This window comes from Micromonospora echinospora (genome assembly GCF_014203425.1).
GTDB lineage: Bacteria > Actinomycetota > Actinomycetes > Mycobacteriales > Micromonosporaceae > Micromonospora > Micromonospora echinospora_A.
In genome coordinates, this window is record NZ_JACHJC010000001.1 from 5257456 (window position 1) to 5488141 (window position 230686).

Genomic DNA, 230686 nt, shown 5'->3' on the forward strand with positions numbered 1-230686 from the left:
GTGGGCCCGTGCCAGGGCCTGCTCCTTCGTGTACGTCCCCGGGGGCCGGAAGGTGTAGTCGTAGAGCAGGAACAGCGGCGCGATCAGGACCGGGTCGTCGCCCTGCGGGTCCCAGACGGGGTACGGGTCCTCCGGGGTGATGACCCCGAGCCCTCGGCACAGTTGCACCAGGTGCTGGTAGCGCGCGTCCCCCCGCAGCTGGATCGGGTCCTCGCGGGGAGTCCACAGCTCGTGGTTGCCGGGGGCCCAGATGACCTTGGCGAAGCGGCGGCTGAGGAGTCCCAGCGCCCACTCGATGTCGCCGACGAACTCCCCGACGTCGCCGGCGACGACGAGCCAGTCGCCGTCGCGCTCCGGCCGCAGCCGCTCGACGATGGCCTTGTTCTCCGCGTGCATCACGTGCAGGTCGCTGATGGCGAGCAGTTGAGGCAAGCCGGATCCGGCCATGCGGACCTCCCGTCCATCCGGGGCACCGCACGCACCCACATCCGTACCGCTCGGCTGCCGGTGGGCAGGGCGAGACGGCCTGGCGTGCTCCGACCCTACGGAGCCGGGCCCGCACCGGCACACCCCTAGACGGGATACGTGGACCCCTAGGCAGCCGCGCCTGCCCGACGGCGCCGGTCAGGCGTCCGGCGCCGTCGGGTGTCCCTTTTCCCGGCCCGTCCCGCCCGGGGTCGGGCAGTGTCCGCTCAGGACTTGCCGAACTCCCGCTGGATGATGTCGAAGAGCTCGTCCCGGCTGGCCGACTCCAACTCCTCTCCGGCGGCCGACGCCGGTGCGGTGGCGGCGGGTCGGCCCCGCCACCGGGTCAGCAGGTCCTCCAGCCGACCGACGACCGCGTCGTCGACCTGGTCGCCCGGCAGCCCGCCGAGGAGCTTGTCGAGGCGTTCGATCTCGGCCACGATCGGCAACGCCGGCTGCTCGGGCGCCAACTCGGCCCGCAGGTGACCGGCGAGCGCGTTCGGGGTGGGATGGTCGAAGACGAGGGTGGCGGGCAGTCCGATGCCCGTTGCGGCGGTCAGCCGGTTGCGCAGCTCGACTGCGGTGAGCGAGTCGAAGCCCAGTTCGAGGAAGCCGCGGGCGGGCCTGATCCCGCTCGGCGTGGCGTGTCCCAGCACCGCCGCGGCGGTGCCGCGGACCAGGTCGAGCAGGATGCGGTCGCGCTCCGACCCGGAGGCGGCGGCGAGCCGCTCGCGCAGCGCCGACGCCGCGCCGCGGTCCTCGCCCTTCGGCACCTCCTCGGCCTGTGCGGGCTGTGCTTCGGGGATGTCGGTGAACAACCGCGACGGACGCAACGCCGTGAACGACGGCACAAACCGATCCCACCGCACATCCGCCACCACCACCTGCCCCTCACCACCATCCAACGCCCGCTGCAACGCCGCCACCGCCAACTCCGGAGCCATCCCCGGCAAACCACGCCGACTCAACTGCTCCCCCGCCACCCCCACCGCCATACCCGCCTCAGCCCACGGCCCCCACGCCACCGACGTCCCCACCAACCCACGCCCACGCCGCGACACCACCAACCCATCCACAAACGCATTCGCCGCCGCATACCCCACCTGACCCGCAGAACCCCACACCCCCGCAATCGACGAAAAAACCACAAACGCATCCAAATCCAAACCAGCAGTCAACTCATCCAACACCACCGCACCACCAACCTTCGCCCGCAACACCTCCTCCACCTCACCCACACCCACCTCACCCAACGGCGTCAACTGCGCCACACCAGCCGCATGCACCACCGCCCGCAACCGCTCACCCCGACCCACCAAATCCCCCAACAACCCCGCCACCGCACCACGATCCGCCACATCACAACCCACCACCGACACCCGCACACCCAAACCCTCCAACCGCCCCACCAACTCACCCACACCCGGCGCACCACCACCACGCCGACTCACCAACACCACATGCTCCGCACCCACACCCACCGCCCACAACGCCACCCGCGCACCCAACGCCCCCGTACCACCCGTCACCAACACCGTCCCCGACAACCGAAAACCACCACCCGCACCCGCACCCGCACCCGCCGGAGAGCCCGCACGCACCAACCGCCGCACAAACACACCCGACGACCGCAACGCCACCTGATCCTCAACCCCCGACAACAACACCCCACACAACCGACCCCACACACCACCACCCAACACACCCGGCAAATCCACCAAACCACCCCACCGCAACGGCACCTCCAAACCCACCACCCGACCCAAACCCCACACCGCAGAACCCGCGACATCCGCCAGCTCGTCCGAGTCGCCGACCGACACCGCCCCGCGCGTCAGCCACCACAACCGGCCCGACCCACCGACGTCGGTCAGCGCCTGCACCACGGCCAGCGCCGTCGACACCTCGGCGGCGGCCGGAGCCGGGGACGCCTCCCGCGGCTCGGCCAGCGACAGCAGGGACACCACGTGGGCGTCCCGGGCGTCGGAGCTCATCGCCTCCAGCAGCAGCCGCGCCACCCGGTCGCGGTCGGCGCCGGCCGGGATCAGCACCGGGACCGCCCGGTCGGCCCGGGCAGCCAGCGCCGCGGCCACCGGGTGGTCCTCCTGCCCGGGCGCCATCAGCAGCAGCCAGGTTCCCGCCAACGTCGTGGAGTCCGGCACGGCGGCCGTACGCCACGTCGCCCGGTACCGCCAGGAGTCGACGACCGCCCGCTGCTGCGTCGCCCGCCGCCACCGGGCGAGCTTGGGCAGCAGCGCCGTGGACGGCTCGTCCGCGCCCACGGCGAGATCCTCGCCCAGCACGCCGAGGTCCCCGGACTCGACCGCCGCCCAGAACTGCTCGTCGGACGGGGCGTCGGCCCGCTCCGGAGCCGAGCCGGGCTGGGGGTCCTCCAGCCAGTAGCGCTGCCGGTCGAAGGCGTAGGTGGGCAGTTCCACCGCGCGCGGCCGGGTGCCGGTCTGGCCGAGGTACGCCGCCCAGTCGACGGCCACGCCGGCGGCCCAGAGCTGCCCGGCGGCACTGGTGAGGGTGGTGACGTCGGGCTGGCTGCGGCGCAGCGTGGCGACGTACCGCACGTCGTCGGCGGTGTCCGCCTCGGCGGCCATGGCGGTGAGGACCGCGTCCGGGCCGATCTCCAGGAAGGTGTCCACCCCCTGTGCCCGCAACGCCACCACACCGTCGGCGAAGCGCACCGGCTGCCGCACGTGCCGCACCCAGTAGCCGGGCTCGGTGATCTCTGCGGCGTCCGCGACCGCGCCGGTCACGTTCGACACGATCGGGATCCTCGGCGACCGCCAGTCGAGCCCCGCCACCACCGACGCGAACTCTTCCAACATCGGATCCATCAACCGCGAATGGAACGCGTGACTGACCGCCAGGTCCTTGACCCGCCAACCCCGCTCACGGCAGGCCGCCACCACCACCGCAACCTCATTGGCGGCACCCGACACCACCACCGACGCCGGACCATTCACCGCCGCCACGTCCACCGCCGCACCCGACACGCCGATCAACTCGGCGACAGCCTCCTCCGACGCACCCACCGCCGCCATCACCCCACCAGCCGGCAACGCCTGCATCAGACGACCCCGCGCCGCCACCAACGTGCACGCATCCGCCAACGACAACATCCCCGACACGTACGCCGCCGTCACCTCACCGATCGAATGACCCGCCAGGTAGTCGGCCCGCACACCCCACGACGCGAGCAACTCCCACAACGCCACCTCGACCGCGAACAACCCCGCCTGCGCGAAGACGGTCTGATCCACCAGAGCCCCATCGGCGGTGCCCAGCTCGGCGAACACCACCTCGCGCAACGCACGCGGCAGGCGCGGATCAATCTCCGCGCACACCGCGTCGAACGACGCCGCGAACACCGGGAACGTCTCGTACAGCTCCCGGCCCATACCCACGCGCTGCGAACCCTGACCCGTGAACAACACCGCCCGACGACCCGCCGACACCACACCCGACAACCGACCCTCGGCCACCGCCGACAGACCCGCCGCCAGCTCGTCCACGTCCGAGCCCCACACCACCGCCCGATGCTCCAACGCGGCCCGCGACGTCACCAACGACCACGACACATCCACCGGCGACAGACCACGACCACGCACGAACGACGCCAACCGCCCCGCCTGACCCGACAGACCCCGCTCCGAACGACCCGACACCACCCACGGCACCGGCAACCCGACCGGTGCGACGGGCGCGACCGGTACCGAAGCGGACTCCGGCTCCGGCTGCTCGATGATCACGTGGGCGTTCGTGCCGGAGATCCCGAACGACGACACACCCGCACGCCGGGGACGCTCCACGCCCGGCCACTCACGGGACTCGGTCACCAACTCCACCGCACCCGACGACCAGTCCACATGCGACGACGGCACATCCACATGCAACGACGCCGGCACCACACCATGCCGCATCGCCAAGACCATCTTGATGACGCCCGCCACCCCCGCAGCAGCCTGCGTGTGACCGATGTTCGACTTCACCGAGCCGAGCAACAACGGCACATCCCGACCCTGCCCGTACGTCGCCAACAAAGCCTGCGCCTCGATCGGATCACCCAACGACGTGCCCGTACCATGCGCCTCCACCACATCCACATCAGCCGCGCCCAGCCCCGCACTCGCGAGGGCCTGCCGGATCACCCGCTGCTGCGACGGACCATTCGGCGCCGTCAACCCGTTCGACGCGCCGTCCTGGTTCACCGCCGTGCCCCGTACCACCGCAAGGACCCGGCGCCCGTCACGCCGCGCATCCGACAACCGCTGCACCACGAGCACCCCGACACCCTCGGACCAGCCCGTGCCGTCCGCGGCGTCCGAGAACGACTTGCAGCGGCCGTCGGCGGACAGGCCGCCCTGGATCGAGAACTCGGCGAACGTGCCCGGTGAGGCCATCACGGTGACGCCGCCGGCCAGGGCCAGGTCGCACTCGCCGGACCGCAGCGCCTGCGCCGCCAGGTGCAACGCCACAAGCGACGAGGAACACGCCGTGTCCACAGTCACGGCCGGGCCCTCGAAACCGAACGAGTACGCCACCCGGCCCGACAACACGCTTGTCGCGTTGCCGGTGAGCAGGTGGCCGCCGACCTCCTGGGCCCGACCGACCGACCCGCTGGCGTACCCCTGGAAGCTGGCCCCGGCGAAGACGCCGACCGCGCCGCCCCGCAGGGTGGTCGGGTCGATTCCCGCCGACTCGACGGCCTCCCACGAGGTCTCCAGCAGCAGCCGCTGCTGCGGGTCCATGGCGAGGGCCTCCCGCGGCGAGATGCCGAAGAACTCGGCGTCGAACTCGCCGGCGTCGTAGACGAAGCCGCCCCTGCGGGCGAAGGACGTGTCGGACAGGCCGCTGCTGAGGAAGCTGTCCCAGCCCCGGTCGAGGGGGAACTCGGAGATGCCGTCGCGTCCCGTGGCGAGCAGTTGCCACAGTTCTTCCGGGGACGCGACGCCACCCGGGAGGCGGCAGCCCATGCCGACGATCACGATCGGGTCGTCGTCGACGGTGGCGACCCTGCGGGCGGCCGGCGCGTCGCCCGATGCTCCGAGCACGGTCTCCTGGATGAAGGCGACCAGGGCGGCCGGCGTCGGGTGGTCGAAGGCGAGGGTGGAGGGCAACGCGAGGCCGGTTTCGGCGGTCAGCCGGTTGCGCAGCTCGACTGCGGTGAGCGAGTCGAAGCCGAGACGCTGGAACGCCCGGTCCGGCCGCACCGCCTCCACGGTGGCGTGGCCGAGCACCGTGGCGACCTGGGAGCGTACGAGGTCCAGGAGGGACGCCTCGACCTCCGGCGGCGTCAGGGCCGCGAGCCGCTCGCGCAGTGCGGAGGCCCGGTCGGTGGGGCCGGTCTCGGCTCGGGACGCCGCCTCGATCGCCGCCTGTGCTTCGGGGATGTCGGTGAACAACCGCGACGGACGCAACGCCGTGAACGACGGCACAAACCGATCCCACCGCACATCCGCCACCACCACCTGCCCCTCACCACCATCCAACGCCCGCTGCAACGCCGCCACCGCCAACTCCGGAGCCATCCCCGGCAAACCACGCCGACTCAACTGCTCCCCCGCCACCCCCACCGCCATACCCGCCTCAGCCCACGGCCCCCACGCCACCGACGTCCCCACCAACCCACGCCCACGCCGCGACACCACCAACCCATCCACAAACGCATTCGCCGCCGCATACCCCACCTGACCCGCAGAACCCCACACCCCCGCAATCGACGAAAAAACCACAAACGCATCCAAATCCAAACCAGCAGTCAACTCATCCAACACCACCGCACCACCAACCTTCGCCCGCAACACCTCCTCCACCTCACCCACACCCACCTCACCCAACGGCGTCAACTGCGCCACACCAGCCGCATGCACCACCGCCCGCAACCGCTCACCCCGACCCACCAAATCCCCCAACAACCCCGCCACCGCACCACGATCCGCCACATCACAACCCACCACCGACACCCGCACACCCAAACCCTCCAACCGCCCCACCAACTCACCCACACCCGGCGCACCACCACCACGCCGACTCACCAACACCACATGCTCCGCACCCACACCCACCGCCCACAACGCCACCCGCGCACCCAACGCCCCCGTACCACCCGTCACCAACACCGTCCCCGACAACCGAAAACCACCACCCGCACCCGCACCCGCACCCGCACCCGCCGGAGAGCCCGCACGCACCAACCGCCGCACAAACACACCCGACGACCGCAACGCCACCTGATCCTCAACCCCCGACAACAACACCCCACACAACCGACCCCACACACCACCACCCAACACACCCGGCAAATCCACCAAACCACCCCACCGCAACGGCACCTCCAAACCCACCACCCGACCCAAACCCCACACCGCAGAACCGTCCAGGTCGGTCAGAGGCTCGGAGTCGTCCACGGAGACGGCACCGCTGGTCAACCACCACAGCCGACCCTCGACCTCAGTGACTGCAAGCGCCTGCGCGACCGCCAGTGCCTCGACGACACCGGCGCCGGCCAGCGACATCAGCGAGATCATCCCGGCGACCGGTCCTGCGGCCGCCGAGGCGGCGGACAGCCGACGCGCGATCCCGTCCCGGTCCAGCTCGTCCAGCACCACGGGGATCATCTCGGCACCCCGCTCAGCCAGCCCGGCCAGCAACGGGTGGTCCTGCTGGCCGGGGACCATCAGCACCAGCCAGGAGCCGGTCAGGTTCTCGCTCCCGGTCACGTCCTGGCGCCGCCACACCACGCGGTAGCGCCAGGAGTCCACCGTCGACCGCTGCTGTGCGGCCCGCCGCCACTGCGCGAGCTTCGGCAGGACCGCGCTGAACGGTTCGTCCGCGCCGACGCCCAGCTCGCCGCCGACCAGGTCGGGGTCGCCGGACTCCACGGCCGCCCAGAACCGCCCGTCGAGAGCTTCGCCGTGCACGTCCCGGCGGGCCGCGGGCGCCGCCTCGGGCCAGTACCAGGTGTGGTCGAAGGCGTACGTGGGCAGGTCGACCACGCCCGGCCGGGCACCGGTCTGACCGTGGTAGGCAGCCCAGTCGACCGGCACACCCGCCACCCACAACTGCCCCAACGCAGCCGTCACCGCAGCGAGCTCCGACTGGTCCCGCCGCGACACCGGAACCCGCCGCACCCCCGCATCCGCGACGATCTCCGCCACCATCGCCGTCAACGTCGCATCCGGGCCGACCTCCAGGAAGGTGTCCACCCCCTGCCCCCGCAACGCCGCCACACCGTCGGCGAACCGCACCGGCTGCCGCACGTGCCGCACCCAGTACTCCGGATCCACCAACTCCAGCGGCTCCGCGACCGCGCCGGTCACGTTCGACACGATCGGCACCCGCGGCACCCGCCAGTCCAGCCCCGCCACCACCGACGCGAACTCCTCCAACATCGGATCCATCAACCGCGAATGAAACGCGTGACTCACCGCCAGTTCCTTGACCCGCCAACCCCGCTCACGACAGGCCCCCACCACCGAAGCGACCTCGTCAGCCGCACCCGACACCACCACCGACGCCGGACCATTCACCGCCGCCACATCCACACCCGCGCCACTCGACGCGATCAGCTCGGCGACAGCCTCCTCCGACGCGCCGACCGCCGCCATCACACCGCCAGCCGGCAACGCCTGCATCAGACGACCCCGCGCCGCCACCAACGTGCACGCATCCGACAGCGACAACATCCCCGACACATACGCCGCCGTCACCTCACCGATCGAATGACCCGCCACAAAATCCGCCCGCACACCCCACGACGACAACAACTCCCACAACGCCACCTCCACCGCGAACAACCCCGCCTGGGCAAAGACGGTCTGATCCACCAGGACAGCCTCATCCGACCCCGCCTGCGCGAACACCACACCCCGCAACGCACGCGGCAACAAACCATCGAACCGGACGCACACCTCGTCGAACGCCGATGCGAACACCGGAAACGCCTCGTACAGCTCCCGACCCATACCCGCACGCTGCGAACCCTGACCCGTGAACAACACCGCCCGACGACCCGCCGACACCACACCCGCAGACCGGCCCTCGGCCACCGCCGACAGACCCGCCACCAGCTCATCCACCGACGAACCCCACACCACCGCCCGATGCTCCAACGCCGCCCGCGACGTCACCAACGACCACGACACATCCACCGGCGACAGACCACGACCACGCACGAACGACCCCAGCCGCCCCGCCTGACCCACCAGACCCCGCTCCGAACGACCCGACACCACCCACGGCACCGGCAAAGCCACGGAAGCGCCCCCGGCAGACGCCGGGGCAGACTCCGGCTCCGCCGTGACCTCGGGGACGGCCTCGGGCTCCGGCTGCTCCAAAATCACGTGCGCGTTCGTGCCGGAGATCCCGAACGACGACACACCCGCACGCCGAGGACGCTCCACGCCCGGCCACTCACGCGAGGCCGTCACCAGCTCCACCGCACCCGACGACCAGTCCACATGCGACGACGGCACATCCACGTGCAACGACGCCGGCACGGTCCCGTACCGCATCGCCAAGACCATCTTGATGATCCCGGCCACCCCCGCAGCCGCCTGCGTGTGACCGATGTTCGACTTCACCGACCCCAACAACAACGGCACATCCCGGCCCTGCCCGTACGTCGCCAGCAAAGCCTGCGCCTCGATCGGATCACCCAACGTCGTACCCGTGCCGTGCGCCTCCACCACATCCACATCAGCCGCCGACAAACCCGCAAACGCCAGAGCCTGCCGAATCACCCGCTGCTGCGACGGACCATTCGGCGCCGTCAACCCATTCGACGCACCATCCTGATTCACCGCCGAACCCCGCACCACCGCCAGAACCCGACGCCCGTCACGTTGCGCATCCGACAACCGCTGCACCACCAGCACCCCGACACCCTCGCCCCACGCGGTGCCGTCCGCAGACTCAGCGAAGGCCTTGCAGCGGCCGTCCGCCGACAGCCCACCCTGGCGGGAGAACTCGATGAAGGCGCCCGGGGTGGACATCACCGTGACGCCGCCGGCCAGCGCGAGGTCGCACTCGCCGGACCGCAGCGCCTGCGCCGCCAGGTGCAACGCCACAAGCGACGACGAACACGCCGTGTCCACAGTCACCGCCGGGCCCTCGAACCCGAACGAGTACGCCACCCGACCCGACAACACGCTCGCGGAGGCACCCGTCGCGCCGTACCCGGTGAGCGACTCACCGGCCTCGCGTACGACGGTCTCGTAGTCCTGGCCGTTGGTGCCGGCGAACACCCCGACGCGGCTGCCGCGCAACGCGAGGGGTTCGATCCGGGCGTCTTCGAACGCCTCCCAGGAGACCTCCAGCAGCAGCCGCTGCTGCGGGTCCATGGCGAGGGCCTCCCGCGGCGAGATGCCGAAGAACTCCGCGTCGAAGCCGCCCGCGTCGGCCAGGAAGGCCCCGCGCGAGACGTAGGAGTCGGTGCCGGCCAGCGACTCCAGGTCCCAGTGCCGGTTGGCCGGGAAGTCCGACATCGCGTCGGCACCGGCCGTCAGCAGGTCCCAGAGCCCCTCCGGGGACTCGGCTCCGGCCGGGAAACGGCAGCCCATGCCGACGATGACGATCGGGTCGTCGCCCACGACGGGGCCGGTGGCGGCGGGGACGGGCAGCGCCTGCCCGCCGAGCAGCTCGGCGTGGATGTGGCCGGCCAGAGCCGCCGAGTTCGGGTAGTCGAAGGCGAGCGTGGTCGGCAGCGCGAGGCCGGTCGCCGCGTCGAGCCGGTTGCGCAGCTCGACAGCTGCCAGCGAGGTGAAGCCGAGATCCTGGAACGCCCGGTCCGGCGCCACCCGCTCGACGGACTCGTGGCCGAGCACGGCGGCGACCTCGGCGCGTACCAGCTCACCGAGGACGCGCAACTGCTCCGTGCCGGGCATTCCCGACAGGCGCAGGCGCAGGTCGCCCGCCGGCACTGGGGCGTCGGCGGGCACCGCCGCGCCGGCCTCGGCCAGCAGGTCGCGGACCAGCGGGTGGGCGCGCCGAGGACCGGTGGCGGCCACCCGGGCCCAGTCGATGTCGGCCACGACGAGGTACGTCTCGTCGCGGTCCAGCGCCCGGTTGAAGGCGCGCACGGCTGTCTCCGGCGCCATCGCGCCGAAACCGGTACGGCTGAGCCGCTGTTCGAAGTCGCCCGCGCTCACCCCGCCGTCGGCCCACAGGCCCCAGGCGAGCGAGGTCGCCGGCAGCCCCTCCGCGCGGCGGCGCTGCGCCAGGGCGTCGAGGAACGCGTTGCCCGGCGCATACGTGGCCTGGCCGGCGGCGCCCATGAGGCCGGCGAGGGAGGAGAAGAGGACGAAGGCGGAGAGGTCGCTGCCCCGGGTCAGCTCGTCCAGGTTGCGCGCGGCGTCGACCTTCGCCCGCAGGGCGGTGGCCAGCTGGTCGACACTCACGGCGTCGACGACGTTGTCGTCGAGGGCCGCGGCGGTGTGCACGACCGCGCTCAGCGGAAGCTCGGCGGGGATCGAGTCGAGCAGCGTCGCGAGCGCGGCCCGGTCGGCCACGTCGCAGGACGCGAGGGTGACCCGGGTGCCGAGCCCGGCGAGTTCCTCGGCGAGGGCGGTCGCGCCGGGCGCCTCGCCACCCCGCCGGCTGACCAGGAGGAGGTGTTCGGCTCCTTCGGCGGCCAGCGCGCGGGCGACGTGTCCCCCGAGTGCCCCGGTGCCGCCGGCGATCAGCACCGTGCCGCGTGGCGTCCAGGAACCGCGCGCACCGGTGTCGCCGTACGTCGCACGAACGAGCCGGCGGGCGTGGCCGCCGGTGCCGCGCAGGGCGATCTCGTCCTCCCGGCCGGTGCCGGCGATCAGCGTCCGGAGCATGCGCACGACGCCCTGGTCGGGCTGCTCGGGGAGGTCGACGAGCCCGCCCCACCGGTGCGGGTGCTCGGCGCGCAGCACGCTGCCGAAGCCCCACGCCATGGCCTGCACGGGGTCGACGTGCCGGTCGCGGGATCCGACGGAGACCGCGCCGCGGGTGGCGATCCAGAGCCGGGCGGTGATCCCGGCGTCGCCGAGGGCCTGCGCGAGCGCGACCGTGCCGGCGAGGCCCGTCGGCACGGAGGCGGCACCGGCGTACGACCGGGTGTCGAGGGCCAGCAGGGAGAGTACGGGCAGCACGTCCCCGTCGCGGCCGGTCGACGCCTCGGCGAGGTCGTGGGCGAGGCGCTTGCGGTCGCACGTGGCGTCGACCTCGACGATCCGCCCGCCGGCGGCGCCGAGGGCGGCGGCCCAGTCCGTCACGGCCACGTCGGCGTCGGCCGGTACGACGAGCAGGAAGTCGGTCGCCTCGGCGCGGGCGGCATCGTCCGTGAGCGGCTGCCAGGCCACCCGGTAGCGCCAGGAGTCGAGGGCCGCCTCGGCGTCCCGGCGGCGTCGCCAGGTGGACAGCGCCGGCAGCACGTCCGCGAGGGGGGCGTCGGCGTCGACGGCCAGGCTCTCGGCGAGGGTCGTCAGGTCCTCCGCCTCGATCGCCCGCCAGAAGTCCTCGTCGGCGGCGGTACGCCGGGCTGCGGGGGGACGGTAGGAGCGCGTCGTCGCGTTGATCCAGTAGCGCCGGTGGTCGAAGGCGTACGTGGGCAGGTCGACCACGCCCGGCCGGGCACCGGTCTGACCGTGGTAGGCAGCCCAGTCGACCGGCACACCCGCCACCCACAACTGCCCCAACGCAGCCGTCACCGCAGCGAGCTCCGACTGGTCCCGCCGCGACACCGGAACCCGCCGCACCCCCGCATCCGCGACGATCTCCGCCACCATCGCCGTCAACGTCGCATCCGGGCCGACCTCCAGGAAGGTGTCCACCCCCTGCCCCCGCAACGCCGCCACACCGTCGGCGAACCGCACCGGCTGCCGCACGTGCCGCACCCAGTACTCCGGATCCACCAACTCCAGCGGCTCCGCGACCGCGCCGGTCACGTTCGACACGATCGGCACCCGCGGCACCCGCCAGTCCAGCCCCGCCACCACCGACGCGAACTCCTCCAACATCGGATCCATCAACCGCGAATGAAACGCGTGACTCACCGCCAGTTCCTTGACCCGCCAACCCCGCTCACGACAGGCCCCCACCACCGAAGCGACCTCGTCAGCCGCACCCGACACCACCACCGACGCCGGACCATTCACCGCCGCCACATCCACACCCGCGCCACTCGACGCGATCAGCTCGGCGACAGCCTCCTCCGACGCGCCGACCGCCGCCATCACACCGCCAGCCGGCAACGCCTGCATCAGACGACCCCGCGCCGCCACCAACGTGCACGCATCCGACAGCGACAACATCCCCGACACATACGCCGCCGTCACCTCACCGATCGAATGACCCGCCACAAAATCCGCCCGCACACCCCACGACGACAACAACTCCCACAACGCCACCTCCACCGCGAACAACCCCGCCTGCGCGAACACCGTCTGATCCACCAAGCCGGCATCGGAAGTACCCGTCTCGGCGAACACGACCTCCCGCAACGCACGCGGCAACAAACCATCAAAACGGGCGCACACCCCGTCGAAGGCCTGCGCGAACACCGGGAACGTCTCGTACAACTCCCGGCCCATGCCCACACGCTGCGAACCCTGACCCGTGAACAACACCGCCCGACGACCCGCCGACACCACACCCGACACCACCGACCGGCCCTCGGCAACAGCCGACAGCCCCGCAACCAGCTCGTCCACGTCCGAGCCCCACACCACCGCCCGATGCTCCAACGCGGCCCGGGTCGTCGCCAACGACCACGACACGTCCACCGGCGACAGACCACGACCACGCACGAACGACCCCAGCCGCCCGGCCTGACCCGACAGACCCCGTTCCGAACGCCCCGACACCACCCACGGCACCGGCAAAGCCACGGGCGCGGCAGACGCCGCGGCGTGCTCCGGCTCCGCCTGTTCGATGATCACGTGGGCGTTCGTGCCGGAGATCCCGAACGACGACACGGCAGCCCTGCGTGCGCGGCCCGCACCCGGCCACTCGCGCGCCTGGGCCACCAGCTCCACAGCGCCCGACGACCAGTCCACATGCGACGACGGCGCATCCACGTGCAAGGTCGCCGGCACCATCCCATGCCGCATCGCCAAGACCATCTTGATGACGCCCGCCACCCCGGCAGCAGCCTGCGTGTGACCGATGTTCGACTTCACCGACCCCAGCAGCAGCGCGTCCCGGTCGTCGCGGTCCTGCCCGTACGTGGCGAGCAGCGCCTGGGCCTCGATGGGGTCGCCCAGCGTCGTGCCCGTGCCGTGCGCCTCCACGACGTCGACGTCGGCGACGCCCAGCCGGGCGTTCGCGAGGGCCTGGCGGATCACCCGCTGCTGCGACGGACCATTCGGCGCCGTCAACCCGTTCGACGCGCCGTCCTGGTTGACGGCCGTGCCCCGCACGACCGCGAGGACCCGGCGCCCGTCACGCCGCGCGTCCGACAACCGCTGCACCAGCAGCACACCGACGCCCTCGGACCAGCCCGTGCCGTCCGCCGCGTCGGAGAACGACTTGCAGCGGCCGTCGGGGGCCATGCCCCGCTGGCGGGAGAAGTCGATGAACGTCTCGGGTGTCGCCATCACCGTGACGCCGCCGGCCAGCGCCAGGTCACACTCCCCCGACCGCAGCGCCTGCACCGCCAGGTGCAACGCCACAAGCGACGACGAACACGCCGTGTCCACAGTCACCGCCGGGCCCTCGAAACCGAACGAGTACGCCACCCGACCCGACAACACGCTGCTGGCCGTGCCGACGCCGAGGTAGCCGTCGAGGGTCTCGGGGACGTCGGCCAGCCCTGCGGCGTGGTTGTGGTACATCATGCCGGCGAACACGCCGACCGGCCGGCCACGCAGCGCAAGCGGGTCGATCCGGGCGTCCTCGATGGCCTCCCACGAGGTCTCCAGCAGCAGCCGCTGCTGCGGGTCCATGGCGAGGGCCTCGTGCGGCGAGATCTTGAACAGGTCGGCGTCGAAGTCGGCGGCGTCGGCCAGGAAGCCGCCCTCGCGGGCGTAGCTGCTGCCCCGGCGCGCGCCGGACGGGTCGTACAGGTCGTCGACGTCCCAGCCGCGGTCGGCGGGGAAGCCGGTGATGCCGTCGCCACCGGAGACGAGGAGGTCCCACAGTTGCTCGGGGCTGCGTACGCCGCCGGGGTAGCGGCAGCTCATGCCGACGATCGCGATCGGCTCGTCGAGCGCCGCGACGGCGGCGACCGGAGCCGCCCGGGTGCCGGCGTCCGTTCCGGTCTCGGCGTCCAGGTGGTCGGCGAGGGCGAGCGGGGTCGGGTGGTCGAAGACCAGCGTCGCGGGCAGGCGCAGGCCGGTGACCGCGCCCAGCCGGTTGCGCAGTTCGACGGCGGTGAGCGAGTCGAAGCCGAGCTCGGTGAACGGACGCCCGGCCTCGACGGCGGCGGCGTCGGCGTACCCCAGGACCGTCGCGACCTGGTCGAGGACGAGCCGCAGCAGGGCCGCGGCGCGCTCCTCGCGGTCGAGGCCGGCGAGCCGCCCGGTCAGCGCGGCGGTCTCCGCCGGGCCGGACCGCGCGGCGCGGCGCCGGGGCGCCCGGACCAGGCCGCGCAGGACCGACGGCAGGGTGCCCGCCTCGGCCTGGGCGCGCAGCGCCGGCCCGTCCAGCGCCATTGGCACCGTCGCGGGCAGGCCGGTGAGCAGGGCGGCGTCGAGGAGCGCGAGGCCGTCCGCCTCGGGAAGCGGCCGTACGCCGGCCCGGGCCAGCCGGTCGGTGTCGGCGCGGTCGAGGCCGGCCGTCATGCCGCCGCCCGACTCCGCCCACGGGCCCCAGGCCAGCGAGTGCGCCGGCAGGCCCGCGGCCCGCCGCCGGTGGGCGAGCGCGTCCAGGAAGGCGTTGGCCGCCGCGTAGTTGGCCTGGCCGGGGCTGCCCGTCACGCCCGCCGCCGAGGAGTACGTGACGAAGAGCGCGAGGCGGCTGGCGGCGGTCAGCTCGTGCAGGTTCGCGGCGGCGTCCACCTTCGGCCGCAGCACGTCGCCGAGGGTCCCGGGGGTGAGCGAGGTCAGGGTGCGGTCGGCCAGCACGCCGGCGGTGTGCACCACGCCGGTCAGCGGGTGCGCCGGGTCGATCCGGTCCAGCAGCGCGGCGAGGGCGGCCCGGTCGGCGGCGTCGCACGCCTCGACCGTCGCGGTGGCCCCCAGGTCGGCGAGGGCGGCGACCAGGTCGGCTGCGCCGTCGGCGTCGGCGCCGCGCCGGCTGGTCAGCAGCAGGTGCCGGGCCCCGTACCGGGTGACCAGGTGGCGGGCGGTCAGCGCGCCGAGGGCACCGGTGCCGCCGGTGACCAGCACCGTGCCCTCCGGGTCCAGCGCCGGCGCCGGCGCGTCGGGTTCCGGGGCGGCGACGAGCCGGGGCACGCGGAGCGCCCCGTCGCGTACCGCCGCCTGCGGCTCGTCGGCCGACAGCAGGCCGACGAGGACGGCCGCGCAGTTCTCCTCGTCGTCGACGTCGACGACGAGGAAGCGGCCGGGGTGCTCGGCCTGGGCGGAGCGGAGCAGGCCCCACACGGCGGCGCCGGCCAGGTCGGTGACCTCCGCGTCGTCGTCCACGGCGACGGCGCCGCAGGTGAGGACCACCAGCCGGGAGTCGCCGGTGTGCGGCTCGGCGGCGAGCCAGCCCTGGAGCACGGCGAGGACCTCGGCGAGCAGGTCGTGGACGGCGCCGGGGCCGGTCGCGCCGGCCACCGGGTACAGCACGGCGTCGGGTACCCCGGCGTCGCGGAGCGCGTCGAGGTCGGCGTACCGGGCGGCGGGCGGGCCGGACGGCAGCGGGGCGGGACGTTCGCCGAGCACCGCCCAGGTCGTGCCGTCGGCGGCGCCCCCGGCGACGGGGTGCCGGAGCCAGTCGAGGCGGAACAGCGAGCGCCGCCACGCGGACCCGTCGGCGGTGAGCTCCCCCGCCGGCAGGGGCCGCAGCACCAGGGAGCCGACCCGGGCGACCGGCGCCCCGGTGGCGTCGGCGACCAGCATGGACACCGTGTCCGGACCGGTGGGGGTCAACCGTACCCGCAGCGTGTCGGCGCCGTGGGCGGACAGCGTCACGTCGGACCAGGCGAACGGCATCCGGGCCTCGCCGGGGTCGACGATGCCCAGCCCGACCGCCTGCACGGCGGCATCGAGCAACGCCGGATGCAGCCCGTACCCACCGGCGTCGCCGGCCGCCGGATCGGGCAGCGCCACCTCGGCGTACACGTCCGCGCCGACGCGCCAGGCGGCACGCAGCCCGGAGAAGGCCGGGCCGTACGCGAACCCGGCCCGTGCCGCCCGCCCGGCCAGCTCCGACACGTCCAGGGAGGTGGCGTCGCTCGGCGGCCACTGCGCCGGCGCGCCCGTGTCCTCATCCGGCTCCTCGGTGAGCAGGCCGGTGGCGTGCCGTACCCAGATGTCGTCGGTGCCGGCGCGACGGGCGTGGACGGTGAGCTGCCACGCTCCGCCGCCGGTGCGTTCGGCGGCGACCTGCACGTCGACGCCGCCGGTCTCGGGCAGCACCAGCGGCGCCTGGAGGGTCAGCTCGGCGAGCCGTTCGGCGCCGACCTCCGCGCCGGCCCGCATCGCCAGCTCCACGAACCCGGTGCCGGGCAGGAGCACGACGTCGCGCAGGGCGTGCTCGGCCAGCCAGGGCTGGGTCTCCACGGACAACCTGCCGGTGAGCGTCACCTCGTCGCCGTCGGCCGAGCGGAACACCGCGCCGAGCAGCGGGTGGCCGGTCGGGGTCAGCCCGGCGGCGGTCACGTCGGCGGGCTGCGGCAGGGGCAGCAACCAGTAGCGTTCGCGCTGGAACGCGTACGTGGGCAGGTCGACCGGCACGGGCGGGCCGGCGAACAGGGCCGCCCAGTTCACCGGCACGCCCCTGGCCCACACGGTGGCCGCGGCGGCCAGGGCGGTCGTCGCCTCGTCGTGCTCGGCGCGCAGCACGGGGGCGCAGACCGCCTGGTCCGCGCCGACGATCTCCTGGGTGAGCGCGCAGAGCACTCCGCCCGGGCCCACCTCGACGTACGCGCCGACACCCAGCTCACGCAGCGTGGTCACGGCGGCGTCGAAGCGGACCGTGTCGCGGACGTTGCGCAGCCAGTACGCCGGGGAGCACACCTCGTCGGGGTCGAGCACCGCTCCGGTCACGGTGGAGACCACGGGGATGCGGGGCGCGGCGAAGGTCAGTTGCCCGAGCACGTCGCCGAACGCGTCGAGCATCGGGTCCATGCGGGCGGAGTGGAACGCGTGGCTGACCCGCAGCCGCCTGGTGCTGCGGCCGAGGGCTGCGAAGTGTGCGGCGACCGCCAGCACGGCGTCCTCGTCGCCGGAGACGACGACGGACTCCGGGCCGTTGACGGCGGCCAGCCCGGCGCCGGGCGTCCCGCCGACGGTGGCCAGGTGCGCGCGGACCTCCGCCTCGGTGGCGCGGATCGACACCATGGCGCCACCGGTGGGCAGCGCCTGCATCAGGGTGCCCCGGGCGGCCACCAGGCGGGCGGCGTCGGGCAGCGACAGCACGCCGGCGATGTGCGCGGCGGCCACCTCGCCGACCGAGTGCCCGGCCACGAAGTCCGGCACGACACCCCAGGACTCGACGAGCCGGTAGGCGGCGACCTCGACGGCGAAGAGCGCCGCCTGGGCGTACCCGGTGCGGTCGAGCACGTCGGCGGGGCCGTCGAGCACGCCGCGCAGCGGCCGGTCGAGGTGCATGTCCAGCTCCGCGCAGGCGGCGTCGAAGGCGTCGGCGAAGGCCGGGAAGGCGGCGTACAACCGCTGGCCCATGCCGACGCGCTGGGCGCCCTGGCCGGTGCAGAGCACGGCGACGCGGGTGGGACTGGCGACCCCGCGCCGCACGGACGCGGCCGGAACCCCGTCGGCCAGCGCGCCGAGCCCGGCGAGCAGTTCGTCCCGGTCGGCGCCGAGCAGCACCGCCCGGTGTTCCAGGACGGACCGGCCGGTGGCCAGGGCCCGGCCCACGGCGGCCGGCGCGGCGTCGGGGTGCTCGGCGAGCCAGGAGCGCAGCCGGTCGGCCTGGGCGCCGAGCGCTGCGGCGCTGCGCGCGGAGACGACCCACGGCAGCGGGTCGGGGCCGGTGACGGCGTCGGTGGCCGGCTGCGGCGCGGGCGGGGCGGCCTCGACGATGACGTGGGCGTTGGTGCCGCTGACACCGAACGAGGAGACGCCCGCGCGCATGGGCCTCGTCGCGCGCGGCCACGGGCGCGGCTCGCGGAGCAGGCTCACCGCGCCGGCCGACCAGTCGACGTGCGGGGACGGCTCGTCGACGTGCAGGGTGCGCGGCAGGACGCCGTGACGCATCGCCATGACCATCTTGATGACGCCGGCGACGCCGGCCGCGGCCTGGGTGTGCCCGAGGTTCGACTTGATCGACCCGAGCCACAGGGGCTGGTCGTCGGCCCGGTCCCGGCCGTACGTGGCGAGCAGGGCCTGCGCCTCGATGGGGTCGCCGAGGCGGGTGCCGGTGCCGTGGGCCTCGACGGCGTCCACGTCGGCCGGGGCGAGCCGGGCGTTGGCGAGGGCCTGGCGGATCACGCGTTGCTGCGACGGGCCGTGCGGCGCGGTGAGGCCGTTGGAGGCGCCGTCGGAGTTGACCGCGCTGCCGCGCACCACGGCGAGCACCCGGTGGCCGTTGCGCCGCGCGTCGGAGAGCCGCTCCAGCAGCAGCAGCCCGGCGCCCTCGCTCCAGCCGGTGCCGTCGGCGGTGGCCGCGAAGGACTTGCACCGCCCGTCCGGGGACAGGCCACGCTGGCGGCTGAAGCCGACGAACGTGTCGGGGCTGGACATGACGGTGACGCCGCCGGCCAGCGCGAGTGTGCACTCGCCGGAACGCAGGGCCCGGACGGCGAGGTGCAGCGCCACCAGTGAGGACGAGCAGGCGGTGTCGACGGTGACGGCCGGGCCCTCGAAGCCGAACGTGTACGCGATCCGGCCGGAGACGACGCTGCCGTGGTTGCCCGTGCCGACGAACGCCTCGACCTCCTGCGGCACGCCGTTGAGCCGGGAGACGTAGTCGTGGTACATGACGCCGGTGAAGACGCCGGTGCGGCTGCCCTTGAGCGAGTCCGCGGCGATGCCGGCCCGCTCGACCGTCTCCCAGGCGACCTCCAGCAGGAGGCGCTGCTGCGGGTCCATGGCCAGCGCCTCGCGGGGCGAGATGCCGAAGAAGCCGCCGTCGAACTCGCCGGCGTCGTGCAGGAAGCCGCCCTCGCGGGTGTACGACTTGCCGTGCGCGTCCGGGTCGGGGTCGTAGAGGCTCTCCACGTCCCAGCCCCGGTCCGCCGGGAAGGGTGTGACGGCGTCGACGCCGGACTCGACCAGCCGCCACAGCGCCTCCGGAGTCCGCACCCCGCCCGGGTAGCGGCAGCCCATCGCCACGATCGCGATCGGCTCGTGATTCTGCTCGTCGACGGCCCGCAGGCGCTCGCTGGTCTCGTGCAGGTCAGCGGTGACGCGCTTGAGGTACTCGCGGAGCTTGGCTTCGTTCGCCATCGGGTTGATCACCTGTCGCTAAGGGGCAAGCGGCGGACTCGTGGTCAGGATCGGCCGAACTTCTGGTCGATGAAGTCGAACAGCTCGTCGTCCGAGGCGTCGTCGAGGGCCTGGCCGACGTCGTCGGTCCGGTCGGTGGTGTCGCTCCACCGGGTGACCAGCGCCCGGAGGCGGACCGCCACGGCGGTACGCGTCTCGTCGTCGGCGGCCAGCCGCTCCAGCTCCTCCGGCGCGGTCGCGGCGAACGCGGCCTCCAGCCGGTCCAGCTCGGCGAGCAGGCCCGGTTCGGGCTTCGGCGGGGCGGCGTCGACCAGCAGGAAGTCGGCGAGGGCCGCGGGCGTGGGGCAGTCGAAGATGAGGCTCGCCGGCAGCCGGATGCCGGTGAGGGCGGTCAGCCGGTTGCGCAGCTCCACGGCTGTCAGCGAGTCGAAGCCGAGGCCGGTGAACGTCTGCCCGGACGGCACGACGGTGGCCGACGGGTAGCCGAGCACCTCGATGACCTGCGCCTTGACCAGGTCCTCCACCAGCCGGCCGCGTTCGGCCTCGGGCGTGCCGGCGAGGCGCTGCGCGAAGGACGGGCCGCCGTCGCCGCCGCCCTCGACGACGCGCCGCCGGGCCCGGACCAGGCCGCGCAGCGGCGCCGGGAGCTGGCCGGCGTCGGCCTGGCGGCGCAGCGCGGCGAGGTCGAGCAGCGCCGGCACCAGGTGGGGGCGTCCACCGTGCAGGCTGGCGTCGAAGAGGCGCAACGCCTGGCCGGTGCCGAGCGGGCTGAGGCCGTTGCGGCTCATCCGCTGCCGCTGGGCGGCGTCGAGTGCGCCCGTCATCCCGCTGTCCGCGGCCCAGAGGCCCCAGGACAGGGACGTGGCGGCGAGGCCGCAGGCGTGCCGATGCCCGGCGAGGCCGTCGAGGAACGCGTTCGCGGCGGCGTAGTTGCCCTGCCCGGGGCCGCCGAGGACACCGGCGACCGACGAGAAGAGGACGAACATCGCCAGCGGCCGCGATCGGGTCAGCTCGTGCAGGTGCCAGGCGGCGTCGGCCTTGGCGGAGAGAACGGCTGACAGCCGGCCGGGGGTCAGCGCCGAGATCACCGTGTCGTCGAGGACACCGGCGGCGTGCACCACGCCGGTGAGCGGGTGCTCGGCGGGAACGTCGGCCAGCACCGCGGCCAGGCGGTCCCGGTCCGCCACGTCGGCGGCGACCAGGCGGGCCTGCGCACCCAGCGCGGTCAGCTCGGCGAGCAGCTCCGCCGCGCCGGGGGCGTCGGTTCCGCGGCGGCTGACCAGCAGCAGGTGGCGCACCTTGTGCGTACTGACCAGGTGCCGGGCCAGCAGGCCGCCGAGGGCGCCGGTGGCCCCGGTGACCAGGACCGTCCCGTCGGGGTCGAGGGCGGCGGCCGGCGCCGGGTCGAGGACGGCTGGCGCGAGCCGGGGCGTCAGCACCTGCTCGTCCCGGACCGCCAGTTGGGGTTCGCCGGTGGCGACCGCACGGGCCACCAGGTCCACAGTGCAGGACTCCGGCTGCCGCGCCTCGTCGAGGTCCACGAGCACGAAGCGGTCGGGGTGCTCCGCCTGGGCCGAGCGCAGCAGGCCCCAGACCGCCGCGCCGGGCAGGTCGCCCGTACGACAGGTGTCGCCGGCGGCGACGGCCCCGCGGGTCAGCACGACCAGCCGCCGCTCCGCCAGCCGGTCGTCGGCGAGCCAGCCCTGGACGGCGACCAGCACCGCCGTGAGCCGGCTCCGCGTCGCGGCGGGAACCGGGGCGTCCTCGTCGTCGGCGTACGCGGCGAGCAGCACCAGTTCCGGGTCGATCCGGCCGGAATCGACCGCCTCCGCCAGCTCGGCGAGCCTGTACCTGGCGATCTCGGACAGGTCGGACGGCGCGTCGCCGAGGAGCACCACCCGGACGGTCGCCGGGGTACCCGGCCGCACGCTCTGCCAGTTGACGGCGTACAGCGGGTCGGCTGCGGAGTCACCGCCGCGCACCTGGTCGGCGGTGACGGGGCGGGAGACCAGGGAGTCGATCCGGGCGACGGGGGCGCCGGCCGGGTCGGTCAGGGTCAGGGTCACGCCGCCGCCGCTGCGCCGGGCGCGTATCCGCAGCGCGGTCGCGCCGACCGCCGAGAGGGTGACGCCGGTCCAGGCGAAGGGCAGGCGTACGCCGGAGGCATCCTCCGCGTCGGAGTCGAGCAGGCCGACGACGTGCAGCGCGGCGTCCAGCAGGGCGGGATGCAGGCCGAAGCCGGCGACCTCGGTGCCGTCGGGCACCGCCACCTCGGCGCACACCTCGTCGTCGGTGCGCCAGACGGCGCGCAGGCCACGGAAGAGAGGGCCGTATTCGACGCCCAGACGGGACAGCTCGGTGTAGATCCCGTCGACCGCGACGGCGGTGGCGGCGCTGGGCGGCCACGGCGCCGGATCGGACCGGTCGGGCTGCGGTACGGCGGGGGCGAGGACGCCCGCCGCGTGGCGGTCCCACTCGCCGTCCGGTTCGGCGGCGGCGCGGGAGTGGATGGTGACCGTCCGGCGACCGTCCTCGTCCGCCGCGCCCAGTTTCACCTGCACCGCCCGGGTGCCGTCCTCGGCGAGCGCCAGCGGGGCCTGGAGGGTCAGCTCGTCGAGGGTGTCGCAGCCGACCTGCGCGCCCGCGTGCAGGACCATGTCGACCAGGGCGGCGCCGGGCACCACCACCGAGTCCCAGACGACGTGTTCGGCGAGCCACGGGTGTGTCAGTACGGAGAGTTCGGTGCCGAAGACCCGTACGTCGTCGTCGGCGACGCGTACGGCGGCGCCGAGCAGCGCGTGGTCGACGGGGCGGGCACCGAGCCCGGGCACCGTCTCGACCCCCGCGCTGGCGTTGAGCCAGTAGCGCTGCTGGTCGAAGGCGTACGTGGGCAGGGCGATGGCGCGGGGGCGTGCCTCGGCTGCCCGCTCGGGGCCGGCCCCGTCGAGGGCGGCGAGGTATCCGGTCCAGTCGACGTGGTCGCCGGTGACGTACCGCTCGGCGAGGGCGGTGCGCAGCGTGTCGGCCTCGGAGTGCCCGGCGCGCATCGTGGCGGTGAACCGGACTTCGCCGGCCGCCTCGACGCAGTCCTGCGCCATGGCGGTGAGTACGGCGTCGGGGCCGACCTCCAGGAACTGGGTGACGTCCTGCTGGTGGAGGGTGCGCACCGCGTCGGCGAACCGTACCGGCTGGCGCACGTGCCGCACCCAGTAGCCCGGGTCGGTCAGCTCCGCCGCGTCCGCGACCGCACCGGTCACGTTCGACACGATCGGGATCCTCGGCGACCGCCAATCCAGCCCGGCCACCACCGAAGCGAACTCCTCCAGCATCGGCTCCATCAACCGCGAATGGAACGCGTGACTCACCGCCAGTTCCTTGACCCGCCAACCCCGCTCACGACAGGCCCCCACCACCGAAGCGACCTCGTCAGCCGCACCCGACACCACCACCGACGCCGGACCATTCACCGCCGCCACATCCACACCCGACGACGCGATCAGCTCGGTGACAAACCCCTCCGCCGCACCCACCGCCACCATCACACCGCCAGCCGGCAACGCCTGCATCAACCGGCCCCGCGCCGCCACCAGGGAACAGGCGTCCGCCAACGACAACATCCCCGACACATACGCCGCCGTCACCTCACCGATCGAATGACCCGCCACAAAATCCGCCCGCACACCCCACGACGCGAGCAACTCCCACAACGCCACCTCCACCGCGAACAACCCCGCCTGCGCAAACACCGTCTGATCCACCAGGGCAGCCTCACCCGAACCCGCCTCGGCGAACACGACCTCCCGCAACGCCCGCGGCAACAAACCCTCAAACCCCGCACACACCCCATCGAAGGCCGTCGCGAACACCGGGAACGTCTCGTACAACTCCCGGCCCATGCCCACACGCTGCGAACCCTGACCCGTGAACAACACCGCCCGACGACCCGCCGACACCACACCCGACACCACCGACCGGCCCTCGGCAACAGCCGACAGCCCCGCAACCAGCTCGTCCACGTCCGAGCCCCACACCACCGCCCGATACTCCAACGCAGCCCGCGACCTCACCAACGACCACGACACATCAGCCACCGACAGGTCAGACCGACCCCGCACGAACGACGCCAACCTCGACGCCTGACCCACCAGAGCACGCTCCGAACGCCCCGACACCACCCACGGCACCGGCACACCCACCGGCAGCGCGACGGGCTCGGGATCGGCTTCGGCCTCCGGCTGCTCCAGGATCACGTGCGCGTTCGTCCCCGAGATGCCGAACGACGACACACCCGCCCGCCGAGGGCGCTCTACGGCCGGCCACTCCCGCGTCCGCGTCGCCAACTCCACCGCACCCGACGACCAATCCACATGCGACGACGGCACATCCACATGCAACGACGCCGGCACCACCCCGTGCCGCATCGCCAAGATCATCTTGATGACGCCCGCCACCCCCGCAGCGGCCTGCGTATGACCGATGTTCGACTTCACCGAGCCGAGCAACAGCGGCACATCCCGACCCTGCCCGTACGTCGCCAGCAAAGCCTGCGCCTCGATCGGATCACCCAACGTCGTGCCCGTGCCGTGCGCCTCCACCACATCCACATCACCCACGCCCAGCCGGGCGTTGGCGAGCGCCTGCCGAATCACCCGCTGCTGCGACGGACCATTCGGCGCCGTCAAACCATTCGACGCACCATCCTGATTCACCGCCGAACCCCGCACCACCGCCAAGACCCGACGCCCGTCGCGCCGCGCATCCGACAAGCGCTGCACCAGCAGCACACCGACCCCCTCGGCGAGCGCCGTGCCGTCCGCCGCGTCGGCGAACGCCCGGCACCGGGCCACCGGGGACAGGTTGCCCTGCCGGGTGAAGTCGACGAACACCGCGGGAGTGGGCATCACCGTCACGCCGCCGGCCAGCGCGAGATCGCACTCCCCCGACCGCAGCGCCTGCACCGCCAGATGCAACGCCACAAGCGACGACGAACACGCCGTGTCCACAGTCACCGCCGGCCCCTCGAACCCGAACGAGTACGCCACCCGACCCGAGGCGATGCTGCCCGCGTTGCCGAGACCGAGGTAGTCCTCCACGCCCGCCGGCGGGGTCTCCGGCGGGTGGGCGTACCCGCTGTGGGTCATGCCGGCGAAGACCCCGACCCGGGCGCCCTTCAGGCTTGTGGGGTCGATCCCCGCCGTCTCGACGGCCTCCCACGAGGTCTGCAGCAGCAGCCGCTGCTGCGGGTCCATCGCGAGGGCCTCGCGCGGCGAGACCCCGAACAGCCGAGGGTCGAACTCGGCGGCGTCGGCCACGAATCCGCCCTCACGGACCGAGGAGGTGCCCGGCCGGGACCGCTCCGGGTCGTAGAGCGCGTCGAGATCCCAGCCGCGGTCGGTGGGGAAGGAGGCGATCGCGTCACCGCCGGACGCGACGAGATCCCACAGTTCCTCGGCGGTGCGCACCCCGCCGGGGAACCGGCAGCCGATGCCGACGATCGCGATGGGCTGCTGCGCGTCGGCCTCGACGTCCCGGAGCCGTTGCCGGGTCCGCCGCAGGTCGGCGGTGACTCTCTTCAGGTACTCCCGGAGCTTCTCTTCGGTGTCCATCAACCCAGCCCATCGCGATTCACGGCGGAGACTCGACGTAAGCGACGGTACGAATGCGCAGAAGTCTCAGGCGACACCTGTATCTGTCGTTCGGCTCGCTCGGCCGAGAGCCACGCAGATCCCCATCTGCCGGGAGAAGTTATTGGTTGCGCGCGAGCGCGGACAACCCCTAACCAGGCAACCGACCAGCTAGGGGTGTCCGGTCCCGACCCGTCGCACTAGCGTCGCCTCGACCGGGTCCGCGCCGATCCGGTCGGCAACCGCAGCCGCCGGAAGGACCACCAGAGGATGACGACGCCAGATACCGACAACGGCTTGTGGGTGCGACGCTTCCACCCCGCTCCGGGCGGCGCGAGGCGGTTGGTGTGCCTGCCCCACGCCGGCGGGTCGGCAAGCTTCTACTTCCCGGTGTCCCGCGCTCTCTCCCCCGCCGTGGACGTGCTGTCGATCCAGTACCCGGGGCGGCAGGACCGGCGCCACGAGAAGTGCATCGGCGACATCCACGACCTCGCGCGCGAGGTGTTCACCGTGCTGCGGCCCTGGCGGGACGAGCCGCTGGCCATCTTCGGGCACAGCATGGGGGCCAGCCTCGGCTTCGAACTCGCCCGGCTCATCGAGCAGGACGGCGGCAGCGTCGCGCACCTGTTCGCCTCCGGGCGCCGGGCGCCGTCGAAGTCACGGCACGAGACGGTGCACCTGCTCGACGACGAAGGGCTGCTGGCCGACGTCCGGAAGCTGAGCGGCACCAACTCCGCCGTCCTCGGGGATCCGGAGATGCTGCGCGCCGCGTTGCCGGCGATCCGCAACGACTACCGGGCCGCCGAGCGGTACACCTACCGGCCGGGGCCGCCGCTGAGCTGCCCGATCACCGTCCTCACCGGTGACGACGACCCGAAGACGACTGTCGAGGAGGCCCGGGCGTGGTCGGACCACACCACCGCAGCGTTCGACCTGAAGGTCTACCCGGGCGGGCACTTCTTCCTCGCCGAGCACCAGCCGGCGATCCTGCGGGCCATCTCGACGGCACTGAGCGCGGCGCCGGCGGTCTGATCCCACCGGACGAGGGGCCCGTCCCCCGGTCGTCACGACCGGTCGGCGGGCCCCTCGTCCGTGCGCGGTGTCACCGCTTGTGGCCGACCGCGATCACGTAGTCGAGCTGCGCCAGCTCACGCTTCATGAGGTCCTGGTTCTTCCAGTGGGCCGCCATGCTCTTGCGGACGGCCGGCTTGACGACGGCCCGGAACGCGGGGTCGTTGGTCCGCTCGGCCATGTACGCCCGCCAGCCCTCCCAGGTCTGCTCCTTGATCGAGCGGACCTCCGGGTTGGCGAAGCCGGCCTCGACCAACTGCTGCCGGTACGTGTCCCGGTCGTGCCAGTTCTCCTTCGGGATGCTGAACTTGACGAAACTCAGCGGGCCGGACTGGATGGCGGCGCGGACGACGTCGCCGCTGACCGGGATGATGTCGGCCGTGGCGAGCACGCCGCCCGGGCGCAGCACCCGCAGCGCCTCGGCGAAGAACGCGCTGCGCGGGTAGAAGTGGAAGGCGGACTCCAGGGCGACGACCCGGTCGAAGGTGTTGTCTCCGAAGGGCAGTTCGGTGGCGCTGCCGAGCCGGAAGTCGGTCCGGTCGGCGAGCCCCTCCTCCTGCGCCCGGCGCTGCGCCGCCTCGACGTGGTGCGGGGTGATGTTCAGGCCGTACACCTTGGCGACCTGGCGCTCCCGCAGCCACTTGAAGTCCTGGTCCCCGTAGCCGAAGCCGACGTCGAGCACGGTGTCGTCCGGCTTGAGCCCGGCGGCGTCGGCCAGCTTGTCGGCCAGCGCGTCGGCGGCCGTGTCGATGTCGGTGACCCCGTCGGACCAGTAGCCCACGTTCATGTAGTGGGTACGGCGGGCCGCGAACTCCACGTCGGGTGACTGGATCTCGTAGAAGCGCCGGACCCGGGTGATGGGGTCGGCGGTGAAGACCGTGCGGATCGCCCGGCCGGCGATCTTCAGGTTCTCGAACATGTCGTTTCCTTCCGGTGGGTGGATGCCGATCAGCCGCGCCGGATCTGCCGGCGCAGATCCTCGACGAGCGCGGGCACAACGGCCGGGTCGGCGGCGGTGCCGAAGACGTAGAAGTCGGGCCGGACGAGCACCGCCACCGCGTCGTACCGCTTGAGGTGGGGCAGGTACACGTCGTCGAGGTCGAAGGCGGTCGGCGCGGCGCCGGATCCGGGTACGGGCGCGCCGGCGGGAACGATCCGGACGACCCGCGTGCCGAGCGCGTCCAGGAAGGCCCGGGCGTCGGCGTCGAGCAGGTCGTCGGGGTCCTCGGCGCAAAGCAGGACGAAGCCGGTGCCGACGACCTCGTCGAAGAGCCCGGCGCGGCCGTCGACCTCGACGCGGCCCTGCGGCATCGGGGCGCCGGCGGCCTCGCAGCCGCTGTGCAGGATCCCGCCGGACAGGGGCTCCAGCAGGGACCGGGTGCGCGGGCGGGCGGTACGCCGGCGCAGCTCGGCGAGCATCGCGGCGTCGCGGCCGGCCGCGGCGGCGCGGTCGGTCTCGCAGATCACCGTGCCCGAGTCCATGGACATCCGGATGGCGTGCTGCACGTGCGCGCAGCGCTCCTCCTGGTAGGTGTCCAGCAGGGCCTCGTCGGCGAGGCCGCGGTGCACCAGGTCGAGCTTCCAGGCGAGGTTGAGGGCGTCGCGGAAGCCCGAACTCATCCCCTGCCCCATGAACGGCGGCATCACGTGCGCCGCGTCGCCGGCGAGCAGGATCCGCCCGGAACGCCAGCGCCCGGCCGAGCATGCCTGGGTGGTGTAGACGCCGTACCGCTCCAGGGTGGCGTTGTCGGGGGTGATGTCGAAGAGGCCGAGCAGCCGCCACACGCTGGCGGCGCTCTCGAACTCCTCGCGGCTCTCCCCCGGCACCCGCATGAACTCCCACCGCCGGTGCCCCGGGCCGGCCGACACGGCCGTGCGGGGCCGCGCCGGGTCGCAGACCTGCAGGTTGTTCGGCTTGAACTCGCGGGCCTCGTGCGGGACCACGTCGCAGACCAGCCAGTCGTACGTGAAGCCGAGGTCGGTGACGCCGCTGCCCAGGTGCTCCCGCACGAAGCTGTTGGCCCCGTCGCAGCCGATGACCCAGCGGGCCGCGCGGACCTCCTCGCCGTCCGGGCCGGCGATGGTCACCTCGACCCGGTCGTCGTGCTCGACCAGGCCCGTCACCTGGTACGGGCGCAGCACCGTGACACCCGGCAGCTCCGCGCCCCGCTCGGCGAGCAGCGCCTCCAGTCCCGGCTGGTAGAACGAGACCGAGTCGGGCCAGCCCATCGGGCCGTCGCCGGTGACCTTGACGTGCAGCAGGGTCCGGCCGAAGCCGTTCTTGAAGGTGTACTCGCCGGACGACTCCACCACCGGCCCGAGGCGGTCGGCGACGCCGGCGGCGGCCAGGACACGGCTCGCCTCCCCGTCGTACGACACCGCGCGGGGGAAGTTGTACGGAGTGGCCCACCGCTCGACCGCCGTGACGGTGAGCCCTCGCTGCGCCAGCAGGATCGTGAGCATCTCACCGACGGGGCCGTAGCCCACGATCAGGACGTCGGTCGTCAGCATCGGTATCGGTTCCTCAGAGGTCGGTCGGACACAGGGTCGGCTTGCGGCGTGCGGGGCGGCCGGACGGCCATCAGATACCGAGTTCGGAGTCGATGAGGTCGAACAGGTCGTCGTCGCTGGCCAGTTCGAGATCGAGGTCGGGATCGCCGCCCGTGCCGGCGCGCATCGTCCGCCACTTGGCGATCAGCACCTCCAGGCGCGACCCGATCTGGTCGTGCAGCTCCGGTTCCACAGTGGCCTCGGTCAGCGAGCGCTCCAGGTTCTCCAGGTCCGCGAGGACCGACGGGGCCGCCGGTCCGGTGTCCGGCGCCAGCTCGGACACCAGGTACGTGGCCAGCTCGTTCGGATCCGGGTAGTCGAAGATCAGCGTGGCCGGCAGGCGCAGGCCGGTGGCCGTGGTCAGCCGGTTGCGCAGCTCGACGGCGGTCAGCGAGTCGAAGCCGATCTGGCTGAACGCCCGGCCCGGGGCCACCGCCACCCGGCTGCCGTGCCCGAGCACGCTCGCCGCCTGCTCGCGTACCAGGTCGACCACGAGGGTGTGGCGCTCGGGCCCGTCCAGCGCCGCCAGCTCGTCGGCGAGCGTGCGCCCGCCGCCGGCCGGGGTGGCCGCCCGCGCCGTCGGCCGCTCCCGGCGCAGCAGCCCGCGCAGCAGCGCCGGGGGCCGCTCGGCCCGCTCGCCGAGCGCGGCGACGTCGATCCTCGTCGGCACCAGCACCGGCTCGGCCAGCCGCAGGCCCGCGTCGAACAGGGCCATCCCCAGCTCGGACGGGATGGCGAGCTGCCCGTCACGGGCGGTGATCCGGGGATCGGTCCGGTCCAGCTTGGCGGTCATCTCGCTGGCCTGCTCCCACAGCCCCCAGGCGAACGACCGGCCCGGCAGCCCCTCCGCACGGCGGGCCAGGGCAAGCGCGTCGAGGAACGCGTTGGCCGCCGCGTAGTTGGCCTGACCGGGGACGCCGAAGACTCCGGCGCCGGAGGAGAAGAGCACGAACCCGGCGAGGTCGAGGTGGCGGGTGAGCTCGTGCAGGTGCCACGCGGCGTCGAGCTTCGGCGCGAAGACGGTGTCGACGCGCTGCGGGGTGAGGGCGGTGACCACCCCGTCGTCGAGCACCCCGGCGAGGTGCACGACGGCGGTCAACGGGTGCCGCTCCGGTACCGCCGCCAGCACCCCGGCGAGGTTGTCGCGGTCGGACACGTCGGCCGCCACCACCGTGGCCTCGGCCCCCAGGGCCCGCAGTTCGTCGAGCGCCTCGATCGCGCCGGGGGCCCGCTCGCCGCGGCGGCTGACCAGCAGCAGCCGCCGTACGCCGTGCGTCTCGACCAGCCGCCGGGCGACCAGCCGGCCCAGGGTCCCGGTGCCGCCGGTCAGCAGCACCGTGCCGTCGGGGTTCCACGCCCGGGGCATGGTGAGCACCACCTTGCCGACGTGCCGGGCCTGGCTGACGTGCCGGAACGCCTCCGGCGCCTGGCGGACGTCCCACACCTGGGTGGGCAGCGGGGTGAGCGTCCCCCGTTCGAAGAGCCCCAGCAGGACGACCAGCATGCGCTGCACCTCGTCGGGCTCCTGCAGGGTCAGGTCGAAGGCGGTGTAGGCCACCCCCGGATGGTCGACGGCGACGCGGGCGGCGTCGCGGATGTCGGTCTTGCCCATCTCGACGAACCGCCCGCCGCGCGGCAGCAGCCGCAGCGAGGCGTCGACGAACTCGCGGGCCAGCGAGTCCAGCACGACGTCCACGCCCCGGCCGCCGGTGGCGTCGGTGAAGCGGGTCTCGAAGTCGAGGGTCCGGGACGAGGCCAGGTGCTCCTCGTCGAGACCGAGCGCGCGCAGGGCGTCCCACTTGGCGTGGCTGGCGGTGGCGTACACCTCGGCCCCGAGGTGGCGGGCGAGCTGCACGGCGGCCATGCCGACGCCGCCGGCCGCCGCGTGCACCAGCACCGACTCGCCCCGGGTGAGCCCGGCCAGGTTGACCAGCCCGTGGTACGCGGTCAGGAAGACCACCGGCACGGACGCGGCCTCGACGTACGACCAGCCGGCCGGCATCGGGGCCAGCAGGCGGCGGTCGGTGACCGCGACGGGTCCGAAGCAGCCCACGAAGACCCCGAAGACGCGGTCGCCGGGGCGCAGGTCGGTCACCTCGGTGCCGACCTCGACGACCTCGCCGGCGCCCTCGCCGCCGAGCGGGCCCGCGTCGCCCGGGTAGAGGCCGAGCGCGTTGAGCACGTCGCGAAAGTTGAGGCCGGCGGCGCGGACGCGGACCCGGACCTCGCGGGGGCCGAGCGCGGCGTCGGCGGCGTCGGTGGCGACCAGGGTGAGGTTCTCCAGGCTGCCGCGCACCGGCGCGTCCAGCCGCCACGCGGCGGCGGGCGGTGCGGGCAGCTCGCCGGCCGACCCGGCCCGCGCCAGCCGCGGCACGTACGCCGCGCCGACCCGGATCGCGGCCTGCGGCTCGTCCGCCGCCAGGAGGGCGGCCACCTCGTCGGGGCCGATCCCGTCGTCGTCGACGTCGACGACGACGATCTGGCCCGGGTTCTCCGACTGGGCGGAGCGCACCAGGCCCCACGCCGCCGCGGCGGCCGGGTCGGTCACCTCGCCGGCGTGGTGCACGGCCACCGCGCCCCGGGTCACCAGCAGCAGCCGCGACGTCGCCCAGCGGGGCTCGGTGAGCCAGCGCCGGACCAGGTCGAGGGCCTGCACGGCGGCGTGGCGCGCCGCGCGGGGGGTGGGCTGCGCGGGGTGCGCGCCGAGCGGCACGAGCACCGCCCCGGGCAGGGCCAGTCCGGCGTCCACCGCGTCGGCGAGCCCGTCCAGCCCGTGGTGCAGCGGGAACCCGTCCAGGCCGGGGGCGACGGCCACGGCGTCGACCGGGGTGGCCGTCCCGACGGGCGGCAGCGGCGTCCAGTCGACGCGGAACAGGGCGTCGCGGGTGGCCCGGTCGTCGGTGACGGCCAGCTCGGTGGTGGAGATCGGGCGCATCGTCAGGGCGGCCACCTCGGCCACCGGGGCGCCGGTCGGATCGGCGACGGTCAGCGCGATGGCGTGCGGCCCGACCCGGGTCAGCCGTACCCGCAGGGCGGTGGCCCCGGTGGCGTGCAGGCTGACGCCGTTCCAGGCGAACGGCAGCAGGAGCTGGCCGGCCCCGGCCCCGGCGAGGCCGCCGAAGTGCGCGGCGTGCAGGGCGGCGTCGAACAGGGCGGGGTGCAGGCCGTACCGGTCGGCGTCGACCCGCTGGGCCGCCGGCAGCTCCACCTCGGCGTAGACCTCGTCGCCGCTGGTCCACACCGCGCGCAGGCCCTGGAACGCCGGCCCGTACGCGTACCCGTCGGCTTCCAGGCCGGCGTAGAAGCCGGTCAGGTCGACGGGCCGGGTGTCGGGCGGCGGCCAGGCGGTGAGCTGCGGCGACACCGCGGGCTGGTCGGCGCGGAGGGTGGCGCTGGCGTGCCGGGTCCACGGCTGTCCCGCCGGCGCGTCGGCGGGCCGGGAGTGCACGGTCACCGGGCGGCGTCCGTCGCCGGCGCCCGCGCCGACCGCCACCTGCACCTGCGTCGCGCCGTCGGCGGGCAGGGTCAGCGGGGCCTCGATGACCAACTCGTCGAGGAACGGGTGGCCGACCTCGTCGCCGGCGCGCAGGCAGAACTCCACCAGGCCGGTGCCGGGCACCAGGACGCTGCCGGTGACCCGGTGATCGGCCAGCCACGGCTGCGCGTCGGCCGACAGCCGCCCGGTGAACAGGTGGCCCGTCGTCTCGGCCAGCACGACCGACGCGCCGAGCAGGGGATGACCGGCGGCGTCCAGACCGGCGGCGGCGACGTCGCCGGGGCCGGAGACCGGCCGGGGCCAGTAGCGGCGGTGGGCGAACGCGTACGTGGGCAGGTCGACGCGCCGGCCGCCGGCCAGTGCGGGCCGCCAGTCCACCGCCACCCCGGACACGTGGAGCTGGGCCAGGGAGAGCAGGAACCGCTCCCGGCCGCCCTGGTCGCGTTGCACCGAGCCGACCACCACGGCATCGCCGTCGTGGTCGGCGAGGGTCTCCTCCACGCCGACGGTGAGCACCGGGTGGGGGCTGCACTCGACGTACGCGTCGTGGCCCTCGGCGGCCAGCGCGCGGATCGCCCGTTCCAGCTCGACGGGCCGGCGCAGGTTGCGGTACCAGTAGTCGGGCCCCATCTCCTCGCCGTCGAGCCAGCGCAGGTCGGTGGTGGAGAACAGCGGCACGGCGGCCGGGCCGGGGGCGATGCCGGCCAGCACCTCGGCCAGCTCGTCGCGGATGCGTTCCACCTGGGCGGAGTGGGAGGCGTAGTCGACGGCGATGCGCCGCACCCGGGCCTGCTCGCCGGCCAGCTCGGCGAGCAGCTCCTCGACCGCCTCCGGCTCGCCGGAGACCACGACAGCGGCCGGCCCGTTCACGGCGGCGACCGAGATCCGCTCACCGAAGCGGGCGATCCGGTCGCGGACCGTGTCGGCCGGCAGCGCGACGGAGGCCATCGCCCCGTGCCCGGCCAGAGCCCGTAGCGCGCGGCTGCGCAGCGCCACCACCCGGGCCGCGTCGGGCAGGGAGAGCACCCCGGCGACGCAGGCGGCGGCGATCTCGCCCTGGGAGTGGCCGACCACGGCGGCCGGCTGCACGCCGTACGAGCGCCACAGCTCGGCCAGCGACACCATCATCGCGAACAGGGCGGGCTGCACGACGTCGACCTCGTCGAGGCCGGGCGCGCCCGGCGCCTGGCGCAGCACGTCCAGCAGCGACCAGTCCAGGTACGGCCGCAGCGCCGCGTCGCAGGCCGCCATGCGTTCGGCGAACACGGGGGCCTGGTCGAGCAGGTCCAACCCCATGCCGAGCCACTGGGAGCCCTGCCCGGGGAAGACGAAGACGCACCGGCCGGTGGGCCGCGCCTCGCCGCGCGTGACCGCCGGGTCGGGCCGGCCCTCGACGAGCGCGTCGAGGGCGTCGGCGACCCGCTGCGCGGACGCGGCCACCAGCACCGCTCGGGAGTCGAAGGTGCCCCGGCTGGTGGCCAGCGACCACGCCACGTCGAGGGGCCGCTGGTCGGGCCGGGAGGCGAGGTGCTCCCGCAGCCGCCGCGCCTGGCCGGCGAGCGCCTGCGGGGTACGCGCCGACAGCAGCCACGGCAGCGCGCGCTCCTGCGGCGGCTCGGATTCGGCGGCCTCCGGCGGCGCTTCGGCGACCGACTCGACGATCACGTGGGCGTTGGTGCCGCTGATGCCGAACGACGAGACGCCGGCGCGCACCGGCCGGTCCGCCGCCGGCCACGGGCGGGCCTCGGTGAGCAGCTGCACCGCTCCCGAGTCCCAGTCGATCCGCGAGCTGCGGCGCTCGGCGTGCAGGGTGCGGGGCAGCCGCCCGTGCCGCATGGCGAGGACCATCTTGAGCACGCCGGCGACGCCGGCCGCGGCCTGGGTGTGCCCGAGGTTGGACTTGACCGAGCCGAGCAGCACCGGCGCGGCGCCGGCCGGGCGCTGCCCGTACGTGGCGAGGATCGCCTCCGCCTCGATGGGGTCGCCGAGCGACGTGCCGGTGCCGTGCGCCTCCACCACGTCCACGTCGGCGGCACTCAGCCCGGCGGCGCCCAGCGCGGCCTTGATGACCCGTTCCTGCGACGGCCCGTTCGGGGCGGTCAGCCCGTTCGACGCGCCGTCGGAGTTGACCGCCGAGCCGCGCACGACGGCCAGCACGGGGTGGCCCCGGCGGCGGGCCTCGGAGAGCCGCTCCACCACCAGCATCCCGACGCCCTCGGACATGCCGAAGCCGTCGGCGTCCTCGGCGAACGCCTTGCACCGCCCGTCGGCGGCGAGACCGCGCTGGCGGCTGAAGCCGGTCAGCCCGGCCGGGGTGGACATCACCGACACCCCACCGGCCAGCGCCAGGTCGCAGTCGCCCTGGCGCAGCGCCTGGACGGCCAGGTGCAGCGCCACCAGCGACGCCGAGCAGGCGGTGTCGACGGTGACAGCTGGTCCCTCCAGCCCGAACGCGTACGCGACCCGGCCGGAGAGGACGCTGCCGGCGGTGCCGGTCAGCAGGTGCCCCTCGTCGGCGGTGACCTCGCCGTCGTCGGAGACGACACCGGGGGCGACCCGGTCGGCGTAGTCCTGCCCGTGGGTGCCGGCGAAGACGCCGGTGCGGCTGCCCCGCAGGGTGGCCGGGTCGATGCCACCGCGTTCCAGCGCTTCCCAGGAGGTCTCCAGCAGCAGCCGGTGCTGCGGATCCATGGCGAGGGCCTCGCGGGGGCTGATGCCGAAGAACTCGGCGTCGAAGTCGGCGATGCCGGTGAGGAACCCGCCGGAGCGCACGTACGTCCGGCCGGGAGTGCCGGGCACCGGGTCGTGGAGGTCGGCCAGCGGCCAGCCCCGGTCGTCGGGCAGGTCGCCGATGACGTCGTCGCCCGCGTCGAGCAGCCGCCACAGCTCCTCCGGGGAGCCGATCCCGCCGGGGAAGCGGCAGGCCATCGCGACGATGGCGACCGGCTCGTCCAGGGCGACGGTGCTCGCGTCGGCGACCTCGGTGGCGGCGGTGCCGAGCAGCCGGGCGTGCAGGTGCGCGGCGAGCAACTCGGGGGTGGGGTGGTTGAACACGGCGTGCGGGGCGAGCCGGACCCCGGTGACGGCGGTGAGCCGGTTGCTCAGTTCGACGGCCATCAGCGAGTCGAAGCCGAGGTCCTTGAACGGGCGGCGCGGCTCGACCTGCTCGGGGCCGGTGTGCCCGACCACTGTGGCGCACCGGGCGCGTACGAGGTCCAGCAGCAGTTCGGCGCGCTCGGGCTCGGCGAGTTCGGCCAGCCGGTCGGCGAAGCCCTTCGCGGCGGCGGGCGCGGAGGCGGCGTTGACCGCCCGGCGGGGCGGCGGGGGCAGCAGCGCCCGCAGCAGGGCGGGCACCTCGCCGGAGGTCCGTACGGCGGCCAGGTCGAGCCCGATCGGCACGAGCGCCGGCCGGTCCACGTGCAGGGCGGCGTCGAACAGCGCCAGCCCGGCGGCCGTGTCGAGGGGGCGGGTGCCGCCGCGGGCGAGCCGGGCCAGGTCGGCGGGGCTGAGCCGGCCGGCCATCCCGTCCTCGGCGGCCCACAGCCCCCAGGCCAGGGCGCTCGCCGGCCGGCCCTGGGCGCGGCGGTGCGCGGCGAGCGTGTCGAGGAACGCGTTGCCGGCCGCGTAGTTGCCCTGGCCGGGGCTGCCGAAGGTGGCGGCGGCCGAGGAGAAGAGCACGAACGCGGCCAGGTCGAGGCCGGCGGTGAGCTCGTGCAGGTGCCAGGCGCCGTGCACCTTGGCGCGCAGGGTCCGGGCCCAGCGGGTCGGGTCGAGGTCGGTGAGCAGGGCGTCGTCGGTGGCCCCGGCGGCGTGCACGACCGCGACGAGCCGGTCGGCCAGCGGGGCGATGACCTCGGCGAGCGCCGCCCGGTCGGCGACGTCGGCCGCGACCACCCGCACTGTGACGCCGGCGTCGGTCAGCGCGGTCGTCCAGTCGCCGGCCCGGCCGCTGCGGCTGACCAGCACCAGTTCGGTGACGCCGTGCGCGGTGGCGAGGTGGGTGGCGACGTGCCGGCCGATCCCGCCGGTGCCGCCGGTGAGGAGCACGGTGCCGCCGGCCAGGGCCGCGAGCGGCGCGCCGGCCGGGGGCCGCTCGACGGGGCGGAGGCGGGGCAGCAGTGCGCGGCCGTCGCGGACGGCCACCTCGGGTTCGTCGTCGGCGGCGGCCAGCGCCGAACGGATGGCGGCGTCGTCGGTGGTGTCGAGGCTGAGCAGGAGGAAACGGTCGGGCTGCTCGGCCTGGGCGACGCGGAGCAGCCCGGCCACGGGGGCGTGCACCGGGTCGCCGTCGCGCACGGCGAGGGCCAGGCGGGTGGTCTCCGCGCGGGGGTCGGCCAGCCAGGTCTGGAGCACGTCGAGCACGGCGAGGCCGACGGCGTGCGCCCGGTCGGGCACCGGCCGGCCCGGCTCGCCGTCGCCGACCCGCAGCACCAGCAGCGGCGGGAGCGGCCCGTCCGGCGGCGTGCCGTCGGCGAGCGTCCAGGAGGGCGCCGGGGTCGCCGGGAACGCGGCGGGCAGCCAGTCGACGGCGTACAGCCCGGCGGGGGTGGCCGCCGGCGCCGGCGGGTCGGCGGACGGCAGGTCCACCGGCCGCAGCACCACCCGGTCGGCGTCGAGCACGGGCCCGCCCGCGTCGTCGACGGCGCTCAGCGTCACCGCGTCCGCCCCGGCGGGGGCCAGGCAGACGCGCAGCGCGTGCGCCCCGACGGCGTGGCGGCGCACGCCCGCCCACTCGGTGGGCAGCAGCCGGGCGGTGGGCCCGGCGTCGGCGACCGACGCGAAGCCGGCGAGCGGGAGCAGGCGCAGGGCCGCGTCCAGCACCAGCGGGTGCACGCCGTACCGCTCGGCGTCCGGGTCGCGGGCGTCGTCGGGCAGGCGTACGTCGACGTAGAGCCGGTCGGCGGCGACCCACGCGGCACGGGCCAGCTCCCCGGCCAGCGCCCGGTGCGGCGGGGCGCTCAGGTCCACCGGCCGGGCCCCGGCAGGTGGCCAGGCGGGGGCGAGGGCGCCCCGGCCGCTCTCCGGGTCGACGGGTGCGAGCACGGCCTCGGCGACCTCCCGCCAGGGCAGCCCCTCGCCGGCCCGGACGTGACAGTGCGCCACCCGGCGTCCGTGCTCGTCCGGCGCGCCCACGTCGATCTGCACCTCGAGGGTTGCCTCGGCGGGCAGCGGAACCGGCTCGGGCACGCGCAGCCGCCGCACGCTCGGGGCGCCGAGCTGGTCGCCGAGGTGGGTGAGCATGTCCAGCAGGGCGGTGGCGGGCAGCAGCGGCGCCGTGCCGTCGCCGGGCGCGGCCAGCCACGGCGAGGTGGCCGTGGCGATCTGCCCGGTGCAGACCACCTGCCCGGTGCCGGCGACCGCCAGCAGGCCGCCGAGCAGCGGATGCCCTGCGTCGGCCAGTCCGGCGCCGACGGGACCGCCGGCGCCGGTGGGAGCGGGCAGCCAGTAGTGCCGGCGCTGGAAGGCGTACGTGGGCAGGTCGACGCGGCGGTGCGGGCCGGGGCCGGCGAGGGCGGCACGGTCCACCGCGACGCCCCGCACGTGCAGCCGCGCCACGGCGGCGAGCAGCGCCTCGGCCTCGCCCGCGGTGCCCCGTACGGCGGGGACGAAGGCCAGCTCGTCGGCCTCGGCGACGAGGCAGTCCCGGGCCATCGCGGTGAGCACACCGGCCGGGCCGATCTCCAGGAAGGTGGTGACGCCCTGCCCGTGCAGGGCCCGTACGCCGTCGTGGAAGCGGACGGTGCCCCGCACGTGCGCCACCCAGTGCTCGGGCGAGCAGAGCCGGGCCGGGTCGACGGGGTGGCCGGTCAGGTTGGACACCACCGGCAGGTGCGGGGTGCGGTACGTGAGGCCGGCCGCGACCGCGCGGAACTCGTCGAGCATCGGGTCCATGCGCGGCGAGTGGAACGCGTGCGACACCCGCAGCCGGCTGGTGCGGCGCCCGGCCGCGCGCAGGGTGTCCGCGACGGCCAGCACCGCGTCGGTGTCGCCGGACAGGACGACGCTGGTGGGGCCGTTGACGGCGGCGAGGCCCACCCGGTCGGTCAGGTGCGCGGCGACCTCGGCCTCGTCGGCCTCGACGGCGACCATCGCGCCCCCGGCGGGCAGCTGCTGCATCAGCCGGGCTCGGGCGGCGACCAGCGCCGCCGCGTCGGCGAGGGAGAACACCCCGGCCACGTGCGCGGCGGCAAGCTCGCCGACGGAGTGGCCGAGCACCGCGTCGGGGCGGACCCCCCAGTGCTCCAGGAGGCGGTAGAGCGCCACCTCGAAGGCGAACAGGCCCGGCTGGGTGTACAGGGTCTCGTCGAGCAGTTCGGCCGCTGCGGTGCCCTCGGCCGCGAGGACGACGTCCGCGACGGGGAGCGGGGCGTGGCCGGCGAGGCAGCGGTCGAGTTCGGCGCAGGCCGCGTCGAAGGCGGCCGCGAAGACGGGGTACGCCGCGTGCAGCTCGTGGCCCATGCCGGCGCGCTGGCCGCCCTGCCCACCGAAGAGCAGGCCGAGTCGGCCGTCGACGACCCGGCCGGTCAGCACGCCCGGCAGGTCCGGGTCCGGTCCGCCGCGGGCCAGCGCGCCGAGCCCCGTCCGGGCGGACTCCGCGTCGCCCACCAGCACCACGGCCCGGTGTTCGAGAGCGGCGCGGGTGGTGGCGAGGGCGTGCCCGGTGTCGGCCGGGTCGGCGTGCGCCCCCGGCCCGTCGAGCCAGGCCAGCAGGCGGGCCGCCTGGTCACGCAGCGCCTCGCCGGAGGCAGCCGCGAGCAGCCACGGTACGGGCGGCCGAGCGGTGCCGGTCGACGGCCGCGCTGCCGCGGTGGCGGGCGGCGACTGCCGGGCGGCGTCCCCGGCGGCGGTCGGCGGATCGGCGAGGGCCTCGACGATGACGTGGGCGTTGGTGCCGCTGATGCCGAACGACGAGACGCCGGCCCGGCGGGGCCGGCGTACGTCGGGCCACGGGCGGGCCTCGGTGAGCACCTCGACCGCGCCGGCGGACCAGTCCACCTCGGACGTCGGGGCGTCCACGTGCAGGGTGCGCGGCAGTGTCCCGTGCCGCATCGCGAGCACCATCTTGATCACCCCGGCGGCCCCGGCGGCGGCCTGGGTGTGGCCGAGGTTGGACTTCAGCGAGCCCAGCCGCAGTGGTTCGGCGTCACCGCGGCCCACCCCGTACGTGGCGAGCAGCGCCTGCGCCTCGATCGGGTCGCCGAGGGACGTGCCGGTGCCGTGCGCCTCGACGGCGTCCACGTCGGCGGTGGAGAGCCCGGCCGCGTCCAGCGCCCGGCGGATGACCCGCTCCTGGGCGGGCCCGTTGGGGGCGGTCAGCCCGTTGGACGCGCCGTCGGAGTTGACGGCGGAGCCGCGCAGCACGGCGAGGACGGGGTGCCCGTGCCGGCGGGCGTCGGAGAGCCGTTCCAGCAGCAGCACGGCGACGCCCTCGGACCAGCCGGTTCCGTCGGCGCCGTCGGCGAACGCCTTGCACCGGCCGTCCGGGGCGAGCCCGCGCTGCCGGCTGAACTCCACGAACGCCTGCGGGGTGCCCATCACCGCCACGCCGCCGGCCACGGCGAGCGAGCAGTCCCCGGCGCGCAGCCCCTGGGCGGCCAGGTGCAGCGCCACCAGCGACGACGAGCACGCCGTGTCGACGGTGACAGCCGGCCCCTCCAGCCCCAGCGCGTACGCGACCCGGCCGGAGACGACGCTGCCGGCGGTGCCGACGCCGAGGTAGCCCTCGGTGCCGGGCGGCGCCTGGCGCAGGTTCGCGGCGTAGTCGTGGTGCATGACGCCGGTGAAGACGCCCGTGGCGCTGCCGCGCAGCGAGGTGGGGTCGATGCCGGCCCGCTCGAACAGTTCCCAGGACGTCTCCAGCAGCAGCCGCTGCTGCGGGTCCATGGCGAGCGCCTCGCGCGGGCTGATCGCGAACAGGGTGGCGTCGAAGTCCGCGGCGCCGGTGAGGAAGCCGCCCACCCGGGCGTACGAGGTGCCGGGGCGGTCGGGGTCGTCGGAGAACAGGTTCGCCAGGTCCCAGCCCCGGTCCGTGGGGAACTCCGTGAGCCCTTCCCGGCCCTGGTCGACCAGCTCCCACAGCTCCTCGGGGGAGGCGACGCCGCCGGGGAGCCGGCAGGCCATGGCGACGACGGCCACCGGATCGTCCCCGGTGGACGGCACCACCGCCGGGTCCGTCGTGGGAGCGGCCTGCGCGGCGGCACCGCGCAGCCGGGCGGCGAGGTGCCGGGCGAGGGCCTGCGGGCTGGGCCGGTCGAACGCGGCCGTGGCGGAGAGCCGTACCCCGGTGGCCCGGGCCAGCCGGTCGCGCAACGCAACCGCCGCGACCGAGGTGAAGCCGAGTTCCTTGAAGGCGCGGCCGGGGCGGACCGCGGCCGGGCCGGGCAGCCCGGCCACCTGCGCGGTGGCGGCGCGGACCAGGTCGAGCAGGAGCCCGTCCCCCTCGGCGGTGGTGAGCCCGGCCAGCCGGCGGCGCAGCTCGGCGGCGTCCCGGTCGTCCGTGGCGTCGCCGGGCTCGGCCACGGGCCCGCGCCAGGCGGGGTACGCGGCGTCGGCGTGGCCCGCCGGGCGGGCGAGCACGACCAGGTCGGCGCCGTCGTGGGCCACGTCGAACGCGGCGAGGTCGGCCCGGACGGCCGCCGACGCGGTGCCCGCTGCGGGTCCGGTCGCCGCCGGCCCGCGCTCGGCGGGCGCGGTCGTGCCGACGAGCCGGGCCGGGTGACCGGCGGCCCGGCGGCGGGCGGCCAGGGCGTGCAGGGCGCCGACGGCCGAGGCGGCCCGTTCCCGGCCCGCGGCGCCCAGCAGGAGGGCGGACGGCGCGAGGACGGTGAACGCGGCCCCCGGGTGCCGGCTCGCGGCGTCCAGCGTCGCGGCGAGGCCGAGCAGCCGGGCTGCGGCCTCGGCGTCGGCCAGGTCGTCGTCGCACGGGCAGAGGAAGACGGCGCCGAACGCCTCGTCGCCCGCCCGCTCGGCGGGCAGTGGAACGGCTTCCGCACCGGCGGCGGTGAGTTCGGCGGCCAGGTCCGCCAGGGCCGGGGCGGGCGTCGCGCCAGCGTGCAGCAGCCGCAGCCGGCGGGCGCGGTGCGCGGCGACGAGGTGCCGGGCCAGCGCGGCGCCGGTCGGTCCGTCGGCGCCGGTGACCAGGACGGGACGCTCCGGGTCGGCCACGGTCGCCGGCCGTCCCGGCACGGTCGCCGGGGCGGGCACGAGGGCCGCGTGCCGGGCCGCCCCGACCCGCAGGGCGACCTGCGCGGCGCCGGCGTCCACGACGGCGGGCAGCAGGGCGAGCGAGCGGTCCGCGGCGTCGTGGTCGACCAGCACGATCCGGTCCGGGTACGCGGCCTGCAGGCTGCGCCCGACCGCCCAGACGGCGCCGGCCGCCGGATCGGGCCCGGCCCACCCGGCGGCGTCGCCCCCGGTGGCGGCTCCCCCGGCGACGTCTCCCGCAGTGGCCTCGCCTGCGGCGGCGTCTTGCGCGGGGGCGTCGCCCGCGCTGCCGGCACCGCTCGTGCCGGGGCCGTTGGCCGCGTCGCCGGCCGGGCCGGTCAGCAGCATCAGCCGGGTGCCGGCGAAGCGGTCGTCGTCGAGCCAGCCACGCAACCGGTCGGCGAGGTCCGCCGCGTCGGCGTCGGCCGGCCCGGCCAGCAGCACCGTCACGTCGGGCGCGTCGGGAGTCTCGCGCAGGGTGGCCAGATCCCGGTGGGCCCGGAACCGCTCCCCCGGCGACGCCGCGCGCAGCGGCTCCACCAGCGGCTCGCTCCCGGCGCCGACGAGCGCCCAGCGGCGGGCCGGGGCGGCGGCGTCCTGCGCGGCCGCCGGGACGGGCGTCGCCACCGGCGGTACGGCGGCCAGGTCCAGCGGTCGCCAGGCGAGCAGGCTGAGCGCCTCGTGGTGGCTGCCGTTGACCGCCCGCAGCCGGGCCGGCCCGTCGAGCAGGAGCCGGCGGGTGACCTTGCCGGACGCGGTGCGGGGCACCTGCCCGATCTCGTACAGCGCCTCGGGGACCTTGTGGTAGCTGAGCCTCTCCCGGCAGGCCGCGTACCCGGCACGGGGGTCGAAGCCCTCCGGCCCCGGCACCACGAACGCCACCGGCACCTCGCCGAGCACCTCGTGCGGCCGGCCGGTCACCGCCACGTCGGCGACGCCGGGCACCGCGCGCAGCGCCTCCTCCACCTCGCCCGGGTGGATCTTCTCCCCGCCCCGGATGATCAGCTCCTGGTGGCGGCCGGTGACGAAGATGTTGCCGTCGGTGTCGCGGCGGGCCAGGTCACCGGTGCGGTACCAGCTGTCGCGCAGGGCGGCGGCGGTGACCTCCGGCAGGCCGTGGTAGCCGAGCATGACGCTCGGACCGCTGACCCAGACCTCCCCCTCGGCGCCGGTCGGCACGTCCAGACCCGTCTGCGGGCTGACCAGGCGCACCTCGACGCCGGGCACCGCGCGCCCGCAGGAGCCCTCGACCCGGGGCTGCTCCGGCCGGGTGACGGCGATCGAGCCGCAGGTCTCCGTGCTGCCGTACGCGTCGAGCAGCGGAGCGTCGAAGACCTCGTCGAACGCCCGCCGCAGCGCGCCGGTGGTGATCGCCCCGCCGACCAGGCAGACCCGCAGGGCCGGGGCGCGGAAGCCGGTCTCCCGGGCGGCGGTGACCAGGTGGTGGTACATGGCCGGCACACCGGCGAGCACGGTGGCCTCGTCCTCGTCGACCGCGCGCAGCACGTCGTCGGCGGAGAAGCCGTCGATGAGCCGGGCCGTGGCCCCGACCGCCGTCACGCTGAGCACGCACCCGATGTGGGAGAGGCTGTGGAACAGCGGCAGTGGCCAGACCACCCGGTCGGCGGCGGTGAGCCCGGGGATCGGCACGTAACAGGCGGCGACCGACCAGAGGCAGGTGCGCTGGGTGGAAAGGACACCCTTGGGCCGGCCGGTGGTGCCGGAGGTGTAGAGCATCCAGGCCACCTCGTCGAGGCCCAGGTCGTCGCGGGCCCCCACGGACGGCTCGGTGTCGACCAGGTCGCGCCAGGCGACGACCCCGTCCGGAACCGGGTTGTCCCCGGTGACCACGATCCGCAGGGCCGGCCGGCCGGTACGCAGCCGCAGCATCTGGTCGAGGTGACGCGGGTCGGTGACCACCAGCACCGCGCCGGAGTCGTCCAGCAGATGGGCCAGTTCCGCGTCGGTGCTGTGCGGATTCACCGGCACGCCGACCGCGGCGGCCCGCGTGACGGCCAGCCAGGTCTCCACCGTCTCCACGCGGTTGCCGAGGCAGAAGGCCACCCGGTCGCCCCGGGCGACCCCGGCTGCCGCCAGGTGACCGGCCAGCCGACGGGTCCGCGCCGCCAGATCGGCGTATCCGACCGCCCGGCGGTCGTCGCGGAATGCGACCTTGTTCCCCGACCTGGCGGCGTGCGCCTCGATCAGATCGGACAACGGCTGGATCAGGTCGCTCCGAAGCATGTCACCACATCCATCCGTCGGCGAGACTCCTCATCCGCGGCGTAGACCTCGCTCGCCGTAGCGGCCCAAGTCTTCCGAGCACCCTGCCGGTGTCCTACCCCTGCCACCCCCTAAGTCGTCCCCAGTTCGGAGCGCCGATCGGGTGGTGGAACGGGCCCGCGGGCCGATGATGGGGCGACCCCCGCGGACCGTCGAATCCCGTGCTCCACCCGCCCGTCAGCCGAGGTGCCGTCGTTGGAACGCTGCTGGTTGTTCGCCCGTTCGGCCGTACCGGCCGGCGGCTGCCCGGGCACGCGACTGACCGAGCTGGTCGGCACCGTCCTGACCGGGCTGGTCGCCGCCGCCCGCCGGGCCGATCCCGGCATGGACTGGTTCTTCGACCCGGAGGACTCCCCCGCCGGGCGGCTGAGCCTCGGTTTCCATGCCGCCCCCGCCGCGCTCGACGCGGTACGGGCAGGACTGCTCGCCTACGACCCGGGGACGTCCCTCGCCGGGGACCGGTACGTCGTGCGCGATCCCGCGCGGGGCGGCCCGCTCGCGTTCGCGGGCAGCGAACTGGCCCTCACCCTGCTCGGCGGCGACGTGCCCTGGCTGGCCGGCGGCGAGTTGCCGCTGGCCGTGGCGCACCTGCGGCACCTGACCGGGCTGATGCCGGCCGCCGACCGCCTGGCGTTCCTGTTCCTGCACTGGCAGGAACGCGGCCAGCGGCTCACCGGCGCGCAGCGGCGGGACCTGGCCGCGCAGGCCGACGCCGGGGCGGAGAAGATCGTCCTGTCGGCCGGTGACCTACCGCTGGGCGGGGACGTGGCAGTGGCGTGGCAGCGCTACCTGGACCGGGTGACCGACGTGGTGGGCCACGACCACCCGACGGCGCCTCCCGGGTTCCTGCTGGCGCACCACGCGCAGCTCACCCACGATCGGTGGGGCATCCGGCCGGAGGTCGACTCGCTGGCCGCGCTGGCGCTGCGCCTGTCGATGGTGCGGGGCAGCCCGGCCGCGACCGCGCCGGCCCGCGTTCCGCAGAGGAGGCAGCAGCCACATGCGCGCACCGGTACCTGACCGTCCCGCCAGCGAGCCGGCCCGCGTCGAGGTGGCACTCGGGGAACGGTCGTACCCGGTGCTGATCGGTCCCGGCGTGCGCCACCGGCTCCCGGCGGAGGTGGCGCGGATCGGCGCCCAGCGGGTCGTGGTGGTCTCGGCCCGGCCACCGGAGTGGACGCCCGACCCGGGCGTGCCGCACCGGGTGGTGCCGGTCCGCGACGGCGAGCACGACAAGAACCTGACCACTGTGGAACAGCTCTGCCGGGCGTTCGCCGAGTTCGGGCTGACCCGGACGGACGCCGTGGTCTCCTGCGGCGGCGGCACCACCACGGACGTGGTCGGGCTGGCCGCCGGCCTCTACCACCGGGGCGTACCGGTGATCCACCTGCCGACCTCGCTGCTGGCCCAGGTGGACGCCAGCGTCGGTGGGAAGACCGCCGTCAACCTGCCGGAGGGCAAGAACCTCGTGGGCGTGTACTGGCAGCCCCGGGCGGTGCTCTGCGACACCGAGCACCTGGGGACGCTGCCGCAGCGGGAGTGGCGCAACGGGTACGGGGAGATCGCCCGGGCGCACTTCATCGGCGCCGGTGATCTGCGTGACCGGCCGGTGGCGGAGCAGATCGCCGCGTCGGTGGCGTTGAAGGCCCGGGTGGTGGCCGCGGACGAGCGGGACTCCGGCCTGCGGCACATCCTCAACTACGGCCACACGCTCGGGCACGCGTTGGAGCGGGCCACCGACTTCGGCCTGCGCCACGGTGAGGCGGTAGGCGTCGGCACGGTCTTCGCGGGCCGGCTGGCCGGCGTCCTCGGCCGGGTACCGGCCGACCGGGTGGCCGAGCACCACGACGTGGTGGCGGGCTACGGGCTCGACACCACGCTGCCCGCCGGCGTCGACCACGACGAGCTGATCGCGCTGATGCGCCGGGACAAGAAGGCCACCTCGGGCCTCTCCTTCGTCCTGGACGGACCGGGCGGAGTCGAGCTGGTCGCCCGCGTCCCCGAGGCCGCTGTGCGTACCGCACTTTCCGGCATGTGAGGCCGACACCGCCGGGTGCCCGTTCGCCGGCCGGCGCCGCGGGGGCGGCCGGGCCGGCGAACGGATGACGAGCCGCCGGAGCCGAGCGGGCCCGGACCGGCGGCGTCAGGTGCCCAGGGCCCGCTGGATCTGCGCCACCAGCACGCCGCAGGCGTACCGGTCCGCGGCCCCGACCATGCCGACGATGGTCGCCGGCAGCGGGCCGTTGTCCGTCTCCGCCGGGTCGTGGTGCATGAACACGACGAACTGCCCCCGGTCGATGAACGGCGCGAGGATCGGCTCGGCGTCGACGCCGGGGGCCAGTGAGAAGAACGTGGTCATGGCGCACGGATGCCGGCCCAGCAGCGAGCTGCGGTGCAGCAGCGAGGTGGTGGCCCCGCTGACCCGGAAGTTCGGGTCGATGACCCGCAGGGCGCCGTCGCGGCCGATCCCGGCGTCGAAGGAGCAGTAGCCCCGGTACCCGAGCGCGCTGGCCTTTCGGACCCCTACGGTCAGCGCTTCGACCAGTTCCTCCGGGGGCTGGTCGTCGTCCATCACACAACCGACCCACGTCGAGGTGGGCTGCGGCAGGTGTACCGACGATCCGAAGTAGTGCACCGATCCGCTGTCGGTCACGCCGAACTGGATACCCCAGATCGTCTGGAAGGGCACCTCCTCCTCGACGATCCACTGCTCGCTCACCTGTTCCAACTGGTTGAACAGGGAACGGTTCCGCCGGTCCCGCAACCGACGGGTGAAGATCGCAATTCCGCTGGACACCTCGACCCCGGCCGGTTTGATGACCGCCGGCCGGCGGTCCCGCGCCACGATCCGGCGGACCTCGGCGGGGGTGGCGACCTGCCGGCGGGGCAGGTACTCCGGCGCGACCAGAGTCTCCAGCACGGTCTTGTTGTTGAGGCGGGCGACCAGATCCGCGGGCACCCGGGCGCGAGCGGCCCGCAGCAGCGGGTCATGCGGAGGAAACTGGAACTCCAGCGTCTCGCCCCGCTCGACGGCTTCCCGCGCGTACCGCACCGCCTGCGCGCCGGAACGGAACTTCCGCAGGTCGCTGGGCGTCTTCAGACCACTCCGGCTGAGCAGACGCAGCGACTTGTCCGCGCTGGAGCCAGTGCTGCAAATCGCCGCCGACTGGTGCGGAAGGGTCAGGTGCAGACCCGTGATCATGTCCAGGCCGTTGTAGAGAGCGGCGCCCGCGCCGGCGAGATAGGGGCTGTCGGCGGTGGCCGACGGGTCGGGCGGCCGGGCCAGGACCACCCCGTCGTGTGCGAACACCTGTACCTGGATGGGCACCTGCATCTGGTCTCCTGACATGCCGGCCCGGTGCGGGCCTCGGGGTGGCGGTGAAACCGGTGCGCCACGGCCACGAACAGCGGAGAACGTGGCCGAAGGGGTGGGCTCCCGGTCCTGATGCGGCCGCTCGGCCGCGAGAGCCGGGCGTGCCGCGTGCACCGACCGGACGGTCGTGAGCTGGACCGGCCGGGAAGCCGGCTGGCTCATGGCCAGCGTTGCGGCGGCGAGGTGCACACCGCCGGTCAGCGGTTGAGTTTCCAGCCACCGACCGGCGTCATGATCGAAAGATGATAGTCACTACGCATTGCCCCGGGATGGGCCGGACAGGCGAACGCGGACGGCTCTTTCGCCGCCGAGGCCGCCGATACTCCTAGCGGGGCCATCGACTCGGGCTGACCGAAAAGCTGTTCTTCAGAAGGGCTGGAGTCGCCGGACGGCGCTGTCGCAGCCCGCGCTGTCGAGTGCCCGGATTCCGACGGCCGCGCCCCCTGCCAGCTCACATCGCCGACCCGGCCTCGACGCGGCCGGCGGGCACCGCCGAAACGTCCCAGGCCTGCCCGAGGAGGAGATCTCCGGCTGATGCGCTAGGGGTCGACGTGCCGATCTCTAGGGGTGTACGTCACTGCACAGCGCTTCGTATGGTCGGGCCCCGTCGGCTCGTCGTTGCCACTCTCAGCGCACCGGATCGGGTGGCCCGCGAGCGGTGCCGCCCGTCGACGCGCCTCGCGTCACCCCCCACCGTCCGGCGTACGGCATCCCGGCTGACCGATCGTCGCGGCCCTGAGCCTTTCGGTCGTCCCCTTTCGATCGGAGGTCGAGCTGTTGTCTGTCGGGTTCGGTGGCGCCCAGGCCGCGGACGGCGCGGTTGCTCTGGAACTCGTGGGGGACCTGCGGAGGCCGGCGGTGTGGCCCGCGCGGGCGGCCTCGGTGCACCGGGTGCTTCCCGCCTGGCCGTCGCACGTGATGCCGGCCGGGCACGTCGTGGTGGCGGGGCTCGTGGCGGTCCTGGCCCGCTGGACCGGCCAGGACGAGGTGGTGCTCGGGCTGGCCCCGGCCGGCGGGTCGGTGGCGCGGGTGGACGTCTCGGGCGACCCGGGATTCGGGGAGTTGGCGGCGCGGGTGGGACTGGCGTGGACGGCGCCGGTGGCGGGCCCGGACCGGCCGGGCCCGGTGGCGGTGGAGTTCACCGACGGTCCGGTGGCGGAGACGGGACCGGCCGTGGTGGACGTCGACATGGTGGTGCGCGTGGCGGCGGACGGGTCCGTGCTGCGGGTGGACTACGCGGTGGAGGGATTCTCCGCGCAGTTCGTGCGGGGACTCGTGGATCAGGTAGTGGTGCTCGTCTCCGCCGGGACGGCGGCGCCGCAGGTCGCCCTGTCGCGATTGCCGTTGCTGGATGCCGCGGAACGGGAGCGGTTGCTGGCGTGGGGGCGCGGCCCGGTGTGGGAGATCCCGGGTGAGCCGATCCACGAGCTCGTGCTGAGCTGGGCGCGGCGGTCGCCGGAGGCGGTGGCGGGTGTCGCGGGCGACGAGGTGCTGACGTACGGGGAGCTGGATCGCCGGTCCGGGCTGCTGGCGGCGTACCTGCGGTCGGTGGGTGTCCGTGCCGGTGACGTGGTGTCCGTGGCGTTGGAGCGCGGGTTGTGGTCGCTGGTGGCGGCGATGGGCGTGCTGCGGGCGGGTGCCGCGTACACGCCGATGGACGTGTCGTGGCCCGCGGAGCGGATGCGGGTGCTGCTGGCCGACCACGGCGCGCGGGTGGTGTTGACGGTCGGTGCGGTAGCGCCCCGGATTCCCGCCGGGGACGGGGTCACGGTGGTGGCGCTGGACGACGGCTGGCCCGCGGTACCGGCCGGTGCGGTGGCGGATCTGCCTGCGGTGCCGGTGGACGCGCCGGCGTTCGTCATCTACACGTCGGGTTCGACAGGCACGCCGAAGGGCGTGGTGCTGTCACACGAGAGGCTGGCGAACTTCCTGGCGTGGATGACCGGCGAATGCGCCATCGGCCCCGGCAGCCGGATGCTGCACTCGGCGGCACCGGTCTTCGACGCCGCGTTCGGGGAGATCTTCGCCGCGCTCACCGGCGGAGGCCGCGTCGTCGTGTGCCCGCGCGACGATCTGCTCGACGCGCGCCGGCTCACCGACCTCGTCAACACCCAGGGCGTCACGCACACGTTCGGACCGGCCACCAACATCGCCCCGCTCGACCCGGCCGCCTGTCCCGGCCTCCGCTGCGTCATCTTCGGCGGCGAGGCCGTCCCGCCGCGGCTGGCCCAGCGGTGGCTGACGGCGGGCACGCGGGTGGTCAACGCGTACGGGCCGGCCGAGATCGCCGTGGCGTGCACCTGGTTCGACGCGTCGGCCGGGTGGGGTGGCGCGTACGTGCCGATCGGCTGGCCGATGCCGAACCGGCAGGTCCGCGTCGTCGACGCGAACCTCGACCTCATGCCGGCCGGGGTTCCCGGGGAGATCCTGATCGCCGGCTTCGGCGTCGCCGACGGTTACCTCAACCGCCCCGAACTGACCGCCCAGCGGTTCGTCACCGACCCGTACGGCGGCGGGCTCGCCTACCGCAGCGGCGACCTGGGGAGGTGGAACAGCGCCGGCGCACTGGAGATCCTCGGCCGGATGGACCACCAGGTGAAGGTCAACGGCATCCGCATCGAGCTGGGCGAGATCGAGAGCATCCTCGCCCAGCACCCGGAGGTGGAGACCGCAGTCGTCGTCCGCCGCGAGGACCGGGGCGTGGCCCGGCTCGTCGCGTACGTCACCGGGCGCGACGGCCGCACCCCGGCCACCGGCGACCTGCGGGACCACGCCACGGCCCACCTGCCCGGCTACATGGTCCCCGCCGCCGTCGTCGTCCTCGACCGCTTCCCCCTCGGCGGCACCGGCAAGATCGACCGGAGTGCCCTTCCCGCACCCGGCGCCCAACGCCCCGACCTCGGCGTGCCGTACGTGGAGCCGGCCACCGAGGGCGAGCGCCTCGTCGCGGAGGTGTTCGCGAGCGTGCTCGGCATCGAGCGGGTCGGTGCCCGCGACGGCTTCTTCCACCTCGGCGGCACGTCGTTGCAGTCCGCCGCCGTCGCCGTCGCCCTCGACGAGGCCGCCGACGTGGTGGTGCCCGTCTCGCAGATCCACCGCACGCCCACCCCGCACGAGCTGGCCCGCTGGCTCGCCACCGCCCCCCGCCGTACGGACACCGGCCCGACCGCCGGACAGGCCCGGCAGCGCCCGGGACCGGTCCCGCTCGCGCAGCAGGTGGCGAAGTGCCTGATGTCGCCGCTGGAGGTCGTCGTCCCGGTCACCTGGTGGATCGAGGGTGAGCTGGACCTACGGGCCCTGATGGCCGCCCTCGGCGACCTACACCACCGCCACCAGGCCCTACACGCCCGCTACCGGCGCACCGACCCACCAACCGCAATCATCCCACCCAACCCCGGCATGCCCCAGCTACGGCTACTCGCCAACGCCGCCACCGAACACGACGCCCTCGACCAACTCGCCGAAGCAGTACAACAACCCCTCGACTACACCCAGGGCCGCAACTGGCGCGCCGCCCTGATCCGAAACAAAACCACCAACCGAATCCTCTTCGGCATCGGCATCCACCACATCGCCTTCGACGGCTGGTCATACGGACTACTCGTACGAGACCTCAGCCACGCCTACACCGCACGACACACCGGCCACACACCCACCTGGACACACCCCGCACCCACACTGCACCAGTCCTACGACGAACACACCCGCCTCCGCGACGCCGCCGACCTGCAAACCCAACGAACCTACTGGCGCGAACAACTACGCGACCTACCCCGCCAAGGCGAAGGCCCGGCCACCGCGCCCCTGGAGCAGGCCCTCGCCTGGGGACCGAAGGCGGGCCACACCGTCACCGTCACCCCCGAGGTGCTCGACCGCTGGGACCGGGCCGCCCGCGACCAGCGCTTCAGCCGCTCCAGCTACTTCGTGGCGGCCTTCGCCTCGGCGCTGCGCGCCATCCACGCGCAGGACGACATCGCCCTGCTGATGGTCGTCGCCAAGCGCGGTAGCCGCGTCCTCGACTCCGCGTTCACCACCCGGCTCAACCTCAACTGCGTGCGGGTGCGCTTCGACGGGCCGCAGGACGACAAGCTGGTCCTGCGGGTCGACGAGACTATCCGCGATCTCATGCGGGCCCAGGACGTTCCCTTCGCGGAGACCGCCGACGATCCCGCCGCCGGGCTCTCCGGCGAGGTGGTCGCGAGCCTGCCGACGTTCGTGTTCCAGGACAACGTGGTGGTGCCGCTGGAGCTGCCCGGCTGCCGGGCCGAGGAGGTCGTCGACCCGTACGCCCGGGAGGTGCCAAACGGGCTCACGGTCGAGGTGCTGCCCCGCGTCGACCATGCTCTCCTGCGCGTCACCATCCGCACCGACTACCTGCCGTACAGCTTCGCCGAGGAGCTGAACCACCACATGCTGCGCTTCCTCGAAGACGGGCCGGCGGGTACGCCCACCGCCGGCTGACCGTCCGCCTTTGCGTACCGGTCCGCTCGTCGTCGGTGGCACGCGGCCCGTTGTCCCGAGAGTTCGTGGTTGTCCCCTCCGGCGCACCCCTCTGGGTGGCGCCGGCCCTGATCGGAGGCTGGCTCAATGTCTGTCGGAATCGTCGGTGCGCACGCCACGGATGTCGCTGGGCCCGGCTTCGAGATCCTCGACCTGATGGGAGACCTGCGCCGGCCGGCCGCGTGGCCGGCCCGGGCGGCCTCCGCGTACCGGCCGGTCGACCTGCCCGTCCCGGCGGGGGCGCGCTCCCCCGGCGCGGTGCTGCTGGCCGGTCTGCTGGGGGTGCTGGCCCGGTACACCGGCCAGGCCGAGGTGGCGGTCGGCCTGTCGTCGGGCGGCGTGCTGCGGGTCGACGTCGCGGACGAACCGGGCTTCGGCGAGCTGACGTCGCGGGTGGCCACGGCGCTGGCCGGACCGGTCGCGCGCAGCGCGGGCGCGGCGGGGCCGGTGGTGGTCGGGCTGGTGGACGCCCCGGTGGCCGAGGTGGGGCCGGACGTGGTGGACGTGGACATCGTGGTGACCGTCGCGGGGGACGGGTCGGCGCTCCGGGTGGACTACGCCGCCGACGGCTTCTCGGCGGACTGGGTGCGGGGCCTGGTGGACCAGACCGTGTCGTTGCTGTCGGCCGGGGTCCGGGAACCGGGGGTGCCGCTGGGCGCGCTGCCGCTGCTGGGCGCGACCGAGCGCGAGCGGCTGCTCGCGTGGGGCCGGGGCCCGGCCCGCCCGGTGCCGGGTGCGCCGCTGCACGAGCTGGTGCTCGAATGGGCGCGACGCACGCCGGACGCGGTGGCCGGCGTCGCCGCCGGGGAGGTGCTGACGTACGCGGAGCTGGCCCGTCGCTCGGGGGAGTTGGCCGCGCGGCTACGGTCGATGGGCGTACGGCCCGGGGACGTGGTGTCGCTGGCGCTTGACCGCAGCATGTGGACGCTCGTCGCCACCCTGGCGGTGCTGCGGGCGGGGGCGGCGTACACGCCGATGGACGTGTCCTGGCCGGCGGAGCGGATGCGGATGCTGCTGGCCGACCACGGCGCCCGGGTCGTCCTCACCGTCGGCGAGGTCGCCCCGCGTGTCCCCGGACCTGACGGCGTACGGGTCGTCGCCCTCGATGCCGACTGGCCCACCGTGACGGCGGCCGAGGCGGCCGACCTGCCGGTGGTGGCACCCTCCCGGCCGGCGTTCGTGATCTACACGTCCGGCTCGACCGGGACACCGAAGGGTGTCGTGCTGACCCACGAGCACCTGACGAACTTCGTCACCTGGATGCGGGAGGAGTGCGCGGTCGGGCCGGACAGCCGGATGCTCCATTCCTGTTCCCCGGTCTTCGACGTGGCCCTCGGCGAGATCTACACCGCGCTGACCTCCGGTGCCCGCGTCGTCGTCAGCTCCCGCGACGATCTGCTCGACGCCCGCCGGTTGACGGAGCTGATCGCCAAGGAGCAGGCCACCCACGCGTTCTGCCCACCCACGAACCTCGCCGCCGTCGATCCCGCCGACTGCCCCAGCCTGACGTGCGTGACCCTCGCCGGGGAACCCATTGCGCCCCGCATGGCACGCCGCTGGACGGCCGCCGGTGCCCGCCTGATCAACGCGTACGGGCCCGCGGAGGCATCCGTCGCCTGTACCTGGTACGACGCGTCGAAGGGCTGGCCCGGCGCGTACGTGCCCATCGGCCGACCCATGCCCAACCGGCAGATCCGCGTCGTCGACGCCAATCTCGACCTCGTCCCCATGGGCGTCCCCGGCGAGATCCTCATCACCGGCGCCGGCGTCGCCGACGGTTACCTCAACCGCCCCGAACTGACCGCCCAGCGGTTCGTCACCGACCCGTACGGCGGCGGGACCGCCTACCGCACCGGCGACCTCGGCCGGTGGAACGCCGCCGGAGCGCTGGAGATCCTCGGCCGGATGGACCACCAGGTCAAGGTCAACGGCATCCGGATCGAACTCGGTGAGATCGAGGCGACTCTCGAACAGCACCCGGACGTCGGCACCGCCGTCGTCACCCGTCGCGAGGACCAGGGCACCGCCCGGCTCGTCGGCTACGTCACCGGACGCGACGGCCGCGTCCCCGTCACCGCGGACCTGCGGGCACACGCCGCCGCGGTGCTCCCGCCCTACATGGTCCCCGCCGTGATCATGGTCCTGGACCGGTTCCCCACCGGCGGCACCGGCAAGATCGACCGACGGGCGCTACCAGAACCGGGCTCGCGCCGTCCCGATCTCGACGTGCCGTACACCGAACCGGCCACCGACTCCGAACGCCTCGTCGCGGGGATCTTCGCGACGGTGCTCGGGCTGGACCGGGTCGGGGCACTCGACGGGTTCTTCCACCTCGGCGGCACGTCCCTGCAGTCCGCCGCCGTCGCTGTCGCCCTCGACGAGGCCGCCGACGTCGCCGTGCCCGTCTCGCAGATCCACCGCACCCCCACCCCGCAAGGGCTGGCCCGCTGGCTCGCCACCGCTCCCCGCCGCCCCGGGGCCGAGCCGGCGCCGTCCGTCACCGGCCGTCCCGGCCCGTCGAAGCCCGTCCCGCTGACCCCGTCCGTCGCGAAGTGCGTCGTGCTCCCCTTCGAACTGGTCTGCCCGACCACCTGGTGGATCGAGGGTGAGCTGGACCTACGGGCCCTGATGGCCGCCCTCGGCGACCTACACCACCGCCACCAGGCCCTACACGCCCGCTACCGGCGCACCGACCCACCAACCGCAATCATCCCACCCAACCCCGGCATGCCCCAGCTACGGCTACTCGCCAACGCCGCCACCGAACACGACGCCCTCGACCAACTCGCCGAAGCAGTACAACAACCCCTCGACTACACCCAGGGCCGCAACTGGCGCGCCGCCCTGATCCGAAACAAAACCACCAACCGAATCCTCTTCGGCATCGGCATCCACCACATCGCCTTCGACGGCTGGTCATACGGACTACTCGTACGAGACCTCAGCCACGCCTACACCGCACGACACACCGGCCACACACCCACCTGGACACACCCCGCACCCACACTGCACCAGTCCTACGACGAACACACCCGCCTCCGCGACGCCGCCGACCTGCAAACCCAACGAACCTACTGGCGCGAACAACTACGCGACCTACCCCGCCAAGGCGAAGGCCGGCCGCAGGAGATCCTGGAACAGACCCCGACCTGGGGCCCCAAGACCGGGCACATCGTCGCCGTCTCGCCCGAGCTGGTGGGGCGCTGGGACCGGGCCGCCGTCGAACACCGCTTCAGCCGTTCCACCTACTTCGCCGCCGCCTACGCCTCGGCGCTGCGCGCCATCCATCAGCAGGACGACATCGCCCTGCTGATGATCGTCGCCCAGCGCGGCAGCCGAGTCCTCGACTCCGCCTTCACGAGCAGGATCAGCAGCAACTGTCTCCGGGTCCGGTTCGGCGGCCCGGAGAAGGACCTGATGCGCGCCCTCCAGCAGACCGCGGACGAGCTGATGGCCGCCCAGGACGTCTCCTTCCTGGAGATGGTCACCGACGACCCGGTCCTCGACCTGCCCCGCGAGGTGATCAACAGCCTGCCCTCGTTCGCCTACCAGGACAACCTCGTCCTCCCGCTGGACCTGCCCGGCTGCCGGACCGAGGAGGTCGTCGAACCGTACGCCCGGGAGTGGTCCGGTGCCTGCGTCGCCGAGGTGCTGCCCGGCGACGAGAGTGTCCTCCTGCGGGTCACCATCCGTACCGACCTGGTCCCGGCCCCCGTCGCCGAGGTCCTGGCCACCGGCATGCTGCGCTTCCTGGAAGCCGGCCCCGAGGCGGTCAGCGACACACGCTGACCGCCGCTTGCCGGCAGGCTCGGCGGCAGCGCGCCGTGCGGCCCGCGCGAGCAGCCCGGCGCGCTCCGGTCCGGGTCAGTGGACGAGGGCCGCCGGGCAGTGCGCCAGCAACTCCGCCGGGGCGTGCACGACCAGGTCGGGGCCGGCGGCGAGCAGCGCCGCGATGTCCCCGCCGTGCCACGTCGTGGCGACGGCCGTCGCCCCGGCGGCCCGGCCGCTGAGCAGGTCGATCACCGCGTCGCCCACCATCATGGCCTCGTGCGGCGGCACGTCGAGGTTGCCCAGCGCCTGGAGCACGATGTCCGGGGCAGGCTTGGGACGGGCCACCTCGTCGGAGCCGATCACCTGGCCGAAGAGGCCCAGCACGCCGAGTTGGTCGAGCAGGGAGCGGGCCCGCGGGCCGGCCTTGCCGGTGGCGATCCCCATCCGGATGCCACGCGAGTGCAGGGTCTCCAGGGTCTCCCGGACGCCGGGGAAGAGCGGCACGAGGTGGGCCATCCGGTAGCTCTCGCGGACGAACGGCTCCTCCATCTCCAGGGGCAGCCCCATCAGGCGCATGATGTCCGGGAAGTATCGGCCCATGTGCCGGTTGTACTCGTCGAACGGTGCCGGCCCGTCGCCCACCACCTCGGCGTACGCGATGCTGAACGCCTCACGCATGACGGCCGAACTGTCGACGATGACGCCGTCGAGGTCGAACACGACCGCGCGGATCGGGCCGCGCGCCGGCGAGGGCGGGGTCACCTCGACTGTGGACGATGGATGGCTCATGGCTGCTCCCGGAAGGGGTTGGGGCCGACGGTGGTTCTCACCCGGCGCGATGGCCCACCAGTGCGTGCTGGCGCTCCGGCCGGGTGGGCCGGGCGCACTGGTAGATCCGTTCGATGATGTCGATGGTCCGGCGGGCCTCGACGACGGCCGCGCCCCGGGCGGCCGGGTCGGCGAGCAGCCCGGGCAGGGCGTCGAGCTGGTGGTCGTACTCCGCGCCGATCGGCTCCCCGGGCAGCGGCAGCCGCGCGGTCCGGCCGTCGCGGGTACGCGTCAGCACCGGCGTGGGCTCCCGATTGGGACTGAAGCCGAACGTGCAGCGCAGCGTCGCCGACCCCGCGGCGCCGTGCACGGTGACGGTGGTGCGGTCCAGCGACTCGTGCGAGGCCCAGCAGGCGTGCAGGGCGACGGAGGCGCCGGTGTCGGTGAGCAGGAACCCCCGGGCGGTGTCCTCGACGTCGCCGGGAACGTGGCCTGCGGTGTCGGCCCCGCCGCGCCAGGCGGCGTGGGCGGCGCTGTCGTTGACGAAGTCGTCCGAGACGCTGCCTATCGCGTGAGTGACCCGGGCCGGGCCGAGCAGCGGCAGCACCGTGTCGAGCAGGTGCCAGCCGAGGTCCACCAGCGCGCCCCCGCCGGACTGGTCGCGGCGGGTGAACCAGCCGCCCGCGTCGGGCACCCCTCGGGCGCGAACCCAGGCCACATCGACGTGCCGGATCGGGCCCAGCCCGCCGGCCACGTCGGCCAGCGCCCGGATGTCGGCCCGGTAACGGGCGGCGCTGCCGGCCAGCAGCACCGCGCCGCCGTCGCGCTCCGCGTCGGCCAGGATGCCCGCCTCGGCGGAGGTCAGGCAGACCGGCTTCTCCAGGAACACCGGTACGCCCCGGCGCAGCAGCCGGACGGCGACGACCGCGTGCAGGTGGTTCGGTACGGCGACCACCGCCAGGTCGACCGTTCCGGCGGGCAGGTCCTCGACGTCGGCGTACGCGGACGCGACGGCGTGGGTGTCGCGGGCCTGATCGCGCACCACGGGCTGCGGGTCGACCACGGCGACCACCTCGAAGCCGGGGTGTGCGGCGAGCCGGGGCAGCCAGATCTCCCGCCCGGCCCAGCCGAGGCCGACCACCGCGACCCGCACCGGCCGGCCGGCCGCGGCCGGGGGCCGGGCCGTCATCCGGCGAGGACGTCGGCGAGCACGGCGGCGATCTCGTGCATCTGCTGCTCCGTGCCGAGCAGGGTGCGGTGGTGCAGCCAGACGCAGTCGGAGTGGATCTGCTCGGTGTTGGGGCAGCGGGCCGCGATCACCTCTACCGACTCGTCGGACGCGTCGGCCATCCAGAAGCCCTCGCACCGGTAGATCGCCCGGAACGCCACGAACGCCGGGACGCCCCGGGCGATGAGCGCGTCCACCACGGCACGGCGGCGCTCGATGCCGATCCCGGGAATACGGAACATCGCCATGTAGTGCGGGTTGCGGTCGGTGCGGGGGTCGGTCGCCTGCGGGACGACGCCCGGGATCTCGGCGAGCAGGCTCGACAGCAGCGGCCAGCGCTGCTCGCGCAGCGCGATCTGCTCGTCGAGGCGGGGCAGCTGGGCGCGTAGCACAGCGGCGGTGAACTCGCTCATCCGGTAGTTCGAGCCGGTGGTGCTGTGCAGGTATTCGCGGTCGGTGCGGGGCCGACCGCAGCTGTGCACGAGGAATGCCCGCTCGCGCAGTTCCTCGTCGGGGAAGACGACCGCTCCGCCCTCGCCGGCGGTCATGAGCTTGCCGTTCTGGAAGCTGAAGGCGGCCACCGAGCCGAGCGCGCCGGCCCGCCGGCCGCGCCACTGCGCGCCGTGGGCGTGTGCCGCGTCCTGCAGCAGAGCCACCCCGGCGTCGGCGGCGAGCTTGTCGAGCGCGTCCATGTCGGCGAACTGCCCGGCCATGTGCACCGGCATGATCACCTTGGTACGGGGCGTGATCGCGGCCTCGACGGCGGCGGGGTCGACGCAGTAGGTGTCCAGGTCGACGTCGACCGGCACGGCGACCGCGCCGAGACGCTGCGCGGCCAGCGAGGACGAGATGAACGTGAACGCCGGGACGATCACCTCCGTACCGGGGCCGACGCCGAGCACCTCCAGCGCGACTTCCAGCGCGTGGGTGCCGTTGGTGACGGCAAGCGCGTGGGGGCTGCCGTGGTAGTCACCGAACTCCCGCTCGAAGGAGTCGACCTCACTGCCGCCCATCCGCCACCACTGACCCTGTTCGAGGGCGCGGATCAGTCCGGTTCGCTCCTCGTCGCCGTACTGCGGCCACTCGGGGAACTCGGACACCGTCGAGGGCTGACCACTCATGACTTCCCACTTCCCAACTCGGGCAGACCAGGGGCTTGGGCGGACCATCGGGCGGGACGACCCGAGACCGCCGGTGCGCGGTCCGGGCGCAGCGGAGCACCGGATGGCCGCGCGGTACGTGACGCCTCCGTCTGGAGCCGGCGGCGTCGCTTCAGCAGGGAGGACGGTAACCGACGCGGATACGCGGTCACCGCCCCTAACAGCCCCTAGCCACCCCTTAGTCCGCCCGTGCGTCGGGCGCCGCCGGTTCGCCGGGAGCCGTCGGCGTAGTAAGACTGCGGTGACCAGTCATCAGGCTCTGCGGGACCAGGGCCGTGCCCCACGAGGTGAAGCGTGTCGGACGTACTGCTGCTGAACGGCCCGAACCTGGGCATTCTCGGCCGGCGGGAACCGGAGATCTACGGCACCGACACCCTGGACGACATCGAACGCGCCGTCGGCGAGGAGGTCGCCGCCCGGGGCTGGGGTGTGGTCGCCGAGCAGCACGACTGCGAGGGTGCGCTGATCCGTACGATCCAGAACAGCTACGACACGGTGGGCGCGATCGTCAACCCGGGCGCCCTGATGATCGCGGGCTGGAGCCTGCGCGACGCGCTGGCCGACTACCCCCGGCCCTTCGTCGAGGTGCATCTGTCCAACGTGTGGGCGCGGGAGAGCTTCCGGCACGACTCGGTGATCGCCCCGCTGGCCAGCGGGGTGATCGTCGGGCTCGGAGCGCTGGGCTACCGGCTGGCCGCGCGCGCCCTCACCGCGACCGTCCGATGACGACCGGGCACCCCGCCGTCCGGTGCCGTGGGCGCCGGCGTGCCGGCGGTACGGTCGTCCGCACGTCCCGACTCTTCCCGAAGGACCTCACGTGGAGATTCCCGTCCTCGTCCTGACCCTCGTCCTCGCGGCCGTGTTCGCGGGCACCGCCGTGCCGAAGCTCACCGGGCAGGCACAGATGCGCGAGCGGATGGACCACCTCGGCGTCTCGCCGGGGCTGACCCGCGTGCTGGGGGTGCTGGAACTCGCCGCGGTCGCCGGGCTGCTGCTCGGCCTGCTCTGGCCGCCCCTGGGCATCGCGGCGGCGATCGGTCTCGCCCTGCAGATGACGGGCGCGGTCGTCTACCACGCCCGGGCGAAGGACCCGGCCGCGACGATCCTGACGCCGGTGATCTTTGCCGTGGCCGCCCTGGCGCTCGTCTACCTGCACGTGCGGCTGGGCTGAGGCCGGCCGTGTCCGGTCCGCAGCGCCACGGCGGCGTCCTCGGCATCGACGTCGGCGGCACCAAGGTCGCGTTGCACGCGGAGGCACCCGGGCGGCCGGCGTACGACCGGACCTTCCGCTGGCCCCGTGGGGCCGCCGACCCGGCCGACGACCTGACGGTGCTGGCCGTCGAAGTGGACCGGCTGCTCGACCGGTGGGGACCGGTGGACGCGGTCGGGGTGGCCATGCCGGCGACCACTGACACCGGGGGCACCGTCACCACCTGGCCCGGGCGCCCCGGCTGGGCGGGCCTCGACCTCACCGGCGCGCTGCGCCGCCTCTTTCCCGACGCGGCGACCGCCGTCGCCGACGACGGTGATCTCGCCGCCCTGGCCGAGGCGCGCTGCGCCGGCGCGGACGACGTGGTCTACCTGGGCGTCGGCACCGGGATCGGCGGCGGCATCGTACTGGCCGGCCGGCCGGTGCCGGGCCGGTCCTCCGCCGAGATCGGCCACATGGTCGTCGCCCTCGACGGTGAGCGCTGCGACTGCGACCGGCACGGCTGCCTCCAGTCCGTCGCGTCCGGCCCCGCCACCCTGCGCCGCGCCGCCGCCCGCCGGGGCGGCGAGGTGGGCTTCGATGACCTACGGGCCGGACTCGACGGGCGCGAGCCCTGGGCGGTGGCTGCGGTCGAGGAGAGCTGCCGGGCGCTGGCGGCGGCGGTGGTGAGCCTCGGCGAGATCCTCGATCCGGCGCTGGCAATCGTGGGCGGCGGGTTCGCCGCCGGCCTGCCTGGCTTCGTGCCGCTCGTCGCGCAACGGGCACGCCGCGCCGGCCGGCCCGGGCGCCCGGCGCCACCGGTGCGTCCCGCCGCCCTCGGCGGGCTGTCGTCCCTGCACGGCGCGGTGGAGCTGGCTCGTGACCTGACCGGCACGCCGGCTCCCGCGCGCCCCGTCCCCATCGCGTAGAGGAGAGCAGCATGGTCAGGATCGGTGTCATCGTCGGCAGCACGCGCCCCGGCCGCAAGGCCGACGCCGTGGCCCGCTGGGTGCGCGACGTCGCCGCCAAGCGGGGCGACGCCACTGTCGAGCTGGTCGACATCGCCGACTACGCCCTGCCACACTTCGACGAGGTGCTGCCGCCGTCGATGGCGCCGTCGCGACGCCCGGCCGTACGCCGCTGGGCGACGACCGTGGCCGGGTTCGACGGCTTCGTCTTCGTCACGCCGGAGTACAACCACTCCATCCCGGGCGCGCTGAAGGATTCCCTCGACTTCCTCTACCAGGAGTGGCAGCACGCCGCCGCCGGCCTCGTCAGCTACGGCGTGCACGGCGGCACCCGGGCGGCGGAGCACCTGCGGCTGGTGCTCGGGCAGCTCGGCGTCGCCGACGTCCGCTCCCAGGTCGCGCTCTCTCTGACGACCGACTTCGTCAACTTCCGCGACTTCCGGCCGGCCGCGCACCACGAGCAGGCCCTCGGCACCATGCTCGACGAGGTGGTCGCCTGGGCCGGCACACTGCGGACGCTGCGCCGGGCCTGACGCCGCTGCGGCTGCGCGGGCCGGTGACGGGGGTCGGGCACCCAGCGTCGACCCGCCCGCCCGCCCGGCCCGGCACGGCACCGGTCGCCTGGGTCGTGGCCGGGCCCCGCCCGGTCGTGAGCCAGCGGGGCGGGGGCTGCCCGCTCAGGCTCCCGGTGCGACGACCAACCGCTCCGCGGCGACCTGCGCCGCGTCGGTGCGTACGACGCCGGCGAACTCGCGGGCGCGGGCGGCCACCTCCGGCCGCAGCGCGGCGCCCAGAGCCTCGGTCAGCGACTCGACGGTCGGCACGGAGCCGGGGTGTGCGGTGCCGATGCCGAGCGCGGACACCCGGCGCGCGAAGTAGTGCTGGTCGTACACCTGCGGTACGACGACCTGCGGCGTCCCGGCCCGCGCGGCCGTGGTCGTGGTGCCCGCGCCGCCATGGTGGACCACCACGGCCACCTCCCGGAACAGGTCCTGCTGGTTCACTTCGCCGACCACCAGGCAGTCGGGGGACCGGTCGACCGGCGAGAGCGGTGCCCAGCCCCGGGAGACGACCAGCCGGCAACCGACCGCGCGCACGGCCCGCACGGCCGTCTCCAGCAGACCCGGGGGTGCGGCGACGCTGCCGAATCCGACGTAGACGCACGGCCCGCCGGCGTCCAGGAAGGCCGTCAGCTCGGCGGGCAGGGCCCGCTTGTCGGGCAGGAGCCAGGCGCCCGGTTGGTAGACGGCCGGATCGGCGACGTCCGGCCAGGGTGCCAGGGTCGGGTCGGTGGCCAGCCACGGCCGGTCGGTGTGGATGTGGTCGCTGACGTCGTCGACCGTGCCCAACCCCACCGCCGACCGCAGCGCGTTGAGGGGCGCGGCGAAGGTGTCGTTGACGTGCCGCAGGTTGGCGGCCCACAGGTCGCTGTTGTCGGCCGACGCGGGCGCCGGGACCTCCCCGAGCACCGGCAGCGGCAGCGGGGGGTGGTGGGGTGAGGGAAGGGCCGCCGGGCAGAGCGCCGCGAAGACGTACGGGATGCCGCGCTTCTCCGCCACGGTGCGGGCGGCGATCTGGAGGCCCGTCGACGCGACGAGGACGTCACAGTCCCGGGCTGCGGCCGACAGCACCTCGAACTGGATGCCGATGGAGGACTCGGCGAGCTTGCGTACCTGCGCGGGCGAGGGTTTTGGCACGGCGGCCCGCGACCTGGGCGCCGCCGACCTGCGCCAGGGCGGGCCGACGGGCACGAAGGGAATCCTGAAGCTGGCCACCCAGCGGGCGAAGTCGGGCGGGGCGCAGAGGCGGACCTGATGGCCGAGGGCCGTCAACCGCGACGCGAGCGCCACCAGTGGTTGGACATCGCCACGCGACCCGAGAGTCGACAGCAGTACGCGCATGGTACTCGCCTTTCCGTCTTTTGCTCCGGATCCGGGCGCGGTTGGGCCAGGCCCGACAGCGTTGTCGGGCCTGGCCGCACCGTCGATCTGCTATCCCCGCGTCGTGGAGCGCCCCGGCACCAGGGCAGCGGGTCGCGCCCTGGCGGCGGTCTGAGCGGGTACCCGGCGCGCGGCGCCGGGCGCGGGTCGGAGGGGCCGCAGGATCAGTACGTGGCCGAGCCCTTCGACCGCGCGCAGCTCGGCCGTGCAGGCTGCGGCCTGCGCCTGACGCAGGTAGTCCAGCGTCTGCGGGTCGGCGGCGCACATCCCCGGCGTCGAGTCGGCGGTGGCGACCAGGTGGACCTCGCCGGCCAGCAGCAGCGAGGCCGAGATGAACTGGCAGAGTTCCGGCCACAGCAGGTACCGCCAGAAGTCCACGCTGATCACCGCGTCCAGGCTGCCCGGCGGCATGGGCGGGGCGACGCCGAGCAGGTGGAAGTTGGTCCGCCCGATGGGTGCGGCGTAGTCGAAGGTCAACGCCGAGGTGGGCAACCCGGAATCGGCGCGGCCGGTGCCGATCCAGAGCGTGCGGTGCCCCCGCACCTGGCCGGCGAGGCGCGCGGCGGCGGGCCCGATGGCGCAGGCCGACCGCTCGACGCACTCGTCGATGAGCGCGCGATAGTGCAGGATGCGCCGGATCGCCTCGTACCCCATGACGGCGGTAAGGAACTCCCACTCCAGGCACGGATAGAGCCGGGCCGCCTGCTGGAAGTTGGCCTTCATCTCCATCCAGTTGCGGGTGATGTTCTTGTGGTGCGGCAGGTGGACGACCCGGGCGTCGTCGTGGTAGCCGAAGTTGACGCCGTCGGGGAGGCTGCGGTCGACGCGGTAGAACAACTCGACGTCCTCCACGCCGTAGCTCAGACCGAACGCCTCGCGGTAACCACCGACCTGCGCGAAGTGCGCGCTGGACAGCGAGATGTTGTGCGTGTAGGCGATGACCCAGCCGGCCCGGAGCCACTCGCCCCCGTCGTCGGGAAGCCCCGTGGCGAACCGCAGGTCGCCGCCGTGCGGGAAGGCGCGTGCGACCGCGTGCGGCTCTCCGGCCAGCACTGCCGGCAGGTCAGCGAGGCCGATCTCGTCCCGCCGGCCGATCAGCACCGCCGCGTTGCCGGGCACGCTGTGCCAGGCCAGGTGCCGCTCCAGCAGGTCGGGCACCGCCCACGAGTCGGCGTCGAGGAAGACCAGCAGAGGTGCGCAGGCACGGCGCGCCCCCTCGTTGCGGGCGACGGAGCGGCCCTTGCGCTCGGCGAGTTCCAGCACGCGCAGGCGGAGACCGGCACCCTCGGCGAGCGCCTCGGCGTACCCGTCGGACGAGCCACCGTCCCGGACCACGATCACCTCGAAGCGTTCCGGCGGCAGCGTCTGCCGGGTCAGCGCCTTGAGGGTCAGCGCGAGGCACTGCGGATCCTGGTAGGTCGGCATCACCACGCTCAGCGCCGGAGGGTTGGTGGGCAGCGACATGGCGATCCTCTCCGTCAGGCGATCTTGCCGTCGAGGGGCGGCGACATCGTCAGACGATAACGCTCCGCGACGACATCCTTACGCATCAATAGGGGTCTATAGGGGTGCACTGTCCCAACACGACAGTCGCCGCCTGACCGGAACCTACCCACGCGCAGGAGCAGCAGCCGCGATAGGAAGCAGAGGGGTTAGATCAACCCGATTCGGCTGGCGAACTCACGTACGCCTGGCAGGTTGCCATCGGTCGCACCGCTGCTCGGCGCTGCTCAGCCGGCGGCGCATCACACCCACCTGGGCATGGCTGGCACGACCGGCGGCGGGTCGGACGACGAGGACGACCGGCGGCTGCGGAGCCTGCTGGAGTCGTTGGCCGCCGCGCTGGCCGGGGACGAGCTGGCCGCGCTGCCGGGTGGGGGCAGTAGCAAGTTCGAGCGGTGGGTGGAGGCCCTCATCCAGCGGGCCGGGCGCAACCACCACGTCGGCTGAGGCGTCGCCGACCCGCAGCGACCCATCGACGATCATCCATTGATGATGTTAACGATAACATGTAACCTTCCCAGGGACGGAGCGAAGGGCACGCTCCCCATCGGATCGCGGTGCCGCGAGGGCAACCGGGCAGTGCGGCCATCTCCGGCTGGACCGTCACCTGGACCTGGGCAAACGGCCAGACCATCAGCCAGTCGTGGAACGCCACGGTCAGCACCAGCGGCGCCACCGTCACCGCTCGCAACGTCAGCTACAACGGCGCGTTGGGAGCCGGAGCCAGCACCGAGTTCGGCTTCCTCGGCTCCGTCGGCGGCACCAACACCATCCCCACGCTTCGCTGCGCCGCAGCCTGACCACTCATCGGAGGAGAGCGTGCACCGCATCAGACGACTCTGGACGGCCAGTCTGCTGGCCGCCCTGCTGACCACGACCGGGGCCGCGTTCGTCGCCTCATCCGCCCAGGCCGCCAGCGGCTGCCGGGTGACCTACACGATCAGCAGCTCGTGGTCGGGTGGCTTCGGTGCCAACGTGGACATCACCAACCTGGGCGACCCGGTCAACGGCTGGCAGCTGACCTGGACCTACGGCGCCGGCCAGACCATCCAGCAGCTGTGGAACGGCAGCTACACCCAGTCCGGGGCGAACGTCACCGTCACCAACGCCGCCTACAACGGCGCGATCGGCACGAACGCCAGCGTGTCCTTCGGCTTCAACGGCGGCTGGACCGGCAACAACCCGGTGCCGACCAACTTCGCGCTGAACGGCGTCGCCTGCGGTGACACCCCGCCGACGACGTCGCCGTCGCCGTCGCCGACGACCTCACCCACCACCTCGCCGTCGCCGACGAACTCACCGACGCCGCCGCCGACCACGCCGCCGCCCAACGGGCCGTGGCCGCCGTCGCCGACCTACACCAACCCGGTCGTGTGGCAGGACTTCGCCGACGGCGACATCATCCGGGTGGGCGACGTCTACTACTACTCGGCCTCCACCATGCACTACTCCCCCGGCGCACCGATCCTGCGCTCGTACGACCTGGTGAACTGGGAGTACGCCGGGCACTCGGTGCCGAATCTGGACTTCGACTCGAACAACTACAACCTGACCGGGGGTCGGGCCTACGTCAAGGGCATCTGGGCCTCGGCGTTCAACTACCGCAAGAGCAACAGCACCTACTACTGGCTCGGCTGTGTGGAGTTCAACCGGACGTACGTCTACACCGCGTCGTCGGTGGACGGCACCTGGCAGAAGAAGGCCCGGATCAACAACTGCTACTACGACGCGGGGCTGCTGATCGACGACAACGACACGATGTACGTGGCGTACGGCAACAGCACGCTCAGCGTGGCCCAGTTGTCGGCGGACGGCACCAGCCAGGTCCGCTCCCAGCAGGTGTTCACCACGCCGTCGAACCCCGGGACGCTGGAGGGCTCCCGGTTCTACAAGCGGGGCAACTACTACTACATCTGGGTGACCAAGCCGGCCAACGGCCAGTACGTGCTGCGCTCGACCAGCCCGTGGGGGCCGTACGAGATGCGGCAGGTGCTGCTCAACATGCCGACCCCGGTCTCCGGCGCCGGCATCCCGCACCAGGGTGGTCTGGTGCAGACCCAGAACGGCGCCTGGTACTACATGGCGTTCGTCGACGCGTACCCCGGCGGCCGGATCCCGGTGCTGGCGCCGATCAACTGGAGCTCCGACGGCTGGCCCAGCGTCCAGACCGTGAACGGCGGTTGGGGCGCCAGCTACCCGTACCCGAACGTGCCGCGGCCACCACGCCAGGTCAAGTCCATGATCGGCCCGGACACCTTCGCCGGCCCGACACTCGACCCGCGGTGGGAGTGGAACCACAACCCGGACACCACGAAGTTCTCGATGAACAACGGGCTGCGGCTCCAGACCGCCACGGTCACGAACGACCTGTACGCCGCCCGCAACACGTTGACGCACCGGATCCAGGGACCGACGTCGACCGCCACGATCCAACTGGACTACTCGACAATGCGTGACGGTGACCGGTCCGGCCTGGCCATGCTGAGACATCTCTCCGCCTGGATCGGCGTCCGCCGCGACGGCGGTCAGACGCGGGTCTCGATGGTCGACGGCCTCGCCATGGACAGCAACTGGAACACCACCAGCACCGGCACCGAACGGGCAAGCGCGGCGGTGTCCGGCGGCCGGATCTGGCTGCGTGTCAACGCGGACGTCAGACCCGGCGCCGGCCGGCAGGCAAGGTTCTCCTACAGCACCGACGGGGTCACCTTCACCTCGCTCGGGCCGGCGTACACGTTGAACAACGACTGGCCGTTCTTCATGGGCTACCGGTACGGCATCTTCAACTACGCCACGTCGTCGCTCGGCGGTTCGGTCATCGTCAACCGCTTCGACCTCACCACTCCCTGACCCGACGCCGTGGGCCGGCGACCTCGGTCGCCGGCCCACCCCGTTCGTCGGTCGCCGCCCTCGGCCCCGGCGCGGCCACCCGTCCGTGCCGAGGTTGCTCCCCGGGCGCGCCACCAGGCATCAAGGGCCACCGATGACTCATCACTCACCCTTCGCCTAACCGGTGATCACCGGCCAGGCGTAGGCCAGCAGGGCGCACGCCGCTCCGAGCAGGGCGAGCGAGACGCCCCGGGTACGGAAGGGCAACGCGGCGAGCGCGAGCAGGATGACCGAGACAAGGTAGAGAAACGCTTGTACCGACATGGTTGTCTCCTCAGGGTCTGCTGGCGGGCGGTGCACCTCTACCCCTGCCGGTCCGGCCACGAAACCGGTCGACCGGCGAACGGTCGGTTCGCGCGGGACATCGGAACGGCGCGCCGGGTGGGACGATCTGCCGCATGCGACGCAGATCCCTGATCGTCGGGGCGGCGGCCGGCATCGCCGCGCCCGTCGTCGTCTCCGGCGCGACGCCGGCAGCGGCGGCGTCTCCCGACGCCACCACCGACCCCCCACGTCCACGACACCGCACCTGGACGCCGAGCAACAAGGCAAGCGGTCTGCGCACCCTGCCGGCCACCACGCGGCAGGTCGTCGTGGTGACCGCGGCGAGCTGGAATACCAGCTACGCCACACTGGAGACGTTCGCGAAGGCCGACGGCCGCTGGACCGCGGTCTCGGGGGCGCTGTCCGCGCGGATCGGCTCCCAGTTCTTCAGCGACAACCACGTCGAGGGCACCCCGACCACGCCTACGGGGGTCTACGCGTTCGGCCCGAGGATGTACGGCATCGCCGCGAACCCGGGCGTGAGATATCCGTACCACCAGGTCGTCACCGGAGACCAGAGGGGTGAAGACCCGCTCGGCCAGCGGTGCGGCGGTGAGGAAGCCGACCGGGACCATCAGCCAGGTGAGCATCAGGTTGGTGGCGAGCACCCGCCCCTGCAGCTCCAGCCCGACCTTGGCCTGCACCAGCGCCAGGAGGTGGGTGTTGACCAGCGCCGACGTCAGACCGAGACCGAACAGGCCGATGGCCGGGAAGACCGGGTTCGGCCGCAGCCCCGCCACGATCATCGCCACGCCCAGGGACGACCAGGAATGCGTTCGCCGCGGATAAAATGCGCGGCCGTCTATTGACGGCGGACCCGTTCCACGCCGTTACACCGGGGTAGGACGCCGCTGACGCCCCGCCACCGCACGTCCGCGCTCCACCAGGCCAGCGGGGTGGGCGAGCGACGGATCAGATCAATCGCACGGGCTCGGCGGTCTGCTCCCAGAGGGAGCGCATCTCCTCGAACGCCTGCTCCATGAGCTGCACCATCGCCAGCCGGGCGCGCTCGCCCTCGTGCCGCTGGATCGCCTGGGCCACCTCGGCGTGCAGGCGCAGCGCCTCCTCGTGTGGATGGTGCGGCATGAGGTGGTGCTTGTGCCGGCCGGTCAGCACCTCGGCGACCAGGTCCTGCAGCCGGACGAACATCTCGTTGCCGGAGGCGAGCAGCACCCGGCGGTGGAACTCGATGTCCAGGCGCAGGAAGCGCTCCTCGTCGCCGGCCTTGCCGGCGGCCCACATCTTCGCCGCCAGGCCGACGAGGTCGCTGGCCTCGTCGTGACCGGCCCGGTCGGCGGCCAGCAGGGCGGCGTGCGGCTCGATGGCGGTGCGCAGCTCGGTGATGGAGCGGAGCTGGGCGAGCCGGCTGGCCGAGGCCAGCCGCCACCGGATCACCTGCGGATCGAAGACGTTCCAGTCGTGCGCGGGCCGGATCGTCACCCCGACCCGTCGGCGGGTCTCGATGAACCCGATCGACGCCAGGACACGCAGCACCTCGCGGACCACCGAGCGGGAGACCTCGTACCGGTCGACCAGGTCGTCGATGTTGAGGACTGCCCCGGGGGCGAACTCTCCGCCGCAGATGGCGGTGCCGAGGTGCTCGAGGACGCGGGCGTGCAGCCCGACCTCGGGCGGAGCGGGCTGGGTGCCGACGCCCCCGGAGGAGTGCGATTCCACGCCATGGATCATATCAGTTCGGTCAACCCCTTGAATAAATCAGCTTTTTCGACCTAGCATCCCGTGGTTAAGCGGACGTTACAGCGTTGTGGCGCTCTTCCCCCGGGGCGGCGACCACGAGAAATGGAGAGATGACGTGCAACGTCGATCGATAATCGGTACGTCTCTGGCCGTGGTGGTCGCCATGGGCCTGGCCGCGTGCGGCGGTGGAGAGGACAGCGGCGGGTCGAAGACCGTGCGCGTGACGCTGGTGAACCACGTCTGGACGGAGAACGTCAAGAAGGCGCTGCCGGAGTTCGAGAAGCAGACGGGCCTGAAGGTCGAGGTCACCCAGCTCGGTGAGGACCAGCTGTCCGACCAGTACAACGTCAAGCTGAACGCGGGATCCAGCGACCTCGACGTGATGATGTACCGGCCCCTGCAGGAGGGCAAGCAGTTCGGCAAGAACAAGTACCTGGCCGACCTGACCGAGCGGTCCAAGTCGGACAGCGCCTTCGATTTCAGCGACTTCCAGGCCGCCCCGGTGCAGGCCACCACGTACGACGACAAGGTGGTCGGCGTGCCGATCATCACCGAGTCGGAGGTGCTGTACTACCGCAAGGACCTGCTGAAGAAGTCCGGCTTCGACGCCCCGCCGAAGAGCCTGGACGAGCTCAAGGCGCAGGCCGCGAAGGTCGAGGCCGACAACCCGGGCGTCGCGGGCTTCGTCTCCCGCACCGGCAAGGCCGCCGCCGTCACCCAGTTCTCCAGCTTCCTGTTCAGCTTCGGCGGTGACTTCGTCGACGCCAACGGCAAGGCCGCGGTCAACACCGAACAGGCCAAGCAGGCGTACGCCTACTACGGCGGACTGCTGCGCGAGCACGGCCCGAACAACGTCAGCACCGACATGAGCTGGTCCGAGGCCATGGCGATCTTCACCCAGGGCAAGGCGGCCTTCTACACCGAGGCCAACTCGCTCTACAAGAACGCCACCGACCCGGCCAAGTCGAAGGTCTCCGACACCGTCGGCTTCGCGCCCTTCCCGGCCGGCCCGGCCGGCTCGAAGCCCTACAACATCCCGTCCTGGGCGCTGGGCATCAACGACCAGTCGAAGAACAAGGACAACGCCTGGAAGTTCATCCAGTGGGCGGCCGGCAAGGAGCAGTCGCTGGCGCAGCAGGAGGCCGGCGTCCCCGGCGCACGCGCCTCTGTCTGGGCCAACCCGCAGGCCATCGCCACCTACCCGAAGGACCTCGCCGAGGCCACCACGGCCAGCACCGCCAACGGCGTCGGTCACGACCGCCCGCTGGTCGTGAAGGTCGCCCAGGCGCGCGAGATCGTCGGCCAGCCGATCGTCGACGCGATCACCGGCAAGGACCCGTCCGCCTCGGCGGACGCGGCGAACGAGGCGTTCCAGAAGTTCCTCGACGACGAGGCGAAGTAACCCGACCGCGGGACGGCGGGGCCGACCGGCCCCGCCGTCCCCGCACCGGGTCCCGGCCCTGACCACTCGGAGACCTCATGTCAGCCGTCACCACACCAGTCACCAGACCGTCGCAGGCCGGCCCGGCCCCGGCGGAGTCGGGCTGGTCGCGCTGGGCCAACGCGCACCGCAAATGGCTCTTCGCGGCCCCCGCCATGGCGTTCGTCGCCGTGCTGATCATCTTTCCGGTGGCGTGGACCGGATACCTCAGCCTCACCGACGCCGAGGGTTCGGTCCGCGCCGAGAGCGAGTTCATCGGGTTCCAGAACTACCTCGACGTGCTCGCCGACACCGACCGGTTCTGGCCGGCGGTGTGGCGCACCGTCCTGTTCACCGGCGTCGTGCTCGCCGTCGAGGTGGCGCTCGGCATGGCGATCGCCCTGCTGCTGTGGCGGCCGTTCCGCGGTGAGCGCTGGGTCCGGGTCGCCATCCTGCTTCCGCTGGTCGCCACCCCGGTGGCGGTCGGCATGATGTGGCGGCTGATCTTCGACCCCACCATCGGCATGGCCAACCAGGTGCTCAGCTGGGTCGGGATCGGCCCGCAGCCCTGGCTGTCCGGCCAGAACAGCGCCCTGCCGACGACGATGTTCATCGACATCTGGCAGTGGACCCCGATGGTAGTGCTGATCCTGCTCGCCGGCCTCACGTCGCTGTCGGACGAGCCGCAGGAGGCCGCCCTCATCGACGGCGCCAGCACCTGGCAGCGGTTCCGGCACGTCACGCTGCCGCTGCTGATGCCCACGGTGATCGTCGCGATCCTGCTGCGCGGCATCGATGCGCTGAAGACCTTCGACATCCTCTACGCCACGAAGGGTCGCGGCGGCGGGTCGTTCCACGAGGTAGAGACGCTCAACGTCTACGCGTACGGGCTGAGCTTCGACTACAACGACTACGGCGTCTCATCGACGGTCCTGATCATCTTCTTCCTGATCATCATCGGGGTGATGTGGGCCCTGACCTACCGCAAGAAGGGGCTGGACCGATGAAGCCGGGCAAGCCGTTCAAGGTCTTCCGGGCGGTGGCCCTGGCCGTCGTGGTGCTGGCGCTGATCGCGCCGCTGCTGTGGATGATCGCCGCGTCGTTCAAGACAAACGTCGACATCTACGACACCGGCAAGGCCTTCGTCTTCTCGCCCACCCTGGACAACTACGGCAACGTGCTCCAGCAGGCCAACTACGTCCAGTTCATCGGCAACAGCCTGTGGGTGGCGTTCGCCGCCACGCTCTTCTCGCTCATCCTCGGCGTACCGGCCGCCTACTCGATGAGCCGGTTCAGCATGAAGAAGTCAGCGCTCGTGGTGCTCATGGCCCGGATCATCCCGGGTGTGTCGCTCCTGGTGCCCTGGTACTACGTCTTCTCGAACCTGCAGATGGTCGGCGGGTACACCGTGCTGATCCTCAGCCACATGTTCGTGTCGCTGCCGTTGATCGTCTACATCATGATGGGCTTCTTCGACAGCCTGCCGGAGGACCTGGAAGAGGCGGCGCTGGTCGACGGGCTGACCCACATCGGCGCGTTCCGGCGGATCACCCTGCCGCTGTCCGTGCCCGGCGTGGCGACCGCCGGCATCCTGTCCTTCATCTTCTCCTGGAACAACTTCATGTTCGCCCTGGTGCTCTCCGGCGCGGACACGAAGACCCTGCCCGTGGCGATCTTCGACTTCGTCGGCTACGCCAGCATCGACTGGGGCGGCCTGATGGCCGCGGCCACCGTGGTCACTCTGCCGATCATGGTGATCGCCCTGTTCGTGCAGAAGTACATCGTCTCCGGGCTCACCGCCGGCGCCACGAAGGGCTGAGGACGCCATGACAACGATCGCACGGGTGGAGACGTTCCTCGTCGCGCCGCGGTGGCTGTTCGTCCGGGTCGAGACCGTCGACGGGATCGTCGGCTGGGGCGAGGCGACCTGCGAGGGCCGCTCCGAGACCGTCCGCACCGCCGTCGGACAGCTCAGCGAGCTGCTGGTCGGCCGGGACGCGCTGCGGATCGAGGACCACTGGCAGGTGCTGACGAAGGCCTCGTTCTACCGGGGCGGGCCGATCCTGGCCAGCGCCGTCGCCGGGCTCGACCAGGCACTGTGGGACATCGCCGGCAAGCACTTCGGCGCCCCGGTGCACCAGCTGCTCGGTGGCCCGGTCCGCGACCGGATCCGGGTCTACGGCTGGGTCGGCGGCGACGAGCCCGCCGAGGTACGCGACCAGATCAGCGCCGCCGTCGAGACGGGGTTGACCGCCGTGAAGATGAACGCGTCCGGGCGGATGAGCCCGGTCGCCTCGGTCGCCGAGCTCGACGGCGTGGTCCAGCGGGTGGCCGCCGCCCGGGAGGTGCTCGGCGACGAGCGGGACGTCGCCGTCGACTTCCACGGCCGGTTCAGCCTGGCCACCGCCCGGCGGGTCGCCCCGCTACTCGAGCCGTACCGGCCGTTCTTCCTGGAGGAGCCGGTGGTGCCGGAGAACTCGCACCTGATCGGCGAGTTCGTACGCGCCACGACCACTCCGGTGTCCACCGGGGAACGGCTCTACAACCGGCAGGAGTTCCTGCCGGTGCTGCAGGCCGGCATCGCTGTCGCCCAGCCGGACCTGTCGCACGCCGGCGGCATCACCGAGGTCCGCAAGATCGCCGCGCTGGCCGAGGTGTACGACGTCCAACTCGCCCCGCACTGCCCGCTGGGCCCGATCGCCCTGGCGTCCTGCCTGCAGGTCGGCTTCGCCACGCCCAACTACCTGATCCAGGAACAGAGCATCGGCATCCACTACAACCTCGGCGCCGAGGTGCTCGACTACTGCCTCGACAAGACCCCGCTGACCTTCGTCGACGGGTACGTCGAGCGGCTCACCGCGCCCGGTCTCGGCATCGAGATCGACGAACAGGCGGTGCGGGCGGCGGACAAGCGCGGCCACTCCTGGCGCAGCCCCACCTGGCGGCACGCCGACGGCTCCTACGCGGAATGGTGAACAACATGACTGTCAATCTCGTCGCCGAACTCGCCGCCGCCCGGATTCTCGCGGTCATCCGGGGGACCGACACCGCGGGCGCGATCGCCGCCGGCACCGCCCTGCTGGAGGAGGGCGTACGAGTCGTGGAGGTGGCCCTCACCACGCCGGACGCGGCGCGAGCCGTCGAGGCGCTGCGCGCGGTCGCGCCGGCCGGCTCCCTGGTCGGCGCCGGGACGGTGCTCACCGCCGCGGACGTCGCCGAGGTGGCGGCGGCCGGCGCGCAGTTCGTGGTGACGCCCGCGGTGGTCGAGTCGATCGCCGAGGCGGCGCGGCTCGGCCTGCCCGTCGCCGCCGGGGCGTTCACCCCGACCGAGGCGTACACCGCGATGCGGCTGGGCGCGTCGGCGATCAAGCTGTTCCCGGTGTCGGTGGGCGGCCCCGCTTACCTGAAGGCGGTCCGCGACCCGTTCCCGGACATCCCCTTCGTAGCGGTCGGCGGCGTCGGCCTGGCCGACCTGCCCGGCTACTTCGCCGCCGGCGCGATCGCGGTCGGCGTCGGCGGCCCGCTGGTCGGTGACGCCGCCTCCGGCGGCGACCTCGACGCCCTGCGCCAGCGCGCCCGCGCCTACCTCTCCGCCGTCGCATGAGCGCCGCCGGCCTGCCCGTCGCGCACCCGCGCGACACCCGCCCATCCGCCGCGCACCCGCGCGCCGGCGGCTACCCGGCCACCGCGTCATGACCGCCGTCGACCTGCTCACCTTCGGCGAGGCCCTGGTGTCGCTGCGCACGGCCGGGCCCATCGTCACCGGTGGCGCGCTCACCCCGCACCTGGCCGGGGCGGAGGCCAACGTGGCCGTCGGGGTGGCCCGGCTCGGCCACCGCGCGGCCTTCGCCGGCCGGGTCAGCGACGACGAACTCGGCGAGTTCCTGCTCCGGCAACTGCGCGCCGAGGGGGTAAGCCTCGAGCACGTGGTCCGCGATCCGGACCGCCCGGCCGGGCTGATGTTCCTGGAACGGCGGACCGCCGACCTGACCCGGGTGATCTACCAGCGGGCCGGCTCGGCCGGCTCGGCGGTGTCCGTCGAGGACCTGCGGCCTGCCCTGGCCGCCGGCGCCCGGGTGCTGCACCTGACCGGGATCACCGCGGCGCTGTCCGACGGTGCCCGGGAGGCCACCCGGTGGGCGGCCGTGACCGCCGCCCGGGCCGGGACGCTGGTCTGCCTCGACGTCAACCACCGGACGAAATTGTGGAGCCGGGACGCGGCGCGGGCCGCGCTCGCCGACATCGTCGGCCACGCCTCGGTCGTGGTCGCCTCCGCCGACGAGCTGGACCTGGTCGGCACGGCGGGCGCGGACGAGCTGACCGTGGTCGCCGAGCTGCTGGACCGGGGCGTGTCGACGGTGCTGGTGAAGCTCGGCGGCGACGGCGCCCGCGCGTACACCCGGGAGGGCGTGCGGCAGGCGGCGGCGGTGCCCGTGACGGCGGTGGACACCGTCGGCGCGGGGGACGCCTTCACCGCCGGCTACCTCTCCGGCCACCTCGACGGTCTCGACCTGGCCGGGCGGCTGCGCCGCGCGGTCACCCTGGGCGCCTTCGTCGTCGGCGGCCACGGCGACTGGGAGACCCTGCCACGCCGCGACGAACTGTCCCTCCTGAACGACGTGCAGCCCGGCAGCACGCTGCGCTGACATCACCCCTGAGAAAGGCATCGGCATGAAGATCGTCGCCGCGGACGTCATCGTCTCCAGCCCCGACCGGAACTTCGTCACCCTCAAGATCACAACTGACGAGGGACTCACCGGACTGGGCGACGGCACCCTCAACGGGCGCGAACTGGCCGTCGCGTCGTACCTGGCCGACCACGTCGTCCCGCTGCTGATCGGGCGCGACCCGCATCAGATCGAGGACACCTGGCAGTTCCTCTACCGCTCGGCCTACTGGCGGCGGGGGCCGGTCACCATGGCCGCCATCGCGGCCGTGGACGTCGCCCTCTGGGACATCAAGGCCAAGGCCGCCGGAATGCCGCTCTACCAGCTCCTGGGCGGCGCCTCCCGGACCGGGATCCTGGCCTACGGGCACGCCTCCGGGCGGGACCTGCCCGAGCTGTTCGACTCCATCCGCCACCACCTGGAGCAGGGCTTCCGCGCCATCCGGGTGCAGACCTCGGTGCCCGGCATCAACGCCGTCTACGGCGTGGCCGCCCAGCCCAGCGTCGACGGCAAGCGCTACGACTACGAGCCGGCCCAGCGCACGCCGCTGCCCGCCGAGGAGGACTGGGACACCCGCTCGTACATGCGGCACCTGCCGGGGGTCTTCGAGGCCGTTCGCAACGAGTTCGGCCCCGAGCTGCCCCTGCTGCACGACGGGCACCACCGGATGACCCCCATCCAGGCCGCCAAGCTGGGCAAGGCGCTCGAGCCGTACGACCTGTTCTGGCTGGAGGACTGCACCCCGGCGGAGAACCAGGAGGCGCTGCGGCTGGTCCGGCAGCACACCACCACCCCGTTGGCCATCGGCGAAGTCTTCAACACCGTCTGGGACTACCAGACGCTGATCCGCGAACAGCTCATCGACTACGTGCGCTCCGCCGTCACGCACACCGGCGGCATCACCGCCATGCGGAAGCTGCTCGACTACGCCGCCCAGTACCAGATCAAGTCCGGCATCCACGGGCCGACCGACATCTCCCCGGTCGGCATGGCCGCCGCGCTCCACCTCGACCTGGCCATCCACAACTTCGGCATCCAGGAGTACATGCGGCACGGGGCGCTCACCGACGAGGTGTTCCGACAGTCGTTCACCTTCGCCGACGGGTACCTGCACCCGGGACAGCAGCCCGGACTCGGCGTGGAGCTCGACGAGGAGGCCGCGGGCCGGTTCCCGTACCAGCCGGCGTACCTGCCGTTCAACCGGCTCAAAGACGGCACGGTCCATGACTGGTGACCGTCGTCCGCCCACCCGGCACGTGGTGGTGATGGGCGTGTCGGGGGCGGGCAAGACAACGGTGGCGCGGGGGATCAGCGAGTTGACCGAACTGGTCTTCGCCGAGGCGGACGAGTTTCACCCGCCGGCCAACGTGGCCCGGATGCGCGCCGGCATCCCGCTGGACGACGCGGCACGCTGGCCCTGGCTGCGCGACCTCGCGGCCTGGATGGCCGGCCGGCACGCCGAGGGCGTGTCCACGGTGCTGGCCTGCTCGGCGTTGAAGCGCTCCTACCGGGACGTGCTGCGCCAGGGACCGCCCAGCGTGGAGTTCGTGCACCTGGCCGGCCCGGCCGAGCTGATCCGGGCCCGGATGACCGGGCGGGTCGGGCACTACATGCCAGCCAGTCTGCTCAACTCCCAGCGGGCCACCCTTGAGGATCTGACGCCCAACGAACCCGGGGTGGTGCTGGACGTGGCCGTGACACCGGAGGAGCTGGTCGTCGCGGCGGTCGACCGGCTCGGCCTGCCCCGACGGACATTCGTCGGCACCGGTTCACCCGGCGACGCCGACGGGAGACCGCGCGGGACGATGGCGCAGTGACCGCCAGGTCGGCAACGCGCTCGCCGCACCGCGAGGGACAGGCAGAGCCCACCACCCCACCACCCCGCCGGCCACGGACCACGGCGCCACCAGATCGACCGGTACGCCGGCCTGCTCGGCGAGGCCGGCACGGATGCTCAGCAGGCCGACGAACGCGACAACACCGCCGAGCAGCACCACCAGGGCGGACTCGGCCGTGACCAGCCAGACGACCTGCTTCCGGGTCGCACCGGCCAACCGGATCAGCCGCAGGTCTGCCGTCCGGCCGGCGGCGGCCGTCAGCAACATGTTCGCCACCGCGACGGGCTCCGTAGCCGGCCGAGACCGACCAGCAGCAGCGTGAAGAGCCAGACGAGGCGATCCTCGGCGCGGCCCGCCTCGGCCGCCCACTGGGACACGTCGACGATCCGCGCTCCGATCGGAGGCCGATCCGGTCCTGCACGTACACCGCGGAGGTGAACGCCGAGAGGTCGTGCGCCCGCACCACGGATCGGGGCAGTAGCAGGTCGCCGGGGATCGCGTCGTCGGTGACGACCGCGACGACGCGCAGCGACACCAGCTCCCCATCGGCGAAGACCAGCGCGTACGGCTCGGCCGGCTGCCGGTTCGCCGAGGCCGGGAGGACGGCGGTGTCGTCGCCGCTCAGGTCGTCCAGTGAGCCGGCGACGACGGTGAGCGCCCGGTTCGCGGCGGCGAAGACCGCCGCGTCCACGCCGAGCGCGGTCAGTGGCCGGTTCTCCGGTGGCGAGTTCGGGTCCCTCTCGAAGACCGTCGTCGGGAGGAGGGCGATGCCCCCGGTTGCCGCGACGGCCTGGTCCGACTGGCCTGGGCCCAGCGCACCGGTCGGCTCGTCGGCGAAGACCACCGCCGGTCGGGTGATCAGCGCGCCGGCCACGGCGACGCACTGCTGCTCGCCGCCGGACAGCTCACTCGGACGATGCCCGGCCCGGTCGGCTAGACCCACCGCGTCGAGCGCAGGGGGCGACGTCCCGGGCCGGCGGGCGGCCAGGCGCAGCGGCAACTCGACGTTCTGCGCCGCGGTCAGCGTGGACACCAGGCTGACCGCCTGGAACACGAACCCGATCCGGGCGCGGCGCAGCCGGGTCAGCTCGTCCTCACCCAGATCGTCGAGGCGGATGCCGTCGATCGTGACGGTCCCCTCGGTCAGGCGCTCCAGCCCAGCCGCGCAGTGCAGCAGGGTGGACCTGCGCGAGGACGCACTTACCGGCCCGCTCGGCACTTGGCTGGCCTCCGCCTTCGCGCCCCACCGCATCGCGCACACGATCACCGCGATGGCTGACGCCCAACCCCTCAACCATCCGCCCACAACGGGCACCGCGACCCAAGCGACCAAACGGTGCGCGCTGAAGTCGGTCTCAGCGCACACCGTGGGGTTATCGTTTGTGTCCGAGGGGGGACTTGAACCCCCACGCCCTATACGGGCACTAGCACCTCAAGCTAGCGCGTCTGCCATTCCGCCACCCGGACCTGCACGTACCAGCCTACCCGGTCGGCCAAGGTGATCATCTCACCGCATCGGCCGGCCTGGCGGGCCGCACGGGGGATTACTGTACACGGCCCGGAACGATCATGCACATCAGCACCAACGCCGCACGTTTCCGCAGGTCAGCGGCCATAACAATCGTGTGGGTAGCGCGCAACTGGCGATTCCGGGCAGCATTGCTCACGTGTCCCACCCCTCCCCGTTGATCGCCACTCAACACCAGGCCCTCGCGATGCGCGCCGCCGGCGACCTGACCAGCGCCCGCCGCCTGCTCGCCGACGCGATCGTCGCGGCCCGGCCGGCGTACGGCGAGGACCACCAGGACGTCCTGGCCACCGGCCACCTGCTGGCCCGGCTGCACCGCGAGGCCGACGACCCGGCCGCCGCCCGGCGCGTACTCGAAGAGGCCTACGCCGCCGGCGAGCGCCGCCGGGGCGACGGCGACCCCCTGATGCTCGCCCTCAGCTTCGACCTCGCGGGGGTCGCCGAGGAGCTGGGCAACCGGCACGAGGCCCGCCGCAACTACAGCCGCGTGGCCACCGCCGGGGCCGCCGTGCTCGGTCCGGACCATCCCGCGGTACGCGCAGCCCGCCAGTACCTCGGCGGCTCCGCCGCCGCTCCCGCCGGCTACGGCCCACCTCCCGGCGGCTCCGCCGCCGCTACCGGCGTGCACCCCAATCCGACCCTGCCCGGACGCCCCAATCCGACCCTGCCGGGACACCCCAGCCCGGCACCGCCAACACACTCCGGTCCGCCCCTGCCAGGACCCCCCAACCCGGCTCTGCCGGGGCACTCCGGTCCGGCCGTGTCCGCACAGCCTGGACAGGTCCTGCCCGGACAACCCAATTCCGCTTCTCCCGGCCACTCCGGTCCCGCTCTGTCCGAGCCCACCGTGTCGCTGCCGGCCATCACGCCGCCGTACCCACCCGCGCCGGCCCGCCCCGCCGCCCCGGGAACGCCTGCCGCGACTCCGCCGGCACCCGGCGCACAGTGGGCACCCCGCCCTGCCCCGGCGTCCCCGGCGCCCGGCGCCGCGCAGCCGCCGTATCCCGTGCCGAACCCGCAGGGCACTCCCCCGCAACCGTCCCCTCCGGTCCCGCCGCACCGGCATCCCGCCGTGCGGCCGGACGGCTCGGCGAGTCCGTGGGCGCCGCCCTCGCCACCCTCTTCGCCGCCCGCGGAGGCGACGACCCGCTTCGCGCCGATCTCCGAGGAAGCGACCGCCCGGTTCCCGGTAGTGCCTGCCGAACCCACCGCCCCGCTGTCGCCACCTTCGGCCGCCGGGGCGGCCCCGCAGATTCCCGGTGTCCGGCCGGTGCCCCCGGCCCACGGTGTCACCCCCGTCGCGCCGGGAACGCACGGTCGGCAGCCCGCCGCCCCCGGGGTGACTCCGGTGCCACCCCGCCCCCCGGTGGTCCCACCTCCGCACCCGGCGGTCGCCGGCACCGTGGTGCCTCCAGCGGCGCCCGGAACGCCGACGGCAACACCTGGAACGCCGACGACCGCGCCCGCCGCCGGAACGCCGGTGCACGGACGCCCGGTGGCGCCGCCCGTACCTGGCCCGGCGTCCTCGCTGCCGCCCCCGCCGGTCATCTCGCCGCCGTCCGCGAGGCCGAGCACCGAGGCGCCTCCGGCGTCCGTCACCCCGCCTCCGTCGCGGGTGCCGGCGGCGGGAGTCGTGCCACTGCCGCCTCCGCCGATCGTGCTGCCGTCGGCACCGCGCATCCCCGCACCGGCGAGCGGGGTCCTACCACCACCAGTGACGGTCGCCCCGCCGACCCCCACCTCGGCCCCACCCGCTCCGCCGCCGGTCACCACGCTCGCCTCCACGACGTCTCCGGCGGGTGCCCCTCGGCCCGTGGCGGATTCCACGCCGCCCACTGCTCCCACTCCGGCACCGACGTCGGCCCCCGTGACGCCACGGCCGGCACCCGTCCAGCCGGTCACCGAGGCCGCAGCCGCTCCCCCGTACCCCGCCACGGACCGCACGGCCGGGACCGGGACGGCGGCGACTTCGGAAGCTCACCCCGCAGCGATCGAGGCGAGCGCGAGCGGCCCCGGCGCGGGTACGCCACCGACCGTCCCGGGTGGACGTGGACCGGGCTGGGACAAGCCGACGATCCAGGTACAGCAGATCGGCCCGCTGCTGGAGGAGGAGTCGGAGCGCCAAGCCGCGACAGCGGCCGCCGGCACCACGGCCAGGCCCTCGGCATCCGGGTCCGTCAGCGAACCCCCGGTGAGCACGCGGCCGGTGGACGGCCCTCAGAGCAGCGGACCTCCGGCCGACGCACCCGTGGTGAGCGGACCCCCGGTCAACACACCCCCGGTTGGCGGATCGCCGGCCAGCGCACCGCCGACCATCCCACTCCAGGTCAGCGCGCCGGGGATGGCCGCGCACTCGGTGAACGCAGCCCCGGCGAGCGGACCAACCGTCAGCACGCACCCGACGAGCGGGCCGCCCATGAACCAGGCGGGTGCGAGCGACCCCGGCCAAGGTGGCGCACGAACCACGGACGCCGCTGCGAGCGCGAAGCAGACAAGCGCAGGCGCGCCCGCCGCCAGTACGCCCCCGCGTGAAGCACGACCGCACGCCGGCCCATCGCCGGCCGGCTCACCACCCACGCACACACCGCCGGTGAGCGCACCATCCGTCGGCACGCCCGCGCCGCATCCCGTCAGCGCGCCGCCCACACACCCGGTCAGCGGCCCTCCGGGGCATCCGGTGAGCGGAGCTGCCGCGTACCCGATCAGCGGAATTCCGGTCAGCGGCTACCCGCCGGTCAGCGGACCGCCCGGGCACGGCGACTACCCGTCACTGGCGGGCCAACCACATGCCGCGCCCGTCAGCGCCGCGCCGGTCAGCGGAAGCTCCGTGCCGCCCTGGGGCATGGTCGCGCCGCCGTGGAGCAGCGTGGCCCCGTCCCAGCCGGTCGACCGGCCCGACCCCGAGCAGGACACAGACGAGCCCGACACGGACGAGCCGGCACCCACCGACCGAGCGGCAGAGCCGGAGGGGGATGCACCGGAGCGGAACCGGCCGATGCCGATCTACGAGGACCTGCTGGACTTTCCCGAGTCCACGCGACCGGAGCCGGTGGCGCAGCCGGGGCCGGGCGCCTGGCCGGTGAACCCGCCGATGTTCCACCAGCCGGCGCCGGTCCAGCCTCCGGGCGCGTACCCGATGGAGCCGGAGCGCCCGGGCCGCAACCGCACGGTGCTGGCCCTGGTGGTGGGGGGTGCGGTGCTCGCGGTGGTGGCGGCGGTCGGTGTCGGCGTGGTGTTGCTGAACCGGGAGGCGGCGCCGCCGCCGGCTCCCGTGCCCGCGTCCGGCGCCGCGACGCCGAAGGTGGCCGGGCCGCCCCCGGGTGACCTGGCGTTGCGCGACGACACCACGACGGTCACGGTGTCCTGGACCGACCCGACGAACGGTGGTGTGCCGTTCGTGGTGGCGGGTGGCCGGGCCGGGCAGAAGCTCGGTGTGATGGCCACTGTGGAGGCGGGGCAGACCCGCTACACGGTGAACGGGCTGAGCGCGAAGCTGGACTACTGCTTCACCGTGCTGGCCGTTTACTCGACCGATTCGTACTCGACCTCGGGTCAGGTCTGCACGGACCGGGAGGGCGGCGCCACGCCGAACTGACGGTCCAGGGGCGACACGCTCGGTGTCCACAGGGGGACGGTGCGGGTTTCACCGGCTCCGGGCGGCACCTATGATGGCTCCCGGCTCTGGGGAGGGTCGACCGCGCGCGGGCGGGCCTCCCCCACCGACACGGGGAGGCAGCCGGCAGTGACCACCATCGAGGACGTCACGGGCACCGGGCCGGAGCCGGCCCGTCCACGGTCGCGGATGCGGGGCGGGCTGGTGACCGTCGGCACGGTGGCCGCGCTGCTGGCCGCGATGGGGTTGACGGTGCTCGGGCTGGGCGCCGCCGACAACGCGGTGGCGAGCTTCGACGCGTCCTCCTGGCTGTGGAGCACCACCCGCGGCGAGCTGGCCCGGGTCAACGGCGTCACCGCGCGGGTGGACACCCGGATGGAGGTGCCGGGCGGGCGGCGGCACCAGACGCAGGTGGCCCAGACCGACCGGCTGCTGATCCTGCGCGACCTCAAGACCGGCCAGGTCAGCTCGCTGGACCTGGCGACGTTGCAGATCACCGCGACCACGCCGACCGCGCCGGGGCTCGGGGTGAGCGTGGCGCTGCACGAGGACGCGGCGTTCGTGGTGGACGCGGTGCAGGGCATCGTCCGGCAGCTCGACCCGCGGGCGCTCACGCCGGTGGGTGAGCCGGTCCGCTACCCGCCGGGCATCACCGGCGGCGCGTTCGACGGCGCCGGCAAGCTGTGGATCGCGGTGCCGAGCGAGGGCACCGTCTCGGCGGTCACCGCCGCCGAGCTGCCGGAGACGCCCGGTGAGGCGCCGCCCGCCGGGCTCAGCCCGAAGCGGGTCGAGACGTACGACGTGGCCGAGCCGGCGCACGAGCTGGTGGTGTCCACGCTGGACGAGGGTGTGGCGGTGCTGGACCGCACTTCGACGTCGCTGGTGACGGTGGTGGGCGGCCGGACCGAGCGGGCCGAGCTGACCATGACCGCGCCGGGCTACCTGCCGACCCGTAGCAGCGGGCAGCAGGTGCCGGTGACGGTTCCTGGTGAGCGGTCGGTGCACGTGGTGCGGGACAGCCGCGAGGTGAAGCGGTTCACGGTGCCGGGCGACGGCATCCGGCTCAGCCCGGCGGTGGCGTGGGCGGGCCGGTTCTACTGCGCCGACGAGACGACCGGCACGGTCTACGCCTTCGACGCCGAGGGGCAGCTCGTGCAGACCGTGAAGGGCTCCGGCCGCCCCGGTCCGGTCGAGCTGGAGGTACGCGAGAACCACCTGTTCATCAACCCGCCGGACTCGTCCACCGCGCAGGTGGTCGACGACCAGAACCGGGTGCGCGAGGTCAACAAGTACGCCAACGACGTGCTCGGCGGGGATCCGCCGCCGGTCGCTCCGCCTCCGCCCCCGCCGAAGAAGCCGAAGGTGGGCAAGCCGGGCGCGCCGAAGTCGGTCACCGCCGCCGCCGGTGACGCCTCGGCGCGGGTGAGCTGGCAGGCCGCCGCGTCGAACGGCGCCGAGATCACCAGGTACGTGGTGGAGGGCGCCGGCCAGACCCGCCAGGTCGGCGCGAACCAGCGCTCGCTGGAGGTGACCGGCCTGACGAACGGTGAGACGTACACGTTCTCGGTGCACGCGGTGAACGCCAAGGGTGAAGGGCCGGCGCGGCGCAGCAACCCGGTGGTGCCGACCGCGGAGGTGCCGGACCCGCCCGCGTCGGTGACCGCCGAGGCGCGGCCGGACGGCACGGTGCGGGTGAGCTGGCCCGAGGCCGACGGTCAGGGCAACAAGATCGCGAAGTACGCGGTGACGGCGACCTCGGCGGGTGCGAGCGCCCCGGCGGGCGAGTCGGCGAAGACGGAGCTGGTGGTGGCGGCCGGGCAACTGGAGTACGGCACCCAGTACGCGTTCACAGTGACAGCTGTCAGCGAGAAGGGCGCCGGGTCGAAGGCGTCGCCGGTGAGCAACACGGTGGTGCCGTTCACGGTGCCGAAGGCGCCGGGCGAGCTGCGCGCGTCCACCGTCGCCGACCAGCCGGGCACTGTTGCGGTGCAGTGGTCCCCGGCGGTGGACAACGGCCGCCCGGTGACGAAGTACGTGGTGGAGGCCGCCGGGAAGTCCGTCGAGGTCACCGACGTGCGGGCCACTGTGGGCGGGCTGGGCAACGGGCAGAACGTCACGGTGAAGGTAAAGGCCGTGAACGAGGCCGGCGCCGGGCCGGAGGCGAGCACCACCGCGCGGACAGTGGCCGAGCCGCGGATCACGGTGACCGGCTCGTCCGCGGACGCCACGTCGGTGACTGTCACGTTCACAGTGGACGCGGGCGGCGGGCGGGCCACCTGCACGGCGGCGACCGGCGGGAAGACGGCGAGCGGCAGTTGTTCCAGCCTGCGGGTGACCGGCCTGGCGCCGGGTACCGCGTACACGGTGACGCTGACCGCGTCGAACGCCGCCGGTAAGGGCACGGCCGAGCGCGCCCAGACCACCGACCCGGTGTACGGCATCGCCACCTGTAAGAACGGTCCGGACGGCGACCAGCGGACGTACTGTGACAAGGATGTGCCGGGCCGCAACGGCAACGAGATCTTCGAGGTCACCCGGCAGGACAACGACCGTCAGGCCGGCTGGGTGCCGGACGGCCGGCGGCTGCGCACGTACTGCAAGGCCAAGGGCGAGGACGTGGACGCCTGGATCTACAACAACAACAAGAAGAGCACCTGGTGGATTCAGGTGGAGTACAAGGGCAAGACGTACATTCCGTGGGCCTGGCTCAACCTGGAGGGCGGCGACGACCTGGACGTGCTGCCCACCTGCTGACCGCACCACCCCGAGAGGCGCATCCGTGAACACGCACGAACCGCTCAGTCAGCCGGAGGTGCAGGGCTTCGCCGCCCTGGCCGCCCGGCTGGCCGACAACGTCAACGCGGTCGTGCTCGGCAAGCCGCAGGTGGTGCGGCTGGCGCTGACCGCGCTGTTCGCGCAGGGGCACGTGCTGCTGGAGGACGTGCCGGGCGTCGGCAAGACCACGCTGGCGCGGGCGATCGCGGCGACAGTGAAGGGGCAGTGGCGGCGGATCCAGTTCACGCCGGACCTGCTTCCCTCCGACGTGTCGGGGGTGACCATCTTCAACCAGGCCAGCCGGGGGTTCGAGTTCCACCCGGGGCCGGTGTTCGCCAACATCGTGATCGCCGACGAGATCAACCGGGCGTCGCCGAAGACGCAGTCGGCGCTGCTGGAGGTGATGGAGGAGCGCACTGTCACGGTGGACGGCGTACGCCATCCGGTGCCGCAGCCGTTCCTGGTGGTGGCCACGCAGAACCCGGTGGAGATGGACGGCACCTACCGGCTGCCCGAGGCCCAGCTCGACCGGTTCCTGGTGAAGCTCTCCGTCGGCTACCCGGACGAGGCGGTCGAGGTTGAGGTGCTGCGCGGCGCCACGGTCCGCTCCCCCGACTCGCTGACCGCCGTCACCGACACCGCCACTGTGGGCGAGATGGTGAACATGGCCCGGCGGGTGCACATCGCCGAGCCGCTCTACGCGTACGCGGTGCGGCTGGCCGCAGCGACCCGTACCCATCCGCAGGTGCGGGTCGGGGTGAGCCCGCGTGGGGTGATCGCGCTGACCCGGGCGGCGTGCGCGTACGCGCTGATCGACGGCCGCGGCTGGATCATGCCGGAGGATCTGAAGGCGCTCGTCGAGCCGGTGTTCGCGCACCGGCTGCTGCTCACCCCCGACGCGCAGGTGCGTGGTGTGACGTCCGCCGAGGTGCTGCGCCAGGCGGTCGCGTCGGTGCCGGTGCCGTTGCCGACGGGCCAGGCCACGCCGGTGCACGGCTGAACGTGGGGATCACCGCCCGTGGCATCGGGCTGCTCGTCGCCGCCCTGGTGCTGCTCGGCGTGGGGTTCCGGTACGCGTACCCGGAGCTGACGGTGCTCGGCGCGGCGGCCGGGGTGGCGGTCGGCTACGCAGTGCTGAACGCGGCCTGGCGGCCCCGGCTGAGCGTGGCTCGGCGGGCCGACCCGGACCGGGTGGCCCGGGGTGAGCCGGCGGCGATGGAGCTGACCGTGCGCAACACCGGGCGGCTGCGGGCGGCGAACCTGGTGGCCGAGGACCGCTGCGCCGGGACGCTGGTGCCGGTGCCGCTGCTGCGGTTGCGCCCGGGCCGGGACACGGTGGTGCGCTACGACGTGCCGACCCAGCGGCGTGGGGTGGTGCCGGTGGGTCCGCTGCGGGTGGTGCGCCGGGACCCGCTGGGGCTGATGGCGCTGGCGCGCGGCTACGGCGGCACGGTGCCGGTGTGGGTGCACCCGCGCATTCACCCGCTCTCCGCGGTGCCGACCGGTGCCGGGCGCAGCCTGGACGGGCGCACCGACAGCGTGCCGCACGGGTCGATCACGTTCGACTCGCTGCGGGAGTACGTGGTGGGCGACGAGCTGCGCCGCGTGCACTGGCGCACCAGCGCCCGGGTGGGTGAGCTGATGGTGCGGGAGAACGTGGACACCAGCCTGCCGCGCCTGGTGGTGGTGCTGGACAACCGGGCCGCGGCGCATCCGGACCGGGTGGGCGGTGTCGCGGAGTCGTTCGAGGCGGCGTGCGAGGCGGCGGCCTCGGTGGTGGCCGCAGCGGTGCGGGAGGACCTGCCGGTGCAGCTGCTGCTGGTCGTACCCGCCGAGGTGGAGCCGGAGGGCGCGGCCGGGCCGCTGGACCAGCTGGCCGCCGTGGAGCTGGCGGACGCCGGGCCGCAGGTGCTGCCGTCCGCGACCGGGCGGCTGCGCCGGGACCGGCTCGGCGACACGCTGGTCTTCCTGACCGGGCCGGGTAGCCGCGACGACCTGGGGCACGTCGGCGCGCTGCGCGGCGCGTACCCGTCGGTGGTGGTCGGGATGTTCGGCGCGGACGGGCCGACGGCGGCCGGCGCGGCGGGCCTCACGGTGCTGGACGCCGCGGACGGCGCGGCGTTCGCCGCCGAGTGGGACGGGGTCCGCCGGTGGTGACGCCGCCAGGGACGGAAGCGGCGGCGGAGCGCGTGGCCCGGGTGTTGCGGGCCGTGCCGGTGCCGGCCGTGCTGATCGTGCTTGTCGCGCTCTCCGGCGTGGTGCTGGGCCGGGTGTACGCGGACCCGCTGCTGACCCGGCTCATGGCCGGCGCGGCGGTCGGCTCGGTGCTGGTCAGCGTCGCCGCGCGGCGGCTGCCGTCCTGGCTGGTGGCGCCGCTGTCGGTGGCCGCGCTGGCCGGGTGGACGCTGCTGTCGCTGCGGCTGGCCGCCACGCACGCGGCGCTGCCCGGCGGGCTCGGCGAGGTGGCCGCCGACGCCGCCCGCAACGCGATCCCCCGGCTGCTGACCGCGATGATCCCTGTCGAGCCGGCCCCGGACACCGTGCTGGTGCCGGTGGTGGCCGCCTGGCTGGCCGGGCTGACCGCCGCCGAGGTGGCGCTGCGCGCCGGGCGGGTGCTGCTGGGCTACCTGCCGCCGGCGCTGCTCTACGCCGGTGCGCTCTACGTGGTCGGGCCGAACGCGGAACCGGCGGTCGGCGCCACTGTGGTGTTCGCGGCGGTAGCGGCGGCCGGCCTGGCGACGCCCGGACGCCCGTCCGGCCCGGCGTCCGACCCGGTCGCCGGTCTGACCCCAGCGGTACGCGCGGCGGTGCGGCTGCGGCTGGTGGCGGCGAGCGCGGCCGGGCTGGCAGTGGTGGTGGCGCTGGCGGCACTGCTCGCCCCGGTGGTGGCCGCCCAGGTCGACGAGCGGCCGGTCGATCCGCGCCGTTACGTGGAGCCGCCGCGGGTGGAGTCGCTGGACGAGAACCCGTTGATCCGGATCTCCGGGTGGGCGTTGAACCCGGATCAGCGGCTGCTGGACGTGCGCACTGTCGATGGCGCGAGCGCTGACGGGCCGCCCCGGATCCGGCTGGCGGTGCTCAGCGACTACGACGGCGTGACCTGGCGGGTCGGCGCCACGTACCGCAACGCAGGGCGGATCCTGCCCGCCACCGACCCGGCCCCGGGCGCCACCACGGAGGCGGTGACCCAGGAGATCACCGTGGCGGACCTGACCGGGCGGCTGCTGCCGGCGGTGCCCACGCCGCGCGAGGTGACCGGCGCGCGGGTGGCGTACGACCCGGCGAGCGGGACACTGATCCGCCCGGAAGGGCTCACTCCGGGGCTGCGCTACGAGGTGTCGTCGGTGCGGGAGCGCCCGGACGCGAACCTGCTGAGCACGGCGAACGTGCCCGCGGGTGACGAGGTGGCCCGGGTGCTGCGGGTTCCCGACGGCGCGCCGGAACCGTTGCGCCGGCTGGCCACCCAGCTCGCCGAGTCGAACGGCGCCCCGTACGCGCGCGCCGACGCGATCGCCACGTTCCTCGCCGAGCACTACCGGGTGACAGCTGACGCGCCGAGCGGGCATGCGTACCCGAACCTGGCGTTCTTCCTGTTCGGACCGCGCAACGGCGGCGGTCAGCGGGGCACGTCGGAGCAGTTCGCCGCCGCGTTCGCGGTGCTCGGCCGCCTCGCCGGCCTGCCGACCCGGGTGGTGGTCGGGTTCGGGCCCGGCAGCGACGGGCCGGTGCGGGCCGCCGACGCGTACGCCTGGCCGGAGGTGCTGTTCGACGGCGTCGGCTGGGTGCCGTTCGACCCGATGCCACGTCCTGACGAGGAGCCCCGCCCGGTGGAGGAGGACTTCCGGCCGCAGCCGGAGGACCCGCCGCCGTCGGAGGTGCCCGCGCCCACCGAGGAGCCGAGCACCACTCCCCCGGCCGCCGCGCCCGCGCCGGGCCGCGAGCAGGGCAGCCCGGGTACGCCGGTGCTGGTCGGCGGCGGCGTCGGCGGGCTGGCGTTGCTGGTCGGCGCGGTGCTGGCGGCCCTGTACGCGATGCGCCGCCGGTTGACCCGCTCCCGTCTGGACGCCGCCGACCCGGGTGAACGGGTCGCGGGCGCGTGGCGGGAGCTGACCGACGCGCTGCGCCTGGCCGGGGACCCGGTCGGGCCGGACCTGGCGGCGGCGGAGGTCGCCGAGCGGGCCCGCCGGACGCTCGCCGAGGCCCGCACGGCGCGGCCCGGAGAGGGCGCGGCGATCGACGAGCCGGATGGCGCAGCGGTGGACGAGCTGGCCGCTCTGCTCAACCAGGCGAGCTTCGCGCCGGGCAGCGTCACGCCGGAACAGGCGCAGCGGGCCGTCGGGCTGAGTGTCGGCTTCGCCGACGCGCTGCGCTCGGCCCACTCCCGGTGGCGACAGTTGCTGTGGACGGTCCATCCGGGGCCGCTTCGGTGGCGACGCTGATCAACAGCCGTAACCGGATCGCCGAGCCGGTACCGCCACGAGTCCTCCTGAGCATCTGCTGACCTCCTGGTCGTCGAACGCCTGTGGGACACCGGCAGCCGGCGTCACGGAAGTAAGGTGAGCGGTGATCTGCATCAGGAACCGGCGTTTCGGTCTGCTCTGGACCAGCACGCTGTTGTCCAACCTGGGCAACTGGCTGATGATCGTCGCGGTGCCGGTCTACGTCTACACGATGACCGGGTCGACGCTCAGCAGTGGTTTCGCCTTCGTCGCGCAGACCCTGCCCGCGATCGTCTTCGCGCCCCTGGCCGGGGTGCTGGCCGACCGGTGGGATCGGCGAGCGGTGATGGTCGGCGCTGACCTGCTGCGCATGGTCGTCGTGCTCGCGCTGATCGTGGTCGATGATCCGGGAATGCTGTGGCTGCTCTACACGGCGATGTTCTTCGAGAGCGCAATCGGGCACGTCTTCCAGTCCGCGGCCCGGGCGGTGGTGCCCGCCGTCGTCGGCCGGGGCGGCGACCTGGAGGCGGCGAACGCCTGGAACACGGTTGCGAGCGGCATCGTTCGCCTCGCCGGAGCACCCCTGGGCGGCGCGCTCTACGCCCTCGTGGGTTTCGACGGCCTGGTGCTGATCGACTCCGCGACGTACCTGCTCTCGGCCTTACTGATCTTCGGAATGGGCCGGCTGCGGGTGACCGACGACGGGCAGCAGCCGGACGCGTCCTCCTGGCTGGCCGCTTTCCGGGGGCAACTCCGGGAGGGACTGGCCTTCCTCTTCGGGCATCCGATCCTCCGCACGACTCTCGTCGTCTCCAGCCTCTTCCTGTTGGCAAACGCCGCTCTGAACGTGCTTCTGGTGCCGTACGTCATCAGCGTCCTCGGCGGCGACGCCGGCGACGTCGGTGTGCTCATGGCAGCGCTCGGCGGCGGCTTCCTGGCCAGCGCGTACGTCGGCAACGTGCTGTCCCGTAGCGGGCTCCTCCGGCTGTCGTTCACCGGTTGCCTGGCGGCGATCACCCTCTGCTTCGCCGGGCTCTTCCTCATCCACCACTTCGCCGCCGCGCTGGTCTTCATCGCCCTGGCCGGCCTGCCCGGTGGCGCGTTGCTGATGCTGGTCCAGGTGCAGGTCCAACGCCATACCCCGGACCGTCAGCTCGGCCGGGTCGGATCCGCCTTCTCCGCCGCCGAGATGGCCGCGACCGTGGTGGGTGCCTCGGCAGGCAGCATCGCCGGACAACAGCTGCCCCTCACCACCACGGTCTGGCTCGTGATCGGCGTACTGGCGGCCGGCGCAGTGGTCGCCGCCCTGCTGCTACCCACCCGATCCGGACCGCCGGCGGCGGCGGAGCCGGCGGCGACGGCAACCCCGCCGGTGATGGCGAGAACCGGTGACGATGGCTGAATCCGCATCCGTCCGCAGCACGACGCCCACGTCGTTGGCCCGACCCACATGAAGCCCGCCCTTGGCCCACTGGCGGTCTCCCGGCGTGCGTCGACGGGCAGGAGATCCCTCAGGACGTGGCGGAGTTCGCGCGCAGCTTCCGGACGAGTTTGCGCAGCCCGGCCTGCCAGCCGTCCGGGTCCTCGGCGCGGCGCCGCGCGTAGTCGGCCACCTCGGGGTGCGGCAGGATCAGGAACCGCTCCTCGGCCAGCCCGGCGATCACCGCGTCGGCGACCTGGTCCGGGGTGAGGATCGTCCCGGACGCGGCGATCACCCGGGCGCCGAGGTGCCCCTCGGTGAGGCCGTCGGCGAGCATCGGGGTGTCCACGCCCTGCGGGCAGAGCGCGCTGACCCGGATCCCGGCGTCCCGGTAGGTGATCGCCAGCCATTCGGCGAGCCCCACCGCGGCGTGCTTGGTGGCGGTGTACGGCGCGTCGCCGACCGCTGTGAGCAGGCCCGCCGCCGAGCAGGTGAGCAGCAGGTGGCCCTGGCCCCGGCTGAGCATGCCGGGCAGCACCGCGCGGGCGCTGTGCAGGTGCCCGAGCACGTTGACCTGCCAGGCCCGGTCCCAGTCGGCGTCCGGCGCGTCGATGCCGCCGCCGGTGGCCACTCCGGCGTTGGCGCAGAACAGGTCGATCCGTCCGTGGCGGCGCTCGGTCTCGTCGACGAGCGCGCGTACCGCCGCCTCGTCGGTGACGTCGAGCCCGACGCCGGTGGCCACCGAGCCGACTGCCTCGGCCGTGGCGCGGGCCGCGTCGGCGGCCAGGTCGGCCAGGACGACGGCGGCGGCGCCCTCGGCGGCGAACCGGCGGCCCAGCGCCGCGCCGATCCCGCCGGCGCCGCCGGTGATCACCACCACCCGGTCGGTCAGGTTCATCTCAGGCCACCTTTCCGGGGCCGAGCCGAGGCAGCAGCTCCATCCAGGCCGCCGCGCCGCCCTCGGTGATCTCGGGCGTGGGCAGCACGGCCAGTACCGGCACGTCGACGCCGTTGTCGGCGTAGCGGCGGACGGCGGCCGCGCACTGCTCGGGTGAGCCGTGCAGCACCAGCGCGTCGACCACCTCGTCCGGTACGGCCGCGGAGGCGCCCCGCCGGTCCCCCGCGGCCCACGCCTGCCACATCGGACCGAGCGAGTCCTCGCGGCCCAGCCATCTGTGGAAGGCCGCGTACGCGGGGACGGTCAGGTAACCGGTGATCATGCGGCGGCCCAGCGCGCGGGCGTACACGGCGTCCTCGGTGGGGCAGACGAAGATGCGGGCGGCGACCTCGAACCCGGGGCGGCGCTCGCCCACCTCGGCGAGCGCTGTCGGCACGTCCTCGGCGGCCAGCCAGTTGAGGATGACCCCGTCGGCCTCGGCGCCGGCCAGGCGCAGCATGCCGGGGCGCAGCGCGGCCAGCACGACCGGCGGCGGCACGCTCGGCGGGCGCTCCAGCGTGAAGCGCCGTACGGCGAACGTGTCGAACGCGCCGTCGACGGTCTCGCCGCGCAGCGCGGCCCGCAGGAAGCGCAGCACGTCGCGGGTCCGCTTGAACGGCTCGTCGAACCCGATCGCGTTCCAGTCCCGGACCAGCACCGGCGACGAGGCGCCGACGCCGAGCGCGAAGCGGCCCGGCGCGGCCTCGGCCAGCGCGGCGGCGCTCATCGCCAGCAGTCCCGGGCCACGGGTGAACACCGGCGTGATCGCGGTGCCGAGGCGCAGCCGCGGCGACCAGGCGGCGGCCAGGGCCAGCGGGGTGAACGCGTCGGCGCCGGCCACCTCCGAGGACCACACGTCGGTGAACCCGGCGTCGTCGAGCGCCGCGTAGACCGCGGCATGGTCGGCGAGCGGAATGCCGCCCAACGGCACGGTCATGCCCCATCGGTTCGTCACCCGTCGATGGTGCCCGTCCGGCACCGCCGCGAGCAAGATCCAGGCCGATATGGGCGATTAAGACCGAGACGCCGGGAAAGAGTGTTACGACTGCCGGATGAGGCGGACCGGGGACGGGGCAGCGCGGTGAGGACCGCCGAACCGGCAGCGCTGCGCACCTCCGGCGGCGGCCCCGGCCGGGCCACGTTCCTGGAGCTCTTCTTCGACCTGGTCTACGTGTTCGCGCTGACCCGGATCTCGGCGCGCGCCTTCGAGGACCTGGCGCTGGAGGACGGCCAGGTCGGCTGGGCGGCGGTGACCGGCGGCGGCAAGACCCTGCTGCTGCTTCTCGCGCTCTGGGGCGTCTGGCAGGGCACGGCGTGGACCACCAGCCGCTACGACCCGCACCACCTGTGGTTGCAGATCATCGTGATCACCGCGCTGATCTCGGCGATGGTGATGGGGGTGGCGGTCCCTCGCGCGTTCGGCCACAGCGGCCTGATGTTCGCCACCGCGTACGTGATCGCCCAGGTGAGCCGTCCGGCGATCCTCATGCTGGTGCTGCGCAAGGTCCAGTACCGCCGGCTCAAGCTGCGGATGCTGATCACGTTCGCGGTGACCGGCGTGCTCTGGCTGGCCGGCGCGCTGCTGCCGGTGAACGCCCGGGTGGTGCTCTGGGGCTCGGCGATGCTGCTGGAGTACCTCGGTGGCCGCTTCGGCTGGCCGGTGCCGGGCCTGGGCCGCTCCACGGTCTCCCGCTGGGACATCCACGGCGAGCACCTGGCCGAGCGCTACCAGCAGATCTTCCTGGTCGCGCTCGGTGAGACGATCCTGCTGGCCGGCCTGTCGTTCACCCGCTCCCCCACCAGCCCTGGCATGGTCACCGCGTTCGCCGTCGCGCTGGCCACCTCGGTGCTGCTGTGGCGGATCTACGTGCAACGGGCCGGGCAGATCCTCGGCGATGCGGTGACGCGGGCAGCGCACCCGGCCGCCGTCGGCCGCTCCGCCGCCGACACCCACCTGGTCATGGTGATCGGGGTGGTCGCCACCGCGATCGGCTACGAGCTGGTGATCGAGCACCCGATCGGGCACAACGAACTGCCCTGGCTGGCCGTGATCCTCGGTGGTCCGGCGCTGTTCCTGGCCGGCCGGGCCCGCTTCGAGTACGAGGTGTTCGGCCGCGTCTCCCCGTCCCGGCTGGTGGGGATCGCCGCGCTGCTGCTGCCCGTACCGCTGCTGGTGCGCCTCGCGCCGCTCGTCGCGGCGGGCTTCGCCGCGGCGGTCCTGACGGCCGTGGCGGTGGCCGACGCCCGGCGTGCCTGGGGCCGCCCACCGGAGGACGCGGCGCCGCCGTTCTGAGCGGTGCCGCCGGAGCGGGACGCCACGCCCGCCCTCCGGGCTACGATCCGCGCGTGACCTTCTCGCTCGTCGCCCGCTCCGCCGACGGGCGCCTGTTCGGAGTGGCAGTGGCCAGCCGGTTCCTCGCCGCCGGGGCGCTGGTGCCGGCCGCCGAGGCGCTGGTGGGGGCGGTCGCCACCCAGGCGCACGCCAACCTCGCCTACCGGGCGCAGGCGCTCGCGCTGTTGCGTACCGGCGTCAGCGCCATCGACGCGGTGGCCGGGCTGGTGGCCGCCGACCCGGGACGCGACGACCGGCAGCTCGCCGTGGTCGGCGCGACCGGCGACGGGGCCACCTGGACCGGGCCGCGCTGCCATCCCTGGGCCGGCGGGCAGGCCGGCGACGGCTGGGCGGCGCAGGGCAACATCCTGACCGGCCCGCAGGTGATCGACGCGCTGCGCGACGCCTGGCTGGCCCGCGAGGACCTGCCGTTCCCGCAGCGCCTGCTGGCCGCGCTCACCGCCGGTGACGCGGCCGGCGGCGACCGGCGCGGGCGGCAGAGCGCGGCGATGCTCGTGGTGCAGCGCCACGGCGGCTACGCCGGGACCGGCGACGAGCTGGTGGATCTGCGGGTGGACGACCATGTGGACCCGGTCTCCGAGCTGCGCCGCCTGCTCGGCATCCACCACATGCTGTTCGGCCGCCCCGACCCGGCCACGCTGCGCGACCTCACCGGCCCGCTCGCCGCCGAGGTGGCCGGGCTGCTCGCCGCCACCGGGCACCCGGTCGGCCCGGCCGGCCTGGACGAGGCGCTGGCCGCCTGGACGGGTCTGGAGAACCTGGAGGAACGCTTCGTGCCCGGCCGGATCGACCCGATCGTGCTGGATCACCTGCGGCGCTGCGCGGCGCGCTGAGGAGGCTCAGCCGCCGAAGGCCAGCCGGCCGATGCCGGCGCGGGCCAGCTCGGCCTGCTCGTCGCCGGTCAGCGGCAGCCGCCCGGTGGCCTTGCGCAGCACGGTGAGCGCGTCCCAGCGCAGTCCCGGCGGCACCGGCGCGCCGCCGGTGAGCACGCCGACCACCACGTCCGCCGCCGGTGGGGTCAGCCACGGCGTCCGGTCCAGCGCGTCGGCCAGGTCCAGGCCGTGCACCGCGACCTCCACCACCCGGGTACGCAGGAACTCCGGCAGCGCCATCGCGTCACCGTGGCGGGTGCGCACCACCCGTGCGGGCGGCTCGGCGGCTACCGCCTCGTCCGTGGCGCGCCAGGCCCGGCCGAACTCCCGGGCCACCTCGGCCGCGCCCGGGTGCTCCCGGGCCGCCCGCCGGGCGGAATCGACGCGGTCCCGGTCGACCGGCGGGCTGAACTTGGCCGCGCCGAAGTAGGCGGCGGCGTCCACCTCGGGCCGGGGCGGCGCGGGCTCGGTGAGCATGCCGGCCAGGCGCCCGGCCCCGGTGCTCACGTGCGCCACGAGGTCCCGTACCCGCCACGGCGGGCACGGCGTGGGCCGGTCCAGCGCCGCGTCGTCCAGTTCGCGCAACACCCGCTCCAGGCTGTCGCATTCGGCCCGGAACGCCGCCCGCACCGTCTCCATCCGCCGGGTCAGCCCTTCCACCTGGGCACCAGCCGGTGCACCACGACCAGCACCAGCGCGGCCACCACGGCGATCGTGCCGCCGATGCCGGCCGCGCTGCCCGCGTACCCGACGAAGAGCTGACGGCGGCTGAGGGCCTCGACGGGGATCGTGGAGCGGTCCACCAGCCAGGACAACGCCAGCGCGGAGGCCAGCAGCGCCACCGCGCCGACGCCGCCGAGCACGGCGGCGGCCACCCGGTGCGCGTCGCCGGGCTCGACCACCGCCTGCTCCCGCTGGAAGACCAGCAGCATCAGCCCGGCGACCGCGGCCCACGCGCCGACCACGAGGTACGCGGCGACCGCGTCGCTGGGCCGGTGCCAGCCGGCGGAGAGCGTGGCGACGCCCGCGGCGGCGGCGTACCCGGCGCCGAGGAACGCCCCGGCCGCCCGCAGCTTGCGCGGCAGCACCAGGATCAGCGCGACCGCCACCGAGGCGGCCACCGAGGTGTGGCCGCTGGGCAGGCTGTTGCCGGCGGCCGCCCGCTCCGGGTCGATGCCGAAGTCGGGCCGGACCAGAAAGTGCTTGAGCAGTTGCGTGGTCACGTTCGCCCCGGCGATCAGCAGCGTCGCGGTGACGGCCAGCGCCTTGCGGCCCCGGATCAGCGCGATGAAGCCGATCACCGCGGTCGCGGCCAGCAGTGACACCACGGACATGGCGTTGAGGAGCGTGTCCACCGGACCGTCGATGCGGTCCTGGCCGATCCGGTTGCCGGTCAGCGCCACCGTGTCCAGCCACTGGCCCAGTTCGGTGTGCACGGCGAAGCGCCACACCAGCACGAACGCAGCCGTCTGCAGCAGGGCCAGCACGACCAACCAGACCGCCGTCCAACCCCTCGCCGTCTCCCGCACCCGGACAACTTAACGGTAGGGCCGCCGACGCGCGCGGCGGAGCGCCATCGGCTGCGGCGTACGGTGAGGCGGGCGATTCGAGGAGGTGGGGCGTGACCGGCGCGCCGCAGCGGGAACCGGAGGCCGGGCCACGGCCGGAGTCGCTGGCCGACCTGCTCGGCGGCCGGCGCGGGGCGGTCGACGCCACGCTGCCCCCGCTCGCGTTCGGGCTCGGCTGGGTGCTCGGCGGACTGGGCGGCGGCGTGCTCGCCGCGGTGCTGACCGGCACGGCGGTGGCGGGCTGGCGGTGGCGGCGCGGGGACCGGCCCCGCTCGGTGCTGGTCGGGCTGCTCGCGGTCTGCGTGGCCGCGCTCGTCGCGTTGCGCACCGGCCGGGCCGAGGACTTCTTCCTGCTCCAGATCGCCGCCAACGCGGCGAGCGCGCTGGCCTGGGCGGTGAGCATCGTGGTGCGCTGGCCGCTGCTCGGTGTGGTGGTCGGTACGGCGCTGGGCCAGCGGACCGGGTGGCGGCGTGACCCGGCGCTGCTGCGGGCGTACGGCCGGGGCAGTTGGGTGTGGGCGGGCACCTACGTGCTGCGGCTGGCGGTGTTCATCCCGCTCTGGCTGGACGGGCAGGTGGTCGCGCTCACAGTGGCGCGGGCGGCGCTCACCTGGCCGCTGATCGCGGCGGCGCTGGCGGCGAGCTGGGTGGTGATCCGGCGGTCGCTGCCGGCCGGGCATCCGGGACTGCGGCATCCGGTGACGGCGCCGGTCGGCGGCGGTGAGCCGGCCCGGGAAGAGTAATGGAGAGGCCGCCACGGGGGGAGCGGCCTCTCCGTCAAATACGTTACTCCGTCCACGGCCCGGATGTGATCCCGTGGACCGCTGATTTTTGCGTGCCTTTTCGCGCCATGGGTCGTCGCCGGGCGGAGTGGTGGGCCGGCCGGTCCGCTGCGTCGGCCGGACGGCCGGCCCACCCGGCCTGACCGTGGGCGTCAGGCCGTCCACCGACCCGGCCGCTCCGTTCCCCCATCGGCCGGGTCGGCCTCCTTCGTGGGCGGGCTCGCACCCGCCCACGAAGGAGAGGTCACCTCACCCCTGCGGGAAGTAGGTGCCGTAGTCGGCGTACGCCATGGCGATGTCCGCCTGCGCCCAGAACCGGTGGTAGTTGAAGACCGGCTCGGGACCGCCGTCCAGGTACGCCTGCACCTTCGGCCAGTCCGGGTCGTTCTTGTAGAACGAGCGGATGTCCAGGAAGCTCTTGCCCGGGGCGATCGCGTCGCCGTTGGGCATCTTCCCGGTCCAGCCGTTGGGGACGTAGAGGCCCTGGCCGTCGGCGGCGTTGTAGACGTCGTCGAAGCGCTTGTAGTCGCCGCGCTTCTCCGGCGTCGAGACGCCCTTGCTGTCGGCGGACGCCGAGAGCGCGTCCAGCAGGCCCTTCGCGGTGTCCTTCGCCGCGGTGTTGCCGGACTTGGCCGCGTACGCGATGAGCGTGCGGGCGTAGGCGCCGGCGACGCCGACGTCCTGACCCTTGACCGTCACCTCGACGTGCAGGTTGGTGTTCGGCTGCGGGCTGCTCGGGTTCCAGTTGGCCGGCTGGCCCGTCCACTTCATGTCCGACGGGATCGACCAGTTGGTGCCCAGCGTGGTGTTGGCGATCGCCCACGGCACCCACTTGTCCAGCAGCGCCTTGGCCTTCGCGTTGCCGGTCTCCAGGTACAGCTCGGCGATGCGCTGCATCGACCAGGCCTGCATGCCGAACCACTGGTTCGACGGCGGGTCGTTGTAGACCGGGTCGACGTCGTAGAACATGCCGTAGAAGGTGGCGGTGCCGCTCGGCGGCTGGGCGTAGCTGCCGTCCCAGCTGTTCGTGGCGCCACCGGCGATGCCGCCCTCGGCGGACTGGAGCCAGGTGTAGAACTCCAACTGCCGGTCGAGGCTCTTCTGCCAGTCGGAGGCCGCGGTCGGCGACTTCGGCTTCAGCTCCGCGACGTTGGTCATCACCCAGGCCGCGAACGGGTTCTGGTAGCCGAAGTGGCTGTGGCTGGAGCCGATCCGCCACGACCAGTTCTGCGAGGTGTCGTACGCGCCGCCCCAGGCGTAGTACCAGGAGAGCAGGTAGTGCGCCGAGTCACGGCCGCTGGCTGCCGGGCAGGTGCTCGCGCCGACGCAGTTGCCGATCTTCTTGAAGTACTTGTCGAACAACGCGTAGCGCAGGTAGTCGCCCATCTTGGCGGCCTTGGCCACGGTGGCCGCCACGTCGGCCGCCTTGCCCTGCGCCTTGGCCCAGGTCAGCGCCCAGTAGGCGGCCTGGACGGCACGCGCGTCGGCGTCCGGGGCGTTGGTGTACTTCCACTGCTTGGCCGGGGCGCTGGACTCCTTGACGAACAGGTCCAGGTAGCCGCTCGGGCCGCCGTGCTTGAACGTGTCGCAGGACGGCTGCGGCACGGTCTCCCACACCGACTCCTGGGTGCCCCGCTGGAACGTGTTGATGTATGCGGGCCGGGTGGTGCCGTCGCCGCAGCGGCCGAAGCCGTAGGTGTTGTCCACGTCGAGCAGCCAGTGCATGCCGTAGATGTCACCGGTGCCGTAGGTGGACTGCAGTTCCGAGCGCAGCGGGTCCTGGCCGACCGGGACGTTGGCGTCCAGCGTCGACGGGTACTGGCTGGGCAGGTTGTGCTCGGCGGCGTACTGCGGGGTGCCGGGCGAGCCGGCCGTCGCCTGGTCTGAATGATTCGGAATAATATATTTTTCCATCACCGTCCAGGCGTTGTTGAACGGGGCCCAGTTCTGGGTGACCCGGCCGTACTGCGCCTCCAGCCAGAGCCAGAAGCTGAACGCCTCCGAGGTGGTCTCGTGGCCGTGGTCGGGCGCCTCGACGATGAGCGTCTCGATCGAGTGGTACGGCACGCCCTCGGGGCTGAAGTACCCCGAGTTCTTGATCTTGCCGTACTGGTCGAGGAACTTCTTGATGTAGGCGTTGTCGCCGCCGGGGCTGTCGTTGTCCGCCTCGGTCGCGACGACGGAGATCGGCGCGTAGCCGCTGGCCGACGCGGTGATGGTGGCGGTGCCGCCGACCGTGTCGGCGTCCTCCGCGGCGGAGACCGTGGCGGTGACCCCGGTGCTCCAGTTGCTGGAGGTGAGCGTCAGCGTGGTCGGCGAGACCGTGATGTCGCTGTCACCGGTGACGGCGAGGGTCACCGGCACGTTGGCGGTCGGCGCCGCGCTGAGCGTGTACCGGACCGTGGCGCTGCTGCCCTCGCCCACTGTGACCGCGGACGGCGTGGCGACCAGCTTCGGCCCGGTGGCCGCGGTCACGGTGAACGACTTCTCCGACACCGCCGAGGCGCCGGCGTTGTCGTACGCCTTGGCCTGCACGGTGTAGCTGCCGGCCGGCAGGTCGAGCAGGTCGTAGCCGTACGGCGCGGTGGTGTCGGTGTTGACCAGCAGGCCGTTGCGGTAGAACTCGACCTTGCTGATGGTGCCGTCGGGGTCGCTGGCGGTCGCGGTGAGCGGGACGTCCGCCGGCGCCTCGAACGGGCCCGACGGGACGCCGAGCGAGACCGTCGGCGGCTGGTTGGTCTGCGCGCCGTTGCACGCCACCCCGTTGAGGGTGAACGCGGTGGGCTTCGGGTTGCTGCCGCTGTAGCTGCCGTTGAAGCCGATGCTCGTGGACGCGCCGGTGGGCAGGCTGCCGTTCCACGACTCGTTCGTCGCGGTCACCTCGCTGCCGGACTGGCTCCACCGGGCCGACCAGCCCTGGACCACGCGCTGGCTGCTGTTCGGGAAGGTGAACTTCAGCGACCAGTTGTTGAGCGCGTCGCCCAGGTTCTTGATGGTCACGTTGGCGGTGAAGCCGTTGTTCCAATCGCTCGACGCATAGGTCACGTCGCAGGCGGGCGCGGCCTGTGCGGCACCAGCGGGCAGGGCCACCCCGCCTATGACGAGGGCGGCGGCGGCGAGCATCGCCGTACGGCGACGTCTGGCCAGAAGTCTCATGTGGGCGGTGTCTCCTCGGACCGGGCCGGGACCTCGGGGTCCCGGCGGGGCGCCTCCACGCGACGACGGGGCGTACGCGGGGGGACGGAGGCGTCCGGAAAGATGGTCGTCCCGGCCGTGCCGGGGATCGGGGCGCCGCACCGGTTCGTCACCGGGTGCCCTCGGCGGCCCGCGCTCGCGTTAACTGGCTCCACGTGGCGTGACGAGAGTGTGACATGGAAGCGCTCCCACCACAACGGCCAGCGCAGATACGAGCTTCCATGTTTCGATCTCGTTTAGGGGCTTTTCCAAACCCGTGACGGGCGTTACAGTCGCAGCATCGCCGATGGGAGCGCTTCCATCGACGGAGATGCAAGTACTGGATCGCCGGGTACGCCCGTGCCCGGCGCGTCGGCCCAGAGGCCGGCGGCGGACCAGCCCGGACACCGCCACCGGCCACCACCCGCCAGACGGAGGGAGGTGGAACCAGAGCCACTCGCGTGGCCCGGCTCCCGCGCGACGCGCACGACGGACGCCAATTCCACTTCGTGCGTGTGTGCACCATCGGTGGGGACGGGGGTTGCCCTCCCCCGTCCCCACACTAAACCCCCGTTGTCGACGGCAAAAGAGGCCGACGGGACAGGCGTGACACGCCACCCGGACGGCCTTTCTCGCTATCCACCCCATCCCTCGCCGCTCACGCCGCCCCGAGCGGCGTTCCCGAGCGACGCCCCCGCCCACCCCACATTCCGGCCGCCCGCCGGCCGCGCCGCACCTCGCCGCGACCGCCGGATCAGGGCCGGCCGCTCCCTGGCTATGATGGGAGCGCTCCCGGCCCAGGGCGGCCCGTCACTCCGAGGAGAGACCTCATGTCGTTACTCACCCGACGGCGCCTGCTCCGCCGCGCCGCCCTGTCCGCGACCGCGGCCGGCGCGGCCCGGACCGGGCTCGCCGGCGCCACCGCGGCGACGACCGCCGCGTCGACCGCCGCGCTCGGCGGCTGCGACAGCCCGCCCGAGCGCGCCACCGACCCGGAGCAGGACCGCGGACTCCGCTTCCCGGACGGTTTCGGCTGGGGCGCGGCGACCTCGGCGTACCAGATCGAGGGGGCCGCCAAGGAGGACGGGCGGGGTGAGTCCGTCTGGGACACCTTCAGCCACACGCCGGGGCGCATCCGCAACGGCGACACCGGCGACGTCGCGGCCGACCACTACCACAGGTACGCGCAGGACCTCGACCTGATGCGCGACCTGGGACTGCGCAGCTACCGGTTCTCCATCTCCTGGCCCCGCATCCAGGCCGACGGCTCCGGCCGCCCCAACCAGCGCGGCCTCGACTTTTACCGCCGCCTGGTGGACGGGCTGCACGAGCGCGGCATCGCGCCGATGGCCACGCTGTTCCACTGGGATCTCCCCCAGGCCCTCCAGGACGCCGGCGGCTGGGAGAACCGGGACACCGCCGAGCGCTTCGCCGAGTACGCCGACGCGGTGTTCCGCGCCCTCGGCGACCAGGTGCCGGTCTGGCTGACCGTCAACGAGCCGAAGACCGTGGTGCAGAACGGCTACATCTGGGGCCACCACGCCCCGGGCTTCCAGGACGAGGACGCGGCGTACCTGGTCGCCCACCACCTTCAGCTCGCCCACGGCCTCGCCGTGCAGGCGCTGCGGGCCTCCGGCGTCACCGGCCGGATCGGCCCCGCCCTCAACCTGCACCCCTGCTACCCCGCCGACGACACCGCCGAGGCTGCCGCCGCGACCAGGCTCCACGACGGCTACGAGAACCGCCTCTACCTCGACTCGATCTTCAAGGGCGCGTACCCGCAGGACGTGCTGGACGACCGCGGCCCGGACAGCCGGATGGTCCGCGGCGTCCGTGACGGCGATCTGAAGATCATCTCCAGCCCGGTGGACCTGCTCGCCGTGCAGTACTACACGCCGATCTACGTCACCGGCGACGGCAGCACGGTCCGCAAGTGGCCCACCTCCGAGGCGGAGTGGCAGCAGATCTACCCCGAGGGCATGTACGACATCCTGACCCGGGTCACCCGCGACTACGGCCGGGTGCCGATCACCATCACCGAGAACGGCCTGCCCTGCCCCGACGTGCCCGGCGCGGACGGCAACGTCGACGACGCCGGCCGGGTCAGCTTCCTGCGCGACCACTTCGCCGCCGCCCACCGGGCGATCCGCGACGGCGTGCCGCTGGAGAGCTACCACGTCTGGTCGCTGCTGGACAACTTCGAGTGGGCCGAGGGGTACGAGCAGCGCTGGGGCCTGGTCTACGTGGACTACCCGAGCCAGCGGCGGGTGCTCAAGCGCAGCGCCCACTGGTACCGCGACGTGATCCGCCGCAACGGGCTGTAGACGGCGCGGCCCGGCCGGCTGCGTGCCGGCCGGGCCCCGCGTCGGCGGATCAGCGCCGGGCCGTGCCTAGCGCGGCAGCGCCTGCTGGAGTTCGGCCCGCAGCGCCGGGGTGAGCATCTCGCCGGCCTGCTTGGCCAGCCGTGCCATCTCGTAGCCGACCACGCCGATGTCGGCGTCCGCCCCGGCCAGCGTGGCCAGGATCGAGCCGTCCCGGATCTGCATCACCAGGAAGTAGCCGCGCCCCATCTCCACCACGGTCTGCTTGACGACGTCGCCGTCGAACATCTGGGCCGCGCCCGCGGTGATGCTCATCAGGCCGGAGGTCACCGCGGCGAGCTTGTCCGCGTGGTCCCGGGGCAGATGCGCCGAGATCGCCACCAGGAGCCCGTCGGAGGACACCACCACCGCGTGCGCCACCCCGGGAACGCGCTCCGCGAACGCGGTCACCAGCCAGCTCAGGTCGCGTGCCTCCTGGCTCAACGTCGTCACTGTCGTCGTCCTCCTTCGTCGCGCGGCAGGTACATCTCGGTGGTCTCCTCGGCTTCGGCGCGCCGCACCCCGCTGTAGAGGCGCGACAGCATGCCGCCGACCGCCTCCGGGTCCGGCTCGTGCCGCATCACCGGACGGTCGGCCGGGGACGCCGGGGCGAGCTGGGCCATCGGCACGCGTACCGGAAGTCCGCGCTCGTTGGTCCCCCCGGTCACCGGCGTCGACGCCGGGGCGGGCGTCACACCCAGTGGCGACGCCGTCGGCCCCTGCCGGCTGAACCAGCCGCCACCAGCGGGGCCGGCGGCAGCCGGGGTCAGGACGTCCTCGGCCCGGCCCGGCCGGGGGCGCGGCACAGCACCGGCCGGCGCGGCGGGCACCGGCGACCCGGCCGGCGGCGCCTCCGGCCCGTCACCGAGCGGACGCCCGGTCAGCGGCGACACCGGCAGCGCCGCCGGCTGACCGGGCGCCGGACGCCATCCGGCCACCGGCAGCTCGGCCGTCGGCGCGGCGAGCGCCCCGGACACCGCGGCCGGGCCGGCGAGCACGCGGGCGGCCTTGTCCGTCCCCGGCGTGAGCCGGGCCGGGGACGGCCGGCCCGCCTCCGGCGCGGGCGCCTCGGCCAGCAACTCGGCCGGGATCCGCACCCGGGCGACCAGGCCCGCGCCGGCGGCCTGCAACCACACCCGTACGCCGTTGCGGGCGCCGAGGTGGCTGACCACGAACAGGCCCATCCGTTCCGAGGCCGACACGTCGGCGGCCGGCGGCTCGGCCAGCACCGCGTTCGCCTCCGCCAGCGCCGCCGGGCTCATGCCCAGCCCTTCGTCGACGACCTGCACGAGCGCGCCCCGGCCGTCCGGCTCGACGACGACCCGCACCGTGGTCTCCGGGCGGGAGAAGGCGGTGGCGTTCTCCAGCAGCTCCGCGAACAGGTGCACCAGGTCGCCCACCGCGTGCCCGACGACGTGCAGGTCCGTCCGGTTCTCGTGGCGTACCCGCTGGTACTGCTCGATCTCCGCGCTCGCGGCCAGCAGCACCGCGCCCAGACCCACCGGGCGGTTCCACCGCCGGGTCGACTCGCTGCCGGCGAGCACCAGCAGGCTCTCGTCGTTACGGCGCATGCGGGCGGCGAGGTGGTCGAGCTTGAACAGGTTCTCCAGCTGGTCCGGGTCGCTCTCCTCGCGTTCGAGGTCGTCGAGGAGCTCCAGCTGGCGCTCGACGAGCACCTGGCTGCGCCGGGCCAGGTTGACGAACATGGCGTTGACGTTGCGCCGCATCATCGCCTGCTCGACCGCCACGTCCACGGCGCTGCGGTGCACCGCGACGAACGCCTCCGCCAGCTCGCCGATCTCGTCCTGCGAGTCGATCACCGCGGGCGGCACGTCGATCGCGCCGACCGGGCGGTCCACCGTACGCAGCCGTTCCAGCGTCAGCGGCAGGTCCACCTGCGCGATCCGCAGCGCCTGGCCCCGCAGCTGCCGCATGCCGCGGGCCACCGACCGGCCGACCAGCAGCGAGATCAGCACCGCCACCAGCAGCACGGTGGCGATACCACCGGCCACCAGCAGCGTGTCGCGCAGCTGCCGGGCGCTGGCGTCGTCGGCCCGGCTTACCGCGTCGTCGACGACCCCGCTCTCCATCTGGCGCAACAACTCCTGCCGCTGCTCACTCGCGGCCCACCACTGCGCCGCGTCGAGCAGGACCGGCTTCGCGTCGCCGCCGCCGGGCAGGGTCCGCTCCTCCATCCGGGTGGCCGCGACGAAGGCCGGGTCGACCGAGGTCTGGTCGTAGCGGCGGATCTGGTCGGCGGTCGCCGCGACCCGGAACGCGCCGAGCGCGGTGAGCTGTTGGGCCCGCAGGTCGCTGAGCGTCACCTGGTCGTCGGCCTCGTACCGGCCGGACCGGGCGGCGGCGTAGAGCTCCGCGCGGATCCGCGAGGACAGCTCCTTGACGCGGGACAGCTGCACGTAGCGCAGCACCGCCTCGGTCAGCTCCTGCCGGCCGCCGCCGGGCGACGGCTCGGCCAGCAGGTTCAGCAGCGCCGCGACGGACCGGTGGTAGTTACTCAGGACGGTGTCGCTGGACAGCACCGCCGGCACCACCGCCGACCTGATGTTGACCACCTGGTCGTACGCCTCCAGCGCCTCCGAGTAGGACACGCGCCAGGCGGCGTCGGCGTCGGCCAGCGGCGCGGCCGCGGCGCGCAGCTCCGCCACCGCGCGGTCGGTCGCCTCCTGGAGGGGCTTGAGCGCGGCGACCGCGGCGTCCCGGTCGGCGCCGGTGCCCGCGCGGCGAAGTCCCGCCAGCTCCCCGGCGGTGCGGTCCCGCTCGTGCTGGAGCCGGTCGACGGCGACGGCGATCTGCCGGCCGATGCCCACCTGCTCGGCGAAGGCGCTCAGCGTGGTGGTCTGCCCGACCAGCCCGCGCGTCTGGATGCCAGCCAGGACGAGGAACGCCAGCGACGGGATCACCAGCACGGTGGCGAGCTTGGTGCCCATCCGCCAGTCCCGCAGCCGGAACCCGGAGCGCCGCCGGTTCGGCTGCGGGACAGCGCCACGAGCCGGGTCGGGACCTGCGCCCACGCGTGCCTCCTCGTCCCACTCCACCACGTCGGGGAGCGGAGTCCATCCAACCAGGCCGGCGGTCGGTGTCAACGGCCGCCCGGACGGCACGAGCAGGCCGGTCAGGGCTCCGGACCGGCAGTCACGCGTGCGAGGCGGTCTCGTCCGTTCGACCGATGCCCCCGATGTGGGCCGCCTCGGGCAGACGGCCCAGCGCCACGAGCGCCGCGCCGGACGCCCCGATCTCCGGGTTGCGCTGCCACCGCACCTCGCGCGGGGCGAGCACGTCGGCGAACGCGGCGCGCCACCACGGCGAGGCGGTCAGCGCCCCGCCGCCGAGGACCACAGCCATCGGCTCGCCGACACCGCCTTCCAGCAGGGCCAGGTCGTCGGCGACGAGCCGGCACAGGCCCTGCATCAGCCCGGCGAGGACGTCCACGGCGGTGGTGCCGAAGCTGAGCCCGCGCAGCTCGCCCGAGCCCGCCGGGGCCGTGCCCGGCGGCCGGTCACCGCCCAGCCGCGGGTTGGCCCGCACCGACCCGGCGGTGCGGCGCAGCGCCTCCTCGAGGGCCGCGCCCTCCGGCAGCCGCAGCTCCCGGTTGGCCCAGGCGAACAGGTTGCCGCCGCTGGAGTACGCCGCGCCGGTCACCACGTGGTTATGGTCGACCCGGTAACGCCAGAGCTGCTCCGGCAGCGGCGGCGGCTCCGCGCCCGCCGGTACGGCCTGCATCATGCGGACCGCGGCGGAGGTGCCGACTGTGACCGCCGCGCGGGTCGGGTCGACGCAGCCGGACCCGACGCTTGCGGCCGCCCCGTCACCGACCGGCGGTGCCCACCGTGCCCCCGCCAACCCCGGCCAGCGCCGCGCGTACTCCGCGTTCAGCCGGCCGTGCCAGCCGTCCGGAGCCAGCCGCAGCAACTCCTCCGGGCGTACGCCGGCCAGCTCGCACGCCTCCGGGTCCCAGTCCAGGCGCCGCAGGTCGAGCAGTCCGGTGCCGGAAGCCATCGACATGGACATCGGCACCTCGCCGAGCAGCGCGCCGAGCACGTACTCGGCCAGCCCGGTGAAGCGGGCGTTCCGCGCGCCGTGCTCCCGCAGCCAGGGCAGCCGCACCGACCAGTAGCAACGGTGCCACCAGGTGCCGGTACGCCTGTGGAAGTCCGCCGGGTCGGCCGGGCCGACCGCGCCGGCGAGCGGCTCCGGCCGGGTGTCCAGCCAGGTCAGCACCGGTCCCGACGGGGTGCCGTCGGCGGCGAGCGGCAGCACCGAGTGCCACTGCGCGGAGGTGGCCACCAGGTCCACGTCCCGCAGGTGCCCGCCGGCGGCCAGCTCGTCCAGGCACTCCACCAGGCACGCCAGGTAGGCCGGGCCGTCCAGCGTCCCGGTGCCGTCGTCCCCGGTGACCAGGTGCACCCGGCGACGGGCCAGTGCGCCCGGGCGCGGCACGGCGTCCGCGTCGAGCACCAGCCCACGCACCGAGGAGGTGCCCAGGTCGAGAGCGAGAATGTCCATCGCGGGTCAACCTACCCGGCGCGACCGGCTTACCGGAGGCGGGCCGATCGCGTACAGTCACGGTCATGCTCGCGCACCTGTCCTGCTGGTGGCCCGCCGACCCGGCGGCCCACTCCCGCGCGTAGCTTCCCCACGCGGCCGCCCGACGAGGCGGCCGCCGGTCTTCCCCGGCATCCCGGGTCGCCCCAGTCGGCGGCCACCGGCCCACCGAGGAGACCAGATGACCCGCCCGTCCGACCCGCTCGCCGCCGTCGCGGCCGGCCGCGACCCCGGTCCGTTCGCGCTCGTCCGCCGCGAGGGCGCCGACCACGTCGACTTGTTCACCGGCCCGGTACGCACCGCCGACCGGCTCGCCGACCTGCCGCTGCCCGACGACGGCGCGGGACCGCGCACGCTCGCCCTGGTGCCGTTCCGGCAGGTCACCGAGCGTGGCTTCGAGTGCGTGGACGACGGCATGCCGCTGGAGTTCCTGACCGTCGAGGCGCACCGGCGGATACCGCTGGCCGAGTTGCTCGGCGCGCTGCCCGACGCCGCCGTACGCACCACCGACGCGGGTTTCGACATCGCCGACGACGAGTACGCGGCGGTGGTGGACCGGGTGCTGGCCGACGAGATCGGCCGGGGTGAGGGCGCGAACTTCGTCATCCACCGCACCATGCGCGCCACCGTGCAGGGCGATCCGCTGGCCGCGGCCCTGGCCGCGCTGCGCCGGCTGCTGCTGCGCGAGCGGGGCGCGTACTGGACGTTCCTGGTGTACACCGGCGCCCGGATCCTGGTCGGCGCCAGCCCGGAGCGGCACGTCAGCGTCGCCGACGGCCTGGTCGAGATGAACCCGATCAGCGGCACGTTCCGGCACCGGGGCGAGACCGTCGACCGGGCCGCGCTGCTGCGCTTCCTGCACGATCCGAAGGAGGTGGAGGAGCTGTACATGGTGCTGGACGAGGAGCTGAAGATGATGGCCGTGGTCGCCGAGCACGGCGGCCAGGTGGTCGGGCCGTACCTGAAGGAGATGGCGCATCTGGCGCACACCGAGTACCTGCTGGCCGGGCGCTGCTCCCGGGACGTACGCGACGTGCTGCGGGAGACCATGTTCGCGCCCACCGTGACCGGCAGCCCGATGGAGAACGCCTGCCGGGTGATCGCCCGGCACGAACGCGCCGGCCGGCGCTACTACGCCGGGGTGCTCGCGCTGCTCGGCCGCGACGAGCAGGGCCGGCAGACGCTGGACGCGCCGATCCTGATCCGGACCGCCGAGATCTCCCCCGAGGGCGCGCTGCGGGTGCCGGTCGGCGCCACGCTGGTCCGGCACTCGACCACCGCCGGGGAGGTGGCCGAGACGCACGCGAAGGCGGCGGGCGTGCTGGCCGCGCTCGGCCTCGGTCCGGACGCGCCGGGCGCCGGCGCCGAGCCGGTCGTCAGGTACGCCGACGACCCGGAGGTGCGCGCCGCGCTGGCCGCCCGTAACGCGCCGCTGGCCCGGTTCTGGCTGGAGCAGCGCCGGCCCGGGGCGCTCGCGCTGCGCGGGCTGGCCGGACGGCGGGCGCTGATCGTCGACGGCGAGGACACGTTCACCGGCATGCTCGCCCACCAGCTCGGCGCGCTGGGCCTGGCGGTGACCCGGCGGGACTGGCCGGACCCGGGCCCGCTCGACGGTCACGACCTGGTGGTGGTCGGCCCCGGGCCGGGCGACCCGCGGGACCCGGCCGCGCCGAAGATGGTGGCGCTGCGGGCGCTGCTGGCCGAGCTGCTCGCATCCGGCCGGCCGACGCTCGCGGTGTGCCTGGGCCACCAGCTGCTCGCCGGGCTGCTGGGCCTGCCGCTGCACCGCCGCGACGCGCCGTACCAGGGGTTGCCGCGCGACGTGCCGGTGTTCGGGGTGACCCGCCGGGTCGGCTTCTACGCCAGCTTCACCGCCCGCGCCGACGCCGACCGGATGACCGGCCCGTACGGCCCGGTGGAGCTGTCCCGCGACCCGGCCGACGGCGCGGTGCACGCGCTGCGCGGGACGGGTTTCGCCGGGGTGCAGTTCCACCCGGAGTCGGTGCTCAGCCAGGACGGCACGTCGGTCCTGGCGGATCTGCTCGGACATCTGCTCGACCGGCCCGCGCTGAGCGCGCATGGAGCAGCCGATCGCGGGTAGGGCGAGGGGCGACCGGTGGTCCGGACGGGTTCGAGAGCCCTCGTCCGGCCACCGGTCGCCGTCTGCCGGTCAGCCGGTCATGCCCCGCTTCAGCGCGGCGCCCATGAGCGTGGCCCGCTTGGCGGTCAGCGCGGTGGCGGTCAGGGCCACCTGGTCCGGGGCCACCTCGCCGTTGTTGCTGGTGTGCGAGGCGCCGTACGGGTTGCCGGCGACGAACTGGCTCGGGTCGGTGTAGCCGGGGGTCACCACGACTCCGCCCCAGTGGTAGAAGACCGTGTACAGCGACAGCAGCGTCGCCTCCTGGCCGCCGTGCGAGGTCGCGGTCGAGGTGAAGCCGCTGTAGACCTTGTCGGCGAGCACACCGGCCGCCCAGAGCGGGCCGGTGGTGTCGATGAACTGCTTGAGCTGGGCGGCGATCATGCCGTACCGGGTGGGCGAACCCATGATGATCACGTCGGCCCAGGAGAGGTCGTCCGGCTGGGCCTCCATCACGTCCTGGGTCTCCAGCCGGTGCGCCTGCCAGCCCGAGTTGGAGCGGATCGCCTCGTCGGGCGCCAGCTCACGCACCTTGCGCAGGCGCACCTCGGCACCGGCTTCTTCCGCCGCCTCGACGGCCGACTGGGCCATCTGGTAGGTGATGCCGGTCGCGCTGTAGTAGATCACCGCGACCTTGACCTGGCCATCCATCAGACGATCCCTCCTTGTTCGGGGTCAACTCCCGCGACTACCCGTTACTTGTCGCGTCAAACGGCGGGCGTGCTGCCCGGGAACACCCGCCGGTCGCGTCATGGCGGTCGCCGGGCCTCGCCGGCCGAGGCTCAAGATTTGCGCAAGTTCCGCGCGAAACCGCTTTCCCGGTCCAGCTCAGCGAGGATCCTGGGCAGACCGGTGCCGGCCGTTGCGGCCGCCCCCGCGCCGGGAACCTGAACGGGGGATCGCGCTTCGTCGGCAGCGCGGCCGGCGCAGCGCGATCAGGGGCTGTCGTACCCCGGGCCTAGGCTGACGCCCGTGACCGTTCGCCTCAGCCGCGCCGAGGCGCTCGCACTACGGATGACCGGCCTGCTGCTGCGCCCGCACCCGACGGCCCGTCCCGAGGGCGTCGCCGACGTGGTCGAGTGGTTCGGCGCCATGCAGGCCCAGGACGCCGCGAGCGGGTTGTGGTCGCTCGGCTTACGCCTGCCCGGCGCCACCCAGGACGACGTCCGCGCGGCGCTGGAGCGGCGGGAGGCCCTGCGCACCTGGCCGATGCGCGGCACCGTGCACCTGGTGCCGGCGCGCGACGCGCGGTGGATGCTGGAGCTGACCGGGGTGCGGACGCTGGCCGGGATCGCCTCGCGGTGGCGGCAGCTCGGGCTGACCGTCGCCGACGGGCGCCGCCGACGTGCTCGGCGCGACGCTGGCCGGCGGTGGCCGGCTCACCCGCGCCGAGTGCCTGGCCGCGCTGCGCGCCGCCGGGCTGGACACGGACGGTCAGCGCGGCTACCACCTGCTCTGGTACGCCAGCCACCGTGGGATCACCTGCATCGCCCCGCACGTCGGCACGGAACAGACGTTCGTGCTGCTCGACGAGTGGGCGCCCGGCCAGCACAGCCCGGAGCGGGACGAGGCGCTGGCGATGCTGGCCCACCGCTACGTACGCGGGCACGGCCCGGTGACGCGGCACGAGCTGGCCCGCTGGAGCGGCCTGACCGTCACCGACGCGACCCGCGCCGTCACGCTGGCCGGTGACCTCCTCGCCCCGGTCGAGGTGGACGGCGAGCCGGCGGTGGTCGACGCCGCGCTGCTCGACGCGCCCCGCGCGCCCGTCGACGACGTGCACACGCTGCCCGGCTTCGACGAATACCTGCTCGGGTTCAAGGTCCGCTCGTTGATGCTCGACCCGGCCCACGCCGCAGCGGTGGTCCCCGGCAACAACGGGATGTTCCGCTCCACAGTGGTGCGCGGCGGGCGCGTGGCCGGCACCTGGACGCGGACGATCGGCGCGAGAGCGGTGAACGTGACGGTGCACCAGCTCGTGCCGTTCGACGCCGCGCTGCGCACCCGCGTGGACGCCGCGCTGACGGGTTACGCCCGCTTCCTCGGGCTCGGGTTGCGGCACTCCTGGTGACAGTGCGGGTCCCCGCCGCCGCTTCCCGCGCTGCCGGCTCCTCCCCGAGTTCTCGGCGACTGGTGGTCCCGCCCGAGCAAGAGCTCGCCAAGATCTCCCCGCCCTCGTGCCGGGTGGAACGCCATAGGTGTCAAAACCGCGCTGAGACACCCATGGCATTCCACTCACGCCGTTGGCCGACGACGGGGCGGCGGCCGGCAGAGGGTGGTGGGTGGCGGGGTGGGATGGTGTGGGGCGCCCGGCGTGGTGAGGAAGAAGCTGGCAGTTGGGTGTCGTGCAGCTCGGCCCTCGTGACGAGCAGGGCAGGGCGGCCCATCGGGGATGGATGCTGGCCGGACGCGTGCGAAGGGCCGGCGGCGCGCACGCCACCGGCCCTTCGCACGCGTCCGGGATCAGTCGGCCAGGGCGCCAGCCGAGCGGCCCTCGTGCAGCGTCAGGTTGCGGCCGCTGCCCGGGTCGAACAGGTGGATCTTCTCCAGGTTGAACCACACCCGGCGCGACTCGCCCTCGCGTACCGGCGACTCCGCCGACAGGCGGGTGACCAGGTTCGACCCGGCGCCGGCGAAGTCGGCGGCGCCCGTGTCGGCGGCGAGTTCCTCCAGTTCGGCGGCGGTGGCCCGCTCCCCCTCGACGGTGAAGTAGACGTACTTGTCCGAGCCCATCGACTCGACGATGTCGACGGGCGCCTCGAACTCGACGCCCCGGCGGCGGGTCTCGTCGTCGATCAGCTCGGCGTCCTCGAAGTGCTCCGGACGGATGCCGATGATCAGCTCGCGCGGCGCGTCGCCGGCTTCCAGCTCGCGGCGGACCCGCTCGCCGATCGGCACCTCACCGAGCGCGGTCCGCAGCCGGCCCTCCTCCACCACGGCGTGCAGGAAGTTCATCGACGGCGAGCCGATGAACCCGGCGACGAAGAGGTTGCGCGGGTGGTCGTACAGCTCCTGGGGCGGGCCGACCTGCTGCACCGCGCCGCCGCGCATGATGACCACCCGGTCCCCGAGCGTCATCGCCTCGGTCTGGTCGTGGGTGACGTAGACGGTGGTGGTGCCGAGCTGCTTCTGCAGCCGTGAGACGACAGTGCGCATCTGCACGCGCAGCTTGGCGTCCAGGTTCGACAGCGGCTCGTCCATCAGGAACGCCTTGGGCTGGCGGACGATCGCCCGGCCCATCGCCACCCGCTGCCGCTGGCCGCCGGAGAGGTTGGCCGGCTTGCGGTCCAGCAGCGCGGTCAGCTCCAGCACCTTCGCCGCCTCGTCGACCTTCTGGTTGATCGTCTCCTTGTCCAGCTTCGCCAGCCGCAGCGGGAACGCCATGTTCTCCCGTACGGTCATGTTCGGGTAGAGCGCGTACGACTGGAAGACCATGGCGATGTCCCGGTCCCGGGGCGCCTTGTCGTTCACCCGCTCGCCGCCGATGCGCAGCTCACCGGAGCTGATGTCCTCCAGCCCGGCGATCATGTTCAGCGTGGTGGACTTACCGCAGCCCGACGGGCCGACCAGGATCACGAACTCGCCGTCGGCGATCTCCAGATCGACGTCCTGCACCGCGGTGGTCCCGTCCGGGAACCGCTTGCTCACCTTGTCCAGCACGATGTCGGCCATTGCTATCACCTATCCCTTGACTGCGCCGGAGGTCAGACCGGAGACGATGCGGCGCTGGAAGAAGAGCACGAACAGGATGATCGGCACGGTGATCACCACGGCGGCGGCGCAGATCGCCCCGGTGGGGTCCTCGAACTGCGACTCGCCGGTGAAGAACTGCAGGGCCACCGGGACCGTGCGGGACCGCTCGGTCGAGGTGAGCGTGATCGCGAACAGGAAGTCGTTCCAGCAGAAGATGAAGACCAGGATGGCCGTGGTGAACACGCCCGGCGCGGCCAGCGGCGCGATCACCCGCCGGAACGCCTGGGCCTGGGTGGCGCCGTCCATCTTCGCCGCCTTCTCCAGGTCCCACGGGATCTGCTTGAAGAACGCCGACAGCGTGTAGATCGCCAGCGGCAGCGCGAACGTGATGTAGGGCAGGATCAGCCCCGGCCAGGTGTCGAACAGCCCGAGCTGCCGCTCGATCTCGAACAGCGGCGACACCAGCGACACCTGGGGGAACATCGCGATCAGCAGCGAGACGCCGACCAGCAGCTTCTTGCCGGGGAAGTCCAGCCGGGAGATCGCGTACGCGGCCATCGTCCCGAGCACCACGGCGATGGTGGTGGCGATCAGCGCGATGCCGATCGAGTTGATCAGGGCCCGGACGAACTGGTCGGTGTCGAAGATGGTCCGGTAGTTGTCGAGCGTCCACTCCCGCGGCCAGAACTTGCCGTCGGTGAGCGTGGCCGGGGTCTTGAACGACAGCGAGGCGATCCAGAGCACGGGGACCAACGCGAAGACGACGACCACGACGTCCAGCAGGCCCCAGCGCAGCTTCGCCCGCGTGGTGGTTTCCACTGCCATGTCAGCGCCTCTCCCCATCGTCGCTGCCCGGGGCAGCGGTGCCGAACAGCTTCACGAACACGAAGGCGATGATCGCCACGGTGATGAAGATCAGCACCGACATCGTGGAGCCGATGCCGAGGTTCAGGCCCCGGATCAGGTTGTTGTAGGCGAGCATCGACACCGACGACGTCTCGTTGCCGCCGTTGGTGAGCACGAAGATGTTGTCGAAGACCCGGAACGCGTCGAGCGTGCGGAACAGCAGCGCGACCAGGATGGCCGGCTTCATCACCGGCAGCATCACCTTGGTGAACCGCTGCCACGCCGTCGCGCCGTCGGTGGAGGCCGCCTTGAGCAGGTCCTCCGGCACCAGCGCCAGCCCGGCCATCAGCAGCAGCGCCATGAACGGCGTGGTCTTCCAGATCTCCGCGAGCATGATGATCGCCAGCGAGCTGGCCCGCTCGGTCAGCGGGGCGCTGCCGTCGAACAGGTTCGCCAGGTAGCCGGTGCCCGGCGTCCAGGCGTACCGCCAGGAGAACGCCGCGACCACGGTGACGATGCCGTACGGGATCAGCGCGGCGGTGCGGACGATGCCCCGGCCGACGAGGGTCCGGTGCATGATCAGCGCCAGGCCCATGCCGAGCACCAGCTCGACCGCGACGGTGACCACGGTGATCAGGGCGGTCACCCCGAACGCGGTCCACCAGAAGTCGTTGGTGAGGACTGTGACGTAGTTCTCCAGCCCGACGAACTGCCGCTCGTCGGGGAAGCGCAGGTCGAAGCGTTGCAGCGACAGCCAGACCGAGTACAGGATCGGGTACGCGGTGACCAGCACCATGACCAGCGCGGCCGGCGCGCACAGCAGCCAGCCGAGCCGCCGTTCGGCCCGCTTGTTCTCGCTCAGCGGGGCGCGGGAGCCGCGCCGGGACCGCTGCTCCGGCACCGCGGCGTGCCGGCCGCCGGGCTGCTCGGCCTCTGCCTCGGCAGCGGCCTGTGCGCCGGCCGGGGTGGCGTTCACGCTCATGGCAGAACCCCCTTCGACTCCAGCGCGTCGGAGATCGCCTTGCGCAGCTCGTCAGCGGTCTGCTCGGGCCGGATCGCCGACGGCGGCGACAGGATCGCCGACATCACCGTGGAGATGCTCTGGTAGGCCGGGGTCAGCGGCCGCACCGCCGGCTCCTTCAGCTCCTCCAGGATGGTCTCCTTCATCGGGTACGCCTCGGTCATCTCCGGGTCGTCGTAGACGGCCTCGATGGTGGGCGGCACGCCGTCGTTGACGGCGGAGAACTTCTGGTTCTCGGCGTTGCGCAGGCAGCGGGCCACCTCGAACGCCTCCTCCGGGTGCTTCGAGTAGCTGCTGACCGCCAGGTTGACCCCGCCGATGGTGACCTTGCTGGGGGTGCCCGGGTCGATGCCCGGTACCCGGGCCCACTTCACGTTCTTCGCCAGTTCGGGGTTGGCCTCCTGGAGCGCCGGGTAGACGAACGGCCAGTTCACCTGGAACGCGCCCTTGCCGGACTGGAACTCCAGCCGCACCGGGTCCTCCAGCGCGTTGCTGAACGACGGCGAGGTCACGCCGGACGTGGCGAACTTCTTGAGCTGGTCGAGCGCGCGTACCGCGCCGGCGTCCATCTCCGCCTTCTTGCCGTCGTCACTGAGGATCTTGCCGCCGGCGCTCTCGGCGAGCGTGTTGTAGAGGACCACGAGGCCCTCGTACTGGGCGCCCATGGTCAGCACCTGGTACGGCTTGCCCTGCTCCTTGAGCTGCTGGGCGGCGGAGATCATCTCGTCCCAGGTCTTCGGCGGCTGCGACACCAGGTCGGTCCGGTACCACAGCAGCTGCACGTTGGTGTTCTTGGGCGCGGCGTAGAGCTTGTCCTCGTACCGGGCGGTGTCCAGCGGGCCGGCCAGCGTGCCCTGCTCCACGTCGGCCTTGTCCTGGCCGGTCCACTCCCGGATCCACTTCGCGCTGGCGAACTCCTGGGTCCACGTGACGTCCAGGCCGAGCACGTCCATCCCGCTGTCCTGCGCGGCGAGCCGCCGGACCATCTGCACCCGCTGCTCGTCGGCCTCGCGCGGCAGCACCCGGTAATCGATCCGGTACCGGCCCTGCGCCGCCGTGTTGCAGTTGTCGACGACCTTCTGCAGGTTCTGCTCCGGCGGGTAGTACAGGTTGATCGTGGGGACGCCGCCGTCGCCGCCGGACCCGCAGGCGGCCAGCGGGGCCACCAACGCGAGCGCGGCGGCTGCCGCCGCCGCGCGTCCGGCCGGCCGTCGTGCGGCCGTGTCGGGGACTGTCGTCATCACCCTCCCCCTCTCTTCGGCGAAGAACCGGGGAGTGACCCGTGCCCCGGCGCACGGCGATCCGGCCGGAGTATCGGCCCGATCGCCGAACGCCCCCGGGCGTGTCGTGCGGCTGAACGTGCCCGACCTGCGACGGAGCGAAACATCACGGACATGTGACGGTGACGGCCCGCACACCGTCGGCAGCGCGACGACGGGCACGGCCGACACGCCGTCCCACGTGGTGAAACGGCGAGGCTACCGAGCGTCAGCGGTCGTGCATTAGCGTGGAGCTGGCTCCGTAGCCGGCGCGTCGCCGTCGACGTCGATACGCCTCCGGCCGTCCCCCACTGCCCGCCCGATCGGTTGGTTCTGTCGGGAAAGTGCCGCCCGCTCGTTCCCCGGTTGGGCAGGATTCGCCCCGAGGAGGTGCCGTCGTGCAGGACACCCGCGCTCTCGCCCTGACGTTCGAGGTGAGCGGCCTGCCCCCGGTCAAGACCGAGGCCCTGTCGATCTTCGCCGCCGGGCACCGGCAGGCGACGAGGGTCCGCACCCTGCTCCAGGCCGCCTGCACGGCGGCCCAGCGCACCGGGTGGACCCCGCTCACCGGCCCGGTCGAGGTGGACCTGACCCTGCGCTGTCCGCCCGGGCACCGCACCTCCGACGCGAGCACCCTGCTGGGCGGCGTGTGCGCGGTGCTCCAGGACAAGAAGCGGGTGGCCACCATCGGCCTCGCCCACCTCGGAGTGCTCGTCGACGTCGCGCTCTGGTCCGACGACCGGCAGATCCGCCGGCTGTCGTACGTCGAGGAGCCGGCGGAGGAGTTCTCGTACCTGGTCCGGGTGTCGGCCGTACCGACGATGGTTTGACCGACGTCCGCGGTGGGGTACCGCGGACGCCGACGAAGGGAGCGCCGATGTCGGAGCCACATGTCACGCTCGATCCGAGCGGGCTTGACCCTGTGCAGCAGAAGCTGCGTGGCCCGCTGGAGGATCAGCTCACCTCGGCCCTGCAGGCCGCCGCGGACCGGGTCCGCTCCGGCTACGCGGGCGAGCCGGTGGAGGACGTGTGCCGCCGCCTGCTCGACGAGACCCGCTCCGGCCTGCACCCCGACATCGCGGCCGGCTTCCAGCCCGACATGGACGAGTTCTGCCGGGTGGCGGTGGCGATCGTGCGGGGCGAGCTGACCTGAGGCCGGGCCGCCCCCGGAATTGAGTACGCGTACCGATGACGGGCCCGCCCGGGGCGGCGAGAATTCTCCCCGTGCGAATTCGAATCATGACCGTTCTTGCCGTGCTCGGACTGGCCGGCCTGATGGCGACCACCGGCTGCTCGCTGCGGCAGAGCATCTGCGGCAGCGACGAGTACCCGGTGATCGCGGTCGGCCCGCAGGGCGGCAGTTCCTGCGTGCCGGACGGCCAGGAGCCGTCCCCCCCGTACGTGCGCTACCCGGAGGGCAAGGTGCCGCAGCACGTCGACGACGAGTGGGACGTCTACTGGCGCACCCACGGCATCGACGAGAACAACAACATCATCGACCGCTGACCCCGTCGGCCCGTGCCGCTCCCGCCGGCGCGGGCCGGCGTCAGCTGCGCCGCACGTCGACGACCACGACGTGCGTACCGTCCGGGCGGGTGGACTCCCCCAGCCGCACCGGCAGGCGGCCGCCGTCCGGCGGCAGCAGGCCGAGCCCGAAACTGAGGTGCCCCTCGAAGTCGCCGGCCACCGCCCATCCGCGCAGCGTCGGGAAGCGGATCGCCGCCGGCGGCAGGTCCGCCGTTCCGCCGCCGCGTGCGTCGTGTGCCTGGGCCGGCTCGAACCGCACCGACAGGTACGCCGTACCGGGCAGCGCGACCGGCGCGCCCCGGCCCTCGGTCACCACCCGCGGCACATAGGCGACCTGGTAGGACGGGGTGGGCCCGCGGAACGCGAAGGTGATCCGGCTGAAGCCCTCCGCCGGGTGGTCGCCGACGTCCACCGCTACCAGGACAGGCAGCGGCTCCCCGGGCGGCGGCGTGACCGGCACCCGTACCCGGTGGGCCACCCGGGCCGGCTGGCCGGGCACGGCCCAGTCCCAGGTGACACGCCACGAGCCGCCCGTCGAGGCCGCTTCGGTCGGCACGGGCGGAGTGGGCGTGGTCTGCGTCGCGGTCGCCGCGGGGACCGCCGCGGCCGTCGGGGTGGGCGCCGTGGACGCGCCGTCGTGGCCGGTCGCCGTGCAGGCCGCCGCGAACAGCACGACCAGGCCGGCGAGCAGCGGTACGCGCTGAGGAGTCATGACTCAGTGTCGCTCCGTGACCGGCCCGCGCACCAGAGGCGTCCCACCCCGATTCCGGTGCCGATCCGGCCGTCAGGCGGCCCACGGGTCGAACAGATGCTCGGCCGCCTCGCGAACGGACACGTGGCCCACCGCTGCCAGTTCGGCGGCGTAGTCGCTCACCAGCGTCGGCAGCCGGTAGCCGCCGTGCCGGTCCCGCTGCGCCAGGTGCGCGTCGACCAGGTCGTCCAAGGCGCGGTGCGCCCGCTGGGGGGAGACGCCGAGCTGGTCCGCGGCCGTGTGCACCGGCGTGCCCGGCCGCGCGCCGAGCAGTTCGAGCATCCGGCCGGCCAGCTCGTCGTCGGAGCGGACCACCGCCACGCCGGTGGCCAGGCTCGCCCGTACCGACAGGTCCTCGTAGGCCAGCAGGTCCAGCCGGGCCCGCCCGTCCCCCAGCTCGGCGACGAGGGTGGACACCGACGCACCGGACCGCCGCCCCAGCCGGGCGCCGGCGATGCGCAGGGCGAGCAGCGAGCCACCGCAGATCCGTACCAGGTCGGCGGTGGCCGCCGGCTCGGCGGCCAGCTGCTCCGGCCCGGCGAGGGTCGCCAGCAGGTCGCGGGCCTGCGCGCTCCCGACCGGGCGCAGCGCCACCCGGCGTACGCCGTCCAGGCTGCCCAGGTGCCGCTGAGCGACGGTGATCAGCGCCGGGCCGGGGCCGGCGGGCAGCAGCGGGCGCACCTGCGCCGCCCGGGTGACCCCGTCTACGACGAGCAGCAGCCGGCGGCCGGCCACCAGCGAGCGGAACCAGCCGGCCCGCTCGTCGGTCTTCTCGGGGACGTCGGCGGCCGGCACGCCGAGCGCGCGCAGCACCCGGGCCAGCACCTCCCCCGCCGTCACCGAGGTCCGGTACCCGAGGTCCACGAAGACCTGCCCGTCGGGGAACAGGTCGGACACGGCGTGCCCGGCGCGTACCGCGAGGGTGGTCTTGCCGCTGCCCGGGGCGCCGGTGACGACCACGGCGGCCGGGGCCTCCGCTGTCAGCGCCGCCACCACGTCGGCGGTTTCCCCGGTACGCGCGACGTAGGTGAGCGGGTCCGCCGGCAACTCCCGCGGCACCGCCCAGCCGACGGCGGGGCGAAGGTCCGCGACCGGCGCCGAGGCGGTCACGGCAGCGCCTCCCGGCTCGACGTACGACAGCTCCGGCGCGCGGTCCAGCATCGCCCGGTGCAGCCGGGCCAGTTCCGCGCCGGGTTCGAGGCCGAGCTGCTCGTCGAGGACGGCCCGGGCGTCCCGGTAGACGGTGAGCGCGGCCGGCACGTCCCCGCACCGGTAGAGGGCGAGCATCAGGTGCCCCCAGGCCCGCTCCCGCAACGGGTGCGCGGCCAGGTGCGCGCGCAGCTCGGACAGGAGGTGGGCGTGCTCACCGGCGGCCAGCCGCGCCTCGGTCAGTTCCTCGAAGACCTGTAGCCGCTGCTCGTCGAGGGCGGCCCACCGGTTGTCCAGCGCGGTGCTCCGGGGCAGGCCGTCACCGGACGGGCCCCGCCACCAGGCCAGGGCCGAAGTGAGCGTGTCGATCGCGCCGGCCGGATCGGCCGACGCGAGCAGTGACCGCCCCTGCCCCGCCAGTCGCTGGAACTCGGTCACGTCCAGCTCGTGCGGCGCCAGCCTCAGCTCGTACGCCTGCGGACGGGCGACCAGCCGGTCGCCCATCGTGCGCCGCAGGCCCGCCGCGTGAGTACGGAGGTTGGCAGTGGCGGACGTCGGCGGGTGGTCGGACCAGACCATCCGGGCCAGCCGGGGCAGGGAGACCGAGTGGTTCGCCTCGATCGCCAGCCCGGCCAGGACGGCCCGTCTCTTCGCCGCGCCGGGCGTGACGGTCTCGCCGTCGACGCACAGCTCCACTGTGCCCAGAAGCCGAATCTGAAGTTCCATCGCGCCGCTCCCCGTAAACCCTAGACGCGCCGCCCACGCTAAGCGCCTGGTTCGCGGCCAACAAGGGTGGAACCGGACAATTAAGCGTGATGAATGTCAATGTTGTTGGCGGTGTGTCGAGGTAACAAAAACACCACTGGGGACGCTTCGGGTTGGCCACGCCGCGTGACGGGAGGCAGAGGCCGGTCGCTCCGGTCCACGGAGGTCTCGGTGCCGTCGCGGTACCGGCATCCCCGCAGCGTACATACCGCCCGCCTGGCGCGCCTCAGCACCGCGCACAGGTCGCGCCGACGCAGATCGGGTCACCGGCACAAGTGTGGGTACAGCAGCTCCCGCGCGGTGGAATGACAAGGGGTTTGAACGAGTCGGACAGGGAGCGGCGGTAGCGCGCCTCATCCAGGTAGCCGTAGACGGTGTGCACCGACTCGCTGAACATGCTTCACCGATGACGGCTTCGAGCAAAAACGCGGAGAGTGGTTGACCGTAGTCACGCCAGCGAGCCGCAGAACCGCTATGGGCGTCCTTCCACTTCATCTCGGAATCCAGGCCGCCGTCACAGGGAAAACCCCATAGCACACTTCCCTGATTCTCTTCGCGAATTACCGGGATGTCGGGACCGTCCAGGTAGAACTCGTCAGGTCTCAACATCGGGTCCTGCAGCCGCAAGGCGTCCTGTCTTTTTCCCAACAAACCGTGGAAATCCCGGAGGAGGGGTGGGATCGAGAATCCGAGAGCGCGCTCGGTAGCCTCCAGCTCAGCAGCCGAGACGCCATCGCCGGCCTCGACCCCACCCATCCACTCAGCCATGAAGGCGCGGCACAACCCCAGCGCCTGCTGGGGATCCCATGAACCGGTGGTGACGGCCTTCATGAAGCTCACCCTTGCGTCAACTCGGCTTTCGAGGGTTCGGGTTGGATCCCCATGTCACGGACTTTGGGCACCCCGGACCTGAGGAGCGAAGCGACCGCAGAGCCGCGATTCGGGTGCCGTGATCCTCTCAGTGCGGCATCGCCTCACGAACGAGCCTCTTCTGAAAAGCAATCGTCTCCACGCACCTGGCATTCGCCCGCTCAGCCTCCTCAGTCCACTCCGGGACTTCCTCTCGATCGAGAAGACCTTCGTAACAAAAGGAAAGAACGCCGTACAGGACTTCGCCGGTGAGGCCGTCGGGTGCGTCGGCACAGGCCAGCAAAGCCGACATCATGTGCGAGGTGCCGGGCTCCTCCGCCAGATCCAGCACATCCTCGTACTCGTCGAGCACCTCGTCGGAGAGCTCGATCTTGTCTCGACCGGCGGCCACTGCTTCGCGCCCGGCCGCCATACCTCGATCCAGGTAGCCGCGAACTTCTTCTACCTCGATCTGACCCATTGCATTACGGGTCCACTCCATCGCCGTCATTGCAAGAGCGAGCCTTTGCGAAGGCTGAATATTCTGCAGTTCACCCCGCAGCGGCTGCATCTCACGATCCCAGAGTAGCACCTGGTCCTCCAGTTTCTATAGCCAAGTTACGCAAATCCGAACCACACGGCGGGCAATTTCGACCCGACTGGAGACGGCGCCGGTTGATGACATGACACGCTTCATTTACCAGGCTGCACGGCCACTGCGGGCATAGCACCAATCATACCGAACCCGACAACGAGCTGCTCACCTGCACACCGACACCCCGCGGACCTTCTTTGCGCAGCACACGACTGGGCGTCGGCGCCCGCCGGCGAAAGGCGTGAGACCCGCGCGCCAGCCGTCGCCTCCCTGAATGTGGGAGGCGACGGCTGGGACGGGTCTAGCCAGAGTTGTCAACCAGCAATGCGGAGCTAACCTACGCCGGCCCCCCATCTACCAACTACCCGGATATTCGGATACTTACCACTCCCGATTCTGCCGCCACAATCCTGGCCCGGCTTGCCGGTTGGCCGCACCGCGCCACAGGGAATTCTTGAGGTTGCAATACGACCGTTGGACCCAACCCGACCCTTGTCGACGGCATTCAGCAGAATCTGCTCAGCATCCGTCTGGTTAGGGCCCCGCAGATCCGATCCGGCCACTCGCCGATATCCGAGCTGCTCGGCCAGAGCCCGGGCGTCCGGATTGGTGTTGTTTCGATTGACGGTGTAGACAAGTTCTCCATTCAGGTGGCCCGTACTCACCGTCGTCCCGTTGTACGCACGGTCCCCGTACCTGGTACGCCAGGTCTCGGCAATCGCGTCGGCGTCCTCCTGGAGCTGTGCATCCGACTTGGTCGGACAGGCATCGTTGTGGGCGAGTACGGGGGTTTCGCCGACCAGGACGTAGTAGGTGTGCTGTCCGTCAACGGTGAAGTTGTGTACTCGCTGGACCTGGGTCTTGTGCCGGATGGCAGAGATCTGGACCCAGGTGCCCGACGACGTCTGGAGCCAGGCGCCGGCCTTGAGCTGGCCTGCGGTGACCCAGACCCCGGAGTCCGGCAGGTAGAACCGGTGACCGTCAGTGGCCACGATGGTGCCGGTCTTGTCGCCGGACTTGCCGTCGGTGTCCACGACGATGGTCACGAGCTTCTTGACCCCGGCACCCGGGATCAAATGGGTGACCGGACGGCTCTGCCGGTCGCCCGACTCGACGTCGGAGGCGAGGACCCGGTCCCCGACCTTCACGTCCTCGATCGCCTTGGTCGAGCCGTCGGCCAGCAGCACCCTGGTGCCCGGGACGAAGCTGTTGCACTTGGTCGGCTTCGCCGGGGTCTCGGTCTTCGGCTTCGGGGTGTTGGTGGGCAACGCCTTGGAGGCGTCGGTGGTCGCCTCGACGCCCTTCTTGACGTCGTTGGCGGTGTCGATACCGTCGGCGATCTTCTTGCCGGTCTTGGCCAGCTTTGCCGCCGTCACCGCGTTGCCCGCCAGCGGGATCGCCGAGGCCATCGACAACGCCGCGTCGACGTAGTTGCCCTCGGCCGCGTACCAGATGCCGTTGGCGACGTCGGCTACCTCACCGACCACCGGCACCATGCCGACCACGTCCAGGGTGGCGTGGCCGATGTCCGACCACGACATCCCGAACAGGTGCCCGTCCAGCTCGATGAAGCTGATCGGGTTCCCGCCGGCGAACGCGTACCGGTTACCGGTGAACGGATCCATCCCCAGCGCCATGTCCGCCATCGCGCCGCCGTAGGTGTCCCGCGTCAGGAACCGGTTCAGGCCCGGGTCGTAGTTGCGGAACCCCATGTCGTACGTGCCCGAACCCGCGTCCCACCGGGAGGCGTTGAACCGGAACGCGTTGTACGGCTCCTCGCCCTCCGGCTGCGCGCCCGGCTTGTCCACGCCGGTGAACTGCGACGAGTCGTCCTTGCCGTACGCGGTGTACCCGTACGTCGCCCGGGTCTTGCCGTCCTCCTTCGTGATGCCGATGACGTCGCCGCGCGGCCGGTAGATGAACTGCGAGTACTCCCGCGCCCCGTCGTCCTTGTGCTTGATCTGGGTCAGCTGCTGACCCCACGGCGCGTACTGGTACGACTTCGTCGCCTTGCCCGCGACCTCCTCGCGCAGCACCTGGTTGTCCATCCCCAGGTACGTGAACAGGGTGGTCTTGCCGGCCGTCGTCTGCGACACCGTCCGGTCGAACGGGTCGTACACGTAGGTGGTCGACTTGGCGTTGGCGCCGATGCCCGCTGTGGTCTTCGCGGTCCGGTCGAAGCCGTCGTAGTAGTACTTCTGCGCCCGCTGGCCACCGACCGACACCGTGTCGAGGCGCCCCAGCGGGTCGTAGTTGTACGTCGAGGTCACACCCGCCGTGGTGGTCGAGTGCAGCCGGTTCCGGTCGTACTTGCTGGTACTTGTCGTCCCCCCGACGGTCTGCGACACCGTGTTGCCGTTGGCGTCGTAGGTGTAGGTCTCCGTGGAGGTGCTGTCACCGGTCTTGTCCAGCTTGGCGATCCGGTCCTGCGGGTCGTAGCTGAAGACGTACGTGTTGTCGATGTAGTCCGACGAGTTGTCGGCGTTCATCAGCTTCAGCACGTCCCGCGACGGGTGCCCGTTGGCCTGGTACTGGAGGTTGTGCTCGGCGACCGTGGCGCCGCCGGACGTCTTCTCCAGCTGACGCTTGGTGGCGCCGTCGAGGTAGTACTCGAAGTCCACCGTGTTGCCGTTGGGCTTGGTCTGCTTGAGCACCTGCCCGCGGTTGGTGTAGGTGAACGACGAGATCTGCTGGTTGCCGGCCGTCGGCGAGTCGGCGTTGGTGACCTTGGCGACCATGTCCCGCGGGTCGTACTCGATCTTCGACCAGGTGAGGTCGTGGGTCGAGGTGAGCGGGTTGCCGTTGTCGTCGTAGGTCAGCGCCGTGGTGTTCTTCGCGCTCGTGTCGCTGAGCCCGGCGAACTCCTTCACCGTGGAGATCTGGTTGAGCTGGTCGTACGCGATGTCGTACCGGCCGATCTTCGCGCCCGGGCTGAGGTCCTTGACCTCGACCATCATCCCGTTCGGGTTGTACCGGTAGGTGAACTCCTTGCGCTCGTTGTCGACGTCCGCGGCGTTGTCCCGCACCAGCTTGACCGCGTCGGCCAGCACCTTGCCGGTCGCCTGGTCGGTGACGGTGATCTTCTGGGCGCCCTCCTCCTTGAAGGAGTAGCTGCCCAGGCTGATCCAGGCGCCGGTGTTCTGCGTCTGGTTCACCGTCTTGGTGACACTGCCGCCGTCGTGGGTGATGGTGAACTTCGCGTCCGTCGCGGCACCGGTGACCTGCGGGTGCCTGACGAACACCTCGTACGTGCCGTCGCGCGGGATGGTCAGCTGCCAGTTGAACTGCGCCGACCCGCTGCCGGCCGGGGCGGTGGCGACGTCGTAGCCCCACTGCCCGGTGGCGGCCCCGTTGGTCCAGGTGCCCTGCGAGGCGGTGTTGTTGGTGTCGGTGTTGTCGACCAGGACCACGTCCTTGCCGACCGGCAGGCCGTCCTCCGACCGTCCCTTCTCGTTGCCGGACTGGTAGTACTGCCAGGTCATCGTCCGCGTGGTCGACCCGCCGGCGGAGCTCAGCGTGTTCTTGGTCTGCTGGCCCAGGTCGTTGTAGTCGTAGGAGTTGACGATGTCCCACGGGTCCTTGGACGTCCGGGTCCACCCGTTGTCGTAGTAGGTGTACTCGGTGTCGTTGCGGACCGTCTGCCCGTCCGACGGCGGCGCGCTGACCTTCGTCAGGTTGCCGATCTCGTCGTAGCTGTAGAAGGTCTTGTCGGGCTTGTTGTAGCGGCTGTCGTCCTTGTCGTAGGACGACCACTCCTCCTTCTTTCGGTTGAGCGCGTCGTAGACGGTCACCACGGAGAAGTCGTCGGCGTCGTCGGTGGTGTCCACCCCGCGCGGGGTGATCAGCTTCGTCTGGTTGCCGACCTGGTCGTACTCGTACTTGGTGGTGCGGTAGGTGACGGTGCCGGAGCCGTCCTTGCTGTGCGGCACCTTCGACTCGACGAGCGCGCCGCGGGCGTCGTACGTCGCCAGCGACTCGTTGCCGTCGGCGTCGGTGGTGCCGAGCGTCAGGCCGTCCTTGTCGTAGCGGGCGGTGGTGAACTTGCCCGCCGCGTCGGTGGTCTTCACGACCCGGCGGTTCAGGTCGTACTCGTACTTCGTGGTGAAGTCGTCCGCCGCACTGGCGGTCTTCTTCGCGTCGTACAGGACCGTGACGTTGCCGACGTTGTCGTACTCCGACTTCACCTTCTGGCCGAGGCCGTTGGTGACCTCGGTCGGCTGGTAGATCGCGTCGTACTTCGTGGTCGTGGTGTAGTCGCCGGCCGTCGAGGTCAGGTTGCCCTGCGGCTCGGTGACGGTGAGGACGTTGCCGACCTTGTCGTACGTCGTGGTGGTCTTCCGCTCCGGGTCGCCCGACTCGTCCTTCGGGACGAGGGTCTCGACGACCTGGTCCGCCTTGTCGTAGACGGAGGTCGACACGGCGCCGTTCGCGGCGTACGCGGTGGTGATGTTGTCGTTCGGGTCGTACACCGGGGCCTTGGTGGTGATGAAGCGGTTGTTCGCCGCGTCCATCGGCTCCACCTTGGTGGTGGGCCGGCCGAACGTGTCGTACGCCTGGGTGACCTTGGCGTTCTTGCCGTTCTTGACCTCGGTGACGTTGCCCCGGTCGTCGTAGGTGAAGTACGACTTGCCGGTGCCCGCGTCGGTGATGGTCGTCGGGTAGCCGCTCGGGTGAAACGGGCCGTACGCCGTGGTGTTGCCGTTGGCGTCCCGGGCGCTGAGCAGCTGGCCCCACTCGTCGTAGGTGTTGACGCTCGTGTAGTCGCCGTCGGCCGGCGTGGTGTTGCCGACCGGGTCGGTGACCGTCGCGACGTCGCCCTCACCGGTGTACGTGAAGGTCCACTTGCGGCCCTCGGAGCTGGTCTTGCTGGCCACCTCGGCCACGTAACCGTTGAGCTGGCGCTGGTAGGTCAGCACCGTGCCCGGCCAGCCGTTCTTGACCGCCTCGGCGTCCCGGATCTGGGTCGGGTAGCCGGTCTTCGGGTCGAACGACCAGGTGGAGACGGCGGTGTTGGCCTCCTCCAGCCGGATGACGTTGTGGTCGTCGTCCCAGCCGGTCCTGGTGACCTCGTTCTTGGCGTTGGTGACCTGGTACGCCCGGCCGTAGCCGTCCAGCAGGTACTGGGAGGCGTGGTTCTCCGCGTCGGTGACAGTGGTGTTGATGTTGTTGCCCTGCGGGCCGTCCGGGTCGACGTAGGCGAACTGGGTCAGGTGGCCGAGCCGGTCGGTGTAGGACTTCGTGGTCCAGTGGAACTTCGGGTCGTCCCCGTTCTGCGGGTAGTTGTAGACCAGGCCTGTCGCGTTGCCCCGCGGGTCGGTGACCTTGACCAGCTTGACGTTCTTGTTGCCCTGGGTCATGTCGTAGGCGAACTTGAACGTCTTCGGCGTGCCGTTCGTCGAGCCGGCGCCGTCGATCAGCTCACCGAGCAGGCCCTTGTCCGTGTAGGTGAACGTGAGCTTGCGTCCCGAGACGTCGGTGATCTGCGAGATGTGGTCGATGATCTTCGGGTTGGTCAGGTTCGTCGCGCCGGAGACCCGCGTCCAGGTGGTGTCGTTGATGTAGTCGTACGTCTGACCCTTGGCGTAGTAGTCGATGGTCAGCGTGATCCGGCCGATCGGGTCGGTGATGTACCGCAGGAACTTCGTCGGCTTGTTGTTGGACTTGCGCTCCTCGTAGGTGAAGAGCATCTCGTTGCCGTTGTTGTCGACGACGCTCGACAGGAAGCCCTCGCAGTCGTAGAAGAACTGCGTCCGGTCCGGCCGGGTGAGCACCCACGCCTTCGGCTCGTCGGTGTTGGGCTTGCAGTCCACGCTGCCGTACTTCTGCAGGTAGAGGTGCACACCCTTCGGGCTCTTCCACTCGTTCGCGGTCGCGTCCCAGGTGAACCGGTGGCTGGTGCCGTCACCGTCGGTCAGGGTGACCTTGGTGGGGTTCGGGTTGGGGTGGAAGTCCAGCGGGGCGCCGAGGCGCATCATCGACGACGCCTGCAGCGACCAGCCGTACCCGGCCACCGTGTCGGTGGTGTCCAGCGAGTTGTAGGACATCCGGACGAACGTCGACAGGCCCCGGGACGGGTTGTTGAACGCGTTGTACGACCAGACCGTGTTGCCGGAGTACAGGTTGTTCATCAGGCTGCCGCCGGCGCCGGTGTTCTTCCCCGCGTACGAGTAGAACTTCTCCAGGCCGAGCTGGTCGGAGGTCGGCTCCTCCACCGAGATGTTCTGCGGCAGCGCCGGGATCGACGCGGTCTCCGACAGCTTCTTGCCGGTGAGCTTGTTGCGCAGGTCCCACTGCAGGACGTAGTCGGTGCGCTCGTTGCCCTCGGTGGACGACGGCGGCGTCTTCACCTGTGCGGCCACGTCGACGGTGCCGCCGGCCGGGACGCTCTTCGGCAGTGCGGTCCGCAGCTCGTAACTGGCGTCCGCGCCGTCGGTGACCCCGTCGGCCCGCTTCCAGTCGTAGGCCAGTTCCCAGTCGGTCGGGTTCCAGGCCGTGAGCGTCGGGTTCGACAGGGTCACCGGCACCGTGTACGTGGAGTTGGCGGTGGCCAGCGCCGGCGTCGAGGCCGCGTAGTACGTCGACTCCGCGGTCTGCTCAAGGTAGGTGACCTCCAGCGTGGGCCGCAGCAGCGGTTCCTGCGCCTCGGACGACAGCAGCACCGCCCGTGCGGTCTGGTTCGCCTCGTCGCGCTGGCGCAGCAGCAGGCCGAAGTTCTTCGTCGGGTCCTTGACCCAGCCGTCGGCCGCCGGGGTCACGTCCCAGGAGGCCCACTTGGGGTCGTTCGTGAACTGGTTGTAGCTCGCCTTCCAGGTCGTGTCGTAGTCACCGCCGGCGGTGGTCCACGCGTTGGTGCCGTCGTAGGTGTTCCACGTCGCGCTGGTCTCGGTGAAGTTCCTGGTCAGCTTGTGGACGTCGACGTGCTCGTCGGTGTCGGTGCCCGGGTAGAGCCCGCTGCTGTACAGCCGCAGGTCGGCGTCGACGACCTTGGCGTTGGCCGGGATGCCGGTCAGCGTCGGGAACTTCACCAGGCCGCGGGTGTCCCCGTAGTAGGGCGAGTTGTTGCCCGGGCTGACGTACGGGTCACCGTCGTAGACGTCCACGTTCTCCGTCGGGCGGGCCTGGGACAGCGTGGTGTCGGTGGTGCCGGTGCGGTAGATCCGGGTGATCTGGCCCGCCTTCGGCAGGATCGCCGACTGGGTGGGCCCGGCGAGGACCTGCCCGTCGCGGGTCTTCACCGCGACCATGTAGTAGTAGAACTTCCGCGCCAGCGGGTCGGTGTTGTCCGCCGCCGTCGGGATCGCCGTGGTGTCCTGGTAGGTGCGGGTGCTCGTGGACACCGGGGCGATCAGGGTCGCCGCCGACGGGGTGAAGTTCTGGTAGATGCTGCGGTGCACCTGGTACTCCACCGCGTCGTCGGCGGTGGACGACGACGGGTCGGCGTACGCCGGCCAGTCCAGCACCGCGCCGGTGGCGGTGAGCGTCGTCGGCGGGCTGACCGCCACGCCCGGCCGGCCGTACGTGATGACCAGCTTCGGCAGGTTGTAGTCCCGGCGGGCGTTGTTGTACGCGTACTCGGAGGCCTCGTAGATCGGGCCGCCGCGCCCCTTGTCCGCCTCGTCGACCGCCTTCACCATGAAGCCGTTGTTGGCGTACGCGCCGTTCACCCAGTCCTGCACCACGTTGCGGACCGGGAAGGAGCTCCACACGTTGGAGACCGAGGCCTTCTTGGTGGCCGCACCCCACTTGGTGAACCGCACCGCGTCGGCGATCACCGACTTGCCGGACACGTCCCCGAGGACGACCTTGCCGGTGGTGCCGGCCGCGAACGGGTGCACGCCGAGGGTCTTCCACTCGCCGCGGGCGCTGCCGGTCTGGTCGACCGTGTACGTCTTCGAGCCGCCGTTGTAGTGCACGGTGTACGGCGCGTTCGTCGGCCGGTCCGACTCCGACACGTAGTGGACCTCGACCTGGTAGTTGCCGGCCTCGGTGATGGTCGGCACCCAGGTGTGGGTGTGGCCGGTGGTGGTGTCGTTGTTGTAGCGGTAGTCGCCGTTGACTGCGAGCCCGGTCAGCGCCGTGTTGCCCGAGTACGACCAGGTGCCGGACACCGAGGTGCCGGCGTCGCCGTCGTCCTGCGTGACCATGTTGCCGGCCGGCTGGGCGGCCATGTTGGCGTTCATGTTCGCCCAGGTCGCGGTACTCTCGCTCCAGGGCTGGGTGACCCGGCGGGCCTCCATCGCCACGTCGAAGCCCCACGCGTGGTGGGTCTGCGAGTAGTACATCTGCAGCTGCGCGTCGTCGATCGGCGTGTTCCGCGGGATCGAGCCGACGTCGAACTTGACCAGCGTGCGGTACGCGTTCGACGCGTCCGTGCCGACCTTCAGCTGGTAGGTGTCGTTGTAGTTGGTGGTCGTGGCGCCGGAGTAGATCTGCACGTCCTGCGCGTCGGTGGGCACCGGCTGCAGCTTGATCGTCGGGTCGATCACCACCGGGTAGACCCGGGACCGGTCGGTCAGCCAGGCGGTGTCCGCGGTGACGGTGACCGTCGACGTGCCACCCGAGCTGGTCACCTTCTGGGTGACCTTGTCCGACCACACCTTGCCGTGCGGGGAGGACTTGTCGTCCTTGCTGTCGTACATGAACGGCGGCGGCATGACGAACACCGGAGCGCCGCCGTCGCGGCCGAGGAACGCGATCGAGCCGTCCGCGCGCTGCTGCGCGGTGAGGCCCGCCGTCTTCAGGGTGAACGTGTAGGACGCCGGACCGGCCGGCGCCTGCCGCAGGACGATCTTCTCCTTCAGCGCGGTGCTTGTGACGTCGTAGACCACGTCCGCGCCGCCGGCCAGCCCCGGGTACGTCACAGTGGAGCCCGAAACCTTCGGGCTGACGTCCTTGGCGGCGCCGGCCAGGCCCAGCTCGATCGCGCGGCCGTCGCGCTCGAAGCGGACCAGCTCGTCCGAGCTGTCGCCGAAGAGACTGGTGTAGGCGTTGGTCAGGTTGCCCTGCGCGTAGCCGGGCTCGTCCACCGGACGGACCGTGGTGTCGATGGGCTGCCACCTGCCCTTGCCGTCCCGGTAGTGCAACGGCGTGGCGGAGATCTCCGCCTGCAGCCGGCCGTCGGCCAGCTGATAGACCTTGGCCTTCTCGGTCCGTCGGCCGGGCAGCTCCTTGACCCGCTTCTGCGCCGGCCACTTCCGGCCGGCGACGGGCTTCTCGTCGCGGTGGAGACCGGCGCTGACCACCTCGGGCCGGGCCCGGTTGCCGCCACCGGCGACCAGGCCGCGCGCGGCGTCGCCGAGCCGGTCCAGCAGTCCGCTGTCGTCGTTCTTCCCGCTCGGCGCGGCGGCCTGTTTTGTTGCGGCTGGGTCGCGGTCCGGTAGGACCGCTGCCCCGCCCAGCGTGGCCACCATGGCCAACGCCAGGCCCCCGATCAGGGCGCCTCGTGATGGTCTCCTCACCCGTTACCCTCCGGTCAACTCCGGTGACAGGACGGGTGAAGGCTAGGAACCGCACATACACGCTGGGCTATCCGTCAGCTACTTCCCGGTCGGCGGCGGGAGTGCGGGCAGCCGCGCCGCGAGCAGGCAGAACTGTCCCGCTGACGGCGGGCGCATCGATCGGGAGAGGTGCCGGTGGCGAAGCGGGGCGGCAGGGCCGGACGGGTCAGGACCGGGTCCGCAACTCCCCGGCCCTGACCCCGGCCGTCCGGTTGGGTAGCGGTCTGCGCCGTGGGAACACGGCAGGCGTGGCACGACGCCGTTCGCCGGGCTCCGCGCGGCGAGCCGGTATGCCCGCACTCAGCTCCACGGTGCTCTTACCACCGGACTCCGGTGCGCCCCCGTCTCACCCCGACGAGGCGCGGACGCCGGCTCAGGTTAGGCGCGTACGCGCAGGCCGGACAAGCGATGACCGGCGGCTGCGCTTGTGATTGATGTCTATGCGGAATTTCGGCATGTCGGCGTAACGGGGTCAGCCGGTTCCGCGCTGTTCGGCTTCGAGGTGCGTACTGCGCCCGGCCGGTCGCGGCGCGGCGGACCGGGCGGCGAGAGCGCCGGCGACGAGCGCCAGCGCGACCACGTGCAGCGCCCGTACGCCGGCCGGGCCGGGCACGTCCGCCGCGGGCAGCGCGGGCAGCAGCAGCGCGCCGAGCCCGGTGACCGCCAGCGCGACCCGCCAGAACACGGACGGGTTCGCCTCCGGCAGCGGTGGCGCCGCGCCCTCGGCCGGCTGTCCCCGGCGGGCCTCCCCCACGGCCAGGACGACCACCAGCAGACCGCCGCCGAGCCCGGCCGTCACGTCCACGAACTGGTACCAGTACACGCCGGTCAGGGCGTGGAAGTCGGCGATGCCGAGCAGCCGGGGCAGGCGTTCGCTGTGGCTGACCCGGTCCCACGCGATGTGACTGAACGCCCCGATGAGCGCCGAGCAGACCGACACCTGCCAGGGGTGCCGCACCCCGGCCAGCGTCGCGTACCAGGGCCAGCCGAACAACCGCCGCCCCGGCAGGTGCGCGGCGACGCCGGCGACCACGCGGCGCGCCACCCAGGCGTACGCGAGCGCGACCGGCAGCCCCCACCAGAGCAGCCCGCCGAGCGTGTGCGTGCGCATGCCCAGCGCCAGCGGCGTGCCGGTGAGCAGGTACGCCGCATCCGGCGCCACCGCACCGGCGCACAGCGCCACCCCGTCGAACCAGCGGGGCCGCCACAGCTTCAGCGGCAGCACCGGCGCCAGGTGCGACGGGAAGGTGAGTGGCACCCACCGGACGTTACCTGCCGCCTCAGAAGTGCTGGACCAGGTCGGGAAACGCGGCCAGCCGGATCACCTGGGAGTCGGACGGGTCCAGCTCGTCGTGCTCCAGGATCCAGGTGTTCTCGTTCGGGATGAAGACCGCGTTCATCCCGGCGGCCCGGGCGGGCAGGATGTCCGAGCGCGGGGAATTGCCGATCATCCAGGCGGCGGCCGGGTCGAAGGCGTGCTCGCGGGCCAGCCAGCGGTACGTGTCGGCGTCCTTCTCCGGCACGATGTGCGCGGAACGGAAGTGGTGCAGCAGTCCGCACGCGTCCAGCTTGCGCTGCTGCTCCTCGCGCTCGCCCTTGGTCAGCAGCAGCAGCTCGTGCCGCCCGGCCAGGTCGTCGAGCGTCTCGGCCACCCCGGGCATCAGCTCGACCTGGTGCCCGATCAGCGCCGCCGCGAGCTGCTCGATCTCGGTGCGCTCCCGGGCGGTGGCCGGACGTTCGCGCAGCTTCTCCAGGCACTCGCCGAGGCTGCGCAGGAACACCTTGCTGCCGTAGCCGTGCGCGACGGCGTTGGCCCGCTCGATGTCGTCGAGGACCGCGCGGATGCGGGCCCGGTCCAGCGTGGGATGGTCGAGCCAGGTGAGGAAGTCGTCGATCACCCGCTCGAACAGGACGTTGTTCTCCCAGAGCGTGTCGTCGGCGTCGAAGATCAGCACGGCGGCATCCCGGCGCGGCATGAGGCTCCCTCCCTCGCGGACCTCGCACACCGTACTGCCCGATCTCCGGACGGACCATGTGGATTATCCGGTCGGCGGCCGGTTACCGGCGGCTACCCGACTGCGCGATCCCTGGTCGGGCGACATGCTTCGGCCATGACGATCTCACCCGATCATCCACTTGGGCGCAGACGGGCCGCGGCGCTCGCCGTGGCCGCGACGCTCGCCGTCGCGGGCGCGGCGCTGCCGGGATCCCCGGCGCTCGCCGTGAACGCCGCACACACCACAGTCGTCGGCACGAACCCGGTCGACTGGACGCCGCACGCGCTGGACGGCACCGTGCACCGGATCCTCCAGATCGGCAACCGCGTCTACGTCGCCGGCACGTTCACCAAGGTGCGCAACGCCGGGCAGTCGGCCCAGCTCGCGATGCCCCGCCTGGTGGCCCTCGACGCGACCACCGGCCGGATCGACACCACGTTCCGGCCGCAGGTGAACGGCGCGGTGAAGGCTCTCGCCGCCGCGCCGGACGGCCGCTCGCTCTACATCGGTGGCGCGTTCACCACTGTCAACGGCGCCGCGGCGTCCCGGCTGGCCCGGATCGACGCGGCCACCGGCGCCCGGGTCGCCGGGTTCACCACGCCGGCGCTGAACAACCAGGTGAACGACATGCGCCTGGTCGGCAACCGGCTGATCGTCGGCGGCGCGTTCCAGACCGTCGGCGGGGTGACCCGGCGCGCCCTGGCGGCGGTGAACGCCACCACCGGGGCGGCCGACGCGTCGGTCAACCTGAACCTGGCCGGGCCGCGCACGACCACCTCCGGCGCCACCGCGCCGGTGAAGATCGAGGCCCTGGACGTCTCCGCCGACGGCCGGCGGCTGGTGTTCGTCGGCGGCTTCAGCAGCGTCGCGGGCGTGGCGAGGCACCAGATCGCCGTCGCCGACCTGAGCGCGTCGGGCGCCACGCTCTCCGGCTGGGCCACCGACCGCTATCAGCCGCAGTGCGCGCGGACGATGCCCGTCTACATGCGCGGCGTCGACATCTCGCCGGACGGCACCTGGTTCGCGGTGGTCACCACCGGCGCGGCGTTCCCGGGCACGCTCTGCGACACCGCGGCGCGCTTCGAGTTCGGCACGGCCACCGGCGGCAAGCAGCCGACCTGGGCCAACTACACCGGCGGCGACACGCTGCTGTCGGTGGCGGTCACCGGCGCGGCGGTCTACGTCGGCGGGCACCAGCGCTGGCTGGACAACCCGCAGGGCCGCGACTCGGCCGGTCCGGGCGCGGTGTCCCGGCCGGGTATCGGGGCGATCCACCCGACCACGGGCAAGGCACTGCCGTGGAACCCGACCAAGGACCGGGGTGTCGGCACCCAGGAGCTGTACGCCACCGACAGTGGCCTGTGGGTGGGCAGCGACACTGTGACGGTGGCCGGCGAGTACCACGCCCGGCTGGCGTTCCTGCCGCTGCCGTGAGCGCGCGGGGCGCGGCGGGCCTTCCCGTCGCGCCCCGCGCGTCAGCGGCGCAACGTGAGGATCAGGTCGGCGACCAGCGCGGTCCATCCGGTCTGGTGCCAGGCGCCGAGCCCGGCGCCGTTGTCGCCGTGGAAGTACTCCGGGAAGCAGATCAGGTCGCGCCAGTCCGGATGGGTCTGGAACAGCTGCGCGGCGCCGTAGATCGGTCGCCGTCCCCACCCGTCGCGGGTGAACAGCGAGATCAGCCGCGCGGAGAGGTCGTCGGCGATCTCGTCGAGCGACCGCTTGACCCCGGAGCGGGTCGGGTACTCGACCTGGAGGTCGTCGCCGAAGAACGCGGCGTAGTCGCGCAACGCGCTGATCAGCAGGAAGTTCGTCGGCATCCAGATCGGGCCGCGCCAGTTGGAGTTGCCGCCGAACAGGCCGCTGGTCGACTCGGCCGGCTCGTAGCCGACGCTGAACTCCTGCCCGCCGAGGGTGACGGTGAACGGCTTGTCCAGGTGGGCGCGGGACAGCGTACGCAGCCCGTACTCGGAGAGGAACTCGTCGGTGTCGAGCATCCGGGCCAGCAGCCGCACCACCTGGTCCGGGGCGACCATCGACAGCAGCCGTTGCTGGCGGCCGTCCGGCCCGATCCGGCGGCCGCCGATCACCTCGGCGTACTCGGGGCGGTTGGTGAGGAACCAGCGCAGCCGCGCGCCCAGCTCGGGCAGGCGGCGCATGGTGCGGGCGGTGAGCCGGGTGACGGCTGCCAGCGGCAGCAGCCCGACCACGGAGCGGACCTTGAGCGGCACCTTCGTGCCGTCGGCCAGGCGCAGCACGTCGTAGAAGAACGCGTCCTCGGCGTCCCAGAGCCCCTGCTCGTACGCCGCCGCGGCGATGTACGCGAAGTGCTCGAAGAACTTGGTGGCGGTGTCGGTGTACGCGCGGTCGTGCTCGGCCAGCACGATCGCCATGTCGAGCAGGTTGAGCGCGTACATGGCCATCCAGCCGGTGCCGTCGGACTGCTCCAGCACCCCGGCGACCGGCAGCGCGGCCGAGCGGTCGAACGGGCCGACGTTGTCCAGCCCGAGGAAGCCGCCCTCGAAGACGTTGTTGCCGCCGGTGTCCTTGCGGTTGACCCACCAGGTGAAGTTGAGCAGCAGCTTGTGCATGACGCGGGCGAGGAACTCGTGATCACGGGAGCCGTCGATCTCGAAGACCTTCAGCGCCGCCCAGGCGTGCACCGGCGGGTTCACGTCCCCGAACGCCCACTCGTACGCCGGGATCTGCCCGTTGGGGTGCAGGTACCACTCGCGCAGCAGCAGGAGGATCTGCTCCTTGGCGAAGCCCGGGTCGACCCGGGCGATGGTCACGCAGTGGAAGGCCAGGTCCCAGGCCGCGTACCAGGGGTACTCCCACGGGTCCGGCATGGAGATGACGTCGAAGCTGTTCATGTGCCACCAGGCGCTGTTGCGCCCGTGCCGGCGGCCGGCCGGCGGTGGCGCGGAGCCGGGGTCGCCGGCCAGCCAGCGCTCGACGTCGAAGTGGTAGAACTGCTTGCCCCACATCAGCCCGGCGATGGCCTGGCGGGCGACCAGGGCCTCGTCGGCGGTGGCGGCGGCCGGGATGACGCTGTCGAAGAACCGGTTCGCCTCGGCCCGGCGCGCCCAGAGCACGGCGTCGAACCCGTCGCCGAGGTCGGCCGGGGCGGGCGGCCCGGCGGCCGGCGGCGGCGCGGTGCGGGTCAGCCGCAGCCGGATCTGCCGCTGCTCGCCGGCCGGCACGTCGAGCACGTAGTGCAGCGCGCCCTTGGTGCCGGTGCGCTCCGGGTTGACGGTGGCCGCGCCGTTTACCACGTGGTCGTTGATGCCGTCCTTCGGGTACGCGGACCGCCCGGGCAGCCCCCACAGCCGCTCGGCGTTCGTCTCGTTGTCGCACAGCAGCGGCACCGGGTCGCCGTCGCCCTCCAGCAGCAGTTGCCCGAGCACCCAGTGCTCACCGACGAGCCGGGAACCCGTGCCGACCAGCTTCGGCACCCGGTCCGTGCCGGGCAGCCCCCAGGCCCAGGTGTTGCGGAACCAGAGCGTGGGCAGCACGTGCAGGGTCTCGTCGGTGTCACCCCGGTTCGCCACGGTGATCACCACGCACATGTCGGTCGGCGACGCCTTGGCGTAGTCGACCGTCACCGCCCAGTACCTGTCGTCGTCGAAGATGCCGGTGTCGACCAGCTCGTACTCGGTGTCGTCCCGGCCGCGCAGCGCGTTCACCGCGACCAGCTCGTCGTACGGGAAGGCGGCCTGCGGGTAGTGGTAGCGCCAGCGCATGAAGGAGTGCGTGGGGGTGCTGTCGAGGTACCACCAGTACTCCTTGGCGTCCTCGCCGTGGTTGCCGCCGTCGCCGCCGAGGCCGAACATCCGCTCCTTGAGGATCGGGTCGCGCCCGTTCCACAGCGCGAGGGCGAAGCAGAACGTCTGCCGGTCGTCGCAGACGCCTCCCATGCCGTCCTCGTTCCACCGGTAGGCTCGGGACCGCGCGTGATCGTGGGGGAAGTAGTCCCAGGCCGTGCCGTGCTCGCTGTAGTCCTCACGTACCGTCCCCCACGCCCGCTCGGACAGATAGGGGCCCCATGCGCGCCAGTCCTGCTCCCCGGCGTCGGCCTGGGCGAGCCGGTGCCGCTCGGGGTCGGGGGACGCGGAGGTCGACCGGTCGGTGATCACTGGCACATCTTCGACGCCGCCGGGGTACTTCTCCACAGCGGCCATTCTCGTCGTGGCATGTCACACCTCGCTGCCGGTGGAGGAAAGTTGATCGACATCCGTTTCGGGCCACGGGTCTGCGGGGAGCTGTCCGCCGCCGCCGCGCGGGAATGGCTGGTCACGGACGGGCTCGGCGGATACGCCATGGGTACCGTCGCCGGGCTGCGCACCCGCCGGTACCACGGACTGCTCGTGGTGGCCGGCGACACGCCCGCGTCCCGAAAGGTGGGACTCGTCAGCCTCGACCCGGCGGTGACCCTGCCGTCGGGGCGGCAGGTCCGCCTCGGCGCGCACGAGTGGTCCTCCGGCGTGGTCGACCCGCGTGGCTTCGAGCTGCTGGAACGCTTCGACCTCACCGACGGGGTGCCGCGCTGGCGGTGGCGCATCGGTGACGTGGTGATCGAACGGGAGGTCGCCATGACGTACGGCCGCTCGTGCGTCGCCGTCGTACACCGGTTGATCTCCGGCGGCCCGGTGCGGCTGGACCTCGCGGCGGCCTGCACCTGGCGAGACGCGCACGGAGAGCGGCGGGCCGACGGCCCGGCGCCCCGGCTGGAGCCGGCGGCCGGCGGCGCGGTGGTCGACGGCGCGTACCGGCTCGCCGGGCCGGACTGGACCCCGGAGGGGCAGTGGTGGCACGGGGTGCGCCACCGGACCGAGGCCGAGCGCGGCCTGCACCCCGACGAGGACCTCTGGTACGCGGGCCGGTTCACCGGCGCGCTCGACGAGCCCGGCGCGACCGTCTCGGTGCTGGCCTGGGCGGACGACCTGGCCGAGGAGCCGCCACCGGCGACCGCGGTGGTCGAGTCGACCCGGCGGCGCAACCGGGCGGTGGTGGCCGCGGCGAAACCCGGCGACGCGGTCGACGCGACGCTCGCGCTCGCCGCCGACGCGTTCGTGGTACGCACCGCCACCGGCCCGGACGTGGTCGCCGGCTATCCCTGGTTCGGGGCCTGGTCGCGGGACACGATGATCTCCTACGAGGGCCTGTTCCTGTGCACGAACCGGGCCGACGAGGGCCGGGACCTGCTGCGGGCGTACGCGGCCACGCTGAACGAGGGGATGCTGGCGAACACCGCGGACACCGGCCGGGTCGAGTACAACACCGTCGACGCCACGCTCTGGTTCCTGCACGCGGTCAGCCGGCACGTCACTGTCACCGGCGACACCGACCTCGGCGACGAGCTGCTGCCCGCGCTGCACGGCGTGGTCGAGGCGCACGTGGCGGGCACCCGGTACGGCATCGGCGTCGACCCGGCCGACGGGCTGCTGGCCCAGGGCGGCCCGCCGGACGTGGCGCTCACCTGGATGGACGCCCGGGTGTACGGGGTGCCGGTGACCCCGCGTACCGGCAAGCCGGTCGAGATCAACGCGCTGTGGATCAACGGGCTGGCCGGGCTCGCCGAGCTGACCGAGCTGGCCGGACGCGACGCCGCCGGGCTGCACGCCCTGCACCGGCGGGCCGCCGCCGCGTTCCGGGAGCGGTTCCCCGCCCCGGCCGGCTGGCTGTACGACGTGGTGGACGCCCCCGCACCGGCGTACCCGCTGGGCGGGGCCGCGCACCACGACGACGACCTGCTGCGCCCCAACCAGCTGCTCGCCTGGTCCCTGCCGTACGCGCCGCTGGAGCCGGACGAGGGCACGCTGCGCCGGCTCACCGAGGCGCTGGTCACCCCGCTCGGGCCGCGCAGCCTCGCCCCCGGCTCCCCCGGCTACACCGGTCGGCACCGGGGCGGCCCGGCCGAGCGGGACTCCGCGTACCACCAGGGCACGGTCTGGCCGTGGCTGACCGGGCCGCTGCTCGACGCGTACCGCCGGGCCGGGCTGCCCGCCGACGACCTGCTGGTGGGGCTGGAGGGCCACCTCGCCGAGGACGGCCTGGGCTCGGTGAGCGAGACCGCCGACGGCGCCGCCCCGCACGCGGCCACCGGCTGCCCGTTCCAGGCGTGGTCGGTCGCCGAGCTGCTGCGCGCGCGGCGCTCCCGCCGGTAACGCGTTACAGACCGGCAACCGGCGCGTCGCCGCCGGTTATCGACCCCTCGGCAGGATGGGTGGCGGCCCCACCGGACGCCCGCGGCGACGCCGCCGGAGGTGGGGACACCACAACTCAAAGGGGGCCGCGTGTCAGCTGACGCCGAAGTGATCGACATCCAGCCCGCCCGGCGCCTGCGGGTGCTGCTGCTCTCCTGGGAGTACCCGCCGGTGCTCGTCGGCGGCCTCGGCCGCCACGTCCACGCGCTGTCCGTCGCGCTGGCCGCCGCCGGGCACGAGGTCACGGTCGTCACCCGCCACGCCGAAGGCGCACCCCTGGAGGAGTACGCCGACGGCGTACGCGTCGTCCGCGCCGCCGAGGACCCCGTCCGCTTCCCCCTCGCCACCGGCTCGCTGCTGGCCTGGACCATGGCCTTCAACCACACGCTGACCCGGGCCGCGCTGCGCGCCACCTCCTCCGGCGCCTACGACGTCATCCACGCCCACGACTGGCTGGTCGCGCACACCGCCGTCACGCTGGCCGAACACCTGGACGTGCCACTCGTGACCACCATCCACGCCACCGAGGCCGGCCGGCACCAGGGCTGGCTGCCGGAGGAGATGAACCGCACCATCCACGGCGTCGAGCACTGGTTGAGCAACGCCTCCGGGCGGGTGATCGCCTGCTCCGGGTACATGCGCGACCAGGTGGCCCGGCTGTTCGGCGTACCGTCCGGGCGCATCGACGTGGTCGCCAACGGCGTCGACAACCGGGCCTGGCGGGCCCGGCCGCACGCGGTGGCCTCGGCCCGGGCCCGCTTCGCGGCGGGCGGGCCGCTCGTCGGGTACGCCGGCCGGCTGGTCTACGAGAAGGGCGTGCAGCACCTGGTGCACGCCGTGCCGCGCCTGGCCGACCGGCACCCCGGCCTGCGGGTGGTGATCGCCGGGGACGGCCCGTACAAGGACGAGCTGGTCGACCAGGCGCGGCGGCTGCGCCTCGGCGACACGATCCGGTTCGCCGGCTTCATGGACTCCACCCAGCTTCCCGCCGTGCTCGCCGCCACCGACGCCACGGTGATCCCCAGCCTCTACGAGCCGTTCGGCATGATCGCGCTGGAGGCGGCGGCCGCCGGCGCGCCTCTGGCGGTGGCCCGCACCGGCGGGCTGGCCGAGATCGTCGAGCCCGGGGTGACCGGGGTGACGTTCCCGCACGGCGACCCGGACGCGCTGGCCGGCGCCGTCGACCGGCTGCTCGCCGACGAGGTCTTCGCCCGCCGGGTGGCGCGCCGGGCCCGGACCATGGTGACGCAGCGGTACGCCTGGTCGGCGATCGCCGCCCGCACCGCGGGCAGCTACGCCGCCGCGCGCCGCGACCACGACGCGTTCCATGCCCGCCGGGCCACCGCCCTGCTGGCCCGGGATCGTTCCGCGATCACCATTCCGGAAGGGAATCTGCTTGCCGGTACGGCCAGTTAGGGCATGACGTTCCGCCAGGCGATAGGTACCGTCCGATCCGTTGGCTATTGTGGACCACTGACCAGCGGTGAGGAGTGCGGTGCGGGACGTAGTGATCGCCGGACGGTACCGCCTGCTCGACCTGGTCGGCCGGGGCGGGATGGGCCAGGTCTGGCGGGCGCGCGACGAGGAGCTGCACCGTGAGGTCGCGGTGAAGCAGGTCGTGCCGCCGAACTGGCTCGCCGAGAACGAGCGGGACGAGTTGCGCGCCCGGACGCTGCGCGAGGCGCGTACGTCCGCGCGGCTCAACCACCCCAACGTGGTCCGCGTCTACGACGTGGTCCGGGTCGAGGGCGACCCCTGGCTGGTCATGGAGTACGTCCCGTCCCGCTCCCTCCAGGAGATCGTCGAGGCCGACGGGCCACTGCCGCCCGGGCGGACCGCCGAGATCGGGCTGGCGGTGCTCGCCGGGCTGCGCGCCGCGCACGACGCCGGGGTGCTGCACCGGGACGTGAAACCCGCCAACGTGCTGCTCGCCCGGGACGGCCGGGTGCTGCTCACCGACTTCGGGCTGGCCGTGTTCCAGGGCGGCGACGGCGCCATGACCCGCCCCGGCCTGGTCCTCGGCTCCCCCCAGTACGTGGCGCCGGAGCGGGCCGCCGAAGGCGTGTCGAGCGTCGAGGCGGACATGTGGTCGCTCGGCGCCACGCTGCACGCCGCCGTGGAGGGCCGCTCGCCGTACGCCCGCAGCACCGCCATGGCGACGCTCGCCGCGCTCGCCACCCGGCCGCCCGACCCCGCGCCGCACGCCGGTCCGCTGACGCCGGTGCTGGCCGGGCTGCTGCGGCGCGACCCGCGCGCCCGGCTCGGCCACCACGAGACCGCCCGCCTGCTCGGCGTGGCCGCGGTGTCCGACGCCGACGCGACGGCGGGCAGCGGGTCCGTGGGCCGGTCCGCCGTACCGCCCGACCGGCTGTCCGCCGGGCGCGAGGGCGACGCTCGGGGACGTCCCCCTGGCGCGGGCGCCGGTGACGAGCCGGCGACCCGGGCGGCGGGCGCCGTGTACCCGGACCTGATGCCGCCGGCCGCCGCCGCCCGCGCCTGGAGCCGGGCGGCGAAGCGCAGCGAGTGGGCCCCGCCCGCCGAGGGCGACCAGGCGACCCCGGCCGGTGCGTCCGACTCCGCCGACCTGCCCGGCCCCTCCGGCGAATCCGGCCGGTCCAGCCCTTCCGGCGCCGCCGCCCGCTCCGGCCAGTCCGGGCACACCGGGCCGGTGGACCGCTCCGGGCAGTCCGGCCCGGTGGGCTCGGCGGATCGACCCGAGCCGCCGCCGCGACCACGCTCCGAGCCACCGCAGCGGGACCGGTCCGGCGAGCTGGGGCGGGCGGAGCCCGCCGCGACCGCGCCGGCGGAGCCGCCCCGGGAGGCCCCGGACCGTCCGGGTCCGGTCAGCCTCGGCCCGACGGTCCTCACCAGCTTCGTCGACCCGGGAAGCCCGACCGGCCCCGAGTCCGCGCCCCGCGCCGACGCGCTGAGCCCGGTGCGCATCGCCGGCCCGGACGCGGCGCCGGTCGCCCGCCCGGCCCCGGTCGCCCACAGCGGCCCCGCCGACAGCGGCGCGCTGCGGGCCGGTCCGCCCTCGCCCACCGGGGTTCCCCGCCCCGCTGACCGCCCGCTCGACGCCGAGGATCAGAAGCGGCTGCAACGCTGGGGTCTCGCCGTGGGCGCGGTGCTGCTCGCCGTGGCGACCGGCGTCGGCACCGCGCTGGCGGTCACCGACGGCGCCGACGACCATCCGGAGGCGCGCAGGTCCAGCGAGACCGTCGTGCAGCCCTGGGACCGCCCGCCCGGCGGCCCGGGCGCGCCCCCTCCCCCCTTTCCCTGTGTCCGGCCGGACGTGACGGGCACGCCGGTCCGCAAAGGCCCACCCCCCGAGGACCCGGCGGTGAACGTGCCGGCCGGCTGGGTCTGGCCCGCCGACACCGGCGGCTTCCACATCGCCCTGCCCGCCGGGTGGCTGCAACTGCGCTCCGGCGACACGACCTGCTTCCAGGACCCGGCCACCCGGCGCATCCTCGGCGTCGAGCCGTACCCGGGTGGAGATCCGGTGGGCCGGCTGCGGTCGTCCGAGCGGGACCTGACCTCCGCAGGGCGGCTGCCGCAGTACGAGAAGGTCCGGCTGGCCGCCGACGGTCCGGGCGCGGAGTGGGAGTGCCGGTGGACCGCGCCGTACGGCGAGCGGATGCACGCGTTGCGCGTACTGCCCGGTCAGCGGGCCGGGTGGACGCTCGGCCTGACCACGTCCGACGACGACTGGGCCGCCGCGTCGAAGCAGTTCGCCGTCATCCGGGCGAGCCTCGGAACGGTCCGGCCCACCCGTACCGCGGGCTGAACGCCACCCGTCCCATCACCGACAGTCGGCGTGGCGCCGGCCGCCCGTCCCGCCATACTTCCGGGTGACCGCGGTACGCCGTCGGGCGCCCGCGGCACCCCTTCCCCAGTGGACCGTCCGGCTGATGCCCCGCTGTCGCACGGGCTGACTACAGTGGCGTAGTTTTTGTGGATCAAGATCTTCGGGAAGGGCGAGCCGAGATGATGGGACCGTCCCACGCGCTCTCGGGCGCGTCGGTGTGGCTGACCGGCTCCTGGGCGATGGCCCAGTTCGCGGACTACCACCAGACACCGCTGGCGCTGGCGGTGGGCACCGCGGTATGCGCGGGCGGGGCGCTCTTTCCCGACCTCGACCTGTCCGGGAAGGTCACCCGCAATCAGGGCGGCGCGACAGTGGCCCGTACGTTCGGCGTGTTCAGCCTCTTCGTCGCCGAGGTGATGGAGAAGATCTCGCTCGGCGTCTACTACGCCACCAAGCTCAGCAAGGATCCGCGCCGCAACAACGGGCACCGCACGCTCACCCACACCATCCCGTTCACGGTGCTGGTCGGCTGGGGCACCACCGCGCTCTGCGCCCACTACGGCAAGTGGGCGGTCGTCGGAATCCTCTTCTTCATGATCGGCCTGGCGTTGCGCGGGCTGTTCGACAGGTGGGCCGAACGCGCCGGCTGGGTGGTGGTCACGCTGGTGTCCGCCGCCGCGGCCTGGTTCACGTTCGCCAACCTGCCCGGCGACCGCGGCTATCCGATGATCGGCCTCGCCGTCGGCGTGGGCTGTTTCGTGCACATCCTCGGCGACATGATCACCCGGGCCGGGGTGCCGATCCTCTGGCCCATCCCGATCAAACGCCGCATGTGGACCATGATCGGGCTGCCCAACAAGATCGCCCTGCGTACCGGCAGCAAGGCCGAGACGGTGGTGCTGCGCACCGCGATGACGATCCTGTCCGTGCTGGCCGCGGTGGGGCTGGTCGCGCCCTCGGTGCTGCAGCGCTTCGACATCCAGGTGTAGCCCGGGCGGGTCAGCCCGCCTCGGCCCGCACCACCCGGGCGTCGGCCACCCGGCGCCGGATCAGCCGGGCCGTCCACCCCACGCCGCGGGCGGTGAGCGCGTACGCCGCCGTCGGCGCGAGGGCCAGCAGCGCGCTGATCCCGGCCACGAGCGGCACCCAGGTGCCGGGCACGTCGGTGGCGACCGCCACCGCGGCGGCGTACCCGGCGGCCAGCACGACCGCGACGAGCCCGGCGTACGCCAGCGCCGGCGCGGCCCGACGCCGGCTCGCGGCCTCGCCGAGCGCGACAGCCGGCGCGAACAGCAGCGGCAGCGCGGCCACGCCGAGCAACGCGGCGATCAGCACCAGCAGCGGTCCGGCCAGCGGGCCGCCCGGGTCGGCGCCGGTGACCAGCGCGTACGCCAGCAGGCCGAGGTAGCCGACGACCGCCTCGGCCACGACGACGAACCAGGCCGCCGTGGCTCCCGCGAGATGACGAGCGATGGTGGTGCCCATGTTGTGCCCTCCCCCGTGGCGGACGTCCCGGTGACCGTCCCCCCAGGACGGTAGCGCCTCACCTCACCGCGGCGTCAGCAGGCAGAACTCGGTGCCGTCCGGATCGGCCAGCACCAGGTCGTCGGCGGTGTGCCGGCCCGCGCCGGCCCGGCTCGCGCCGAGCGCGAGCAGCCGGTCGACCTCCGCGTCCCGGTCATCGGCCGCGACCAGGTCCAGGTGCAGGCGGTCGCGGCCGTCGCGATCCATCAGCGGCGGGCCGCTCCAGGTGACCTTCGCGCCACCTCGGGGCGACTGGATCGCGGTCTCCTCGTCCTGGTCCCAGACCAGCGGCCAGCCCAGCGCCTCGCTCCAGAAGCAGCCGGCCGCCCGCGTGCCGTCGCAGTTGACCGCGCCGAGCGGGCCGCAGCCGGCGAGGAAGGTGTTGCCCGCGCCGATGACGCAGAACTCGTTGCCCTCGGGGTCGGCGAGCACCACCTGGTCGTCGTCCGGGCCCTGGCCGATGTCGATGTGCCGGCCGCCCAGCGCCAGCGCGCGGCCGACCGTCTCCCGCTGGGCCTGCGGCGACGCGCTGGTCAGGTCGAAGTGGATCCGGTTCTGCGCGGTCTTCGGCGCGTCGCTGGGCAGGAACCGGATGCGGAAGTCGCTGTGGGCGTCGCCGCCCAGCGCCACGCCCTCGCGCGGGTGCTCGACGATCTCCCGGCCCAGCACCACGGACCAGAACCGCGCGAGCCGCAGCGGGTCGCCCGCGTCGAGGCTGACCGCGTAGAGGTGAACCGCCATCCGCCGTCTCCGATCCCCCGCTGCCGACTGGCCGCAGCGTAGGACGGGCCGGCCCGGTCGCGCACCCGGATATCCGGCGGGCTACTTCGCCGGCAGCGTGCGCGCGGAGCGGACACCCCGGTCGACCCAGCGGGCCAGGTCGGCGTCGCGCTCGCAGGCGTCCGACGACACGGTGACCCAGCCGCGCATTTCCCGGCCCCGCATGACAGTCGCCTCGGCGCCGGGCTCGCCCCGCGCACTGTCGGCCTCGGCCGGGTCGACCCGGACCATCAGGCCGCCCGCGCCGCGCACGACCACCGCCATGTTGCCGCGCAGCATCATCGCCAGGCCGCCGAACATGCGTCGCTCGGAGATGTCGGGCTCAGGGCCGAGAAGTTCGCGCACCCGGTTCGCCAGGTCCTCGTCGTAGGCCACGGTCCGATCCTGGCACCCGGGTCCGACAAGCGGGGGTGCCTCAGGCGCCGACGCGCTGCTCGGGGATGGACAGGCCGTAGAGCGCCATCAGCTCCGGGCTGTCGATCCGGCTGCCGTCGGCCACCGAGTCGCAGGCGATGTCGACGATCTGGTCCTTGTGCGCCAGCAGGTACGGCCGGGCCCCGACGTCTGCGCTGGCGAGCGTGGCGATGCCGGACCAGTGCCGGCGGCCGAACAGCATCGGGTAGCCTCGCAACCCGTCGTAGGTGGCGCAGACCAGCACGTCCGGGTACGGCAGGGCGGTCACGCGGCGGACCGCCGTCGCGGTGAGCCCGGGCATGTCCACCGGGACCACGACGACGGCCTCGATGTCGTCGTCGGTGAGCGCGGCGAGCCCGGCCCGGATCGAGGAGCCGACGCCGGTGCCCCACGCGCGGTTGACCACGACCGTGGCGCCGGTCAGGTCGGTGGTCTGCCGCACCTGCTCGGCCGCCGCGCCCAGGACGACCACGACCTGCGCGCAGCCTGCCTCGGCCATCGTGTCGATCATCTGGCTGACCAGCGGCTTCTCTCCCTGGTGCAGCAGCGCTTCGGGTCCCCCGATGCGGCGGCCGCCACCGGCGGCGATGATCATTGCAGCGATCCGGTTCAGCGGTGCCCCCTCGATCAGGGGACGGACCGGGCACAGCCGCCCGGTCCGTCCCGTCGTACGCACACCGGGCCCAACGAGCGCGACCAGGGGTGGGTAGCGGGGCAAAACGGAAATTTGCGTGACTATGCCGCGTCTGCGTAGCAGTCGACAGTGGACAGGTCGAGCGGGAACCGGACCGGAGTGTCGCCGAACAGCAGCCGGGTGGCCCGCGCGCCGGCCGCGGTGACCGCCTCGGCGACCGCCGCCGCCTGCCCGGCCGGACAGTGCACGACCACCTCGTCGTGCTGGAAGAACACCAACTCCGCCTCCGTGCCGGCCAACTCGGTGCGGAGCGTGGCCAGCAGCGTGGAGGCCCACTCGGCGGCGGTGGCCTGGATGACGAAGTTGCGGGTGAAGCGCCCGCGTGAGCGCGCCGCCCGGGCCGACGGGCTGTGCGGGTCGGCCTCGCCGTCGGACAGCGTCTCCTCCCCCTCGGCGAACCCCGCCGACCCCGGCGGGCAGGTGCGGCCCAGCCAGGACCGGACCAGCCCGCCCGCCTCACCGGTGCGCGCCGCCGCCTCGACGTAGCCGAACGCGGTCGGATAGTTCTTCCGCAACACCGCCAGGGCCGGCACCGCTGCCCCGCCGGTCTGCCCGTACATCGCCCCGAGCAGGGCCACCTTGGCCCTGGCCCGGTCACCGGCGAACGCGTCCCGGGCCAGGGCGGCGTACAGGTCACCGGCGCCGCCCGCCGCGGCGAGCCGCTCGTCACCCGAGACCGCCGCCAGCACGCGCGGTTCGAGCTGGCCCGCGTCGGCCACCACGAACGTCCAGCCCGGGTCCGCCACCACTGCCTGCCGGATCACCTTCGGGATCTGCAACGCCCCACCGCCCCGGGTCGCCCACCGGCCGGAGACCACACCGCCTGGTACGTACTCCGGGTGGAACCGGCCGCCGGAGACCCAGGCGTCGCGCCAGGCCCAGCCGTGCGCCGTCCAGATCCGGTACAGCTCCTTGTACTCCAGGACCAGCGGCGCCGCCGGATGCTCCACCCCACGCAGCACCCAGGCCCGCGTGTTCGGCAGCTCCACACCCGCCCGGGCGAACGCCCGCAACAGCTCCGCCGGCGAGTCGGCGTGCACCTGGCGTACGCCGAACGCATCAGCGATCCGCGCCTGCAACTCGGCCAGCCGGCGCGGTGGCCCGCCGACCGGTGACGCCTCACCGAGCAGGTCGGCGAGGATCGCGTCGTGCACGTCGGCGCGCCAGGGCAGACCGGCCGCGCCCATCTCGGCGGCCACCAGCGCGCCCGCCGACTCGGCGGCCACCAGCAGCCGGAACCGGCCGGGGTGGGTGGTCGCGGCGATCCGGGCGAGCTGGTCGGCGTACACCCGGGTCAAGACCGTGATGCCCGGACCGGGCGGGCCCGACGGCGGCTCGAAGAGCGCGGCCTGGGCGTGGCCCGGCGGCTCGGGCGGGCGGGGCGCCGGATCCGGCGGAACCGGCGCGCCGGTCAGCCGGGCCCAGGCGGCGGGCAGCGCTCGGGGCTCGCCCCAGCGGCCCGCGTGCCCGAGCAGCAGGGCCTCGGTCAGCTCGACGTCGTGGCAGCGGTCGAGCCGCACCCCGGCGCGCAGCAGCGCCGGGTAGACGCCCGCCCAGGCGGCCCAGAGCCAGCGGGGGTGCCCGGCGGCCTCGCGGGCGGCCACGGCGGCGGCCAGGTCAGCGACCTCCTCGGCCGGGCCGGACGGGGTGCCGTCGGCGTGCAGCGGTTGCAGCACTCCGCCGCCCCGCTCGTCCGCCACCACCGCCATCAGCACGGACGCATTCTGCCCCCTCCCCCTGACACGCTCCGCATGTAAGGAAGGGCCCCCTCTTAACGCCTGCGGTAGAGGAAGGGCCCCTTGTTAACGCTGCGCGTTAACAAGGGGCCCTTCCTTACATCCGGGGGATTACTTGCCTACGCCGGCGGTGAGGCCGGACTGCACCTGGCGCTGGAACACGATGTACACGATCAGCACCGGCAGCATCGCCATGGTGACACCAGCGAACAGACCGGACCAGTCGGACTTGTACCCCTGATTGACCGACAGCTCGATCAGGCCCTGGGCGATCACCTGGTTCTTCGGCTCGCCGGAGACCGACTGCATGAGCAGCGTCGGCAGGTACCACTGGTTCCACTGGCCGAGCACGTTGAAGATGCCGATGCTGATCAGGCCCGGCTTGGCCATCGGCAGCATCACGCTGAAGAACGTACGGGTGTGCGAGGCCCCGTCGACCTGTGCCGCCTCGGCGATCGAGTCGGGCAGCGTCCGGAAGAACGAGTGCATGAAGAAGATCGTGAACGACAGCGACCAGGCCACGTAGACCAGGATCAGCATGAGGTGCTTGTTCGGGCCGAGCAGCGGAAGGCTCACCCCGGTGTTGTAGACGCCCTTGAACAGCGGCACCGCGGCCAGGTAGATCGGCAGCGTCAGCCCGGACAGGAACATCCAGTAGATCAACCGGTTGCCGCGGAACTCGTAGCGCGCCAGCACGTACGCGGCCATCGAGCCGAGCAGCATCGTCAACGTCACGCTGAACACGAGCACGAGCAGCGTGTTGAGGAAGAAGCTGTCGATCCCGGCGGTCCAGGCGCGGGCGAAGTTGTCCCACTGCAGCGAGTCGGGGATCAGGGACAGCGGTTCGCGGATCACCTCGGAGTCGGTCTTGAGCGCCGACATCACCACCCACAGCAGCGGGTAGACCACCATGATCGCCCAGACCGCGAGGAACAGGTGCGAGAAGCCGTTGAAGATCCGGCCGCCGAAGCCGTTGCCGACGTCCTTCGTACGCCGGTCCACCGGCGGCCGGTCCGGCGGCGCCGTGTCGGACCGGGCCGGACCGGAGGTGTGGGTCACAGTGCTCATCGTCCAGACCTCCTCAGTACTCGATCCGCTCACGGCGGGTGATCCTCAGCTGGAGCGCGGCCAGCAGGATGGTGAAGATGGCCAGCGCGACAGCGATCGCGCAGGCGTAGCCGAACTGGCCCTTCTGGAACGCGTTGAACTGGATCACCGAGGCGAAGATCTCGCTGGCGTGGTTCGGCCCGCCCTGGCTCGGCGTCATGACGAAGACCAGCGCGTACATGTCCAGCGCGATGAAGCCCAGATACACCCAGGCGACCGAGATGCTGTCCCGCAGCAGCGGCAGCGTCACCCGGAAGAACGTGTGGAACCGGCCCGCGCCGTCGAGGATGGCGGCCTCGTAGATGTCCTTCGGGATCGACTGCATCGCGGCGGAGAACAGCACCATGTAGAAGCCGGCGCCGCTCCACACCGCGATGAACAGCAGCCACCAGAGCACCGCCGGCACGCCGAGGAACGGCTCCGGGTCGGCGGTGAAGGCGATCGGGTTGTCCGCGTCGACCAGCCCGATCTTGATGAGCAGGCCGTTGATCAGGCCCTGCCCGTCGGTGCGGTAGATCTGCTGCCACATGACGGCGATGACCACCAGCGACAGCACCTGCGGGAAGAAGAAGATGACCTTGTAGATCCCGGAGCCGAACACCCCGCGGATACCGGCCCTGTCCTCGCGTCCGCCCACGTTGAGCAGGAACGCGAGGAACAGGGCCAGCGCGATCGTGAACAGCGGCACGGTGACCAGGAAGAAGACGTTGTGCCAGAACGCCTTCCGGATCAGCTCGTCGGAGATCAGCCGGACGTAGTTGTCCAGCCCGACGAAGCGCTGGGAATCCGAGTACCCACCCCAGTCGGTCAGCGAGTACCCCGCCGCCTGGGCGAACGGCCACACCACGTAGAACAGGTACAGCGCGACGGGCAGGGCCAGGAAGCCCGTGACGAAACGCGCGACTCCGTGCCGCATTGGACTCACTTCCTCGCGGTGATCAGGCGGTGCGGGTCTGCTTCTTGACCGACGAGTCCTTGGCGACCTTGTCGGCGGCCGCCTGCATCTTGTCGACGAACTGCTGCGCGGTGAGGCGGCCGGCCATCAGCTCCTCGGAGAGGTTCTGGCTCTCCTTGTCCAGGTCGGCGTAGAAGTCCGGGAACTTGACCGAGATCAGGTCCGAGCTGCCGTTCTTCATCAGCGAGTTCGCCGAGGCCAACGCGGTGTCCTGGACGTTGTCGCCGGAGCCCTTGGTGGAGGCCAGCGACTTGGTCAGCTCGGCGAACTTCGCCGAACCGGCCTTGGACAGGATGGCCCGCAGGAACTCCTTCGCGGCCTCCTTGTTCGGTGCCTTGCTCGGCACCACGAATCCCTCGCCGGAGGAGGCGAAGACGTCCTTGGCGGCCTTGTCCCCGCTCTTGCTCCAGTAGTCGGAGATGGTCATCTCGAAGCCCGGCGGGATGGTCGCGGCCATCTCGTTCTTCAGCCAGGTGCCGACCTGGATGAAGGCCGCCTTGCCGTCCAGGAACGCCTGCTGCGACTGGGTGTGGTCGAGCTTGCCCGGCAGGAGCAGCTTGTCCTTGACCAGCTTCTCCCACGGCTCCAGCGCCGCGACGATGCCGTCGGCCTTCCAGGCGCCGTCCTTCAGGTTGTCGATGTCGACGACGGCCTGCTTGCCGACCGCCTTCCAGATGCTGGCGAACAGCGCCCAGCGCGGGTAGTAGCCGTGCACCGCGTCGTGCACGTACGGCGCCATGCCCTTGGCCTTGATCTTCGGCGCGAGCGCGAAGAACTCGTCCCAGGTGGTCGGCGCCGTCCACCCCTCCTTCTTGAACAGAGCGGCGTTGTACCAGTTGCCCCAGACCGTGTACGCCACGTTGACCACGTAGAACTTGCCGTTCTGCGTACCGTCGGCGACGGTGCCCGGCAGCAGGCTGTCGGCCACGGTCCCTTCGCTGTCCCAGGCCGGCGCGGTGAGCAGGTCGTCGAGCGGCTCGATCGCGCCCTCGTTGATCAGCGTGCTGCGGTCCATCATGTCGGCGCCCGAGTTCATCACCAGGTCGCTCGGCTGCGTCGCCATCTTGGGCTGCTCTTCGGTCTTGATCTTCTGGGTGGAAGACATGTTGACCGTGATGTTCGCGTGCTTGGCGTTGAAGATGACCTTGTCTTCCTTGGCCCACTGGTCGCCCAGGCCGCCGTTGAAGACCACCACCTTGACCGCGCTGCCGTCCTTGACGCCGAACGGGTTGTCCTTGCTCTTGGCCGCGCCGCCGCCGTCGGACTTGCTCGGCTCGCTGCCGGCGCACGCGCTCAGCAGACCCGCCGCCGGTACGGCCAGCAGACCGGCCGCGGCGGCCCGCCGCAGCAGCGTCCGACGGCTGACGTCGCCGAACTTCTCGGGAGTAACCGACATCTTGTCTCTCCTTGTGGTGTCGGGTCAGGCGGTCCGCCGGAGACGCCCGGCGTACCGCGACTCGAGGGCGAGGTTGTGCTCGTCCCCACCGGGGACGTTGGCGGAGAGGTAGACAGGGGGCACCTCTCCGGCCTGGTGGAACCGTCGTACGACCTCGGCGGTCAGCAGCTGCGCCAGCAGCGCCGCGGTGACCGAGGAGACCGCACAGACCGCGCCGCCGCCCTCGAGCGGCAGCAGTGCGTCGCCGTACGGCGCGCCGTTGTCCAGCACGACATCGGCGAGGTCGGCGAGCCGGTGCCCGGACGGGTGCCGAGGGGCGACCCGCGCGGTGTGCTCGACCGAGGTGACAGCGATCAGCTGATGGCCGCCGCGCTTGACGAGCGTCGCCAGCTCGACCACCGAGCCGTTGATGCCGGACTGCGAGGCGACCACGAACACGTCCTCCGGCTGCGGCGCCGCCAGCGCGTAGAGCTGGTGCGCCACGGCCGGGTCGCGTTCCAGTTTCGGGTCGGCGAGCACGTCGCGGGGCGCGTCGCCGTGCAGCACGAGGTCGTGCAGGGAGAGCCGGTTGGCGGGGACCAGGCCACCGGCCCGGGCGACCAGTTCGGCGGCGAACGCCTCGGAGTGACCCGCGCCGAACGCCTGGAGGACGCCACCGGCGCGCAGGCCGGAGGCGATCAGGTCGGCGGCCCGGTCCACCGCTAACGCCTGGGTGTCGACCAGCCGGTCGAGTACCGGGCGGACCGCGTCGGCGTACCGCTGGGCACTGATCATGAGAGGGACCCCTTCGCGGCCTTGTGCCCGTCGACGGCCTGGGCGGTACGCCGGAAGGCCGCGTGGGCGCGGTCGTGGGTACGCTGCGCCACCGCGATGTAGAGCAGGTCGAGCACGACGAGTTGGGGATGCCGGGCGGAGAGCGCGTCGGGCCGGAACGTGGTCGCCTGACTGGCGGTGACCAGCACGATGTCGGCCAGCTCGGCGAGCGGCGAGCGGGGGAAGCCGGTGAGCGCGACGGTGGTGGCGCCGCGGCTGCCGGCCTCGGCGAGCAGCTCGATCGTCTCCCGGGTCTGCCCGGTGTGCGAGATGCCGAGCGCGACGTCCCCGGCGCCCAGCAGCGCGGCGCTGGCCAGCCCTTCGTGCACGTCGCTCCAGGCCCATGCCGCCACCCCGATGCGGTGCAGGCTGAACTGCATCTCCTCGCCGACGAGCGCGCTGCCGCTGGCGCCGAAGATGTTCACCCGGCTGGCCCCGGCGATGGCGACCGCGGCCCGTTCCACCTCGGCCAGGTCGAGCAGCGCGGCGGTGTCGTGCATGGCCCGCGTGTCGGCGGCCATGATCTGGTCGAGCACCCGGGACAGCGGGTCGCCGGGCTGGATCTCGCGTCCGATGTCGACGGTCCAGCCGGCGGAGCGGGCCCGCCCGGTCTCGGCGGCGATGCCGAGGCGCAGGTCCGCGTACCCCTCGAAGCCCATCGCCCGGCAGAACCGGGTGATGGTCGCCGGTGACGTGCCGCTGCGCTCGGCCAGTTCGACGATGGTGGCCCGGGCCGCCGCCTCCGGGTCGCTGAGCACGTGCTCGGCGACCCGGCGCAACGCGCCGGTCAGCTCTCCCGCGCCGGCCCGGACCCGGGCCAGCACCCCGTCGGCGCCCAGCCGGTCGGCCGGACCGGCATCGACCACCGCGGTCGCCGCGGAAGTCTCCACCTCGTGCTCGGCCATCGGCGGGCGCCTTTCGGAAAAGAGTGTTAACTGTTAGTGGTAAAAGTTCTTACTGAAGGCCCCTCCGTGTCAAGGCTGTGGGCGAAGTTTTCAAACTGTTACCTGGCGCACGGCCGCGATCTTGCATCCGGCGACGCGGCCGACCAGCATGAGGACCATGTCGGACACCGTCGTGGTCGGCCTCGACGTCGGGGGTACGTCCACCCGCGCGGCAGCGCTCAGCCTCGACGGCGCCCGCCTGGGCGCCGGCCGGGCCGGTGGCGGCAACCCGACCAGTCACGGCGCCGAGCGGGCCGCCGCCGAGCTGCTCGCCGCCCTGCGCGCGGCGCTCGCCGACATCGACCCGATCCGGGTACGCGCCGGCGTCATCGGCCTCGCCGGAGCCGGCCGCCTCCTGGCCGACCCGAACGGCCGCGACGCGTTCGACAGGGCCTGGGCCGAGGCGGGACTGCGCTGCCCGTACGCGGTGCACGGCGACGCCCTGGTCGCCTACGCCTCCGGCACCGCCGCCCCGGACGGCACGGTGCTCATCGCCGGCACCGGCGCGATCGCCGCCCAGGTACGCGACCTGCGGCTGGACCGCACCGCCGACGGCCACGGCTGGCTGCTCGGCGACGCCGGCTCGGGATTCTGGCTCGGCCGCGAGGCGGTCCGGCGGCTGCTGGCCGATCTGGACCGCGCGGAAGCACCCGGTGACCTGGGCCGACGGGTGCTCACCGAACTGACCGGCGTGACCGAGGTGGACGACCGCCCGCGCGCGACAGTCGACGCCGTGGTGCAGGCGGTGACCCGCCGGCCCCCTGTGGAGCTGGCCCGGCTCGCGCCGCTCGTGGTGTCGTCGGCCCGCGACGGGGAGCCGACGGCTGTCGAGCTGATCGCCGAGGCCGCCGCGGCGCTGGCGGAGAGCGTGTCCCGGATCCGCCCGCCCGGCGCGACCGATCCGGTGGTGCTCGGCGGCGGCCTGCTCACCGGCGACACCCCGCTGGCCGGCGCGGTACGCGCGGAACTGGCCGACCGGTGGCCGGACGCGCCGCTTTCCGATGCCGGGGACGGGGCCGCCGCCGCGGCCTGGCTCGCCGCCCGGGACCTGCCCGAGGTGACCGACGCGGCGGCGCTGCACGCCCGCCTCGTGCCTCCACCCGCCTGACCCGCCCCACCGCTCTGGCCGCCCGCCGCGCTGCGCTGTGCGACGGCGCTCGGCCGTGGGGTGGAACGCCATGGGTGTCATAACGCCGATTTGGCACCCATGGCGTTCCACTCGCCGCTTCCGGCGGTTCTCGACGTGGGCCGGGTACTCCGGCCGATCATTATCGGTCTTGCGAGTTCGGCTGATTCGGGTGCCAGCCCTGCGGAGCGGGCTGAGCCGGATGACCCTGCGGCGCGGCACCGTACGGTGCGGGCTGACCCAGGGCGGGCTGGCCCTGGGCGGGCGGGAACGCCTGGCCGGACTGACCGTGCCCCGCCCCCGGGTACATGCCCGGCTGCTGCTGCCCGCCCGGGTACTGCGGCGCGCGCGCGAACTGCTGCTGGCCGCCGGGGTGCTGCTGCTGGCCGCCTGCGAACTGCTGCGCACCCGCCTGCTCGCGTGCCTCCTTGCGTGCCTTCACCGCGCGCACGATCAGCAGGATCGGCAGGACGAAGACGTAGAAGAAGATCCGGTAGCTGTCACCGTCGAAGAGGAAAAGCAGGTAGAAGCCGTACCCGAAGAAGGCCAGGCCGACGACCACGTTGAGGATCCGGGAGCCCTTGCCCTGTTCCTTGACGGCTATGCCTACCGCGATCATCGCGATGCCGCCGAGCAACAGCAACAGCGTGTAGATGAGGAAGAACATGATATTCCTGTCGATAGATGAGCGTGCCGGCTCACCCTAGGTCACTTCGATCTTCCCCACTGCCCCGTTGCCTGTGGCAACCACCTCACTTGAGCTGCCCGGCGGTGAGTCCGGACTGGACCTGGCGCTGGAACGCCACGTACACCACGAGGACCGGCAGCACCGCGATGGTCAGCCCGGCGAACAACTGGGCGTAGTCACCGGCGTAGCCCTGGCTGACCGCCAGCGAACTCAGGCCCTGGGCGAGCATCCGGTCCTGCCCGTCACCCGGGATCAGCACCTGGGGCAGCAGGAACTGGTTCCAGTGGCTCAGGAAGTTGAAGATCCCGACACTGATCAGTCCCGGTCTCGCCATCGGCAGCATCACCCGGAAGAAGAGCCGGAAGTGCCCGCACCCGTCGATCATCGCGGCCTCCGCCACCGACGTCGGCAGCGTCCGGAAGAAGGCGGTCAGGAAGAACACCGTGAACGGCAGCGAGTACGCGGTGTAGACCAGGATCAGCCCCGGCCAGGTGCCGAGCAGGCCGACGCTGCGGACCACGAAGAACAGCGGTACCAGGGCCAGGAACACCGGGAACATCATGCCGCCGACGAACAGGTAGTAGACCACCTGCCGGCCCCGGAACTCGTAGCGCGCGAAGACGTACGCGGCGGTGGCGCCGAGCAGCATGGTCAGGCTCAGCGAGCCGGACACCACCACCAGGCTGTTGAAGAAGAACCGGCCAATGTGCGCCGTGCTCCAGGCCCGCGCCCAGTTGTCGAAGCGCAGCGCCTCGGGCAGCCCCCACGGCTCGGCGATGATCTCGCCGTTGCTCTTCAGCGAGCTGAGCAGCATCCAGGCCAGGGGCAGCACCGTCATGGCCGCCCAGAGCATGAGGAAGCCGTGCGAGAAGACGTTCGCCACGCCCAGCTCACGCCGGGGCGGACGGTCGGCCGGGGTGGCCGCGCGGGTCGCCTCGGCGGCCGGGGCGCCGGTGTCCACGGTGGTCACGAGTACTCGATCCGATCACGCCGGGCGGTGCGCAGCGCCAGCACCGCCACCGAGAGGGTCAGGAAGAACATCGCCACACCGATCGCCGAGGCGTACCCGAACTTGTTCTCGCTGCCGAACGACGTGTCGTACATCCGCAGCCCGATCACGTCGGAGGAGAAGTTCGGCCCGCCGTTGGTCATGAGCTGGACCAGGATGAAACCGTCGAGCGCCGCGATGGCCAGGTAGATCCACGCGACCTGGATGGTGTCCCACAGCAGCGGGATGGTGATCTTCCGCAGCATCGTCGTCCGGGACGCGCCGTCGAGCAGCACCGCCTCGTAGATGTCGCGCGGGATGGCCTGCATGGCGGCGCCGAAGAGCACCACGTAGAAGCCGACGTTGCTCCACACCATCACCGCCAGCACGCACCAGAACGCGAAACGCGGGTCGCCGAGCCAGGCCGGGGTGGCCAGCCCGACGGCGCGCAGGGCACCGTTGAGCAGGCCACTCGTCGGACTGTAGATCTCCTTCCAGAGCAGCGCGATGATCACCACCGAGAGCACCTGGGGGAAGAAGTAGACGAGCCGGTAGACCGAGGTGCCACGCACCCCGGTCACCCCGGCCCGGCCCTTGCGTCCGCCCATGGTGAGCATGCTGGCGAAGAACAGTCCCAGCGCGATGGTCACCACCGGCACCACGGCGAGCAGGATCGCGTTGTTCTTCAACGCGTTCCACACGTACCCGTCGTTCAGCAGCGTGCGGAAGTTCGCCAGGCCGACCGGGTCGGCCTGCGCGGAGTAGCCCATCCAGTCGGTGGTGGAGATCTGAAACGCCTGGAGGTACGGCGAGAGCACGAAGATGCCGTACAACGCCAGCGGGGGCAGCAGAAACGTGAGGATCAGGGGGAGGCGACCCTGTCGCATCACGCGGACCGCTTGTACTTCTTGACCGAGCTGTCCTGCGCGATCGAGTCGGCGCCCTTCTGGCACTGGTCGAGGAACTCGGCCGGGCCGATCCGGCCGCTGAAGAACTCGCCGCAGGCCGCGTCGACCAGGTTGCGCTCCAGCTTGCGGTAGTAGTTGTTGTAGACCCAGTTGAAGCCGTTGGACCCGGACGCGTCGAGCGCCTTGACCACGGTGCCGAGCCCGTGCGGCAGGTCGATGCCCTCGGTGGCGCCGGCGACCACGGGCAGGCTGGCGACCTTCCTGGTGAAGTCCTGCGCGCCCTTGCGGGACAGCATGGTCCGGAAGTACTCCAGGCCACCGGCGATGTTCTTCGCCTTCGCCGGCACCATGAACGGCTCGCCCGCGGTGCCCCGGATCGCCTCGTACGGCAGCTTGTCGCCGCTGCCGAGGCTCGGCGTGGGCGCGACTGTCATGTTGAAGCCGGACGGGGTGACGTCCTTCTGCTCGCTCTCCAGCCAGGAGCCGCAGGAGATGAACGCGGCCTTGCCCTGGCACCAGGCGGTCTGCGACTGCTTGTGGTCCAGGCCCGGCGAACCGGCGAGGATGAACTTGTCCTTGACGATCTGGTGCCAGGCGTCGGCGGCGGTCTTCATCGCGTCCGACTTCCAGGCGCCGGGCTCCAGGTTGTCGATGGCCAGCGCGACCGACGGACCGCCGAACTTGATCGCGGTGGAGATCAGCGGCCAGCTCATGTAACGGGGGTGCACACCGGCGTACGTCCAGGGGGCGATGCCGGCGGCCTTGATCCGGCGGCAGAGCGCGATGTGGTCGTCCCAGGTCTTGGCGTCCTCCCAGCCGCGGTCGGCGAAGAGCTTCGTGGAGTGCCAGATGCCGTACACCGTGTAGGTGTAGTTCAGCACCAGGAACCGGCCGTCGTAGGAGCCGACCTCGACGGTGCCGGGCAGCAGCGTGTCCTTGACCGTCTTGCCGGGCGTGTCGAGGCTGGGGGCGGCGAGCAGCTCGCCCAGGTCGGCGATGGCGTTCTGTGAGACCAGGCCGTTGAAGTCGATCTGGCCGGCGCCGGAGTTGTTCACCACGTCGGGCGGGCTGCCGTCGACGAAGCGGGGCTGGAGCGTCTTGCTGATCTCCGCGGTGGCCGAGTGCTTGATCTCCGCCTTCGGGTACCGCTCCTTGTACATGGCCTCGTGGGCCTTTGCGTAGTCCTCGCCGAAGCCGCCGTTGAAGATCACCACCTCCAGCGGGGCGTCCTCGGCGACGCCGAGCGGGTTCTGCTCGCTCTTCGTGCCCTTGTACGCGCCGCCGTCGCCCTCGTCGTCGCCGCCGGACGTGGCGCAGCCGGCGAGCAGGCCGGCGGCGGGGGTGGCCAGCAGGCCGGCGGCGGCGCTGCGCCGAAGGATCTCACGCCTGTTCATCGCATCTCCTCGGTTCGGGTACGCCTGGTGAGCAAACCGTTGCTTGTCTTCACGGAAGGCATTTCCACTGAAGAATTTCTACGACAGTGCGACGGGGACCACAAGACCCCTCGACCGATCCGTTATCCGTACCGGTCGCGGCGCGCTCGCCTAGCCTGACCTCATGCGCCGCCTGCGGCAGCTCGCGCAACGCACGCCGCCGGGGCGGGAGCGCTACATCGACCTGCTCCGGGCGGTGGCCATCGCCATGGTCGTGCTCGGCCACTGGGGCGTGACCGCGATCGGGTACGACGACGGCCGCCCCGCCGGTCACTCCGCGCTGGCCGACCTGCGCTGGGCCTGGCCGCTGACCTGGGTGGCCCAGGTGATGCCGGTGTTCTTCCTGGTCGGCGGCTACGCGAACGCCGCCTCGCTCGCCTCACGCCGCCGCCGGGGCGGCTCGGCGACGGGCTGGCTGGTCGACCGCAGCGCCCGGCTGGTCCGGCCGACCACCGTACTGCTGCTGGTCCTGGCCGTCGGCGCGGGGATCGCCACGTTGCGCGGCGCCGACGCGACGCAGGTGCGCGCCGTGGTCTGGTTCGCCACCATCCCGCTGTGGTTCCTGGTCGCCTACGTCGCGGTGGTCGCGCTGACCCCGCCGATGTACGCGCTGCACCGCCGGTTCGGGCTCGCCGTGCCGGTGGTGCTCGTCGGGCTCGTCGCGCTCGGCGACCTCGGCCGGCTCCTCGGCCCGGCCGTGCTCGCCGACGGCAACTACCTGTTCGGCTGGCTGGCCGTGCACCAGCTCGGCTTCGCCTGGTACGACGCGGCCCGGGCGGACACCCGCCGCACCGGCGACGCGACCTCGGGCGACGACAGGGTCGATGCCGGTGGCACCGGCCTGCTCCGCCGAGGGCTGCCGCTGTCCCGCCGGGCGGGCGCGCTCCTGCTCGGCGGTGGGCTGGTCGCGCTGGTGCTGCTCACGACGGCCGGGCCGTACCCGGTGGCGATGCTGCACGTCCCCGGCGAGCGGCTGGACAACGCGGCGCCGCCGAGCCTGGCGCTGATGGCCGCTGCCGCCGCCCAGCTCGGCCTGGTCCTGCTGCTGCGGCGCCCGGCCGGGCGCTGGCTGCGCCGGTCCGGCCCGTGGCAGGCGGTGCTCGCGGTCAACGCGGTGGTGCTCACCCTGTTCCTCTGGCACCTGACCGCCGCGGTGCTGCTGGTCGGCCTGCTGGACGCGCTCGGCGTGCTGCCCACTCCCCCGGTCGGCTCGGCGGCCTGGTGGACGTGGCGCGTACCGTGGCTGCTCGCGCTGGCCGCGGTGCTGGCCGTGCTGGTCGCCGTCTTCGGCCCGGTCGAGGCCCGGACCCGCCGCCCAACCGCGACCGGTCCGGCCGGGGCCGGGAGGCGGCGGCTGCGCGCCGGACTGGCCCTCGCCGGGTACGCGGGCGTGCTGGTCGGCCTGCTGCTGAACAGCCTCGCGCCCAAGACGGCGCCGGAGCCGCTGGGCCTGCCCGCCCCGGCGCTCGTGGCGTACCTGGCCGGGGCGGGTCTGCTGTGGCTGCTCAGGTCCGGGCGGGAGGACCGGCCGGACTGACGTTCACCCGCCGATCGCGCTGTGAACGGCCTCGACCAGGATCGCCAGACCCTCACGGGCCTCGTCCTCGGTGAGCGTCAGCGGCGGGCCCATCCGGATCACGTTGCCGTACAGGCCGCCCTTGCCCACCAGGAGGCCGCCGGCCCGGCACGCCTCGAAGACGCGGGTGGTCAGCGCCGCGTCCGACTCGACGGTGCCCGGGTGGACGAACTCGACGGCGAGCATCAGGCCCTTGCCGCGCACCTCGGCGACCTGGTCCAGCCCGGCGGTCGCCGCGCGCAGGCCGTCGCCGAGGATCGCGCCGACCCGGGCGGCGTTGGCCTGGAGGTCGTGGTCGAGGAGGTAGTCGAGCACCGCGTTGCCGGCGGCGGTGGAGACCGGGTTGCCGCCGAACGTGGAGAAGCTGATCGCCGGCACCGACTCCAGCACCTCGGCCCGGCCGACCACCCCGGCCAGCGCGAAGCCGTTGCCGATGCCCTTGGCGAAGGTGAGCAGGTCCGGCGTCACGCCGTGCGCCTGGTAGCCCCAGAAATGCTCGCCGGTGCGACCCCACCCGGTCTGCACCTCGTCGCTGATCAGCAGGATGCCGTGCTCGTCCAGCACCTTCTTCCAGGCGGCGAAGAGGCCGTCCGGGCCGTGCACGAAGCCGCCGACGCCCTGGACCGGCTCGGCTATCAGGCAGGCCACGTCGCCGGCGGTCTGGGTGGCGAGCACCTCGCGCAGGTCCTCGACCGCCGCGTCGACCCGGTCCGCGGCATCCAGCCGGGCCAGCAGCCCGCGCAGCCGCTCGCCGGAGTGCAGCCAGGCCACCTGCAACGGGTTCAGCGCGCTGGCCGACCAGCCGCGGTTGCCGGTGACGCCCATCGTCGCGTACGACCGGCCGTGGTAGCTGTTGCGCACCGCGAGGATCTGGTGCGAGCGCCGGTGGTTCGTGGCGACCAGCAGCGCGGCCTCGTTCGCCTCGGTGCCGGAGTTGGTGAAGAAGACGCGGGCGTCCGGGATGCCGGAGAGCCGGGCGATCTTCTCGGCCAGCTCGACCTGCTGGCGGATCAGGTAGAGCGTGGAGGTGTGCACGAGGCCGGTACGCAGTTGCCGCTCGACCGCCTCCCGGATCTCCGGGATGTCGTGACCGACCATCGTGGTCAGCACGCCGCCGAAGAAGTCCAGGTAGGTCCGGCCGGCCGCGTCGGTGACCCGGCGACCGGAACCGGCGACGAGTTCCAGCGGTTCGGCGTAGTAGAGCGGCATCCAGGACGGGAGCACTGCCCGGTGCCGGGCCAGCAGGTCGTCGGAGGTCATCGGCGCACCCTTCAGCGGAGGTGGATCCCCGCACGCTCCCACCCCGACCAGGGCCGGGACAACCGGCACTGTGCGAGTCGGCCCGGCGGTAGCATCCGGCGGGTGCGGACGGATCAGGTGACGTTGCCGGGCGGCGTGGCGGGGACGACGCGGGCGCACCTCCTGGCCGGGATCCGGTCCTGGGTGGAGTCCACGCCGGTGCGGGGCCTGGTGGCGCGCTTCGGCGGTGACTGGCCCGACGGCGAACTGGCGGCGGTGCTGGCCGGCCTGGACGCGTTCTCCGCCCGCCGCTGGGACTTCCGGCAGGGACGGGAACGCCCGGACGCCCGGGAGCCGGCGTTCGACCCGGCCACCGCCGAGGTGGTGTTGAGCGCCGCCGCCGCGCTCGGCCTGGTCCGCGCCGTCGCGCCGGCCCGATCCGGGTACGCGCACCTGCTGGTGCTCGGCGGGCTGGCGCACGCGTGCCTGCGGCGCACCGCGTACGCGGCGATGCTGGCCGGCGCCGCGGCCGAGGTGACCGGCGAGGTGGCGGTGCTGGGCAGCTTCCGTCCGCTGTCTGCGGCCGAGTCCCGCACGCTCGACGCAGCCGGGCTGCCCGGCTGCGCCACCGAGGTCGACGTCCTCGACGCCGGGGTGCGGCTGGCGTTCGGGGTGGCCGAGCCGGACGAGGAGCGCGGCGAGCCGGCGGGTCATCCGCACCGGGCCTGGTCCTCGCGCACCTACCGGGCGGCCGGGCTGCCCCCGGTACGGGTGCTCGCCGCGCCGTCGAGCGAGCCGGACCGCCGTCGCGCGCACACCGCCGACACGCAGCGGTTCTGGGCCGAGCACGTGCGGCTGCGCGAGGGCGACGACGTGCTGATGGTGACCGCCCCGATCTACGTGCCGTTCCAGCACTGCGACGCGCTGCGGACGCTCGCCGTGCCGTACGGGTGCGGCATCGAGACGGTCGGGGTGGACCCGGCCGCGCGCGCCGCGGTCGACGTACCGGAGCCGACCCTGACGCCGGGCCGCTACCTGCAGGAGATCCGGTCGGCGCTGCGGTCGATGCGCGCGCTGCACGCGACGCTGACGGCGGGCTGACCGGCGTGCGGGGCCGGTGCCCGGCGTTGCGCCGCGCACCGGCCCGCGTGCCGGGTGGTCAGTTGACGTAGACCGCCGGGCTGCCGGTCTTGCTGGTGTCCCTCACCGGCGAGTACGAGGCGGTGAAGTACGCGGTGCCGAAGCAGAGCGACGGGCCGGAGAACTTGGTCAGGGCCTGGTTGGTGAAGGTGATCGAGTTGGTGGCGTTGGACGCCGTACCGGTCAGCGTGTTCGTGCTCGTCCGGTAGACGCAGGTGATCGTTCCGAGCAGCGAGTTGAGCACGACGGTGCTCTGGATCGGCGCCGCCGTCGTCCCAGAGATCTTGACGACGCCAGCGCTGGTCACCGAGGTGGTGTAGGGCAGGTTGTTGACAGTCACGCTCTGCACGCCGGTGGTGCCGAAGACGTTCGTCGTGCAGCTGGAGAACGACTGCGCGGTCAGGCTCTCGGTCGCGGTGCCGGGAGCGGTCGGGTTGGTCAGCACCTTGGCGCTGAAGCTGGACGCGGCGCACTTGATGCCGGTGGTGCCGCTGGTCGAGGAGTAGAACGTGGCGTTCGTACCGCTGCGCAGGCTGGCCTGGATGACGTCGCCCACCGACACGGCGGTGCCGGCGACGGTCGGGTAGGTCAGCACGGCGCTGGCCAGCGAGGTGGTGGGTGCGGCGGTGGCGGGGGCGGCGCCGACCAGACCGGTCAGCAGCGCCAGGGCGGCGAGGCCCGCGCCGATGCGTCCGTACCTGGGCATGGTTGTTCCTTCCGGCAGTGGGACAGGAAACGGTGCCGGCGGCGTCCGGAGTGGACGGAGCCGGTGGGCGCGGCGGCCGGGATCGGACCGCCGACAGTGGTGGTGCGCCGTTGCGGCCTCAGCGGGCCGGGCGGCGTGGCGCAGTGCGGCGACGCCGCGTCACCTCGGTCTTCCCGGCCTTGGGGGGACGGGTGCGCGCGGCGATAATGGCAGCCATCCGGCCCTCCTTCGACACGTACGGGGTGACCGACGAGGAGAGATCACCAGCGGTGACGAGACGTGAACTGAGCGTGTCGAAAGTTATAAACCCCGGAGGGTCGTAAAGTCAACGCATCAAGAGAGGTCGATAGGTGACCGTCCCGAGCCCGCCGCCACCGGTGCCCGTGCCCCTGCCGGGCGCTCGCCACGGCCGCGACCCGGACCGCGCCATCAAGCGCGGCCCGCGCCGCGTGCCGGCCGAGGAGGTGGCGGCGACCCAGCGCGACCGCCTCTTCGACGGGCTGGTCCGCGAGGTCGCCGCCCGGGGCTACGACAACGCCCGGGTCAGCGACATCTGCCACGCGGCCGGCGTCACCCGGCCCGCCTTCTACGCGCTGTTCACCGGCAAGCAGGACGCCTTCCTGGCCGCGTACCGGCACGGCATCGCAGTGGTGTCGCACCTGATGGAGGACGCCTACCGCGACGCCGGCCCGGCCTGGCCGGACGCCGCCCGCGCGGCGCTGCGCACGCTGCTCGACGTGCTGGCCAGCGTGCCCGCCTTCGCCCGGATCGCACTTGTCGAGGTGGACGCGGCCGGGCCGGACGCGCGCCGGGAACGCGACGCGCTGCTGCGCAGCTTCCGCCGGTTCTTCGCCGACGCCGGCCCGGAGCCGGCGGGCACCGAGGTGGATCGCGACGCGCTCGTGTCCACAGTGGTCGGCGGCATCCACGCCACCGTCCGGGAACGGGTGGCGCAGGGGCGGGCCGACGAGCTGCCGCTGTTGCTGCCGGTGCTCACGTACGCGGCCACAGCGCCGTTTCTCGGCCCCGAGGGCGCCCGGCGCGCCACCCGGGCCGCCCGGCCGGACGACGGACCGGCCGCCACGGCGCCGTGCGCGCCGACCGGTCATCCCTGACCGATCAGAAACCGCAGCGGTTTTTCACTTTGGCCGCTTTTGGCAAATGCCGCCCAACGATCTGCTACAGGCAGTTGACCGGCCCTTTACTCAGCGGTAACTTCGGCCTGCGCCCACCCGGCGCGGACATCCCGCGAATCCAATTCACATCGTCGCGGATGAATTGATCTCGAAAGGGAGCCATCATGTCGGAGCAGATCGATCAACCGAGGAGCGGCGTACGCTGGCGCCGGTTCGCCGTCACGCTCGGCACCGTGACGGTCGGCGCGGCCGGCATGGTGATGCTCACCGCCCAGGGTGTCCTCGGCGCGCAGTTCGCCATCTCGGGCATGCCGTTCACCGTCACCGCCGACAAACTGGAGGGGACCGGGTTCGAACAGTTCGCCACGCTCGACCAGATGATCCCGGACAGCCCCAACCAGGGCGACACCGGCGGGCAGGTGCTCGTGATCGTCTCGGCCATCGACAAGGCCGAACTGACGAATCTCTGCCAGAGCATCAACCTGGGCGGGACCAACCTGCGGATCACCGCCGGCAATTCCGGTAAGCCCGTGACCGCCCGCACGCTCGTGGTCGACGGCGACGAGATCGCCGGCAACGCCTCCTTCAAGAACATCGACGTCGGGCAGGACGCCAGCACCGTCGACAAGGTCCCCGGGGTCAAGGGCAACCCGGGCGTGTTCGCCCAGCAGGCCGACACGGTGACCATCACCAACCTGCGGCAGAACAACTACGCCACCACCGCCGCGATCTTCACGCTGCCCAACCTGCGCATGGGCTTCAGCTCCGACGGGTGCTGACGTGACCGCGGGACAGCACACGGCCCCGGCCGCCGGCGTCCGCGCACGCTGGCGGCACTGGCGGCGCGCCCGGCCGTTCACCGCCGGGCTGCTCATCGCGCTCGGCGGCGCGGAGATGCTGGTGACGCTGCGCGCGCCGCTCGGCGTACTGCTGCACGTCGGGCCGCAGGGCCTGGCCGCGTACCTGGTGCCGGCGATCCTGGTGATCTGCGGCGTACTGCTGATCACCACGCCGCAGCAACGGGTCTTCTACGCGGTGCTCTCCCTGGTGCTCGGGCTGGTCTCCTGGCTCACCTCGAACCTGGGCGGGTTCCTGGTCGGCATGCTGCTGGCGCTGGTGGGCGGGGCGCTCGCGTTCGCCTGGACCCCGGTCAAGCAGCGGGCGGCCCACGCCGAGACGGCATCCGCCGAGGCGGCGCCTGCCGAGGCGACGCCTGCCGAGGCGACGCCCGCCGGTACCGCGGCCGCCGCCACCGCGCCCGGGCCGCGCGAGCCGGTCGGCAGCTCGGCGCCCACCGAGTCGCTCGACGCGCTCCTGTCGGCCGAGCCGGGGCCGCCACGGCACACGCGGGCGGAGCGCGGCTGACTCAGCGGGCGGTGTCCGCCACCGCCTGCGCGAACACCTCGGAGCGGTGCTCGAAGTTGCGGAACCGGCCGTAGCTGGGCGCGGCCGGGGACAGCAGCACCACCCCACCGGCCGGGGTGAGCTTGCGGGACAGCCCGACGGCGGCGACCAGGTCGTCGGCCAGCTCGGTACGCACCGACGGCAGCCCGGACAGCGCCTCCACGATGCGGGGGCCGCTGTCCGGCACGCCGATCACGGTGATCTCCCGATCGGCCAGGTGCGCGCGCAGCGGGCTGTAGTCCAGCCCTCGGTCGGCGCCGCCGACGATCACCGTCAGCGGCCGCCCCTCGTACGCGTCGATCGCGTGCATGGCCGCGTACGGGCTGGTGGCGAGCGTGTCGTCGACGAAGGTGAGCCCGGACGGGTCGGCGATCTCGGTGAGCCGGTGCGCCAGGCCCTGGAACTCGGCGACCGCGACGGCGAGGCTGTCCCTACGCGCCACCACGTCGACGCCGAGCGCGTCCAGCACGGCGAGCGCGACGCAGAGGTTGCCCTCGTTGTGCCGCCCGACCAGCGGCAGCACCGCGCGCGGGAACAGCGGCGTGTCCCGCAGGTGGAACCACTGCGTGCCGTCCGGCCCGGTCGCCACCTGCGTGGTGTCCGGCGAGCCGGCCCGGATCGCGGCCCGGTCGCCCAGCTCCGCGGCCAGGCGCGGGTCGGCGCCGTTGACCACGACAGCGTGCGGTCCGTGCGCGATCAGGTTCAGCTTGTCCCGGTAGTACTCCCGCTCACCGCCGTGCGCGTCCAGATGCTCGGGGAACAGCGCGGTCACCACCGCCACCCGGGGCGAGTCGGTCAGGTCGGCGCACTGGTAGCTGGACAGCTCCAGCACGTACAGCTCGGCCTCCGGCAGGTCCAGCAACGGCACCCCGATGTTGCCGCCGAACACGTTCGGCCGGTCCATCGCGGTGAGCAGGTGGCTGATCAGGCTGGACGTGGTGCTCTTGCCCTTGCTGCCGGTCACCCCGACGGTCCGGCCCGCGTGGTCGGCCATCCACAGCGCGCTGCCCTGGGTCACCGGCACCGACCGTCGGCGCAGCTCCACCATCCACGGGTGGGTGTTCGGCACCCCCGGCGAGCGGACCACGACGTCCGCCGCGGCCAGCCGGTCGAAGCCCTCCTCGCCGGTCACCAGCGGTGCCGCGTCGGCCAGCGGGCCCTCCCAGGGCAGGGTGAGGAAGTTGGCGCTGTCGTCGACCACGACCAGGCCGGCCGGCCCGTGCGCGGCGATCGCGGTCACCGCGGCCCGGCCCTCGCGGCCGGCGCCCCAGACGGCGACATGACGTCCGCGCAGATCAGACAGGCGCACGGGCTCTCCTCGGACTCGGTCGGTGCAGGGCGGTCGGGGGTCGGCCCAGCCGGACACGGGCGGACGAACCAGGGCCTAGTATGGCGTGTGCCCAACGAGCAGCTGCGGCGGATGGACGCCTTCACCTTCCCGTCCTACTCGATCGACTTCGCCACCGGCGAGGTCCTGTTCGACTACGCCCTGACCGGTCCCGACGGCGAGCAGCGATTCACCGAGGTGATCACGCTACCGCTGCCGTCCGAGCCGGTCACCGATGCCACAGCGGCCACCCTGGCGCGGGTCCTGGAGCTGCTGCACGTCGTCGCCGGCGTCAGCTACTACAAGGCCGCCGCGCCGCCCCGGCTGGTGCTGCCCGCGCCGCTGGGCGCCGCCGCCGTCGAGCTGGTCACCGCCGTCTACACCAAGGGCCTCGCCGAGTACGCGTACCGCAACGACCTGCCGTACGTGCTGGAACTGCGCCCCGAGGTGCCCGCCGGGACGGTGGACCCGGCGACGCCGCTGGACAACTCCGACCGGCGGCCGCTGTCGGCGGTGGGCGGCGGCAAGGACTCCATCGTCACGCTGGAGGCGCTGCGCCGCGCCGGCCTCGACCCGGTGCCCTTCTCGGTCAACCCGAACCACGTGATCGTGGCGGTAAACGAGGCGTCCGACCTGGTGCCGCTGGCCGCCCGGCGGCGGCTGGACCCGGTGCTGTTCGAGCTGAACGCCGCGGGCGCCCGCAACGGGCACATCCCGGTCACCGCGATCAACTCGCTGATCGCGGTCGCCACCGCCGTGCTGCACGGCCTCGGATCGGTGGTGATGTCCAACGAGCGCTCGGCGTCCGACCCGAACCTGATCTGGCAGGGTCACGAGATCAACCACCAGTGGTCCAAGGGCGTCGAGGCGGAAGGGCTGCTGCGCGCGGCGCTGGCCGAACACGCCGGGCTCACCGAGCCTTACTTCTCGCTGCTGCGCTCCCTGTCCGAGCTGCACATCGCCCGGGTCTTCGCCGAGATCGACCGGTACGACGCGGTGGTGACCAGCTGCAACGCCGCGTTCAAGCTGCGCGACGCGAGCGAACGCTGGTGCCGGGACTGCCCGAAGTGCCGCTTCGTGTTCCTGGCCATGGCCCCGTTCATGCCCCGGGAGCGGCTGACCGGCATCTTCGGCGGCGACCTGCTGGCCGACGAGTCCCAGGTGCCCGGCTACCGGGAGCTGCTCGGCGTCGACGGGCACAAGCCGTTCGAGTGCGTCGGCGAGGTGGAGGAGTCGGTCGTGGCGCTGAGCCTGCTCGCCCAGCAGGACCAGTGGCGCGACGCCCCGGTGGTACGCGCCCTGGTCGCGGCCCTGCCCGACACCGCCTGGCAGGCGGCGGCGACCTCCGACGTGTTCACTCCCGGCGGCCCGAACTTCGTCCCGGCCCTCTACGCCAAGGCCCTGACCGCCCTGACCTGATGATCACCACTCGACACTCGTCGATCTTGGAGTTGTGGCACCGCACAGAACGGGGCGTTTCGGGGCATCCCGGGCGCCACAACTCCAAGATCGGCGAACTCAGCCGGACCCGGGGGGTCAGGGGGTGCGGATGGCGTCCAGGGCCAGCAGGGCCACGTGCAGGGACAGGCACCTGTCGACCGAGTCCAGGTCGGCGTCGAGGATGCGGCCGATCCGGGCCAGCCGCTCGTAGAAGGCCGGCCGGGACAGGTGCGCCGCGGCCGCCCCGGCCGACTTGTTCCGCCCCTGCTCCAGGTACGCGCGCAGCGTGCCGAGCAACTGCTCGCGGGGGTGCTGGGCGTCGTACGTGAGCAGTGGCCCGAGTTCACGCTCGACGAACGTCTGCAACCGGGGCTCGTCGCGCAGCAGGTGCAGCAGACCGGCCAGCCCGACGTGCGGCAACCGGTAGCAGAGCAGGTCACGGGGGTCCCGCCGGGCCGCCTCGGCGATCTGGCGCGCCTCGACAAGTGAACGGCGCGCCTCGCGCAGGCTGCCCACGCCGGAACCGGCCGCCACCACGGTGCGGGACGCCGGAGGGCGGGACGGGGCGGCGTCGAGGCGTACCCGGCGCAACGCCGTGGCGAACGCGGCGAGTGCCTTCTCCTCGGCGGCCTCGTCGGGCAGCGCCAGCAGCGCCCCCACCGCATGGTCGTCGACGGCGCTGGTCAGGGCGGTCAGTTTGGCGTCCCGCACGGCCTGGCCGACCGCCTCGGCGAGGTCGCGCAGGCGGGCCGGGCCGGCCTCGGGGTCGGCGTCGGCGCCCGGGCCGGCGTCGGCGGCCGGCTCGTCGCCGCGATGCCGGACCACCACGCCGACCAGGTGCCGGCGGTCGAGGACGACGCCGAGCGCCTTGGCGCGCAGCGCCACCTCGTCCACCGGGCGGGAGTGGTCGATGAGCGCGGTCAGCAGCGTGCGGTGGATCTGCCGTTCCAGGCCCTCGGCGTCGCGCCGGATCAGCCGTCCCAGGGCCAGCGTGGAGGCGGCCCGCTCGATCAGGATTGTCAGCCGGGTCGGCGGGGTGGACTCGGCGACCGGCCAGCGCAGCAGCAGCCGTCCCCAGTCCTGCCCGCGCGCCCCGACTGTGGTGACCAGCCAGCCGCTGCCCGGGTCGTACGCGGTGCGCCCGGCGGGGCGGATCTGCCGGGAGTTCTGTTCCCAGCCGTCCAGCAGCAGTTCCGCGTTCTCCCCCGCCGGGTCGTACGCGAGCACCTGCCGGGACAGGTTCTCCAGCACCATCGGGCAGCCGGCCAGTTCGGCGGCCTGCCGCAGCACCTCGGCCGGTTCGGCGCCCTCCACGGACAGGTCGGTGAACCGCTGGTGGATCTCCTCGGTGGCGCGCAGCTCGGTGAGCTGGGCGTCCACGATCAGGCCGTGTACCGCCTCGGTGATCCGGACGAACGGGGTGCCCCGGCGCAGCTCGACCAGGGGCAGGCCGCGGCGTTCGGCGGCGGCGGCCATCACCCGGGGCACACCGGTGAGGTACCGGCGGCCCAGCTCGACCACCAGCCCGGAGGCGCCGACGTCGGCCAGGGTGCCGATGAACTCACGCAGCCCGGCGTCGTCGGCCGGCAGCCCGATGCCGGTGGTCAGGACCAGTTCCCCGCCGCCGAGCAGGGTGGCGATGTCGGGCACCTCGGCGATGTGCACCCACCGCACCGGGCGGTCCAGCCCGGCGCTCCCGGCGACCAGGCGCGGCGCACCGTGGCGCATGGGCACCAGGTCCAGGACCTCACGCACGGTAGGGAACACGGGCGACACGCTACCCTGCGTCACCGCCGTTGCCGAGGGCCGCACCGGCCGGCTCGCCGGGGAGGACGAGCCGGCCGACGGCGGATCAGTCGACGCCGAACTCCATGGCGGCCCGGTCGAGCGCCTCGTCCTCGGCGGTGGGCACGCCCCGGGACGCGATGGCCTCGGCGCCGCCCTGCGGCATGGCGCCGATCAGCCCGGTCGAGGCGGCCTGGGCGGCGCCCACGACCCGCTGCGGGTTGCCGCCGCCGACCATGCCGACGAAGGCGTACTGCTCCAGCTTGGCGCGGGAGTCGGCGATGTCGAGGTTACGCATGGTGAGCTGGCCGATCCGGTCGGCCGGGCCGAACGCCGAGTCCTGGGTGCGCTCCATCGACAGCTTGTCCGGGTGGTAGCTGAACGCCGGGCCGGTGGTGTCGAGGATCGAGTAGTCCTCGCCCCGGCGCAGCCGCAGCGTGACCTCGCCGGTGACCGCCGTGCCGACCCAGCGCTGCAGCGACTCGCGCAGCATCAGCGCCTGCGGGTCCAGCCAGCGGCCCTCGTACATGAGGCGTCCGAGGCGGCGGCCCTCGTTGTGGTAGTTCGCCAGCGTGTCCTCGTTGTGGATGGCGTTGACCAGCCGCTCGTACGCGGCGTGCAGCAGCGCCATGCCGGGCGCCTCGTAGATGCCCCGGCTCTTGGCCTCGATGATCCGGTTCTCGATCTGGTCGGACATGCCCAGGCCGTGCCGGCCGCCGATGGCGTTGGCCTCCAGCACCAGGTCGACGGCGCTGCCGAACTCCTTGCCGTTGATCGTCACGGGGCGGCCCTGGTCGAAGCCGATGGTGACGTCCTCGGTGGGGATCTCCACGGACGGGTCCCAGAACTTCACGCCCATGATCGGCTCGACCGTCTCGATGCCGGTGTCGAGGTGTTCGAGCGTCTTGGCCTCGTGGGTGGCGCCCCAGATGTTGGCGTCGGTGGAGTACGCCTTCTCGGTGCTGTCCCGGTACGGCAGGCCGCGCTCCAGCAGCCACTCCGACATCTCGGTGCGCCCGCCCAGTTCGGTGACGAAGTCGGTGTCCAGCCACGGCTTGTAGATCCGCAGCTGCGGGTTGGCAAGCAGGCCGTAGCGGTAGAACCGCTCGATGTCGTTGCCCTTGAACGTCGAGCCGTCGCCCCAGATCTGCACGTCGTCGGCGATCATCGCCCGCACCAGCAGCGTGCCGGTCACGGCCCGGCCCAGCGGGGTGGTGTTGAAGTAGGCCCGCCCGCCGGAGCGGATGTGGAAGGCGCCGCAGGTCAGTGCCGCCAGCCCTTCCTCGACCAGCGCGGCGCGGCAGTCGACGAGCCGGGCGACCTCGGCGCCGTAGGTGTGGGCGCGGCCGGGCACCGAGGCGATGTCGGGCTCGTCGTACTGGCCGATGTCGGCGGTGTAGGCGCACGGGACGGCGCCCTTGTCGCGCATCCACGCGACCGCGACCGAGGTGTCGAGGCCGCCGGAGAAGGCGATGCCGACACGTTCGCCGATGGGCAGGGAGGTGAGAACCTTGGACACAAGGAAGATTATGCACGGTCTCGCATGGTCATGCAAGCCGTACGTCAGAGCAGGTCGTCGCGCCCCAGCTCCCAGAACGCCACCGCCGCGGCGGCGGCCACGTTCAGCGAGTCCACGCCGCGCCGCATCGGGATCACCACCCGCACGTCGCTGGCCGCCTGCGCCGCCGCGGTCAGACCCGGCCCCTCCGCCCCGAGCAGCAACGCCGCCCGCTCCCGCTGCGCCGGGGTCAGCCGCTGCATCGGTACGGCATCCGGCGCGGGCGTCATGGCGAGCACCGTGAACCCGGCCGCCCGGACCTGGTCCAGCCCTGCGGGCCAGCTGTCGAGCTTCGCGTACGGGACCGCGAACACCTCGCCCATGCTGACCCGTACGCTGCGCCGGTAGAGCGGGTCGGCGCAGGTCGGGGACAGCAGCACCGCGTCGATGCCGAGCGCGGCGGCGCCTCGAAAAACAGCCCCCAGGTTGGTGTGGTTGTTGACGTCCTCCAGGATCACCACCCGCCGGGCGGCGGCCAGCACCTCGTCGGCCGACGGCAGCAGCCTGCGGTGGAACGACGCGAGCACGCCCCGGTGCACGTGGAAGCCGGTGGCGCGCTGGAGCACGTCCGGCGAGGCCGCGTACACCGGGGTGTCGCCGGTGTCGAGGTCGGCGAGCTGGTCCACCCGCTTGGCGTCGACCAGGTACGACCGGGCCGGGTAGCCGGCCCGCAGCGCCCGCCGCAGCACCAGTTCCCCCTCGGCGATGAACAGCCCGTGCGGCGGTTCCCAGCGGGTACGCAGCTCCACGTCGGTGAGCGCGCGGTAGTCGGCGATCCGGTCGTCGTCGGGGTCGGTGATCTCGTGGACGGGCACCAGGCGATTCTGCCCGGCCCGCCCGGCCGCCCCGGCACGGGCCGGGTTTCCGCCGCCCCGGGCGGGGAACGGAGCCGAAGGCCGACGCGACGGAGGGACCACGATGGGCGCGGAGCACGACGGCAACCTCCCTCGCGACGCCACAGTCGCCGACTATCTGGTGGCCCGGCTCGCCGAATGGGGCGTGCACCGCTACTACGGCTACCCGGGCGACGGGATCAACGGCATGACCTCGGCGCTGCAACGCGCCGAGGGGCGTGCCCGGTTCATCCAGGTCCGGCACGAGGAGACCGCCGGTTTCGCGGCCGGCGCGCACGTCAAGTACGGCGGCGGTCCGCTCGGCTGCGTGGTGGTGACGAGCGGTCCGGGCGCGATCCACGCCCTCAACGGCCTCTACGACGCCAAGCTCGACCACCAGCCGGTGGTGGCGCTGCTCGGGCACACCGCGCTGCCCGCCGAGGGCGGCGGCTACTACCAGGAGGTGGACCTGGTCTCGCTCTACAAGGACGTGGCCTCGGCCTTCCTGGCCCAGCTCGACGACCCGTCCCAGGCCCGGCACCTGGTGGACCGGGCCTGCCGCACCGCGCTGGCCCGGCGTACCGTGACCGCCCTGGTCCTCCCCTCCGACGTGCAGGACCTGCCGGCGGTGCCGCACCCGCCGCACGCCCACGGCTACTACCACACCAGCGCCGTGCCGAGCAGCGAGCCGACAGTGCCGCCGGAGGCCGACGTGCGCCGGGCCGCCGAGGTGCTGCGCGGCGGCGAGCGGGTGGCGATGCTGGTCGGGCAGGGCGCGCTGGGCGCCGAGGACGAGGTACGCCGGATCGCCGACCGCCTCGGCGCCGGGGTGGCCACCGCGCTGCTCGGCTTCGCCGCCGTCGACCACCGCCAGCCCTGGGTGACCGGCGCGATCGGCCTGCTCGGCAGCCGCCCGAGCTGGCAGCTCATGCGCGAGTGCGACAGGCTGCTGATCGTCGGCAGCCAGATGCCGTACTCGGAGTTCTACCCGCCCGAGGGGCAGGCCCGGGCGGTGCAGATCGACATCGACGGCACCCGGATGGGGCTGCGCTACCCGACCGAGGTGAACCTGACCGGCGACGCCGGGCCGACGCTGCGCGCCCTGCTCAGGGAGCTGGGCCCGGGGCCGGGCCCGACCGCCTGGCGGGCCACGATCGCCGACGCCACCGGCAAGTGGCGGGCCGCGCAGCGCGAGGTGGCCGCCCAGCCGGCCGAGCCGGTGAACCCGCAGTCGCTGTTCGCCACGCTCGACGACGCGCTACCAGGCGACGCCATGCTCGCCGTGGACTGCGGCACCGCCACCGCCTGGTACGCCCGCCACGTGCGCGTGCGCCCCGGCATGCTGGCCAGCCTCTCCGGCACGCTGCTGTCCATGGGCGGCGGGATGCCGTACGCGCTGGCGGCGAAGTTCGCCCACCCGGACCGCCCGGTGATCGCGCTGCTCGGCGACGGGGCGATGCAGATGAACGGCGTCAACGAGCTGATCACGGTGGCGAAGTACTGGCGGGAGTGGTCCGACCCCCGGTTCGTGGTGCTGGTGCTCAACAACCGGGATCTGGCGTTCGTCAGCTGGGAGCAGCGCTCCGGCGAGGGCACGCCGATGTTCCCGGACAGCCAGGACCTGCCCGACGTGGCGTACCACAGGTGGGCCGAGGTGCTGGGCCTCGGCGGTGAGCTTGTCGACTCCCCCGGCCTGGTGGACGGCCTGTGGCAGCGGGTGCTCGACACGGACCGGCCGGTGGTGGTCAACGCGGTGGTGGACCCGGCCGAGCTGATGCTGCCGCCGCACTTCACCGCCGAGCAGGCCCGCAAGACCGCCGCGGCGGTGCTGCGCGGGGACAGCGACCGGGCCGGCATCGTGCGCCGCGGCGTACCGGCCGCGCTCGCCACGTACCGGCCCCGCCGCCGTGGGCGCTGACCCGTCAGGCCCGCGCGTAGCGCAGCAGCACCGACCGCCCGTCGAAGGTGCGCGTCCCGACCAGCCGCAGGCTCTGCCGGGCCAGGCCGGGCAGCACCTGCCGCCCGCCGCCGAGCACCACCGGGTGCACGATCACCTGGAACTCGTCGACGAGCCCGAGCGCGGCCAGCGCCGTCGCCGCGCCGGTGCCGCCGGTGAGCAGCAGGTCGCCGGGGAACCGCTCGCGGACCTCCGCCAGCTCCGTGGCCAGGTCGCCGCCGCCGACGACCAGGGCGCCGTGGCCGGCCTCGGCGAGCGTGCGGGAGACCACGACCTTCGGGGTACGCCGCCAGATCGGCGCGAACGCCAGGTCGTGCGGGTGGTCGGAAATCGACTCGACCTGCGGCCAGTAGGCGGCCATCATCTCCCACACCCGCCGCCCGTAGACGAAGGCGGCGGCCCGCTCGGACAGGTCCATCGAGTACGCGGACAGCTCCTCCCCCATCTCCGGCCAGTCGAACTCGCCGTTCGGCCCCTCGATGAAGCCGTCGACCGACGTGTGCACCCAGTAGATGACAGTGCCCATGATGTGTTCCTCCGCGTTGCGGCGCGTCCCGGTGGGGCGCGCTCGCCGGTGGGTCGGAGCCGTCCGGCCGGATCCGACAACCCGGCCGCGACGACTGTCGGCCGGACAGACGACTCCCGGCCGGCTGACCACTCCCGGCCGGCTAATCCCTCCCGGCCAGGCTACGGTCCGGCCAGCCGCCGCTCGATCTGGTCCGCCGTGGCAGTGGCCCCGATCCGGGCAGCCACCGCGTGGGCGCGCCGCCAGACGTCCCGGGCTGCCTCGGCCCCGGTCAGCCGCTCCACCGCCCGGGCCAGGTCCATCAGGGCCTCCACCTGCAGCGGCGGGCTGGCCGTCAGGTCGCCGGCCGCCTGTTCGAGCAGGACCCGCGCCCGCGCCGGCTCGCCCGACATCAGGCTGATCCGTCCCTGGGCGTACCGGGCGTAGGCCAGGTACGCCGCGACCCGCGTCTCGCGGGCCTGCTCCAGGGCGGTGTCGGCGTACCCGGCCGCCTCGCCCAGCCGGCCGTGCCCCGCGAGCATCGCGGCGACCTCGCTGAGCAGCGCCACCTCACCGAGCCGGTCACCGTGCCGCCGGACCAGATCCAGGGCTTCCAGGTACGCCGCCCGGGCCTCGTCCACCGCGCCGCGGTGATCGTGCCAGCGGCCCGACGCGCGCAGGCCGAACGCGAGCGGCCGGGGCGTGCCGGCGGCCCGCAGCAGCGCGACGGCCCGGGCGAGCGTCTCCCCGGCGGCCGGATCGCCCTCCTGCAACTGGAGTACGCCCAGCCGGACGAGTTTCGGTCCGGCGGCGACCTCGTCACCGGCTTCCTGGTAGAGCTCGATGGAGCGGACCAGGCTCGCGCGCGCCGACGCCCGGTCCCCCAGTCCCTCGTACACCTGGTTCTCGACCCCGGCGATGTCGGCCCGCAGCCAGGGTTGGGCGAGCGGCTCGGCCGCCGCGGCGGCGGCCTGCGCGTAGCCGAGCGCGGCCTCCAGGTCACTGCGCAGCAGGGCCGCGAACGCCACGCAGAGCCGGAGCCGGGCGATCCCCTCGGGGTGCCGCCGGCGCTCGGCGGCCGCCAGCCCGGTCTCGGTGACCCGGGTCAGCTCGTCCAGCCGGGCGTCGACGAACAGGTAGTAGTCGCAGTGCCAGGCCAGCGCCCAGGAGTAGTCCTCCAGGCCGGGCGTCGCGGCGGCCTGCTCGACGCTGACCAGCAGGGCGGCCCGTTCGGCGCTGAACCAGCGCTTCGGGTCGCTCAGGTGCTCACCGGTGGGCGCCGGTGACCTCGGCAGGTCGGCGACGATGGCGGCGCCACTCTCGTGACTCAGCGCCACCCGGGCCTGCTCGACCAGCGTCAGCCAGGTGCCGAAGACGCGCCGCAGCACCTCCGGCCGTTCCCGCGGCCCCTCCTCCCGCGCGGCGCGCTCCCGGGCGAAGGCGCGGACCAGATCGTGGAGGTGATAGCGGACCTGGCCCAGCTCGTCCGGTCCGGTCACCTCGACCAGGTTGGCCTCGACCAGACCGGTTACCGCGTCCGCCGCGCCCGCCTCGTCGTCGAGCAGGACGCCGGGCAGCCACGGCGGGGCCCGGTCGAGGTCCAGCACGGCGAACCGGCGCAGCAGCCGCCGGGCCGGCTCGTCCAGCGCCACGTACGCCGAGTGGAACGCCGCCCGTACGCTGCGGTCGGCGCGGGTGAGGTGGTCCAGCCGGTGCGAGAGTTCGGCGAGCTGCGCCGCCGCCTGCCGCAGCGACGGCACGCCGGGTATCGCCAGCCGGGCGCCCGCGATCCGCACCGCCAGCGGCAGCAGTCCGCAGTGGTGGACGACGTCCGAGGCGGAGCCGGGCTCGGCAGCGACGCGGTCCGCGCCGATGATGCCGGCGAGCAGCCGCAGCGCGTCCGCCTCGGGCAGCGGGTCCAGCCGCAGCTGGTAGGCGCCGTCGACGTCGACGAGCGCGCGCCGGCTCGTGATCAGCACGACGGTGTCCGTCCCGGGCAGCAGGGGGCGCACCTGCGCCGCGCCGGCCGCGTTGTCCAGCAGCACCAGACCGGGCCGCTCGGCCATCGCCCCCCGGAACAGCGCGGCGCGTTCCTCCAGGTCGGCGGGGATCTCCGCGCCGGGCACGCCGAGCGCCCGCAGGAACCGCCCGAGCACCTCGACCGGAGACGACGGATGCTCGTGCCCGTTCAGGTCGACGTACAGGTGCGGACCGGGGTACGCCGGGCCGAGGTGGTGGGCGATCCGGACCGCCAGCGCGGTCTTGCCGACGCCGGGCAGGCCGCTGATCGCCGTCACGGCGACCGCCGGCCGTTCCGGAAGCCACCGCAGGACCGCCGCCGTCTGCTCCTCCCGGCCGACGAAGTCGGTGAGGCCGGCCGGCAGCATCCGGACCGGTGGGCGCCCGGCCCACGCCCCGGGGGCGTCGGTGGCTTCGGCGCCGACCGAATCGGCGGACCCGTGGGGTGTGGCGGCCTCGCCCGAATCGGTGGGCCCCTGCGGTCCGGCGACCCCATCCCGTCCGGCGGCTCCGTTCGGGTCGGCGGCTTGGCGCGTTCCCGAGTCGGCCTGGCGCGTTCCGGAGGCGGCCGGGTGGTCGGGCGGCGCGACGACCGGCCCCGCGTCGGGCGGCGACCGCAGGCTGGGGTCGTTGCGCAGGATCAGGTCGCGCAGCCGGATCAGCTGCGCCGTCGGGTCGACGCCGAGTTCCTCGGCCAGGCGGCGGCGCAACTGGTCGAACCGGTCCAGCGCCTCGCCCTGCCGGTCCGCCAGGTAGAGGGCCCGCATGAGCTGACCCACGAGCGACTCCCGCCAGGGGTACGCCTCGACCAGTTCGGTGAGCTCGCCGATCACCCCGTCGTACCGGCCGAGGCCCAGCTCCAGGCCGAGGCAGCGCTCGACCACTGTCATCCGCCGCTCGTCGAGACGCTGCGCCGCCGCGGTGAGCGCCGGCGTACGCAGGCCGTCGAGCGCCGGACCGCGCCACATCGCCAGCGCCTCGCGCAGCCCGGACACCGCCTCCTCCGGGGCGCCGCCCCGGTCGAGGCGCCCCTCGGCCCGGCGTACCCGTTCCTCGAAGACGTCCAGGTCGAGCTGACCGTCGGCGACGGTGAGCAGGTATCCGGAGCCGTGGGTGCCGATCACGTCGCCGGGAAGACCGGCGGCGCGCAGCGCCCGTCGCGCCGCCGCGACCCGGTTGCGGACCTGGACGTCCGCGCTCGCCGGAGGATGGCTGCCCCACGCGGCGTCCATGAGGCGGGACACCGGGACGATCCGGTTGGCTTCCAGCAGCAACGCGGCGAGCATTGCCTGACTGCGCGGGCCACCGACGCGGACCCTCCGGTCGTCGAGGCACACCTCGACCGGGCCGAGCAGCCGATACATGACCGCCGGCACCATTCGCTCCCCCCGAAGCGCGCGGACCCGGGCGACCACTTCATGATCGCCCTCCGGCCCACCCTAGACGAGGTCGCGCAAGGTCAGCGAGTGGCGCGTCCCAGCGGTGGCCGGGGGGACGCACCACTGTGGCTGGTCGTCGCCGCCGATCAGCCGATCGGCTCCGGCGCGGTGTGCGGCGCCGGGCCGGAGGTGGCCCGCGCCCGGCGCCGTTGCGAGTGACGGCGGTAGAACGTGACCAGGAACATCGCCTGGAGCGTGCCCTCGACGAGCAGGACGAGCGCGCCGTCCACGGCCGCGAGCAGGCTTCCGCCGGTCGCGCCGGCCAGCACTGCCGAGCCCGCCTGGATCGCGCCGTGCGCGACGATCGGGATTCCGAACAGGACGAAGCTGGACAGCGCGACAGCGCTGCCCGCCACCACCGCCAGCGCGTAGATCCGCACCGCGCGCCGCTCGTGCGGCGGCAGGACGGCGGTGGGGTCCCCGGCGGACGCCGCCACCCGGCCGGGAAGCGCCGTGTGCAGACCCCGGCGCAGCAGGTGCCGGGCGTACGCGAAGCCGTCCTGGAACAGGTTGCGGCACCGCAGCAGGTCCAGCAGGACGAAGTAGCAGTCGGTGCGCATGTAGACGTGCAGTTGCAGCGCCATCGACATGACGATCACCAGGACGACGGCGGACAGCAGCCCTTCGACAAGCGGATGCGGCCGGGCGTACGCCATCACCAGCAGCGCGGCGCACACGACGGCGAAATCCCAGAGCAGGCCGCTGAGATAGACGCGGTACCGGTGGCGGCGCGGCACCGACCAGATCGCTGTCACGTCGGTCTCCAGGACCAGGTGGTGCAGCCGGGTGGCGAAGCGGATCCGGGCCGGCGCGTCCAGCGAACGGGCCGCGACCAGGTGACTGAACTCGTGCAGAACGGCCGTCACGGAGAACAGCGCGGTGTTCACGAGCACGGCGAGACCGACGTAGCCGGTCCAGAAGAAGTCCCGGTACGACGGCAGCAGCTCGGGGCGGCGTACCACGGTGGCCAGCGTCGCCGCGACCAGCGCGACGTAGGCCACCTTCGCCGCGGGGCCGAACAGCCAGCGCACGTGCCGGGCCCGCAGCCAGGGCAGGTGCGGCCGGTCCTCGCGGCGGGCGCCGCCGGTGGGACGGCCGTCGACCTCGGCCACCAGGCCCGCCTCCCGCAGCGCGAGCACCAGGTCCACGAGGTCGAGGTCCACGTCGTGCTCGGCGGCGATCCGTTCCTCGGCCACGCCGATCGGCGCTCCGCCGTCGAGCAGCTCGACGGCGCGGGCGCCGATCGCGGGCAGCTCCACGAACTCGCCGACCTCTGGCCGGCCCACCACCACCGAGTCCGGGTCGTCGTCGGACGGCCGGATCCGCAGCGGGTGGAACCGTACCCGCGTCGCCGCGCTCAGGTCCGGCGCGGCCTCGGTCCCGATGGTCGTCATCGCCCGGTCCTCAGGCGCCGCGCGGACCGCACGAGGGGCAGTCCGGGTCTCGCGGCACGTCGATGAAGTAGTGGTGGTCCCAGCGCGCGGCGTTCTGGTGGAAGACTCGCCCGGCGACCTGCTGGGGCAGCCCGCCGAGGTGGTAGAGCACCTCCAGCGCGCAGAGATGGCCGGTCACGTTCGCGGTGGCGGCGATCACCGCGTTCGGTCGTTCCCCTCCGCGCAGCGGCGTGCCGTCGGTCTGGATCTCGTGCTTGTCCGGCCGCCGCCGCAGGCACGTGTAGCACCCGGTACGGCCCGGAAGGAACGAGCCGACCACTGTCATCGGCCCGGTGTAGAGCGCCATGAACCACGGAGTGCCGGTACGCAGGGCCGCCTCGTTCGTCCAGTCCTGGATCTGGTCGACGGGCCGGTCCGCGCAGAGGACGAAGGCGTCCCGCCCGTTCATCAGCGGCACCAGGTCGTCGGCGGAGCGGACACGACACTCCTCCCCGGTGACCTCGACGTGCGAGTTCATCGCCCGCAGCCGGTCCACGGCGACCTTCACCTTCGGCTGGCCGAGGTCGCTCTCGGTGTAGAGCAGCTGGCGGGTCAGGTTCGGCTGGTCGATCACGTCGAAGTCGGCGCAGTGCAGGCCGCCGACGCCGCTGGCGACGAGTCCGGCCGCGACCGCCGTACCGGTGCCGCCCAGACCGAGTACGGAAACCCGGGCCCGCCCGATGCGCGCCTGCACCTCGAAGGGCGAACGGCGCGGCTGGGTGTCGATCCAGGCGTAGAAGTGCCGGGCCCGGTCGTAGCGCTGCGCGGCCTCCACTGTGAACCCGTCGGGCAGCGGGGCCGCCGCGTCCTCGACGAAGCCCTGCGCGATGAGCTGGTCCACCACCTCGCGGACGCTGTCCTCGTCGATGCCCGGGTGCGTCTCGGCGAGGTCCGCGCAGACCTCCCACACGTACCGGGTGCCGTCGAGCAACGTCAGGATGCGGGCGATCGTGCCGTCCTCGTCGTCCTGGATCTCCGACGCGACGCCGTACTGCATCAGACCGATGATCAGCCGGTTTCCCGGCAGGGTGTAGGGCTCGTGGACGCTCTTGATGCGCGGCTTGAGCATGGGTACCGCAACCTCACAATGCTCGGCGGAAGGCGGGAAAGCGGCACCCCGGTCGCCGCCGGTACGTGGCGGCGACCGGGGTGCCGACGCGGATCAGGCGCCGTTGCTCTCGCGGATGACGGTGGTCTCCAGCCGCTCCAGCTTGCGGACCTTCAGCGAGAGCTTCTTCTTGCCGACCTGCTCGATCGTGGCCTTCTCCATGGACGCCTCCTCGATTCGGGTACGCCTTCCGCGGTACCGCGGAAGGCGAGCCCAAGCCTGTCGCCAAGCGTCACCGGTCGATCACAAGTCGATCATCAACGGCGGTTGGCGGGCGCCGCTAGCATCCGGGTGCGTGGCCCGACCTGTGATGATCGCGTTGATCGGCGTCGACGGCTCCGGCAAGACCACCCAGGCGAAGGCGCTGGCCGAGCGGCTGCGCCGGCGGGGTGTCCGGGCGCGTTACTTCGAGAACGCCGGTGGACGGCCACTGTGGAACCGGCTGGCCCGGGCGCTCGGCCGGGCGGACGGGGTGGCGCTGTTCGGCCGTACCGTCTATCCGGTGCTGGAGGCGACGGTGCGCGCGGCGGCGATGGCCCGGACCGTGGCGGTGGCCCGTCTGACCGGCCGGGTGGCGGTGCTGGACCGGTGGACCTGGTGCCAGGACGTGATCATGGCGGCCCGGGGCGATCGGGGACGACGGGTGGTGCGCGCCGCGTACGCGGTCTTCCCGCGCCCGGCGGTGGTGTGCTTCCTGGCCACCTCCCCCGACGTGGCCAAGCGGCGGGTGACCGCGCGCGGCATCGACACCGAGGAACTGGCGCACCTGTGCGCGCTGGACGCCGCGTACCGGGCGTTGCCGGAGTTCGGCTCGTTCGTGGTGCTCGACGGTGACGCCACGCGGGACGAGGTGGCCACCGCCCTGGACGCGGCCGCCTGGCGCGGTGTTAAGAAGGGGCCCTTTCTCTACCGGAGGCGTTAAGAAGGGGCCCTTCCTTACCCGCGCTCGCGCAGCCAGCGGAGCACGTCGGAGGGCAGCTCGCGGTCCTCGCGCTGCTCGCGACGCTCCGGCTCGGTCCGCCGGGGCGGCTGCGGACGCTGCGGGTCGCCGACGAGCTTCCGGCTGGGGGCGGTGAAGTCTCGCACCGGCTCGCCGGCGACCGCCGTCCTGATGGTCCGCGCGACCGCGTCGATCACCTTCGCCTGCACGGCGGAGCCGACCAGGTCGGTGACGTCGTCCGGGTTGGCCGCGATCCCGGCCACGGCGACCTGCGGGGTGAACCCGACGAACGTCTCCGTGGCGTTCCGCTCCGAGCTGCCGGTCTTGCCGGCGACCGGGCGACCGACGATCCGGTCGACGGCGGTGGCGGTGCCGCCGTTGCACTGTCCGAACGCGGACTGCTGGCCGACCGGGCAGCGGGCCGCGTCGGTGGCGGCCCGGGCCACGTCCGGTTCGAGGACCCGCTTGCACTCCGGCTGCCCCACGTCGACGGTCCCGCCGTCGGGCGTGGTCACCGAGACCACCGGCAGCGGCGCGCAGTACGTGCCCTCGGCGGCCACCGTCGCGTACGCGTTCGCCAGGTCGAGCGGGGTGGTGGCGGCCACGCCCAGCGTGAACGCGCCCCAGTCGGCGGCGTGGTCGCGGGCGAACGCGGCGTCGGAGCCGGCCCGGAAGGTGATGCCGAGGCGCTGCGCCATCTCCACCACCTTGTCCTCGCCGACCTGCTCGGCGAGCCAGACGAAGTACGTGTTGACGGAGCGGCCGAAGCCGTCCCACATCATCCGGTAGCCGTCCATCCACTGCGGGTTGGCGTTCGCCGGGCACCAGGTGCCGTCGCAGTTGCCCTCGTCGTCCGAGGCGTACCGGGTGGGCAGGCGGCTCGGCGCTTCGAAGCCGGTGGCCAGCGGCTTGCCGGCCTCCAGCGCGGCCAGCATGGTGAACATCTTGAACGTCGAGCCGGCCTGGTAGCCGTCGACGCTGGCGCCGCCGGAGATCAGCGGGTTGACCGTGTTCGGGTAGTTGGCCTGCCCGGCGGGGTTGTCGTCGAGGCTGTAGTGCCGGTTCACCGCCATGGCGAGCACCCGGCCGGTGCCGGGCTCGACCGCCGCGATCGGCAGCGCGCGCTTGTTGCCGTACCCGTAGACCTTGGTGGCCTGCTCCTGCGCGGTCTCCTGGATCGCCGGGTCGAGCGTGGTGACGACCCGGTAGCCGCCCCGGCGCAGCGCCTGCTCGCGCTCCTCGGGGGTGCTGCCGAAGGCCGGCTGGGTGAGCCACCAGCGGCGCAGGTAGTCGCAGAAGAAGCCCCAGTCGTCGTGGCCCTGGGCGGTGGCTGTGCAGCCGTTGGGCTGGGCGGTCGGGCGCAGGGTGGGCGCCTGCGCCTTCGCCGCCGCGGCCTGCTGGGCGGTGATCGCGCCGGTCTCGGCCATCGCGTCCAGCACGTACGCCCGGCGGACCAGCGCCTGGTCGAGGTCGCCGTCGATCGGGCTGTACGCCTCCGGCGACTGGACCAGGCCGGCCAGCAGCGCCGCCTCGCCCAGCGTCAGGTCGGCCGGGGCCTTGCCGAAGTAGCGCTGGCTCGCGGCGGCGACGCCGTACGCGCCGGAGCCGAAGTACGCGATGTTCAGGTAGCGGTTGAGGATCTCGTCCTTGGACAGCGACTGCTCCAGCGCGTTCGCGTACCGGATCTCCTGGAGCTTGCGCCCGACGGTCTGCTCGGTGGCGGCCTGCCGCTGCTCCGCGGTGCGGTTCGGGTCGGTCTTGAGCACGTTGCGGACGTACTGCATGGTCAGCGTGGAGCCGCCCTGCTCGGTGCCGCCGCCGGCGACGTTCGCCACCAGCGCGCGGGCGATGCCGCGCAGGTCCGCGCCGCCGTGCGAGTAGAACCGCCGGTCCTCGGCCGCGATGATGGCCTGCCGCATCACCGGGGCGATCTCGGCCAGCGGCACGTCGGTGCGGTTCACGTCGTAGAACGTGGTGATCAGCGTGGTGCCGTCGTTGGCGTAGAGGTAGGAGCGCTGCGGCTGCGCCGGCGTGCGCAGCGCGTCGGGCAGGTCCGCGTACGCGCCGAGCGCCGCCCGGGCCGCGAACCCGCCGAGCAGGCCGCTGGGAAGCGCGGCGACCGCGAGGACGAGCCCGGCGAGCAGGCCGGCCAGCAGCACGGTGAACAGCCGCGACAGCGGCGACCTGGGAGACGGCATGGACGCAAGGATTGCCACGAATGCCGCCTACCGGCCACCTCGCCAGGCAACTGTCAGTTACTTCACGGCGACCGCCCAGCTCCGAACCGGTCAGCCCGCCCCGAGTGGGCCCTTCGGTGACGCGGGCGGCACCGGTGCGGCGGCGACGCTGGCCGCTGCGGCGTCCCGGGCGATGGTCTCGGGCAGCAGGCGGCCGCTGCGGTAGCCGATGCCGATGCCGGCGACCAGCACGAAGATCGCGCCGAACGTCTGGAGCGAGCCGATCAGCGCGCCACCGAGGCCGAGCAGCGGGGCGGCGATCATCAGCATGGTCCCGTCGCCGTAGGAGAACATCCCGGACCGGGCGACCGACCAGCCGGTCAGGAACCAGCCCACGCTGTAGAGGGTGGCGCCGAACAGCACGATGCCCCGCGCGGTCACGCCGAACACCGGCGTCTGCTCGGCCAGCCCGGCGAACGGGAGCATCAGCACCATCCCGCCGATGCTGCACAGCAGCCCGGCCAGCGCGACCCGGCGGCAGCGGGTGGCGGCGAGCAGGCCGGTGAGCGCGAGCAGGGCGAGCAGCCCGAGCCACACCGAGGCGACCCAGCCGACCAGGTAGAGCGGCCGGCCGTCGGCCGGGTACGGGTCGTTGCCCACCCCGCCGTCGCTGGCCATCGCCACCAGGCCGTAGAGCACCGCGTACGCCGGCAGCAGCCAGACCGCCGCGCGGGCGAACCGGCGGACCGACCAGGCCCAGGTCGCGTCGGTGGCCGGCGCCCCGCGGCCGGGCTCGGAGACGAACGGCAGGACCCCGAAACCCCCTCCGGTACGCCGGGAGCCGATCGGCCCGGCGGGGTCGTGCGCGCCGGGGACCGGGGTACGGGAGAACAGCCGATTCTCCGGGTCCTTCATGCCTCACCTCGTTCGCGCCGCGGGCGGCCCGGGACACGCAACGGCGCTCCGGCCCTGCTCACCACCCGTCCTGAAACCGATGGTGGCAGCCGCCGGAGCGCCGTATGAGGGATTCTCGGATTTGCCGGTCAGCCCCGCTCGCGCTGGTCCGCCGGGTCGTTCACCAGGCTGGCCGGTGACACCGGCTCCGGCGCGGGCAGGCCCTGCGGGGTGTTGCCGCCGGTGGCCTGCGCCTCCGCCACGCGTACCTCGTCGTGGATCTCCTGGGCCGCGATGGCCGCGGCATGGGCGGCCTCGGCGGCCTCCCGCTCGACCTCGCTGGCGCTCTTGGCAGCCTCCGGCGACGGCTGGTCGCCGACCATGTTGGCCAGCCCGCCCAGCGCGCCGCCCATGCCCTCCAGGGCCCTGGTCAGCTCGGTCGGGACGATCCAGACCTTGTTGGCCGTGCCGTTGGCGATCTGCGGCAGCGCCTGGAGGTACTGGTAGGCCAGCACCTTCTGGCTCGGGTTGGCGGTGTGGATCGCGTCGAAGACGGTACGGATCGCCTTCGCCTGGCCCTCCGCCTGGAGGATCCGGGCCTGCCGGTCACCGTCGGCGCGCAGCACCGCGGCCTGCTTCTCACCCTCGGCGGTGAGGATCTGCGACTGCTTGTGCCCCTCGGCGTTGAGGATCGCGGCGCGGCGGTCCCGCTCGGCGCGCATCTGCTTCTCCATGGAGTCGCGGATGCTCGGCGGCGGCTCGATCGCCTTGATCTCGACCCGGGTCACCTTGATGCCCCAGCGGCCGGTGGTCTCGTCCAGCACGCCGGACAGGTGCCGGTTGATCTCCTCGCGGCTGGTCAGCGCGCGCTCCAGGTCCAGCGAGCCGATCACGTTACGCAGCGTGGTGACAGTGAGCTGCTCGATCGCCTGGAGGAAGTTGGAGATCTCGTAGGTGGCGCGAACCGAGTCGACCACCTTGAAGTAGAGCACCGTGTCGATCGAGACGACCAGGTTGTCGGAGGTGATCACCGGCTGGGGCGGGAAGCTGACCACCTGCTCGCGCATGTCGACCTTGGTGCGCACCGCGTCCACGAACGGCACCAGCAGGTTCAGGCCGGGGTTGAGCGTGCGCTTGTACTTACCGAGCCGCTCCACCACGTCCTGCCGCTGCTGCGGCACGATCCGCACCGCCTTGAACAGCGTCACCACACCGATCAACGCCACCGCGATCATCAGGATCGCCAGAAACTCCATACCGTTCACCTTTTCGCTTCGGGCAGCTCGCCCGGGGGAGAAATGTCGTCCTGCCACACCAGGGCGGTAGCGCCCCGGACCTTGATTACCTGCACCCGCTCACCCTCGGCGTACGCGCGCGTCGCGTCGTACGAGCGGGCCGTCCACAGCTCACCATCAATCTTGATCATGCCGCGCTCGGAGTCGACCGGCTCCAGGACCACAGCGGTGGCCCCTTCGAGCGCCTCGACCCCGAACGGCTGCTCCCCGGTCTCGATCGCCGGCCGCGCGTGCCGCCGGACCACCGGACGGACCACCGCCACCGACAACGCCGACACCACGGCGAAGATCACCGCCTGCAGCGCCACCGGCGCACCGAGCGCCGCGGCGCCGGCAGCGGCGAACGCTCCGACCCCGAACATGATCAGGAAGAGCGTCGTCGTGAAGATCTCGGCGACCGCCAATACCACACCTAGAACGATCCAGAACACGGCGTCCACGAGAACAATCCTGACACGTCAACGCACGTGTCATCGAACTGTCATGATCGCTAGGCTCGGCTCGGCGTACCGCGCCGCCCGCCGACGAGGAGGACGACATGGCCCTGCTGCCCGAAACCGCGCGTCAGGTGGACCTGCTGGTCGCCCGGGCCCAGGCCGAGGGGCGGGGCCCGTCGCTCGCTCTCGGCGTGGTCCGCGACGGCCACCTGGCGCACCTGGCCGTCGCCGGTGAGACGCCCCGCCCCGACGGCGACCTCCAGTACCGGATCGGCTCGATCACCAAGACCATGACCGCGGTGCTGGTGATGCAGCAGCGCGACGCCGGCCGGCTGGCGTTGGACGATCCGCTGGACGCGCACCTCCCCGGCACCCCGGTCGACTCGGTGACCGTGCGCCAGCTCCTCGGCCACGTCAGCGGCCTGCAACGCGAGCCGGACGGCCAGTGGTGGGAGCGGACCGGGGGCACGGACCTGCCGACGCTGCTCGCCGGGCTGACGCCGGACAAGATCGCCCACCCGCCGCACTTCGTCTACCACTACTCGAACCTCGCGTACGGGCTGCTCGGCGGCGTGCTGGAACGGATCACCGGCACGCCCTGGGTGGAGCTGCTGATCGAACGGCTGCTGGCGCCGCTGGGCATGCGCCGCACCACGTACCACCCCACCGAGCCGTACGCCCTCGGCTACGTCGTACACCCCTGGCACGAGACGCTGCGGGAGGAGCCGCTCACCGACAGCGGGGCGATGGCGCCGGCCGGGCAGCTCTGGTCGACGGTCGAGGACCTGGGCCGCTGGGCGTCGTTCCTGGCCGACCCGGACCCGGCGCTGCTCTCCCCCGCCACGCTCGCCGAGATGTGCGCCCCCATCGTCATCAACGACCTGGACTCGTGGAGCGGCGGCCACGGACTCGGCATCGAGCTCTACCGGGTCGGCGACCGGGTGTACGTGGGGCACGGCGGCTCGATGCCCGGGCACGTCGCCGGCCTGGCCGTCCACCGGCCCACCCGCACCGCCGTGGTGAACTTCGCCAACTCGTACGGCCTGCGCGGCCACCACATCGGCGCGCTCGGCCGGGAGGCGCTCACGCTGGTGCTGGACGCCGAACCGGCCGCGCCCGCCCCCTGGCGTCCGGCCGACCCGCCCGCCGCCGACGTGGCCGCGCTGACCGGCCGCTGGTGGTGGATGGGCGGCGAGTACGAGTTCCGCGTCGACGCCGCCGGTGAGCTGGTCGGCGGCCAGGTGGGCAGGCCGCAGCTGCGCTTCACCCCCGAGGGCCCGGACCGGTGGCGGGGCCGCTCCGGCTCCCAGGACGGCGAGATCCTCACCGTGATCCGCGACGGTTCCGGCACCCCGGTAGCCCTGGACATAGCCACCTTCGTCCTGACCCGAACCCCCGACGAAATCCCCTGACCCCCGCCCTCGCCCTCGCCCTTCGCCCTCACCCCGCCCTCGCCCCGCCGATCTTGCACTTGTGGCCCTCATTTCGCCCCGCTATGCCCGATCCGCGGGGACCACAACTCCATGATCGGCGCACACCCGCACCGCTCACCCCCGTGATCAAGGAGTTTGCGTCGCTGTTGATCTCCAATACACCCACAAACTCCTTGATCACCCTGGCGGGAGGCGCGAGGGACGGGACCCGGAAGGAAGCCCGGGCGGGGACGGGGGATCCGGGGGCGGGCGGAGCTGGCGCACGGCGGGGCCGGGGGCGACCGTGACCGGCGCAGGGATCAAGCCTGACCGCCCGGAGCCGGTCACGGTCGCCCCCGGCCCCCAACCGCAACCACTACAGAGGCCCAACCACTAACGAGGCTCGGTGACGAAGTCGATCAACCGCTCCATGGCGTTGATCAGCGGCGTCTCCACGTCCGCGAAACTGTCCACACGGGACAGGATGCGCCGCCACATGTCGGCCGGCTCGGCCACCCCGAGCGCCGCGCAGACGCCCTCCTTCCAGGGCTGCCCCGGCGGCACCACAGGCCACGCCGCGATGCCCAGCGCCGCCGGGCGTACCGCCTGCCACACGTCGACGTAGGGGTGGCCGGTGACCAGCACGTGCGGCGAGGTGACCCGGCCCACGATCCGGCTCTCCTTCGAGCCGGGCACCAGGTGGTCGACGAGCACCCCGAGGCGGCGGCCGGGGCCGGGCGCGAACGCGCGTACCTCGTCGGCGAGCGCGTCGATGCCGTCCAGCGGCTCCACCACCACGCCCTCGATGCGCAGGTCGTCGCCCCAGATCCGCTCGACCAGCGCGGCGTCGTGCACGCCCTCGACCCAGATCCGGCTGGCCTTGGCGACCTGCGCCCGTACGCCGTCCACAGCGATCGACCCGGACGCGGTACGGCGGCGCGCGGCGGGCACCGGGGCACGGGCCGGCCGCCGTAGCGTGACCGGCCGGCCGTCGAGCAGGAACGCGGCGGGCAGCAGCGGGAAGTTGCGCCGCCGCCCGTGCCGGTCCTCCAGCACCACCGCGCCGGCGTCGAAGCCGACCACCGCGCCGCAGAACCCGGAGTCGGCGTCCTCGACCACCAGGTCGGGCTCGGCGTCGACCTCGGGGGTCACCTTCCGTCGCCGCCAGTCGCCGGCCAGCACGTCGCCGTCGTATCGCCCCGCCATGCCCGAGACGCTAACCACGACCTCGGCGTGTCGCTCGCCGACGCGCCGACCGGGCCGTCATCCGTCGGCACGAAACGGTGCGAAGGGGTTAGTTGGGGGCAGGTCGCGCCACCGGAGCGGCAGCCGAGACAGCAGCGGCGCGGAGCACGTACCCTTTCGGCATGTCCTCCCCCGCAGCGGGCGCGGCCACACTGGCTCCGCGCCGGTCGAGCCGGTTCGTCGCCTGGGTGCGTGCCTGGCGAGCCGGCCTCGTGCCGTTCGACGAGGTGGCCGACGCGGTCGCCGGCGACGAGGAGCACCTGGTCGCCGACGCACCCGGCACCTGGACCGACGTGTCCCTGCGGGAGGCGCTGCCCAGCCTGGCCAAGCACTCCCCGGACGACATCCGCCTGGTGCTGCCCGCGCCCGGCGACCCGCGCGGCCTGCCCGGCCCGGGCGCGTTCGCCGGGGCGGCGCTGGTGGCCGGCGAGGCGGTGGTGGCCAGCGGGATGGGGCTGGTGCCGGAGGTCCGCACGCACACCTCCGGCTCGGGGATGACCTGGGAGACAGTGCTCTGGCGGGTCCACCCGCTGCCGGCGGACGCGCCGAAGGCGTCCCTGTCCACGCCCGGCGCGGCGGAGGCCGAGGCGGAACTCTCCGCTGTGCTCGCCGAGACGACCGCCACGCTGACCCGGCTGGACGTCGCACAGTGGCGGCCCGAGCTGGCCGGCGCGCTCGCCGCGCTGCGCCGCCCGGACGGCGCCACCGACCTGCCGCCGGGCTTCGACCCGCGGGCCCGCCGGCTGTTCGCCCGCGCCGCGGTCCTGGACCGGGTGCTCGCCCTGGCCGGGGAGAGCGCACCGGGCAGCGCGGTGAACACCTACGAGGCGCAGCAACGGGACGCGGCGCTGCGGCCGCTCACCACCGCCTGCCGGCAGGCCCTGGTGGCCGCCTGCAACGCGCCGCTGCGGCTGTAGAAGCCCGGTTCAGATCTCGTCGATCAGGTCGGCCACAGAGTCGACGATCCGCGACGGACGGTACGGGTACCGCTCGGCCTCGGCCCGGCTGCTGATGCCGGTGAGCACCAGGATCGTCTCCAGGCCGGCCTCCAGCCCGCACAGGATGTCGGTGTCCATCCGGTCGCCGATCATCGCGGTCGACTCGGAGTGCGCGTCGATGGTGTTCAGCGCCGAGCGCATCATCATCGGGTTGGGCTTGCCGACGAAGTACGGGTCGACACCTGTCGCCTTGGAGATCATCGCGGCCACCGAGCCGGCCGCCGGCAACGCGCCCTCCATCGACGGGCCGGTGGCGTCCGGGTTGGTGCAGATGAACCGGGCGCCGTCGTTGATCAGCCGGATCGCCTTGGTTATCGCCTCGAAGCTGTAGGTGCGCGTCTCCCCCAGCACCACGTAGTCCGGGGCGAAGTCGCTGAGCACGTACCCCACCGCGTGCAGCGCCGTGGTCAGCCCGGCCTCACCGATGACGTACGCGGTTCCGCCCGGCCGTTGGTCGGCCAGGAACTGGGCGGTGGCCAGCGCCGAGGACCAGATCGCCTCCTCCGGCACGTCCAGCCCCATCCGGCCGAGCCGGGCCCGCAGGTCACGCGGGGTGTAGATGGAGTTGTTGGTCAGCACCAGGAACGGCTTGCCGGAGGTGCGCAGCTTCTTGACGAACTCCGGTGCGCCCGGCACCGGCTGCCCCTCGTGCACCAGCACGCCGTCCATGTCGGTGAGCCAGCTCTGCACCGGCTTGCGGTCAAGCATCGTGTCGTCCCCAGGGGTGTCGTCGGGTCGGGCTCAGGGCCGGCGGGCCGGGGGTACGCAGCACAACGCCGGGCAGGTGTCCCAGGCGGGCAGCTCGCCGAGACGGCGGCGCAGCCGCTCGCCGTCCGGGGCGGTGCGCTCCAGCACCAGCTCGCGGACCATCGACACGAACCGCGGGTCGACGCCCGGCGTGCCGGCCCGCACGAAGTCCAGGCCGAGCTGCTTGGCCGTCTCCAGCGCCTCGGTGTCCAGGTCCCACACCACCTCCAGGTGGTCGGAGACGAAGCCGATCGGGCTGACCACCACGCTCGTCACGCCCTGCTCGGGCAGGGTGGCCAGGTGGTCGTTGACGTCCGGCTCCAGCCACGGCACCTGCGGCGGGCCGGACCGGCTCTGCCAGACCAGGTCGTACGCCAGGCCCGGCGCGGCCGCGGCGTGCACCAGCCGGGCGACCTCCTCCAGCTGGGCGGTGTACCGGCCGCCGTGCGGGCCGGCGGAGGCCGCCGCCGACATCGGGACCGAGTGCGCGGTGAAGACCAGCCGGGTGCTGTCCCGCTTCGCGGGGTCGAGCTGGGCGAGCGCGGCGCGGACCGCGTCGGCGTGCGGCTCGATGAAGCCGGGGTGGTCCCAGAACTGGCGCAGCTTCTCGATCAGCGGGGCGTCCGGGCCGACCGCGGCGCGGGCCGAGGCGATGTCCTCCTGGTACTGCCGGCAGGAGGAGTAGCCGCCGTACGCGCTGGTGACGAACGCCAGCGCCCGGGTGATCCCGTCGTCGCGCATCCGCGCCACAGTGTCGGCGAGCATCGGGTCCCAGTTGCGGTTGCCCCAGTAGACAGGCAGGTCGACGCCGTTGGCGGCGAAGTCCTCGCGGATCGCCGCGAGCAGGTCGCGGCACTGCTGGTTGATCGGCGACACCCCGCCGAAGTGCAGGTAGTGCTCGGCGACCTCGGCCAGCCGCTCCGGCGGCACCCCCCGCCCCCGGGTCACGTTCTGCAGGAACGGGAGAACGTCCTCGGGCCGCTCCGGGCCGCCGAAGGAGACCAGCACCAACGCGTCGTACGCCATGAGGACCATTGTTCCTCGCCCGCCGTGACGGCGTGGCGACGCCCCCTGGTCGACGCGGTGACCACCTGGGCATGGGGTGTTAAGAAGGGCCCCTTCCTATGCACGAGGCGTTAAGAAGGGGCCCTTCCTTACAGCTCAGGCGCCGATGGCGTGGTAGCCGCCGTCGACGTGGACGATCTCGCCGGTGGTGGCCGGGAACCAGTCCGACAGCAGCGCCAGGCAGGCCCGGGCGGCCGGCTCCTGGTCGGTGAGGCTCCAGCCCAGCGGGGCCCGCTCGGTCCAGGCGTCCTCGAACTGGTCGAAGCCGGGGATGGACTTGGCGGCGATGGTGCGCAGCGGGCCGGCGGCGACCAGGTTGCTGCGGATGCCCTGCTTGCCCAGGTGCAGCGCCAGGTAGCGGGAGGCGGACTCCAGCCCGGCCTTGGCCACGCCCATCCAGTCGTAGACCGGCCAGGCCTTGGTGGCGTCGAAGGTGAGGCCCACCACGGCGCCGCCGGAGGACATCAGCGGCAGCGCGGCCATGGCCAGGGACTTGTACGAGTAGGTGGAGACCTGGAGCGCGGTGGCCACGTCCGCCCACGGGGCGTCGAGGAAGCCGCCGCCGAGGCAGCTCTGCGGGGCGAACCCGATCGAGTGCACCACCCCGTCGAGGCCGTCGACGTGCTCGCGTACCTTGTCGGCCAGCCCGGCCAGGTGCTCCTCGTTGGCGACGTCCAGCTCGATCACCGGCGCCGGTTCGGGCAGCCGCTTGGCGATCCGCTCCACCAGGGAGAGCCGGCCGTAGCCGGTGAGCACGACCTGTGCGCCATTCTCCTGGGCGAGTTTCGCCACCGAGAAGGCGATCGAGGCGTCGGTGATGACGCCGGTGACCAGCAGCCGCTTACCGGCGAGAAGTCCGGACATTGCGTGTCTCCTCCGTGCTCTGCTCAGTGACCCATGCCCAGGCCGCCGTCGACCGGGATGACAGCGCCGGTGACGTAGGCGGCCGCGTCCGAGGCGAGCCAGGTGACGACGCCCGCGACCTCGTCCGGGGTGGCCATCCGGCCGACCGGGATCGCCTTGCGCAGCTCCGCCTTGCGTTCCTCGGGCAGCCCGGCGGTCATGTCGGTGTCGATGAAGCCCGGCGCCACCACGTTCGCGGTGACGTTGCGGCTGCCCAGCTCGCGGGTGATCGAGCGGGCCACGCCGATCAGGCCGGCCTTGCTGGCCGCGTAGTTGACCTGGCCCGCGCCGCCGAAGAGGCCGACCACCGAGGAGATGAAGATCATCCGGCCCCACCGGGCCCGGAGCATCTTCGTCGAGGCCCGCTTGGCGACCCGGAACGAGCCGCTCAGGTTGGTGTCGAGCACGCGGGTGAACTGCTCCTCGGACATCCGCATGAGCAGCGTGTCGTCGGTGATGCCGGCGTTGGCGACGAGCACCTCCACCGGGCCCAGCTCGGCCTCGATCGCGGTGAACGCGGCGTCGACCGACTCGGCGTCGGTCACGTCGCACCGCACCCCGAACAGGCCCTCCGGGGGCTCGCCGCTCCGGTACGTGACGGCCACCCGGTCGCCCTGCTTGACGAAGGCCTGCGCGATGGCCAGGCCGATCCCCCGGTTGCCGCCGGTCACCAGCACCGTACGGGCCACGGATCCCCCTTTTGCTCCAGTGATCTCTCGGTCCGGTCGGAGCCTAGGGGTTACCGGTAGGTAAGCGCTAACCCGAGCAGGTCACAGGGCCGCTCCAGCCGGGGTCGGCGGCCACGCGCGACACCCGCACACCCCGGTGTACGATCACCGGGTCTGCGGGCCGGTCTGCGCCCGCATTCCCGGGCCCCACCGACCGCTGGAGGTGATCGCTGTGCGAGATAGCGATCCTCCCAGTCGTGGCCGGGCCCACCGTCAGCCCCGCTGAGCCACGGCTCGGTCGACGCGGCTGACCCGCTTCCCGCCTTCGCACCGCATCCGCTCTCCGGCGCCCACGCCGGGGGTGGCCCTGCCGCGCGGCGGAGCACCCGGTCACGACTTCGTGCGCGTACGCCCCGACCCCCACGGCCCCTCGCCGGGCCGACTGTCGCCACGGAGCACACCCATGAGCCGTTACGTCGCCCCCCTGGGTTTCACCCTCGCCGCCGTCTGGGTGGCCGTCCTGTTCGTGCTGGCCGGCGCCGGTCACTGACCACCGCCGGCCGGGCCCGGCTCAGACCAGCCGGGACGTCCAGAGCAGACTCAGCCCGCCCGCGCACAGCGCCAGCAGCAGGGCGATTCCCGCGTACCACTGGGTGATCTCGCGCGGCTCCGTCCGGTAGCCGATCGAGCTGCCCATGTCCTGGTAGACCTGCTTCAGCTCGCTGGCCGACGCGGCCTCGTAGAAGAAGCCCTGGGTGGTCTCCGCGAGCTGGGACAGCGCGGTGCGGTCCACCGGCACCCGCTGGAGCTGCCCGCCGATGTCGACCTGCCCCGAGTCGGTGCCGAACGCGATGGTGGACACCGGCACGTTCGCCGCCTGCGCCGCCGCGGCGGCCTCCTCCACCGACCGGCCGGAGGTCCGGTAGCCGTCGGACAGCAGCACGATGCGGGCCGGCGGGATGCCCGCCGCGCCGTCGGCCGGCACCGACCGGATCGCCTCCAGGCAGGTGAAGACCGCCTCGCCGGTGGCGGTCGCCTCGGCCAGCACCAGCCCGTCGATGGCGGTGCTCACCGCCGCCCGGTCCTTGGTCGGCGGCACGAGCACGTTCGCCGACTTCGCGAACGAGACGAGCCCCAGGTTGTAGCTCTCCGGCAGCTCGCCGACGAACTGCTTGGCCGCCTCCTGCGCCGCCTCCAGGCGGTTCGGCGACACGTCGTCGGCCTGCATCGACAGCGACACGTCGATGGCGAGCATGACGGTGGCCCGCTCCAGTGGCTCGCGGGTGTCGATCGCCGGGCGGGCCAGCCCGGTCGCCAGCACCAGCAGGCAGAGCAGGAACGCGGTGGCCGCCACGTGCCGCCGCCAGCCCAGTCCCTTGGGCGCGACGGTACGCAGCAGGTCGACGTTTGTGAACCGCAGCGCGTACTGCCGGCGGTGCAGCTGCCGCCAGACGTACGCGGCAGCGAGGGCGAGCACCGGCAGCACGGCCAGCAGCCACCACGGTTGCAGAAAACGGATCATCGAGTCGTCCCTCTGGTGCGGGCGTGCCGCTGCGCGGCGACGAAACGCACCATGTCCAGCAGCCAGTCTCGGTCGGTACGCAGGCGCAGGTGGGCCGCGCCCGCGGCGCGCAGCTCGGCGGCGATCGCCCCGCGCTGGGCGGCCGCCGCCTCGGCGTACCGCCGGCGCAGGCCCGGGTCGGCGGTCTGCACCTCGTGCAGCTCGCCGGTCTCCGGGTCGACCACCGGCAGCACCCCCACGTCGGGCAGTTCCAACTCCCGCGGGTCGACCACCTCCACGGCCAGCACGTCGTGGCGGACCCGCAGCTTACGCAGCGGCCGGCCCCACTGCGGCGGCGGCGCGAGGAAGTCGGAGATGACCACCGCCACGCCACGCCGCCGGGGCGGCCGGTTGAGCATGTCGACGAGCGCGCCGAGGTCGCTGCGACCCGGCCGGATCTCGGCGCCGGCCACCGCCCGCAGCAGTCCCTGGGCCTCCTTGCGGCCGGAGCGGGCGGGCAGCCGCAGCAGCGTCCCCGGCCCGCCGGCCCCGCCGGTGCCGACGACAGCGCCGATCCGGTTGCCGCCCCGCACGGTGAGGTGGGCCAGCGCGGCGACGGCGGCGATCGCCACGTCCCGCTTGAGCCACCGCCCGGTGCCGAAGTCCAGGCTGGCCGACATGTCGACCGCCAGCCAGGTCTCCAGCTCGCGGTCGGCCACCGTACGCCGCACGTGCGGCATCGTGGTGCGGGCCGTGACCGGCCAGTCCATCCGGCGCACGTCGTCGCCGGGGCGGTACTCCCGGGACTCCCCCGCCTCGCTGCCCGGTCCGGGCAGCAGCCCGGCGTAGTCGCCCTGGAGCAGCCCGTCCAGCTTGCGGGTGACCATGAGCTGGAGACGGGCCAGCACGGCCCCGGAGCGGTCGCCGGTGGCGAGCCGGGTGGGCGGGGTCACGGCCGCTGCCCGGGCCATCCGTTGTGCGGCACGGCCGGTGGCGGTGTGGCCTGCTGGCGGGGCGCGACGGCGGGCAGCGGGATGGTCGACATCACCCGGTGCACGATGTGGTCGGCCGGTACGTCGTCGGCGAGCGCGTCGTAGCTGAGCACCAGCCGGTGCCGCAGGATGTCCGGCGCGATGTCCTGCACGTCCTGCGGCAGCGCGTAGTCGCGTCCGCGCAGCAGCGCCAGCGCGCGGGTGGCCCGGACCAGGCCGAGCGAGGCGCGCGGGCTGGCGCCGTACTGGATGAGCTGGGCGACGTCGGGCATGCCGTGCTCGGCGGGCGTCCGGGTGGCGAGCACCAGCCGGACCGCGTAGTCGACGAGCGCGTTGTGCACGAAGACCTGGTCGGCCTTGTGCTGCAGCGCGATCAGCTCGGGAGTGTCGAACACCCGGACCGGCTCCGGCGGGGCGACGCCCATCCGGTAGACGATCTCGCGTTCCTCGGCGTCGGTCGGGTAGCCCACGACGATCTTCATGAGGAAGCGGTCCCGCTGCGCCTCCGGCAGCGGATAGACGCCCTCCTGCTCGATCGGGTTCTGGGTGGCCATCACCAGGAACGGGTCCGGCACCCGGTGACTCTCGCCACCGATGGAGACCTGCCGCTCGCTCATCACCTCCAGCAGCGCCGACTGCACCTTCGCCGGCGCGCGGTTGATCTCGTCGGCGAGCAGGAAGTTGACGAAGACCGGGCCCAGCTCGACGTCGAACTTCTCGCTGGACTGCCGGTAGATCCGGGTGCCCATGATGTCGGCGGGCACCAGGTCCGGGGTGAACTGGACCCGGGCGAACGACCCGCCGACGACCCGGGCCAGGGTCTCCACGGCGAGCGTCTTGGCCACCCCGGGTACGCCCTCCAGCAGGCAGTGACCCCGGGCCAGCAGCGCGACGAACATCCGCTCGACCATCCGGTCCTGGCCGACGATCACCCGCTTGATCTCGAACAGCGCCCGCTCCAACAGCGTGGCGTCCTGGGCCGGGGTGGTGGCCGCCGAGGGCGGGCCGTCCGGCGGCGCCTCGGTCGGGTTCGGCACGTCGGGTGTGGTCGGCTGGGCCACCGGTCCTCCACAGCAGGGTCGTCGTCGCGGCGTGGTGCGTATCAAGACTGTCATGCCTCGCTGAGAGCCGAGGGTGGGAGAGGCACGATTTTCGCCGCGCCGTCCGGCCACGCCGTACCGCCGCACGGAAAACGCTGAACACGGGTGGACAACAAGGGGTCCGCCGTGTGTACGATTCACCCCGTCGCCGGGCGGCTCCCCCCGTGGCCGCCCGGCGCTAAACTCCCGGCGTGCGACGCCTAGACTCGCCCCGGTGACGACTCCCGACGCCCCGGACGACGCGCTGATCTGCTCGGCGCGGGGCTGTCGCGCGCCCGCCGAGTTTCAGCTCCGCTGGCACAATCCCCGCCTGCACGCGCCCGACCGGCGCAAGACCTGGCTCGCCTGCGCGGCGCACCGGAGCACCCTCGGCGAGTTCCTCGACGCACGCGGCTTCCTCCGCGAGGTGGTCCCGCTGCCGGGATCGCCTACGCTCGGGGCGTGAGCGAGCAGACGAACCGAGTCCGTACCGCCGTCGAACACGGCTGGTCCTCCCGGTGAGCGATGACGGCCACACCGGGTCCCCGTCCGCCTCGCGCAGCGCGCTGGAGCCCTGGCCGGACACGGTCAACTGGCAGCCGATCTCCCGCGACCTGATCTGGGTGGAGCTGATCCGGCTCGGCATCGGGCTGGCGGTGGCGCTCGTGGTGCTCGGCGTGGCCTGGGCGCTGTCCGGGCACTGGCTGCTCGGCGCCGCCGTCGGCGTGGCCCTGCTGATCGGCGTCTGGCGGGCGATCACCATCGTGCGCGCGGTCCGCGCCTGGGGGTACGCCGAGCGCGACGACGACCTGCTGGTGCGGCACGGCCTGCTGGTACGGCGGCTCTCCATCGTGCCGTACTCCCGGATGCAGTTCGTCGACGTGAGCGCCGGTCCGCTGGAGCGTGCCTTCGACCTCGCCACCGTGCAGTTGCACACGGCGGCCGCCGCCAGCGACGCCCGCGTGCCGGGGCTGCGTCCGGCCGAGGCGTCCCGGCTGCGCGACCGGCTCACCGCGCTGGGCGAGGACCGGGCGGAGGGCCTGTGAGCGAGCCGAACGACTCCGGCGCGCCGCGGCCCCACGACGACCGGCCCGAACCGGCGACCGGCCCACCGCCGGCAGGTCCGCCGACGGGCTACGGCCCACCGACCGGGTACGGCCCACCGACCGGGTACGGGCCGCCGACGGGCTACGGCCCACCGACGGGGTACGGGCCGCCGACTGCCTACGGGCCGCCGGCCGGCTCGGAGGCGGCGCCCGGCCAGTGGCCGCAAGCCGGTCCCGACGCCACGCCCGGGCCGTGGCCCGCGCCCGCTCCGCCGTACCCGGGACCCTGGGGTCCGGCGGCCGTGCCCTCGGCGGACGGCGAGGAACCGCGGCAGCGGCTGCACCCGCTGAGCCCCGCGCTGCACGGCGCGAAGTCACTCGTCGTCGTGATCGCCGGTCTCTCCTGGTCGACGCTGTCGCGCGTCGGGTTCGGCTGGTTCGCCCTGCTGGTCACGGTCTTCGTGCTCGGGGCCACCGTGCTGTCCGTGGTGAGCTGGTGGAACACCGGTTACCACCTGGTGGGCCGTGAGCTGCGCGTGTACGAGGGCCTGCTGTGGCGGCGCACGCGCGCCATCCCGCTGGAACGGTTGCAGGCGGTGGAGGTGGTGCGGCCGCTGCTGGCCCAGCTCACCGGCCTGGCCGAGCTGCGCCTCGAGGTGGTCGGCGGAGGCAAGACCGAGGCGCCGCTGGCCTACCTCAGCGTGGCCGAGGCCACCGCGCTGCGGCAGCGGCTGCTCGCGGTCGCCGGCCGGGGCCCGGCACCCGCCGTGGCCGAGCCCGGCACGCCGGCCGCTGCCGGTGTCCCGGCCGAGCCAGCGCCGGCCGGACGCCGGCTGCACGTCGTACGCAACCAGGACCTGCTGGTCAGCCAACTGCTCACGCCGCAGGCGTTCCTGCTGCCGGTCGGCGTGGTGTTCGTGGGCGCCCAGTTCCTCTCCGAGGGCTCGTGGTCGTTCGTCGCGGTGGCGAGCACGCTCACCGCGATGGCCGGCGTGGTGCTGCAACCGATCCGCCGGGTGCTCGACGACTGGAGTTTCCGGCTTGACCGGGAAGACGGCACGCTGCGCGTGCACAACGGGCTGCTGGAGACGCGGGTGCAGACCGTGCCGCTGCACCGGGTGCAGACCGTGCGGGCGACCTGGCCGCTGCTCTGGCGGATGAAGGGCTGGCTGCGGCTGCGGCTGGAGGTGGCCGGTTACTCGGCCGGTGAGCCGGACGACCGTAACCGCCCGGACCGGCTGCTGCCGGTCGGCGACGCCGGCACCGGCGTGATGGTCGTGGCGGAGGTGCTGCCCGGCGTACGCCTGGACGCGCTGCCCGGCACGCCGCCCCCGTCCCGGGCCCGCTGGCTGCGCCCGCTGAGCCGCAAGGTGGTCGGCGCCGGCCTCGACGAGCGGGTCTTCGTGGCCCGGTCCGGGCTGGTGACGCGCCAGGTGACGCTTGTGCCGTACGCCCGGATCCAGAGCGTGCGCGTAACCCAGGGCCCGGCGCAGCGGCTGCTCCGGCTGGCCACCGTGCACGCGGACACCGCCGGTGGAGCCGGCGCGGCCGCCGTCGACCGGGACGTGGCCGACGCCTGGGAGCTGGCCGCGGAGCTGACCGAGCGGTCGCGAGCCGCCCGCGGAGCCGACCACCGACGCTGATCCGGCCGCTCAACGGGCGCGCCGGGCACCGGCTGGGCCGGGAGCGTCGCGACTCGCGCGACCGGCAAGAGGCCCAGCCGGCGGGCTGGCTAGCGTCGTTCGGCCGGCACCGCGTCCCGGTCGTCGGCGTCCCGCTCCGGGGTGTCGGGGTCGGCCACGGTGGCGCCGCCGGTGACGGGCTGCGGCACGTCGGCCGCGACGGCGGGCTCCCCGGTCCGCCGGGCCTGCCGCGCCGCCCACCAGCGCTCGGCCAGGCCGACCACCAGGAACGTCAGGCCCACGTACGCCCAGCCGACCAGCACGTCGATCAGGTAGTGCTCACCGCTGTACATCAGCGTGAACGTCATGGCCAGCGGATACGCCAGCATCAGCGGCCACCAGCGCTTGCGCACCGACCGCATGAAGAACAGCACCACGAACAGCGCGAACGCGGTGTGCAGCGACGGCATGGCGGCCACCGGGTTGGAGGCGATCTGCCCGGCGTTGAGCAGGTTGCCCGCGCCGTGCATGCCGATCTCCTTCCAGCCCCGGGTGGAGATCCGCGCGACCTCGGTGAGCAGGCCGTTCTGCGCCGCCCACCACGGCGGCGCGGCCGGGTAGGCGAAGTAGGTGACCAGCCCGGCCGCGCACAGGAAGCCCCAGCGGGACATGTACGCCATCCAGCGCCGCCGGTTGCGCATCCACAGCACCGCGGCGGCGGCGAACGTCGCCACGAAGTGCGAGAAGTAGATCCAGCTCACCAGCACGTCCCACCAGCGCACCTCGGCCGGGTCGTACAGGCGCTCCTGGAGCCAGATCGTCGGCACCTCACCGCCGGTGAGCCACCCGGTGAGGAACCGGTCGGCGACGATCAGCTCCATCGCGTGCGGGGTGGCGCCGTTGTCGGCGAAGCCCCGGGACAGGTTGTACGCGGCGAGCAGCAGCACCACCGGGATCCAGTCCCGGGCGAAGCGCAGATGACTGCGCCACGGGCGGGCCGAGTTCCAGGCGACGGTGCCGGCCCAGATCCACAGGAACGCGTACGCCGGATCGGTGGGCAGGCCGATGGCGAGCCAGGCGGCGACGAACGCGACGCCCCAGATGGTCATCGCGATCACACGGCGGCGCCCGCCGTCGGGCGACTCGGTGGTCGCGTCGGGGGCGGGGGTCGGAGATTGTGTCTGCTCGGCCATCGCGGACAAGGTTAACGGCGGGCGGCGGGCGGTCCTGCGGGCGGGCGGGGACGACACGGGCGTGGAGGCTCGGACGCCGGACGGCCCCGGGTCGGCTGCACTAGGCTCGGCCGCATGCAGGAGCAGCCGGAGTCGCCTTTCACGCCGGGCCTGACCGCCCGGGTCGAGCTGACCGTGACCGACGCCGACACCGCTCAGGCGGTGGGCTCCGGGGACGTGCCGGTGCTCGGCACCCCGCGCGTGCTGGCGCTGGCCGAGGCGGCGACGGTGGCCGCCACCGCGACCCGGATGCCGTCCGGGTCCACCACCGTCGGCGTACGGGTCGAGCTGGAGCACCGCGCGGCCACCCCGGTCGGGCGTACCGTGGCCGCCCACGCCGAGCTGGTCAAGGTCGACGGGAAGCGGCTCGTCTTCGAGGTGACAGTCACCGACGGGCCGACCGTGGCGGCGCAGGGCCGGGTCGAGCGGGCGCTGGTCGACCGGCAGCGCTTCGTCGAGCGGGCCGTCGGCCCGACATGACCGCCGGCTTCACCGAGGTCGCCCCCGGGGTGCACGTCAGACGTGAGCCGCTGCTGGCGGTGAACGTGGTGCTCGTGGTCGGCGACGGCGCGGCGCTGCTGGTGGACACGCTCTCCACCGCCGGGCAGGCCCGGGAGCTGGCGGCGGCGGCGCGGGCGGTGACCCCGCATCCGTGGACGATCGTGAACACGCACCACCATTTCGACCACTGCTTCGGCAACGCCACGCTGGCCGGGCCGGACACCGCGATCTACGCGCACGCCCAGGCCGCGGCGGCGCTGCGGGACCAGCCCGACGCGCTGCGGCGCGCCGCGTACGAGGAGATGCGCGCCGAGCAGCCGGCGCTGGCCGAGGCGCTGGCGCGTACCGAGCTGCGGGCGCCGACGCACGAGGTGGTCGAGGAGACCGTGCTCGACGTCGGGGGCCGCCGGGTGGTGCTGCGCCATCCCGGGCACGGGCACACCGACGCCGATCTGGTGGTACACGTGCCCGATGCGGACGTGCTGGTCGCGGGCGACCTGGTGGAGCAGAGCGGGCCGCCGGCGTTCGAGGAGTCGTACCCCCTGCAGTGGCCGGACGCGGTGGCCGACCTGCTGCGGCTGACGACGCCCGCGACGGTGGTCGTGCCCGGTCACGGCGAGCCGGTCGGCGCGGACTTCGTCCGGGACCAGCACGCGCAGCTCGCGCGGCAGGCGTGGCTGATCCGCGCCGCGCACACCGGGAGCGCGCCGCCGGAGCGGGTGGCGGCCGAGTCGCCGTTCGGCGCCCGGCCGGGCCTGATCGCGGCCCGGCGCGGCTACGCGGAGCTGGACGGCACGGCCTGACCGGCGGCCGGTCTCAGCCGACGTCGGCGAGGATCTCGCGGAGACGGTTGCGGCACTCGGCGACGAACGCCGGGAAGGTGTGCCAGTAGTAGGAGACACCGCTGGCCGCGACCCCGAGTGCCCAGGCGCGGGCGCGCGCCCAGGTCACGTCGCCCAGGTCGAGCGTCTGCCGGTAGGCGTGCCGGGCCTGCGGTGGCAGGTCCCAGATCGGCGCGTGTTCCGCGTCCGGGAACCCGACGGTCAGCCCGCCGAAGTCGATCACCGCGCACAGCCGGCCGTCGCGTGCCAGCACGTTCGTGGGCTTGAGGTCGGTGTGCAGCCAGACGTGCGGGCCAGTGGGTTCGGGCAGGGTGAGGGCGTCCTGCCAGAGCCGTCGCAGGGTGTCGACGTCCGTCTCGTCGCCGATCCTGCGCCGGCAGTCGTCGAGCGCCGCGCTGATCCAGGTGTCACAGGGGTGCAGGCTGCCGCCGCGGTATCCGCTCAGCGCGTCCGCGCGGGTCGCGCCGAGCAGGTCGGCCGCGTGCAGGTGACGCACGAACACCGCCAGGTCGGCGCCGAGGGCGGCCCAGTCCCGGACCGTGCCGGGTCCGACCTCGTCGCCGTGGATCCACCGCTGCACCGACCACGGCAGCGGGAAGGCGGCGGTCGGCGTCCCGGCGTGGAGCGGTTCCGGAACCGGGTACGGCAGCAGCGGCGCGAGCCGGGGCAGCCACAGTTGTTCCTTGCGCAGCGCGCCGGCCTTGTCCGCGGTCCGGGGCAGCCGGACGAGCAGGTCGTCGCCGAGCCGGTACATGGTGTTGTCGGTCCCGGCGCCGGCCGCGGCCAGCGGCAACGCGGCCCACTCGGGGCGCTGGTCGGTCAGCAGTGCCCGGACGATCCCCTCGTCCACCGGTATCTCGTCCTGGTGCAGCATCACCCGGCGATCATCCGGCTCCGGGCGGCACGGCGGCCACCGGGTTTCCGGACGCGCGCGGGTCCCGCTCGGCGGGCTCCGGCCGGGTGTGTCCCCGCAGCGTGGTGAGCAGCGTGTCGAGGTGCGGGGCGGCGGCCAGGATCGCGTCGCGCGCCGCCGGGTCGAGGTCGGCCAGCGCCTCGGTGAGCAGCGCGGTGCGGTGCCGTTGGTGGTCGGCCATCCGCCGGTGGGCGGCCTCGGTGACGCGCAGCCGGACCACGCGGCGGTCGGCGGGGTCCCGGTCGCGGGCCAGCAGCCCGGCGTCGGTGAGGTCGCGGACCAGCGTGCTCACCGTGTTGGGGGCCGTACCGAGGCGCTGGGCCACCTCCTTGCCGCTGATGCCCGGCGTCTCCCGTACGAGCAGGAGCAGTTCCACCTGAGCTTCGGGCAGCGGGTCCCGCCCGGCGCGCGCCGTGGACCGGCGGCGCACGAGCCGGTGCAGCTCCCCGAGGACCGCGCCGAACCGCGCGACCTGCTCGTTCGTCGCCACGGAGTCACCCGCCTCACATCGCAATAGTTCTGACTACAGAGGTAAGGTACCCGAGCACATCGGATCAGGGGGTACCCGCTCGTGAGTCAAGCCGCGCCGCCCGCCGCACGCCCGACCGGCGCCGGCGCCACCGCGTCCACCGGCGGCGCGAGCCTGCTGGTGCTGCTCGGCACGCTCACCGCGATCGGCCCGCTCTCGCTGGACATGTACCTGCCCGCGTTCCCGGCCATGACCCGCGACCTCGGCGCCGACCAGGCCGGCATCCAGCTCTCCCTGACCACCTGCCTGATCGGCCTGGCGTTCGGCCAGCTCGTCACCGGGCCGCTCAGCGACCGCTGGGGGCGCCGCCGTCCGGTGCTGGTGGGCGTGGTCGCGTACACCGCGCTGGCGCTGGCGTGCGCGGTGGCGCCGAACGCCCCGCTGCTGGCCGCCGTGCGCTTCGCCCAGGGCCTGGCCGGCGGCATGGGCGTGGTGGTCGCCCGCGCCGTGGTCCGCGACCTCTACTCGGGCCGGGACGCCGCGAAGTACTTCTCCCGGCTCACCCTGGTCTTCGGGGTCGCGCCGATCGCGGCGCCGGGCGTGGGCAGCCTGGTGCTCCGGTTCGGCTCCTGGCGGGCCGTCTTCCTGGTGCTGGCCGCCATCGGAGCGGTGCTGGCCGTCGCGGTCGCGCTACGCCTGCCGGAGACGCTGCCGGCCGAGCGCCGCAGCACCGGCGGGCTGGGAGCCACCGCCCGGACCATGCGGTCGCTGCTCGCCGACCGGCTCTACCTCGGGTACGCGCTGACCCAGGGCTTCGCCTTCGCCGGGCTGTTCGCGTACATCTCGGGGTCGTCGTTCGTGTTCCAGGACGTCTTCGGCGTCTCCGCGACGGTGTACAGCGTCATCTTCGGCGCCAACGCGCTCGCCCTGGTGGCCGTCGGACAGCTGAACGCCCGGCTGCTCGACCGGTTCCCGCCACGCCGGCTGCTGGTCACCGCGCTGGCGGTCGGCCTGGTCGCCGCGGCCGGCGTGCTGACCGGCGCGCTGACCGCCGGCCTCGCGCTGACCGCGGTGGCGCTGTTCGGGTACGTCGGCGCGCTGGGCATGGTGACGCCGAACAGCACGGCGCTGGCGCTGGACGCGCACGCCCGCCACGCCGGCACCGCCGCCGCGCTGATGGGCGGCATCCAGTCGGTGGTCGGCGCGCTGGCCGCGCCCCTGGTCGGGCTCGGCGGCGAGGGCAGCGCGCTGCCGATGGCCACGGTCCTGGCCGGCGCCGCTGTCCTCACGCTGGTCACCGTCCTGACGATGACCCGCACGCGCTCCGGATCTCACCCGACGCGCGCCGGGCTGGTGCGTTAAGAAGGGGCCCTTTCTCCACCGGAGGCGTTAAGAAGGGGCCCTTCCTTTCACGCGAAGCGGGTGGTCACCTCGGCGCGGGTGGGCATCGCGGTGGCGCCGCCCGCCGACTCGCAGACCACTGCGGCCACCCGCAACGCGAACGCCACCCGGTCCCGCCAGCCGATCGGATCGGCCGGCTCACCCGCGGCCAGCAGCTCGGCCACCAGCGCGCCCATCACCGAGTCCCCCGCGCCTGTCGCGTCCACCGCGTCCACCTTCGGGGCGGGCACGCGTACGACGTCGTCGGCGGCGGCGACCAGCGCGCCGTCCGCGCCGAGCGTGACCACGACCGTGCTCGCGCCCAGTTCCCGCAGGTACGCGGCCACGCCCTCGACCGGCTCGTCCGGGTAGAGCACCCGCGCGTCGGCGGAACTGAGCTTGACCAGGTGCGCCGCGGCGGCGAACTCGGCGACCACAGCGCGCAGCCCGTCCAGCGCGCCCGGGGCGGTGAGCAGGCTGGGACGGACGTTCGGGTCGAACACCCGCAGCCCGCCGGCGATCGACCAGGCGCGGCGGGCGGCGGCCAGCACCGGCGGGTCGAGCAGCACGATCGAGCCGCAGTAGACCACGTCCGCGCCCTCGACCAGCGCCACGTCCAGGTCGTCCGGGCCGAGCAGCGCGTACGAGCGGGGCTCGCCGTAGAAGCGGAACTCCGGCTCGGGGCCGGCGAAGGTGGCCACCGCGAGCGCGGTCGGGGCCGGCACCGTCACCGCCCCGGCCACGTCCACACCGGCGCCGGTGAGGAAGGCACGGATCCGCCCGGCCAGCGCGTCGTCGCCGAGCGACCCGACGAACCGCGCGTCCCCGCCGAGCCGGGCGATCGCCACCGCCACGTTGAGCGGCCCGCCGCCGATCGCCTGCCGGTAGACGGGCTCTCCGTCGTGCTCGGCGTCGAGCAGGTCCACGAGCGCCTCGCCGAGCACCACCGCGTACCCCATCCTGGCTCCCCTCGTCGTCCTCCCCCGATCCTGGCGCATGCCGGGTGCCGGCGCGCCGGGACCCTGGCATCGAGCAGCACCTATTGCGGGCCGCGGCCGGACGTGGTGGGATGGCGGTGCCGGGTGACGGCGCGGGGGCTGCCGCGCCAACCGGCCGCCGGGTCGATCCGACGCGAGGGCATCCACGGTCCGTTGGGCAACGGACCGCAGACGGTGCGCGCCCGTCGACGGCCCCGGCCGCACGCTGACCGGGCGCGGGCACCGCGATCGTCGCATCCGCTCGTCGCAGCGGGGCGGGCCGAACCGGGCCACGCTCCGCGAGTCAGGAGATCCCCGTGCACCGATCCCGATCCCGTACGGCCGCGTTGCTCACCGCGGCCGCCACCCTGACCCTGGGCGCGTTCGCCCTGGTCACCAACTCCGGACCGGCGGCCGCGCACGGCGCGGCCATGACGCCGGGCGCCCGCACCTACCTGTGCTGGAAGGACGGCCTCACCGGAACCGGTGAGATCCGGCCGAACAACCCCGCCTGCTCGTCGGCGGTGGCCGAGAGCGGGGCGAACTCGCTGTACAACTGGTTCAGCGTGCTCCGCTCCGACGCCGGCGGACGGACCGTCGGGTTCATCCCCGACGGCAAGCTGTGCAGCGGCGGCAACCCCGGCTTCAGCGGGTACGACGCGGCGCGTAACGACTGGCCGATCACGCACCTGACGGCCGGGCGGTCGATCGAGTTCCGGTACAGCAACTGGGCCCACCACCCGGGCACGTTCTACTTCTACGTGACCAAGGACAGTTGGAGCCCGAACCGGCCGCTGGCCTGGAGCGACCTGGAGGAGCAGCCGTTCCTGCAGGTGACCAACCCGCCGCAGCGCGGCGCTGTCGGCACCAACGACGGCCACTACTACTTCAGCGGCAACCTGCCGTCGAACAAGAGCGGCCGGCACATCATCTACTCGCGCTGGGTCCGCTCGGACAGCCAGGAGAACTTCTTCGGCTGCTCGGACGTGACGTTCGACGGCGGTAACGGCGAGGTGACCGGGATCGGCTCGGGCGGCAGCAACCCCCCGACGACCGCGCCGCCGACCACCGCGCCGCCGACCACCGCGCCGCCGACGACCGCGCCCCCGACGACCGCGCCGCCGACCACGCCTCCGCCGGTGACGACCAGCCCGACCATGCCGTCGGGCTCCTGCATGGCGGTGTACAAGGTGGTCACCGCCTGGGGTGGCGGCTTCCAGGGCGAAGTGACGATCATGAACCACAGCACCCGGACGTACTCCGGGTGGACCGCGAACTGGACCTGGCCCAGCGGCCAGACCATCAACCAGGTGTGGAACGGCACGTTGAGCGGCAGCGGGGCGTCGGTGAGCGTCTCCAACGCCGCCTACAACGGCAGCGTCCCGCCGGAGGGCACCACGACGTTCGGCTTCACGGCGAACTTCTCCGGCACCAACTCCCTGCCGACTGTCACCTGCACCGGTCGCTGATCACGAACTGAGAAGGGCCCCCGGGGAACACCCCGGGGGCCCTTCCTCGTCACGCTCGGGTCAGCGGACCATGCTGCCGACGACCGGCTTGGTGAGCAGCGCGGACTGGTTGCGCTGGATGCCCGGGTCGAGCGTCTTGGCCACGAAGATGGCGTGCCAGATGCAGAAGATCAGCACGGTCCACACCTTGCGGGAGTGGTCGGCCTCCTCCCGCTTGTGCTCCTCCAGCAGGCGCATCGCGTACGACAGGTCGATCAGGTCGCCCGCGCCCGAGGTGGACAGCACGTGCCGCGCCCACTCGTACATCTCGCCGCGCAGCCAAACCCGGGTCGGGGTCGGGAAGCCCAGCTTCTTGCGGTTGACGATGGCCGGCGGCACGACGCCCTGCAGGGCCTGGCGCATCGCGTACTTGGTGGCCTCGGAGCGAGGCGGCAGCTTCAGGTCGACCGGGATGCCTGCGGCGACGTTGAACACCTCCCGGTCCAGGAACGGCACCCGCACCTCCAGCGAGTGCGCCATCGAGATCCGGTCGGCCTTGACCAGGATGTCGCCGCGCAGCCAGGTGTAGAGGTCGACGTACTGCATCTTGGTGACGTCGTCCAGCTCGGTGCACTCGGCGTAGATCGGCGCGGTCACGTCCGTGTAGCGCACCGAGGGGTCGTAGCGGCGCAGCAGGTGCTGCTTCTCCTCCTCGGTGAACATCCGGGCGTTGCCGTAGTAGCGCTGCTCGATCGGGGTGGTGCCGCGCTCCAGGAAGCTCTTGCCCTTGACCCCCTGCGGGAAGGCCTTGGACACGGCCCGCAGGCCCTTCTGCACGCCGTCGGGCAGGCTGTTCACCGCGTTGAGCGACAGCGGCTCCCGGTAGATCGTGTAGCCGCCGAAGAACTCGTCCGCGCCCTCGCCGGAGAGCACCACCGTGACGTGCTCGGCGGCCTTCTTCGCCACGAAGTAGAGCGGCACCAGGGCCGGATCGGCGACCGGGTCGTCCAGGTGCCAGACGATCTTCGGCAGCGCGTCGATCATGTCCTGCGGCCCGATCTTGGTCGGGATCGTGGTGACGTCGAGGTGCCGGGCCGACTCCTGGGCCACGTCGATCTCGGAGTAGCCGGGCACGTCGTAGCCGACGGTGAAGGTGAGGATGTTCGGGTTGAACTCGCGGGCCAGCGCCACCACGGCGGTGGAGTCGATGCCGCTGGACAGGAACGAGCCGACCGGCACGTCCGAGCGCATGTGCATCCGGACGCTCTCCCGCAGCGTCTCCCGGATGTCGTGGTAGAGCCGCTGCTCGTCGGAGACCGGGGCCGGGCGGAACACCGGCCGGTACCAGCGGCGCACCTCGATCCGGCCGCCCGGGGTCCAGGTCAGGTACTCCCCCGAGCCGATCCGGCTGATCCCCTTGTGCAGCGTGCCCGGCTCCGGCACGTACTGCAGCGTCAGGTAGTGGCTCAGGTTCGCGGTGTCGATGCCCGCGTCGCCCTGGTACGCCGAGTGCGCGAACGGCAGCAGCGCCTTCTTCTCCGAGGCGAGATAGAGGCCGTCCTGAGTCTCCAGGTAGTGCAGCGGCTTGATGCCGAAGTAGTCGCGCGCGCCGAAGGCCCGCCGCTCCTGCCGGTCCCAGATGACGAACGCGAACATGCCGCGCAGCTTGGTGAGCACCTGCTCACCCCAGTAGTGGTAGCCGGCGACGATCACCTCGCCGTCGCCGTTGGTGGCGAACTGGGCGCCGTAGTCGCGGATCAGCTCCTCACGCAGCTCGATGTAGTTGTAGATCTCGCCGTTGAAGGTGAGCAGGTAACGCCCGCCCGCGTACGGCAGGGGCTCGTGGCTCAGCGCCACGTCGATGATCGCCAGGCGCTTGTGCGCGAACACGCCGTCCGCGTACCGGCCGGAGGCGTCGCCGACCACCTCGACCCCGGTCTCGTCCGGGCCACGGTGGTGCAGGCACTCCAGTGCGCCGGCGATGTTGTCGCGGTGGGCGGCGGCGTCGCCGCGCGCGCTGAAGAAGGCCAGGAGTCCGCACATGGCCGCCATCTTTCCACGCGCCGGAAGGCACCGTCGCGGCACCGCAGGCACCTCCCGCTGTCGTGCGCGCGGTACCGTCTGGACCAGCGACGAGGCTCAGGGAGGGACGGATCATGGCCGAGGAGCGGACGCGGCAGGGCAAACCGGCGGACGGTACGGAGTCGCACGACCCGGACTTCCCGGAGGCGTTCCTGTCGTTCATGCGCCAGGGCTGGCGGGACACCGAACTGCCGGTCGCGCCGCGCCCGGAGGCGCCCAACCACGCCAAGCGGCGGGCCGCGCTGGCCGAGGCCTTCCCGGGCGAGACGCTGGTCATTCCGACGGGCAACGAGAAGGTACGCGCCAACGACACCGACCACCGGTTCCGTCCGGGCAGCGACTTCGCGTACCTGACCGGCGACCTGGAGCCGGACAGCGTCCTCGTGCTGCGGCCGGGCGGCGAGTCCACGCTGTTCATGCGGCCCCGGTCGTCCCGGGCGACCGACGAGTTCTTCCGCAGCCGCCACGGTGAGCTGTGGGTGGGCCGCCGGCCGACGCTGCGCGAGAAGTCGACCGAGCTGGGCCTGCCGACGGCCGACCTGAGCGAGCTGGACGCGGCGCTGGCCGAGCTGGCGCCGGGGCGTACCCGGGTGCTGCGCGGCTTCGACGCCCGGGTGGACGCCGCGGTGCGTCCCTACGACGGCGCGCGCGCCGACGGTCAGCCCGGCCGCGACCGGGAGCTGGCCGTCACGATCGCCGAGCTGAAGCTGGTCAAGGACGAGTGGGAGATCGCGCAGCTCCAGGAGGCGTGCGACGCCACCGTGCGCGGCTTCGAGGACGTGGCGCGGGCGCTGCCGGCCGACCGTGGCGTCTCCGAACGGCTGCTGGAGGGCGTCTTCGCGCTGCGCGCCCGCCACGACGGCAACGACGTCGGGTACGGCTCGATCGTCGGGGCCGGCGAGCACGCGACGATCCTGCACTGGGTGCACAACCACGGCGCCACCCGCCCGGGTGACCTGCTGCTGATGGACATGGGCGTGGAGAACCGCAACCTCTACACCGCCGACGTCACCCGGGTGCTGCCGGTCGACGGCCGGTTCACTCCGTTGCAGCGCCAGGTCTACGACGCCGTGTACGCCGCTCAGCAGGCGGGCATCGAGATGTGCCGGCCGGGCGTGGGGTTCCGGGATGTGCACCTGGCCTCGATGCGGGTGCTGGCGGAGGCGCTGAAGGATCTCGGGCTGCTGCCGGTGAGTGTGGACGAGGCGATGGACCCGGCCTCGACGGTCTACCGGCGGTGGACGCTGCACGGCACCAGCCACATGCTCGGCATCGACGTGCACGACTGCGCCAACGCGCGCAAGGAGAACTACCGGGAGGGGTCGCTCGGCGAGGGGTACGTGCTCACCGTCGAGCCGGGGCTCTACTTCCAGCCGGAGGACGAGCTGGTCCCCGAGGAACTGCGGGGCGTCGGCGTCCGGATCGAGGACGACATCCTGGTCACCGCCGACGGCCCGGTGAACCTCTCGGCCGGGCTGCCGCGCCGCTCGGACGAGGTGGAGACCTGGCTGGCCGAGCAGCGTGAGGCGGGCCCCCGCCTGCCGGGCTGATCCCTCCGGGCCGCGACGTCCGGCGGGCCCCACCACCGCGCCTCCACGGCAGGTGGTGGGGCCCGCCGCCGTCTGGGCCGTTCCGGTCCCGCTCACGTGGTTGGTCACCGACCGCCGTTCGTGGGAGGAATGCGGGCTTTTTTCGGATACGTCTTCCTCGCGAGGAACCTTCTCATACGGTGTCGATCAGAGGCTACAACCGGTTTGTAGCTGGTCGCCCGGCCTGGGGCGGTGCGACCCGTTTGGGAAGAACCGAAAGGGCTCTCATGTCGAACGACGTAACGACACCCGACGGCGGGACGCCGATGGCGCCTCCCCCGCGGACGAACAAGCGGCGGGCGCTCTGGGTCGCCACCGGCGTGGCCGGGCTGACCGGCGTCGTCGGGCTGGCGGCGCTGGGTGGTCTCGCCGCCCGCGACGACAAGTCCGGCGCCGAACCGGTGGCGGACAACCACGCCGCCGCTCCCCAGAACGCCGGCAACGACTCCGACAGCGGCAAGCGCGACGAGGGGTACGGCAAGGACGGGAAGGACCGTGGCGAGGAAGGCCACGACCGTGGCGAGTGGGGCGCGGACAAGGGCGACTGGGGCAAGGACGGCAAGGACGACCACGGCAAGACCCGCGAGGTCGCCTGCGACGACGACGCCCTGATCGACGCCCTCGAACTGGCCAACCGCGACCACGGCGGCACCCTGAAGCTCGCCGAGAACTGCACCTACGAACTCGGCGTCAAGGACCGCAAGTTCGGCTCCGCCCTGCCCGAGATCAAGCAGGACGTCACCATCAAGGGCAACGGCTCCACCATCAAGCGCGACGCCGAAGACACCTTCCGCATCTTCCGCGTCGTCGACGGCGGCGACCTCACCCTCAAGGACCTCACCGTCAAGGGCGGAAACGCCAACGAGTTCAAGTACCCCGGGCCGTCGGTGCCGAAGGCGGCCGGACCGGACGGCAAGGACGACGACAAGCGGGTCGAGGGCGACGGCGGCGCGCTGCTGGTCGAGCGCGGCGGAAGCGCGCACCTGGACAACGTCAAGCTCACCGACAACAACGCCGAAGGCGACGGCGGCGCCGTGGCCAACTACGGCCGTACCTGGCTCAAGGACAGCAAGGTCGTCAACAATCACGCCCAGGGCGACGGCGGCGGCATCTTCAACGAGGGCATCCTCAAGGTCGAGGAAACCCACGTCGACGACAACACCGCAGCCGGCAACGGCGGCGGCATCGCCAACGGCAGCGGTGAGCACCACGACGGCCCGGTCGAGCTGGCCTCGGCGGCGAAGGCCGACAAGGGCGAGCACGGCAAGCACCACACGGGCACTGTCGAGATCATCGGGGCGCACGAGGGCAAGGACGCCTCGCTGAGCACGCTGAGCCGCAACCGGGCGGGTCACAACGGTGGCGGTCTGTTCAGCAGCGGCGGCTGGGTCACCGTCTCGTTCACCGCCATCGGCGGCAACGTCGCCTGCGACAACGGTGGCGGCGTGTACGCCGAGAGCACGGACCTGCTCATGGAGAAGGTCCACGTGGCGGGCAACCACGCCGACGGCAACGGCGGCGGCGTGGTGACGACCGGCGGGCGGAACTGGGCCGGCAACGGCGCCGAGAAGGACGGCCGCGAGGGCAGCGCCACGATCGCCGACAGCGCCATCGCGGACAACACCGCCGGCCGGTTCGGCGGCGGCATCTACAACGGTGAGTGGCTCATCAAGATCGAGGACGGCTTCCTCGCCCGCGAGCACGACAAGGACGACAACGCCACCCTCACCATCCGCGACACCGAGATCAAGGCCAACACCGCCCTCAACGGCGGCGGCATCTTCAACAACAAGGCCAAGATCACCCTCACCAAGACCCACGTCACCAAGAACACCGCCACCGACTCCAGCAAGCTCCACCGGGTCGCCGGCGGCGTCCTCAACAACGAAGGACGCGTCAAGCTCGACGACAAGTCCCTCATCAGCAACAACGACCCCACCAACTGCGCCAACACCGTCGAGGACTGCTTCAACTGATCCGTTCCACCACATAACCGGGGAGCCCTCCTCGCGCCGCGACGGCGCGCGGAGGGCTCCCACCCCGGAGCAGCTGTGACGCGCGCCCCGACTGGCCGCGGTGTCCCCCGCCGGGGCGTCCGGGTCGCACTGCGCCCGCCCATCCCACCCGCACCCTTGTGCGGGTTTTTTTCGTGTATGACCACGAGGCGAAGAAGGTTCTCATACGGTCGTTCTCAGCAGCTACAACCGATTTGTAGCGAAGGCCGCCTCGCCAGGGCGAAGCGACCTTGTCAGGTACAAGGAGAGGGCAGAGAGCTCCGATGTCCAACTACCTTCGCAATAACAATGGCGCCACCAGCAAGACCATCTCTCCGCTCCGGCGTCGCCGGATGTGGCTCGCCACCGGCGTCGTGGGCCTGACCGGAGCGGTCAGCCTCGCCGGCGTGGCCTATGCGACCACCGGGGCCACCGGCCCGCACCGGCTCGCCGACGTCAAGTGGTCGACCACGCAGCAGCTCAGCGACGGCGACCACGGCGACAAGGGCGCCGAGGACAAGTACGGCCACGACGGCTACGACAAGGACGGGCACGGCAAGGACGGCAAGGACCGTGGCGAGGAAGGCCACGACCGTGGCGAGTGGGGCGCGGACAAGGGCGACTGGGGCAAGGACGGCAAGGACGACCACGGCAAGACCCGCGAGGTCGCCTGCGACGACGACGCCCTGATCGACGCCCTCGAACTGGCCAACCGCGACCACGGCGGCACCCTGAAGCTCGCCGAGAACTGCACCTACGAACTCGGCGTCAAGGACCGCAAGTTCGGCTCCGCCCTGCCCGAGATCAAGCAGGACGTCACCATCAAGGGCAACGGCTCCACCATCAAGCGCGACGCCGAAGACACCTTCCGCATCTTCCGCGTCGTCGACGGCGGCGACCTCACCCTCAAGGACCTCACCGTCAAGGGCGGAAACGCCAACGAGTTCAAGTACTCCGGCGGCGGGGCTCCCGGCGGCGGCCAGTCGCCGGCCGCCGCTCCGGCTGCCGCCCCGGCGGTGGCGGCCCCGGCTGCCGCTGTGGCTGTCGCGGCCCCGGCCGCGGCGACCACTGCCGCCGCTGCCGCGCCCGTCGCGGACGGCGGCATGAACGACAGCAAGGACGACGACAAGCGGGTCGAGGGCGACGGCGGCGCGCTGCTGGTCGAGCGCGGCGGAAGCGCCTACCTGGACAACGTCAAGCTCACCGACAACAACGCCGAAGGCGACGGCGGCGCCGTGGCCAACTACGGCCGCACCTGGCTCAAGGACAGCAAGGTCGTCAGCAACCACGCCCAGGGCGACGGCGGCGGCATCTTCAACGAGGGCATCCTCAAGGTCGAGGAAACCCACGTCGACGACAACACCGCAGCCGGCAACGGCGGCGGCATCGCCAACGGCAGCGGCTTCTCCGGCCAGCACGGCCCGGCTGCCTCGGCCGCGCCGAAGGGCTACGACAAGAAGGACAAGCACCACGACGCCGGCACTGTCGAGATCTTCGGTTCCGACCACGGCAAGGACGGCGTGAAGTCCACCCTGTCGGACAACCGCGCCGGCAAGAACGGCGGCGGTCTGTTCAGCAGCGGCGGCACCGTCACGGTCTCCTTCACCGCGATCACGGGCAACACCGCCTGCGAGAACGGTGGCGGCGTCTACGCCGAGAACACGGACCTCGACCTGGACAAGGTGCACGTGGCCAAGAACCACGCCGACGGCAACGGCGGCGGCGTGGTGGTCACCGGCGGCAAGCACTGGGGCTACCCGAACGACAAGGAGCACGCCAGCGCCACGATCGCCGACAGCAAGATCGTCGACAACACCGCCAACCGCTTCGGCGGCGGCATCTACAACGGTGAGTGGCTCATCAAGATCGAGGACGGCTTCCTCGCCCGCGAGCACGACAAGGACGACAACGCCACCCTCACCATCCGCGACACCGAGATCAAGGCCAACACCGCCCTCAACGGCGGCGGCATCTTCAACAACAAGGCCAAGATCACCCTCACCAAGACCCACGTCACCAAGAACACCGCCACCGACTCCAGCAAGCTCCACCGGGTCGCCGGCGGCGTCCTCAACAACGAAGGACGCGTCAAGCTCGACGACAAGTCCCTCATCAGCAACAACGACCCCACCAACTGCGCCAACACCGTCGAGGACTGCTTCAACTGACCTGACGGTCCCGGGGTACGCGACCGGCCCCCTGCCACCTTCGTGGCAGGGGGCCGGTCGGCCGTGTCGGTCAGCTCTGGACGAACACCGCCACGCTGCGCGCGGGCACGGTGAACGTGCCGGCCGCCCGGTCGAATGACGCCGTACGCAGCGCCGGGTCCGCCGAGTTCCGCAGCACCGGATGCAGCGCCACGTTCGCCCCGCGCAGCCCGCTGACGGTCTGCTTCGCCGTCTCCGGCGTGGCGTTGAAGACGACAGTCACCGACTTCCACTTCCCGTCCAGCCCTCGCGCGTCGAGGGTCATGGTGAGCACGCCCGGGGTCTCCTTCGCGCCGGACAGCGGGAACGCCACCCGCTTCTGCACCTGCTCGGCGGTGTCGAGCCCGAACACCGGCGAGGACCGGCGCACGCGCAGCAGCTCCGCGTACCGGGCGTCGGCCAGCTCGACCGCCGCGCAGTCCGGCACCAGCTTCGGGTCGGCCAGCAACGGCTTCGCGTACGACCACTTGTCCCGGTTGTCCTGCTCCGGCGGCAGGCCGGCGCCGAACCCGTTGCCCTGGGCGCAGTCCCAGCGGATCTGGTTGAACCAGTCCCCCGAGTTGTACGAATTGCGGTCCAGCGACTTCGAGCGCAGCCGCTCCGAGCCGGTGGTGACGAACCCGGCGCCCTGCCCGAGCGCGGTGGTCGCCAGCGCGAGCACCTGCATCCGTGCCCGGTCCTGCGCCGAGGTCCCCTGCGGCAGCTTGTACGCCAGCGCGTCGTACAGGATCTCGTTGTCGTGCGCGTCGACGTAGGTGACCGCCTCGCCCGGCGCGGCCGTGTATCCGGCCGGCGCGCCCTTGTAGTCGACCTGCGCGCCGGTGACCTGCTTCCCGGAGGAGTCGGTGAACCGGTAGTCGCGCAGGTTCCCGGTCAGACCGACCTTGATGAGGTCGTGCTGGTGCAGCAGCCTGGCCCGCTGCTCGGCCGCCGTGCCGTTCACCTCGTCGCCGTTCGGGTCGGTGTACAGGCCGGAGGCGAAGCCCTGCGCCCGCGGGTTGGCGTCGAACGGGCCGCCGCCGCGTACCGCGTCGCGGAGCCGGTCGTTGAACGTGCCGATGCCGGTGCCGGCCATGTTGGCCTGGGTGGCCTGCGTGAACCGGGCGTCGTCGGCGACCTCGCCGAAGTTCCAGCCCTCGCCGTACAGCAGGATCTTCCGGCCGTCGACGCCGTCACGGGCGAGCGTGAGCTTGTCCAGCGCGGCCCGTACGGCCAGGATGTTCGCCTTCGGGTGGTGGCCCATCAGGTCGAACCGGAAGCCGTCGACCTTGTACGCCTTGGCCCAGGTGACAAGCGACTCCACCACGAGCTTGCCCATCATGGCGTGCTCCGGGGCGGTGTTGGCGCAGCAGGTCGAGTTGGCCACGGACCCGTCGTCCAGGAGCCGGTGGTAGTAGCCCGGCACCACCTGGTCGAGCACCGACTTCGGGTCGGTGCCGGCGGCCGAGGTGTGGTTGTAGACCACGTCCATGACCACCCGTAGGCCGGCCTTGTTGACCCCGGCGACCATCTGCCGGAACTCGGTGGTGCGCTTGGCGCCGTTCGGGTCGGTGGCGTACCCGCCCTCCGGCACCGTGTAGTGCAGCGGGTCGTACCCCCAGTTGTAGCCGTCGGTGCCGGCGACCGCCGCGACGCACTTCTGCTGCTGGTCGGAGTCCGGCGGCAGCGCGGCCAGGTCGCAGGCCGGCTCGGCCTGGTCGGCCCGCTTCTCCGGGATGGTGGCGAAGTCGAAGGCCGGCAGCAGGTGCAGGTAGTTGACCCCGGCGTCGCCGAGCGCCCGCAGGTGCTTCATGCCCGCCGTCTGCGGGTCGGTGAACGCCAGGTAGGTGCCTCGCCGCTCGGCCGGGACCGTGCTGTCCGCGACGGAGAAGTCCCGCACCGACAGCTCGGAGATCTGGGCCTTCGACGCCGGCGGGGCGGCCGGCTTGCGCAGGTTCGCCCAGCCGGCCGGCGCGAGCGCCGGGTCGGTCAGGTCGACGATCTGGCTGTGCGTGGAATTCGGCGCGAGCGCCACCGAGTACGGATCAGTCACCGACGCGGTGACCACCTTCTGCGTCGCCGGCTGCCACGCCTGTACCTGATAGCGGTAGTAGCGGCCGGTCCATGCCTTCGTGCCGCGTACCGACCAGACGCCGGTGCGGTCGTCGCGGCGCATCGCCACTGTGGTCGGCTTGGCGGTTGGCGAGTCGAACAGCTCCAGCGACACCGTCCGCGCGGTCGGCGCCCACACGGCCAGCGTGGGCACCCGTCCGGCGAACGTGGGGCCGAGCTTCGCCCCGGTCGCGGCCGCGTAGACGTCGTCGAGCACGCCGGGGATCTGCACGCCGGTGGCGGCGAGCAGGGCGCCCTCGGCGTCCCGCTCGGTCACCACGAGCTGCCCGCGCAGCGCCGCCGGCACCTTGGCCAGGTCGCCGCGCGCGAGCGTGAAGGCGCGACGGTCCCAGAGATGGGGGTACGCCCGCCGTTGCGCCTCGGTCAGCCCGTTGGGCTGCGCCCGCAGCGGCAGCTCGGTGTACGTGCCGGTCAGCTCGCCGTCGGCGACGCCGATCCCACCGGCCGGGGCGACCGCGAGCGCGTACCGCCTGCCGTCGGTCGGGCCGGTGGCCCAGGCGACTGTGGACCTGTCGATCCAGTTCGCCTTCTGCCTCGTGATGTCGATGTCGGTAGCGGCGCCGGACGTGGTGGTCGGCAGCAGCCGGCCCTTGACGCCCGCCAGCAGCCACACCTCGCGCCCGGCGGTGGCGAAGTCGAGCCGCTGGTCCTCGGGGTGGTCCTTCTCGTCACCGGAGTGCAGGATGTAGCTCAGCCCGGACGCGCCGGCCGTCAGCGGCACCCAGAACACCGCGCCGTAGGCGTCGATCTTCTCCGGCTTGAGCGGCGTCGCCCAGTCGGTCGGGCTGGCCGCGCCGTCCCACAGGTGCAGGCCCCAGCCGTCGTAGTTGCCGTCGGCCTTGCGCCAGTGGATCAGCGCCGTGTCCTGCGCCACCGGCGGGTCGGGCTCGCCGGTGGCGGCCTGCCGCGTCGGGTACACCTCCGCATCGCCCTGCTTGACCCAGACCTCCCCGGTCCGGGTCACGTCGACGAAGCGGTCGGCTGCGACGTCCTTGTTGCCGTCGGAGTCGACCACGACGAAGCCGACCGACGTCGCGCCCGGCTTGAGCTTCACCCAGGCGAACCGGCCGTACGAGTCCTCGCCGGCGAACGGCTGCCCGGCGGGCCACTCGGTGACGTACGCCGGGTCGATGTCACCCCAGGCGTAGAGCCGCCAGTCGTCGTACCCGCCGGCCGGTCGCTTGTAGTGCACGATCGCCCAGTCCCGCGACTCGCCCCGGTCCGGCGTGCCGACGGTGCCGGTGGCGCGGGCGGTGGCGGTGCGGCCCTTGCCGTCGCGGACCACTGCCTTGTACTCGACAGTGGTGCCGCCGGGCAGGCCGGTGAGGTCGTGGTGCACGGTGTACGGGGCGCGGTGCGCGCTGCCGAGCAGCGTCCACTTCCCCCCGGCGACCCGGGCGGCGAACGTGACGGTGGCGAGCGGGTCGCTGGTGACCTGGGCGGTGACGGTGGCCTTGCCGGGGGCGGGCGCGTCACCCGGCTCGGTGATCGTGATCTTCGGAGCGGCCCCGGCGTGCGGGATCCCCCGGTCGGCCTTGAGCACGACCGCCGACATCGCCGGCACGGTGAGGCTCAGCTTGCCGTCCGCGGCGGCCGTCACGTCTGCGGCACCGCCGTACACGCCGGTGAAGCGGGCGCCGGCCGTCCAGGTGTCCACCGGGACAGTCTGCGGGGTGGCGGCGTTGTTCACCGCCGCCACGTACTCGATCCGGTCGGCGGGCAGGACGCGGGAGAACGCGAAGACACCGGGGCCGTCGGCGGCGTGCCGGGTGACCTGGACGCCGTCGCGCAGCGCCGGGTGCGCAGCCCGCAGGCCGCCCAGCTCGGCGATGGTCCGGTAGAGCGGGTGGCGGGTGTCGTACTGGTCGACGGCGTGGGTCCGGGTGGTGCCGATCAGGTCGTCGTCGAGGTAGTCGGCGGTCCGCGAGGCGAACATGTCCTGCCGGGCGTCCTTGTCCCCGCCCGGTCCGGTGAAGCCCTGCTCGTCGCCGGAGTACACGACCGGCTGGCCGCGGGTGAGGAACATGAGCTGGTGGGCGAGCCGGCTGCGCTTCAGCTGGGCGGCGTCGTCCCCGCCGGCGGCGGCGACGAACGAGCCGATCCGGCCCATGTCGTGATTGCCGAGGAACGTGGTGAGCCGGTTGGCGTTCGTGTCCCGCGCGGCGTACAGGTCGTCCTTGGCGTACACGTCGGCGAGCGCCTTGGCCGAGCCGTCGGCGGCGGCGTAGCCGCGGGCCGCCTCCTGGAAGGAGAAGTCGAGCGTGGCGGGGAGACCGCCGCGCCGCACGTAGGTGGACTGGATCTCCTGTTCGGCGCTGTAGACCTCGCCGAACATGAAGAAGTCCTTCTTGCCGGCCTTGGCCGCGGCGGACTCGACACCTCGGGCGAACTGCGGCCAGAATTCGAGATTCGAGTGCTTGACGGTGTCGAGGCGGAACCCGTCCACGCCGGCCTTGCCGATCCACTCGGCGTAGATGTCGGTCATGCCCCGCACCACTTCGGGCCGCTCGGTCCACAGGTCGTCGAGGCGGGAGAAGTCACCGTACTCGCTGTTCTCCCCGGCGAAGGTGGAGTCACCGCGGTTGTGGTACATGGTCGGATCGTTCAGCCACCCCGGCACCTTGACCTTCGCGTCGGCCGGGGTGGCGAACGTCGGCGTGTACGGAAACGACTTCTCGTTGACGGCGGGGAATTTCCGGGTGCCGTCGGCGTAGTTCCGGTCCTCGAAGGGACGTCCCTGCGCGTCGCGGTAGGGCGCGGTCTTCTTGTCCACGTAGCCGTACTTGTCCTCGGCGTACCGGATGACGTCGGCGGTGTGGTTCACGATGATGTCGAGGTAGACCTTGATGCCCCGGCGGTGGGCGAGGTCGACCAGCTTCTTCAGCTCCGCGTTCGTGCCGAAGTGCGGGTCGACCTGGGTGAAGTCGGTGATCCAGTAGCCGTGGTAGCCGGCCGAGACGTCCGCGCCGGTGCCCTGCACGGGCCGGTTCTTGAAGATCGGCGCGAGCCAGATGGCGGTGGTGCCGAGCCCCTGGATGTAGTCCATCCGGTCGATCAGGCCCTTGAGGTCGCCGCCGTGGTAGAAGCCCTTGTCGGTCGGGTCGTGGCCGGTGGTGAGCCGGCCGCCGGCCAGGCCGCCGGTGTCGTTGCGCTTGTCGCCGTTGGCGAACCGGTCCGGCAGGACGAAGTAGAACTGCTCGGCCTCGGCGGTGTTGCGGCTCGACGCGAGCAGCGCGTCGGGGGACGGCTCGCGGTTCCACTGGGGAGCGTTGCCGGCGGCCAGGACGTCGGGCGTGGCGACGCGGTCGGTGGCGTCGTCGCCTAGCTGGTGGAGGGCCACCGGAACGCCGACGACGGCGAGTAAGAGGGAGGTGACCAGGGCGAGCAACGCCTTGGGGGATATCGGCGGCGGTTTCATCGACGGCCTTTCTCTGGTCGCTGATTCGCCCGCACGCTAGCCCTTGCCGAAACATTCTGCAATACCTTGCAAACCCTGCCGCAACAAAGCAGTTACCTTGCAAGGGGGGTGCACGCGTGTCGCCCCGAACCGGAGCGCGGGTTCTACCAAGCGGCGCAGGGCGCGCCGTCGACAGTGCAGCTCGCCGGCCGGGTGCCGGCCCGCTCGATGTGGAACCGCACCGGCAGGGACTGCCCCGGGGCCAGGTCGAATCCGCTGCGGTAGGTGAAGACGCCGTCGTCGAAGCGGAACACGCCCTGCTCGGCGCCCTCGACCCAGGCGGTGACCAGCCGGCCACCCGGGAACGCCGCGCGAACCGTCCAGCCCCGGTGCGTGCGCGCGGTGTTGACGAGCAGCACCTCGCCGATGAAGCCGCCGTCGAAGGCGCTCTGCACGCTGTACCTTCCGGTCACCACGGACGGCGGCGCCACGGGCGGAGGAGGCGACGGGGGCAGCACCGGCCGGGCGACGGCCCGAGGGTTGGGTGTCGACGCGGCCGGCGTCGGCGCGGCGGGCAGCACCGTGGACCGGGGCGACAGGCCCGGCCTCACCGGAGCGGTGGCGGAGACCGACGACGGACCGGTGGCGCCGACCGCCGTGGGGATCAGCGGCATGTGCGGCAGCGGCATCAGCGGATCGGCCGGATCGGCCGCCGGGAACGTGCTCCGGCCCCGGACCGAACCGAGCGCCACTGCCAGCAGGACCACCATCACGACCACGCCGGTGGCGACGAGGATCCAGGGGGACGAGGTCATTGCGGCTCCGGGCTGCGGGCCGGAGCGACGCTTGTGGGACATGGTCCTCCTGTCGGGGGTCCGGGCCAGCGTAGCCACCCGGACCGGGCTGCGGCGAGCATCCCGGTCGAGCACTGCCGCACGGCGTGAACACCTGATACCTTGCACGCCGATCAATGACCACAATGGCTCGTCGAGCCGGTAGGACGGATGGCCAGTGACTGAGTGGCAGGGCAACATCCGGCGGGCGTCCACGGCGGACGCCGCCGTCGTGACCGCGATTCTCGCCGAGGCGTTCATGCGGGATCCGGTGAGCGGCTGGGTCTTCCCGGCCGACGACCACCGCGCGCGGGTCCATCCCGCCTTCTTCGGACCGTTCGTCGCGCTGGCGCTGCGCACCGGGGAGGTCCACGTCGCTGGTGACGGGCTGGGCGCGACGCTCTGGCTGCCCACCGGCGACGGGCACGAGGCCGAGGACGGCGACGAGTTCGCCGAGATGGAGGCCGCGATCGGCGCGGAGGCCATGAAGCGGTTCGGCATGCTCGACGAGATGATGAGCGCCCGGCACCCGAGCGAGCCGCACTGGTACCTGCCCTTCATCGCGGTGCACCCGGACCATCACGGCAGGGGCGTCGGGTCGGCGCTGCTGCGTAACAAGCTGGCCGAGCTGGATCAGGCCGGTTCCGCCGCGTACCTGGAGGCCAGCTCGCCGCGCAACGCCGCGCTCTACGAGCGGCTCGGGTTCCGGCGCCGCCCGGTCACGCTCGACCTGCCGGACGGGCCCAGCCTCTACCCGATGTGGCGCGACCCGGCCTGACCGGATCGTCCCGCCCCGGGCCTCACCCGGGGCGGGACGTCAACGCCGTACCGTCGTGGTGCTGACGTCGAGCGCGCCCACGACGGCGGCGAGCAGTCCGTCGAGCTGCCCCGGCAGGAACCGCCGGCAGTCCCGCATCCGGACGCCGACCTGCGGGTCGAAGATGTTCGTGGCCAGTCCGACCGCCTCGGCGAGGCTTGCCAGCAGCAGCGTGCCCGGATCCAGCTCGGCCGGGGACGAGTGCATCAGCATGGCCGTCAGCCGGACCCGCGGCGAGGCCGCCTGGTTCGGGTCGTTGGCCGGCCAGCGCACCGTCCGGCCGATCAGTTTGCCCTGCTCCCGGCGGAGGACGCCGGCGGTGACCAGCCGGGTGCCCACGCGCTCGTTGATGTTGAGCTGGGTCCGCAGGTAGCGGATCCACAGCCGGGCCGGGTGCGCGCCCTCGCGACGGAGGATCTCGGTGATCAGCAGATCGGTCAGCGGCTCCTGCCACAGTCGTGGATCGACAGCGGCGAGCCCGCCGCCGTCGAGGGCGATCCGGCCCTCGAACATCAATTCGGCGAGCGCGGCGCCGGCCAGCCCGCACTCCAGCCGGTCGACGGCGACATGCGGCTTGCCGGTGAACTCGTCGTGTCCGATAAGGAACAGCGCATCCGCAAGCCGATAGGTGGCCTGCGCACCGGGGTAGGTCATGGTCCATCCTCGAACGGTGGCCGTGAACGTCGACACGGGACGGTACGGCATGACCACGCACAGCTCAATTCCGGTCGATGAGGCGCGCCCTAATCGATATCGAAGCGGGCTTGTGACAATCAGTGATCACCAATACCCTGCTTCAGGTTGTTCCGAAGTAGACAGCTGAACCCTCTCACTCCCCTCCCCTGGAGAAGCCTTGTCCTCCGATCCGTTCTTTTCCGACGGTGGGCTGCGCCGCGGTCGTCTCGGCACCGCTCACCTCGTCTTCTTCACAGTCGCCGCGTCGGCGCCGCTGACCGTTCTTGGCGGTGGTGTCACCACCATGTACGCCGTCAGCGGCAACATCGGCGCCGCGCTCGGGTACGTGCTGCTTGCGGCAGTACTCGCCGTCTTCGCCACCGGTTACGCCGCGATGAGCCGGTACGTCGCCAACGCGGGCGCGTTCTACGCGTACATCGCCAACGGCCTCGGCCGAGCCGGCGGGGTGGCCGGCTCGGCGGTCGCGCTGGCCGCGTACAACGCCATCCAGATCGGCCTCTACGGCCTGCTCGGCGCGATCCTCGGCGACTTCATGGACGCCAAGACCGGCATCAGCCTCGACTGGTGGGTCTGGGCGCTGCTGGCCTGGGTCTTCATCGGCGCGCTCGGCGTCCTGCGCATCGACCTGAACGCCACCGTGCTGGCGGTGCTGCTCATCCTCGAGTGCATCGCCGTGCTGATCTTCGACCTGGTCGCCTTCGCCAACCCGGCCGGCGGCACGGTCACCACCGCCGGCATCAGCCCCGGCCACCTGTTCGGCGCCGGATTCGGCGCGGTGCTCGCATTCACCATCGCCTCCTTCACCGGCTTCGAGAGCGGCGCCATCTACAGCGAGGAGGTCAAGGACCCGCGGCGCACCGTGGCCCGGGCCACCTACATCGCGGTGGTGTTCACCGGCCTGTTCTACGCCTTCTCCGCGTGGGCGCTGACCGTGCTGACCGGCCCGGAGAACGCGCCGGCGGCCAGCGCCGAGGCGGGACCCGGCATCATCTTCGGCGCACTCGACCAGTACACCGGCGCGGTCGTCGCGGACATCGCCAACGTCCTGTTCATCACCAGCGTGCTCGCCGCCCTGCTGTCGTTCCACAACGGCGTGGCGCGTTACCTGTTCGCGCTGGGCCGCGAGCGGGTCCTGCCGCGCTTCCTGGGCGCGACCTCCAGCCGCAGCGGCGCCCCGGTCGCGGGCTCGGTGGTGCAGAGCGTGCTCGCCGTCGTGGTGTTCCTGGCCTTCGCGATGACCGGCCGCGACCCGGTGATCGACCTGTTCACCTGGCTGTCCGGCGCGGCGGCGGTGGGCGTCGTGCTGCTGATGACGCTCACCTCGGCCTCCGTGGTGGGCTTCTTCCGGGGCCGTCCCGGCCCGGAGAGCGCGTGGCAGCGGGCGATCGCCCCGGGGCTCGGCACGATCCTGCTCACCGCCGTGCTGCTGGTACTGCTGTTCAACTTCGACGCGCTGCTCGCGCCCGACACCGCGAGCTACCTGAAGTGGCTGCTGCCGGCGATTCCGGTGGTGGCGGGCGTGCTCGGCCTGCTCTGGGGCCTGGTGCTGCGCACCAGCCGGCCCGAGACGTACCGCCGGATCGGCCAGGTCACCGAGGAGGGCCTGCACGAGCCCGGCCTGCACCCGGCCCCCGAGGCCGACCGCTGGGCCGGCGCCCACCACCGCTGACGCCAGTGGGCGCGGCGGCCGGCCCGCGAGGCCGGCCGCCGCGCCACCACGATCAGGCGGTACGGATGACTGTGCAGATCACCGGGCCGTCCTCGGTGGTGCGCAGCAGGTAGCGGTAGCGCTCGCCGGGCACCGCTCCGCCCTGGCTGTCCAGGAACTCCCAGCGCACCGCCACCTCGGTGAGCAGCGCCGAGACCTGTTGCACGTCCTCGATCTGCGCGTTCGCCGCCACCAGTTCCCGCTCCTGGTAATCGGGGGCGGCGCCGACGAAGCTGAGCGCCACCGCCGCGGGTGAGGTGAACGAGAAACTGTAGGTGTCGGCGACCACCAGCCCGGGCAGGGCGTAGCAGCCGGCGATGGCCGGCACGTCGGCGGTGGTCAGCGCCACGCCGTACCGGTCGAAGAAGTCGGTGAGCGTGTCGAGGTCGGTGGAAGCCGTCACGACGCTCCTCATTACCGGCCCAGCGCGGCGGCAAACCTTCCTCAGCGCGGCGGAATCCGCACCTCGATCTCGGCGCCGAGCTGCGCGCCATCGCTGAGGGCCAGGTCGTCGCCGCTCCAGAACCGCCCCGGGTCGTACCAGTTGGGCCGCCGCCCGGCGGGCAGCAGCCCCATCGCCTCGTAGGTCACCGCGACCACCTCGGCGCAGTACGCCGTCTCCAGCGCCCGCTCCCGGGCCCCGGCGCTGTCGCCGCCGACCGTGCCCGGGCCGTCGGTCTCTCCTCTGTCGCCGGTCATGCCCGGGCTGCCGGTCTCGCTCCGGTCGCCGATCCTGCCCAGGATGCCGCCCGGGCTCAGGCGGCGCGGGCGCGGCAGCCGGCCCCGGGCCCACCGCCAGGCGAGTTGCGCGGTGGACGGGAACGGCGTGCCGTCGAGACGCGCCACGGTACGCAGCACCGCCTCCTCCATCGCCGAATCCGCGGGCGGTTCGAGCTGACGCAGCCAGCCCCGCTGGCCGTACCGGTTGGCCCAGACGCAGACCGCGTCACGCAGGTTGTGCAACTGCACGCCACGCTGGTGGCTGCCGGTCCACATGTCCGGCAGCGAACGGCCCAGCTCGGCGTGCCACAGCAGCGGCGGCATGTCGTCGAGCACCACGGCCATGCCCACGTGGTTGACCGGGCTGTTTGTGGTGATCTGGATGGCCCGGTCGGGCACGCTGCGCCCACGGAACACCCACAGGTCGCCGGTACGGGTCAGCTCGACGGCCTCGTCCAGGCTGATGCTCATGGAGGACTACCCTATGCGGATGCGGCAACGGATGCGGTGGTGGAAGGTACTCGGACTCGCGGGTCTCGCCGGCGTCGCGGCGACCGGCGTGGTCGTGGCGCGCGCGGAACGGCGGCGCCGGGCGTACACGCCGGAGGAGATCCGGGACCGGCTGCGCGAGCGGCACGCGAAGGCGTCGTCGTCCTCCTGAACAAACGGTCACGGGACGGCGAGGTCGGGCGGGTTCTCCTAGCATCGGCGTGATGGGAACCAGCTTCTGGGAAAGCCCGTTCGTCCTCGATCCCCGGCCCGCCACTGTGGAACGGCACGGCGACGTCGACCTGCACGTACCCACCGGCGACGGCCCGCACCCCGCCGTCGTGATCGTGCACGGCGTACCGGGCCCGCCCGAGGCGCCGGATGCGCGCGACTGGCCGCTCTACCGGGGCTACGGCGCGCTGCTCGCCGAGCGGGACGTGTTGGCCGCGATCCCCCGGCTCACCGTGACGAGCCCGGACGACCTGTACGCCGTCGCCGCGCGGGTGGCCGCCGCCGCCGAACTGCTCCGCGCCGATCCTCGCGTCGACGCCGAGCGGCTCGGCCTCTGGTTCTTCTCCGGCGCCGGCCTGCTGCTCGGCGACTGGCTCCGCGACCCGCCCCGCTGGCTGCGCGGCCTGGCCGCGACCTATCCGCTGCTGGCCCCGCTGCCCGGGTGGCCACCGGTCGACCCACGCTTCCGCCCGCTCGACGCCCTGGACCCGCCCACTGCCACGGGTGACGCCGCTGCGTCGGGCACGGCCTCCCCCGACGGCACGGGTGTCGAGGCCACGCAGGCGGAGGGCGTGGCACGGCCGACGCTCGTGCTGACCCGGGCAGGGCGGGAGCGGCCCGAGGTCGCACCCACCATCGAGGCGTTCACGGCGGTCGCCCGGCGACGCGGCGTCCCCCTGCACGTCGTGGACGTGCCGAACGGTCAGCACGGATTCGACGCGCTCGACCACACCGAGGAGTCCCGAGCCGCCGTACGCACCGCCCGCGACACCCTGCTCGACCTGCTGACCGCCCCCTGACCACCGGCATCAGCGCCCGCCCTCCGCCTCCCACTCCCCAGGACCAACGTCCCGCAGAACGGACCACCTCAAGATCTGGCAGGGCACTGGGCGAGGCGGGGAGCTGGGCGAGGCGGGGAACGGAGCAGGACCGAGGCCCGGAGCAGGACCGAGGGCCTGAGCGCGGCCGTGGCCGGGGCCGGGGCGCGACCGGGGGCCGGGCACGACCAGGACCCGGAGCAGGACCCGAGGACCGGAGCAGGGCTGGGACGGCGGGGCCATGGCCCAGGGTGGGCCCGAAGTGCGAGCGCGGAGCGCGGCGGGGGGGTGGGTCAGCGGTCGGCTGCGGGGACCGCGTCGGGGGTGTCGGGCGCGTCCAGCGGATGCAGGCGCTTGGCCCGGCGGCGCAGCCACACGGTGCTGACCACGCCGGCCAGCACGGCGAGCACCAGCCCGACCCAAGAGATGTCCTTGAGCCAGTGCTCGGCGGCCCGGCCGAGGTAGAACAGCAGGTACGTCGTGCCGAACGCCCAGACCAGCCCGCCTGCGGCGTTCGCGATCAGGAATCGGCGGTACGGCACGCGCAGCGCCCCGGCCAGCGGGCCGGCGAGGATGCGCAACAGCGCGACGAACCGCCCGAAGAACACCGCCCAGACGCCGTGCCGGGCGAAGCTCAGCTCGGCACGGGCCAGGTGTGCGGGGCCGAGGTGCTTCGGGAAACGGCGGCCGAGCCGCTCCAGCAGGGGACGGCCACCGCGGCGGCCGACGGCGTACCCGACGGAGTCACCGAGAATCGCGCCGGTGGCTGCGGCGGCGGCCACCCACTCGGGCCCGACGGCGCCGGTGGCGGCGAGCAGGGCGGCGCTGACCAGCACGATCTCGCCGGGCAGCGGGATGCCCATGCTCTCCACGCCGATCACCGCGCCCACGAGCAGGCAGATCAGCCCCGGCGGGAGGGCGGCGAGCCAGTGCTGTACGTCGACCACCCGCCGACCCTACCCGCGCCCGGTCACCCGGCGGGGGCCAAGAACTCCAGGCGGTTGCCGTGCGGGTCGTGCGTGTGGAACCGCCGCATGCCGGGAATCTCCTCGTCGCCCCAGGTCACGGGGTGGCCGGCGGCGTCCAGGCGGGCGGCCAGCTCGTCCAGGTCGGGCCGCACCAACGCCGGGTGAGCCTTGCGGGCCGGGCGGAAGTCGTCCTCGACGCCCAGGTGCAGTTCGGCGCCGTACCCGGTGAACCAGCAACCGCCGCGGGCGGCGAGGGCCGGGGGTTTGGGCTTCTCGGTGAGGCCGAGCAGGCCGGTGTAGAAGGAGCGGGAGAGATCCTCGGAGCCGCGGGGGCAGGCGAGCAGGACGTGATGGATCATGGTGGCACCTCCTCGTCCCGCAGCGTGGCACGAGGTTGCGTGAATAGCAAGACGGACGTACGGTTTTGTAGAGACCGACGCAGGTAAGTGTTGCCTAAGCACGGCGGCGCCCCGGTCGGTGCGACAAACTGCTCAGGACTACTCACGGTCGCTGGTGTGAAGGAGTACGACGTGGCGAGCCTCGACACCTTCGGTGCGAAGACCCAGCTACGCGTCGGAGACGCGAGCTACGAGATTTTCAGGATCGACAAGGTGGAGGGCCACGAGCGACTGCCCTACAGCTTGAAGATCCTGCTGGAGAACCTGCTGCGGACCGAGGACGGCGCGAACATCACAGCCGACCACATCCAGCAGCTCGGCGCGTGGGACGCCACCGCCGACCCGAGCGTGGAGATCCAGTTCACCCCGGCCCGGGTGCTGATGCAGGACTTCACCGGCGTGCCCTGCGTGGTCGACCTGGCCACCATGCGCGAGGCGGTACGTGACCTCGGCGGCGACGCCACCAAGGTCAACCCGCTGGCACCGGCCGAGCTGGTCATCGACCACTCGGTCATCGCCGACCTGTTCGGCCGCGAGGACGCCTTCGAGCGCAACGTCGAGCTGGAGTACGAGCGCAACAAGGAGCGCTACCAGTTCCTGCGCTGGGGCCAGACCGCGTTCAACGAGTTCAAGGTCGTCCCGCCGGGCACCGGCATCGTGCACCAGGTCAACATCGAGTACCTGGCTCGTACGATCATGGAGCGCAACGGCCAGGCGTACCCGGACACTGTCGTCGGCACCGACTCGCACACCACCATGGTCAACGGCCTGGGCGTGCTGGGCTGGGGCGTCGGCGGCATCGAGGCCGAGGCCGCGATGCTCGGCCA

The 230686-nt window shown here is 73.0% G+C and carries 148 protein-coding genes, 1 tRNA gene and 4 pseudogenes (2 of these 153 running past the window's edge); 68 read left to right on the forward strand and 85 right to left on the reverse strand.

Annotated elements, in window-relative coordinates:
* From FHU28_RS23695 to FHU28_RS23705, 3 genes are all read right to left on the reverse strand, one after another.
* Positions 1-447, reverse strand: partial view of a metallophosphoesterase family protein gene (locus FHU28_RS23695; protein ID WP_184686658.1) — the 5' portion only. It extends 402 nt beyond the left edge of the window; 447 of the gene's 849 nt are visible here — the first part of the coding sequence; the start codon lies at positions 445-447; the stop codon falls past the left edge of the window.
* A gap of 245 nt (positions 448-692) precedes the next feature.
* Positions 693-19961, reverse strand: coding sequence for a type I polyketide synthase (locus FHU28_RS23700; protein WP_184686659.1), 19269 nt, complete (start codon positions 19959-19961; stop codon positions 693-695).
* Positions 19962-20005: 44 nt separating this feature from the next.
* Entirely contained in the window at positions 20006-25570 is a 5565-nt protein-coding gene (locus tag FHU28_RS23705) for a type I polyketide synthase (RefSeq protein WP_184686660.1), read from the reverse strand.
* Positions 25571-25855: 285 nt separating this feature from the next.
* On the opposite strand from FHU28_RS23705, the gene FHU28_RS23710 reads away from it, so the two are divergent.
* Positions 25856-26617: a thioesterase II family protein gene (locus tag FHU28_RS23710; protein ID WP_311773642.1), complete on the forward strand. Its 762-nt coding sequence runs from the start codon at positions 25856-25858 to the stop codon at positions 26615-26617.
* Positions 26618-26687: 70 nt separating this feature from the next.
* Here FHU28_RS23710 and FHU28_RS23715 read toward each other — a convergent pair whose 3' ends face one another.
* The 3 genes from FHU28_RS23715 to FHU28_RS23725 form a co-directional block, all read right to left on the reverse strand.
* The gene (locus tag FHU28_RS23715; protein ID WP_116506946.1) at positions 26688-27575 is read right to left on the reverse strand and encodes a class I SAM-dependent methyltransferase; all 888 of its coding nucleotides are present in this window, start codon (positions 27573-27575) and stop codon (positions 26688-26690) included.
* Positions 27576-27604: 29 nt separating this feature from the next.
* A complete protein-coding gene (gene mhpA / locus FHU28_RS23720) occupies positions 27605-29167 on the reverse strand; it encodes a bifunctional 3-(3-hydroxy-phenyl)propionate/3-hydroxycinnamic acid hydroxylase MhpA (RefSeq protein WP_073831663.1) in 1563 nt (520 codons plus the stop codon).
* A 70-nt stretch (positions 29168-29237) separates the two neighbouring features.
* Positions 29238-44150 carry a type I polyketide synthase gene (locus tag FHU28_RS23725; protein WP_184686661.1) on the reverse strand — a complete coding sequence of 4971 codons (14913 nt, stop codon included), beginning with the start codon at positions 44148-44150 and terminating at the stop codon, positions 29238-29240.
* A gap of 225 nt (positions 44151-44375) precedes the next feature.
* Between FHU28_RS23725 and FHU28_RS23730 the strand changes: the two genes are divergently transcribed.
* Positions 44376-45209: a hypothetical protein gene (locus FHU28_RS23730; protein WP_311773643.1), complete on the forward strand. Its 834-nt coding sequence runs from the start codon at positions 44376-44378 to the stop codon at positions 45207-45209.
* Positions 45190-46227 carry a 3-dehydroquinate synthase family protein gene (locus FHU28_RS23735; RefSeq protein ID WP_184686663.1) on the forward strand — a complete coding sequence of 346 codons (1038 nt, stop codon included), beginning with the start codon at positions 45190-45192 and terminating at the stop codon, positions 46225-46227. The genes FHU28_RS23730 and FHU28_RS23735 overlap by 20 nt, the downstream gene beginning before the upstream one ends.
* 105 nt (positions 46228-46332) lie before the next feature.
* On the opposite strand, the gene FHU28_RS23740 is transcribed toward FHU28_RS23735, so the two are convergent.
* Positions 46333-47523 carry an ATP-grasp domain-containing protein gene (locus FHU28_RS23740; protein WP_116506954.1) on the reverse strand — a complete coding sequence of 397 codons (1191 nt, stop codon included), beginning with the start codon at positions 47521-47523 and terminating at the stop codon, positions 46333-46335.
* Positions 47524-48339: 816 nt separating this feature from the next.
* Here FHU28_RS23740 and FHU28_RS23745 point away from each other — a divergent pair.
* Both FHU28_RS23745 and FHU28_RS23750 read left to right on the forward strand, forming a co-directional pair.
* On the forward strand, positions 48340-52023 hold the full coding sequence (locus tag FHU28_RS23745) for a non-ribosomal peptide synthetase (RefSeq protein ID WP_184686664.1): 3684 nt from the start codon (positions 48340-48342) through the stop codon (positions 52021-52023).
* 126 nt (positions 52024-52149) lie between these two features.
* Positions 52150-55851, forward strand: coding sequence for a non-ribosomal peptide synthetase (locus FHU28_RS23750; RefSeq protein WP_184686665.1), 3702 nt, complete (start codon positions 52150-52152; stop codon positions 55849-55851).
* 75 nt (positions 55852-55926) lie between these two features.
* Here the strand turns inward: FHU28_RS23750 and FHU28_RS23755 are convergent, their stop codons facing one another.
* From FHU28_RS23755 to FHU28_RS23765, 3 genes are read right to left on the reverse strand one after another with little or no spacing between them, the layout of a single operon-like run.
* Positions 55927-56622: an HAD-IA family hydrolase gene (locus FHU28_RS23755; RefSeq protein ID WP_184686666.1), complete on the reverse strand. Its 696-nt coding sequence runs from the start codon at positions 56620-56622 to the stop codon at positions 55927-55929.
* Positions 56623-56659: 37 nt separating this feature from the next.
* Entirely contained in the window at positions 56660-57790 is a 1131-nt protein-coding gene (locus tag FHU28_RS23760) for a Gfo/Idh/MocA family protein (RefSeq protein ID WP_013477292.1), read from the reverse strand.
* On the reverse strand, positions 57787-58950 hold the full coding sequence (locus FHU28_RS23765; protein WP_184686667.1) for a DegT/DnrJ/EryC1/StrS family aminotransferase: 1164 nt from the start codon (positions 58948-58950) through the stop codon (positions 57787-57789). The genes FHU28_RS23760 and FHU28_RS23765 overlap by 4 nt, the downstream gene beginning before the upstream one ends.
* 333 nt (positions 58951-59283) lie before the next feature.
* On the opposite strand from FHU28_RS23765, the gene FHU28_RS23770 reads away from it, so the two are divergent.
* The 4 genes from FHU28_RS23770 (at position 59284) to FHU28_RS23785 (ending at position 61679) form a co-directional block, all read left to right on the forward strand.
* The gene (locus FHU28_RS23770) at positions 59284-59715 is read left to right on the forward strand and encodes a type II 3-dehydroquinate dehydratase (RefSeq protein WP_184686668.1); all 432 of its coding nucleotides are present in this window, start codon (positions 59284-59286) and stop codon (positions 59713-59715) included.
* 91 nt (positions 59716-59806) lie between these two features.
* Positions 59807-60160, forward strand: coding sequence for a DoxX family protein (locus tag FHU28_RS23775; RefSeq protein ID WP_030500471.1), 354 nt, complete (start codon positions 59807-59809; stop codon positions 60158-60160).
* 8 nt (positions 60161-60168) lie between these two features.
* The gene (locus FHU28_RS23780; RefSeq protein ID WP_184686669.1) at positions 60169-61107 is read left to right on the forward strand and encodes an ROK family protein; all 939 of its coding nucleotides are present in this window, start codon (positions 60169-60171) and stop codon (positions 61105-61107) included.
* Positions 61108-61118: 11 nt separating this feature from the next.
* The gene (locus FHU28_RS23785; RefSeq protein ID WP_013285613.1) at positions 61119-61679 is read left to right on the forward strand and encodes an NADPH-dependent FMN reductase; all 561 of its coding nucleotides are present in this window, start codon (positions 61119-61121) and stop codon (positions 61677-61679) included.
* 144 nt (positions 61680-61823) lie between these two features.
* On the opposite strand, the gene FHU28_RS23790 is transcribed toward FHU28_RS23785, so the two are convergent.
* Together FHU28_RS23790 and FHU28_RS23795 are read right to left on the reverse strand one after the other, a co-directional pair.
* A complete protein-coding gene (locus FHU28_RS23790; RefSeq protein ID WP_184686670.1) occupies positions 61824-63047 on the reverse strand; it encodes a glycosyltransferase in 1224 nt (407 codons plus the stop codon).
* A gap of 90 nt (positions 63048-63137) precedes the next feature.
* Positions 63138-64550, reverse strand: a complete 1413-nt coding sequence (locus FHU28_RS23795) for a glycosyltransferase family 2 protein (RefSeq protein ID WP_184686671.1) — start codon at positions 64548-64550, stop codon at positions 63138-63140.
* 297 nt (positions 64551-64847) lie between these two features.
* Here FHU28_RS23795 and FHU28_RS23800 point away from each other — a divergent pair, with 297 nt between their 5' ends.
* The 3 genes and pseudogenes from FHU28_RS23800 (at position 64848) to FHU28_RS23810 (ending at position 67439) form a co-directional block, all read left to right on the forward strand.
* Positions 64848-65036, forward strand: coding sequence for a hypothetical protein (locus tag FHU28_RS23800; protein ID WP_184686672.1), 189 nt, complete (start codon positions 64848-64850; stop codon positions 65034-65036).
* A 128-nt stretch (positions 65037-65164) separates the two neighbouring features.
* Positions 65165-65389 (forward strand): annotated as a pseudogene (locus FHU28_RS23805) (cellulose binding domain-containing protein); the annotation flags it as partial.
* A 19-nt stretch (positions 65390-65408) separates the two neighbouring features.
* The gene (locus tag FHU28_RS23810; RefSeq protein WP_184686673.1) at positions 65409-67439 is read left to right on the forward strand and encodes a family 43 glycosylhydrolase; all 2031 of its coding nucleotides are present in this window, start codon (positions 65409-65411) and stop codon (positions 67437-67439) included.
* Positions 67440-67595: 156 nt separating this feature from the next.
* Here FHU28_RS23810 and FHU28_RS23815 read toward each other — a convergent pair whose 3' ends face one another.
* Complete coding sequence (locus FHU28_RS23815) at positions 67596-67742, reverse strand: hypothetical protein (RefSeq protein ID WP_184686674.1); 147 nt, start codon at positions 67740-67742, stop codon at positions 67596-67598.
* A 134-nt stretch (positions 67743-67876) separates the two neighbouring features.
* Between FHU28_RS23815 and FHU28_RS23820 the strand changes: the two genes are divergently transcribed.
* Entirely contained in the window at positions 67877-68611 is a 735-nt protein-coding gene (locus FHU28_RS23820; RefSeq protein ID WP_184686675.1) for a hypothetical protein, read from the forward strand.
* Positions 68612-68714: 103 nt separating this feature from the next.
* Here the strand turns inward: FHU28_RS23820 and FHU28_RS23825 are convergent, their stop codons facing one another.
* The gene (locus FHU28_RS23825; RefSeq protein WP_227457566.1) at positions 68715-69479 is read right to left on the reverse strand and encodes a FadR/GntR family transcriptional regulator; all 765 of its coding nucleotides are present in this window, start codon (positions 69477-69479) and stop codon (positions 68715-68717) included.
* A 136-nt stretch (positions 69480-69615) separates the two neighbouring features.
* Between FHU28_RS23825 and FHU28_RS23830 the strand changes: the two genes are divergently transcribed.
* The 8 genes from FHU28_RS23830 (at position 69616) to FHU28_RS23865 (ending at position 77404) form a co-directional block, all read left to right on the forward strand.
* Positions 69616-70902 carry an ABC transporter substrate-binding protein gene (locus tag FHU28_RS23830; protein WP_225980769.1) on the forward strand — a complete coding sequence of 429 codons (1287 nt, stop codon included), beginning with the start codon at positions 69616-69618 and terminating at the stop codon, positions 70900-70902.
* A gap of 77 nt (positions 70903-70979) precedes the next feature.
* On the forward strand, positions 70980-71927 hold the full coding sequence (locus tag FHU28_RS23835; protein WP_073831681.1) for a carbohydrate ABC transporter permease: 948 nt from the start codon (positions 70980-70982) through the stop codon (positions 71925-71927).
* Entirely contained in the window at positions 71924-72739 is an 816-nt protein-coding gene (locus tag FHU28_RS23840) for a carbohydrate ABC transporter permease (protein WP_116506973.1), read from the forward strand. Before FHU28_RS23835 ends, FHU28_RS23840 begins: the two co-directional genes overlap by 4 nt.
* Before the next feature lie 7 nt (positions 72740-72746).
* Positions 72747-73895, forward strand: a complete 1149-nt coding sequence (gene dgoD / locus FHU28_RS23845) for a galactonate dehydratase (protein WP_116506975.1) — start codon at positions 72747-72749, stop codon at positions 73893-73895.
* A gap of 5 nt (positions 73896-73900) precedes the next feature.
* On the forward strand, positions 73901-74524 hold the full coding sequence (locus FHU28_RS23850) for a bifunctional 4-hydroxy-2-oxoglutarate aldolase/2-dehydro-3-deoxy-phosphogluconate aldolase (RefSeq protein ID WP_225980770.1): 624 nt from the start codon (positions 73901-73903) through the stop codon (positions 74522-74524).
* A gap of 88 nt (positions 74525-74612) precedes the next feature.
* On the forward strand, positions 74613-75566 hold the full coding sequence (locus tag FHU28_RS23855) for a sugar kinase (protein WP_184686676.1): 954 nt from the start codon (positions 74613-74615) through the stop codon (positions 75564-75566).
* Between the two features lie 25 nt (positions 75567-75591).
* A complete protein-coding gene (gene manD, locus FHU28_RS23860; protein ID WP_116506981.1) occupies positions 75592-76821 on the forward strand; it encodes a D-mannonate dehydratase ManD in 1230 nt (409 codons plus the stop codon).
* A complete protein-coding gene (locus FHU28_RS23865) occupies positions 76811-77404 on the forward strand; it encodes a gluconokinase (protein ID WP_184686677.1) in 594 nt (197 codons plus the stop codon). The genes manD and FHU28_RS23865 overlap by 11 nt, the downstream gene beginning before the upstream one ends.
* Here FHU28_RS23865 and FHU28_RS32820 read toward each other — a convergent pair.
* The 3 genes and pseudogenes from FHU28_RS32820 to FHU28_RS23880 form a co-directional block, all read right to left on the reverse strand.
* Positions 77357-77692, reverse strand: a complete 336-nt coding sequence (locus tag FHU28_RS32820) for an FtsX-like permease family protein (protein WP_311773705.1) — start codon at positions 77690-77692, stop codon at positions 77357-77359. The genes FHU28_RS23865 and FHU28_RS32820 overlap by 48 nt on opposite strands.
* Positions 77693-78257: 565 nt before the next feature.
* Positions 78258-78677: pseudogene (locus tag FHU28_RS32825) on the reverse strand (ABC transporter ATP-binding protein); the annotation flags it as partial.
* A gap of 131 nt (positions 78678-78808) precedes the next feature.
* Positions 78809-78892, reverse strand: a tRNA-Leu gene (locus FHU28_RS23880).
* A 248-nt stretch (positions 78893-79140) separates the two neighbouring features.
* Between FHU28_RS23880 and FHU28_RS33285 the strand changes: the two are divergent.
* From FHU28_RS33285 to FHU28_RS23915, 7 genes and pseudogenes are all read left to right on the forward strand, one after another.
* Positions 79141-79266 (forward strand): annotated as a pseudogene (locus FHU28_RS33285) (hypothetical protein); the annotation flags it as partial.
* 2277 nt (positions 79267-81543) lie between these two features.
* Positions 81544-82548 carry a hypothetical protein gene (locus FHU28_RS23890; protein WP_260413724.1) on the forward strand — a complete coding sequence of 335 codons (1005 nt, stop codon included), beginning with the start codon at positions 81544-81546 and terminating at the stop codon, positions 82546-82548.
* Between the two features lie 207 nt (positions 82549-82755).
* The gene (locus FHU28_RS23895; RefSeq protein ID WP_184689828.1) at positions 82756-85320 is read left to right on the forward strand and encodes a fibronectin type III domain-containing protein; all 2565 of its coding nucleotides are present in this window, start codon (positions 82756-82758) and stop codon (positions 85318-85320) included.
* Positions 85321-85345: 25 nt separating this feature from the next.
* Complete coding sequence (locus FHU28_RS23900) at positions 85346-86341, forward strand: AAA family ATPase (protein ID WP_043329831.1); 996 nt, start codon at positions 85346-85348, stop codon at positions 86339-86341.
* 2 nt (positions 86342-86343) lie between these two features.
* Positions 86344-87498, forward strand: coding sequence for a DUF58 domain-containing protein (locus tag FHU28_RS23905; protein WP_184686679.1), 1155 nt, complete (start codon positions 86344-86346; stop codon positions 87496-87498).
* A complete protein-coding gene (locus FHU28_RS23910) occupies positions 87492-89780 on the forward strand; it encodes a transglutaminase TgpA family protein (RefSeq protein ID WP_184686680.1) in 2289 nt (762 codons plus the stop codon). Before FHU28_RS23905 ends, FHU28_RS23910 begins: the two co-directional genes overlap by 7 nt.
* A 124-nt stretch (positions 89781-89904) precedes the next feature.
* Positions 89905-91182 (forward strand): MFS transporter, encoded by a 1278-nt coding sequence (locus tag FHU28_RS23915; protein WP_184686681.1) that lies wholly within the window; start codon positions 89905-89907, stop codon positions 91180-91182.
* A 109-nt stretch (positions 91183-91291) separates the two neighbouring features.
* Here the strand turns inward: FHU28_RS23915 and FHU28_RS23920 are convergent, their stop codons facing one another.
* Both FHU28_RS23920 and FHU28_RS23925 read right to left on the reverse strand, forming a co-directional pair.
* Complete coding sequence (locus FHU28_RS23920) at positions 91292-92098, reverse strand: SDR family oxidoreductase (RefSeq protein WP_184686682.1); 807 nt, start codon at positions 92096-92098, stop codon at positions 91292-91294.
* Position 92099: 1 nt separating this feature from the next.
* Complete coding sequence (locus tag FHU28_RS23925; protein WP_184689830.1) at positions 92100-93074, reverse strand: LLM class F420-dependent oxidoreductase; 975 nt, start codon at positions 93072-93074, stop codon at positions 92100-92102.
* A 144-nt stretch (positions 93075-93218) separates the two neighbouring features.
* Between FHU28_RS23925 and FHU28_RS23930 the strand changes: the two genes are divergently transcribed.
* Together FHU28_RS23930 and FHU28_RS23935 are read left to right on the forward strand one after the other, a co-directional pair.
* The gene (locus FHU28_RS23930) at positions 93219-94430 is read left to right on the forward strand and encodes a low temperature requirement protein A (RefSeq protein WP_184686683.1); all 1212 of its coding nucleotides are present in this window, start codon (positions 93219-93221) and stop codon (positions 94428-94430) included.
* A gap of 53 nt (positions 94431-94483) precedes the next feature.
* On the forward strand, positions 94484-95323 hold the full coding sequence (locus FHU28_RS23935) for a DUF1028 domain-containing protein (RefSeq protein ID WP_184686684.1): 840 nt from the start codon (positions 94484-94486) through the stop codon (positions 95321-95323).
* A gap of 6 nt (positions 95324-95329) precedes the next feature.
* Here the strand turns inward: FHU28_RS23935 and FHU28_RS23940 are convergent, their stop codons facing one another.
* Together FHU28_RS23940 and FHU28_RS23945 are read right to left on the reverse strand one after the other, a co-directional pair.
* On the reverse strand, positions 95330-96001 hold the full coding sequence (locus FHU28_RS23940; RefSeq protein WP_184689848.1) for a maleylpyruvate isomerase N-terminal domain-containing protein: 672 nt from the start codon (positions 95999-96001) through the stop codon (positions 95330-95332).
* Between the two features lie 8 nt (positions 96002-96009).
* Positions 96010-96891, reverse strand: coding sequence for a phosphatase PAP2 family protein (locus FHU28_RS23945; protein ID WP_184686685.1), 882 nt, complete (start codon positions 96889-96891; stop codon positions 96010-96012).
* 92 nt (positions 96892-96983) lie between these two features.
* On the opposite strand from FHU28_RS23945, the gene FHU28_RS23950 reads away from it, so the two are divergent.
* Positions 96984-97673: a DUF3159 domain-containing protein gene (locus FHU28_RS23950; RefSeq protein WP_184686686.1), complete on the forward strand. Its 690-nt coding sequence runs from the start codon at positions 96984-96986 to the stop codon at positions 97671-97673.
* 288 nt (positions 97674-97961) lie between these two features.
* Here FHU28_RS23950 and FHU28_RS23955 read toward each other — a convergent pair whose 3' ends face one another.
* Positions 97962-100859 carry a glycoside hydrolase family 48 protein gene (locus FHU28_RS23955; protein ID WP_184689850.1) on the reverse strand — a complete coding sequence of 966 codons (2898 nt, stop codon included), beginning with the start codon at positions 100857-100859 and terminating at the stop codon, positions 97962-97964.
* 857 nt (positions 100860-101716) lie between these two features.
* Here FHU28_RS23955 and FHU28_RS23960 point away from each other — a divergent pair.
* Positions 101717-103210, forward strand: coding sequence for a GH1 family beta-glucosidase (locus tag FHU28_RS23960; protein ID WP_184686687.1), 1494 nt, complete (start codon positions 101717-101719; stop codon positions 103208-103210).
* A gap of 66 nt (positions 103211-103276) precedes the next feature.
* Here FHU28_RS23960 and FHU28_RS23965 read toward each other — a convergent pair whose 3' ends face one another.
* From FHU28_RS23965 to FHU28_RS23975, 3 genes are all read right to left on the reverse strand, one after another.
* Entirely contained in the window at positions 103277-103699 is a 423-nt protein-coding gene (locus tag FHU28_RS23965) for a roadblock/LC7 domain-containing protein (protein ID WP_073831794.1), read from the reverse strand.
* Positions 103696-106278 carry a sensor histidine kinase gene (locus FHU28_RS23970; RefSeq protein ID WP_311773644.1) on the reverse strand — a complete coding sequence of 861 codons (2583 nt, stop codon included), beginning with the start codon at positions 106276-106278 and terminating at the stop codon, positions 103696-103698. The genes FHU28_RS23965 and FHU28_RS23970 overlap by 4 nt, the downstream gene beginning before the upstream one ends.
* A gap of 121 nt (positions 106279-106399) precedes the next feature.
* On the reverse strand, positions 106400-107770 hold the full coding sequence (locus tag FHU28_RS23975; protein WP_184686689.1) for a gluconokinase: 1371 nt from the start codon (positions 107768-107770) through the stop codon (positions 106400-106402).
* A gap of 220 nt (positions 107771-107990) precedes the next feature.
* Here FHU28_RS23975 and FHU28_RS23980 point away from each other — a divergent pair, with 220 nt between their 5' ends.
* Positions 107991-109910, forward strand: a complete 1920-nt coding sequence (locus FHU28_RS23980) for a chorismate-binding protein (protein ID WP_184686690.1) — start codon at positions 107991-107993, stop codon at positions 109908-109910.
* Positions 109911-109979: 69 nt separating this feature from the next.
* Here the strand turns inward: FHU28_RS23980 and wrbA are convergent, their stop codons facing one another.
* Positions 109980-110597 carry an NAD(P)H:quinone oxidoreductase gene (gene wrbA, locus FHU28_RS23985; protein ID WP_184686691.1) on the reverse strand — a complete coding sequence of 206 codons (618 nt, stop codon included), beginning with the start codon at positions 110595-110597 and terminating at the stop codon, positions 109980-109982.
* A 321-nt stretch (positions 110598-110918) separates the two neighbouring features.
* Here wrbA and FHU28_RS23990 point away from each other — a divergent pair.
* Positions 110919-112017, forward strand: a pseudogene (locus FHU28_RS23990) (winged helix DNA-binding domain-containing protein).
* A gap of 392 nt (positions 112018-112409) precedes the next feature.
* Here FHU28_RS23990 and FHU28_RS23995 read toward each other — a convergent pair.
* The 4 genes from FHU28_RS23995 to FHU28_RS24010 are packed head-to-tail and all read right to left on the reverse strand — an operon-like array spanning position 112410 to position 116747.
* On the reverse strand, positions 112410-113618 hold the full coding sequence (locus tag FHU28_RS23995) for an ABC transporter ATP-binding protein (protein ID WP_184686692.1): 1209 nt from the start codon (positions 113616-113618) through the stop codon (positions 112410-112412).
* A gap of 9 nt (positions 113619-113627) precedes the next feature.
* Positions 113628-114464, reverse strand: a complete 837-nt coding sequence (locus FHU28_RS24000; RefSeq protein ID WP_073831801.1) for a carbohydrate ABC transporter permease — start codon at positions 114462-114464, stop codon at positions 113628-113630.
* 1 nt (position 114465) lies between these two features.
* Positions 114466-115467, reverse strand: coding sequence for a carbohydrate ABC transporter permease (locus tag FHU28_RS24005; RefSeq protein ID WP_116507086.1), 1002 nt, complete (start codon positions 115465-115467; stop codon positions 114466-114468).
* Positions 115464-116747, reverse strand: a complete 1284-nt coding sequence (locus FHU28_RS24010; protein WP_184686693.1) for an ABC transporter substrate-binding protein — start codon at positions 116745-116747, stop codon at positions 115464-115466. Before FHU28_RS24010 ends, FHU28_RS24005 begins: the two co-directional genes overlap by 4 nt.
* 416 nt (positions 116748-117163) lie before the next feature.
* On the opposite strand from FHU28_RS24010, the gene FHU28_RS24015 reads away from it, so the two are divergent.
* The 3 genes from FHU28_RS24015 (at position 117164) to FHU28_RS24025 (ending at position 118271) form a co-directional block, all read left to right on the forward strand.
* Positions 117164-117595: a RusA family crossover junction endodeoxyribonuclease gene (locus FHU28_RS24015; protein WP_174535970.1), complete on the forward strand. Its 432-nt coding sequence runs from the start codon at positions 117164-117166 to the stop codon at positions 117593-117595.
* A 47-nt stretch (positions 117596-117642) separates the two neighbouring features.
* Positions 117643-117918: a hypothetical protein gene (locus FHU28_RS24020; RefSeq protein WP_030500352.1), complete on the forward strand. Its 276-nt coding sequence runs from the start codon at positions 117643-117645 to the stop codon at positions 117916-117918.
* Positions 117919-118004: 86 nt separating this feature from the next.
* Complete coding sequence (locus tag FHU28_RS24025; RefSeq protein WP_260413088.1) at positions 118005-118271, forward strand: SCO0607 family lipoprotein; 267 nt, start codon at positions 118005-118007, stop codon at positions 118269-118271.
* Positions 118272-118311: 40 nt separating this feature from the next.
* Here FHU28_RS24025 and FHU28_RS24030 read toward each other — a convergent pair whose 3' ends face one another.
* From FHU28_RS24030 to FHU28_RS24055, 6 genes are all read right to left on the reverse strand, one after another.
* A complete protein-coding gene (locus tag FHU28_RS24030) occupies positions 118312-119004 on the reverse strand; it encodes an AMIN-like domain-containing (lipo)protein (RefSeq protein ID WP_184686695.1) in 693 nt (230 codons plus the stop codon).
* A 72-nt stretch (positions 119005-119076) separates the two neighbouring features.
* Positions 119077-120918: an AfsR/SARP family transcriptional regulator gene (locus FHU28_RS24035; RefSeq protein WP_184686696.1), complete on the reverse strand. Its 1842-nt coding sequence runs from the start codon at positions 120916-120918 to the stop codon at positions 119077-119079.
* A 997-nt stretch (positions 120919-121915) separates the two neighbouring features.
* Complete coding sequence (locus FHU28_RS24040) at positions 121916-122377, reverse strand: hypothetical protein (RefSeq protein ID WP_184686697.1); 462 nt, start codon at positions 122375-122377, stop codon at positions 121916-121918.
* A 356-nt stretch (positions 122378-122733) separates the two neighbouring features.
* A complete protein-coding gene (locus tag FHU28_RS24045) occupies positions 122734-131859 on the reverse strand; it encodes a golvesin C-terminal-like domain-containing protein (protein ID WP_184686698.1) in 9126 nt (3041 codons plus the stop codon).
* 511 nt (positions 131860-132370) lie between these two features.
* Positions 132371-133156: a DUF4184 family protein gene (locus FHU28_RS24050; RefSeq protein WP_184686699.1), complete on the reverse strand. Its 786-nt coding sequence runs from the start codon at positions 133154-133156 to the stop codon at positions 132371-132373.
* 22 nt (positions 133157-133178) lie between these two features.
* Positions 133179-133874, reverse strand: coding sequence for an HAD family hydrolase (locus FHU28_RS24055; protein WP_073831812.1), 696 nt, complete (start codon positions 133872-133874; stop codon positions 133179-133181).
* A gap of 135 nt (positions 133875-134009) precedes the next feature.
* Here FHU28_RS24055 and FHU28_RS24060 point away from each other — a divergent pair, with 135 nt between their 5' ends.
* Positions 134010-135329 (forward strand): hypothetical protein, encoded by a 1320-nt coding sequence (locus tag FHU28_RS24060; RefSeq protein WP_221453279.1) that lies wholly within the window; start codon positions 134010-134012, stop codon positions 135327-135329.
* 41 nt (positions 135330-135370) lie between these two features.
* Here the strand turns inward: FHU28_RS24060 and FHU28_RS24065 are convergent, their stop codons facing one another.
* A complete protein-coding gene (locus FHU28_RS24065) occupies positions 135371-138073 on the reverse strand; it encodes an MGH1-like glycoside hydrolase domain-containing protein (protein ID WP_184686700.1) in 2703 nt (900 codons plus the stop codon).
* Between the two features lie 42 nt (positions 138074-138115).
* On the opposite strand from FHU28_RS24065, the gene FHU28_RS24070 reads away from it, so the two are divergent.
* The 4 genes from FHU28_RS24070 to FHU28_RS24085 all read left to right on the forward strand — a co-directional run bounded on the left by FHU28_RS24070 (position 138116) and on the right by FHU28_RS24085 (position 144895).
* Positions 138116-140059 (forward strand): amylo-alpha-1,6-glucosidase, encoded by a 1944-nt coding sequence (locus tag FHU28_RS24070; RefSeq protein ID WP_184686701.1) that lies wholly within the window; start codon positions 138116-138118, stop codon positions 140057-140059.
* Positions 140060-140188: 129 nt separating this feature from the next.
* Complete coding sequence (locus FHU28_RS24075) at positions 140189-141514, forward strand: glycosyltransferase family 4 protein (protein WP_311773645.1); 1326 nt, start codon at positions 140189-140191, stop codon at positions 141512-141514.
* A 139-nt stretch (positions 141515-141653) separates the two neighbouring features.
* Positions 141654-143885 carry a serine/threonine protein kinase gene (locus tag FHU28_RS24080; protein ID WP_221454405.1) on the forward strand — a complete coding sequence of 744 codons (2232 nt, stop codon included), beginning with the start codon at positions 141654-141656 and terminating at the stop codon, positions 143883-143885.
* Positions 143886-144085: 200 nt separating this feature from the next.
* Positions 144086-144895, forward strand: a complete 810-nt coding sequence (locus FHU28_RS24085) for a metal-dependent hydrolase (RefSeq protein WP_184686704.1) — start codon at positions 144086-144088, stop codon at positions 144893-144895.
* A gap of 10 nt (positions 144896-144905) precedes the next feature.
* On the opposite strand, the gene FHU28_RS24090 is transcribed toward FHU28_RS24085, so the two are convergent.
* The 10 genes from FHU28_RS24090 to FHU28_RS24135 form a co-directional block, all read right to left on the reverse strand.
* Complete coding sequence (locus tag FHU28_RS24090; RefSeq protein ID WP_184686705.1) at positions 144906-145391, reverse strand: hypothetical protein; 486 nt, start codon at positions 145389-145391, stop codon at positions 144906-144908.
* 63 nt (positions 145392-145454) lie between these two features.
* On the reverse strand, positions 145455-146171 hold the full coding sequence (locus tag FHU28_RS24095) for a VOC family protein (RefSeq protein ID WP_184686706.1): 717 nt from the start codon (positions 146169-146171) through the stop codon (positions 145455-145457).
* An 81-nt stretch (positions 146172-146252) separates the two neighbouring features.
* Positions 146253-146585, reverse strand: coding sequence for a TfoX/Sxy family protein (locus FHU28_RS24100; RefSeq protein WP_184686707.1), 333 nt, complete (start codon positions 146583-146585; stop codon positions 146253-146255).
* A 40-nt stretch (positions 146586-146625) separates the two neighbouring features.
* Positions 146626-147219 carry a nucleotidyltransferase family protein gene (locus FHU28_RS24105; RefSeq protein ID WP_116507115.1) on the reverse strand — a complete coding sequence of 198 codons (594 nt, stop codon included), beginning with the start codon at positions 147217-147219 and terminating at the stop codon, positions 146626-146628.
* Positions 147220-147359: 140 nt separating this feature from the next.
* Positions 147360-149027 carry a bifunctional 3'-5' exonuclease/DNA polymerase gene (locus tag FHU28_RS24110; RefSeq protein ID WP_221454407.1) on the reverse strand — a complete coding sequence of 556 codons (1668 nt, stop codon included), beginning with the start codon at positions 149025-149027 and terminating at the stop codon, positions 147360-147362.
* Positions 149028-149165: 138 nt separating this feature from the next.
* Complete coding sequence (locus tag FHU28_RS24115; RefSeq protein ID WP_184686708.1) at positions 149166-150122, reverse strand: carbohydrate ABC transporter permease; 957 nt, start codon at positions 150120-150122, stop codon at positions 149166-149168.
* 13 nt (positions 150123-150135) lie between these two features.
* Positions 150136-151077 (reverse strand): carbohydrate ABC transporter permease, encoded by a 942-nt coding sequence (locus FHU28_RS24120; RefSeq protein ID WP_073831311.1) that lies wholly within the window; start codon positions 151075-151077, stop codon positions 150136-150138.
* 22 nt (positions 151078-151099) lie between these two features.
* Positions 151100-152512 (reverse strand): N-acetylglucosamine/diacetylchitobiose ABC transporter substrate-binding protein, encoded by a 1413-nt coding sequence (gene ngcE / locus FHU28_RS24125; protein ID WP_184686709.1) that lies wholly within the window; start codon positions 152510-152512, stop codon positions 151100-151102.
* Positions 152513-152536: 24 nt separating this feature from the next.
* A complete protein-coding gene (locus FHU28_RS24130; RefSeq protein WP_184686710.1) occupies positions 152537-153286 on the reverse strand; it encodes a sugar isomerase domain-containing protein in 750 nt (249 codons plus the stop codon).
* A complete protein-coding gene (locus FHU28_RS24135; protein WP_116507118.1) occupies positions 153283-154230 on the reverse strand; it encodes a MurR/RpiR family transcriptional regulator in 948 nt (315 codons plus the stop codon). Before FHU28_RS24135 ends, FHU28_RS24130 begins: the two co-directional genes overlap by 4 nt.
* 157 nt (positions 154231-154387) lie before the next feature.
* Between FHU28_RS24135 and FHU28_RS24140 the strand changes: the two genes are divergently transcribed.
* Complete coding sequence (locus FHU28_RS24140; RefSeq protein WP_184686711.1) at positions 154388-155377, forward strand: N-acetylglucosamine kinase; 990 nt, start codon at positions 154388-154390, stop codon at positions 155375-155377.
* Between the two features lie 160 nt (positions 155378-155537).
* Here the strand turns inward: FHU28_RS24140 and FHU28_RS24145 are convergent, their stop codons facing one another.
* The 4 genes from FHU28_RS24145 to ngcE (FHU28_RS24160) all read right to left on the reverse strand — a co-directional run bounded on the left by FHU28_RS24145 (position 155538) and on the right by ngcE (FHU28_RS24160) (position 159373).
* Positions 155538-156062: a hypothetical protein gene (locus FHU28_RS24145; protein ID WP_260413089.1), complete on the reverse strand. Its 525-nt coding sequence runs from the start codon at positions 156060-156062 to the stop codon at positions 155538-155540.
* A gap of 85 nt (positions 156063-156147) precedes the next feature.
* The gene (locus tag FHU28_RS24150) at positions 156148-157053 is read right to left on the reverse strand and encodes a carbohydrate ABC transporter permease (RefSeq protein WP_184686712.1); all 906 of its coding nucleotides are present in this window, start codon (positions 157051-157053) and stop codon (positions 156148-156150) included.
* Positions 157050-157958 (reverse strand): carbohydrate ABC transporter permease, encoded by a 909-nt coding sequence (locus tag FHU28_RS24155; RefSeq protein WP_116507122.1) that lies wholly within the window; start codon positions 157956-157958, stop codon positions 157050-157052. The genes FHU28_RS24150 and FHU28_RS24155 overlap by 4 nt, the downstream gene beginning before the upstream one ends.
* Complete coding sequence (gene ngcE, locus FHU28_RS24160) at positions 157958-159373, reverse strand: N-acetylglucosamine/diacetylchitobiose ABC transporter substrate-binding protein (RefSeq protein ID WP_184686713.1); 1416 nt, start codon at positions 159371-159373, stop codon at positions 157958-157960. The genes FHU28_RS24155 and ngcE (FHU28_RS24160) overlap by 1 nt, the downstream gene beginning before the upstream one ends.
* A 163-nt stretch (positions 159374-159536) precedes the next feature.
* Here ngcE (FHU28_RS24160) and FHU28_RS24165 point away from each other — a divergent pair, with 163 nt between their 5' ends.
* A complete protein-coding gene (locus FHU28_RS24165) occupies positions 159537-160949 on the forward strand; it encodes an acyltransferase family protein (protein WP_184686714.1) in 1413 nt (470 codons plus the stop codon).
* Between the two features lie 3 nt (positions 160950-160952).
* Here FHU28_RS24165 and FHU28_RS24170 read toward each other — a convergent pair whose 3' ends face one another.
* A complete protein-coding gene (locus FHU28_RS24170) occupies positions 160953-162248 on the reverse strand; it encodes an aspartate aminotransferase family protein (protein WP_184686715.1) in 1296 nt (431 codons plus the stop codon).
* Positions 162249-162365: 117 nt separating this feature from the next.
* Here FHU28_RS24170 and FHU28_RS24175 point away from each other — a divergent pair, with 117 nt between their 5' ends.
* On the forward strand, positions 162366-163328 hold the full coding sequence (locus FHU28_RS24175) for a hypothetical protein (RefSeq protein WP_184689858.1): 963 nt from the start codon (positions 162366-162368) through the stop codon (positions 163326-163328).
* Positions 163329-163386: 58 nt separating this feature from the next.
* On the opposite strand, the gene FHU28_RS24180 is transcribed toward FHU28_RS24175, so the two are convergent.
* The gene (locus FHU28_RS24180) at positions 163387-164073 is read right to left on the reverse strand and encodes a Tat pathway signal sequence domain protein (RefSeq protein WP_184686716.1); all 687 of its coding nucleotides are present in this window, start codon (positions 164071-164073) and stop codon (positions 163387-163389) included.
* Positions 164074-164423: 350 nt separating this feature from the next.
* Between FHU28_RS24180 and FHU28_RS24185 the strand changes: the two genes are divergently transcribed.
* The 3 genes from FHU28_RS24185 (at position 164424) to FHU28_RS24195 (ending at position 166574) form a co-directional block, all read left to right on the forward strand.
* A complete protein-coding gene (locus FHU28_RS24185) occupies positions 164424-165188 on the forward strand; it encodes a TetR/AcrR family transcriptional regulator (protein ID WP_184686717.1) in 765 nt (254 codons plus the stop codon).
* A gap of 185 nt (positions 165189-165373) precedes the next feature.
* A complete protein-coding gene (locus FHU28_RS24190) occupies positions 165374-165988 on the forward strand; it encodes a DUF6230 family protein (RefSeq protein WP_030500319.1) in 615 nt (204 codons plus the stop codon).
* Between the two features lies 1 nt (position 165989).
* Positions 165990-166574 carry a DUF6114 domain-containing protein gene (locus FHU28_RS24195; RefSeq protein WP_184686718.1) on the forward strand — a complete coding sequence of 195 codons (585 nt, stop codon included), beginning with the start codon at positions 165990-165992 and terminating at the stop codon, positions 166572-166574.
* Position 166575: 1 nt separating this feature from the next.
* Here FHU28_RS24195 and murD read toward each other — a convergent pair whose 3' ends face one another.
* Positions 166576-167922 carry a UDP-N-acetylmuramoyl-L-alanine--D-glutamate ligase gene (gene murD, locus FHU28_RS24200; RefSeq protein WP_184686719.1) on the reverse strand — a complete coding sequence of 449 codons (1347 nt, stop codon included), beginning with the start codon at positions 167920-167922 and terminating at the stop codon, positions 166576-166578.
* Positions 167923-168009: 87 nt separating this feature from the next.
* On the opposite strand from murD, the gene FHU28_RS24205 reads away from it, so the two are divergent.
* The gene (locus tag FHU28_RS24205; protein WP_184686720.1) at positions 168010-169359 is read left to right on the forward strand and encodes a MurL-like N-terminal domain-containing; all 1350 of its coding nucleotides are present in this window, start codon (positions 168010-168012) and stop codon (positions 169357-169359) included.
* A 117-nt stretch (positions 169360-169476) separates the two neighbouring features.
* Here the strand turns inward: FHU28_RS24205 and FHU28_RS24210 are convergent, their stop codons facing one another.
* From FHU28_RS24210 to FHU28_RS24220, 3 genes are all read right to left on the reverse strand, one after another.
* Entirely contained in the window at positions 169477-171147 is a 1671-nt protein-coding gene (locus FHU28_RS24210) for a PucR family transcriptional regulator (protein ID WP_452299002.1), read from the reverse strand.
* Positions 171148-171232: 85 nt separating this feature from the next.
* Positions 171233-172684 carry an argininosuccinate synthase gene (gene argG / locus FHU28_RS24215; RefSeq protein ID WP_184686722.1) on the reverse strand — a complete coding sequence of 484 codons (1452 nt, stop codon included), beginning with the start codon at positions 172682-172684 and terminating at the stop codon, positions 171233-171235.
* A 44-nt stretch (positions 172685-172728) separates the two neighbouring features.
* Positions 172729-173541: a TrmH family RNA methyltransferase gene (locus tag FHU28_RS24220; protein ID WP_221454414.1), complete on the reverse strand. Its 813-nt coding sequence runs from the start codon at positions 173539-173541 to the stop codon at positions 172729-172731.
* 100 nt (positions 173542-173641) lie between these two features.
* Between FHU28_RS24220 and FHU28_RS24225 the strand changes: the two genes are divergently transcribed.
* Positions 173642-175474 (forward strand): thiamine pyrophosphate-requiring protein, encoded by a 1833-nt coding sequence (locus tag FHU28_RS24225; RefSeq protein WP_184686724.1) that lies wholly within the window; start codon positions 173642-173644, stop codon positions 175472-175474.
* A gap of 4 nt (positions 175475-175478) precedes the next feature.
* Here the strand turns inward: FHU28_RS24225 and FHU28_RS24230 are convergent, their stop codons facing one another.
* The 4 genes from FHU28_RS24230 to FHU28_RS24245 all read right to left on the reverse strand — a co-directional run bounded on the left by FHU28_RS24230 (position 175479) and on the right by FHU28_RS24245 (position 181978).
* Positions 175479-176039: a dihydrofolate reductase family protein gene (locus tag FHU28_RS24230; RefSeq protein ID WP_184686725.1), complete on the reverse strand. Its 561-nt coding sequence runs from the start codon at positions 176037-176039 to the stop codon at positions 175479-175481.
* 161 nt (positions 176040-176200) lie between these two features.
* A complete protein-coding gene (locus tag FHU28_RS24235) occupies positions 176201-179416 on the reverse strand; it encodes an AfsR/SARP family transcriptional regulator (protein WP_184686726.1) in 3216 nt (1071 codons plus the stop codon).
* A 146-nt stretch (positions 179417-179562) separates the two neighbouring features.
* Complete coding sequence (locus tag FHU28_RS24240; RefSeq protein ID WP_184686727.1) at positions 179563-180870, reverse strand: hypothetical protein; 1308 nt, start codon at positions 180868-180870, stop codon at positions 179563-179565.
* Between the two features lie 10 nt (positions 180871-180880).
* The gene (locus tag FHU28_RS24245) at positions 180881-181978 is read right to left on the reverse strand and encodes a TOMM precursor leader peptide-binding protein (RefSeq protein WP_184686728.1); all 1098 of its coding nucleotides are present in this window, start codon (positions 181976-181978) and stop codon (positions 180881-180883) included.
* Between the two features lie 334 nt (positions 181979-182312).
* Between FHU28_RS24245 and FHU28_RS24250 the strand changes: the two genes are divergently transcribed.
* Complete coding sequence (locus FHU28_RS24250) at positions 182313-182939, forward strand: nucleoside/nucleotide kinase family protein (protein WP_184686729.1); 627 nt, start codon at positions 182313-182315, stop codon at positions 182937-182939.
* Positions 182940-182953: 14 nt separating this feature from the next.
* Here FHU28_RS24250 and FHU28_RS24255 read toward each other — a convergent pair whose 3' ends face one another.
* The 4 genes from FHU28_RS24255 to FHU28_RS24270 all read right to left on the reverse strand — a co-directional run bounded on the left by FHU28_RS24255 (position 182954) and on the right by FHU28_RS24270 (position 187763).
* Complete coding sequence (locus FHU28_RS24255; protein WP_221453281.1) at positions 182954-185155, reverse strand: transglycosylase domain-containing protein; 2202 nt, start codon at positions 185153-185155, stop codon at positions 182954-182956.
* A 90-nt stretch (positions 185156-185245) separates the two neighbouring features.
* Entirely contained in the window at positions 185246-186049 is an 804-nt protein-coding gene (locus FHU28_RS24260; RefSeq protein ID WP_184686731.1) for a hypothetical protein, read from the reverse strand.
* A gap of 128 nt (positions 186050-186177) precedes the next feature.
* The gene (locus FHU28_RS24265) at positions 186178-187284 is read right to left on the reverse strand and encodes an SPFH domain-containing protein (protein WP_184686732.1); all 1107 of its coding nucleotides are present in this window, start codon (positions 187282-187284) and stop codon (positions 186178-186180) included.
* A gap of 5 nt (positions 187285-187289) precedes the next feature.
* Positions 187290-187763 (reverse strand): NfeD family protein, encoded by a 474-nt coding sequence (locus tag FHU28_RS24270; protein ID WP_184686733.1) that lies wholly within the window; start codon positions 187761-187763, stop codon positions 187290-187292.
* A gap of 98 nt (positions 187764-187861) precedes the next feature.
* On the opposite strand from FHU28_RS24270, the gene FHU28_RS24275 reads away from it, so the two are divergent.
* On the forward strand, positions 187862-189172 hold the full coding sequence (locus FHU28_RS24275) for a serine hydrolase domain-containing protein (RefSeq protein ID WP_184686734.1): 1311 nt from the start codon (positions 187862-187864) through the stop codon (positions 189170-189172).
* Positions 189173-189565: 393 nt separating this feature from the next.
* Here the strand turns inward: FHU28_RS24275 and FHU28_RS24280 are convergent, their stop codons facing one another.
* Positions 189566-190378 carry a DUF3097 domain-containing protein gene (locus FHU28_RS24280; protein ID WP_184686735.1) on the reverse strand — a complete coding sequence of 271 codons (813 nt, stop codon included), beginning with the start codon at positions 190376-190378 and terminating at the stop codon, positions 189566-189568.
* Between the two features lie 161 nt (positions 190379-190539).
* On the opposite strand from FHU28_RS24280, the gene FHU28_RS24285 reads away from it, so the two are divergent.
* Positions 190540-191334 carry a hypothetical protein gene (locus FHU28_RS24285; RefSeq protein ID WP_184686736.1) on the forward strand — a complete coding sequence of 265 codons (795 nt, stop codon included), beginning with the start codon at positions 190540-190542 and terminating at the stop codon, positions 191332-191334.
* 9 nt (positions 191335-191343) lie between these two features.
* On the opposite strand, the gene FHU28_RS24290 is transcribed toward FHU28_RS24285, so the two are convergent.
* From FHU28_RS24290 to FHU28_RS24320, 7 genes are all read right to left on the reverse strand, one after another.
* Positions 191344-192123: an HAD-IIA family hydrolase gene (locus FHU28_RS24290; RefSeq protein WP_184686737.1), complete on the reverse strand. Its 780-nt coding sequence runs from the start codon at positions 192121-192123 to the stop codon at positions 191344-191346.
* Between the two features lie 33 nt (positions 192124-192156).
* Positions 192157-193188 carry a ferrochelatase gene (locus FHU28_RS24295; RefSeq protein WP_184686738.1) on the reverse strand — a complete coding sequence of 344 codons (1032 nt, stop codon included), beginning with the start codon at positions 193186-193188 and terminating at the stop codon, positions 192157-192159.
* A 135-nt stretch (positions 193189-193323) separates the two neighbouring features.
* Positions 193324-194091 carry an enoyl-ACP reductase FabI gene (gene fabI, locus FHU28_RS24300; protein WP_184686739.1) on the reverse strand — a complete coding sequence of 256 codons (768 nt, stop codon included), beginning with the start codon at positions 194089-194091 and terminating at the stop codon, positions 193324-193326.
* Positions 194092-194114: 23 nt separating this feature from the next.
* Complete coding sequence (gene fabG, locus FHU28_RS24305) at positions 194115-194819, reverse strand: beta-ketoacyl-ACP reductase (protein WP_184686740.1); 705 nt, start codon at positions 194817-194819, stop codon at positions 194115-194117.
* A gap of 550 nt (positions 194820-195369) precedes the next feature.
* Positions 195370-196320: a VWA domain-containing protein gene (locus FHU28_RS24310; RefSeq protein ID WP_184686741.1), complete on the reverse strand. Its 951-nt coding sequence runs from the start codon at positions 196318-196320 to the stop codon at positions 195370-195372.
* Positions 196317-197270 (reverse strand): DUF58 domain-containing protein, encoded by a 954-nt coding sequence (locus FHU28_RS24315; protein ID WP_184686742.1) that lies wholly within the window; start codon positions 197268-197270, stop codon positions 196317-196319. Before FHU28_RS24315 ends, FHU28_RS24310 begins: the two co-directional genes overlap by 4 nt.
* On the reverse strand, positions 197249-198352 hold the full coding sequence (locus FHU28_RS24320) for an AAA family ATPase (RefSeq protein WP_184686743.1): 1104 nt from the start codon (positions 198350-198352) through the stop codon (positions 197249-197251). Before FHU28_RS24320 ends, FHU28_RS24315 begins: the two co-directional genes overlap by 22 nt.
* A 253-nt stretch (positions 198353-198605) precedes the next feature.
* Here FHU28_RS24320 and FHU28_RS24325 point away from each other — a divergent pair, with 253 nt between their 5' ends.
* The 3 genes from FHU28_RS24325 to FHU28_RS24335 all read left to right on the forward strand — a co-directional run bounded on the left by FHU28_RS24325 (position 198606) and on the right by FHU28_RS24335 (position 201059).
* The gene (locus FHU28_RS24325; protein WP_184686744.1) at positions 198606-198836 is read left to right on the forward strand and encodes a hypothetical protein; all 231 of its coding nucleotides are present in this window, start codon (positions 198606-198608) and stop codon (positions 198834-198836) included.
* Between the two features lie 52 nt (positions 198837-198888).
* Entirely contained in the window at positions 198889-199416 is a 528-nt protein-coding gene (locus FHU28_RS24330) for a PH domain-containing protein (protein ID WP_184686745.1), read from the forward strand.
* A gap of 302 nt (positions 199417-199718) precedes the next feature.
* The gene (locus FHU28_RS24335; protein WP_184686746.1) at positions 199719-201059 is read left to right on the forward strand and encodes a PH domain-containing protein; all 1341 of its coding nucleotides are present in this window, start codon (positions 199719-199721) and stop codon (positions 201057-201059) included.
* An 89-nt stretch (positions 201060-201148) separates the two neighbouring features.
* Here FHU28_RS24335 and FHU28_RS24340 read toward each other — a convergent pair whose 3' ends face one another.
* Positions 201149-202231, reverse strand: coding sequence for a phosphatase PAP2 family protein (locus FHU28_RS24340; protein WP_184686747.1), 1083 nt, complete (start codon positions 202229-202231; stop codon positions 201149-201151).
* A 114-nt stretch (positions 202232-202345) separates the two neighbouring features.
* Here FHU28_RS24340 and FHU28_RS24345 point away from each other — a divergent pair, with 114 nt between their 5' ends.
* Both FHU28_RS24345 and FHU28_RS24350 read left to right on the forward strand, forming a co-directional pair.
* Positions 202346-202750: a thioesterase family protein gene (locus FHU28_RS24345; protein WP_184686748.1), complete on the forward strand. Its 405-nt coding sequence runs from the start codon at positions 202346-202348 to the stop codon at positions 202748-202750.
* A complete protein-coding gene (locus tag FHU28_RS24350) occupies positions 202747-203574 on the forward strand; it encodes an MBL fold metallo-hydrolase (RefSeq protein WP_184686749.1) in 828 nt (275 codons plus the stop codon). The genes FHU28_RS24345 and FHU28_RS24350 overlap by 4 nt, the downstream gene beginning before the upstream one ends.
* Positions 203575-203587: 13 nt before the next feature.
* On the opposite strand, the gene FHU28_RS24355 is transcribed toward FHU28_RS24350, so the two are convergent.
* Together FHU28_RS24355 and FHU28_RS24360 are read right to left on the reverse strand one after the other, a co-directional pair.
* A complete protein-coding gene (locus tag FHU28_RS24355) occupies positions 203588-204487 on the reverse strand; it encodes an aminoglycoside phosphotransferase family protein (RefSeq protein WP_184689860.1) in 900 nt (299 codons plus the stop codon).
* Positions 204488-204497: 10 nt separating this feature from the next.
* Entirely contained in the window at positions 204498-205016 is a 519-nt protein-coding gene (locus tag FHU28_RS24360) for a MarR family winged helix-turn-helix transcriptional regulator (protein ID WP_184686750.1), read from the reverse strand.
* 81 nt (positions 205017-205097) lie between these two features.
* Between FHU28_RS24360 and FHU28_RS24365 the strand changes: the two genes are divergently transcribed.
* Entirely contained in the window at positions 205098-206357 is a 1260-nt protein-coding gene (locus FHU28_RS24365; RefSeq protein WP_184686751.1) for a multidrug effflux MFS transporter, read from the forward strand.
* 47 nt (positions 206358-206404) lie between these two features.
* On the opposite strand, the gene FHU28_RS24370 is transcribed toward FHU28_RS24365, so the two are convergent.
* A complete protein-coding gene (locus FHU28_RS24370; RefSeq protein WP_184686752.1) occupies positions 206405-207334 on the reverse strand; it encodes a carbohydrate kinase family protein in 930 nt (309 codons plus the stop codon).
* A gap of 335 nt (positions 207335-207669) precedes the next feature.
* Between FHU28_RS24370 and FHU28_RS24375 the strand changes: the two genes are divergently transcribed.
* Positions 207670-208821, forward strand: a complete 1152-nt coding sequence (locus tag FHU28_RS24375; protein WP_184686753.1) for a lytic polysaccharide monooxygenase auxiliary activity family 9 protein — start codon at positions 207670-207672, stop codon at positions 208819-208821.
* Between the two features lie 60 nt (positions 208822-208881).
* Here the strand turns inward: FHU28_RS24375 and asnB are convergent, their stop codons facing one another.
* Positions 208882-210843 carry an asparagine synthase (glutamine-hydrolyzing) gene (asnB, locus tag FHU28_RS24380; RefSeq protein WP_184686754.1) on the reverse strand — a complete coding sequence of 654 codons (1962 nt, stop codon included), beginning with the start codon at positions 210841-210843 and terminating at the stop codon, positions 208882-208884.
* Positions 210844-210956: 113 nt separating this feature from the next.
* Here asnB and FHU28_RS24385 point away from each other — a divergent pair, with 113 nt between their 5' ends.
* The 3 genes from FHU28_RS24385 (at position 210957) to FHU28_RS24395 (ending at position 216633) form a co-directional block, all read left to right on the forward strand.
* Positions 210957-212432, forward strand: a complete 1476-nt coding sequence (locus tag FHU28_RS24385; RefSeq protein WP_184686755.1) for an aminopeptidase P family protein — start codon at positions 210957-210959, stop codon at positions 212430-212432.
* A 266-nt stretch (positions 212433-212698) separates the two neighbouring features.
* Positions 212699-214447, forward strand: coding sequence for a hypothetical protein (locus FHU28_RS24390; RefSeq protein ID WP_184686756.1), 1749 nt, complete (start codon positions 212699-212701; stop codon positions 214445-214447).
* A 302-nt stretch (positions 214448-214749) separates the two neighbouring features.
* Positions 214750-216633, forward strand: coding sequence for a hypothetical protein (locus tag FHU28_RS24395; RefSeq protein WP_184686757.1), 1884 nt, complete (start codon positions 214750-214752; stop codon positions 216631-216633).
* A 70-nt stretch (positions 216634-216703) separates the two neighbouring features.
* Here FHU28_RS24395 and pulA read toward each other — a convergent pair whose 3' ends face one another.
* Both pulA and FHU28_RS24405 read right to left on the reverse strand, forming a co-directional pair.
* Positions 216704-222202 carry a pullulanase-type alpha-1,6-glucosidase gene (gene pulA / locus FHU28_RS24400; protein WP_184686758.1) on the reverse strand — a complete coding sequence of 1833 codons (5499 nt, stop codon included), beginning with the start codon at positions 222200-222202 and terminating at the stop codon, positions 216704-216706.
* A gap of 143 nt (positions 222203-222345) precedes the next feature.
* Entirely contained in the window at positions 222346-222996 is a 651-nt protein-coding gene (locus FHU28_RS24405; protein ID WP_260413090.1) for a cellulose binding domain-containing protein, read from the reverse strand.
* A 196-nt stretch (positions 222997-223192) separates the two neighbouring features.
* On the opposite strand from FHU28_RS24405, the gene FHU28_RS33130 reads away from it, so the two are divergent.
* Positions 223193-223792 carry a GNAT family N-acetyltransferase gene (locus FHU28_RS33130; RefSeq protein WP_073831364.1) on the forward strand — a complete coding sequence of 200 codons (600 nt, stop codon included), beginning with the start codon at positions 223193-223195 and terminating at the stop codon, positions 223790-223792.
* A 39-nt stretch (positions 223793-223831) separates the two neighbouring features.
* Here FHU28_RS33130 and FHU28_RS24415 read toward each other — a convergent pair whose 3' ends face one another.
* On the reverse strand, positions 223832-224485 hold the full coding sequence (locus tag FHU28_RS24415; protein WP_184686760.1) for a GOLPH3/VPS74 family protein: 654 nt from the start codon (positions 224483-224485) through the stop codon (positions 223832-223834).
* 199 nt (positions 224486-224684) lie between these two features.
* Between FHU28_RS24415 and FHU28_RS24420 the strand changes: the two genes are divergently transcribed.
* Entirely contained in the window at positions 224685-226196 is a 1512-nt protein-coding gene (locus FHU28_RS24420) for an APC family permease (protein ID WP_184686761.1), read from the forward strand.
* A 52-nt stretch (positions 226197-226248) separates the two neighbouring features.
* Here the strand turns inward: FHU28_RS24420 and FHU28_RS24425 are convergent, their stop codons facing one another.
* A complete protein-coding gene (locus FHU28_RS24425) occupies positions 226249-226638 on the reverse strand; it encodes a hypothetical protein (protein WP_064445336.1) in 390 nt (129 codons plus the stop codon).
* A gap of 41 nt (positions 226639-226679) precedes the next feature.
* Complete coding sequence (locus tag FHU28_RS24430) at positions 226680-227426, reverse strand: hypothetical protein (RefSeq protein WP_184686762.1); 747 nt, start codon at positions 227424-227426, stop codon at positions 226680-226682.
* Here FHU28_RS24430 and FHU28_RS24435 point away from each other — a divergent pair.
* Positions 227425-227616 (forward strand): hypothetical protein, encoded by a 192-nt coding sequence (locus FHU28_RS24435; RefSeq protein WP_139135452.1) that lies wholly within the window; start codon positions 227425-227427, stop codon positions 227614-227616. The genes FHU28_RS24430 and FHU28_RS24435 overlap by 2 nt on opposite strands.
* A 52-nt stretch (positions 227617-227668) precedes the next feature.
* On the forward strand, positions 227669-228475 hold the full coding sequence (locus tag FHU28_RS24440) for an alpha/beta hydrolase family protein (RefSeq protein ID WP_221453284.1): 807 nt from the start codon (positions 227669-227671) through the stop codon (positions 228473-228475).
* 311 nt (positions 228476-228786) lie between these two features.
* On the opposite strand, the gene FHU28_RS24445 is transcribed toward FHU28_RS24440, so the two are convergent.
* Both FHU28_RS24445 and FHU28_RS24450 read right to left on the reverse strand, forming a co-directional pair.
* Complete coding sequence (locus tag FHU28_RS24445) at positions 228787-229440, reverse strand: DedA family protein (protein WP_184686764.1); 654 nt, start codon at positions 229438-229440, stop codon at positions 228787-228789.
* Between the two features lie 23 nt (positions 229441-229463).
* On the reverse strand, positions 229464-229820 hold the full coding sequence (locus FHU28_RS24450) for a VOC family protein (protein WP_184686765.1): 357 nt from the start codon (positions 229818-229820) through the stop codon (positions 229464-229466).
* A 156-nt stretch (positions 229821-229976) separates the two neighbouring features.
* On the opposite strand from FHU28_RS24450, the gene FHU28_RS24455 reads away from it, so the two are divergent.
* On the forward strand, positions 229977-230686 hold the start of the coding sequence (locus FHU28_RS24455; protein WP_184686766.1) for an aconitate hydratase. It continues 2146 nt past the right edge of the window; the window shows 710 of its 2856 coding nt (coding positions 1-710); its start codon is at positions 229977-229979; the stop codon falls past the right edge of the window.

Coding starts and splice junctions, on each gene's coding strand:
- FHU28_RS23700 (WP_184686659.1), bottom strand. CDS start 19,961: ATGGCGAACGAAGCCAAGCTCCGCGAGTACCTCAAGCGCGTCACCGCT.
- FHU28_RS23710 (WP_311773642.1), top strand. CDS start 25,856: ATGACGACGCCAGATACCGACAACGGCTTGTGGGTGCGACGCTTCCAC.
- FHU28_RS23715 (WP_116506946.1), bottom strand. CDS start 27,575: ATGTTCGAGAACCTGAAGATCGCCGGCCGGGCGATCCGCACGGTCTTC.
- mhpA (WP_073831663.1), bottom strand. CDS start 29,167: ATGCTGACGACCGACGTCCTGATCGTGGGCTACGGCCCCGTCGGTGAG.
- FHU28_RS23725 (WP_184686661.1), bottom strand. CDS start 44,150: ATGCTTCGGAGCGACCTGATCCAGCCGTTGTCCGATCTGATCGAGGCG.
- FHU28_RS23735 (WP_184686663.1), top strand. CDS start 45,190: ATGCGCGCACCGGTACCTGACCGTCCCGCCAGCGAGCCGGCCCGCGTC.
- FHU28_RS23740 (WP_116506954.1), bottom strand. CDS start 47,523: ATGCAGGTGCCCATCCAGGTACAGGTGTTCGCACACGACGGGGTGGTC.
- FHU28_RS23750 (WP_184686665.1), top strand. CDS start 52,150: ATGTCTGTCGGAATCGTCGGTGCGCACGCCACGGATGTCGCTGGGCCC.
- FHU28_RS23755 (WP_184686666.1), bottom strand. CDS start 56,622: ATGAGCCATCCATCGTCCACAGTCGAGGTGACCCCGCCCTCGCCGGCG.
- FHU28_RS23760 (WP_013477292.1), bottom strand. CDS start 57,790: ATGACGGCCCGGCCCCCGGCCGCGGCCGGCCGGCCGGTGCGGGTCGCG.
- FHU28_RS23765 (WP_184686667.1), bottom strand. CDS start 58,950: ATGAGTGGTCAGCCCTCGACGGTGTCCGAGTTCCCCGAGTGGCCGCAG.
- FHU28_RS23785 (WP_013285613.1), top strand. CDS start 61,119: ATGGTCAGGATCGGTGTCATCGTCGGCAGCACGCGCCCCGGCCGCAAG.
- FHU28_RS23790 (WP_184686670.1), bottom strand. CDS start 63,047: ATGCGCGTACTGCTGTCGACTCTCGGGTCGCGTGGCGATGTCCAACCA.
- FHU28_RS23795 (WP_184686671.1), bottom strand. CDS start 64,550: ATGTCGCTGCCCACCAACCCTCCGGCGCTGAGCGTGGTGATGCCGACC.
- FHU28_RS23800 (WP_184686672.1), top strand. CDS start 64,848: ATGGCTGGCACGACCGGCGGCGGGTCGGACGACGAGGACGACCGGCGG.
- FHU28_RS23815 (WP_184686674.1), bottom strand. CDS start 67,742: ATGTCGGTACAAGCGTTTCTCTACCTTGTCTCGGTCATCCTGCTCGCG.
- FHU28_RS23820 (WP_184686675.1), top strand. CDS start 67,877: ATGCGACGCAGATCCCTGATCGTCGGGGCGGCGGCCGGCATCGCCGCG.
- FHU28_RS23835 (WP_073831681.1), top strand. CDS start 70,980: ATGTCAGCCGTCACCACACCAGTCACCAGACCGTCGCAGGCCGGCCCG.
- FHU28_RS23840 (WP_116506973.1), top strand. CDS start 71,924: ATGAAGCCGGGCAAGCCGTTCAAGGTCTTCCGGGCGGTGGCCCTGGCC.
- dgoD (WP_116506975.1), top strand. CDS start 72,747: ATGACAACGATCGCACGGGTGGAGACGTTCCTCGTCGCGCCGCGGTGG.
- FHU28_RS23850 (WP_225980770.1), top strand. CDS start 73,901: ATGACTGTCAATCTCGTCGCCGAACTCGCCGCCGCCCGGATTCTCGCG.
- FHU28_RS23855 (WP_184686676.1), top strand. CDS start 74,613: ATGACCGCCGTCGACCTGCTCACCTTCGGCGAGGCCCTGGTGTCGCTG.
- manD (WP_116506981.1), top strand. CDS start 75,592: ATGAAGATCGTCGCCGCGGACGTCATCGTCTCCAGCCCCGACCGGAAC.
- FHU28_RS23865 (WP_184686677.1), top strand. CDS start 76,811: ATGACTGGTGACCGTCGTCCGCCCACCCGGCACGTGGTGGTGATGGGC.
- FHU28_RS32820 (WP_311773705.1), bottom strand. CDS start 77,692: ATGTTGCTGACGGCCGCCGCCGGCCGGACGGCAGACCTGCGGCTGATC.
- FHU28_RS23895 (WP_184689828.1), top strand. CDS start 82,756: ATGCGGGGCGGGCTGGTGACCGTCGGCACGGTGGCCGCGCTGCTGGCC.
- FHU28_RS23920 (WP_184686682.1), bottom strand. CDS start 92,098: ATGAACCTGACCGACCGGGTGGTGGTGATCACCGGCGGCGCCGGCGGG.
- FHU28_RS23925 (WP_184689830.1), bottom strand. CDS start 93,074: ATGACCGTGCCGTTGGGCGGCATTCCGCTCGCCGACCATGCCGCGGTC.
- FHU28_RS23940 (WP_184689848.1), bottom strand. CDS start 96,001: ATGGAGACGGTGCGGGCGGCGTTCCGGGCCGAATGCGACAGCCTGGAG.
- FHU28_RS23960 (WP_184686687.1), top strand. CDS start 101,717: ATGTCGTTACTCACCCGACGGCGCCTGCTCCGCCGCGCCGCCCTGTCC.
- FHU28_RS23975 (WP_184686689.1), bottom strand. CDS start 107,770: ATGGACATTCTCGCTCTCGACCTGGGCACCTCCTCGGTGCGTGGGCTG.
- FHU28_RS23980 (WP_184686690.1), top strand. CDS start 107,991: ATGACCCGCCCGTCCGACCCGCTCGCCGCCGTCGCGGCCGGCCGCGAC.
- wrbA (WP_184686691.1), bottom strand. CDS start 110,597: ATGGATGGCCAGGTCAAGGTCGCGGTGATCTACTACAGCGCGACCGGC.
- FHU28_RS23995 (WP_184686692.1), bottom strand. CDS start 113,618: ATGGCCGACATCGTGCTGGACAAGGTGAGCAAGCGGTTCCCGGACGGG.
- FHU28_RS24000 (WP_073831801.1), bottom strand. CDS start 114,464: ATGGCAGTGGAAACCACCACGCGGGCGAAGCTGCGCTGGGGCCTGCTG.
- FHU28_RS24005 (WP_116507086.1), bottom strand. CDS start 115,467: ATGAGCGTGAACGCCACCCCGGCCGGCGCACAGGCCGCTGCCGAGGCA.
- FHU28_RS24010 (WP_184686693.1), bottom strand. CDS start 116,747: ATGACGACAGTCCCCGACACGGCCGCACGACGGCCGGCCGGACGCGCG.
- FHU28_RS24020 (WP_030500352.1), top strand. CDS start 117,643: ATGTCGGAGCCACATGTCACGCTCGATCCGAGCGGGCTTGACCCTGTG.
- FHU28_RS24025 (WP_260413088.1), top strand. CDS start 118,005: ATGACCGTTCTTGCCGTGCTCGGACTGGCCGGCCTGATGGCGACCACC.
- FHU28_RS24030 (WP_184686695.1), bottom strand. CDS start 119,004: ATGACTCCTCAGCGCGTACCGCTGCTCGCCGGCCTGGTCGTGCTGTTC.
- FHU28_RS24035 (WP_184686696.1), bottom strand. CDS start 120,918: ATGGAACTTCAGATTCGGCTTCTGGGCACAGTGGAGCTGTGCGTCGAC.
- FHU28_RS24040 (WP_184686697.1), bottom strand. CDS start 122,377: ATGCAGCCGCTGCGGGGTGAACTGCAGAATATTCAGCCTTCGCAAAGG.
- FHU28_RS24055 (WP_073831812.1), bottom strand. CDS start 133,874: ATGCCGCGCCGGGATGCCGCCGTGCTGATCTTCGACGCCGACGACACG.
- FHU28_RS24060 (WP_221453279.1), top strand. CDS start 134,010: ATGACGATCTCACCCGATCATCCACTTGGGCGCAGACGGGCCGCGGCG.
- FHU28_RS24065 (WP_184686700.1), bottom strand. CDS start 138,073: ATGGCCGCTGTGGAGAAGTACCCCGGCGGCGTCGAAGATGTGCCAGTG.
- FHU28_RS24080 (WP_221454405.1), top strand. CDS start 141,654: ATGGGCCAGGTCTGGCGGGCGCGCGACGAGGAGCTGCACCGTGAGGTC.
- FHU28_RS24085 (WP_184686704.1), top strand. CDS start 144,086: ATGATGGGACCGTCCCACGCGCTCTCGGGCGCGTCGGTGTGGCTGACC.
- FHU28_RS24090 (WP_184686705.1), bottom strand. CDS start 145,391: ATGGGCACCACCATCGCTCGTCATCTCGCGGGAGCCACGGCGGCCTGG.
- FHU28_RS24095 (WP_184686706.1), bottom strand. CDS start 146,171: ATGGCGGTTCACCTCTACGCGGTCAGCCTCGACGCGGGCGACCCGCTG.
- FHU28_RS24105 (WP_116507115.1), bottom strand. CDS start 147,219: ATGATCATCGCCGCCGGTGGCGGCCGCCGCATCGGGGGACCCGAAGCG.
- FHU28_RS24110 (WP_221454407.1), bottom strand. CDS start 149,027: ATGGCGGTGGTGGCGGACGAGCGGGGCGGCGGAGTGCTGCAACCGCTG.
- FHU28_RS24115 (WP_184686708.1), bottom strand. CDS start 150,122: ATGAGCACTGTGACCCACACCTCCGGTCCGGCCCGGTCCGACACGGCG.
- FHU28_RS24120 (WP_073831311.1), bottom strand. CDS start 151,077: ATGCGGCACGGAGTCGCGCGTTTCGTCACGGGCTTCCTGGCCCTGCCC.
- ngcE (WP_184686709.1), bottom strand. CDS start 152,512: ATGTCGGTTACTCCCGAGAAGTTCGGCGACGTCAGCCGTCGGACGCTG.
- FHU28_RS24130 (WP_184686710.1), bottom strand. CDS start 153,286: ATGATCAGTGCCCAGCGGTACGCCGACGCGGTCCGCCCGGTACTCGAC.
- FHU28_RS24135 (WP_116507118.1), bottom strand. CDS start 154,230: ATGGCCGAGCACGAGGTGGAGACTTCCGCGGCGACCGCGGTGGTCGAT.
- FHU28_RS24140 (WP_184686711.1), top strand. CDS start 154,388: ATGTCGGACACCGTCGTGGTCGGCCTCGACGTCGGGGGTACGTCCACC.
- FHU28_RS24145 (WP_260413089.1), bottom strand. CDS start 156,062: ATGTTCTTCCTCATCTACACGCTGTTGCTGTTGCTCGGCGGCATCGCG.
- FHU28_RS24155 (WP_116507122.1), bottom strand. CDS start 157,958: ATGCGACAGGGTCGCCTCCCCCTGATCCTCACGTTTCTGCTGCCCCCG.
- ngcE (WP_184686713.1), bottom strand. CDS start 159,373: ATGAACAGGCGTGAGATCCTTCGGCGCAGCGCCGCCGCCGGCCTGCTG.
- FHU28_RS24165 (WP_184686714.1), top strand. CDS start 159,537: ATGCGCCGCCTGCGGCAGCTCGCGCAACGCACGCCGCCGGGGCGGGAG.
- FHU28_RS24170 (WP_184686715.1), bottom strand. CDS start 162,248: ATGACCTCCGACGACCTGCTGGCCCGGCACCGGGCAGTGCTCCCGTCC.
- FHU28_RS24180 (WP_184686716.1), bottom strand. CDS start 164,073: ATGCCCAGGTACGGACGCATCGGCGCGGGCCTCGCCGCCCTGGCGCTG.
- FHU28_RS24190 (WP_030500319.1), top strand. CDS start 165,374: ATGTCGGAGCAGATCGATCAACCGAGGAGCGGCGTACGCTGGCGCCGG.
- FHU28_RS24225 (WP_184686724.1), top strand. CDS start 173,642: ATGGGCGCGGAGCACGACGGCAACCTCCCTCGCGACGCCACAGTCGCC.
- FHU28_RS24230 (WP_184686725.1), bottom strand. CDS start 176,039: ATGGGCACTGTCATCTACTGGGTGCACACGTCGGTCGACGGCTTCATC.
- FHU28_RS24235 (WP_184686726.1), bottom strand. CDS start 179,416: ATGGTGCCGGCGGTCATGTATCGGCTGCTCGGCCCGGTCGAGGTGTGC.
- FHU28_RS24240 (WP_184686727.1), bottom strand. CDS start 180,870: ATGACGACCATCGGGACCGAGGCCGCGCCGGACCTGAGCGCGGCGACG.
- FHU28_RS24245 (WP_184686728.1), bottom strand. CDS start 181,978: ATGCTCAAGCCGCGCATCAAGAGCGTCCACGAGCCCTACACCCTGCCG.
- FHU28_RS24255 (WP_221453281.1), bottom strand. CDS start 185,155: ATGCCGTCTCCCAGGTCGCCGCTGTCGCGGCTGTTCACCGTGCTGCTG.
- FHU28_RS24260 (WP_184686731.1), bottom strand. CDS start 186,049: ATGAAGGACCCGGAGAATCGGCTGTTCTCCCGTACCCCGGTCCCCGGC.
- FHU28_RS24265 (WP_184686732.1), bottom strand. CDS start 187,284: ATGGAGTTTCTGGCGATCCTGATGATCGCGGTGGCGTTGATCGGTGTG.
- FHU28_RS24275 (WP_184686734.1), top strand. CDS start 187,862: ATGGCCCTGCTGCCCGAAACCGCGCGTCAGGTGGACCTGCTGGTCGCC.
- FHU28_RS24280 (WP_184686735.1), bottom strand. CDS start 190,378: ATGGCGGGGCGATACGACGGCGACGTGCTGGCCGGCGACTGGCGGCGA.
- FHU28_RS24285 (WP_184686736.1), top strand. CDS start 190,540: ATGTCCTCCCCCGCAGCGGGCGCGGCCACACTGGCTCCGCGCCGGTCG.
- FHU28_RS24290 (WP_184686737.1), bottom strand. CDS start 192,123: ATGCTTGACCGCAAGCCGGTGCAGAGCTGGCTCACCGACATGGACGGC.
- FHU28_RS24295 (WP_184686738.1), bottom strand. CDS start 193,188: ATGGCGTACGACGCGTTGGTGCTGGTCTCCTTCGGCGGCCCGGAGCGG.
- fabI (WP_184686739.1), bottom strand. CDS start 194,091: ATGTCCGGACTTCTCGCCGGTAAGCGGCTGCTGGTCACCGGCGTCATC.
- FHU28_RS24310 (WP_184686741.1), bottom strand. CDS start 196,320: ATGATCCGTTTTCTGCAACCGTGGTGGCTGCTGGCCGTGCTGCCGGTG.
- FHU28_RS24315 (WP_184686742.1), bottom strand. CDS start 197,270: ATGGCCCGGGCAGCGGCCGTGACCCCGCCCACCCGGCTCGCCACCGGC.
- FHU28_RS24340 (WP_184686747.1), bottom strand. CDS start 202,231: ATGGCCGAGCAGACACAATCTCCGACCCCCGCCCCCGACGCGACCACC.
- FHU28_RS24345 (WP_184686748.1), top strand. CDS start 202,346: ATGCAGGAGCAGCCGGAGTCGCCTTTCACGCCGGGCCTGACCGCCCGG.
- FHU28_RS24350 (WP_184686749.1), top strand. CDS start 202,747: ATGACCGCCGGCTTCACCGAGGTCGCCCCCGGGGTGCACGTCAGACGT.
- FHU28_RS24355 (WP_184689860.1), bottom strand. CDS start 204,487: ATGCTGCACCAGGACGAGATACCGGTGGACGAGGGGATCGTCCGGGCA.
- FHU28_RS24370 (WP_184686752.1), bottom strand. CDS start 207,334: ATGGGGTACGCGGTGGTGCTCGGCGAGGCGCTCGTGGACCTGCTCGAC.
- asnB (WP_184686754.1), bottom strand. CDS start 210,843: ATGTGCGGACTCCTGGCCTTCTTCAGCGCGCGCGGCGACGCCGCCGCC.
- FHU28_RS24385 (WP_184686755.1), top strand. CDS start 210,957: ATGGCCGAGGAGCGGACGCGGCAGGGCAAACCGGCGGACGGTACGGAG.
- FHU28_RS24390 (WP_184686756.1), top strand. CDS start 212,699: ATGTCGAACGACGTAACGACACCCGACGGCGGGACGCCGATGGCGCCT.
- FHU28_RS24395 (WP_184686757.1), top strand. CDS start 214,750: ATGTCCAACTACCTTCGCAATAACAATGGCGCCACCAGCAAGACCATC.
- pulA (WP_184686758.1), bottom strand. CDS start 222,202: ATGAAACCGCCGCCGATATCCCCCAAGGCGTTGCTCGCCCTGGTCACC.
- FHU28_RS24405 (WP_260413090.1), bottom strand. CDS start 222,996: ATGACCTCGTCCCCCTGGATCCTCGTCGCCACCGGCGTGGTCGTGATG.
- FHU28_RS24415 (WP_184686760.1), bottom strand. CDS start 224,485: ATGACCTACCCCGGTGCGCAGGCCACCTATCGGCTTGCGGATGCGCTG.
- FHU28_RS24435 (WP_139135452.1), top strand. CDS start 227,425: ATGGAGGACTACCCTATGCGGATGCGGCAACGGATGCGGTGGTGGAAG.
- FHU28_RS24430 (WP_184686762.1), bottom strand. CDS start 227,426: ATGAGCATCAGCCTGGACGAGGCCGTCGAGCTGACCCGTACCGGCGAC.
- FHU28_RS24440 (WP_221453284.1), top strand. CDS start 227,669: ATGGGAACCAGCTTCTGGGAAAGCCCGTTCGTCCTCGATCCCCGGCCC.
- FHU28_RS24450 (WP_184686765.1), bottom strand. CDS start 229,820: ATGATCCATCACGTCCTGCTCGCCTGCCCCCGCGGCTCCGAGGATCTC.